The 230,001-nt window shown below is 61.1% G+C and carries 191 protein-coding genes, 5 tRNA genes, 1 other RNA gene and 2 pseudogenes (2 of these 199 only partly in view); 117 read left to right on the forward strand and 82 right to left on the reverse strand.

Going from position 1 to position 230,001, the window contains the following annotated elements:
* The 9 genes from ACMO9O_RS09890 to ACMO9O_RS09930 form a co-directional block, all read right to left on the reverse strand.
* Positions 1-86, reverse strand: partial view of a hypothetical protein gene (locus ACMO9O_RS09890; RefSeq protein ID WP_418983701.1) — the 5' portion only. Its footprint begins 490 nt before the window's first position; the window shows 86 of its 576 coding nt (coding positions 1-86); it begins with the start codon at positions 84-86; the stop codon falls past the left edge of the window.
* Between the two features lie 6 nt (positions 87-92).
* Positions 93-1,367, reverse strand: a complete 1,275-nt coding sequence (locus ACMO9O_RS09895; protein ID WP_418983702.1) for a hypothetical protein — start codon at positions 1,365-1,367, stop codon at positions 93-95.
* A 4-nt stretch (positions 1,368-1,371) separates the two neighbouring features.
* Positions 1,372-2,310 (reverse strand): hypothetical protein, encoded by a 939-nt coding sequence (locus ACMO9O_RS09900; protein WP_418983703.1) that lies wholly within the window; start codon positions 2,308-2,310, stop codon positions 1,372-1,374.
* Positions 2,311-2,329: 19 nt separating this feature from the next.
* Entirely contained in the window at positions 2,330-3,280 is a 951-nt protein-coding gene (locus ACMO9O_RS09905; RefSeq protein ID WP_418983704.1) for a hypothetical protein, read from the reverse strand.
* A gap of 11 nt (positions 3,281-3,291) precedes the next feature.
* Entirely contained in the window at positions 3,292-4,554 is a 1,263-nt protein-coding gene (locus ACMO9O_RS09910; protein ID WP_418983705.1) for a DUF6175 family protein, read from the reverse strand.
* 84 nt (positions 4,555-4,638) lie between these two features.
* Positions 4,639-5,550, reverse strand: coding sequence for a hypothetical protein (locus tag ACMO9O_RS09915; RefSeq protein ID WP_418983706.1), 912 nt, complete (start codon positions 5,548-5,550; stop codon positions 4,639-4,641).
* A 142-nt stretch (positions 5,551-5,692) separates the two neighbouring features.
* Entirely contained in the window at positions 5,693-6,556 is an 864-nt protein-coding gene (locus tag ACMO9O_RS09920) for a hypothetical protein (protein WP_418983707.1), read from the reverse strand.
* 449 nt (positions 6,557-7,005) lie between these two features.
* Positions 7,006-8,382, reverse strand: a complete 1,377-nt coding sequence (gene lpdA / locus ACMO9O_RS09925) for a dihydrolipoyl dehydrogenase (RefSeq protein ID WP_418983708.1) — start codon at positions 8,380-8,382, stop codon at positions 7,006-7,008.
* Positions 8,383-8,391: 9 nt separating this feature from the next.
* Positions 8,392-10,083, reverse strand: a complete 1,692-nt coding sequence (locus ACMO9O_RS09930; protein ID WP_418983709.1) for a C69 family dipeptidase — start codon at positions 10,081-10,083, stop codon at positions 8,392-8,394.
* A 119-nt stretch (positions 10,084-10,202) separates the two neighbouring features.
* Here ACMO9O_RS09930 and ACMO9O_RS09935 point away from each other — a divergent pair, with 119 nt between their 5' ends.
* Positions 10,203-10,901, forward strand: a complete 699-nt coding sequence (locus tag ACMO9O_RS09935; RefSeq protein WP_418983710.1) for a YggS family pyridoxal phosphate-dependent enzyme — start codon at positions 10,203-10,205, stop codon at positions 10,899-10,901.
* A gap of 17 nt (positions 10,902-10,918) precedes the next feature.
* Complete coding sequence (proC, locus tag ACMO9O_RS09940; protein WP_418983711.1) at positions 10,919-11,698, forward strand: pyrroline-5-carboxylate reductase; 780 nt, start codon at positions 10,919-10,921, stop codon at positions 11,696-11,698.
* A gap of 51 nt (positions 11,699-11,749) precedes the next feature.
* On the opposite strand, the gene ACMO9O_RS09945 is transcribed toward proC, so the two are convergent.
* The 6 genes from ACMO9O_RS09945 to ACMO9O_RS09970 form a co-directional block, all read right to left on the reverse strand.
* Positions 11,750-12,880, reverse strand: a complete 1,131-nt coding sequence (locus tag ACMO9O_RS09945) for a peptidoglycan DD-metalloendopeptidase family protein (protein WP_418983712.1) — start codon at positions 12,878-12,880, stop codon at positions 11,750-11,752.
* A 9-nt stretch (positions 12,881-12,889) separates the two neighbouring features.
* Positions 12,890-13,462, reverse strand: a complete 573-nt coding sequence (locus tag ACMO9O_RS09950; RefSeq protein WP_418983713.1) for a DUF3109 family protein — start codon at positions 13,460-13,462, stop codon at positions 12,890-12,892.
* Positions 13,459-14,442: a D-alanine--D-alanine ligase family protein gene (locus tag ACMO9O_RS09955; RefSeq protein ID WP_418983714.1), complete on the reverse strand. Its 984-nt coding sequence runs from the start codon at positions 14,440-14,442 to the stop codon at positions 13,459-13,461. Before ACMO9O_RS09955 ends, ACMO9O_RS09950 begins: the two co-directional genes overlap by 4 nt.
* A gap of 1 nt (position 14,443) precedes the next feature.
* Positions 14,444-15,253 (reverse strand): nicotinate (nicotinamide) nucleotide adenylyltransferase, encoded by an 810-nt coding sequence (nadD, locus tag ACMO9O_RS09960; RefSeq protein WP_418983715.1) that lies wholly within the window; start codon positions 15,251-15,253, stop codon positions 14,444-14,446.
* The gene (gene gmk / locus ACMO9O_RS09965; RefSeq protein WP_418983716.1) at positions 15,250-15,819 is read right to left on the reverse strand and encodes a guanylate kinase; all 570 of its coding nucleotides are present in this window, start codon (positions 15,817-15,819) and stop codon (positions 15,250-15,252) included. Before gmk ends, nadD begins: the two co-directional genes overlap by 4 nt.
* 140 nt (positions 15,820-15,959) lie before the next feature.
* The gene (locus ACMO9O_RS09970; protein ID WP_418983959.1) at positions 15,960-16,820 is read right to left on the reverse strand and encodes a YicC/YloC family endoribonuclease; all 861 of its coding nucleotides are present in this window, start codon (positions 16,818-16,820) and stop codon (positions 15,960-15,962) included.
* 188 nt (positions 16,821-17,008) lie between these two features.
* On the opposite strand from ACMO9O_RS09970, the gene serC reads away from it, so the two are divergent.
* The 9 genes from serC to ACMO9O_RS10015 all read left to right on the forward strand — a co-directional run bounded on the left by serC (position 17,009) and on the right by ACMO9O_RS10015 (position 25,064).
* A complete protein-coding gene (gene serC, locus ACMO9O_RS09975) occupies positions 17,009-18,082 on the forward strand; it encodes a 3-phosphoserine/phosphohydroxythreonine transaminase (protein ID WP_418983717.1) in 1,074 nt (357 codons plus the stop codon).
* Positions 18,083-18,163: 81 nt separating this feature from the next.
* Positions 18,164-19,087, forward strand: a complete 924-nt coding sequence (locus tag ACMO9O_RS09980) for a 3-phosphoglycerate dehydrogenase (RefSeq protein WP_418983718.1) — start codon at positions 18,164-18,166, stop codon at positions 19,085-19,087.
* A 202-nt stretch (positions 19,088-19,289) separates the two neighbouring features.
* Positions 19,290-20,531, forward strand: a complete 1,242-nt coding sequence (locus tag ACMO9O_RS09985; protein WP_418983719.1) for a DUF1015 domain-containing protein — start codon at positions 19,290-19,292, stop codon at positions 20,529-20,531.
* Positions 20,532-20,718: 187 nt separating this feature from the next.
* Positions 20,719-21,189, forward strand: coding sequence for a DUF805 domain-containing protein (locus ACMO9O_RS09990; RefSeq protein ID WP_418983720.1), 471 nt, complete (start codon positions 20,719-20,721; stop codon positions 21,187-21,189).
* A gap of 153 nt (positions 21,190-21,342) precedes the next feature.
* Entirely contained in the window at positions 21,343-21,570 is a 228-nt protein-coding gene (locus tag ACMO9O_RS09995) for a 4Fe-4S binding protein (protein WP_418983721.1), read from the forward strand.
* Positions 21,571-21,573: 3 nt separating this feature from the next.
* Entirely contained in the window at positions 21,574-22,671 is a 1,098-nt protein-coding gene (locus ACMO9O_RS10000; RefSeq protein ID WP_418983722.1) for a 3-methyl-2-oxobutanoate dehydrogenase subunit VorB, read from the forward strand.
* Between the two features lie 5 nt (positions 22,672-22,676).
* Complete coding sequence (locus tag ACMO9O_RS10005; protein WP_418983723.1) at positions 22,677-23,438, forward strand: thiamine pyrophosphate-dependent enzyme; 762 nt, start codon at positions 22,677-22,679, stop codon at positions 23,436-23,438.
* Between the two features lie 10 nt (positions 23,439-23,448).
* A complete protein-coding gene (locus ACMO9O_RS10010) occupies positions 23,449-23,994 on the forward strand; it encodes a 2-oxoacid:acceptor oxidoreductase family protein (RefSeq protein WP_418983724.1) in 546 nt (181 codons plus the stop codon).
* A 125-nt stretch (positions 23,995-24,119) separates the two neighbouring features.
* Entirely contained in the window at positions 24,120-25,064 is a 945-nt protein-coding gene (locus ACMO9O_RS10015) for a hypothetical protein (protein ID WP_418983725.1), read from the forward strand.
* 71 nt (positions 25,065-25,135) lie between these two features.
* Here the strand turns inward: ACMO9O_RS10015 and ACMO9O_RS10020 are convergent, their stop codons facing one another.
* Positions 25,136-25,864 carry a hypothetical protein gene (locus ACMO9O_RS10020; RefSeq protein ID WP_418983726.1) on the reverse strand — a complete coding sequence of 243 codons (729 nt, stop codon included), beginning with the start codon at positions 25,862-25,864 and terminating at the stop codon, positions 25,136-25,138.
* 114 nt (positions 25,865-25,978) lie between these two features.
* On the opposite strand from ACMO9O_RS10020, the gene ACMO9O_RS10025 reads away from it, so the two are divergent.
* Positions 25,979-26,683, forward strand: coding sequence for a peroxiredoxin (locus ACMO9O_RS10025; RefSeq protein WP_418983727.1), 705 nt, complete (start codon positions 25,979-25,981; stop codon positions 26,681-26,683).
* A gap of 39 nt (positions 26,684-26,722) precedes the next feature.
* Here the strand turns inward: ACMO9O_RS10025 and ACMO9O_RS10030 are convergent, their stop codons facing one another.
* Genes ACMO9O_RS10030 through ACMO9O_RS10045 form a run of 4 tightly spaced genes read right to left on the reverse strand, consistent with a single transcriptional unit; the run spans position 26,723 to position 32,379 of the window.
* Complete coding sequence (locus tag ACMO9O_RS10030; RefSeq protein WP_418983728.1) at positions 26,723-28,027, reverse strand: histidine-type phosphatase; 1,305 nt, start codon at positions 28,025-28,027, stop codon at positions 26,723-26,725.
* A 12-nt stretch (positions 28,028-28,039) separates the two neighbouring features.
* A complete protein-coding gene (locus ACMO9O_RS10035) occupies positions 28,040-29,413 on the reverse strand; it encodes an FAD-dependent oxidoreductase (RefSeq protein WP_418983729.1) in 1,374 nt (457 codons plus the stop codon).
* A 25-nt stretch (positions 29,414-29,438) separates the two neighbouring features.
* Positions 29,439-30,698 (reverse strand): MFS transporter, encoded by a 1,260-nt coding sequence (locus ACMO9O_RS10040; RefSeq protein ID WP_418983730.1) that lies wholly within the window; start codon positions 30,696-30,698, stop codon positions 29,439-29,441.
* A gap of 16 nt (positions 30,699-30,714) precedes the next feature.
* Positions 30,715-32,379 (reverse strand): ribulokinase, encoded by a 1,665-nt coding sequence (locus tag ACMO9O_RS10045; RefSeq protein ID WP_418983731.1) that lies wholly within the window; start codon positions 32,377-32,379, stop codon positions 30,715-30,717.
* A 487-nt stretch (positions 32,380-32,866) separates the two neighbouring features.
* Between ACMO9O_RS10045 and ACMO9O_RS10050 the strand changes: the two genes are divergently transcribed.
* Genes ACMO9O_RS10050 through ACMO9O_RS10070 form a run of 5 tightly spaced genes read left to right on the forward strand, consistent with a single transcriptional unit; the run spans position 32,867 to position 41,975 of the window.
* Positions 32,867-35,965 (forward strand): SusC/RagA family TonB-linked outer membrane protein, encoded by a 3,099-nt coding sequence (locus ACMO9O_RS10050; protein ID WP_418983732.1) that lies wholly within the window; start codon positions 32,867-32,869, stop codon positions 35,963-35,965.
* Positions 35,966-35,977: 12 nt separating this feature from the next.
* A complete protein-coding gene (locus ACMO9O_RS10055) occupies positions 35,978-37,765 on the forward strand; it encodes a RagB/SusD family nutrient uptake outer membrane protein (protein ID WP_418983733.1) in 1,788 nt (595 codons plus the stop codon).
* 30 nt (positions 37,766-37,795) lie between these two features.
* Positions 37,796-39,376 (forward strand): calcineurin-like phosphoesterase C-terminal domain-containing protein, encoded by a 1,581-nt coding sequence (locus ACMO9O_RS10060; RefSeq protein ID WP_418983734.1) that lies wholly within the window; start codon positions 37,796-37,798, stop codon positions 39,374-39,376.
* Positions 39,377-39,396: 20 nt separating this feature from the next.
* Positions 39,397-41,037, forward strand: a complete 1,641-nt coding sequence (locus ACMO9O_RS10065; protein ID WP_418983735.1) for a hypothetical protein — start codon at positions 39,397-39,399, stop codon at positions 41,035-41,037.
* Positions 41,038-41,090: 53 nt separating this feature from the next.
* Positions 41,091-41,975, forward strand: coding sequence for an endonuclease/exonuclease/phosphatase family protein (locus ACMO9O_RS10070; protein WP_418983736.1), 885 nt, complete (start codon positions 41,091-41,093; stop codon positions 41,973-41,975).
* Between the two features lie 72 nt (positions 41,976-42,047).
* Here ACMO9O_RS10070 and ACMO9O_RS10075 read toward each other — a convergent pair whose 3' ends face one another.
* The 6 genes from ACMO9O_RS10075 to ACMO9O_RS10100 form a co-directional block, all read right to left on the reverse strand.
* Positions 42,048-42,716: a TonB-dependent receptor plug domain-containing protein gene (locus ACMO9O_RS10075; protein ID WP_418983737.1), complete on the reverse strand. Its 669-nt coding sequence runs from the start codon at positions 42,714-42,716 to the stop codon at positions 42,048-42,050.
* Between the two features lie 85 nt (positions 42,717-42,801).
* A complete protein-coding gene (gene fmt, locus ACMO9O_RS10080; protein ID WP_418983738.1) occupies positions 42,802-43,770 on the reverse strand; it encodes a methionyl-tRNA formyltransferase in 969 nt (322 codons plus the stop codon).
* A 148-nt stretch (positions 43,771-43,918) separates the two neighbouring features.
* Entirely contained in the window at positions 43,919-44,302 is a 384-nt protein-coding gene (locus ACMO9O_RS10085) for a VOC family protein (protein WP_418983739.1), read from the reverse strand.
* A gap of 1 nt (position 44,303) precedes the next feature.
* Complete coding sequence (locus tag ACMO9O_RS10090) at positions 44,304-45,527, reverse strand: bifunctional 3,4-dihydroxy-2-butanone-4-phosphate synthase/GTP cyclohydrolase II (protein WP_418983740.1); 1,224 nt, start codon at positions 45,525-45,527, stop codon at positions 44,304-44,306.
* Positions 45,502-47,004: an LptF/LptG family permease gene (locus tag ACMO9O_RS10095; protein ID WP_418983741.1), complete on the reverse strand. Its 1,503-nt coding sequence runs from the start codon at positions 47,002-47,004 to the stop codon at positions 45,502-45,504. Before ACMO9O_RS10095 ends, ACMO9O_RS10090 begins: the two co-directional genes overlap by 26 nt.
* Positions 47,001-47,834, reverse strand: coding sequence for a metal ABC transporter permease (locus tag ACMO9O_RS10100; RefSeq protein WP_418983742.1), 834 nt, complete (start codon positions 47,832-47,834; stop codon positions 47,001-47,003). The genes ACMO9O_RS10095 and ACMO9O_RS10100 overlap by 4 nt, the downstream gene beginning before the upstream one ends.
* Positions 47,835-47,931: 97 nt before the next feature.
* Here ACMO9O_RS10100 and mtaB point away from each other — a divergent pair, with 97 nt between their 5' ends.
* The 7 genes from mtaB (at position 47,932) to ACMO9O_RS10135 (ending at position 56,416) form a co-directional block, all read left to right on the forward strand.
* Positions 47,932-49,230 carry a tRNA (N(6)-L-threonylcarbamoyladenosine(37)-C(2))-methylthiotransferase MtaB gene (gene mtaB / locus ACMO9O_RS10105; protein ID WP_418983743.1) on the forward strand — a complete coding sequence of 433 codons (1,299 nt, stop codon included), beginning with the start codon at positions 47,932-47,934 and terminating at the stop codon, positions 49,228-49,230.
* Positions 49,231-49,464: 234 nt separating this feature from the next.
* Complete coding sequence (locus ACMO9O_RS10110; protein WP_418983744.1) at positions 49,465-50,256, forward strand: hypothetical protein; 792 nt, start codon at positions 49,465-49,467, stop codon at positions 50,254-50,256.
* A gap of 4 nt (positions 50,257-50,260) precedes the next feature.
* Complete coding sequence (locus ACMO9O_RS10115; protein WP_418983745.1) at positions 50,261-51,706, forward strand: TrkH family potassium uptake protein; 1,446 nt, start codon at positions 50,261-50,263, stop codon at positions 51,704-51,706.
* A 29-nt stretch (positions 51,707-51,735) separates the two neighbouring features.
* A complete protein-coding gene (locus tag ACMO9O_RS10120; protein ID WP_418983746.1) occupies positions 51,736-53,259 on the forward strand; it encodes an SPOR domain-containing protein in 1,524 nt (507 codons plus the stop codon).
* A 41-nt stretch (positions 53,260-53,300) separates the two neighbouring features.
* A complete protein-coding gene (locus ACMO9O_RS10125) occupies positions 53,301-53,765 on the forward strand; it encodes an NfeD family protein (protein ID WP_418983747.1) in 465 nt (154 codons plus the stop codon).
* 11 nt (positions 53,766-53,776) lie between these two features.
* Entirely contained in the window at positions 53,777-54,748 is a 972-nt protein-coding gene (floA, locus tag ACMO9O_RS10130) for a flotillin-like protein FloA (protein ID WP_418983748.1), read from the forward strand.
* A gap of 324 nt (positions 54,749-55,072) precedes the next feature.
* Positions 55,073-56,416 carry an MATE family efflux transporter gene (locus tag ACMO9O_RS10135; RefSeq protein ID WP_418983749.1) on the forward strand — a complete coding sequence of 448 codons (1,344 nt, stop codon included), beginning with the start codon at positions 55,073-55,075 and terminating at the stop codon, positions 56,414-56,416.
* A 35-nt stretch (positions 56,417-56,451) separates the two neighbouring features.
* Here the strand turns inward: ACMO9O_RS10135 and ACMO9O_RS10140 are convergent, their stop codons facing one another.
* On the reverse strand, positions 56,452-57,219 hold the full coding sequence (locus tag ACMO9O_RS10140; RefSeq protein WP_418983750.1) for a CDGSH iron-sulfur domain-containing protein: 768 nt from the start codon (positions 57,217-57,219) through the stop codon (positions 56,452-56,454).
* A gap of 147 nt (positions 57,220-57,366) precedes the next feature.
* On the opposite strand from ACMO9O_RS10140, the gene ACMO9O_RS10145 reads away from it, so the two are divergent.
* The 5 genes from ACMO9O_RS10145 to ACMO9O_RS10165 all read left to right on the forward strand — a co-directional run bounded on the left by ACMO9O_RS10145 (position 57,367) and on the right by ACMO9O_RS10165 (position 63,590).
* Positions 57,367-58,779 carry a hypothetical protein gene (locus ACMO9O_RS10145; protein ID WP_418983751.1) on the forward strand — a complete coding sequence of 471 codons (1,413 nt, stop codon included), beginning with the start codon at positions 57,367-57,369 and terminating at the stop codon, positions 58,777-58,779.
* A gap of 49 nt (positions 58,780-58,828) precedes the next feature.
* On the forward strand, positions 58,829-59,920 hold the full coding sequence (locus ACMO9O_RS10150) for an acyltransferase family protein (protein ID WP_418983752.1): 1,092 nt from the start codon (positions 58,829-58,831) through the stop codon (positions 59,918-59,920).
* Position 59,921: 1 nt separating this feature from the next.
* On the forward strand, positions 59,922-60,884 hold the full coding sequence (locus ACMO9O_RS10155; protein ID WP_418983753.1) for a hypothetical protein: 963 nt from the start codon (positions 59,922-59,924) through the stop codon (positions 60,882-60,884).
* 114 nt (positions 60,885-60,998) lie between these two features.
* On the forward strand, positions 60,999-62,201 hold the full coding sequence (locus tag ACMO9O_RS10160) for an MFS transporter (protein WP_418983754.1): 1,203 nt from the start codon (positions 60,999-61,001) through the stop codon (positions 62,199-62,201).
* 78 nt (positions 62,202-62,279) lie between these two features.
* Positions 62,280-63,590 (forward strand): fimbrillin family protein, encoded by a 1,311-nt coding sequence (locus ACMO9O_RS10165; RefSeq protein WP_418983755.1) that lies wholly within the window; start codon positions 62,280-62,282, stop codon positions 63,588-63,590.
* Positions 63,591-63,761: 171 nt separating this feature from the next.
* Here the strand turns inward: ACMO9O_RS10165 and ACMO9O_RS10170 are convergent, their stop codons facing one another.
* From ACMO9O_RS10170 to ACMO9O_RS10200, 7 genes are all read right to left on the reverse strand, one after another.
* Positions 63,762-64,967, reverse strand: coding sequence for a homoserine dehydrogenase (locus tag ACMO9O_RS10170; protein ID WP_418983756.1), 1,206 nt, complete (start codon positions 64,965-64,967; stop codon positions 63,762-63,764).
* Positions 64,964-65,983 carry a homoserine O-acetyltransferase family protein gene (locus ACMO9O_RS10175; protein WP_418983757.1) on the reverse strand — a complete coding sequence of 340 codons (1,020 nt, stop codon included), beginning with the start codon at positions 65,981-65,983 and terminating at the stop codon, positions 64,964-64,966. The genes ACMO9O_RS10170 and ACMO9O_RS10175 overlap by 4 nt, the downstream gene beginning before the upstream one ends.
* Positions 65,983-67,269, reverse strand: coding sequence for an O-acetylhomoserine aminocarboxypropyltransferase/cysteine synthase family protein (locus ACMO9O_RS10180; protein ID WP_418983758.1), 1,287 nt, complete (start codon positions 67,267-67,269; stop codon positions 65,983-65,985). The genes ACMO9O_RS10175 and ACMO9O_RS10180 overlap by 1 nt, the downstream gene beginning before the upstream one ends.
* Before the next feature lie 386 nt (positions 67,270-67,655).
* Entirely contained in the window at positions 67,656-68,237 is a 582-nt protein-coding gene (locus ACMO9O_RS10185; RefSeq protein WP_418983759.1) for a TetR/AcrR family transcriptional regulator, read from the reverse strand.
* Positions 68,237-69,622, reverse strand: a complete 1,386-nt coding sequence (locus ACMO9O_RS10190) for a TolC family protein (protein WP_418983760.1) — start codon at positions 69,620-69,622, stop codon at positions 68,237-68,239. The genes ACMO9O_RS10185 and ACMO9O_RS10190 overlap by 1 nt, the downstream gene beginning before the upstream one ends.
* Positions 69,619-72,810, reverse strand: coding sequence for an efflux RND transporter permease subunit (locus ACMO9O_RS10195; RefSeq protein ID WP_418983761.1), 3,192 nt, complete (start codon positions 72,808-72,810; stop codon positions 69,619-69,621). Before ACMO9O_RS10195 ends, ACMO9O_RS10190 begins: the two co-directional genes overlap by 4 nt.
* Before the next feature lie 3 nt (positions 72,811-72,813).
* Positions 72,814-73,968, reverse strand: coding sequence for an efflux RND transporter periplasmic adaptor subunit (locus ACMO9O_RS10200; protein WP_418983762.1), 1,155 nt, complete (start codon positions 73,966-73,968; stop codon positions 72,814-72,816).
* A gap of 160 nt (positions 73,969-74,128) precedes the next feature.
* Here ACMO9O_RS10200 and ACMO9O_RS10205 point away from each other — a divergent pair, with 160 nt between their 5' ends.
* From ACMO9O_RS10205 to ACMO9O_RS10260, 12 genes are all read left to right on the forward strand, one after another.
* A complete protein-coding gene (locus ACMO9O_RS10205; RefSeq protein ID WP_418983763.1) occupies positions 74,129-74,977 on the forward strand; it encodes a helix-turn-helix domain-containing protein in 849 nt (282 codons plus the stop codon).
* Positions 74,978-75,062: 85 nt separating this feature from the next.
* Positions 75,063-76,115 (forward strand): class I fructose-bisphosphate aldolase, encoded by a 1,053-nt coding sequence (locus ACMO9O_RS10210; RefSeq protein ID WP_418983764.1) that lies wholly within the window; start codon positions 75,063-75,065, stop codon positions 76,113-76,115.
* 52 nt (positions 76,116-76,167) lie between these two features.
* The gene (locus ACMO9O_RS10215; RefSeq protein ID WP_418983765.1) at positions 76,168-77,184 is read left to right on the forward strand and encodes a 2-hydroxyacid dehydrogenase; all 1,017 of its coding nucleotides are present in this window, start codon (positions 76,168-76,170) and stop codon (positions 77,182-77,184) included.
* A gap of 166 nt (positions 77,185-77,350) precedes the next feature.
* Positions 77,351-78,097: a 2,3-diphosphoglycerate-dependent phosphoglycerate mutase gene (gene gpmA, locus ACMO9O_RS10220; protein WP_418983766.1), complete on the forward strand. Its 747-nt coding sequence runs from the start codon at positions 77,351-77,353 to the stop codon at positions 78,095-78,097.
* 217 nt (positions 78,098-78,314) lie between these two features.
* Positions 78,315-78,854: a flavodoxin family protein gene (locus tag ACMO9O_RS10225; protein ID WP_418983767.1), complete on the forward strand. Its 540-nt coding sequence runs from the start codon at positions 78,315-78,317 to the stop codon at positions 78,852-78,854.
* Between the two features lie 13 nt (positions 78,855-78,867).
* Positions 78,868-80,349: a 4Fe-4S binding protein gene (locus ACMO9O_RS10230; protein ID WP_418983768.1), complete on the forward strand. Its 1,482-nt coding sequence runs from the start codon at positions 78,868-78,870 to the stop codon at positions 80,347-80,349.
* Between the two features lie 66 nt (positions 80,350-80,415).
* A complete protein-coding gene (locus ACMO9O_RS10235) occupies positions 80,416-81,786 on the forward strand; it encodes an aldo/keto reductase (protein ID WP_418983769.1) in 1,371 nt (456 codons plus the stop codon).
* A gap of 111 nt (positions 81,787-81,897) precedes the next feature.
* Entirely contained in the window at positions 81,898-83,046 is a 1,149-nt protein-coding gene (locus ACMO9O_RS10240; RefSeq protein WP_418983770.1) for an aldo/keto reductase, read from the forward strand.
* A 10-nt stretch (positions 83,047-83,056) separates the two neighbouring features.
* Positions 83,057-83,500, forward strand: coding sequence for a DUF1893 domain-containing protein (locus tag ACMO9O_RS10245; RefSeq protein ID WP_418983771.1), 444 nt, complete (start codon positions 83,057-83,059; stop codon positions 83,498-83,500).
* Between the two features lie 60 nt (positions 83,501-83,560).
* Complete coding sequence (locus tag ACMO9O_RS10250) at positions 83,561-84,673, forward strand: MBL fold metallo-hydrolase (RefSeq protein WP_418983772.1); 1,113 nt, start codon at positions 83,561-83,563, stop codon at positions 84,671-84,673.
* 1 nt (position 84,674) lies between these two features.
* Positions 84,675-85,187, forward strand: coding sequence for an ECF transporter S component (locus tag ACMO9O_RS10255; RefSeq protein WP_418983773.1), 513 nt, complete (start codon positions 84,675-84,677; stop codon positions 85,185-85,187).
* 1 nt (position 85,188) lies between these two features.
* A complete protein-coding gene (locus ACMO9O_RS10260; protein WP_418983774.1) occupies positions 85,189-86,316 on the forward strand; it encodes an aldo/keto reductase in 1,128 nt (375 codons plus the stop codon).
* 276 nt (positions 86,317-86,592) lie between these two features.
* On the opposite strand, the gene ACMO9O_RS10265 is transcribed toward ACMO9O_RS10260, so the two are convergent.
* From ACMO9O_RS10265 to ACMO9O_RS10275, 3 genes are all read right to left on the reverse strand, one after another.
* On the reverse strand, positions 86,593-88,095 hold the full coding sequence (locus ACMO9O_RS10265; RefSeq protein WP_418983775.1) for a fibronectin type III domain-containing protein: 1,503 nt from the start codon (positions 88,093-88,095) through the stop codon (positions 86,593-86,595).
* Positions 88,096-88,429: 334 nt separating this feature from the next.
* A tRNA-Gly gene (locus ACMO9O_RS10270) sits at positions 88,430-88,505 on the reverse strand.
* A gap of 119 nt (positions 88,506-88,624) precedes the next feature.
* Positions 88,625-89,227 carry a nitroreductase family protein gene (locus tag ACMO9O_RS10275; RefSeq protein ID WP_418983776.1) on the reverse strand — a complete coding sequence of 201 codons (603 nt, stop codon included), beginning with the start codon at positions 89,225-89,227 and terminating at the stop codon, positions 88,625-88,627.
* A 91-nt stretch (positions 89,228-89,318) separates the two neighbouring features.
* Between ACMO9O_RS10275 and ACMO9O_RS10280 the strand changes: the two genes are divergently transcribed.
* From ACMO9O_RS10280 to ACMO9O_RS10310, 7 genes are all read left to right on the forward strand, one after another.
* Complete coding sequence (locus ACMO9O_RS10280) at positions 89,319-90,302, forward strand: acyl-CoA reductase (RefSeq protein ID WP_418983777.1); 984 nt, start codon at positions 89,319-89,321, stop codon at positions 90,300-90,302.
* A 128-nt stretch (positions 90,303-90,430) separates the two neighbouring features.
* Positions 90,431-90,937 (forward strand): IS1096 element passenger TnpR family protein, encoded by a 507-nt coding sequence (locus tag ACMO9O_RS10285; RefSeq protein ID WP_418983778.1) that lies wholly within the window; start codon positions 90,431-90,433, stop codon positions 90,935-90,937.
* Positions 90,930-91,832: a tRNA (adenosine(37)-N6)-dimethylallyltransferase MiaA gene (gene miaA, locus ACMO9O_RS10290; protein ID WP_418983779.1), complete on the forward strand. Its 903-nt coding sequence runs from the start codon at positions 90,930-90,932 to the stop codon at positions 91,830-91,832. Before ACMO9O_RS10285 ends, miaA begins: the two co-directional genes overlap by 8 nt.
* A 42-nt stretch (positions 91,833-91,874) precedes the next feature.
* Positions 91,875-91,960 (forward strand) — tRNA-Leu (locus ACMO9O_RS10295).
* Positions 91,961-92,102: 142 nt separating this feature from the next.
* The gene (locus ACMO9O_RS10300) at positions 92,103-93,545 is read left to right on the forward strand and encodes a thioredoxin-like domain-containing protein (protein ID WP_418983780.1); all 1,443 of its coding nucleotides are present in this window, start codon (positions 92,103-92,105) and stop codon (positions 93,543-93,545) included.
* Positions 93,546-93,782: 237 nt separating this feature from the next.
* Positions 93,783-95,429 (forward strand): transcription termination factor Rho, encoded by a 1,647-nt coding sequence (rho, locus tag ACMO9O_RS10305; protein ID WP_418983781.1) that lies wholly within the window; start codon positions 93,783-93,785, stop codon positions 95,427-95,429.
* Between the two features lie 43 nt (positions 95,430-95,472).
* Positions 95,473-96,249, forward strand: a complete 777-nt coding sequence (locus ACMO9O_RS10310) for a S1/P1 nuclease (protein WP_418983782.1) — start codon at positions 95,473-95,475, stop codon at positions 96,247-96,249.
* 488 nt (positions 96,250-96,737) lie between these two features.
* Here the strand turns inward: ACMO9O_RS10310 and ACMO9O_RS10315 are convergent.
* From ACMO9O_RS10315 to lepA, 3 genes are all read right to left on the reverse strand, one after another.
* Positions 96,738-96,810 (reverse strand) — tRNA-Gly (locus tag ACMO9O_RS10315).
* Positions 96,811-96,873: 63 nt separating this feature from the next.
* Positions 96,874-98,781 carry an AMP-dependent synthetase/ligase gene (locus ACMO9O_RS10320; RefSeq protein ID WP_418983783.1) on the reverse strand — a complete coding sequence of 636 codons (1,908 nt, stop codon included), beginning with the start codon at positions 98,779-98,781 and terminating at the stop codon, positions 96,874-96,876.
* A 3-nt stretch (positions 98,782-98,784) separates the two neighbouring features.
* The gene (gene lepA, locus ACMO9O_RS10325; RefSeq protein WP_418983784.1) at positions 98,785-100,575 is read right to left on the reverse strand and encodes a translation elongation factor 4; all 1,791 of its coding nucleotides are present in this window, start codon (positions 100,573-100,575) and stop codon (positions 98,785-98,787) included.
* 108 nt (positions 100,576-100,683) lie between these two features.
* On the opposite strand from lepA, the gene ACMO9O_RS10330 reads away from it, so the two are divergent.
* From ACMO9O_RS10330 to ACMO9O_RS10345, 4 genes are all read left to right on the forward strand, one after another.
* On the forward strand, positions 100,684-101,112 hold the full coding sequence (locus ACMO9O_RS10330) for a pyrimidine dimer DNA glycosylase/endonuclease V (protein ID WP_418983785.1): 429 nt from the start codon (positions 100,684-100,686) through the stop codon (positions 101,110-101,112).
* On the forward strand, positions 101,109-101,951 hold the full coding sequence (locus ACMO9O_RS10335) for a TIGR01777 family oxidoreductase (RefSeq protein WP_418983786.1): 843 nt from the start codon (positions 101,109-101,111) through the stop codon (positions 101,949-101,951). The genes ACMO9O_RS10330 and ACMO9O_RS10335 overlap by 4 nt, the downstream gene beginning before the upstream one ends.
* Before the next feature lie 74 nt (positions 101,952-102,025).
* On the forward strand, positions 102,026-103,183 hold the full coding sequence (gene lysA / locus ACMO9O_RS10340; RefSeq protein ID WP_418983787.1) for a diaminopimelate decarboxylase: 1,158 nt from the start codon (positions 102,026-102,028) through the stop codon (positions 103,181-103,183).
* Between the two features lie 13 nt (positions 103,184-103,196).
* On the forward strand, positions 103,197-104,096 hold the full coding sequence (locus ACMO9O_RS10345) for an EamA family transporter (protein WP_418983788.1): 900 nt from the start codon (positions 103,197-103,199) through the stop codon (positions 104,094-104,096).
* A 17-nt stretch (positions 104,097-104,113) separates the two neighbouring features.
* Here the strand turns inward: ACMO9O_RS10345 and ACMO9O_RS10350 are convergent.
* From ACMO9O_RS10350 to ACMO9O_RS10360, 3 genes and pseudogenes are all read right to left on the reverse strand, one after another.
* Positions 104,114-105,475, reverse strand: a pseudogene (locus ACMO9O_RS10350) (TrpB-like pyridoxal phosphate-dependent enzyme).
* 229 nt (positions 105,476-105,704) lie between these two features.
* Positions 105,705-107,219: a fimbrillin family protein gene (locus ACMO9O_RS10355; RefSeq protein WP_418983789.1), complete on the reverse strand. Its 1,515-nt coding sequence runs from the start codon at positions 107,217-107,219 to the stop codon at positions 105,705-105,707.
* 20 nt (positions 107,220-107,239) lie between these two features.
* On the reverse strand, positions 107,240-107,401 hold the full coding sequence (locus tag ACMO9O_RS10360; protein ID WP_418983790.1) for a hypothetical protein: 162 nt from the start codon (positions 107,399-107,401) through the stop codon (positions 107,240-107,242).
* Positions 107,402-107,749: 348 nt separating this feature from the next.
* Between ACMO9O_RS10360 and pheT the strand changes: the two genes are divergently transcribed.
* Positions 107,750-110,215, forward strand: a complete 2,466-nt coding sequence (gene pheT / locus ACMO9O_RS10365; protein ID WP_418983791.1) for a phenylalanine--tRNA ligase subunit beta — start codon at positions 107,750-107,752, stop codon at positions 110,213-110,215.
* Positions 110,216-110,289: 74 nt separating this feature from the next.
* Here pheT and ACMO9O_RS10370 read toward each other — a convergent pair whose 3' ends face one another.
* Positions 110,290-110,799 carry a GNAT family N-acetyltransferase gene (locus tag ACMO9O_RS10370; protein ID WP_418983792.1) on the reverse strand — a complete coding sequence of 170 codons (510 nt, stop codon included), beginning with the start codon at positions 110,797-110,799 and terminating at the stop codon, positions 110,290-110,292.
* Position 110,800: 1 nt separating this feature from the next.
* A complete protein-coding gene (locus tag ACMO9O_RS10375) occupies positions 110,801-112,939 on the reverse strand; it encodes a family 20 glycosylhydrolase (protein ID WP_418983793.1) in 2,139 nt (712 codons plus the stop codon).
* 136 nt (positions 112,940-113,075) lie between these two features.
* Between ACMO9O_RS10375 and mazG the strand changes: the two genes are divergently transcribed.
* From mazG to ACMO9O_RS10410, 7 genes are all read left to right on the forward strand, one after another.
* Positions 113,076-113,852 carry a nucleoside triphosphate pyrophosphohydrolase gene (mazG, locus tag ACMO9O_RS10380; protein ID WP_418983794.1) on the forward strand — a complete coding sequence of 259 codons (777 nt, stop codon included), beginning with the start codon at positions 113,076-113,078 and terminating at the stop codon, positions 113,850-113,852.
* 1 nt (position 113,853) lies between these two features.
* Positions 113,854-115,047, forward strand: a complete 1,194-nt coding sequence (locus tag ACMO9O_RS10385; RefSeq protein ID WP_418983795.1) for an aspartyl protease family protein — start codon at positions 113,854-113,856, stop codon at positions 115,045-115,047.
* A gap of 3 nt (positions 115,048-115,050) precedes the next feature.
* On the forward strand, positions 115,051-115,593 hold the full coding sequence (locus tag ACMO9O_RS10390) for a gamma carbonic anhydrase family protein (RefSeq protein WP_418983796.1): 543 nt from the start codon (positions 115,051-115,053) through the stop codon (positions 115,591-115,593).
* Complete coding sequence (locus tag ACMO9O_RS10395) at positions 115,590-116,894, forward strand: histidine kinase (protein WP_418983797.1); 1,305 nt, start codon at positions 115,590-115,592, stop codon at positions 116,892-116,894. The genes ACMO9O_RS10390 and ACMO9O_RS10395 overlap by 4 nt, the downstream gene beginning before the upstream one ends.
* Positions 116,891-117,655 carry a LytR/AlgR family response regulator transcription factor gene (locus ACMO9O_RS10400; protein WP_418983798.1) on the forward strand — a complete coding sequence of 255 codons (765 nt, stop codon included), beginning with the start codon at positions 116,891-116,893 and terminating at the stop codon, positions 117,653-117,655. Before ACMO9O_RS10395 ends, ACMO9O_RS10400 begins: the two co-directional genes overlap by 4 nt.
* 135 nt (positions 117,656-117,790) lie before the next feature.
* A complete protein-coding gene (locus ACMO9O_RS10405) occupies positions 117,791-118,213 on the forward strand; it encodes a DUF4890 domain-containing protein (protein ID WP_418983799.1) in 423 nt (140 codons plus the stop codon).
* A gap of 146 nt (positions 118,214-118,359) precedes the next feature.
* Positions 118,360-121,335 carry an outer membrane beta-barrel protein gene (locus ACMO9O_RS10410; protein ID WP_418983800.1) on the forward strand — a complete coding sequence of 992 codons (2,976 nt, stop codon included), beginning with the start codon at positions 118,360-118,362 and terminating at the stop codon, positions 121,333-121,335.
* Positions 121,336-121,416: 81 nt separating this feature from the next.
* Here the strand turns inward: ACMO9O_RS10410 and ACMO9O_RS10415 are convergent, their stop codons facing one another.
* The 6 genes from ACMO9O_RS10415 to ACMO9O_RS10440 all read right to left on the reverse strand — a co-directional run bounded on the left by ACMO9O_RS10415 (position 121,417) and on the right by ACMO9O_RS10440 (position 128,696).
* A complete protein-coding gene (locus ACMO9O_RS10415; RefSeq protein ID WP_418983801.1) occupies positions 121,417-122,634 on the reverse strand; it encodes an ABC transporter permease in 1,218 nt (405 codons plus the stop codon).
* 1 nt (position 122,635) lies between these two features.
* Positions 122,636-123,814, reverse strand: coding sequence for an ABC transporter permease (locus ACMO9O_RS10420; RefSeq protein WP_418983802.1), 1,179 nt, complete (start codon positions 123,812-123,814; stop codon positions 122,636-122,638).
* Between the two features lie 3 nt (positions 123,815-123,817).
* Positions 123,818-124,807: an HlyD family secretion protein gene (locus ACMO9O_RS10425; RefSeq protein WP_418983803.1), complete on the reverse strand. Its 990-nt coding sequence runs from the start codon at positions 124,805-124,807 to the stop codon at positions 123,818-123,820.
* Positions 124,808-124,907: 100 nt separating this feature from the next.
* Positions 124,908-126,356, reverse strand: coding sequence for a TolC family protein (locus ACMO9O_RS10430; protein WP_418983804.1), 1,449 nt, complete (start codon positions 126,354-126,356; stop codon positions 124,908-124,910).
* A 109-nt stretch (positions 126,357-126,465) separates the two neighbouring features.
* Positions 126,466-127,542 carry a dihydrofolate reductase family protein gene (locus tag ACMO9O_RS10435; protein ID WP_418983805.1) on the reverse strand — a complete coding sequence of 359 codons (1,077 nt, stop codon included), beginning with the start codon at positions 127,540-127,542 and terminating at the stop codon, positions 126,466-126,468.
* Complete coding sequence (locus ACMO9O_RS10440; protein WP_418983806.1) at positions 127,533-128,696, reverse strand: metallophosphoesterase; 1,164 nt, start codon at positions 128,694-128,696, stop codon at positions 127,533-127,535. Before ACMO9O_RS10440 ends, ACMO9O_RS10435 begins: the two co-directional genes overlap by 10 nt.
* A 256-nt stretch (positions 128,697-128,952) precedes the next feature.
* Between ACMO9O_RS10440 and ACMO9O_RS10445 the strand changes: the two genes are divergently transcribed.
* From ACMO9O_RS10445 to ACMO9O_RS10500, 12 genes are all read left to right on the forward strand, one after another.
* Entirely contained in the window at positions 128,953-130,308 is a 1,356-nt protein-coding gene (locus tag ACMO9O_RS10445) for a DcaP family trimeric outer membrane transporter (RefSeq protein WP_418983807.1), read from the forward strand.
* 145 nt (positions 130,309-130,453) lie between these two features.
* Positions 130,454-130,756, forward strand: a complete 303-nt coding sequence (locus tag ACMO9O_RS10450) for a DUF4491 family protein (RefSeq protein ID WP_418983808.1) — start codon at positions 130,454-130,456, stop codon at positions 130,754-130,756.
* A gap of 3 nt (positions 130,757-130,759) precedes the next feature.
* Positions 130,760-131,815, forward strand: coding sequence for a CapA family protein (locus tag ACMO9O_RS10455; protein ID WP_418983809.1), 1,056 nt, complete (start codon positions 130,760-130,762; stop codon positions 131,813-131,815).
* A 107-nt stretch (positions 131,816-131,922) separates the two neighbouring features.
* A complete protein-coding gene (gene rbr / locus ACMO9O_RS10460; RefSeq protein ID WP_418983810.1) occupies positions 131,923-132,501 on the forward strand; it encodes a rubrerythrin in 579 nt (192 codons plus the stop codon).
* 534 nt (positions 132,502-133,035) lie between these two features.
* Complete coding sequence (locus tag ACMO9O_RS10465; protein WP_418983811.1) at positions 133,036-133,869, forward strand: glycosyltransferase; 834 nt, start codon at positions 133,036-133,038, stop codon at positions 133,867-133,869.
* A 236-nt stretch (positions 133,870-134,105) separates the two neighbouring features.
* The gene (gene ettA / locus ACMO9O_RS10470; RefSeq protein WP_418983812.1) at positions 134,106-135,779 is read left to right on the forward strand and encodes an energy-dependent translational throttle protein EttA; all 1,674 of its coding nucleotides are present in this window, start codon (positions 134,106-134,108) and stop codon (positions 135,777-135,779) included.
* Positions 135,780-135,789: 10 nt separating this feature from the next.
* A complete protein-coding gene (hisS, locus tag ACMO9O_RS10475; protein ID WP_418983813.1) occupies positions 135,790-137,133 on the forward strand; it encodes a histidine--tRNA ligase in 1,344 nt (447 codons plus the stop codon).
* An 8-nt stretch (positions 137,134-137,141) separates the two neighbouring features.
* Entirely contained in the window at positions 137,142-138,719 is a 1,578-nt protein-coding gene (locus ACMO9O_RS10480; protein ID WP_418983814.1) for a S41 family peptidase, read from the forward strand.
* 96 nt (positions 138,720-138,815) lie between these two features.
* On the forward strand, positions 138,816-139,133 hold the full coding sequence (locus ACMO9O_RS10485) for a DUF3276 family protein (protein WP_418983815.1): 318 nt from the start codon (positions 138,816-138,818) through the stop codon (positions 139,131-139,133).
* Positions 139,134-139,598: 465 nt separating this feature from the next.
* A complete protein-coding gene (locus ACMO9O_RS10490) occupies positions 139,599-140,540 on the forward strand; it encodes a DUF368 domain-containing protein (RefSeq protein WP_418983816.1) in 942 nt (313 codons plus the stop codon).
* A 2-nt stretch (positions 140,541-140,542) separates the two neighbouring features.
* Complete coding sequence (locus ACMO9O_RS10495) at positions 140,543-141,277, forward strand: shikimate dehydrogenase family protein (RefSeq protein WP_418983817.1); 735 nt, start codon at positions 140,543-140,545, stop codon at positions 141,275-141,277.
* Between the two features lie 206 nt (positions 141,278-141,483).
* The gene (locus ACMO9O_RS10500; RefSeq protein WP_418983818.1) at positions 141,484-142,026 is read left to right on the forward strand and encodes an energy transducer TonB; all 543 of its coding nucleotides are present in this window, start codon (positions 141,484-141,486) and stop codon (positions 142,024-142,026) included.
* 114 nt (positions 142,027-142,140) lie between these two features.
* Here the strand turns inward: ACMO9O_RS10500 and ACMO9O_RS10505 are convergent, their stop codons facing one another.
* Positions 142,141-142,350 (reverse strand): DUF2007 domain-containing protein, encoded by a 210-nt coding sequence (locus ACMO9O_RS10505; protein ID WP_418983819.1) that lies wholly within the window; start codon positions 142,348-142,350, stop codon positions 142,141-142,143.
* A gap of 185 nt (positions 142,351-142,535) precedes the next feature.
* Between ACMO9O_RS10505 and dnaE the strand changes: the two genes are divergently transcribed.
* The 4 genes from dnaE (at position 142,536) to htpG (ending at position 149,828) form a co-directional block, all read left to right on the forward strand.
* Positions 142,536-146,192: a DNA polymerase III subunit alpha gene (dnaE, locus tag ACMO9O_RS10510; protein ID WP_418983820.1), complete on the forward strand. Its 3,657-nt coding sequence runs from the start codon at positions 142,536-142,538 to the stop codon at positions 146,190-146,192.
* Positions 146,193-146,231: 39 nt separating this feature from the next.
* On the forward strand, positions 146,232-146,546 hold the full coding sequence (gene trxA / locus ACMO9O_RS10515) for a thioredoxin (RefSeq protein ID WP_418983821.1): 315 nt from the start codon (positions 146,232-146,234) through the stop codon (positions 146,544-146,546).
* A 1-nt stretch (position 146,547) separates the two neighbouring features.
* Positions 146,548-147,540, forward strand: coding sequence for an aldose 1-epimerase (locus tag ACMO9O_RS10520; protein WP_418983822.1), 993 nt, complete (start codon positions 146,548-146,550; stop codon positions 147,538-147,540).
* Positions 147,541-147,767: 227 nt separating this feature from the next.
* Complete coding sequence (gene htpG / locus ACMO9O_RS10525; RefSeq protein WP_418983823.1) at positions 147,768-149,828, forward strand: molecular chaperone HtpG; 2,061 nt, start codon at positions 147,768-147,770, stop codon at positions 149,826-149,828.
* A gap of 70 nt (positions 149,829-149,898) precedes the next feature.
* Here the strand turns inward: htpG and ACMO9O_RS10530 are convergent, their stop codons facing one another.
* From ACMO9O_RS10530 to ACMO9O_RS10565, 8 genes are read right to left on the reverse strand one after another with little or no spacing between them, the layout of a single operon-like run.
* Entirely contained in the window at positions 149,899-150,750 is an 852-nt protein-coding gene (locus ACMO9O_RS10530) for a DUF4886 domain-containing protein (RefSeq protein WP_418983824.1), read from the reverse strand.
* A gap of 5 nt (positions 150,751-150,755) precedes the next feature.
* Positions 150,756-151,187, reverse strand: coding sequence for an acyl-CoA thioesterase (locus ACMO9O_RS10535; RefSeq protein WP_418983825.1), 432 nt, complete (start codon positions 151,185-151,187; stop codon positions 150,756-150,758).
* 4 nt (positions 151,188-151,191) lie between these two features.
* The gene (locus ACMO9O_RS10540; protein ID WP_418983826.1) at positions 151,192-151,767 is read right to left on the reverse strand and encodes an FAD synthase; all 576 of its coding nucleotides are present in this window, start codon (positions 151,765-151,767) and stop codon (positions 151,192-151,194) included.
* Positions 151,768-151,777: 10 nt separating this feature from the next.
* Positions 151,778-152,428, reverse strand: a complete 651-nt coding sequence (locus ACMO9O_RS10545) for a redox-sensing transcriptional repressor Rex (protein WP_418983827.1) — start codon at positions 152,426-152,428, stop codon at positions 151,778-151,780.
* Between the two features lie 2 nt (positions 152,429-152,430).
* Positions 152,431-154,263, reverse strand: coding sequence for a PBP1 and LysM peptidoglycan-binding domain-containing protein (locus tag ACMO9O_RS10550; protein WP_418983828.1), 1,833 nt, complete (start codon positions 154,261-154,263; stop codon positions 152,431-152,433).
* Between the two features lie 2 nt (positions 154,264-154,265).
* Entirely contained in the window at positions 154,266-155,033 is a 768-nt protein-coding gene (locus ACMO9O_RS10555; RefSeq protein ID WP_418983829.1) for an exonuclease domain-containing protein, read from the reverse strand.
* A gap of 10 nt (positions 155,034-155,043) precedes the next feature.
* A complete protein-coding gene (dnaN, locus tag ACMO9O_RS10560) occupies positions 155,044-156,168 on the reverse strand; it encodes a DNA polymerase III subunit beta (RefSeq protein ID WP_418983830.1) in 1,125 nt (374 codons plus the stop codon).
* Positions 156,169-156,198: 30 nt separating this feature from the next.
* A complete protein-coding gene (locus tag ACMO9O_RS10565) occupies positions 156,199-157,077 on the reverse strand; it encodes a nucleoside phosphorylase (protein WP_418983831.1) in 879 nt (292 codons plus the stop codon).
* Positions 157,078-157,189: 112 nt separating this feature from the next.
* Between ACMO9O_RS10565 and glmM the strand changes: the two genes are divergently transcribed.
* From glmM to ACMO9O_RS10580, 3 genes are read left to right on the forward strand one after another with little or no spacing between them, the layout of a single operon-like run.
* Positions 157,190-158,578, forward strand: a complete 1,389-nt coding sequence (glmM, locus tag ACMO9O_RS10570; RefSeq protein WP_418983832.1) for a phosphoglucosamine mutase — start codon at positions 157,190-157,192, stop codon at positions 158,576-158,578.
* Positions 158,579-158,582: 4 nt separating this feature from the next.
* Complete coding sequence (locus tag ACMO9O_RS10575) at positions 158,583-159,011, forward strand: copper resistance protein NlpE (protein ID WP_418983833.1); 429 nt, start codon at positions 158,583-158,585, stop codon at positions 159,009-159,011.
* Positions 159,012-160,373, forward strand: coding sequence for a dipeptidase (locus tag ACMO9O_RS10580; RefSeq protein WP_418983834.1), 1,362 nt, complete (start codon positions 159,012-159,014; stop codon positions 160,371-160,373).
* Between the two features lie 472 nt (positions 160,374-160,845).
* Here ACMO9O_RS10580 and ACMO9O_RS10585 read toward each other — a convergent pair whose 3' ends face one another.
* Both ACMO9O_RS10585 and glyA read right to left on the reverse strand, forming a co-directional pair.
* On the reverse strand, positions 160,846-161,526 hold the full coding sequence (locus ACMO9O_RS10585; RefSeq protein ID WP_418983835.1) for a DUF2461 domain-containing protein: 681 nt from the start codon (positions 161,524-161,526) through the stop codon (positions 160,846-160,848).
* A 1-nt stretch (position 161,527) separates the two neighbouring features.
* Positions 161,528-162,808, reverse strand: a complete 1,281-nt coding sequence (gene glyA, locus ACMO9O_RS10590) for a serine hydroxymethyltransferase (RefSeq protein WP_418983836.1) — start codon at positions 162,806-162,808, stop codon at positions 161,528-161,530.
* A 131-nt stretch (positions 162,809-162,939) separates the two neighbouring features.
* Here glyA and ACMO9O_RS10595 point away from each other — a divergent pair, with 131 nt between their 5' ends.
* The 3 genes from ACMO9O_RS10595 (at position 162,940) to ACMO9O_RS10605 (ending at position 165,518) form a co-directional block, all read left to right on the forward strand.
* Positions 162,940-163,518: a DNA-3-methyladenine glycosylase I gene (locus tag ACMO9O_RS10595; RefSeq protein ID WP_418983837.1), complete on the forward strand. Its 579-nt coding sequence runs from the start codon at positions 162,940-162,942 to the stop codon at positions 163,516-163,518.
* Positions 163,519-163,548: 30 nt separating this feature from the next.
* The gene (fabG, locus tag ACMO9O_RS10600; protein WP_418983838.1) at positions 163,549-164,295 is read left to right on the forward strand and encodes a 3-oxoacyl-[acyl-carrier-protein] reductase; all 747 of its coding nucleotides are present in this window, start codon (positions 163,549-163,551) and stop codon (positions 164,293-164,295) included.
* Between the two features lie 344 nt (positions 164,296-164,639).
* Positions 164,640-165,518 carry a PorV/PorQ family protein gene (locus tag ACMO9O_RS10605; protein ID WP_418983839.1) on the forward strand — a complete coding sequence of 293 codons (879 nt, stop codon included), beginning with the start codon at positions 164,640-164,642 and terminating at the stop codon, positions 165,516-165,518.
* Here ACMO9O_RS10605 and ACMO9O_RS10610 read toward each other — a convergent pair.
* Positions 165,496-165,978: a low molecular weight protein-tyrosine-phosphatase gene (locus tag ACMO9O_RS10610; protein ID WP_418983840.1), complete on the reverse strand. Its 483-nt coding sequence runs from the start codon at positions 165,976-165,978 to the stop codon at positions 165,496-165,498. The genes ACMO9O_RS10605 and ACMO9O_RS10610 overlap by 23 nt on opposite strands.
* 61 nt (positions 165,979-166,039) lie before the next feature.
* On the opposite strand from ACMO9O_RS10610, the gene ACMO9O_RS10615 reads away from it, so the two are divergent.
* From ACMO9O_RS10615 to ACMO9O_RS10630, 4 genes are all read left to right on the forward strand, one after another.
* Positions 166,040-166,474 (forward strand): DoxX family protein, encoded by a 435-nt coding sequence (locus tag ACMO9O_RS10615; protein ID WP_418983841.1) that lies wholly within the window; start codon positions 166,040-166,042, stop codon positions 166,472-166,474.
* An 82-nt stretch (positions 166,475-166,556) separates the two neighbouring features.
* Positions 166,557-167,072 carry a hypothetical protein gene (locus ACMO9O_RS10620; RefSeq protein WP_418983842.1) on the forward strand — a complete coding sequence of 172 codons (516 nt, stop codon included), beginning with the start codon at positions 166,557-166,559 and terminating at the stop codon, positions 167,070-167,072.
* A 4-nt stretch (positions 167,073-167,076) separates the two neighbouring features.
* Entirely contained in the window at positions 167,077-168,288 is a 1,212-nt protein-coding gene (locus ACMO9O_RS10625; RefSeq protein ID WP_418983843.1) for a BamA/TamA family outer membrane protein, read from the forward strand.
* Positions 168,289-168,321: 33 nt separating this feature from the next.
* On the forward strand, positions 168,322-170,031 hold the full coding sequence (locus tag ACMO9O_RS10630) for a sulfatase-like hydrolase/transferase (RefSeq protein ID WP_418983844.1): 1,710 nt from the start codon (positions 168,322-168,324) through the stop codon (positions 170,029-170,031).
* Positions 170,032-170,100: 69 nt separating this feature from the next.
* On the opposite strand, the gene ACMO9O_RS10635 is transcribed toward ACMO9O_RS10630, so the two are convergent.
* The gene (locus ACMO9O_RS10635; protein ID WP_418983845.1) at positions 170,101-170,274 is read right to left on the reverse strand and encodes a histone H1; all 174 of its coding nucleotides are present in this window, start codon (positions 170,272-170,274) and stop codon (positions 170,101-170,103) included.
* Between the two features lie 160 nt (positions 170,275-170,434).
* On the opposite strand from ACMO9O_RS10635, the gene ACMO9O_RS10640 reads away from it, so the two are divergent.
* From ACMO9O_RS10640 to ACMO9O_RS10680, 9 genes are all read left to right on the forward strand, one after another.
* Positions 170,435-171,544 (forward strand): efflux RND transporter periplasmic adaptor subunit, encoded by a 1,110-nt coding sequence (locus tag ACMO9O_RS10640; protein ID WP_418983846.1) that lies wholly within the window; start codon positions 170,435-170,437, stop codon positions 171,542-171,544.
* A 3-nt stretch (positions 171,545-171,547) separates the two neighbouring features.
* Entirely contained in the window at positions 171,548-174,679 is a 3,132-nt protein-coding gene (locus tag ACMO9O_RS10645; protein ID WP_418983847.1) for an efflux RND transporter permease subunit, read from the forward strand.
* Positions 174,676-176,052, forward strand: a complete 1,377-nt coding sequence (locus ACMO9O_RS10650) for an efflux transporter outer membrane subunit (RefSeq protein ID WP_418983848.1) — start codon at positions 174,676-174,678, stop codon at positions 176,050-176,052. Before ACMO9O_RS10645 ends, ACMO9O_RS10650 begins: the two co-directional genes overlap by 4 nt.
* Positions 176,053-176,103: 51 nt before the next feature.
* On the forward strand, positions 176,104-178,629 hold the full coding sequence (gene feoB, locus ACMO9O_RS10655) for a ferrous iron transport protein B (RefSeq protein WP_418983849.1): 2,526 nt from the start codon (positions 176,104-176,106) through the stop codon (positions 178,627-178,629).
* Positions 178,620-178,790, forward strand: a complete 171-nt coding sequence (locus ACMO9O_RS10660; RefSeq protein ID WP_418983850.1) for a hypothetical protein — start codon at positions 178,620-178,622, stop codon at positions 178,788-178,790. The genes feoB and ACMO9O_RS10660 overlap by 10 nt, the downstream gene beginning before the upstream one ends.
* Positions 178,787-179,158 carry a CidA/LrgA family protein gene (locus ACMO9O_RS10665; RefSeq protein WP_418983851.1) on the forward strand — a complete coding sequence of 124 codons (372 nt, stop codon included), beginning with the start codon at positions 178,787-178,789 and terminating at the stop codon, positions 179,156-179,158. The genes ACMO9O_RS10660 and ACMO9O_RS10665 overlap by 4 nt, the downstream gene beginning before the upstream one ends.
* Positions 179,142-179,834 (forward strand): LrgB family protein, encoded by a 693-nt coding sequence (locus ACMO9O_RS10670; protein WP_418983852.1) that lies wholly within the window; start codon positions 179,142-179,144, stop codon positions 179,832-179,834. The genes ACMO9O_RS10665 and ACMO9O_RS10670 overlap by 17 nt, the downstream gene beginning before the upstream one ends.
* 194 nt (positions 179,835-180,028) lie before the next feature.
* The gene (locus ACMO9O_RS10675) at positions 180,029-181,690 is read left to right on the forward strand and encodes a putative transporter (RefSeq protein WP_418983853.1); all 1,662 of its coding nucleotides are present in this window, start codon (positions 180,029-180,031) and stop codon (positions 181,688-181,690) included.
* Positions 181,691-181,762: 72 nt separating this feature from the next.
* Positions 181,763-182,950, forward strand: a complete 1,188-nt coding sequence (locus tag ACMO9O_RS10680; protein WP_418983854.1) for a pyridoxal phosphate-dependent aminotransferase — start codon at positions 181,763-181,765, stop codon at positions 182,948-182,950.
* A 253-nt stretch (positions 182,951-183,203) separates the two neighbouring features.
* Here the strand turns inward: ACMO9O_RS10680 and ssrA are convergent.
* Positions 183,204-183,607: a transfer-messenger RNA gene (gene ssrA / locus ACMO9O_RS10685) on the reverse strand.
* 276 nt (positions 183,608-183,883) lie between these two features.
* Complete coding sequence (locus ACMO9O_RS10690; protein ID WP_418983855.1) at positions 183,884-186,640, reverse strand: ATP-binding protein; 2,757 nt, start codon at positions 186,638-186,640, stop codon at positions 183,884-183,886.
* A gap of 261 nt (positions 186,641-186,901) precedes the next feature.
* Here ACMO9O_RS10690 and ACMO9O_RS10695 point away from each other — a divergent pair, with 261 nt between their 5' ends.
* From ACMO9O_RS10695 to udk, 3 genes are all read left to right on the forward strand, one after another.
* Positions 186,902-187,639, forward strand: a complete 738-nt coding sequence (locus tag ACMO9O_RS10695; protein WP_418983856.1) for a cell division ATP-binding protein FtsE — start codon at positions 186,902-186,904, stop codon at positions 187,637-187,639.
* Between the two features lie 112 nt (positions 187,640-187,751).
* The gene (gyrB, locus tag ACMO9O_RS10700; protein WP_418983857.1) at positions 187,752-189,710 is read left to right on the forward strand and encodes a DNA topoisomerase (ATP-hydrolyzing) subunit B; all 1,959 of its coding nucleotides are present in this window, start codon (positions 187,752-187,754) and stop codon (positions 189,708-189,710) included.
* A gap of 70 nt (positions 189,711-189,780) precedes the next feature.
* Positions 189,781-190,401: a uridine kinase gene (udk, locus tag ACMO9O_RS10705; protein WP_418983858.1), complete on the forward strand. Its 621-nt coding sequence runs from the start codon at positions 189,781-189,783 to the stop codon at positions 190,399-190,401.
* Between the two features lie 142 nt (positions 190,402-190,543).
* On the opposite strand, the gene ACMO9O_RS10710 is transcribed toward udk, so the two are convergent.
* From ACMO9O_RS10710 to ACMO9O_RS10725, 4 genes are all read right to left on the reverse strand, one after another.
* A complete protein-coding gene (locus ACMO9O_RS10710; protein WP_418983859.1) occupies positions 190,544-191,749 on the reverse strand; it encodes a WG repeat-containing protein in 1,206 nt (401 codons plus the stop codon).
* Positions 191,749-194,382: a DNA mismatch repair protein MutS gene (mutS, locus tag ACMO9O_RS10715; protein WP_418983860.1), complete on the reverse strand. Its 2,634-nt coding sequence runs from the start codon at positions 194,380-194,382 to the stop codon at positions 191,749-191,751. Before mutS ends, ACMO9O_RS10710 begins: the two co-directional genes overlap by 1 nt.
* 157 nt (positions 194,383-194,539) lie before the next feature.
* Positions 194,540-195,115 (reverse strand): uracil-DNA glycosylase family protein, encoded by a 576-nt coding sequence (locus ACMO9O_RS10720; protein ID WP_418983861.1) that lies wholly within the window; start codon positions 195,113-195,115, stop codon positions 194,540-194,542.
* Positions 195,108-196,523, reverse strand: a complete 1,416-nt coding sequence (locus tag ACMO9O_RS10725) for an ATP-dependent DNA helicase (RefSeq protein WP_418983862.1) — start codon at positions 196,521-196,523, stop codon at positions 195,108-195,110. The genes ACMO9O_RS10720 and ACMO9O_RS10725 overlap by 8 nt, the downstream gene beginning before the upstream one ends.
* A 41-nt stretch (positions 196,524-196,564) precedes the next feature.
* Here ACMO9O_RS10725 and ACMO9O_RS10730 point away from each other — a divergent pair, with 41 nt between their 5' ends.
* The 4 genes from ACMO9O_RS10730 to ACMO9O_RS10745 all read left to right on the forward strand — a co-directional run bounded on the left by ACMO9O_RS10730 (position 196,565) and on the right by ACMO9O_RS10745 (position 198,467).
* Entirely contained in the window at positions 196,565-197,203 is a 639-nt protein-coding gene (locus tag ACMO9O_RS10730) for a hypothetical protein (protein ID WP_418983863.1), read from the forward strand.
* 22 nt (positions 197,204-197,225) lie between these two features.
* On the forward strand, positions 197,226-197,789 hold the full coding sequence (locus ACMO9O_RS10735) for a hypothetical protein (protein WP_418983864.1): 564 nt from the start codon (positions 197,226-197,228) through the stop codon (positions 197,787-197,789).
* Positions 197,780-198,313 (forward strand): RsmD family RNA methyltransferase, encoded by a 534-nt coding sequence (locus tag ACMO9O_RS10740; protein ID WP_418983865.1) that lies wholly within the window; start codon positions 197,780-197,782, stop codon positions 198,311-198,313. Before ACMO9O_RS10735 ends, ACMO9O_RS10740 begins: the two co-directional genes overlap by 10 nt.
* Positions 198,314-198,390: 77 nt before the next feature.
* Positions 198,391-198,467 (forward strand) — tRNA-Asp (locus ACMO9O_RS10745).
* 74 nt (positions 198,468-198,541) lie between these two features.
* Here ACMO9O_RS10745 and ACMO9O_RS10750 read toward each other — a convergent pair.
* Positions 198,542-199,435 (reverse strand): SDR family oxidoreductase, encoded by an 894-nt coding sequence (locus tag ACMO9O_RS10750; protein WP_418983866.1) that lies wholly within the window; start codon positions 199,433-199,435, stop codon positions 198,542-198,544.
* Between the two features lie 15 nt (positions 199,436-199,450).
* The gene (locus ACMO9O_RS10755) at positions 199,451-200,161 is read right to left on the reverse strand and encodes a hypothetical protein (RefSeq protein ID WP_418983867.1); all 711 of its coding nucleotides are present in this window, start codon (positions 200,159-200,161) and stop codon (positions 199,451-199,453) included.
* Between the two features lie 256 nt (positions 200,162-200,417).
* On the opposite strand from ACMO9O_RS10755, the gene ACMO9O_RS10760 reads away from it, so the two are divergent.
* Both ACMO9O_RS10760 and ACMO9O_RS10765 read left to right on the forward strand, forming a co-directional pair.
* Positions 200,418-201,047, forward strand: a complete 630-nt coding sequence (locus tag ACMO9O_RS10760; protein WP_418983868.1) for a nitroreductase family protein — start codon at positions 200,418-200,420, stop codon at positions 201,045-201,047.
* Positions 201,048-201,140: 93 nt separating this feature from the next.
* A complete protein-coding gene (locus ACMO9O_RS10765) occupies positions 201,141-202,001 on the forward strand; it encodes a glycosyltransferase family 2 protein (RefSeq protein WP_418983869.1) in 861 nt (286 codons plus the stop codon).
* Between the two features lie 79 nt (positions 202,002-202,080).
* Here ACMO9O_RS10765 and ACMO9O_RS10770 read toward each other — a convergent pair whose 3' ends face one another.
* From ACMO9O_RS10770 to ACMO9O_RS10810, 9 genes are all read right to left on the reverse strand, one after another.
* Positions 202,081-202,968, reverse strand: coding sequence for a bifunctional methionine sulfoxide reductase B/A protein (locus ACMO9O_RS10770; RefSeq protein ID WP_418983870.1), 888 nt, complete (start codon positions 202,966-202,968; stop codon positions 202,081-202,083).
* An 80-nt stretch (positions 202,969-203,048) separates the two neighbouring features.
* Positions 203,049-204,287 carry an imidazolonepropionase gene (gene hutI / locus ACMO9O_RS10775; RefSeq protein WP_418983871.1) on the reverse strand — a complete coding sequence of 413 codons (1,239 nt, stop codon included), beginning with the start codon at positions 204,285-204,287 and terminating at the stop codon, positions 203,049-203,051.
* Entirely contained in the window at positions 204,284-205,765 is a 1,482-nt protein-coding gene (gene hutH, locus ACMO9O_RS10780) for a histidine ammonia-lyase (protein WP_418983872.1), read from the reverse strand. The genes hutI and hutH overlap by 4 nt, the downstream gene beginning before the upstream one ends.
* A gap of 13 nt (positions 205,766-205,778) precedes the next feature.
* A complete protein-coding gene (locus tag ACMO9O_RS10785; RefSeq protein WP_418983873.1) occupies positions 205,779-207,800 on the reverse strand; it encodes a urocanate hydratase in 2,022 nt (673 codons plus the stop codon).
* 3 nt (positions 207,801-207,803) lie between these two features.
* On the reverse strand, positions 207,804-209,504 hold the full coding sequence (gene ftcD, locus ACMO9O_RS10790; RefSeq protein ID WP_418983874.1) for a glutamate formimidoyltransferase: 1,701 nt from the start codon (positions 209,502-209,504) through the stop codon (positions 207,804-207,806).
* A gap of 176 nt (positions 209,505-209,680) precedes the next feature.
* On the reverse strand, positions 209,681-211,663 hold the full coding sequence (locus ACMO9O_RS10795) for a TonB-dependent receptor plug domain-containing protein (RefSeq protein WP_418983875.1): 1,983 nt from the start codon (positions 211,661-211,663) through the stop codon (positions 209,681-209,683).
* A 122-nt stretch (positions 211,664-211,785) separates the two neighbouring features.
* On the reverse strand, positions 211,786-213,084 hold the full coding sequence (locus ACMO9O_RS10800) for a cysteate synthase (protein WP_418983876.1): 1,299 nt from the start codon (positions 213,082-213,084) through the stop codon (positions 211,786-211,788).
* A 17-nt stretch (positions 213,085-213,101) separates the two neighbouring features.
* Positions 213,102-214,232, reverse strand: a complete 1,131-nt coding sequence (gene nspC, locus ACMO9O_RS10805) for a carboxynorspermidine decarboxylase (protein ID WP_418983877.1) — start codon at positions 214,230-214,232, stop codon at positions 213,102-213,104.
* A 160-nt stretch (positions 214,233-214,392) separates the two neighbouring features.
* On the reverse strand, positions 214,393-215,583 hold the full coding sequence (locus ACMO9O_RS10810) for a saccharopine dehydrogenase family protein (RefSeq protein ID WP_418983878.1): 1,191 nt from the start codon (positions 215,581-215,583) through the stop codon (positions 214,393-214,395).
* Positions 215,584-215,710: 127 nt separating this feature from the next.
* Between ACMO9O_RS10810 and ACMO9O_RS10815 the strand changes: the two genes are divergently transcribed.
* Positions 215,711-215,786, forward strand: a tRNA-Lys gene (locus ACMO9O_RS10815).
* 161 nt (positions 215,787-215,947) lie between these two features.
* Complete coding sequence (locus tag ACMO9O_RS10820; RefSeq protein ID WP_418983879.1) at positions 215,948-216,136, forward strand: hypothetical protein; 189 nt, start codon at positions 215,948-215,950, stop codon at positions 216,134-216,136.
* 771 nt (positions 216,137-216,907) lie between these two features.
* On the opposite strand, the pseudogene ACMO9O_RS10825 reads toward ACMO9O_RS10820, so the two are convergent.
* Positions 216,908-217,170: pseudogene (locus ACMO9O_RS10825) on the reverse strand (HU family DNA-binding protein); the annotation flags it as partial.
* Between the two features lie 269 nt (positions 217,171-217,439).
* Between ACMO9O_RS10825 and ACMO9O_RS10830 the strand changes: the two are divergent.
* From ACMO9O_RS10830 to ACMO9O_RS10880, 11 genes are all read left to right on the forward strand, one after another.
* A complete protein-coding gene (locus tag ACMO9O_RS10830; RefSeq protein ID WP_418983880.1) occupies positions 217,440-217,613 on the forward strand; it encodes a hypothetical protein in 174 nt (57 codons plus the stop codon).
* Positions 217,614-217,763: 150 nt separating this feature from the next.
* On the forward strand, positions 217,764-218,408 hold the full coding sequence (locus tag ACMO9O_RS10835; RefSeq protein ID WP_418983881.1) for a hypothetical protein: 645 nt from the start codon (positions 217,764-217,766) through the stop codon (positions 218,406-218,408).
* 11 nt (positions 218,409-218,419) lie between these two features.
* Entirely contained in the window at positions 218,420-218,719 is a 300-nt protein-coding gene (locus ACMO9O_RS10840) for a hypothetical protein (RefSeq protein WP_418983882.1), read from the forward strand.
* Entirely contained in the window at positions 218,677-219,618 is a 942-nt protein-coding gene (locus ACMO9O_RS10845; protein ID WP_418983883.1) for a hypothetical protein, read from the forward strand. The genes ACMO9O_RS10840 and ACMO9O_RS10845 overlap by 43 nt, the downstream gene beginning before the upstream one ends.
* Positions 219,575-219,958 carry a hypothetical protein gene (locus ACMO9O_RS10850; protein ID WP_418983884.1) on the forward strand — a complete coding sequence of 128 codons (384 nt, stop codon included), beginning with the start codon at positions 219,575-219,577 and terminating at the stop codon, positions 219,956-219,958. Before ACMO9O_RS10845 ends, ACMO9O_RS10850 begins: the two co-directional genes overlap by 44 nt.
* A gap of 300 nt (positions 219,959-220,258) precedes the next feature.
* Positions 220,259-220,465 (forward strand): hypothetical protein, encoded by a 207-nt coding sequence (locus ACMO9O_RS10855; RefSeq protein ID WP_418983885.1) that lies wholly within the window; start codon positions 220,259-220,261, stop codon positions 220,463-220,465.
* Positions 220,466-220,475: 10 nt separating this feature from the next.
* Entirely contained in the window at positions 220,476-220,805 is a 330-nt protein-coding gene (locus tag ACMO9O_RS10860) for a hypothetical protein (RefSeq protein ID WP_418983886.1), read from the forward strand.
* Between the two features lie 928 nt (positions 220,806-221,733).
* A complete protein-coding gene (locus ACMO9O_RS10865) occupies positions 221,734-225,051 on the forward strand; it encodes a SusC/RagA family TonB-linked outer membrane protein (protein ID WP_418983887.1) in 3,318 nt (1,105 codons plus the stop codon).
* 13 nt (positions 225,052-225,064) lie between these two features.
* Positions 225,065-226,576 carry a SusD/RagB family nutrient-binding outer membrane lipoprotein gene (locus tag ACMO9O_RS10870; protein ID WP_418983888.1) on the forward strand — a complete coding sequence of 504 codons (1,512 nt, stop codon included), beginning with the start codon at positions 225,065-225,067 and terminating at the stop codon, positions 226,574-226,576.
* A 12-nt stretch (positions 226,577-226,588) separates the two neighbouring features.
* Entirely contained in the window at positions 226,589-228,007 is a 1,419-nt protein-coding gene (locus ACMO9O_RS10875) for a calcineurin-like phosphoesterase C-terminal domain-containing protein (RefSeq protein WP_418983889.1), read from the forward strand.
* A protein-coding gene (locus ACMO9O_RS10880) for a DUF5689 domain-containing protein (protein ID WP_418983890.1) crosses the window boundary here: on the forward strand, positions 228,007-230,001 show its 5' portion. The gene runs 201 nt beyond the window's last position; 1,995 of the gene's 2,196 nt are visible here — the first part of the coding sequence; it begins with the start codon at positions 228,007-228,009; its stop codon lies beyond the right edge, outside the window. Before ACMO9O_RS10875 ends, ACMO9O_RS10880 begins: the two co-directional genes overlap by 1 nt.

Consider the following 230,001-nt stretch of genomic DNA (forward strand, 5'->3'; position numbering starts at 1 on the left):
GTGCCGGCTACTTTCTTCGAGGAGCTGCACGATACGGCTCCGGCTGCAAGGAGGAGCGCCAAGGCTCCGAAAAGCGTTTTTTTCATGGTCTGTTATTGGTTAGTGGTGAGTTGATAAGGCAGCGTAAATGGGATTTCGGCAGCGGTGCTGTCCGACTTAACGACGGTGACCGTGCCGCGGATCGCGGCGATCCCCTGCCGGGCCGCAGCCGCCGCGCCCGTGCATGCGAAGCGGACGGTGCGTTCGCCCGCAGCGAGTGCCGTCGGTTCGATCCGTTCCGCGGCCAGCCGTTTCCCGTCGGCCGGGTTCCGCAGTTCGATCCGCGTTACGCGGGCGCCCTCGCCCGTGACGCGCAGGCGGAGCGAACCCCGCACTACCCCGTCGCCCTGTTCCAGATGAACCGATCCGACGGGACGCACCGACACCTTGTTCTGCGCCGGATCGAACGCCAGCGTATGCGCGATGCGCCTGCCCCCGAGCAGGTAGAGCACTTCGATCCGGTTCAGATCGCCCGGAGAGGCGTATTCGGGGTTGTAGGTCAGCAGATAGAGGGTATCGGCGACGGGCCTGACCGCCATTTCGACCGCCGATTCGCTCTTCAGGCGCGGCTGGACCGACGTAGTGACCTTGCGCCCGTCGAGGCGCAGCGAATAGAGGCACGAGCCGCACGACTCCGCTTCGACACGAATGCTGAGCCGGTCGTAGAGCTGGCGGTAGATGTTGCGCAGCGTCGAGACGTCGCTGCGGCGCGTGGCATCGAAGAAGTAACGCTCCAAGCCGTCCAGCTCCTCGACGGCCTGCCGGATGAGGTCGATATTGACCAGCGTTTCCGCTTCGCGGCGCAGCTCCTCGCAACGGGCGCACTTGGCCCCGTCGATGGCCAGAAAGGCGTCGATCAGCTGTCGGCGGGTCTGCGCGGGGAAGGGATAGCGGACGGAGTATTCGTAGCGGTAACGCTTTGACTTTTTGCTGTAAATCCGCTCCCAGTAGATCGCTTCGGCATTCGACAGGCTAAGGTCGCTGAGAAACGGCAGCTTGGCCGCTTCGGTCATCAGCACGGACGAGTAGTCGCTCATGACGCTCATCAGCCTGTCTTGCGTAACCTGCCGCCGGGTCATGGTCTCCGCCGAGCAGACATTGACCGCGACGGAGTTGATGACCTGCTCGCGGATCGAGGCCATGCACCGGGCAGAAGCCTCGGCAAGGGTCTCCCCCACCTCCGTCACGCAGATCGCCGACGGGTCGGAGCGCCCGATCCAGGCGGGTTTCTCCCGGTCGCTCGCGTCGACGACCTTCTCTTTCTGGGCGAACAGGGCCGCGGGTGCAAGCAGCAGCGGCAGCAGTGCGAAAGTAAGCAGCTTTTTCATCAGTCTAACGTTTGAGTGCGCGGAGTTTGCGCGTGTCGCTGTCGTAGCGGAGCGAAAGGCGGTCGACGAAGGCATCGAGCGCCTCTTTCTCTCCCGCTTCCCGGTAGCGGAGGGCGATCAGCCGGGCGCACGCGGCATCCCCGACCTTGCCCTGACAATGGGCGAAAAAGAACGCTTCGGCCTGCGCGCCCTCCCGGGCATCGAGCATGGCGCGAAGGACCTGTTCGCGGGCTTCCGGGGAGCCGTATTCGTCGTTGTCGGGCGAGGCGAAGTAGCTGTCGCGCAGCTTCACCCACTCGGGCTGGAGGGCGTATTCCGCGGCGGCTTTACGGGCCGCATGGTTGCGCACGGCGAGCCAGCCGCAGCCGATGCAGGCCAGCGCACCTATGATAAGGGCCGCCGTAAGGATTTTTCGGCGGTTGCGGGCGTGTGCTTCGGCGACCCGCTCCCCCGCCTGGTCGATGCGGCGCTGCATCCGCTCGATCCGCGCTTCGGCGTCGGGCGCTTCGCCGATCCGGCTGCGGACCGCGGCGACATCCTCCGCGAAGATGCACCTTACGGCGCGGACGATGCGCTCCCCGCGGCTGACCGGCCGGCGGCCCCGCATGCGGGGTATGAGAAGCGACAGGAGCGCCACGAGTGCCACCGCGCCCGGGAGGATGAAGAGGTTCGCCCCCGTCAGCAGAAGCGCAGCCGCGCAGAACAGGGCCGTTGCGCCGCACAAGTCGGGCAGCAGTTTGCCGAGCGTCTCCCCCATCGTGGGCGTCGGAACTCCCTCGAGCGGTTGCAGCCCCTCTTCGAGGTTCGCCAGCTGCGAATCCGTATCCGACTCGAGGCCAGAGGTGATGCTGGCGACGATCGCGTCGGCATAGTCGGCTCCGCACGAGGTGCATCGGCTTGCGGCATCTTCCATGCGGAAGCCGCAGACAGGACAGGTTTTCATCGTCGGTCGGTTTTATTCGTTACAGTCCAAAGAGCCACTGCCCCAGCGATTTGCCCTTCTCGCGGCCTGCTTCGGCCCGTTCGGCCTTGAGCGCTTCGCCTTGGGTGTCGGCCTCCTGGCGGATGCGCTCGCGCTGCATCTCCAGGTCGATCTTGCGCTGCTCGCGTTCGAGGGCTTCGGCTTCGGCCGCCGCCGCGGCAGCGTCGAGCCGCCGCAGGAAAGCGAGTACTTTGTCGTAGTTGGGACTGAGCGGGTTGCAGGCCCGGCATAGTGCCAGCGCTCCGTCGATATCGCCCTGACGGACCAGAATGTCGGCCTCGGTGACGGCCCGGGTCACCTCGTTCGCAAGCAGCTTGTCGTATACCTCAACCTTGAGTTGGGCCACCGCCTCGTATTCGTCGACGCTCTCGGGTATCATCGCCAGCGCGGTCATGGCGTCCTCGAACGCTTCGCGGGCGATGAGCGAATTGACTTTCGCCAGGATTTTGGGCATTTGACGCGCATAGTAGTCGGCGATGCTCTGCTGCACGTCGCGGATCATCTTGGCGAAGCGCACGTCGTTGATGTTCAGCCGGTTGATGAGCGAACGCATGCACGCCTCGTCGCTCTTGCCGTTGGCTTGCAGCGCGACGGTCTGGCTGACGAATACCGTGTTGTCCATCGTGTTGACCACCGCGAGCGTCAGGTCGGCGCGCACCACGCGGATGTCGGTCATGCCCGTGTCCACCGTGCCGTCGTCGGTGACGGTGAGGGTCGGCACGACCGCAAAGAATCCGCTGACGTCGGCCATGCCGTTGCGGGTGATGATCCGGCTGAGCTTGTTGCGCAGCGCCGCGGTGTTGTTCTCGCCCAGCTGGGCGGCGGTCGCCGGGTCGATCCGGACCCCCAGGTCGATGACGGTCTGTGCCGAAAGCGAAGCGTTGAGAAGCAGCAGGGCCGCGAGGGTCCCCAGTTTGCGTAGCAGGTTCATGGTCAGTCGGGTTAATAGATGATGACGTCTACGGAGTTTCCCGTGATGGTTCGCGTGATGTTGAGGTCCAGCCCCTTGAGGTATTGGTAGAGGGCCAGCGCGAAGTCGTTGACGTCGGACTGCATCCCGTCCTCGATCGAGTTGTCGACGTAGATGTCGCTGAACGCCAGCAGTGTCGCCGTGCGGCCCTGGGTGTGGTATTTCCCGTTCTTGGCGTGCCGCTTCACCCACGATACCAGGATGTCCGAAAGCGGCAGGATGTTGTTGATCTCGGTGTCCATGTTCAGCGGCGACGAGGGGTCGATCGTGAAGCGTACGGCCACGCTCTGACCCGTGGTGATCTTGGTCGCCATGCGGGTCGAAATCTGTTTCATGAAGTCGCCGATCATCGCCTTGGCCATCACCCCGCAAAGGATGTCGGCCGAGGTGCGTTTGCGGCCCGAAATCTCCGATTTGGTCGCCAGCGTGTTGCCCGTGGCCACCTCGGTGGCCTGCAGGGTCATCGACACACGGACGCCCATCGAGTTCACGTCCTGATTCATGTCGACGCTCACCGATACGTCGGCGCCCGAGTTGATGAGTATCGCATCGTCGAGCGACATGTTGTCGCCCATGCGTACGCGGTAGGTCCCGGCGTTGTTGAGGCATGTGAGCAGGTCCTTCGTCTCGACCCCCTCGCCGATGAAGCCTTCGTTGACCTTCGAAATCGCCATGCGCATGTCCGCATTGGTGCGTATGGCGTCCTCGTACGACTGGTCGTTTTTGCGGAACGGTACGACGATGATCGTCGGCATGGCGATCGCCTCCTGCGTCTCGGAGAGCGATATGTCTTTGGCATCGCGCTGGAGCAGGCCCGCCTTTTCGAGCGTGCGCCGGAGCGATTCGTGGTAGAGTTCGATCGTGGCGAAGACCTGAATGTCCTTGCCCGCGGTCTTGTTGGTGCGGTCGGCCACCGTGCAGCTGCGGATGTAGTTGGCGTAGTTGGTGGTCCCGAGGATGCGGTCGGCATACGTCTGCGCATCGGCCGAAAGCGTGCCGCCGAAGAGCGGCCGGCCGTCGTTCAGCCCGGCAATGCCGCAGAACAGATAGGTGTATACGGCCGATTTCTTGGCCATCTCGACGGCCTCTTTCTTGTTGCGGGCTATGCCCGAGCACTCCAGTACGGCGCAATTCCCGTCCATGCGCAGGAGCGTCGCGTCGGTGGAGTAATCTTGTGCCGTGCAGGGCAGCAGCGCGCACAGCGACAGGACGGAAGCGAAAAGTTTTCTGAGCATAATCCTATTTCAAATGAGGGATGTCCTCGGCCGGAACCGCCCGCATCCGGGCGGTTCCGGTGGGGGACAACCGCGTTAGACAAATCAGAATCCAAATGCACGGCCGAAGCCTTTCAGCCCGTCGCCGCGCTTGCGGTCGAGTTCGATGTAGAGCTTCTCCTGGTTGTTGAACTTCTCCTTGATGACTTCGCCCTCTTTCTTGTCCTTGATCTCGCAGCGGGTCATGCCCTCCAGCACCTCCTTGGCGATCACTTCGCCGATGGCGACGCGCGTAACCTTGGGACCCACCTTCTTCTCGGCCAGCACCTTGAAGATCGTACCGTTGGCGATACCCATTTCCGTTCCGCCCGAAATCCAGAGGTCCTTGATGACGCCCTTTTTGTCGGCTTCGCCCATTTCGAGGATGTAGGATTGCATCTTGAAGTGCTTGTTGCAGAACTGGGTCATGTCCTTGGCGATCTTCTTCATCGCATCGTTGAACGAGTCGGCGTACGACGAGAGGCTCAGCTCGCTGTACTTGTAGCTCTCCGAGCCGGCCATCGTGCCGGTGGTGATGTCGAACACCTGCAGCGTGAAGTTGATGTCGGTGTAGTAGACCCACTTGCCCTCGTCGTTGAGCTTCTTGTGCTCGTAGTGCAGTTCGACCTGCCCCTTGAGGAGTTTCTTGGCGCCCAGCTCCTTGTAGGCGGCCTCGCTCTCGGACTTCCAGTTGTCGGCGTTCACGACGTCCTCCACCTCGCGGTTCTCGTAGAGTTTCGACAGCCGCGAATCGGTCAGCGCGTCGACCACGTGGAAACGGCCCACGTTCGAGAAGCCGGTCATCACGGCCGAGCGCACGTTGTCGCGGGCGACCTGCGAGGCGCCGGACGAGTAGGTGAACGGATCGACGATGACCGTCTCTTTCTGCGGATCGGCAGGGGTCTCCTCCTGCGCACAAACAGCCGTCGCTGCGATCAGGGCCGCCAGAGCCATCAGGGTTTTGAAGCAGTTTTTCATGTTTTTTAAGGTTTGCGCTTCCCCGTGCCCGAGGAAAGCAGTTGTCAATTTGAGTTGGGTTTTATAATCGGGGAAAACGTGGGCCTCAAGCTGCCGGTTTCGAACGCGAATCCGGCGAACTACGCTTTCCGGAATCGTCGTCTCAGTTTTCGTAGCGGATCGTGTATTCCCAGCCGGAATCCTTCTCCGAAGCGCCCAGGTCCCAGTAGTCGGCCGTCCATCCCGTCGGGTAGCCGTCGGCGTCGAACTTCCAGCGAATATCCACCCTTACGCCGTCGGCGTCCGGATCGAGGTAGTTGCCGGCTACGCAGTGGGCGTTCCTGCCGAAAAAGCCGGCCAGACCGAGCATGGAGCCGATCGAAATGTTCACAAACAACGAATAGTACTCCGTGCCGTAGGCAAGGTGGTTCAGATCGAGGTTCGTCCGCATCGGCTCGTCGCTGTACCTGCAGGTTTCGAGGTAGTCACCCGACTGGCTGGGGTAGGGGTTGGGAAAGACCCCGATCGCAGTCAGGTCGCCGTTCTCCCAGGTGTAGGTCGCCGTATGACCGCTCGGATCGATGCGCTGCGAGAGCCGTCCACCGGCATAGCGGAACGCATAGGGGTCGTCGTCCCCCAAGTCCACGCTTTCGGCCAGACCCGCCGCATTGAGGTCGATCTCCGCAACGACCGCCTCCCGCGCAGAAGCGTCCGTCCACCGATCGCCGAAGATGCTGATATGATCCTCGCTTTCGTAGAAGAACTGGTAGTCATGGCCACCCCACTCCCGGGTCGATATCCAGCGGTCGAGCCGTTTTTCGTCGTCGTAAAAGAACTGTTCGCGCGCATGCCGTCGGTAGGGCTTGTTCTCGTATCCGTCATAGTACTCCACGCCGGTGATTTCGGATACGAGCCGTTCGGTGTAGGGCGCATTTCCCCCCCCCTCGTTTCCGTCCGATTCGCAGGATGACAGTGCCACGCAGCAGCAGGTACAGAGGCCGAATGCCTTCCATACGTATGGCAACATGATTGAATTGGTTTTGCCGTCTCAGAGCACCCGCAGAGACATTATACAAAAAAGAAAGCGTGGTGCTGGAAACTTATTTCAGAGTGTCGGTCCTTGCAAAACCATGAGATAAAATAAGCAACAGCCCCACGCCTGTATCCGTAAACGGATAAAGACGTAAAAGAAGTACGGCTTATTCCCCTCAATAGTAAAATTTGCAAGGTTTACACTCGGGAATAAACTTACACTTTCCGTGTTATATGTCCTGCAAATGTAAAAAACATAATCGGAAAATGCAATACCGAACCCCCTTTTTCGGGACTGTCGCTTCTGCAAATTTCAATAAAACCTTTTAAAAAAGCAATTTTACGCCCGGAATTTTCTATCGGGCCCCTCCGAATGCCTCTTTCCAAAGCGAAAAAAGCCCCGCGATCTTTCGATGCGGGGCTTGGCGACGGCCGGGAGGACCGTCAAAGATGGATCGCAGCGCCGAAGGCCGCTTCGGCAGCCTCCATGACGGCCTCGTTCATCGTCGGATGCGCGTGGACGGTGCGTGCGATCTGGTGCGCCGTAGCGCCCAGCGTGCGGGCCAGCGTGGGTTCGGCGAGCATCTCGGTGACGGATGCGCCGACCATGTGTGCGCCCAGCAGCTTGCCGTCCTCGCCGAAGAGCAGCTTGACGAATCCGTCGCGGTCGCCCGCGGCGGTCGCCTTGCCCGATGCGGTGAAAGGAAAGCGGCCGACCTTATAGGGCATCCCCTTTTCCTGCAGCTGCTGCTCGGTCATTCCGACCGATGCCACCTCGGGCTGGGTGAAGATGCACGAGGGGATGGTCGAATAATCCACCGGCTCGGGATCGAGACCGCAGATCGCCTCCACGCAGCAGATGCCCTCTGCCGAGGCGACGTGCGCCAGCGCCGGGCCGGGTACGATGTCGCCGATGGCGTAAACGCCCGGGACGTTGGTGCGGTAATACTCGTCCACCAGGACCTTCCCGCGATCGATCTGAACGCCCAGCTCTTCCAGTCCGATCCCTTCGAGATTGGACTGGATGCCAACCGCAGACAGCACCGTCTCGGCCGTAAGCGTTTCGCTCCCCTTCTTCCCCTCGATCTCCACTTCGCACGCTCCGGCCGCATTGACCCGCACCGCCTTGACGGTGGTCGAGGTGAGCACCGCGGCCCGCAGCTTGCGGAAGGCGCGCTCCATGGCTTTCGACACCTCCTCGTCCTCCAGCGGCATCAGGCGGGGCAGGTACTCGACGATGGTGACCCGTACGCCCAGCGACGCGTAGAACCAGGCGAATTCGCTGCCGATGGCGCCCGACCCCACGACGATCATTGACTGCGGGAGCCGCGTGAGCGCGAGCGCCTGCCGCGAGGTGATGACGTGCTTGCCGTCGACGGGCATGAAGGGCATTTCACGCGGGCGTGCTCCCGTGGCCAGAATGATGTGGTCGGCTTCGTACGCTATCCCGTCCACGTCGATCCGGCCGGGGGCCGTCAGGCGTCCGAAGCCATGCAGGAGTTCGATGCCGTTCTTCTTGAGCAGAAACTGCACCCCCTTGGACATGGTTTCGGCCACCCCGCGCGAGCGGGCCACGATCTTTTCCAGATCGGGACGGACCGTGCCCTCCAGCGCAAGGCCGTAGTGTTCGGCTGCGGTGCAGTAGTTATAGACCTGCGCGCTTTTGAGCAGCGCCTTGGTCGGAATGCAGCCCCAGTTGAGGCAGACGCCGCCCGCTTCGGCCCGCTCCACGAGCGCGACCCTTTTGCCCAGCTGTGCGGCGCGGATCGCGGCGACGTAGCCGCCCGGGCCGCTGCCCACGATGATGATGTCGTATTTCATGTCGATGCGTTATTTGACCGCTTTGAGCGTTTCGCCGTTATCCGCGGCCACGGCGCGTTTCCATTTCTCGTTGTAGCCCGGGAACTGAATCTTGTCGGGGATGTTCCGGCCGTGGCCGTTGTCCACGAAGTGTGCGGGTCCGCCCTCGCCGTCGAGGTAGGTCAGCACGTCGGCGTGCTCGCTCTTGACGTTCCCGTCCATGTATTTAACCAACAGGTATTTGTCCAGCTTCGACCAGCGGTCGAACAGGTCCTGCGCCGTTCGGGTGGAATAGGCGGTGAGCTTCTGCTGCCGCTGCTCCGGCCGGTCGGAGGCTGCGGCGTCCAGCTGTTTCACCTCTTCGAGTTTGGCGTTCTCCCAGGCGTCGACCGCCTTGCGGATGTCGGCCGAAATCATGTCGTAACGCATGTAGGCGAAGTTGGTCACGCGGTTGAAGAGCCAGAAGGCCGACGTGGGCGAATATTCGAGCATCGAGCCGTTGGCCTCGCTGAAACAGGCGGGGACTTCGGTGGTCGAGCAGTAAATCGGGGTCAGACACGAGGTGGCGGCATCGTCCACGCCGAACCAGAGAATACCCATGTCGTCGGGCAGCTGGGGCCGCGCCTGCGCCACGAACCAGAATCCGGTCTGCTGCGTGGCGGTCGCCCGTTCGTTGATGTAGGTCACGCCGTCGACCTCGAACTCCATCGGACGCCAGCGGTAGGGACAGGCGCTGCCGCCGGCCCCGATGTCGGTGGTCATGTCCATCGGCGTGCCCTCGTAGTGGTCGCGCATGCAGTCGAAGACGGTCTTGGGCGACACCTTGGCGCGCGGCTTCACCCAGAGGGGCATCTTGTTGGCGGGGTTGTGGCCCATCGCATAGTCGGTGTAACGGTCCATGTCATCGGCCACGGTGCGGAAGAAGGCCCAGACGCGCGCTTCGCAGGCGCGCAGGGCGCTGAAATCGGCGGGAGCATAAGCGTCCGAGAAGCTGAACGCCTCGTCCGGACCGTCGTAGTAGCCCATTTCGCGGGCGAACGTAATCACGTCGGGCGCATAGAGGCAGTTTTCGGGGTCGTCCTTCGGAAAGGTTGTGATGCGGGCCTGGTTGGCATGGGCCGAGACGTAGCCGTCAGGAATGCGGCGTGCCACCCAGACAATGCCCTTGCGCGCGTTGCCGCCCCGGCCGTCGTCCTGGAACCCCTTGCCGATCAGCTCCATGATCCACGCCTCCTCGGGGTCGACGATCGAGAACGATTCGCCGCTCGAGGCGTAGCCGTAGGTGTTGGCCAGCTCGGCGATCGTGGCGATCGCTTCGCGGGCGGTTCGGGCCCGCTGCAGGGCGATGTAGATGAGCGATCCGTAGTCGATCTGCCCCGTCGAATCGGCCAGTTCCGGACGGCCGCCGTAGGTCGTCTCGCCGATGATGAGCGAATGTTCATTCATATTGCCGACGGTCGAATAGGTCACGCCCGCCTGCGGAATGTCCCGCAGGTAGCGGCCCGAGTCCCACTCGTAGACGGGAAGCATCGCGCCGGAGGGGTGCTTGCCGCCGAGGGTGTGGTAGAGCGCCCCGTAGAGCGCGTGGGAGTCCGCGGCGTAGGAGACCATCGCCGAGCCGTCGGTCGAAGCGCCTTTCGTAACGATGAAATTCGTGCAGGCCGACGCCGCGCCGTAAACCGTCAGGGCGACACCCGCAAGGATCAGGGGTAGTTTTTTCATAGCTGTATTTCGAGTTTGGAAACAAATGTACGAAACAAAACCCAAACGGCAAAAAATCGGGCACGGGTTTCGTGTTGTACGAATTTTGCGTAAATTTACGGATCAAAACCACATAAACCATGTCTATCGCCTCCCAACTGTCGCTCGTGCGGAGCACGCTTCCCGAAAACGTCCGGTTTGTCGCCGTGTCGAAGACCCATCCTGCGGAGATGATCCGCGAGGCCTATGCCGCCGGCCACCGCCTTTTCGGCGAGAGCCGTCCGCAGGAGATGCGCGAAAAGTATGCGGCGCTGCCCAAGGATATCGAGTGGCACATGATCGGCCACCTGCAGACCAACAAGATCAAGTACATCGCCCCGTTCGTGACGCTCATCCAGTCGGTCGACAGCGCGCGCCTGGCCGAAGCCATCCAGCGCGAGGCAGCCAAATGCGACCGGGTGATCGACATCCTGCTCGAAATCCACGTGGCCAGGGAGGAGACCAAGAGCGGCTGGGACATCGAGGAGCTGAAAAACTACGTCGGCTCGGCTCCGTTCGCCCGGATGCCCAACCTCTGCGTGCGCGGGGTGATGGGGATCGCCACCAATACGGAAGACGGAGCGGTTATCCGGCGCGACTTCCGCGAGCTGAAGCGCTGCTTCGACCTGCTGCAACCCTACTTCGGTCCCCGGTTCGACACGCTCTCGATGGGCATGTCGCACGACTACGGCTACGCGCTGGAGTGCGGAACGACGATGGTGCGCATCGGGTCGCTGATCTTCGGCGAGCGCGACTATGCCGCCGAAACGGAGCGGGCCGAAGCCGAAGCGGTGGAATAGTTCTTAATACTGTACCTATGAAAATCGGATTTATCGGATTCGGAAACATGGCGCAGGCGCTCGCCGCAGGGCTGGTCCGCAGCGGAGCGCTGCAACCCGAGGCGATCGGCGCATGCGCCCGCGATCCGCAGAAGCTGCGACGCAATACCGTGGCAGCCGGGTTCCGTGCTTTCGACGATGCGGCATCGCTTGTCGGGTTCGCCGATTGGGTGGTTGTGGCCGTAAAACCGCATCAGGTCGCTCAGGTGCTGACGCCTGTCAGGGAATTGCTGACGCGGAAGATCGTCCTGTCGGTCGCGGCCGGATGGACGTTCGAGCGTTACGAAGAGCTGCTTGCGACGGGAACGCATCACCTGAGTACGATTCCCAACACGCCCGTCGCCGTCGGCGAAGGGGTGATCGTATGCGAGCGGCGTCACTCGCTCACGCAAGAGGAGTGGCGCGCGGTCGAAGCGCTCCTCGGGCGGATCGGGCTGGTGATGCAGGTCGAGACGCACCTGCTGAGCGTTTCCGGGACCGTCTGCGGCTGCGGTCCGGCATTCGTCGCCCTCTTTCTGGAGGCGCTGGCCGATGCGGCCGTCAAACACGGCGTGCCGCGCGCCGATGCCTACCGGATGGCGAGCCAGACGGTCGTCGGAACCGGGAAGCTGCAGCTTGCGACGGGCGAGCACCCCGGCCGGATGAAAGATGCGGTCTGTTCGCCGGGAGGCACGACGATCCGCGGGGTGGCCGAACTGGAGCGAAAGGGCTTCCGGGGTGCGGTGATCGACGCGGTGGATGCGATCGAAGACGACTGAAAAAAGCGATGCAGGGCCGAAACCCTGCATCGTTTTTTCTGCCCGTTATATCTACCGTACGCGCAGCTTGCGTCCCAGTCGCAGAATCGTGGTCGACTTGATGCCGTTCAGGCGGCAGATGTTCGTGACGGTCGTGCCGTATTTGCGCGCCAGCGCGCCCAGCGTGTCGCCCGAGCGGATCGTGTGGTAGCGCATGGCGGCCTTTTCGGCGGCCTCCTTCTTGTCCTGCTCCTCGTTGGCGATCTCGTCCTCGAAATCCTGCCCGGCGTTGGAGTAGATGCTGAAGAACGACTTTTTCAGCAGGAACGTCTCGCGGCAGAGCATGCCGTTTTTGAAGTCGATCAGCCGCTCGGGATCGAACGACTGTCCGTAGTAGCGCGTCTCGAAGTGGAGGTGCGGACCGGTGGAGCGCCCCGTGGAGCCGCCCAGACCGATGATCTGCCCCGCTTCGACCCACTGTCCCGGCTCGACCATTCGTTCCGAGAGGTGGCCGTAGTAGGTTTCCAGCCCGTTGTCGTGGCGGATGATGACCAGGTTGCCGTAACCGCCCTTGTTATATTGGGAGATGCGCACCCGGCCGCAGAACGTGGCGTAGACCGGATCGCCCATTTTGAGCGGCAGGTCGACGCCCTGATGCTGCCGGCGGCGGCGCGGACCGTATTTGCCGCGCGGGTGGACCGAACCCTGATAGGGGCAGTGGTAGCTGGTCAGCGAGTCGATCAGGTCGATGACCACCGACCGGGGCATCGCCGACATATCCACGTCCTTGTAGGGGAAGAGCGTGGTCGTGTCCCAGTACTTTTCGAAGATGGTGCTGTCCTTGGCGATCTCGCGGTTGCGGACGTATTTCCAGGTGTTGTTGCTGAACAGAACCACCTGCACGGCGTCATTCCCCGAATCGAGCGTGTCGATCACCGTCAGTCCGTTGGTGTCGAACGTCGATTCGATCCGCTTGGGTTGCAGGCGGATGCGCAGCGCGGCCAGCGAGTCGGCGGCTTCCGCTTCCGCTTTTGCTTCGGCCGAGGCGTCGGCGACGAGCGTGCCTGTCTCTTCCGTGGTTCCGGTTGCCGCTTGGGCAGGAGGTTCGACTGCCTCCGCAGTCGGCGGTTCGGCGGCCGAAACGGTCGAGACGACCGAAAGCGTGCCGGCTGCCAGCAGCATGAGTAGGATTTTTCTATTCATATCGTTTGCTTATTGTTTGCGGATAAACTCTTCGGCGGTCTCCAGCGCCTTGTAAAACTCCTCGCCGAAGCAGCGGACGATCGGCTCGCGGAGCGCTTTGTAGACAGGGATACCCAGCCGCTTGCCACACTCGCGCGCCGGGGCGCAGACCGACCAGCGGTGGTAGTTCAGCCCCGTCGTGCCGTTCGAGAAGCGCACGAGCCGGATCGGATAGAGGTGGCACGAGACCGGTTTGCGGAATGCGGTTTTGCCTGCATACCACGCCTTTTCGATGGCGCAGTGCGTGACGCCGTTCTCCTCGCAGGCATAGGCGCACTCGGCATCGCCGACCAGCGGCGTGGTCCGGTCGCCGTCCTCGTCGAGAACCATGAAACCCTGCCGCTCGACCGCCTCGATGCCCGCGGCGGTCATGAAGGGGCGGTAGGCTTCGTATTCGCGGGCGAGCAGGCCGACCTCCTCCTCTTCGAGCGGTGCTCCGGCGTTGCCCTCGACGCAGCAGATGCCCTTGCAGCGGGCCAGGTCGCAGGCGAAGCACTCGCGCAGCAGGTCGGCGCTTACGATTTTGTCGTCGATTTCGATCATTTGCGGCAGGTGTCGGCGATAATCAGGTCGTACAACTCTCCGAGCGTCATGCCCATCGCCCGCGCCTGTTTGGGAACGATGCTGCCGGCGCTCATGCCGGGGATGGAGTTCAGCTCGATGAAGTAGGGTTTTCCCTGAGGCGTTACGATGAAGTCGACGCGCACTACCCCGCTGCAACGGCAGGTTTTGTAGGCGTCGAGCGTCATGCGGTTCAGTTCGGCACGGACCTCGGGTGCGATGTCGGCCGGGGTGATCTCCTCCGAGCGGCCGGCGGTGTACTTGGCCTCGTAGTCGAAAAACTCCTTTTTAGGCACGATCTCCGTCTCGGGGAAGAGGTATTCGCGGCCGCCGGCGACCATGACGCCGCAGCCGATTTCGCGCCCGGCGATGCACTCCTCGATCAGGATTTCGTCACCCTGGGCGAAAGCCGCGGCGACGGCTGCGGGCAGCTCTTCGGCGGTGTGCACTTTCGTCACGCCGAACGAGGAGCCGTTGGCATTGGGTTTCACGAAGAGCGGCAGGCCCAGGCGGGCGACGATCCGCTCCGCGTCGCAGGCTTCGCCGCGTCGCAGGAAGACCTCGCGGGCGAGGTTGACACGGCCTGCGAGCGTGCGTTTGGTGGTGATCTTGTCGAAGGTGATGACCGACGAGGTCATCGAGCACGACGAATAGGGAATTTCCATCATGTCGAGGTAGCCTTGCAGTTTGCCGTCCTCGCCCGGGGTTCCGTGGATGATGATGAGCGCATAGTCGAACGCTTTGCGCACGCCGTCGACCGTGAGCGAGAAGTCGTTCTTGTCGACCTGCCATTGTCGTCCGTCGGGGGCGGTGTAGTGCCAGTCGCGGCGGTGGAGGTCGATGAGCGTGATGTCGTATTTGGCGTGATCGAGGGCCGCCTCGATCTGTGCCGCGCTTTGCAGGGCGATTTCGCGCTCGGGCGAGTCGCCGCCCGCCAACAGCGCTATTTTCAAACGGGTCATATCAGGGGTTGTAGATGTCTTTGTATCGAAATTCGAGTATCTCGCGCACCATGCCGGCCAGCTGCCGCGCCTCGGCGTGCGCGTCGTCGAGCGCAAGAATACGGTTGAAGTCGTTCAGGGCAGCGCCCCACTCGTTTAGCCGGTAGTGGAGCTTGCCCCTTTCGAGGTAGAGTGCGGTGTTCTCCGGCTCGGCGGCGATCTGCGCCGCGAGGGCCGCGATGCGCGATGCGGGGCTCCAGAGCCTCTTGCGGTGGATGTACTCCGCCACCCCGCTGTCGATCAGCTGCGAGGCGTCTTCGCCCCGTTCGATACGTTCGCGTACCTGCGTGGCGGAGAACTCCTGCAACGGTGCGTCGGCGAGCAGCGTGGTGCGGTCGGCGAATTTGCGCGACGTTTCCCCGCGCCGCGGATAGACGTAGACGGGGTATTCCAGGATTTTTTCGTACTCCTTCCAGCCGTCGAGACCCTCTATCTGGTCGCTGCCCATCAGGATCGAGAAACGCATGTCCGTACCGAAATTCTCCTCCAGATAGCGCAGCGTGTCGATCGTGTAGGAGGGTTTGGGCAGCATGAACTCGATGACCGAGGGCCGGATCTTTTCGGGGTATTTCGAAGCCTTGCAGGCGATTTCAGCCATCTCGAACCGGTCCATCTCCGGGGCCAGCCCGGCCGCGGGCTTGTAGGGACTTTGCGGGGAGACGACGAGGGCCGCCTCGTCGCACAGCCCGCGCTCCACCACGTACTCCGCAAGGGCGATGTGGCCCTTGTGCACCGGGTTGAACGACCCGAAATAGAGCATCATGCGTTTCATCGGAGCGGACCGGTAAAGGTGTCGAGGATGCGCACGGTCTGCTCGACGGCCTCGTCCAGATCGTCGTTCACCACCACATGATCGAACTCGGGCGCTTTGGTCAGTTCGAACTCGGCCTTGGCCACGCGGCGGTCGATGACCTCCGGTGCGTCCGTGCCGCGCCCTTCGAGACGATGGCGCAATTCTTCGACCGAGGGGGGCATGACGAAGATCGAGCAGGCGTCGGAGCCGAAGATGCGCTTGAGGTTGATGCCGCCGATCACGTCCACATCGAAGACGATGACGTGCCCTTTGGCCCAGATGCGTTCGACCTCGCTGCGCAGCGTGCCGTAGCAGGTTCCCTTGTAGACCTCCTCCCACTCCACGAAGCGGTTCTCGGAGACGGCCTGCATGAAGTCCGCGTGGGTGAAGAAGTGATAGTCCACCCCGTCGCGTTCGCAGCCGCGCGGGGCACGGCTGGTGGCCGATACCGAGAACTCGAACTGCGGAAAGCGCTCCAGCAGCGCCCGCACGATGGTGGTCTTGCCCGATCCGCTCGGCGCGGAGAAGATGACTACTTTACCCATAAAAGTATAAATTAAGAATTAACAATTAAGAATTAAGAATTGTTTTTTTGCGCTTGCATCGGCTGTGTGACACGCAATCTAATTTATATTTTATATAATTTTTAATTCTAAATTCTTAATTTTTAATTGAACATTCTGTCCTACAGAATGTTCAGAACCTGTTCCTTGATCTTTTCCAGCTCGTCCTTCATCTGGATGACCAAAACCTGGATGTCCGCCTGGTTGGCCTTCGAGCCGAGCGTGTTGATCTCGCGGCCCATCTCCTGGGCAATGAAACCCAGCTTGCGGCCCGCGGCCTGCTCCGCGGCGGCCACTTCGCGGAAATAGTTGCAGTGGTTCTTCAGCCGCACCTTCTCCTCGGTGATGTCCAGCTTTTCGAGGTAGAAGATCATCTCCTGCTCGAGCCGGTTGCGGTCCACATCGACTTTCAGCTGTGCAAGCCCCTCCAGAATACGGGCCTTGACGGTTTCGACGCGCGTCTTTTCATAGGGTTCGACCTCCCGCAGGCAGGCTTCGATCTTGTCCACGCGTTGCAGCAGGTCGGCGATCAGAATCGCCCCCTCCTGCGTGCGGAATGCGTCCAGCTCCGCGGCGGCCCGCTCGACGGCCGACAGCAGCGCGGCGTGCTCCTCGTCGGAGATCGTCTCCGCATCGGTCGACACCACGTCGGGAAGCCGCATGATGCAGGGAACCAAAGCGTCGTAGTCGGCGTCGATGCCCGAGAACGAGAGTGCGTCGTTCATCTGACGGAGGTATTCGCGGAACGCCTCGCGGTTGATGCGCGCGGCGGTCTGCACGGCCTGCGACTCGATCGTCACGAAGACGTCGACCTTGCCGCGCTCGACCGCGCGGGCGATCAGGTTGCGGATTTCGTATTCCGCCTGCCGGTAGACGCCCGGCAGGCGGAGGTTGAGGTCCAGCTGTTTGGAGTTGAGTGAGCGGATCTCGACGGTGATCTTCTTATTGGGAAGCGCGGCCTCGGCCTTGCCGAAGCCCGTCATCGATTTGACCATGATGCGGGGTTTTATTTCGGCAAAAATAATAAAAACTATTCAAAATGCCGAGCGATCCGTTCAGGGAGTGAAATTTATTTGGCGAAGTGTTGCTCGGGAAGAAATATTTTATATATATTTGTGTTAGCAAGCTAACAGATAGAAACGGAAACGTCTAATTCACCTATCAGATCATTATGAAAAAGCACAATTTCAATGCAGGACCCTCCATCCTGCCGCAGGAGGTTATCGAGCGGGCCGCCCGGGCGATCGTCGATTTCAACGGATCGGGTCTCTCGCTGCTTTCGATCTCGCACCGAACCAAGGATTTCGAAGCGGTCGTGGCCGAGGCCGACGCCCTGTTCCGCGAACTGCTCAACATCCCCGACAACTACAAGATTTTCTACGTCGGCGGCGGCGCGAGCACGCTCTTCTACGAGGTTCCGGCCAATTTCCTGGCAAAGAAGGCGGGCTATGTGAATACGGGCGTCTGGTCGAAGAAGGCCATCAAGGAGGCCAAACGCTACGGCGAAATCGAAGTGCTGGCCACCTCCGAGGATAAAAACTTCACCTACATTCCCAAGGGCTTCGCCATCCCCGAGGATCTCGACTACCTCCATATCACCACCAACAACACCATCTACGGTACGGAATACCACGAGGACCTTTCGTCGCCCGTGCCTCTCGTCGCCGACATGTCGTCCGACATCCTGTCGCGTCCGGTCGACATTTCGAAGTACGCCATGATCTACGGCGGTGCGCAGAAGAACCTGGCTCCGGCGGGCGTGGTCTTCGCCATCATCCGCGAGGACATGCTCGACAAGCAGGTGCGCGACCTGCCGTCGATGGTGTCGTTCCGCACCCACGTGGAGAACAACTCCATGTACAACACCCCGCCCGTCTTCCCCATTTACGTGCTGATGGAGACGCTGCGCTGGCTCAAGTCGATCGGCGGTGTCGAGGAGATTTACCGCCGCAACCGGGAGAAGGCCGCCCTGCTCTATGCCGAGATCGACCGCAACCCGCTCTTCCGCGGTACGGTCGCCAAGGAGGACCGTTCGCTGATGAATATCTGCTTCGTGATGGAGGAGGGATACGAGGAGCTGGCTCCCGAGTTCCTCGAGTTCGCCAAGAGCCGCGGCATGGTGGGCATCAAGGGCCACCGGCTGGTGGGCGGATTCCGCGCATCGTGCTACAACGCCCTGCCCCGGGAGAGCGTCGAGGCGCTCGTGGCCTGCATGCAGGAGTTCGAAAAGGAGCATGCGAAGTAGGCCATGTGCCCCACCATCGTCCCCTACATGCGGGAAGTGAAAAAAGAGAAAGAGATTTATTTCACCTCATTGGTCGATACTATGAAAATACTGGTTGCAACCGAGAAGCCTTTTGCCAAAAAGGCTGTCGACGGAATCCGCGGAATCGTGGAAGGGGCGGGCTATGAACTCTCCCTGCTCGAGAAATATACCGACAAGGCGCAGCTGCTCGAGGCCGTCGCCGACGCCGATGCGCTGATTATCCGCAGCGACAAGGTGACCGCCGAGGTCATCGCCGCGGCGAAGAACCTCAAGATCGTCGTGCGGGCCGGAGCGGGTTACGACAACGTGGACCTCGCGGCCGCCACGGCGCGCGGAATCGTGGTGATGAATACCCCGGGTCAGAACTCCAACGCCGTGGCCGAGCTGGCCATCGCCATGATGATCTTCATGGCCCGCAACCGCTTCACACCCGGTACGGGTTCCGAGATTCAGGGCAAGACCCTCGGCATCCACGCTTACGGCAACGTGGGCAAGCTGGTCGGCCGCAAGGGCAGGGCCATGGGCATGAAAGTGCTGGCGTACGATCCGTTCATCACCGACGCAGCCGTTTTCGAGGCCGACGGCGTGGAGACGGTCGCCTCCGTGGCGGAGCTTTACAAGCGTTCCGACTACCTGTCGCTGCACATTCCGGCCACGGCCGAGACGAAGGGTTCGATCGGCTATGAGCTGCTGATGTCGATGCCCAAGGGGGCGACGCTGGTCAACACCGCCCGCAAGGAGGTGATCGACGAGGAGGGGCTGCGCCGGGCGCTGGCCGAACGCGAGGATCTGAAGTACATCACCGACATCGCCCCTGCCAACCAGGCGGAGCTGGACGAGCAGTTCGGCAAACGGGTCTTCGCCACGGCGAAGAAGATGGGCGCGGAGACCGCCGAGGCCAATATCAATGCAGGGTTGGCCGCCGCCAGTCAGATCGTGGACTTCTTCAAAAACGGTACGACCCGTTTCCAGGTCAACAAGTAGTCTCACCGATGCGGCGGGGCGGGTGCTTCCTGCCCCGCCGCATCGTATTGATGTGCCATCCCCGAAAACGCAAGGCTTGCCGAGCCGGAAAGCCTTTCCCTGGAAAGGCCTGACCGTCGAACCCGGCCCGGGGCCGCGAGCGGGATGTTCTAAAAGCGGAGGTGGTACAAAGAATACTCATCGCTTTATAATGTCTTAATTCATGGTAAGAATCAAACCTTTCCGCGGGATACGCCCCCCGAAGGAGTACGCCTCCGAAGTGGCGTCGCGTCCGTACGACGTGCTGAACTCGGCCGAAGCCAAGGCCGAAGCCACCGAGCGTTCGCTGCTGCATATCATCAAACCCGAGATCGATTTCGATCCCATCGCCGACGAACATTCGCAGCAGGTCTATGACAAGGCCGTGGAGAATTTCCGCAGGTGGCGCAGGGAGGGGTGGCTGCAGCAGGACCCCGAGGAGTACTACTATATTTATGCGCAGACGATGGACGGCCGCACGCAGTACGGTCTGACGATGTGCTGCCACTTCGAGGACTACCTCGCGGGCGCCATCAAGAAGCACGAACTGACGCGGCCCGACAAGGAGGAGGACCGCATGATCCACGTCCGCAACCAGCAGGCCAACATCGAACCGGTGTTCTTCGCCTACCCCGACAATGCGGAGATCGACGCCATCGTCGCCGACGTGGTGAAGAACAATGCGCCGGAGTACGACTTCACGGCCGAGGACGGCTTCGGCCATCAGCTCTGGGTCATCCGCGACAAGCGGACCAACGACCGCATCACGGAGATTTTCGCCGGCATCCCGGCGCTTTACGTGGCCGACGGCCACCACCGCACCGCCGCCGCCGCACGCGTGGGACAGGAGTGCAAGGCCAAGAACCCGAACCACACGGGCGAGGAGGAGTACTGCTACTTCCTCGCGGTGACCTTCCCCGCCAACCAGCTGCGCATCATCGACTACAACCGCGTGGTCCGCGACCTGAACGGGTTGACCCCCGCCCAGCTGGTCGAGAAACTCCGCGAGAGCTTCACCGTCGAGGACAAGGGCACGGAGGAGTACCGTCCGACGGGGCTGCACAACTTCTCGATGTATCTCGACGGACATTGGTGGAGCCTGACGGCCAAGCCCGGCACGTACGACGACAACGACCCGATCGGGGTGCTGGACGTTACGGTGCTGTCGAATCTGGTGCTGGACAAGATTTTGGACATCAAGGACCTGCGTACCTCAAAGCGAATCGACTTTGTGGGCGGCATCCGCGGCCTGGGCGAGCTGAAGCGGCGCGTGGACAGCGGCGAGATGAAGGCGGCGTTCGCCCTCTACCCCGTCTCGATGCAGCAGCTCATCAACATCGCCGACACGGGCAACATCATGCCCCCGAAGACGACGTGGTTCGAACCCAAACTCCGATCGGGCGTGGTGATCCACTCCTTCGAATAGGCGGCGCCTCACGGCATGGCACGGCGGGGAATTCGTTATTTTCCCCTCCGTGCCGTGTTTTGTTTCGGGCATTATGCTTTGGAACCGTTTTTTCGGGTCTTTCGGCACGTTTTTCGGCCGGAATATAAGATTTGATCCGAGAAATTGCTAACTTTGATCCAATCTCAACCCCTTAAAATCAGGAGCTATGAAATGGTTTGTAAAATGTATCAAGAACTACGTCAACTTCAAAGGGCGCGCACGCCGTGCCGAGTACTGGTATTTCGTGCTGTTCTCAGCGATCTTCATGTTGGTGGCGACGCTCCTCGACGCGCTCGTCGGAAGCACGCGGCACATATTCTACGGATTGCTCGGACTGTTCCTGATCCTGCCGAGCCTCGCCGTTCAGGTGCGCCGCCTGCACGACACCAACCGCAGCGGCATGCGGCTGCTCTGGATGCTGCTCGCCTATGTGCTGTGGATCGTTTTACTTTTCGTGTTCGGACTGGGCGCATTCATCAGCGGGGGCGGCGCTTCGACGTCGACGATCTTCCTGCTGCTTCTGGGCGTCGGCGGTGTCGGTTTCCTCGTATGGGGTATTCTCTTCCTCGTTTGGTACTGCACGGCGGGAACCGAAGGGGAAAATAAATACGGACCCGATCCCAAGGCCGAAGCGTAGGCCGAAAAGTTTTGTTTGCAGCGAGTTCGGACCCGGGCGGTCCGGACTCGTTTGTTCTTATCCGTTACCGGAGCGGAAAGATTTCTCCCGGATAATTAGTTTTTCAGCGATTTTTTTGTATATTTGTAAGGAACTTACATTAACTATGGCGTTATGGCTAAAATCAAAGGAACAATCGTTGTCGACCGGGAGCGCTGCAAAGGGTGCGGGGTCTGTGTGTCCTCGTGTCCGTGCGATGTGCTGAACCTGTCGGCAGAGGTGAACGGCAAGGGTTATCCCGTGGCTCAGATGGTCAATCCCGATGCCTGCACGGGCTGTGCTTCGTGTGCGGTGATCTGCCCCGACAGTGTCATCACGGTTTATCGTCAAAAATTCGAATAGGCTATGGCAGAGAAAGAGGTAAAATTGATGAAGGGCAACGAGGTGATCGCCCATGCTGCGATCCGATACGGTTGCGACGGGTATTTCGGCTACCCCATCACGCCCCAGTCGGAGGTGATGGAGACGCTCATGGAACTCAAACCGTGGGAGACCACGGGCATGGTCGTCTTGCAGGCTGAATCGGAGATCTCTTCGATCAACATGGTCTACGGCGGCGCTTCGACCGGAAAACGGGTGATGACCTCCTCGTCCAGCCCCGGCATTTCGCTCATGGCCGAGGGGATCAGCTACCTGGCCGGCGCGGAGCTGCCCTGCCTGATAATCAACTGCCAGCGCGGCGGTCCGGGTCTGGGTACGATCCAGCCTTCGCAGGGCGACTATTTCCAGGCGTGCAAAGGCGGCGGCCACGGCGACTACCACCTGATCGTTTTCGCGCCCAACTCCGTGCAGGAGATGCACGACCATGTGTTCGAGGCGTTCGACCTGGCTTTCAAATACCGCAACCCTGCGATGATCCTCGCCGACGGTGCGATCGGTCAGATGATGGAGAAAGTGGTCCTGGCGCCGCAGCGTCCCCGCAAGACCGACGCCGAGATCGCCGCCGAGTGCCGCACCTGGGCCACCTACGGCAAGCCGGCCGACCGCGAGCGGAACATCGTAACGTCGCTCGAATTGCAGTCCGAGAAGATGGAGATCATCAACCAGCGCCTGCAGGCCAAGTACAAGGCGATGGAGGAGAACGAAGTGCGCTTCGAAGCGGTCGACTGCGACGATGCGGACTACGTGATCGTGGCGTTCGGCTCGTCGGCCCGCATCTGCTCGGCCACGGTCGAGATGGCGCGCGCCGAAGGGCTGAAGGTCGGTCTGCTGCGTCCCATCACGCTCTACCCCTTCCCGACCAAGCAGATCGCCCAGCTTGCGGCACGCGGCGTCAAGGGCTTCCTTTCGGCCGAGCTGAACGCCGGGCAGATGGTCGAGGACGTCCGACTGGCCGTCAACGGAGCGGCTCCCGTCGCGCATTACGGCCGTCAGGGAGGCATGCTCTTCGCGCCCGACGAAGTGCTCGCGGCGCTCAAGGAAAAACTGATCGATAAAAAGTAAAGACTATGGCAGAGGTTGAAATCAAACAGGAGAATCTGGTTTACGCAAAACCGAAGCTCATTACCGATAACGTCATGCACTACTGCCCCGGTTGCAGCCACGGTACGGTGCATAAACTCATCGCCGAGGTCGTCGAGGAGATGGGGCTTGCCGACAAGACCGTGGGTGTTTCGCCCGTGGGCTGTTCGGTGTTCGCCTACAACTACATCGACATCGACTGGATCGAGGCTGCGCACGGACGCGCGTTGGCGGTGGCTACGGCGGTCAAAAGGCTCTATCCGGGCAATATGGTCTTCACCTACCAGGGCGACGGCGACCTGTCGGCCATCGGTACGGCCGAGTCGATCCATGCGGCGGCCCGCGGCGAGAATGTGGTGGCGATCTACATCAACAACGCCATCTACGGCATGACCGGCGGTCAGATGGCCCCGACTACCCTGCTGGGCATGAAGACCGCCACGACCCCCTACGGGCGCGATCCGCGGCTGAACGGCTATCCCTACAAGATCGCCGAGATGATGGCCCACCTCGACGGAGCGACCTACATCACGCGCCAGAGCGTGCACAACGCCGCCAACGTGCGCAAGTGCAAGCGGGCGATCCGCAAGGCGTTCGAGAACTCGATGGCCGGCAAGGGCTTCTCGCTGGTGGAGGTCGTATCGACCTGCAACAGCGGCTGGAAACTCTCGCCCGTGGCTTCGAACGAGTGGCTCGAGAAGAACATGCTGCCCTTCTATCCGCTGGGCGATATCAAGGACGTAAAATAAGAGGACAGAGATGAAAGAAACGTTGATTATTGCAGGATTCGGAGGACAGGGTGTCCTTTCGATGGGTAAGATACTGGCTTACTCGGGCGTCATGCAGGATTTCGAGGTCACGTGGATGCCCTCTTACGGTCCCGAGATGCGCGGCGGTACGGCGAACGTGACGGTGATCCTTTCCGACCGGAAGATTTCGTCGCCCATCGCACACGAGTTCGACACGGCGATCATTCTGAACCAGCAGTCGATGGAGAAGTTTGAGCCGATGATCCGGCCGGGCGGCGTGCTGATCTACGACACGAACGGCATCACGCGCCATCCCGTGCGCGAGGATATTTCGGTCTACGCGATCGATGCCACGGCCGAGTGTGCGAAGATGGGACAGGCCAAACTCTTCAACACGATGATTCTGGGCGGCTACCTGAAGGTATGCCCCGTCGTCGAGATGGAGAATGTGCTGGTCGGCCTGAAGAAGTCGCTTCCCGAACGCGCCTGGAAGATGCTGCCCGAGAACGAGAAGGCGATCCGCCACGGCGGGGAGATTATCCGGAAGATTCGCTGACATAATTGCAGATCGAGAGGCGCCCGGGAATTTCCCGGGCGCTTTTGCTTCTGTTGTAGAGAACATGTATACTTACCGATGCCCGGCTTCTGGCCGTGGGTATTGCACCGATTGAAACCTGTCCCATGAAAAAGTATCTTTTCGGCCTGCTGCTTGGCTGTATATGCTGTTCAGGTATTCATGCACAAGCTGTAAAAGTCCACATCCAATCGGATGGGCTGAATCTGCCTTTTGCTTACATATTTATCAACGAAAAATTTTATTCCTCAGCCGATTCTATCGGAACCGCTCTTATTCCGCGCAGGTTATTGAAAGACGGGGATGCCGTATCGGCCGAATATGTGGGGGCTAAGGAGACCGCGCAAATCTATAACGGTCAGGATGAAATCACCTTGAACCTGCCCGGATTGGACATTGAAGCGATCACCGTTTTATCGCGTGCCAAGCGGAAAGATTTCTGGCAGAACATCAATCAGTACAAGATTCGCAAGGCTTATCAAAAGATTGCCTGTCGTTTTGAAATCCATGAGAACGACGACACGACGAAGATTACAAAAGGGAGGGCCAAATATTATATTCGTCCCGTGGCAAACGCCGACGGATACGAAATCGTGGGAAATGTTTCCGATCTGGACAATCGAGCTAACCTCAGTCAAGCGACGATCGACCTAACCAAACTGATCGTCAACGAGGCTTTTGTAGCCGTTTGCTTCAAAAAAGGCATATCTACCAACAAGGGTATTCAAATCCTGAGAGAGAAAAGTTCGGCGAATAACCAAGCTATTTATACGATCATCCGCCCGGCTGTTTCCGCTGATAATTCGGACATGGAATCCATGAAAATATTTGTCGATGTCGAAAGCAGGAACATCACCCGGGCCATCGAGGGTTGGGAAACCAAAACTTACAAGATACTATACACGATAGATTACCGTGTAGCGGACGACTATTACATACCTTCTGACATTGCATGCAGAATCGTCTATAAAACCGGCGATCATAGAACGCTGTGTTTGCATATTTATGATTTGCAACTCGATACCAAAAGGGATAGAAATCAGAATCGATAGATTGCATCCGGATATTAAAACAGGCGTCCCGAAGGACGCCTGTTCCAGGATAGCCTTATGCAAAGCGATCATCAGAACCCGAACCCGATGCGGAACAGCACTGCCCCGGTGTCCTTGCCCATGTACTGATAGCGGATGCCCAGATCGAGGCGCATGCGGCTCGCGGGATCGCCGATCGTCACGCCCGGACCGGCCGCCACGTAGAGGTCGCGCCAATCCTTCATATAGTCCCATACGCCGATCGCCGCACCCAGATCGAGCGACAGGTAGACGTGCGTGGAGGGTGATACCGGATAGTAGCCTTTGGCGTTAGCGAAAGCGGAGACGAGGCCCGCACCCTTTTCGTCGCCCTTCGATCCGTAGAAGTAGTTCAGCCCGGCGCCTGCGCCGACGAACGCATAGGGCGACAGGCGCACGCCATGCACCGTTTCGAAAAGCACCCGGTCGGTGTTGACCGACTTGGTAATGTCGCCCACGCCCAGTCCGTACGCCACGGCCACTTCGCCCTGATAGTGCGGGAAGTTGTCCTTGCGCAGGGCGCGCAGGCGCGCCGGGGTCGTCGAGGCCGGTTCGAAGCTCTCTTTGCGGCCGTCGCCGTACTTGATGTAATCCACGTCGTGGGTCGAGAGGGTGAAGACCGGACCGCGTGCATCGCCCGCACGGGTGTATTCGATCCGGGTCCCTCCGACCCGGAGGACCTTGCCTTCGACGGTTTCGGCGTTCCGTTTGACGATCAGGTCCTGTGCCGCGGCCGTGCCGCAGAGTCCGGCGAGGGCGAGCAGAAGAAGCAGCTTTTTCATCATATTGCGTTTTTTAAGGGATTGCCTGCAACAAATATAGCGTTTTTTCGGCAGATTGTTTGCGGACGGGGCATCAACCTTGCGTGTCGAATGCAAACGTTAAAACGATCCGTTATGGAAAATCAATGCACGACGATGCCGCTTATCGGCGACAAGGCCCCTGCCTTCGAAGCGGAGACCACGCAAGGGAAAATCCGCTTTCCCGAGGATTTCAATGGCCGGTGGGTAATCCTGTTCAGCCACCCGTCCGACTTCACGCCCATCTGCACCTCCGAATTCGTCCTGTTCGGGGCCATGCAGGAGGAGTTCGCGCAGATGAACTGCTGCCTGCTCGGCCTCTCGGTCGGCACGAACGCCAGCCACACGGCCTGGCTGCGGTCGATCCATGACCGTATCGAGTTCAAGGGCCACAAAAAGGTGGCGATCGACTTTCCGCTGATCGCCGACCTTTCAATGGAGGTAGCCCGCAAGTTCGGCATGATCCAGCCCGGAGCGAGCAGCACGGCGGCCGTGCGCGCCGTCTTCTTCATCGACCCCGAAGCCAAGGTCCGCGCCGTGGTCTACTATCCGATGCAGCTGGGCCGCAACTTCGACGAACTGAAGCGCATTCTTACCGGCTTGCAGACCATCGACGCCCTGCACGTCTCCCTGCCCGCCGACTGGCGGCCGGGCGACGAGGTGATCGTCCCGATGAAAGGCGGGGACATGGAGCGGCAGCCCGAGGGGGTGAAGTGCTACGACTGGTATTTCTGCACCAAACCGCTGCCAAAAGAGGAGGTCGAAAACCGCCTCCGCCGACGGGTCGAGCAGACGGTATGAAAAAAGGGACTTCCGCAAGGAAGTCCCTTTTTCGTCGGTTCAGTCGAGCACTTTCGCCTGCTCGATCCGTTCGCGGAAGTAGTTCCTCAGATCGTCCCAGCGGTAATAGGGCGCTGTGTCCGAGGCGAGCGGAACCAGGACCTCCCGCTCGTTGTGGAGCAGCTTGACCAGCACCTCGTCCGAACCCGTCTTGCGGTAGAAGATCAGCTGCACGTTGGCCGCCATGGGCGAGATGCGGAAATCCTGCCACACCTCGGCGATCCGGTCCGGATCGTCCGTCTCTTCGTAACACCCCTCCAGACGCATCAGCGTGACGAGCGGCATCAGGTTGCCGTCGTGGCCGAAGCGGAGATCGGCGGCGGGTGCGCCCTGCCGCAGCGCGCTGTCGGCGCGGGCAACGATGTCTTCGAGCAATACGGTGGCGTAGTGCGCGGCATATCCGCGGTTGAGTTCACCGGGCCCGCGCTGCTGGTAATAACCGTAATTGAGGCACTCCCAAACGGCATACAACTCGTCGGGGGTCAGCACGTCGTCGAAGCGGATGCCGTTGCGCGTGTCCTGTTCGTTGACGGTGAAGGCCCAGAGCTGCTGCATGAGTTGGGCGCCGTCCACCTGGGCGGCATACTCCGCATCGCAGAACAGCCGTGCCTTGAGACGCTCGGGGTGGAGCCGGCTTGCCCGGAAAGCCCCTTCGGCCGCTTTCCAGCGCGCGCTTTTGGTCAGTTCGACGTACGCTTCGTCGAGGTCGGGGGTGGCCTGGGTGTTGAAGAAATTAAGGATGCGGGTCGTGCGCAGATTGGCCGTGCGCGTAAAGTCGAGCGCCGGATTGAGCTGCTGCAACCTGCCGCAGAAAGCCGCCATGCTCAGCACGCAGCGGACGACGATCGTCGAGCGGGCGTCGACGTGCGCCGCACCGCGGAACACCTCGGGAAAGGATTCGAACATGCGCTGCGCGATTTGGCAGTGCTGTTCCGCACCGAGCGGTGTGAGGTCGCCCACGCGGCCCTCGGCGTCCTGAGAAGCGAGCCGGATGCGGCGGTGCACGTCCTGCCCGAACTCCGACAGGGCCCCCGCTTCGGCGGCCTTGTCGAAGAGCGCAAGCGTTTTGGTGTATTCGGCCGGTCGGAGCAGCCAGCGCGAGCCGTGGCGGCCGTAGTGGCTGATGTAGAACGGTTCGTAACCCGCGGGCGCAGGCGTGCGTGCGGGGTTGTCGTAGGTGTAGACGTAATAGACCCCGCCCGCCTTGCCGGGATCGGCCGCGATCTGCTCGCGGGCGCTCTGGCCGTAGAGCGATCCGACGACCGCGGCCAGTATCAGCGTGAGAATCGGTTTGAGCACTCTCATGGAAGTCGCTTTTTAGCGGAGGTAGGCTCCCGTTTCACGCAGTTCGCACCGCAGTGTGTCCACGTCGACTTCGGAGGGTTTCACCCCGGTGCGCAGGGCGATGCGGGCGGCGCGCCCGGCGGCCTCGCCCAAAGCCATGCAGGTCGACATGACGCGCGTGGAGGCCATCGCCTCGTGGGTGAACGAAGAGCAGCGGCCCGCGACGAGCAGGTTCTCGACCTTTGCCGGTACGAGCGTGCGGTAGGGAATGTCGTAGCAGTCGCCGCAGTACTGGAGCGTGCAGTCGCCGCCTTTGGGGTGGTGCAAATCGACGGGATAGCTGGCTACGGCGATCGCATCGTCGAAGCGGCGGCACGCGAGGATGTCGTCGGCGGTGAGGACGTACCGTCCCACCGTCACGCGGCTTTCTCGGATGCCGAGGAATGGGGCGGTCCGGTCGAGCCAGGCGTTCTCGAAGCCCGGCACATACCCCTTGAGGTACTCCATGATCGGGTAAATCTGCTTGCGCGCCTCCAGCTCTCCGTTCGTATAACTCTCCGGGAGGGTCGGGTCGACGCCGTTCACGCGCGACATATTGACCCATATCTCGTCCTCGGCCATGCCCGTGATGAGGATCGTGCGGGCGACAGGGATGTCGATACCCGCTTCGCGCGCCCGGTTGATCTGGTTGCGCAGCCCCACGGTGATGAATTTTTCGTTGCGGAACGATTCGGCGGGCATGATGTCCATGTCGTAGACCTCCGGGTGGTTGACGATGGCGTCGCGCAGCCGCTGCGTCTCCACGCCGCGCATCGAGAACATCAGCGTCGGCGGCTGCATGCCGCCCTCCGCGTCGCCCTTGTGGCACTCGACGCCGGCCCGGTAGGCTACGTCGGCGTCGCCCGTGCAGTCGATGACGGTCCGGGCGAGGATCGCTTCGCGTCCGGCCTTGCTCTCGATGACGACGCCCTTCACCGCGTCGCCCTCCTTGATAACGTCGGTGCAGAAGACGTACATCAGCACCTCTACCCCGGCCTCCTCCATCAGGCGGAACGCGAGCGTCTTGCTCTCTTCGGGATCGATGATCGTCAGGCTTACGTGCAGCTTGCAGGGACGGTGGCCGCTGGCGGCATGCCGCTCCCGGAGGCGGTCGATGAAGCGCTGGGGAAGTCCCTGAATGATCTGGTTGCCCTTCTCGCCGAGGAATCCCAGGATCGGAAGCCCGAGCGTGAGGTTGCCGCCCAGATAGCCGCGGCTTTCGATCAGCATCACTTTCAGCCCCTCGTCCGCTGCGGCCTGCGCGGCCATAAGTCCCGACGGGCCTCCGCCGACGACGAGGATGTCCACCGATGCGCGCACGGGAATCTCGCGGGCCGGTTCGTGGATGGTCTTGATATTCTTTTCCATAGTTCTAAGGTTTGTTGTGCTCGTTTTACGCTTCGGCGGGAACCTCGGGGCGCGTCATCTTCCAGAGGATCAGTACGGCCACCCAGTGCAGCAGCCCCATCACCAGGAAGAGCGACGTGCCCATCGTGCTGAGCAGCTGCCCGACGTAGTAGTTGAAGATGGCCCCGCCCACGGCGCCGAATCCGGCCGTGATGCCCACCACGCTGGCGACGTTGCGCACGGGGAACGCCTCGGCGATCACCACGCAGATCGTGTAGAGCCAGCTCAGGCACATGATGGCGATCAGGCTGAACGAGGCAATGATGGCCGTGACGTTCCAGTAGCCCGGCAGCTGGTTGAAGTAGGGCGTGAAGATACAAAGGGGAGCGGCGATGGCGACGAGCGTCATCATGCGCTTGCGGGCCTTGAGGGGTTCCATGCCCCGGCGGACCATCTTGTCCGACCAGGCCGAGGTCAGCACGCCGCCCACGGCGCCGAACAGGAACGGAATCCAGCCGACCCAGCCCACCTGAACCAGCGTCAGACCCGAATCCTCCTGCAGGTAGCCCGGCAGCCAGAAGAGGCAGAAATACCATACCGGGTCGCTGACGAAGCGGATGAGCAGCACGCCCCACAGCGTGCGGGTCTTCCATAGCCCGAACCAGCTGAAGGCTTTGCCGTGGTGCTGGTTGGCGGCGCTCTCCGAAAGCGTTTTGTCCAGAATCTGCCGGGGAGGCACGGTGTAGACCAACAGCCAGACCAGCGCGATCGCAATGCCGATGGCTCCGGAGAGCACGAAAACGTCGTTCCAGGGGAAGATCGTCGAGAGCCACGCGATGGCGATCGGAGCGATGACCGTGCCGATCGAGCCGCCTGCGGTGCAGAGGCTGTTGGCCGTGGCCCGCTGCCGCTTCTCGAACCAGATCGTCACGGCGACGATCTGTCCGGCGAAGATCGTCGGCTCGGCCAGCCCCAACAGGCCGCGGAAGAAGGCGAACTGCGCCATGTTCGTCGAGAGGCCGCCGCCGATGCAGGCCGCCGACCACGCCAGAATACCGAAGAACATGACCTTTTTGGGCCCGAATTTGTCGACCAGGATGCCCGATATGGGGTACATGATGGCGTAGCAGATCAGAAATATGTTGACGATGAAAGCGTAACCGTCGTCGTTGATCTCGAAAGCGGCCTTGATGGTCGGTTTGAGGATCGAGAGCAGCTGGCGGTCGAGGTAGTTGCAGATGATGGCGATGAAGATCGTCACCACGATCACCCATTTCCGTTTTTCCGGATTGGTCAGTAGGTTCATTTGTCGGGTTTTTCGGTTAGTTTCGGTTGTCGGGGGTGTTCCCGAGGGCTTTGTATCGCTGGTAGCGCCGCATCAGCAGCCCGCGTCGTTCGGGATCGGGGCGGTAAAGGGTCGCGGGGAAGTTGCAGAGCCGGCGCTGGGCCTCCTCCACCGAGACGTAGCAGCCCGCGACTACCGCGGCGAAGACCACCGAGCCCATGGCGCACGCCTGCTTGCAGTCGATGACCGAAATCTCGCGGCCCGTGACGTCGGCGAGCAGCTGCATGACGAAAGGCGATTTCTGCGCGATGCCCCCGATGCCCGTCAGACGGTCGATCCCGACCCCGTTCGCTTCGAGGTGGTCGAGGATGGCGCGGGTGGCGAAAGCCGTCGCTTCGGCAAAAGCGTAGTAAATCTCCGGCGCCGAGGTCGAAAGCCTCAGCCCGGTGAGCGTTCCGGTCAGTTCGGGAGCCGGATAGGGGTTGCGGCGTCCGTTGAGCCAGTCGGTCGCCAGCGGCAGATCCTCCCGCAGCGGCAGGCGCTCGGCGGCGGTAGTCAGTTCGGCCATGATCCGGTCGCAGCACTCCCCGACCAGCCTTTTGCGGGTCTGCTCGTCGAGCAGCTCCGTGTGGGCGAGTATCTCCTTCAGGGGGAAACTCAGCAGATTTTTGAACCAGGCGTAGACGTCGCCGAAAGCGGACAAGCCCGCTTCGAAGCCGACCATCCCCGGGACGATCGAACCGTCCACCTGTCCGAAGATGCCCTCGACGAGGCGGCCCTCCATCCTCTCGGGCGGCATGAGCGCCATGTAGCAGGCCGACGTACCCAGGTTGAGCACCACCGTGCCGCACGCGATGCCGGCTCCCACGGCTCCCGCATGGGCGTCGATGTTGCCCACGCCGATTACCGTGTCGGACGGGAGGCCGAATTCGGCAGCCCACTCCGGTGCGATCCGCCCGGCGGCGTGGTCGCAGGTGTAGTTCTCTTTACTTATATGGCGCAGGAGGGGGAGCAGGATCGGGTCCAACGCTTCGAAGAACTCCTCCGGGGGGAATCCGCCCCACCGGTCGGACCACATCTGCTTCGATCCGGCGGCGCAGTGGCTCGTGCGGAGCCGCGAGGGGTTGCGCGCGCCGGTGAGCACGGCCGGAATCCAGTCGCAGAGTTCGACCACGGCGTAAGCGTCGCGTCGGAGCCGTTCGCTGCCGCGCAGCAGGTGCAGGGCTTTGGCCCAGAAGCACTCCGACGAGTAGTGGTTGCCCGAGTGGCAGGCGTAGTTGACGGCGCTGCGAGCGCACAAATCCGTGATCTGTTCCGCCTCCCCCTGCGCCGTGTGGTCCTTCCAGAGGACGAACATCGCATCGGGATCGTCGGCGTAGTCCGGCAGGAGCGCCAGCGGCGTTCCCTCGGCGTCGGTCAGACAGGGGGTGCTGGCCGTCGTATCGACCGCAATCGCACGCACGCGGCGCGCTGCGCCGGGATGCTTGGCGAGCACTTCGCCGATCACGTGGCGCAGACCGTCTAAGTGGTCCTGCGGATGCTGACGGAAGCGCGAACGGGCGGCATCGCAGTACGCCTGCCTTCCCCAGCGCGGGTAGTTGAAGACGGAATCGGCGACGACCGCACCCGTCGCCGCATCGGCGAGCAGCGCGCGGACCGAATCGGTCCCGTAGTCGATTCCTATGACGAAAGGTCCTTCCATGTTTCCGGATTTGGTTCTGTTTGCGGCCGGCGGGCATCCCCGTCCGGCGACCGATAGTGCAAAGATAAAAATAATTTTATTTTTGTTCCATGTTTTATCTTTTTATTTTCCTTTTTTATCATTATCGTATGTTTTTGCGGTTTGTGGTCGCGTTGTTTTCCGCAGCCGCTTCCGCCCTTTGGTCGGACCCTTTTTGTCGGAATCCGTGCCGGATATTATATAAGGTATGTTTTTTAGCAATTATTCATAGAAAAGAAACATAATTTTCCTAAAAAAGAAATATTAAGAAAGTATAATTTTTTAAAAGGGATAAAAAAAGAAACAAAAATCTTTGCGAAACATGAAAAATGTTTTTATCTTCGACAGGTCATTTATCCTTTTTGCGGACTAAAAGCGGCCGAAAGAGAACAATGCGTAACTTAACCTGCATATTTACAGGCATTTAAAATAGACGAACCAAATACAACCATCTACTAAACCATCCATTATGAAAAACACTTTCCGATTTCTAACCAGACTGCTGCTCGTGGCTGTCGCCTGCCTGGTGTGCGTTCCGCTCCCGGCGCAGACCAGCGAGGTCGGCGGTATCGTTACGGATGCCAACGGCATGACATTGGTCGGGGCTACCGTGGTAGTTGAGAATCAGAACGGTACTACGGGAGGGGGTACGACGACCGGAGCCGACGGCCGCTTCGCCCTGCGCGCCGAGCCGGGGCAGTCGCTGCTGGTCTCCTATATCGGATACACCGGACAGAAAGTCCAGGTGGTCGCCGGTAAGACCGAGTATGCGGTCGCGCTCGAGGAGGACCAGGCGAGCATCGACGAGGTCGTGGTGGTCGGCTACGGCGTACAGAAGAAGGTCAACCTGACCGGAGCCGTGGCATCGGTCGACGCGAAAGACATCAACAGCCGCCCCGTCGTTTCGATCTCCTCCGCGCTGCAGGGTATGGCCCCGGGCGTTACCGTCACCAGCCAGTCGGGCGCTCCGGGCGACGACGCGGGCAAGATCCGCATCCGCGGCATCAACTCGTTCGGCGGCAGCTCGACTTCGCCGCTGGTTCTGATCGACGGCATCGAGGGGAGCATGGACAGCGTCGACCCGAGCCTGATCGAGTCGATCTCGATCCTCAAGGACGCCGCTTCGGCTTCGATCTACGGTTCGCGCGCCGCCAACGGCGTGATTCTGGTGAGCACCAAACGCGGTTCGAAGGACAAGTTCACCATCACCTACAAGGGTTACGTCGGCTGGCAGAAACCCACGTCGCTGCCCGACAAGGTCGATGCCTACGAACACCGGCTGCTGACCAACGTCACGTTGCAGAACGACGGCGAAAAGCCTCTCTACGACGAGGAGGAGATGGCGCTCTACCTGAAGAACATGGGCAAGGACGCCGATCTCTACCCCAACACCGACTGGCAGGACGCCGTACTGCAAGGCTCGGGCTTTACCCACGGCCACAACGTCACGATGACGCTCGGCAGCCAGCGCGTCAGGATGCTCACCTCCTTGGGATACGTCGATCAGCTGGGTATCATCAAAAACACCGGTTTCGAGCGCTATACGTTCCGCAACAACGCCGACGTGGAGTTCAACAAGAAACTCTCCATGTCGCTCGACCTGTCGTTCTCGAACGGCGACCGCTACTACTCGCCTTATCAGAGCACGATCTTCAACTACATGAACACCCGTTCGGCGGACATCCCCAACCAGTTCACGACGGGACTTTACAACGGTCTGGGTTTGCAGAACAACAACCCGGTGGCCCTGATGTTGGAGGGCGGCCAGTATAAGACCAACACGCTGCGGCTGAACGGAGCGATCACGCTGCGCTACAAGCCGTGGGAGTGGATGACGCTCGAAGGCAAGCTGGCCCCGCGCTACACGACCACCAACAAGCACAATTTCCGGTCGCCCGTGACCACCTACGACGATGCGTCGGGTTCGAATCCGAAGGCTTCGGCCCCCTACCACTCCCTCACCGAGTCCGGGTCGCGCGCCTTCTACGGCAACTACAACTTCCTGATGACGCTGGGCCACGACTTCAAGTCCCACAGCGTGAAGCTGATCCTCGGCGCTGAGCGCAACACCTATGACTACAAATATCTGAGCGCCTACCGCGAAGTCTTCAACTACCCCGAATACGACCAGATCGATGCGGGTGAACTGGACAACCTCGCCAACGGCGGCCACCGTTACCAGTGGGCCATCCAGTCCTACTTCGGCCGCATCAACTACAACTACAAGGAGCGCTATCTGTTGGAGGCCAACCTGCGTATCGACGGTTCGTCGCGCTTCTCGCCGGCCAACCGCTGGGGCTATTTTCCCTCCGTGTCGGGTGCATGGCGTATCTCGGAGGAGCCGTTCATGGAGAATATCAAGCACGTCGTGAGCGCCCTGAAGCTGCGCGCCTCCTACGGTACGCTGGGTAATCAGAACTTGGCGGGCAGCGATGCGGCCAACTACTACCCCACCACGCCGAACCTGGCGCTGGGCTGGATCTCGATGAACGACCACATTAACTCGATCGTCACGCTCAACACGATGGCCAATCCCGACATCAAGTGGGAGACCACGACGATGGTCGACGTCGGTCTCGACCTGACTCTGTTCGGCAAGCTCAACATCACGGGCGACTGGTATCGCAAGATGACCCGTGACATCCTGATGAAGCTCGACCTGTCGCTGCTGGTGGGCCTGAACGCCCCCTATCAGAATGCCGGCAAGGTGCGCAACACGGGTTGGGAGATCGGCATCAACTACGCCAACAAGTGGCGCGACTTCTCGTTCAGCGTGGGTGCGAACCTTTCGGACGTGCGCAACGAGATCGTCGATATGCAGGGCCGCACCTCCACCAACGGGGTGATGCGCAACCAGGAGGGCTACTCCATCGGCAGCATCTATGCGCTGGAGAGCATGGGGATCATCCAAACGCAGGAGGAGGCCGACTGGGTCAACGCCAACTGCAAGCAGTACAATACGGTCAAGCCGGGCGACATCCGCTACGCCGACCGCAACCACGACAACAAGATCACCGATGAGGACAAGACCATCATCGGCAGCACGGTTCCCCGCTACACGTACAGCATGAACCTGAGCTTCGGCTGGAAGGGCCTGACGCTGAGCGCCCTGTTTCAGGGCGTCGGCAAGGTCGACGGCTACCTCAACTACTACTATGTCATGCCGGGCTATCAGGGCGGTACGTTCCGCAAGGAGCACCTCGACTACTGGAGCGAAACGAACCCCGACGGCAAAACGCCGCGCCTCTCCTCGGCCGACAGCAACAACTGGAAGGACTCCTCCTTCTGGATGAAGAGCGCGTCGTACCTGCGTCTGAAGAATCTTCAGATCGGCTACGAGCTTCCGAAGAAGTGGACCCGCAAGATCGGCCTGGGTTCGGCTTTCATCTACGTCAATGCGCAGAACCTCTTCACGGCTACCAATTTCTGGCAGGGTTACGACCCCGAGGTCGCCTATGGCGGCGACACGAGCAAGGAGTTCGACGCCGTAGCGCTCGGCGGCGCCAGCGCGGCGAACAACTACCCTCAGGTGAAGATTTACACGGTCGGCCTCGATCTCAAATTCTAATTCATGCGGACTATGAAAAAACTGATTATATCTACGGCATTGTGCAGCCTGCTGGTGGCTGGCGGCTGTTCGCTCGACCGCGAGTATCTCAACGGTCCCTATGCCGGTAAGTTCCCGGCCAACGAATCGGAAGCAGTGAGCGGCCTGCTCGCCGCTTACAAGAATCTCACGCTGATGGATGCCTCGTCGACCCCGTTCCCGGGCATTCAGGACAACATGACCGACATCGGCGCAGCGCGTATCAACACGGCCAACTACACCTCGCAGCTGCTTTCGCAGACCTCGACGCAGAGCGCGCTGGTCGAGAAACTCTTCTCGCAGATTTACAAGGGCGCGGGCCGCGTGCATCTGGTGCTGGACGGACTGGACGACATCCGCGGCATGATGGACGAGGATACCTTCTATTCGATCAAGGCCGAGCTGCTGTGCGTGCGCGACTATTACTATGATCTGGGTTGTCAAATGTGGGGCGACATTCCCTTCGTCGACCACGGTCTGACGCTCTACGACACCAACATCGGGCGCACGCCGCGTCAGCGGGTCATCGAACGCATCCTCTTCGAGGACCTGACCGACGAACTGCTCGACCACCTGCCCCTGCGCTACAACAAGGAGGAGTGGGGAACGGGCCGGCTGGGCCGCGTCGGCGCTTACGGTCTGAAAGCCCGTATCGCGCTGAACTGGGGCTACTACGAGTTGGCTGCCGAGTGTGCCGACAAGGCGCTTACCCTGGCCGACGGAGTGTATTCGCTGGTGCAGTTCGACAAGACCTACTGCGGCAAGGATCATACGGAGGGCGAGCCGAGCGTGTCGAACCTGTTCGGTTTGTCGGGCAAGAACTGCGACGAGATGATCTGGGCGCTGCAATACAACACGGCGATCAACGAGAACCAGCACAACGCCGGCTACTACGCTGCGCCGCGCATCGCGGGCGGCTGCTCCTATTTCGGCCCCACGCAAAACCTGATCGACGCATTCCAGTGCACCGACGGCAAATCCATCTCCGAATCGCCGCTGTTCGACTACAAGAACCCGTGGCAGAACCGCGACCCGCGTCTGGACCTCTTCTGCGTCCGTCCCGGATCGCGCGTGCTGGGGCTGGAGTTCCAGACCGCCAAGGGCCGCAAGCAGATCATGAACTACAACACGGGCAAAATGGTCGCCAATTCCGAGGCGACGGGCACGAAGTCGGAATACGGGGCGAACGGCACGAAAGGCCCGGCCGGCTACCTGTGGCGCAAGTATATCGACATGGCCGAGTACAAGAATAACAACATGAGTTTCGGAACCAAGTCGGTGTGCGTCATCAACTACCCGCTCATGCGGCTGGCCGAGTTGTACCTGATCCGCGCCGAGGCCAACATCATGATGAACGGCGGCGACCTCTCGCAGGCCAAAGCCGACATCGAGCAGATTCGCTCGCGGGCCGGCATGCCGGCGCTGACGGTCTCGGACCGCGACGGCCTGCTGAAGGCGCTGCGCTACGAGCGCATGGTCGAGCTTTGCAACGAGGGCTTCCGCTGGTTCGACATCCGCCGCTGGGACATCGCCGAAAGGGTCGTCACGGGTCCGCTCTACGCCCCGGCCAACGACGACGCGGGTTCGCTGTCGAACGCCAAGCCCTCCTTCGATGAGAACTGGCACGCAATCTACGACGGTGCGACCTTCGACGGAGAGAAGATGAACCTGCGTTCGTTCATCAAAACCATGTACTACAACCCGCTCAAGGACAAGCTGTGGCCGATTCCCGAGGCGGAGATGATCGCCAATCCGTCCATGACGCAGAATCCTTTCTATTAGTGGACGGTCCTCTAAACGCTTGTCAAAACCATGAAAAAGAATCTTATGATCCGATTTATGAAGCTCAAAACGATGATGCCGCTCGTCCTTTGCGCCGCCCTCTTCGCAGGATGCGCCAACGACGATGACGACAACGGCCGCGGCCGCGGTTACGACGGACCCGACGGGACCGACACCTACGGCTACGTCCGCGATACGGACGGGAATCCCGTGGCGGGAGTGGTCGTGAGCGACGGCTATACCTGCGTCGAGACCGATCAGACGGGTCTCTACGGCTTCGAACGCAACGCTGCGGCGCGCTTCGTCACCTACTCGCTGCCGGCGGAGTTCGAGGTCGCCGTCTCGACCCTCACCGGCCTGCCCGAATTTCACGCTTCGCTGCGTGAGGCGGTCTGCCGCTACGACTTTACGCTCAAGCGGCTGCCGCAGGCGGAGAAGAAGTTCACGCTCTTCTGCATCGGCGACCCGCAGGTCAACGACATGGACCATGTCTATCGCTTCAAGCAGGAGACCGTAGCCGACATTGCGGACTACGCCTCCAAAAGCGCGGAGCCGGTCTATGCCATCACGCTGGGTGATCTGGTCAATAACAAGTGGGACCTGATCCCCAACATGGTCTTCGCCATGCAGGCCGCCAAAGTGGGCATGCCCGTGTTCCAGACCGTCGGCAACCACGACCACGACTACAACATGAAGGACGACGCCTCGGCGCTGCGCACCTACGAGACCTACTGCGGACCGACGAACTATTCGTTCAACCGCGGCGACGTGCACATCGTCTCGATGGACAACGTGCAGCACCGGCTGGAGGCCAGCGACAGCTACGACGGCGGCCTCTCGGCGGCTCAGTTCGAGTGGCTGAAGCAGGACCTGAGCTTCGTTCCGAAGGAAAAGATGGTCATCTTCTGCGTCCATATCCCCTTCCGCGGCGGTTCCGCTTCGGGCGGTTCGAACATGAACACCGACAAATATTATCAGGAGGTGTTGGACCTGCTTTCCGAATACGCTTCGGCGGCGATCATGTCGGCCCACACGCACTCGAACATCAACTACATCCACACCGTCAACGGCAAGCAGATTTACGAGCACGTCACGGGCACGACCTGCGGCGCATGGTGGAAATCGACCGTCTGCACCGAAGGGACGCCCAACGGCTATGGGGTCTACTCGGTGGACGGAGCGACGATCACCGACTGGATCTACAAGCCGGTAAAGTACGATGAGAGCTTCCAGGTGCGTCTCTACCGGGGAACCGACAAATTCAAGGGCGGCGACAAGAGCTATTCGTTCGCCAAGTCGGCCAAAGGTCAGATCGTGGCCAACGTCTGGAACGCCGATCCGGCGTGGACGGTCAACGTCTATGAGAACGGTGCGCTTTCGGGGCAGATGACCTCCTACTCGGACAAGGACGCCTGGACGGTGGCCTACCACGTCGGCCGGCTGGGCGGCAGCTCGTCCTACGACAAGAAGACCGACCACCTCTTCTACTATACGCTGAAAGACCCCGCCGCTACGGTGCGTGTCGAGGCCGTCGACCGCTTCGGCCGGAAGTATTATCAGGACCAGTTCACCGATCCCGCTTCCGATCCGGGCAGCTATCCGGCCATGTAAACTTAATACCGATCAAACCTATGAAAAAGATAGCATTAATCCCCTGCCTGCTGCTTGCGTTGCTGCTGGGCGCCTGCTCGGATAACGACCAAACGGATTCGAGCATCGAGCTGGCCTGCCCGCGGCTGACCTACAAGGTGACCGACAACCTGGTCACCGTCACGTGGACGGCCATCGAAAAGGCCGAGGGCTACGCCTGCAAACTCAACGAGGACCCCTACGAGAATATCGGTCCCGAAGCGACGAGTTTCACCGGGAAACTGCGTCAGGGAGCCAATCTCTTCTCGATCTATGCCATCGGCAACAAGGCTCACACGACCGATTCGGCGGTCCGCACGCTGGAGATCGAGTTCGACTGCACGCTGCCCAAACCCGAAGTGGCGGTCGCCACGGAATCGGGTGTGACGACCTTCACGTGGAAAGCCGTGGCACGCGCCGAGGGCTACGCCTACAAGCTCGACGACGAGACCGACTTTACGAAGGTGAAAGCCGACGTGCTGACCCTCGAAAAGAGCGGACTTGCCGGCGGCCAGCACGTCTTCTACATCTATGCGCTGGGTAACGGCGAGGATTCGATGGACTCTCCGGTGCAGGAGCTGAAATTCGACATCGTGGACACTTCGCACGGCCTGTTCGTCCGCAAGACCACGGGCGCGATTACCGCCATGACGGAGACGTCGAGCAAGGTCTACACGGCTACGATCGACTGCACGGCGCAGGATTCGTTCTTCATGCTGATCGACGACGTGCAGCACGGTTTCACCGCCTTCAGCGGCAACGGCGGCGTGGGTCAGGTCAACAGCCTGTTTGCGGCGGTTCCCTTCTACAACGGGGTGGATTACTATGTCCGCGAGAGCATGGGCCAGCTGACCGATCAGCCTGCGGGAGAGCTGAACGCGCTTTACGTGAATATGGACAGGGAGTGCCGCGTGGAGGTCACGGTCGACCGCAACTATACGGACGGCGTACCCCGCTACCGGATGCGGCTCGTCGAATCGGACGACTCGATCATACTGGCGCAGTATTTCGACCTGATGATCTACGGCGGCGACTGGCCCAACTACAAGGGCGGCACGGGCTTCAAGGAGACCGTCGGCGAGGGCGTCGACGGCACGGCTCCCGGCCGGAAGAACGAAGGCACGGGAACGGCGTTCGGTGCGGAGTTGGTTTCGACCTCCGATGCCGGCGTGGAGACCTACCTCGCCAACCGCAACCTCACGGGCTGGACGGCCGAGTACGCCTACGAGTTCCCGGGCTGCCTCCGTCTGTGCAACAGTACGCCCAAGACGGCCGTGGGTATTCTCGTTACGCCGAAGCTGACAGCGCTGACCGGACCGACGAAGGTCACCGCGACCTTCGACGGCATGCGGTTCGCTTCGGAGGGCGACATCAAGGTGAGCGTACTGAACGCCGGAACGATCGCTTCGGCCCGGGTGAACGTCGACGGCAAGACCATGACCGACATCACGGTCGAAGCCGACGGGAAGAGCTTCATCATTACGATGGCGCACGGTACGAAATTCGCCAACGCCGCAATCAAGTCGTGGTCCGAGTTCTCGTTCGAGATCGAGGGCGCTACCGCCGAAACGCAGATTCGCTGGGAATCGGCCGTCGGTTCGGCCGGCCGCTACATGCTCGACAATATCGTCGTGAGAAAATAACCGATTCGGGTCCGGCGGAACTGCTTCCGCCGGACCTTTTTATCCGAACTGCTATGAAAAGATTCCTGATTCTTTGTGCGGCCCTGCTGCTGGCGGGCACGGCCGGAGCGCGGGAGCGCAACGTGCACCGCGTCCTCTCGTGCAACATCCGCGTGGCGCTGCCGCAGGACGAAGCCAAGGGCGACGGCTGGTCGACGCGCAAGGCGGTCTGCGAAAAGGTGATGAAGGCGCAGCGGGCGGACATCTTCTGCCTGCAGGAGGTCACCGTCGGACAGTACGAGGACCTGTGCCGCATGTTTCCCGACTACATGGTTTTCGGCTATGCGGGTCCCGAGATGGACGCGATGCCCGACCGGGAGTATCACGGCATTGCCAAGAATCTGGTAATGTTCTCCAAGAAACGCTACCGGATGACCGGAGCCGGGGTTTACTGGCTGTCGGAGACGCCGCTTGCGGGCGGTTCGCTTTCGTGGGGAACGGCGCGGGCGCGCCACGTCAACTGGGTCCGGTTGCAGGACCGGCGGACGGGCCGCGAGTTCCGCGTGCTGTCGGTGCACCTCGACCACATCTCGCAGGAGGCGCGCATGGCTCAGATCGACGTGGTGCTGAACGAAACGAGACAATATCCCGACAACGTTCCGCAGATCATGGCGGGCGACTTCAACTCCAAACCGTGGAACGGCGTGGCCAAGAAGATTCTGGGCGCAGGCTGGACCGATGCGTTCGTGTCCGCGAACGGCGGCGACGTGGCCGAGGTTTCGTGCCACGTGTTCAAGGGGGATGCTTATAAGCCCAAGGGGAAACCGGGCCGGATCGACTACATCTACCTCAAGGGGTCGGGTATCCGTGCGACGGAGAGCCGCCTGGTGAAGGATTCCGTGAACGGCAGATTCCCGAGCGACCACTATTTCCTTTCGGCCGACGTGGTGATCGAGTGACGTGCCGATTTCAAAAGCAGCGCCCCGACCGTAAAGGCCGGGGCGCTGCTTTCAAACAGTCGGCTGATTGGGTCAATCCCGGGTCCGGATGATGATGACGCCGTTGGCGCCGCGCATTCCGTACATGTTGCTGCCCTTTTGTACCTCGACTGACTTCACATCGTAGATGCTCACGGCATTGAGGCTGTTGACGGGCGAGCCGTCGCAGATGATCAGAGCACCGTTTTTCGAGTTTACCGATTTCACCCCGCGGATGACGATCTCTCCGTTGATCAGCTGCAGGCTGGGAATCAGGTTCAGGACGGCTGACTGCAGGTCGGTGTAGCCGCGTTCGAGCATCATCTTGCCGGTGATGCCCGTCGAGCTGGAGGTGTATTCCCGGCGTTTGACGTAGCCGATGCCGCAGTCCACCAGTTCCTGGTCCTCTTCGCATGCAGGACTCGGGCCCTCCCATACGACTTTCAGACTGCGTCGCCCTTCGAGGGGAATCTCCGCCACGTCGCTTTTGAAACGCATGACGAGCGTGTCGTCGGGCGACAGGTCGGTCAGCCCGAATTTACCCTCCCGGTCGGCTATGGTGCGCTTGTCGCTGTGTTTGACCGAAATTTTCGCTTTGATTCCTTTGCCCTGCCGGTCGGTGACCAGACCGTTGAATGGCGTGCCTGAAGACGCTGCGTCCTGCGCGGAAAGTGCGGTGTGGAACATCAGGCAAATTGCGAGCAGAAAGAGTGATTTTCCCATGGTTCGTCGAATTTAGCCGCTTCAAGATAACCAAAAAACGGAAGATAAAAAAGAATCTTCCGTTTTTTCATGCTTTTATAGTCGATCAGCTGAAGCGGTATTGCAGCACGTCGCGCCAGCCGAGCAGCAACTCCCGCACGGGCAGTCGCTTCTTGCCGGCAAGCTGGAGTTCGTCCACGCCGATCCAGCCGTCGGCACAGGCGATGCGGATCATCGTGCGGCCGTCGCTTTGCAGCGTGCCGCACGCCTCGCCGTGTGCGGCCGCCTCGAAACGGACCGCGAAGAGTTTGGCTGTTTCGGGCGTCTGCGCACCCTCGCGCCACAGTTCTGTCCACGCGGCCGGATAGGGCGCAAGGCCGCGCACGAAATTGACGATGCGCTCCCCCTCCCACGCCCAGTCGATGCGGCAATTCTCCTTGAAGAGCTTGGGGGCGGGTTTGAGCGTCGCTTCGTCCGTTTGCGGCTGCTCCACGGGGCGGATGTCGCCCGCGGCGATCCGGTCGACGGTCTGCGTGACCAGCTCAGCGCCGATGCGCATCAGCCGCTCGTAAAGCGTTCCGGCGTTGTCCGCGGGGTCGATGGGCGTCTCCGCCTGCTCGAGGATCGCCCCCTGGTCGATCTCGTGGTTGAGCAGGAACGTCGTGACGCCCGTGCGCCTTTCGCCGTTGATCAAGGCCCAGTTGATGGGGGCCGCGCCCCGGTACTGGGGCAGCAGCGACGCATGGAGGTTGAACGTCCCCAGCCGCGGCATCGCCCAGACGATTTCGGGCAGCATGCGGAAGGCGATCACGATCCCCAGGTCGGGCTTGAGTGCTTGGAGGGTTTCGATGAACGCCGGGTTGCGGAGCTTGACGGGTTGCAGGACGGGCAGCCCAAGCTCTTCGGCGGCCACTTTCACGTCGCTTTTGTGAAGCCGCTGTCCGCGGCCTGCGGGTTTGTCTGGGGCGGTTACCACGGCTATGACGTTGTAGCCGGCGCCGACCAGCGCCCGGAGCGAGGGCACGGCAAATTCGGGCGTGCCCATGAATACGATGCGTATCTCTTTGGGATTCATCTTTTAACGTGTTTTAACGGAATGGGGAACGCTGTTTTCGGGTAGCTGCCTGCGGCGGAACCGGCTTTCGGCTATGGAGGCTGCGACCCGTGCCTCCCCCCCCCCTGCGATTGCAACGAGCGGTACGGGCGGCGCAACCTGCGACCACTTACCGGGTTACCAGTTCGATCCGGTTGCCGTCGGGGTCCAGCACCACGCTCTCGAAATAACCGTCTCCGGTGGTGCGAGACTCACCCGCTATGCGGAATCCGTCGGCACGCAGGCGTTCGGTCAGTGCGATGACCCGCTCCCGGCTTCCCAGGTCGAAAGCCAGGTGGCACAGGCCCAACTGTTCGCCTTCGTTCTGGACGGTAATATCCTGGCGTCGCATCAGCTCCAGCTCGCAGCCGTCACCGAAGCGCAGCATGTAGGATTCGAAGCCCTTGGCCGGATTCGTGTATTTTTCGCCGCTCACGCCGTCGAAATAGCGGACGTAAAAGTCGCGCAGAGAGTCGGGCCGCCGGGTCCAGAGCGCTATGTGTGCGATCTTCATCTTATTGTTTGTGCAGCCCCAGGCAGTGGTGCATGCGCTCCTCCTTGGTTTCGAGGTAGTGCAGGTTGTACTTGTTGGGGGCGATGACGATCGGAACGATCTCGTCGATGGTCAGTCCGTAGCCCTCCAGTCCGGCGCGTTTGAGCGGGTTGTTGGTCATCAGGCGCATGTGCTTGATCCCCAGTTCGCGGATGATGCCCGCCCCGACGCCGTAGTCGCGCTCGTCGGCGCGGAAGCCCAGTTCGAGGTTGGCGTCGACCGTATCCAGCCCCTCCTCCTGGAGTTTGTAGGCGCGGATCTTGTTGAACAGTCCGATGCCGCGCCCCTCCTGATTGAGGTAGACGATCGCACCGCGGCCCTCCTTTTCGATCATCTGCATCGCTTCGTGCAGCTGGGCGCCGCAGTCGCAGCGGCACGAGCCGAGGATGTCGCCCGTGGCGCACGACGAGTGGACGCGGATCAGGACGGGGTCCTCCTCGCTCCACTCCCCTTTAGTAATGGCCATGTGTTCCAGCCCGTTGCTCTTCTGCCGGAATGCCGTGATGCGGAAGTGCCCCCATTCGGTAGGCATGTCGGCCGTCTCGCCCCGCTCGACGATCGACTCCTCGCGCAGGCGGTAGGCGATCAGCGAGGCGATGGAGATAATTTTAAGCCCGAATTTTTTTGCGATCTCCAGCAGCTGCGGCATGCGGGCCATCGTGCCGTCCTCGTTCATGATCTCGATCAGTGCACCGGCAGGCTGCAAGCCGGCCATGCGGGCCAGGTCGACCGCCGCTTCGGTGTGCCCCGGACGACGTAAAACGCCTTTCTGACGCGCCCGCAGCGGGTTGATGTGCCCCGGGCGCCCCAGATCGCAGGGACGCGTGGCGGGATCGGCCAGCGCCCGGATGGTGGCGGCGCGGTCGTGGATCGAAACGCCCGTGGTGCAACCGCTGCCCAGCAGGTCGACCGTAACGGTGAATGGAGTGCCCAGCAGCGAGGTGTTGTTCTCCTCCATCATGTTGAGTTCCAGTTGGGCGCAGCGCTCTTCCGAAAGCGGTGCGCAAAGTACCCCGCGCCCCTCTTTGAGCATGAAATTCACGATCTCGGGCGTGATCTTCTCCGCCGCGACGATGAAATCCCCTTCGTTCTCGCGGTCTTCGTCGTCGACGACGATGACGACCTTTCCGTTGCGGAAGTCCTCGATGACCTCCTCCACACTATTCAGTATCGTGTCTTTTGCCATGGCGTTTGGGTTTTATTGCGTGTTTGAGTTTTCCGAATCCCGGCAGGAACTTTTCCCGGATCGCCTTGATCCGGCCCACATACCAGTCGGTATCGAGCAGCGCCGAGTCGTTGGTAGCCTTATAGGTGAGGTAGACGGCGATGGGCGTCAGAATGAGCGTCGACAGCCACATGCCGTACACCGCGTCCCAGGTTCCCTCCTTGGCGAACTTTTCGCCCGTGAGGCTGATCATGTAGTAGATGACGAAGAATATCACCGACACCACCACCGGAAGTCCCAGTCCGCCTTTGCGGATAATGGCTCCCAGCGGCGCACCGATCAGGAAGAAGATGATGATCGACACGGGCAGCGAAATCTTCTTGTGCCACTCCACCTTGCTGCGGTAGAGTTGGTTGAGCGCCTCTTTCGAGGCCGATTCGTCGAACGAGAACATGTTGCGCGAGTTCTTGGCCAGCGACCGCGCCTGGTTCCAGATGCGCTCCTTGTCGCGCAGCGGAAGCACGGTGAGCGAGTCGGCGATCACAATGTCGCGGAACCCGCGCTTGTCGATGCGCAGGCTGTCGGGCAGCGGCAGCACCTGGTTGTCGCGCACGAAGAGCTGCTCCTTGAGCAGCGGTTCGTAGGAGCGCGTGGTCGAGGTGTTGACCGTGCGTTCGAGCGAGTCGATGTCGCGCTGCAGCTCGTTGACGTTCTTGGTCTGGCTGTTCGAGAACATGTTCGCGTCGCTGCGCCCCATGGCGAAACCCTCCATGGCGATCTTCATGTCCTGCCGGTCGAAGATGTGGTGGCTCAGCGCACTCTTGTTGAACCACTGGTTGTTGCGGGTCTGCTGGTAGGTCTCGCCGTTGAAGAGCGTCACCAGCAGGAACCGCTTGTCGTCCGACAGGCGGATGTAGCCCGAGTCGGCGACGATGGTGTTCATGTTGCCGTCGACGGAGCGGTTGTCGTAGATGAGCACCTCGCGCAGCAGGTGCGTGTCCGGCTCCTGGTGTGCCACGCGGATCGACATGTTGTCGATGCCGTTGAAGAAGAGACCGTCCTGAAATTCGAGACTCTGTTTCTGCTGGCGTATGTCGAAGATGATGCTGTACATCTTCTTGTTGGCGTAGGGGACGAGGTTGTTGCCGATGAAGAAGCTCCCCACGGCGATGAAGCTGACCAGAATGACCAGCGGTTTGGTGATCTCGACGAGCGACATGCCCGCCGACTTCATGGCCAGCAGCTCGTAGTTCTCGCCCAGGTTGCCCATGGTCATGATCGCCGCCAGCAGCATGGCCAGCGGAAGGCCCATCGGGATCATGTTGGCCAGCGCATAGGAGATCAGCTCGAGGATGATGCCGGCGCTGAGTCCCTTGCCGACCAGTTCGTCGATGTAACGCCACATGAAATTCATCAGCAGGACGAACATCACGATGAAGAACGTGAGGATCATCGGGCCGAGATAGGCTTTCAGAACGAATTTATGGATGGTTTTCATGCTGCGGCTCCCGTTTTTCGGCTACGCAAAGTTAACAGTTTTGCCCCAATAAGCGTAACGGTGAGGGTAAATATTATGGCGGCTCCGGGCGGAACCTCGAAACGGTAACTCGTGATGAGTCCCGCCACGTTGGCGGCGACGGCCACCAGCGGCGCTGCGAGGACGATGGTGCGGTAGGAGCGCGAAAGCGTGTTGACGATCACCACGGGCATGGTCACCAGCGAAATGAGCAATACGATGCCCATGATGCGGATCGAGAGGACGATCGTCACGGCGATCAGGGCCGCCATCAGGTAGGAGATCACGCGCGTGGGGATGCCCCGGCTGCGGGCGAAGTCGCGGTCGAACGCCACGTACATCACCGGGCGGAGCCACAGGACGGCTCCGACGAGGATCGCCGCCGTGAGGACGGCCAGCGCCGCCACGTCGCCGCGCGTCACGGTGACGATGCTCCCGAACAGGTAGGCCGACAGATCGCCCGAGGTGTAGCCGGGCCGCAGGCTCATGAACAGTGCACCGACCGCCATGCCCACCGACCAGATGATTCCGATGGCCGAATCCTCGCGGATGCGGCCCCGGCTTCCGGCCCACTCGATGCCCAGCGCCGAGAGCACGGCGAACAGGAGCGCCCCGCCGATGGGGTTCGTTCCCAGGTAGAAGGCGATGCCCAGTCCGCCGAACGAGGCGTGGGTGATGCCTCCGGCCAGAAAAACCATGCGCCGGCATACGACATAGGTCCCGATTACGCCGCACGTAATGCCCGAGAGCACGCACGCGGTGAGCGCGTTGGAGAGGTAGCCGAACTGGACCAGGTCGCTGAAAAATCCCATGCCTTGTTTAAATTGCGCGCAAATTTACGCTTTTTTATCGGAAAGCCGCCTATTTTCGCCGGGTTTTCGTAATTTCGCACCCGAAAAAGAGAATCCCATGCAATCGCGCAGAGTCAGTTTCCATACCTTGGGCTGCAAGCTCAACTTCTCGGAGAGTTCCACCCTCGCCCGGGAGTTTGTCGAGGGCGGTTTCGTGCGTGTCGCGCCCGATGCCGAAGCGGACATATGCGTCATCAACAGCTGTTCCGTGACGGAGCATGCGGACAAGAAGTGCCGCAATCTGATCCGCAGGCTGCACCGCCGCAATCCCGAGGCCATCATCGCCGTTACGGGGTGTTACGCGCAGCTCAAACCCGAGGAGATCGCCGCGATCGAGGGGGTGGACCTCGTGCTGAGCAACAACGACAAAGGGGCCTTGTTCCGACGGGTCGCGGAGCTTTCGGGAAAGGGCCGTGCGCAGGTGTACAGTTGCGACACCGATTCGCTGACCTCGTTCTTCGCGGCCTTTTCGAGCGGCGACCGTACGCGCGCCTTCCTCAAGGTGCAGGACGGCTGCGACTATTGCTGCTCCTACTGCACGATCCACTACGCCCGCGGCGCGAGCCGCAACCTGCCCGTTGCCGATCTGGTGGCTCAGGCGCGCCGGATCGCGGCGGGCGGCCAGCGGGAGATCGTGCTGACGGGGGTCAATACGGGCGATTTCGGCCGCACGACGGGCGAGCGTTTCATCGACCTGCTGCGGGGGCTCAGCGAGGTGGAGGGGATTGACCGCTACCGCATTTCATCCATCGAACCGAACCTGTTAACCGACGAAATAATAGAATTTTGCGCGTCATCACCTAAATTTCAGCATCACTTCCATATTCCTCTCCAGAGCGGTTCGGACCGTATTCTGGGGCTGATGCGCCGCCGCTACACCTCGGCCCGCTTCGCCGACCGCATTGCGGCCGTTCGGCGGGCGATGCCCGATGCGTTCATCGGGATCGACGTGATCGTCGGATTTCCCGGCGAAACGGAGGAGGATTTCCGCACGACCTACGCTTTTCTGGAGAAGCTGCGGCCGGCGTTCCTGCATATTTTCCCCTTCTCGGAGCGCCCCGGAACCCCGGCGGTCGAACTGCCCGGCAAGGTGCAGGCTTCGGTGGCCACGCATCGCGTGGAGGAGCTGGAGGCGCTGTGCGACCGCCTGCACGGCGCGTTCTGCGCGGCGGCGACGGAGACGGAGGACCACGTTTTGTTCGAGAGTACGGTGCGCGGTGGCATGATGTTCGGATATACGGGAAACTATCGCAGGGTGAAAGCCCCTGCCGACCGCAGGCGCATCAACACGATCTGCCGGGTTCGGCTCGGGGAGATGGATGAAGCGCACGACCTTGCGGGCGAGATTCTTGATTAAAAGTATTATATTTGTCCTATTATTTGGATGTACCCTATGAAATGTATCAACGCCCTTATGCCCGGCTCGGTGGAGTATTCTGACAGAAGTCCCCTCCGAGGAGGGGATTTAGGGGAGGGTCAGACTTGTAAACGCGGCCCGAGGCCGCGAGCGATAGCGATCAATAGCAAATAAAGGGGCTTGGAATTTAATACATCAAACAAGTATGTGTTATCTTATTCAATCATGACGAATATGACGGGTTTGCGCAGAAGAGTGACGATCGGCTTTTTGAGTATCGTCTGCCTGCTGTTCTTTTCAGGCATGGTATCGTTCGTCGAGCTGAGCCATCTGAGCCGGGACACGGGCGAAATCCTCAACGCCAACAAACGCAATATCGAGCTGGCCAAGGAGATGCTCGATGCCGCGCACGAGCAGAACGTGGCGCTGATCCACCTTTCGGTATTCGGCGACCGCTCCTACGACAGCCTCTGCCGCGCCAGCATGGAGCGGCTCGAAAACACGCTGCTCGTCGCGCAGGACGAAGCGCTCGAAAAGTCGTTCCTCGATTCGCTCGCTTTCGCCACCACCGAGCTGCGGCTGCTCACGGACAACTACCTCGCTTTCGGGGTTTCGGCGCAGGATTCGCTCGCCCTCTGCCGGCCCGATTCGGTGGGCGGCAAGTGGTACAACAACGAGTACGAGGCGCTTTACGGCCGGCTGACCGCCGCCATCAAGAACTACATGACCTCGACGCAAAGTTCGCTGGCCCCGCGCGCCGAGCAGATGAAGAAGAACGCCTACCGGGCCGTGACGCCGGTGCTGATCTCGCTCGTGGTGATGATCGCCATCGTGCTGATGCTCTACTATTTCATGACGATCTACTGCGTCAATCCCGTCCTTCGGATGAACAAGGGGCTGGGCGACTACCTTTCGTTCCGCATTCCGTTTGCGGTAAAGGCCGATCTGAAGGACGAGGTGCTGGAGCTGAAGGAGAAGATTGACACGCTTATCACCCTCTCCAAGCAAAACAAGGATAAAGTCTGATACCATGCGGTTAGACGTCGTTTTGCGTTATGTCGGGGTCGTGATGCTCTTCATTGCGACGTTCATGCTGCTGTCGGCGGGCATCTCCTACGTCAGCGGGATGGATTCGGCATTCTATCCGCTGCTGCTCTCGGCGCTGCTCACCGCCCTGCTGGGCGCTTTCCCGCTGATCTTCGTGGAGAAGAAGGAGCAGATCACCAACAAGGAGGGGTTTTGCATTGTCGTGGGTTCGTGGCTGGTGGCCAGCGTGGTCGGCATGTTCCCCTACCTGATCTGGGGCGGCGAATTTTCGCTGATCAACGCCTGGTTCGAAAGCGTCTCGGGCTTCACGACCACCGGAGCGACGATCCTCAACGACATCGAGGCGCTGCCGCGCGGCATCCTCTTCTGGCGCATGTCCTCGACCTGGATCGGGGGTATGGGCGTGGTGATGTTCGCGCTGGTGATCCTGCCCTCGCTGGGACGCAACAAGCTGACCCTTTCGAACGTCGAGCTTTCGACGCTGGCCAAGGACAACTACCGCTACCGCGCGCAGATCATCGTGCAGATTCTGCTGGTGGTCTATGTGGGTCTTACGGCGCTCGCCACCCTGCTGCTCAAGCTGGCGGGCATGAACTGGTTCGATTCGCTGTGCCACGCCATGTCGGCCTGCGCCACGAGCGGATTCTCGAATAAGAATGCCAGCATCTCATTCTACAACAGCCCGATGATCGATGCGATCCTGATCTTCACGATGGCGATGGCGGGCGTGCATTTCGGGCTGATCTACGCCACGGTGACCGGCAAGCGCAACAATATCTTCCGCTCGGAGGTGGCACGCTGGTACTTCGGCATGCTGCTCTGCGGCGGTTTGCTGATCGCCATAAGTCTCTTCGCGGCAGACATCTACCCCACTTTCACCGCGTCGTTCCGCCATGCGCTGTTCCAGTTCGTGTCGCTGGTGACCACGACCGGATATGCGACGGCCGACTCGAACCAGTGGACCTCGTTCGCCATCATCCTCTTGATCTTCGGCTCGATCGTCTGCGCCTGCGCGGGATCGACCGCCGGCGGCATCAAGACCAACCGCCTGGTGCTGGCCGTGAAGATGATGCGGGCGCGTCTGCGGCAGCAGCAGCACCCCAATGCCATCATCCGGATTCGGCTGGACGGCATCATCCAGGAGTCGGAGACGCTGCATTCGGTGATGATCTTCATCGTCACCTACCTGATGCTGATCCTTGCGGGAACCGTTTTCGGAACGATGCTGGGCATCGACCTGATGACCAGCTTTTCGGGGGCCGTGGCCTCGATCGGCAATGTGGGACCCGGCTTCGGGGAGGTCGGCTCGATGGACAACTATTCGGCGCTGCCCGCGGCATTCAAGCTCTCCAATTCGCTGCTGATGCTGTTGGGGCGTTTGGAGATTTTCGGACTTATTCAGCTATTTTTCATCAAATGGTGGAGATAAAGAGCCTATTGCACAGATACTGCGTTTCGTTGGCCGCTCTGCTGCCGGCGGTCGGCTGGCTGTATGCGCAGCAACCCGCCGTGGAGCCGCGGATCGCCGGACTGGAGCGGAACGGGGAGTACATGCAGTTGCTGCAGGAGGACAACCGCCTGCAGCTGCGCGAAGATTCGGTGACCAATGCCGTCGACGGGCTGCGGGAGCTTTTGCGCACAAGCCCCGCGGACAGGGAGGCGCTCTCGCAGGAGATTCTGCGCATGGAGAATCTGATCTTCGACATCCGCAACGCCAAGGGCCGTCTGGTCGATCGCATCAACGCCATTGAGCAGGAGTGGGTGCTCTCCAACCTGGATAACGACGCGGTGCAGGGTTCGGTTTCTGTGGCGGACGAGCGGCCCGTGGTGGTGATCCCCGACTCGCTCAAAAGGCGCAGCCTGGTCTCGAACGCCTACTTCCGGGAGCAGCTTCCCGAAGCCGACTACCGGGCTTTGCAGCGGGCGCAGCGCCTGGAGTTGCAGGCCGTGGATTACATCAACCGTTATTTCGCCAACTACAATACCCTTTCCGAGCTGGCCGCCGCCTATGCCGCGGCTCAGACCGAAGCGGAAGCCGTTGAGGTCTACGACCGCTACCGGGCCCTGCAAGGGCTGAACCGGGCGCTCTCCGACTCGCTCGCGGGGGTGTGGAACTACGTCTTCGACAACAAGAGCTACGCCTACGGCTACCTGCTGGACCTGCTCGGGCGCGAGGAGATTCTCGTCCGCGAGGAGGAGCTGCTCGCCGAGGCGCAGCGCAAACTCTCGGAACTGCGCGGGCGCACGGCTTCGGACGCGGTGGCCGACTACTTCCTGCGCAAGCGGGTGGCCGTGGATTATGAGGTCTGTCTGGCGGGCGTGCTGGGGCTGGACGCAGCGCGCGATTCGCTGCGGGGGGTGGCGACCCAGCTCGAAGCGATCGACTTCCGGCAGCCGCCGCTCGATGTGGCCGAGCGTTTCTTCCTCGATTACGACAGCGTGGCCTTCTCGAAAACGCCCGTATACAGCTATAAAAACCCGATCCCCGAGTGCAAGGTCTATGCGCGGGGGACGATCTACCGCATCCTGCTGGGTACGTTCAACACCAAACGGGCCGCCGACCTGTTCCGGGGCGCCTATCCGTTGTGCTACCAAATCAACGACGCCGGCAAGTGGTGCTACTACGCCGGCGGCTTCGCTACGCGCGAGGAGGCTGAGCATGCGCAGAAACTGCTGAAGGAGCACGGGTTCGTGCGGCCCGAAATCGTGATGTGGACCGACGGTGAGGCGCGCAACCTCACGCGCGACCCCGAGGCGCAGAGCATGGCCTACCGCGTCGAGATCGCGGGGACGGAGGCGTTGTCCGAGGCCGTCAAGCAGCAGATCGCCGACGAGGCCGAGGGCCGCGAACTCTCGCGCGTGGGCAGCGAACTATTCGTCGTAGGGCTGTTCGACGACCGGGCGCTGGCCGACCGGCTGGCTGCCGCCATCGCAAAAACGGACCCGGAATTGCAAATAAAAGTGGCAGAGATCGCGCAATAACCGGATTTTTTGCGTATCTTTATCAAAATTCGATTAAGCGTATGTTCTATATCGTGATCCTCGTCCTCTTCGGCCTGTTGTTTCTGGTCGCCGAGATCGTTTTGCTGCCCGGGGTCTCCGTGGGAGCGCTGCTGTCGCTGGTCTGCTACGGCAGTTCGATCTACCTCGCTTTCCGCGATTACGGTCCGGTGACGGGTGTCGTGGTGATCCTCATTATCATCGCACTCTCGGTCGTCGCAACGATTCTGTCGCTGCGTGCCAAGACCTGGCAGCGCTTCTCCCTGAAGCAGGAGATCGACTCCCAGTCGATGCCCGCTCCCGCCGACGAACTGAAGATCGGCGACCGCGGCACGACCGTCTCGCGTCTCTCTCCGATGGGCAAGATCGAGGTCGGCGGCCGCATCTACGAAGCCAAGTCGCAGGGTGCTTATGTCGATCCGCGCCGCGAGGTGGAGGTCGTCGGGTTCGAGAATTTCAGCGTCATCGTCAAAAAAATCAAAAAATAACTCTTTAGCTTATGGACATTCACGCAGGATTGATCGTACTGATCGTATTTGTGAGCCTATTCGCGGTCTGGCTCATCTTCTATTTCATCCCGGTGGGACTGTGGTTCTCGGCCCTGGTGTCGGGCGTGCGCATCAGCCTGCTGCAGCTGATTCTGATGCGGTGGCGCAAGGTTCCGCCCTCGACGATCGTCTCCTCGATGATCGAGAGTACGAAGGCGGGTTTGTCGCTCAACCCCAATGAACTGGAGGCGCATTATCTGGCCGGCGGCAACGTGACCAACGTGGTGCATGCGCTCGTCTCGGCGCAGAAGGCGGGCATCCTGCTCGACTTCCGGATGGCGACGGCCATCGACCTGGCGGGCCGCGACGTGTTCGAGGCCGTGCAGATGTCGGTGAACCCGAAGGTCATCAATACTCCTCCCGTGGCCGCCGTGGCCAAGGACGGCATCCAGCTCATCGCCAAGGCCCGCGTGACGGTGCGCGCCAACATCAAGCAGCTGGTGGGCGGAGCCGGCGAGGAGACCGTGCTGGCCCGCGTGGGCGAAGGCATCGTCTCGTCGATCGGTTCGGCGGCCTCGCACAAGATCGTGCTGGAGAACCCCGACTCCATCTCGCGCGTGGTGCTTGAAAAGGGCCTCGATGCGGGAACGGCGTTCGAAATCCTTTCGATCGACATCGCCGACATCGACGTAGGCAAGAACATCGGCGCGCAGCTGCAGATGGATCAGGCGCAGGCCGACAAGAACATCGCGCAGGCGAAAGCCGAGGAGCGGCGCGCGATGGCCGTGGCACTCGAACAGGAGAACAAGGCCAAGGCGCAGGACGCCCGCGCCAAGGTGATCCTTGCCGAGGCGGAGGTCCCGCTGGCGATGGCCGAGGCGTTCCGCAACGGCAACCTCGGGATCATGGACTACTACAAGATGAAGAACATCATGGCCGACACTACGATGCGCGAAAGCATCGCCCGGCCGGAGAAGAAGTAGCCTGGCCGACCGGCGGAGGCTGCCTCCTTTCCGTGTAGCCTGGCTGTGCGCAGCCGGAAAAGGCGTTGTCCGACCAGTGCTCGGAATCGAAATCACCCCTGTCAGAGCTTCTTCTGGCGGGGGTGAAATCGGTAAACCGCACTTGTCCGACAGCTTTTTGTTTTCGTACTTTGCCGGATAGTTGCAAGGTCCCCAGAAATTGCCTACCTTTGCCGCCGAATTTACATCCTCATCGGAGGGCATCGAATGCCGGATAAGATGGCTGGGTAAAACCAATCGCTTGTCCGGCCTTTTTTATCGGCTGTCAGGACTATGGAAGGAAAAATGAAAGATTCGATCGAACTGGGTACGCTGGAGGTCTCCGTGCTTTTCCGGAAATACTTCGTCCCTACCCTCTTCGGCATGCTGAGCATCTCGGCGGTGACGGCCGCCGACGGCATCTTCGTGGGACGCGGCGTGGGCAGCGACGGCATAGCCGCGGTCAACTTCTGCATCCCGCTGCTGATGGTCTTCACGGGCGTCGGGCTGATGGCGGGCGTGGGCAGTTCGGTGGTCGCTTCGATCCACCTCTCGCGCGGCAAGCGCAAGGCGGCCCGGTTGAACGTCACGCAGGCGCTGCTGTTCGTGACCGCCGTGACCGTCGTCCCGTCCGGGCTGATCGTCGCGTTCCCGGCGGCGACCGCCCGCCTGCTCGGTTCGTCGGAGCACCTGCTGCCGATGGTGACCGATTACCTCCGGTGGTTCATGCCCTCGCTGGTCTTTCAGTTGTGGATCGCCGTCGCCCAGTTTGTCATCAGGCTCGACGGCGCGCCGAAGCTGGCCATGTGGTGCAGCATCCTATCCGCCGCGATCAACGTGGTGTTGGACTGGGTGTTTATCTTCCCGCTTGGCTGGGGCGTCCGGGGTGCAGCCTTCGCCACGTCGATCAGTACGGTGGTCGGCGGGCTGATTGCGATCGTCTACCTGCTGTTTTTCGCCCGGCTGCTGCGGCTGCTGCGGCCCAAACGGAGCCTGAAAAGCTGGAAACTCTCTCTGCGCAACATCGGCTATCAGTGCCGCATCGGCTCTTCCGCCCTGCTGGGTGAGGCGACGCTGGCGATGCTCATGTTCGTCGGCAACCTGGTTTTCCTCCGCTATCTGGGCGATGACGGCGTGGGCGCGTTCGGGGTCGGGTGTTACTACATTCCGTTCGTGTTCATGGTCGGGAACGCCATCGCGCAGTCGGCGCAGCCCATTTTGAGCTACAATTTCGGGATGGGCGACCGGGGCCGGGTCTCGACGACCCTGCGGATCGCCCTCTCTACGGCCGCCGTCTGCGGCGCGGCGGTGATGGCCGTGTTCGTCTTCTTCCCCGCACCGCTCGTGAGGCTTTTCCTTGCCCCCGACAATGCCGCGGCGCAGATCGCCGTCCACGGATTCCCCTACTTCGCCTCGGGATTCATCTTCTTCATCATGAACCTGACGGTCATCGGCTATTACCAGAGCGTCGAGCGGGTCCGGCCTGCGACGGCGTTCGCGCTGCTGCGCGGCTTCGTCCTGCTCGTCCCGAACTTCATCCTGCTGCCCCGGCTGCTGGGAAGCCCGGGAATCTGGCTGGCCATGCCCCTGTCGGAAGCGATGACCACCGCGGCGATCGTCCTCTTTTTCCGGCTGCGCCGCAGACGGTGAAACGAAAAAGAGGATGCCCGAGCACCCTCTTTCGGTCAGTAGACCTCTTCCGGCACGGTCTCACCGGCAGGCTCCCCTTCCAGTTCGTCGCGCCACTTGATTGCGGCGTGCGTGCCGTCGCAGTAAGGCTTGTTGGCCGACTGGCCGCAGCGGCAGACCACCACCCGATTGCGGATTTCGTAGGTCTCGCCGCTCTCGCGCCGCAGCGGAATGCCGCCCCTTACCCAGAGTCCGCCGCTCGCTCCGATGCCCGGGTCCTCGATCAGTCCGAGGCTCGGCTCGAAATGGAATTCGTAGGGAGTCGACGAGAGCTTGTCCCACGCCATCAGCCGTCCGCTGGGGCACATCGACGCCTCGCGGATGGCCAGTTCGCGCGCTTCGGAGTCGCCCGACCGCTCGGTGAGCGACCAGGCGTCGCCGTGCGGGTGGCAGAAGCGGGCGAAAACGCAGTATGCCGGATTGTCGGTCATGGCGAGCGTCTCCCCTTCCACGATCTCCGTACGATCCAGCAGCGGCTCCGTCGAGGCCGTCAGCTGCGGATCCCACGCCGCATGGACGTGGCTTCCGTCGCAGTAGGGCTTCTTGCGGGAACTCCCGCAGCGGCAGAGCGCCGTAGGCTCCGTTTCGGTCGAAAAGTGTTTGCCCTCCTGGAAATACCAGCTTTCGTCGTTCTCGTTGGGCATGATGAACTGTTCGGCCAGCGGCGGCCGGCCGTAAACCAGGTAGGGACCCTCTTCGGTCACGGTGATGCTGAACTTCTTTTCGGCCGGTACGCTTCCCGGCTCGATTTTCATTCCCGACATACTAATTGCATTTAGAATTCGTTAGGATGTAGGCGGCAATAATTATTCCCAAATGAAATAATTGGCGCACCCTTGTAGGAATTCTCCCGCTTTTTGGTATCTTTGCAAAGAATTTTTCGAAACGGATAAACGGTAAATCTGCATATTATGAAACTATTGGCAAGGCTGGTTTTCGTGCTGCCGGTCGCGGCGCTTCTCGCCACGGCGTGCAGCAAGGACGAAGAGGAAGACACCTCGTCGCTCGTCTTCAACGACCCGGCCCTCTACTTCTCCGCTCCCGGCGAACGCGGCGTTGCATCGTTCTCGGCCGACGGAGTGAGCGACCTTTATATCTCCTCCCGCCCCGAAGGCTGGAACGACATCACGCTCGACGCCGCCGCCCGCACGGTGACCGTCGTGGCTCCCGTGGAATCGAAGGAGGACGAAACGGCCCTTTCGGGGAGTGTCGTCATCTCGGGCGTCTCCTACATGGGCGGCGCGCGGTCGGCCACGCTCTTCGTCGGCATGGTCAAGACGACCGATCTGAGCGACAAACCCGCCAACAGCTATATCGTGCGCGAGAAGCAGACCCACTATACGTTCGATGTGACCCTCGGCGGGAAGATCTCCCCGGCCGGCGTGGGTCTGATCTGGCAGAGCGCGGCGGGGCTGTTGCAGTACGTACAGATGGACGGCGGCAAGGCTTCGTTCTACGTCGGATCGGATTCCGAGGACAAACATATCCATGAGGGCAACGCCCTGATCGGCGCATACGATGCGGCCGGCACGCTGCTTTGGAGCTGGCACGTATGGGCGACGCCCTACGATCCCGAATCGGACGTGCTGCACTACGCCAACGGCTATGAGGTGATGGGGCGCAACCTGGGTGCGCTCGACAACGCCAATACCACCCCCGAGGAGCGCGTGGCCTCCTACGGTCTCTACTACCAGTGGGGCCGCAAGGACCCCTTCATCGGACCGGCGAGCTATCGTGCCAACAGCGGCTCGGGCGCGGCCATGTATAACGCCTCCGGCAGCCGCGTCTACGTGACGCCTGTGGCATCGAGCGCCGAGACCGGAACGTCGGACTACGCGCGCCGCAACCCGCTCAGCTTCATCACGGGCGTGGCCGATTCGGGCAACGACTGGCTGTGGACTGCAGACGATGCGCGTTGGGGTGCGAAGAAGACCGAGAACGATCCCTGCCCCTACGGGTGGAAAGTCGCCCCGGAGGGCGCCTTTGCCGGGCTTACGATCGCCGATACGCCCAAGGAGAGCGACTACGACGTGTTCGGCTGGACGCTGACCGACGGCAGCGTCTCGTCGCTTTACCTCGCGGCGGGACGCCGGATCTACTCCAACGGTGCGATTCAGAATATCTACATTCCCCCGGTCGGCGTGCGTGCCGACGAGGCGCAGCCCTGGGAGGGACTTTACTGGACGGCGGGTTCGCTCGCCGAGCGGAAGTCGCCCGCGCTCTACTTCTGGTTCGAAAAGCTGACCACCACGGCGGGAATTGAGCCTGCCGCACCCTATGCCCGTGCCAACGGCATGTCGGTGAGGTGCGTGCGCGATAAATAGATCATTCGAAAACGGAGAGGCCTACTCCGGTCGACTTAGGCAAGCAACCATGGTTAACGCAGGTCGACATAACGTTGCGGATTTTTACGGCAAACAGGAAGCTCTCTTTCTGAATGGTATTGCCATCCTCATGATGTTTTGGCATCATTTCTTCGGGTACAATCCGGGAAGAAATGAGGCAATCGAATTTTTTACGATTCCTATAGGTTCCGTAAGTCTTGAAGGTGTAGTTGCCGTATTCTGTAAACTGTGCGTCGCTGTCTTCGCATTTAACACAGGATACATAATTTGGAAGAGAGCAAACGATTATCTCTGCTATCGAAAAATATTCTTGCGCCTGTTGCGCTTTCTTCTGTCTTATTGGGTCGTTTGCCTATTATTTCTCGTCGTAGGGTATTTTATAGGACATAAGTTACCCTCTTTAACTACATTCGGATGGAATCTGATCGGGTTGTCGCTTTCTCAAGATTCGGGCATATGCGTTATTTTCGGTTGGTATGTATTCTATTACATTGTCCTGATCTTGCTCAGTCCCGGCCTACTTTTGTTCTATAAGCGAACGCGTATCGCAGTTGATCTCTTCTCGCTTGGTGTAATATGCCTTTTGTTTTCCCGTTCTATAATCGCCCTTCCCTTTGGTAGCATGCAGTTTTTAGAGCCGATTATTGTCTCCGTAGTCGGCATAATGACCGCCAAATATCAAATTTTCTCTCGGATTGACAAAGTGCTTGGATTCAATAAACTACCGAAGATTTTTTTTGCTCTGATTGTTTTGTTCTTCCTGCGGTTAGGATTGGTAAAATCCGGAGTTTTTTATAGCATTTATGTGGTGGATGCTCTATTAATCGTTCCATTCATCTATTGTATGGTCTCCTTTTTTAGACTTTCTTGTATGTTGATAAAAAATGTCGGAATGACGTTAGGGTTGCATAGTATGTATTTTTGGTTTTTACATTCGTTTTTCTTTATTGACAATCTGAGTGTGCAGAAATTTCTTTATTTTCCCTATATCCCTACGATCATTTTGATATGGGGAATGGCGATTATGCTGCCGATAGCCATGTTCTTGGGATATTTCCAAAATAAACTCGATAACGGGAACAATACCTTTCGATTGATATACTCAAAATTTAACCCGTAGTATGAGCAATATATTATTTTTATCACCTTCGTACATGGGGTTGAATAGACCGATATACGAAGAGTTGTTAAGACAAGGACATACAGTCACGGCTATTGAAGATTGCGATCTGCCATTTGATTACAAGCATCGGTGGCGCGGCTGGCACGACAGGTTGCTAAGCGCATGGAAGTGCCGGGCGAAGCGTTGCTACCAACGTTATTGGGAACAACAGTTTCTTCACAATGCAGCATTAAACTCCCATTTTGACTTGCTCCTGTGCATTAACGGTGTAAGTTTTCATCCTTGTCTGCTTCGACATCTGAAACGAATCAATTCTTCCCTGAAGAGTGTTCTTTATTTGTGGGATAATTCTTCTTTCTACGATTACTATCACAATGCACGGTGGTTCGATCGCACGCTGACCTATGACCTTGAGGACAGCCAACGATATCATGCAGATTTACTTCCTTTCTACTGGATGCCCGTAATCTGCCAAACAAATGTCATAAAATATGATATGTCTATAGTTGGGTCGAACCATGACAATCGATTGGCAATATGTCGGAAAGTCAAGGAGCAGATTGTAAACCTAACGGGGCTGAGAGAACCCCCCCCCGTGATATACTTCCATATCGTGGACTCTCTGCTGCCAGAAGACGATATTATCAGTCACCGCAAAATGACGCTTGAAGAGGTGCAGCGAATAACTGCCTTGAGCAGATGTATACTTGATACCGATCGCGAAACACAAACGGGTACTACCCCGCGTCTAGTCTGGGCATTGGCAATGGGAAAAAAGGTGGTGACGACCAACCAGAACATTGCCCGGATGCCTTTTTACAACTCACGGCAAATTCAAATCATAGATAGGAAAAATCCAGTCATTGATTTGCGTTTTATTTTGGAAGATTGTCTATATCCGCTTGACCAATCGTTATTGCGTTTAAGAATCGATAACTGGGTAAAAAATCTGATCGAGTGAACGATTGACTCGAACTGTTCCGGCTGAATGATCTGTCGTTAATCAACTCCTTCCCATTCAAAGGTCGGCCTTTTTTTGGTATGACACTTGCGGGAGCCGGGGAAAACTCCCGCCATGAAAATCAAGACTGGCAAAGGCTCCGTAAAACTGTTGGTGCTGCTGGCGATCTGGTCGGTTTCGGCCGTCTCGTCGCTGCCCGGACTGGCCATCTCCCCCATCCTGGGCGATCTGAACCATATCTTCCCGAAAGCGAACGATTTGGAGATTCAGATGCTCACCTCGCTGCCGTCGCTGCTGATTATCCCGTTCGTGCTGCTTTCGGGCCGGCTGTCGGTCGGAAAGGATAAACTCAAGATACTCATCGTGGGTCTCTCCGTCTTTTTCCTGAGCGGTGTGGCCTGCCTCTTCGCACGGAGCATGGCGCTGCTGATCGTCATCAGCTGCGTGCTGGGGATCGGTGCGGGGATGGTGATTCCCTTCTCCACGGGGCTGGTCGTGGACTACTTCACGGGCGACTACCGCGTGCGGCAGCTCGGATACAGCTCGGCCATCAACAACCTGACGCTGGTGCTGGCCACGGTGCTTACGGGCTATCTGGCCAAAGTCGACTGGCATCTGCCCTTTCTGGTCTACACCCTGCCGGGCATCTCGCTTGCGCTGTCGTTCTTCCTGAAGCGGCAGCGCTCGGAGCCGGAACCCGCACACAGCCTCCAGATGCGTCATAAGATGATCGACCGCCGCAAACTCGTGGGGTTGATGCTGCTCTACTTCTTCGTCACCTATGCCGTGCTGGTGGTCACCTACTACGCCGCTTTTCTGGTCGACGACTACCGGATCGACAGCTCGTTCTCGGGCGTGCTGATCTCGCTTTTTTTCCTCTCGATCATGTTGCCGGGGCTGTTCATCGACCGGATTATCCGGCGGCTGCGGCAGAACGTGAATCTCTTTTCGCTCCTATCCATCTTCATCGGGTTGGTGCTGACGGGACTGTTCCGCGAAAAGGGGTTGCTGATCGCAGGGGTGATGCTCTGCGGGCTGGGTTACGGCGTCATGCAGCCGGTCGTCTACGACAAGGCTGCGACCATCGCGCCTCCCCGCTCCGCGACGCTCTCCCTCTCGTTCGTCATGTCGATGAACTACCTGGCGGTGATGATCTGCCCCTTTATCATGGATCTCTTCCGGAAGCTGTTCCATACGCACAGCGACCGTTTTCCGTTTTTCTTCAATGCGGTGCTGGTCCTCGCGGTCGCGGCCCTCGCCTATTTCCGCCGCAACAATTTTGCGCTGGGGCTGGAAGAGTCTTACTACAAAAGCTGACCGGATTTTGGAAATAACGTAAAAAGGTTTATTTTTGCGATGAAAAGTCGCCGAGAATAAACCTTTTACGCGATACCTATGAAGAAAACACTGATCGCTTCGCTGCTGGTCGCCGCGGCGGGAGCGGGCTGCGCGAAGCAGCCGGACGAGCCGATGTATGTCCGCATCGCGCCGACGATCCTCACGCGCGTCACGGCCCTCCACTTCGACGCGGGCGACCGCATCGGCCTGACGGTCCGCAAGGGTGCGGAGACCTGGGCGGAAAACCGGCTGATGATCTACGACGGCGCGGCTTTCGCAGCCCCCGATCTGATCTGGTACGACCAGTGGAACGAACCCTCGACGCTCACGGCCTGCTACCCCTACTTCGAGGCGGGGCTGCCCGCCGAGTTCACCGTCGAGGCGGACCAGCGGAGCGGCTGCGGCCCGTCCGACCTGTTGGGTGCATACCGGACGGACGTGACGCCCGGGAGCACTCCCGTAAGCATGCTGTTCCATCACCTGATGGCTCAGCTGACCCTCGTGGTCGACAATACCACCTCTTCGAAAGTTACCGGAATCACCCTCTCGGGGTTTGCAGCGACGGCCGACGTGGATTTCACGACCCTTTCCTCTGCAGCCAAAAAGGGCGTTCCTGCGACCGACATCCGGACGTTCTGCGTCACGGAGAACGTCTCCTATCGGGCGGTGCTCGTGCCGCAGCGGGCGGCGTTGACGGTGCGCGTTGCGACGGATGACGGCCGGGAGCGGGAAGAAACGCTCTCGGAAGCGGCCCTGGAGAGCGGACTGCGGTACGACCTTGCCGTAAAGGTTACCCAGGAGAAGATCTCCCTGACGCTCAGCGGCGAGATCAGCGACTGGCAGGACGGCGGCTCTATCGGCGGCGGAAGCGGGGAGAGCGGATCGCTCAGTTACGGCGAAGATACCTATCGCACCGCGACGATCGCCGGGCGGGTGTGGATGGCCGAGAACCTGCGCTTCCTGCCAGCCGGAGCGGCAATCGGCACGGGCGTCTGGTATCCCGAGGGCGAGGCGTCGGTTTTGGCCACGCAGGGTTATCTATACGATCACGCCTTCGCGGTCGGGGCGGCCGGAAAAGGAGCGTCGCCCGTGCAGGGGATCTGCCCGCCAGGATGGCATATCCCGGATGGAGCGGAGCTGGCGACGCTGATCGGCGCTCCGGAGCGGGACGGCGGCTTCCTCTGCTGCGCGGGTATCTGGTTCGCCTCGACGGGACGCTACGGCAGTTCGTCGAAAGGTTATCTAATGGGCGCGTCGTCGCAGGACGGCAAGTTCGACTGTCTGAGCTACACCGCGGGCGGGCAGCCGCTGCTGACGACCCTCACGAGCGGCGAATGCGGCGTGTCGGTGCGCTGCGTCAAGGATTGATTCAGACGCTTCAAATGATAAGTGCTGGCCCCGATAAAGGCCAGCACTTTCATTACTCGGTTTTGCGGCTCGTTGAGCCGCGCGGGCCGCAGCCTCCGGCGGCGGAGGCCCGCCGTTGGCGTGCTCCACAGGCTACGCCCCGATCTTTGGATCGGACAGGGCCGCCGTTCATCAGTTATCCCGATTCAGAAAGAAGATCGGGATATTGGCTAGAAAGACGTCCTGGCCCGAGAGCAGGGATCGTTTGGCGATCAATTCCGAGAGCCGGATGTCGCCGATCAGGTAATTGCTCTCGTCGCTGGCGTACCGTTCGTGCACCTTCTCGAAGTGCAGGATGCCGGGAATGTCCGTGGTCGTGTAGCGGACGTAGATCTTGAGCGTAATGTCGGTGGTATAGTCCGGTTTCTGGACGTATTTCAGTTTTTTGTATTCGTAACGGTAGTCGTGCAGCCGCGCCATGATGTCGCTCAGGATCGACGAAGCGGTCGGCAGGCTGCCCGCCCCCTTACCGAACATGAATTGCCGGTCGTAACATTCGCCGCGGATCACTACGCCGTTGTATTCGTCGTCGACGCTGTAAATGTACTTTGCGGGGCTGACGAACTCCGGCATGACGAACATAGTGAAGTGCTCGTCGCTGACCTTGACGACCTGAGCGACCAGTTTGATCTTGACCCCCTTTTCGCGGGCGTATCGGATGTCCGAATCGTGGATGGTCGCAATGCCGTAGGTGAAGATGCGCTCCGGAGCGACGTAAGCTCCCAGTGCATGCACGGTGATGATGACCAGTTTGAAGAGGGAGTCGTACCCCTCGATGTCGAACGAAGGGTCGCTCTCGGCGAATCCGAGCGCCTGCGCCTGCGTCAGCGCGTCGGCATACGGTTCGCTGTGGTCGAAGACGCGCGAAAGGATGTAGTTCGACGAACCGTTCAGGATGCCCTTGACTTCGAGCAGCAGATCGTTGTCGTAATACTCTTCGAGGTTGCGGATCACGGGGATCGAGCCGCACGACGAGGCGTCGTAGAGCAGCGCCACGTGGTGCGTCTTCTGAATCTCGATCAGCTCGGGCAGGTGGTGCGCCAGCATCGTCTTGTTGCCCGAAACGACCGGGATGCCTTTCAGCAGGGCGCGTTTCACGATGTCGTAGGCCGCTTTCGCGTCGTCGATGACCTCGACGATCAGGTCGATCTGCGGATCGTCGAGGATGTCCTCGGGACGGTCGGTGAAATACTTCGCATCGGCCGTGCGGGGCTTGCCGAGCGAGCGGACGCAGATGCGGACGATCTCGGCGTTGGCGTTTTTCGAACGGTGCACCACCTGGAAGATGCCTTGTCCGACGACGCCGAATCCGAACAGGCCGATTTTTATTTTACTCATACTTGAGGGTCGTTTATAAAAGGAGAGAGAATTTCATTCAGTTGTTCGTGCTCGACCAGAAACCCGTCGTGGCCGAATGACGAGTCGATCTGGCGGTAAACGCTTCGGGGAATCAGGGCGTGCAGTTCGCGCATTTCGGCGGGGGTGAAAACGATGTCGGTCGAGATGCCGACTATGAGGGTGCGGGCTTCGATGCGGGCAAGAGCCGCCACCACCCCGCCCCGGCCGCGCCCCACATCGTGGGTGTCGAACGCCGAGAGGATGGCGTAGTAAGAGTAGGCGTTGTAGCGCCGGCAGAGCTTTTCGCCCTGATACTGCTGGTAGGTCGAGGCGCGGTGCACGGCGGGCTGCTCTTCGGTGTCCTGCTGCGTGAGGTTGTACCCGGCGGGTCCGCGGTAGGTCAAAAGACCGATCGCCCGTGCGGCGGCCAGCCCGGCCCGTCCGGCGTCGTCGCGCGCCTCGCCGAACGTGGCGTCGGCCTCGATGGCCATGCGCTGGGTCTCGTCGACGGCGATCGACCACGGGGAGGCTTTCGCCGAGGTGGCGATCAGCGCCAGCCGCTCGATGCGCTGCGGCTCCGTGACGGCCCACTCCACGGCCTGAAATCCGCCCACCGAACTGCCGACCAGCGCCCGGATGCGGCCGATGCCCAGCGCGTCGGCCAACAATTGATGGGCGCGGACCATGTCCCGGATGGTGAAGGGCGGAAAGTCGCGGTAATAAGGCTTCCCGGTCGCCGGATTCACGTGCAGCGGACCCGTGGTTCCGTAGTGGGAACCGAGGATGTTGGCGCAGACGACGAACTGGCGCGCCGGGTCGAGAAAGCGGCCCGCCTCGACCGTATGGGGCCACCACTCCCTGACGTCGGAGTTGGCCGTGAGCGCGTGGCAGACCCAGACTGCGTTGTCGCGCGCCTCGTTGAGCGTGCCGTAGGTGTGGTAGGCGATCCGCAGCGCGGGGAGCGTGTGTCCCGTTTCCAGCAGGAAGGGTTTCCCGTAATCGAAATAGCGTACCATCAGCCGATCTGCGAGAAAGCCTGTTCGAAGTCGTCGATCACGTCGTCGACGTTTTCCAGTCCGAGAGAGATGCGCAGCAGCGTGGGGGTCACTCCGGCCGCGGCGAGCGCCTGTTCGTCGAGTTGTTTGTGCGTGGTCGATGCCGGATGGGTGACCACCGTCACCGAATCGCCGATCATGGTCATGTGGGCGGCCAGCCGAAGTGATTCGACGAAGCGCACGGTGCTCTCCAGCGTCCCTTTCAGTTCGACGGTGAAGACCGCCGACGAGCCGAAACGGTAGTATTTGCGGGCGTTCGCGTAGCTGGGGTGCGATTCGAAGCCGACGAAGCTGACGCGTTCGACGCGCGGGTGGCTGCGGCAGTATTCGGCCAGCCGGCGGGTCGATTCCACCTCGTGCCTCACGCGCAGCGAGAGGGTCTCCAGCCCCAGCAGCATCAGGTAGGAGTCGAACGGCGAGGGACAACAACCCACGTCGCGCAGCCCGTCGACGCGGCATTTGGCGATGAAGGCCGCCTTGCCGAAGGCTTCGTGCAGATTCAGCCCGTGATAGCCCTCGGAGGGACCGTCGATCTGCGGGAACTTGCCGTTGGACCAGTCGTAGTTGCCGCCGTCGACGATCACCCCGCCCATCGCCGTGCCGTGGCCGTTGATCCACTTGGTTGCCGAGTCGACGACGATGTTCGCGCCCCATGCGAAGGGGTTGCAGAGGTATCCCGCCGCGCCGAACGTGTTGTCGATCACCAGCGGAACGTCTTTCTGCCGGGCCAGGCGTCCCAGCGCCTCCAGGTCGGGAACGGCGCAGGTCGGATTGCCCATGCTCTCGGCGTAGATCGCCCGGGTCCGTGCGTCGACGAGCGGCTCCATATCCTCGGCCCGTTCGCTGCGGGCGATGCGGCAGTCGATGCCTAGCCTGCGCAGCGTGATGCGGAACTGGTTGTACGTGCCGCCGTAGAGAAAGGGCGAGGCGACGATGTTGTCGCCCTCCCCCGCCAGCGAGAGCACCGTGAGGAGGATGGCCGACATGCCGGAGGAGACGGCCAGCGCCCCGACGGCGCCGTAGAGAGCTGCGATGCGCTCCTCGTAGACCGCCGTGGTGGGGTTTTGCAGACGGGTATAGATGTTTCCGGGTTCGCTCAGCTCGAAGAGTCGCGCCGCGTGGTCACAGCTGCGGAAGCGGTAGGCCGCCGTCGGGCAGATCGCAACGCCCCGGGCCCCGGTCTCGGGGTCGGTCTGCAAGCCGGCGTGGACCTGGAGGGTCTCGAATCGGTACTTTTTCTGATCCATAGTCGTAATCTAAAAAAATCCGACCTCATCGAAGCCGGATCGTATCGTTTTGCATGCAAGCGCGCTACACCCGGTCCGATCGGCTGTTCATCGACATGGCGCGCATCATGCGCATCGTTGCACGACGGCTGTTCGCCTCGGGCATCGGGACGTATTTCACGTTGTCGGTTCGCATCGGGTTCGGGTATCGGTCGCAAAGACTGGAAGCCGGCGCAACTGCTGTGCCGCTGTGCCGCCTGTCTGTGCACGCTTTATCGGATGCAAAGATAGGTTTTTTTCGGATTTATCTGCGTTCGCGGCCCTATTTTTTCCTCCGGCCGGAGTGCCGGGATACGAAAAACCGCCGAAGCGTGCGCTCCGGCGGTTTCCCAAATAAGTCGGGACGGTCAGTGTTTGCCGTCGATCAGTTCGATGCCCTGCCGGGTGGCTGCCCCGCGCAGGATGGTCCGGCTGAAGAGGTACAGCTCCTCGCGGGCCGCGTTGTTCAGCCTTAGTTCGAGCAGCGTGTTCATGATGCGTGCGGCGAATGTCGCGGCGTCGATCTCCGGCAGCAGCAGTTGTTCCGTGCGGCACGATTCGAGCGTGCGCGTCAGCTCGTCGAGCCAGAAGCGGCGGTGTTCGGCGAAATGCTCGGCGAAAGCCACCTTGCGGCGGATGTCCGCCAGAAAGCTGCTTTCCACGACATAAAGGCTGTCGACGTACTCGTTGGTCAGGCGCAGCATCCGCTGCAGCGGATTGCCGGCGCGCCGTTTGCGGCAGGAGACGATGCGCTGTCGCTGTTGGTGGCTCATCTCGTCGAGGCAGGCCCCCACCAGTTCGTTCTTGTCCGCGAACATTTCGTAGAGGGTGCGTTTGGAGATGCCGAGCGTCTGCGCGATCTCATCCACCCGCACGGCACGGATGCCGTTGCGGGCGATCATATCCTGCGTAGCGCGGATAATCTCCTCTCTGGTCGCTCCCCGCTTCATTACCGGGTCGGCTGGTTTGCCTCCTCCTCCAGGTCACGGCCGCCGCCGAGCGCCTGGTAGAGGTTGATGACGCCCTGAATCTCGTCGAAGCGGTCGGCGATCTGCGACAGCTGGGCCGAGAGCAGCGACTGCTGGGCGGTCAGCACCTCGAGGTAGGTCGAGCTGCCGTGACGCATCAGCAGTTCCGTGCTCTCGACGGCGCGTTCCAGCGCGGCGATCTGGCTGCGGCGCAGTTCGGTTTTGGCGCGGGCCGACTGCGTTTGCGTCAGAGCGTCGTTCACCTCCGCACCGGCGTTGAGCAGAGTCTGCTGGAAGCTCAGTTTGGCCTCCTCCTGCTGCGCCTTGGCGATCTTCACTCGGGCACGGTTGGCCCCGGCGTTGAAGATGGGCTGCACGAGCGAGGCGGCGGCGTTCAGGAGCAGTTTACCCGGGTTGACGATCCCCGCCCCGCTGTTGTTGGTCCAGCCCAGCGTACCGCTCAGCGTGATCTTGGGATAAAGTCCCGAGCGGGCCGATGCGGTGGAATAGTAGGCCTGCATGAGCGAGTATTCGGCGGCGCGGACGTCGGGACGGTTGGTCAGCATCTGCAACGGAACGCCCACCGTCAGGTCGTCGGGCAGCTGCTGGCCCTCCAGCCGGCCGCGGACGATCGTATGCGGCGCTTCGCCGAGCAGCGTGCAGAGGCTGTTCTCCACCTGACGGATCTGGTACTCCAGGTCGTGCAGCGAAGCCTCGATCGAGAGGTAGTTGGCCTCGTACTGGGCCACGCCCGCCTCGGTGGTCATTCCGGCCTCCTTGAGAGCTTTCATCGTGCGGACGCTCTCGCGCCACTTGGCCGCCGTCTGAAGGCTGACCTCGTACTGGCTGTCGAGCATCAGCAGCGTGTAGTAGAGGTTGGCCACGCCGGCGATCAGCTGCGTCTGGACGGCCTGCTCGTACTCCTTGCTCTGCGCGTAGAGCGCCCGGGACTTGCGCTTGGCGTTGGTCAGCCCGTTGAAGATGTCGATCTCCCAGCTGGCTGCGAGCGGAAGGGTGTAGGTCTTGGCCGTGTTGCGGTTGTCGAAGCTCGAGATCGAACCCTGCGGTGCGAAGTTGAACGACGGCAGGTAGGCCAGGCGCGCCGACTTGAGCGTCGCCTCGGCCTCCTTGACCCGCCAGTGGGCTGACTGCAGGTCGGTGTTGTTCTCTAGACCCAGCAGGATCAATGTTTGCAGCTGCGGGTCGGTGAACATCTCCTGCCAGCGGACGTTGCCGATGGTGGCCGTGTCGGCGCTTTCGGCCGTGCCGTACAGTCCGGCGGTCGTAACCTCCGGACGGGTGTAGGGCTTATAGATGCCGCAGCCCGTGAGTGCGGCTGCAAGGCAGATTATTACGATTTTCTTCATTTCAAATCCTCCTCATTCTCGTTTTTACATTCCTCCAGTTCGGCGCGGACGGCCCATTGCGGATCGGGGTCGAATTCCAGCGGCTTGATCTTCTCCTGCAAAGCCTGGAAGACGATGAAGAGCGTCGGGACGAGGAACAGCAGCGCCAGCGTACCGATGATCATACCGCCCACGACGCCCGAACCGAGGGTCGAGTTGCCGTTGGCGCCTACGCCGTTGGCGAACACCAGCGGGAGCATACCGAACACCATCGTAAGCACCGTCATCAGGATCGGGCGCAGACGGGCTTTGGCGGCCGAGACCGCGGCCTGCGTGAGGGTCATGCCGGCGGCGCGGCGGTCGGAGGCGTACTCGGTCAGCAGGATGGCCGTCTTGGCCAGCAGACCGATCAGCATGATCAGACCCGTCTGCAGGTAGATGTTGTTCTCCAGGCCCATGATCTTAGCAAAGAGGAACGATCCCATCAGACCGCACGGAACCGAGAGGATGACGGCGAACGGAATGATGAAACTCTCGTAAAGTGCGCTCAGGATCAGGTAGATCAGCAGGATGCAGATGCCGAAGATGATGGCCGTGTTGCTGCCCGTCTGAGCCTCCTCGCGCGTGATGCCGTCGAACTCGTAGCCGTAACCCTTCGGAAGCACCTGCTCGGCCACTTCCCGGATGACTCGGATGGCGTCGCCCGTTGAATATCCGGCGGCGGGCGTACCGCTGACGGCGATCGAGTTGTACATGTTGAAGCGGTTCAGCACCTCGGAGCTGTAAACGCGCGTGAGGTTGACGAACTGCGACATGGGAGCCATCTCGCCGCTGTTCGAACGTACGAAGATGTTGTTGAGCGACTCGGTGTCCAGCCGGTACTTCGGGTCGGCCTGCAGCGTCACATAGTACATTTTCGAGAAGCGGTTGATGTTCGAAACGTACTGGCCGCCGTAGTAACCCGCCAGGGTCGAGAGAATCGTGCTGGGGGACACGCCGGCGCGCTTGGCCTTCGCAGCGTCGATGTCGACGATGTACTGCGGGAAGTTGATGTTGAAGGTCGAGTAGGCGCGCTCGATCTCCGGCCGCTGGTTGAGCGTGCCGATGAATTTCAGGTAGATGTTGTAGAAGTCGGTCAGATTACCGCCCGCCTTGTCCTGCAGGTTGAGCGAGAAACCCGTCGAAGTACCGTAACCCGAAATCATCGGGGGAGCCACGGCGAAGATCTGCGCATCCTTGATGTCGGCCGTGCGGCCGTAGATCTGGCCGATGACCGACTGTACGGCATCCGCCTTGTCGGGACGCTCCTCCCAATCCTTGAGTTTGATGATACACATACCATAGGACGAACCCTGGCCCGCGATCATGCCGTAACCGGCTACCTGCATGTAGTCGCGGATCTGGGGAACGCTCTGAATGCGGTGCGAAATCTCCTCCATCACCTTGTGGGTCTCGGCGAGCGACGAGCCGGGAGCGGTGGTGACGTTGACCATGATCGTACCCTGGTCCTCGTCGGGAACCAGACCCGTCTTGGTGGAGTTCATCAGCACGACCAGCGCCGCGATGGCCAGGGCGAGGGTCGACCACATGAGCCATTTGTGCTTGATGAAGAGCAGCACGCCGTGCTTGTACTTGTTGACCATCGCCGTGAAAGCCGTATTGAAGGCCTTGCGGAAGCGGGCGGCGAAGTTGTCGCGCATCTCGCCGTTCTCGTCGAGGTAGGGTTTCAGGATCATGGCGCAGAGGGCCGGCGACAGCGTAAGTGCGTTGACGGCCGAAAGGCCCACGGCCACGGCCATCGTGATGCCGAACTGGGTGTAGAAGACGCCCGACGTACCGCCCATCATGGCGACGGGGATGAACACGGCCATGAAGACCAGCGTCGAGGTGACGATGGCCGAGGTGATGCCCGACATGGCGTCGATGGTGGCCATGTAGGACGATTTGTAGCCCACGTCGAACCGCGCCTGCACCGCCTCGACGACGATGATCGCGTCGTCGACGACCGTACCGATCGCAAGCACCAGCGCGAAGAGCGTCAGCAGGTTGATCGAGAAGCCGGCGAACGCGAGGAACCCGAACGTACCGATCAGGGCGACCAGAATCGAGATGGTCGGAATCAGCGTCGAGCGGATGTCCTGCAGGAAGACGTAGACTACCAGCACGACGAGGATGATGGCCTCGATCAGGGTCTTGATCACCTCGCTCATCGAGGCGTAGAGGAAGTCGTTGACGCTTTGCAGGTGGGCGATCTCGATGCCTTTCGGCAGTTCGGCGCGCACCTCTTCCAGCAGGGCGTCGATGTTGTTGACGACCTGCGTGGCGTTCGAACCGGCGGTCTGGAATACCAGGGTGCTGACACCCGGATGACCGTTGGTGTAACCTTTGTATGCGTAGGATTCGCTGCCCAGTTCGATGTCGGCGATGTCTTTCAGCCGAAGGATCGTACCGTCCTGCTTGGCCAGAATGACGATTTCGCCGAACTCTTCGGGGGTCTGATGACGTCCGCGGTATTTCAACGTGTACTGGAACGTGTTGTCGGAGTTCTCACCCAGCGTTCCGGTCGCCGATTCGATGTTCTGCTCGGCCAGGGCAGCTGTCACGTCCGACGGGATGAGCTTGTACTGCGCCATGATGTCGGGCTTGAGCCAGATGCGCATCGAGTAGTCCGCGCCGAGCGTGAAGGCCTCGCCGACGCCCGAGATACGCAGAATGCGAGGCTCTACGTTGATCTTCAGGTAGTTCGACAGGAAAGTCTCGTCGTAGGAGTCGTCCGGGCTGTAAAGCGAGAAGATCTTGACCATGGAGGTCTGACGCTTCATGGTCGTCACGCCGATCTGCGTGACCTCGGACGGGAGCTGTCCGGTAGCGCGCGAGACGCGGTTCTGGACGTTGACGGCCGCCATGTCGGCATTGATGCCCTGCCGGAAATAGATGGTCACGGAGGCGCTGCCGACGGCTGCGCTGGAAGTCATGTAGGTCATATCTTCCACACCGTTGATGGCCTGTTCGAGCGGTACGATGACCGAATTTTGAATCGTTTCGGCGCTGGCTCCCGGGTAGCTTGCGCGCACCATGACCGTCGGAGGTGCGATGTCGGGATACTGCTCGATGGGCAGCGTCGCCAGACCGATCAGACCTGCGATTACGATGACGATGGATATGACCGACGCCAGTACGGGTCGTTCGATAAAATGCTTGAGTGTCATAGATTATTCCTCCTTTTCAGTTTGGGTGGCGGCGGGGGCAGCGGTCTGGGTCTCTTGCTGACCTTTGGCTACGATGGGCGTACCCTCGCGCAGCAGGCCGACGCCTTCGGCGACGATCACCTCACCCGGCTCGAGTCCCGAGCGGACGATGTACTCGCGGCCGTTGGAAATCTTCTCGACCTCGATCATCGACGAGGCGGCCTTGCCGTCCACTACCTTATAGACATATACTTTGTCCTGGAGTTCGAAAGTCGCGGCCTGCGGAACTGCGATGCAGTTCTTGTAGATGGTGGGCAGGATGATGTTGCCCGCGCCGCCGCTGTGCAGCAGCCCCTCCTTGTTGGGGAACGCGGCGCGCAGCGAGACGCTGCCCGTCGAGCGGTCGATCACCCCGCTGATCGACTCGATGCGGCCGGTATGTCCGTACATCGAGCCGTCGTTGAGCTGCAACTGCACGTCGGCCATGTTCTTGAGTGTATTGGCGATCGAACCGTAGGTGCGGGTCAGCTCCAGCAACTGCTTTTCGTTCATCGAGAAGTAGACATACATCTCCGAGTTGTCCGACACGGTGGTCAGCGGCTGGGGAATCTGAGCACTCACCAGCGCACCGACGCGGTACGGCAGCGTGCCCACCACGCCGTTGGCCGGAGCCTTGACGACCGTGTAGGAGAGGTTGTTGGCCGCATTGACGCGCTGCGCCTCGGCCTGCGCGAGCTGTGCCTGCGCCGTGAGCAGCTGGTTCTGCGCCGTCGTCAGCTCGAACTGCGAAATGACGTTCTTGGCGAAAAGCTCCTTCTTGCTGTCGAAGGTCAGCTGGGCGGTCGCCACGCCGGCTTTGGCGGCTGCGACGTTGGCCTCGGCGGTTTGCAGGGCAGCCTTATAGGGAACCTGGTCGATGATGAAGAGCGGCTGTCCCTTCGAGACCTGCTGGCCCTCGTTGACGCGAAGCTCGGAGATCGTTCCCGAAACCTGCGGATAGATGTCGATGTCCTGACGGCCGCGGATCGTCGCCGAGTAGGTGCTCGGAATTTCGCGGTCGGTCGTAGCGACGGTCAGTACGGCATACTCGCCGGGACCCATTGCCGTCGGGGCCTGTCCGCACGAAACGACGGCCATGCAGCATGCCACGAGGGCTGCATTCACAAATGTTTGCTTCATAATTCCTCTTTGTTTTATACTTAAAAACTTTTCCAGGTGCAAAAGTATTCAAAAAGTAGCACCCGAAGCCATTAAATTGCGAACATTGTTGTTGATTTTCGGAACAAAACGCGGGGGATTCGTAAATATTATGCTATTTTTGTTCGAAAGAAGAAATGATATGTCATCCATCAATCCGATAATCACAACCGCCGAGGAACAGTTCGTGGTCGGCGAGTCCGATTTTTCCTTTTTCGGCAACTACGCCACGCGCTGTGAGAGCGGTGCGGTGCTCTTCTGCCGCGACGGCAGCGCCGAAGCGACCGTCAACCAGTATCAGGGAACGATCCGGCGCAATACGCTGATCCTGCTGCTGCCCGGTTCGGTGCTGATGCTCACCGACCGCACGGACGACTTCCGGGTGACGTTCTGCGCCTTCTCGCGCGATCTGTTCACCGAGGCCGCGGGCCGGCTGGAGCCGGCTTTCTTCCGGGCGCTGCGCGACCGCCCCATCTCCTACCCGCCCGTGCGGATCGTGGAGGGGGCGGCGATCTGGTTTCAGATGGCAGCCTACACCTACCGCGACCGGGGAAACATGTTCCGCAACACGATTATCAAGAACCGTTTGCAGAACGTGCTGCTGGAGATTTACGACAAGTTGCAGCGCTTCGCCTCGCGCCAGCACCGCATGCCGGTCACGACCACGCGGCAGACGGAGCTTTTCCACCGCTTCGTGGCGCTCGTGCACGAGCACTGCACCTCGCAGCGCGAAGTGACGTTCTACGCCGACAAGCTCTGCATCTCGACCCGCTACCTCTCCACGATCGTCCGCAGCGTGGTCCACTCCTCGGCCAAGGAGTTCATCGACCGCTCGGTGGTGCTCGAGATCAAAATTCTGCTTCAGTCGACCGACCTTTCGGTGCAGGAGATCGCCTACCGCCTCCACTTCCCCGACCAGTCCTACCTGGGGCGCTACTTCCGCAAGCACACGGGCGAATCGCCCACCGAGTACCGCAACACGAAGAAATAGCCGGTTTCGGCGCTCTTTTTCGCTCCCCGCCGTTTTTGGAATCCGAATTGCAGGAGGGAATCCGAATCACAAAACGAAGCGAATTATGAGCAAGACAGTCGAAATCCTCGGGGAGCAGGCCGAATACTACCTCTCCCACGTGTGCCGCACGATCGACAAGCGGTCGTTGTACCTGCCCTCGGGCGATGCGGTGGACCGGGTGTGGATCGAATCCGACCGAAACATCCGCACGCTGGGCAGCCTGCAATGGATACTCGCTGCCGGGAGGCTGGGCGGTACGGGGTACGTGTCGATCCTGCCGGTGGATCAGGGTGTCGAACACTCCGCAGGGGCTTCGTTCGCCCCCAATCCGGAATACTTCGACCCGCGGCGGATCGTCGAACTGGCTGTCGAGGGCGGCTGCAACGCCGTGGCCTCGACCTTCGGGGTGCTGGGTGCGGTGGCGCGGCGTTACGCCCACAAGATTCCGTTCATCGTCAAGATCAACCACAACGAGCTGCTCTCCTACCCCAATACGCACGATCAGGTGCTGTTCGGGTCGGTGCGCGACGCCTGGAACATGGGCGCGCAGGCCATCGGCGCTACGATCTACTTCGGCTCGCCCGAGAGCCGGCGGCAGATCGTGGAGATCGCCGCGGCATTCGATCTGGCGCACGAGCTGGGGATGGCGACGATTCTCTGGTGCTACCTGCGCAACGGCAACTTCGAAAAGGACGGGGTGGACTACCACGCTGCGGCCGACCTGACCGGGCAGGCGAACCACCTCGGCGTGACGATCAAGGCCGACATCGTGAAGCAGAAACTTCCGGTCAACAACGGCGGCTTCCGGGCGCTCCGCTTCGGCAAGACCAGCGATCGGGTCTACTCGGAGCTTACGTCGGAACACCCGATCGACCTGTGCCGCTATCAGGTGGCCAACGGCTATATGGGCCGCGTCGGGCTGATCAACTCGGGCGGGGCCTCGGCCGGCGAATCGGATCTGCGCGAGGCGGTCACGACGGCCGTAATCAACAAGCGGGCCGGCGGCATGGGGCTTATCAGCGGCCGCAAGGCGTTTCAGCGCCCGATGAAGGAGGGCGTGGCGCTGCTCAACGCCATCCAGGACGTCTACCTCGACGAGCAGGTGACCATCGCATAATACCTCCGCAAGGCATACGTTATTATATAAGGATCGTTAAAACTGAGGAAAGATGAAAATCATGCTCTTCGGCACGCAGCCCTACGACCGGGAGTCGTTCGACCGCCTGAAATCCGCCTACGGGTTCGAAATATGTTATCATCGCAGCCATCTGAACGCCAACAACGCCGTGCTGGCGCAGGGGGCCGACGCGGTTTGCGTGTTCGTGAACGACGTGGTCGACGCCGCGACGATCCGGCAGCTCTCCGCGTTGGGCGTGAAGCTGATCGCCCTGCGGTGCGCCGGGTTCAACAATGTGGACCTGAACGCCGCGGCGCGTTACCGCATTCCGGTGGTTCGCGTTCCGGCCTACTCGCCGCATGCCGTGGCGGAGCATGCCGTGGCGCTGATGCTGGCGCTCAACCGCAAGGTCCACCGCGCCTACTGGCGCACGCGCGACGGCAACTTTTCGCTCCACGGCCTGCTGGGTTTCGATATGTACGGCAAGACGGCCGGAATCATCGGTACGGGAAAGATCGCCCGCGAATTGATCCATATCCTCAAGGGGTTCGGGATGGAGGTGCTGGCCCACGACATCTACCCCGACGAGCAGTATGCCGCGCAGGCAGGCATTACCTACGTTCCGCTGGACGAGCTGTACGCCCGTGCGGACATCATCTCGCTGCACTGCCCGCTGACCGACCAGACGCGTTACATGATCGGCGACGTGGCCATCTCGCACATGAAGCCCGGGGTGATGCTCATCAATACGGGCCGCGGGAAGCTGATCCATACCGAGGCGCTGATCGACGGGCTGAAAGAGAAGAAGGTCGGCTCGGCGGGCCTCGACGTCTACGAGGAGGAGGCCGGCTACTTCTACGAGGACACTTCGGACCGGATCATGGACGACGACGTACTGGCGCGCCTGCTGTCGTTCAACAACGTGATCGTGACCTCACATCAGGGATTTTTCACGCGGGAAGCCGTCGATAACATCGCCCGCACGACACTCGATAACGTGCGCGAGTTCGCCGAACACCGGGCGCTGACCAACGAGGTATGCGCCGATCCGCAACATATCGTGCTGTGATGCTTTCGGACGGCAGCCTGCGGAGGGACGCGGTAAGCGGGCCTCCGCGCCGTGAGGCTGCGGCCCGCCGACCCTACGGTCGAAAATCGACGGGCAGGATTGCCGCCCGCCGGCTTGACAGCCGAAAAGCGGCCTTGAAAATACGGATCGAAATCAACGTATAACTATGAAAAAGATCGTTTTGCTCCGCCACGGCGAGAGCACCTGGAATCAGGAGAACCGCTTTACCGGATGGACCGACGTCGATCTGAGCGAAAAGGGGGTGGCCGAAGCCACGCGGGCCGGGGACCTGCTGCGCGCGGAGGGTTTCCGTTTCGGCCGGGCCTATACCTCTTATCTCAAGCGGGCGGTCAAGACGCTCGACGTCGTGCTAGACCGCATGGACCTCGATTGGATTCCCGTGTCGAAGAGCTGGCGGCTGAACGAGAAGCACTACGGCGCTTTGCAGGGGCTGAACAAGGCCGAGACCGCCGCGAAGTACGGCGACGAGCAGGTGCACGTCTGGCGGCGCAGTTACGACGTCGCGCCCGAGCCGCTCGCCGAAGACGATCCGCGCAACCCGCACTTCGATCTCCGCTACCGCGACGTTCCGGCCGGCGAGCTGCCGCGGACCGAATCGCTGCGCGACACGGTGGCGCGCATACTCCCCTACTGGCAGTGCGAGATTCTGCCCGCGCTGGCTCAGGAGGAGGCGCTGCTGGTCGTTGCGCACGGAAACAGCCTGCGTGGGATCATCAAGCATCTCAAACGGATCGGCAACGAGCAGATTGCTGCGTTCAACCTGCCGACCGCCGTGCCCTACGTGTTCGAGTTCGACGAGGGGCTGACCTATGTAAAGGACTATTTCCTGGGCGATCCGGCGGAGATCGCCTCCCTGATGGAGGCCGTGGCCCGTCAGGGCACGAGCCGCTGAAACGCGAGCCTGTCGAAAGCCCCCTGCCGTTCGTACGGCAGGGGGCTTTTCGGTTTGGTGCGCCTTCCGAAGAGTGATCGAGGTAGGATAAACCGTAATGCGGGTAGCTTTCCCGGCGATCGGAACCCGTACTTTTGTTCGGTAAAACCTGCGAAATTTTTCTTAACTTTGCAGACATCGGTTCCGACCCCTTTCTGCATAAAACGATTCGACCACTATGGCAAAGAAAATTGTGATCCTCTCCTCCAGCCCGCGCCGCGGCGGCAACTCCGACCTGTTGTGCGACCGCTTTCTGGCGGGGGCCTGCGAGGCCGGGCACGAGGCGGAGAAGCTCTTTTTGAAGGATTTCGACATTCACTACTGCACGGGCTGCGGCCGCTGCTACAACGGGGAACACCCCTGTCCGCAGCGGGACGACGCTGCGGGCATTTTGGAGAAGATGGTTGCAGCGGACGTGATCGTGATGGCCACGCCGGTCTATTTCTACTCGCTCAGCGGCCAAATGAAGACCCTGATCGACCGTTGCTGCGCCCGCTATCTGGAAATGAGCGGCAAGGAGTTCTACTTCATCCTCACGGCGGCCGAGCGGAGTATCGGGATGATGCAGCGCACGGTGGAGTGCTTCCGCGGCTTTCTAAACTGTCTGGAGCAGCCGCAGGAGCGGGGCGTGATCTACGGCGTGGGGGCCTGGCAGGCGGGCGAGATCGTAGGGATGCCCGCGATGGGCGAGGCCTATGCGATGGGCCGCAACGCATAAAAACCTTTTATTGATGCTGAGACGTATACGCATTGTCGCCGCCGTCATCTTCTTCGGACTTGTCACCTTGCTGCTGCTCGATTTTTCGGGTACGCTGCATGCGTGGTTCGGGTGGATGGCGCGCGTGCAGCTGCTGCCCGCCGTGCTGGCGGCGAATGCTGCGGTCGTGGTCGTGCTGGTGCTGCTGACGCTGCTCTTCGGCCGCGTCTACTGCTCGGTCGTCTGCCCGCTGGGGGTGATGCAGGACGTGGTGTCATGGGCCGCCGGGAAGCGGAAACGTTTCCGTTTCGGCTACACGCCCGAGCGCAGGTGGCTGCGCTACGGGATGTTAGTGCTTTTCATCGTTTTGATGGCGGCGGGGATCGGCCAGTTGGCCGCTTTGGTGGCTCCGTACAGCGCTTACGGGCGGATTGCCGTAAACCTCTTCGCCCCTATCTATCAGGCGGGCAACAACCTGCTGGCCTGGGGCGCGGAACGCATCGGCTCCTACGCGTTCTATCCGGTCGAAGTGTGGCTGCGCAGCGGCGTGACGCTGCTGATTGCCGCAGTAACGTTCGTTTTGGTGGCGTTTCTCGCCTGGCGCGGCGGACGCACCTGGTGCAACACGGTCTGCCCGGTGGGGACGGTGTTGGGCCTGCTGTCGCGCTTCTCGCTGTTCAAACCCCGCTTCGATGTTTCGAAATGCAACGGCTGCAAACTCTGCTCGCGCAGCTGCAAAGCCTCGTGCATCGACCCCGTGGCGCACCGGATCGATTACAGCCGTTGCGTGGCGTGCATGGACTGCCTCGAAAGCTGTCGGCAGGGGGCCATCACCTACTCGCTGCGGCGCCCGAAAAGCGCGCCGGCCGCAGACGAGGGGCCGAAGATCGACGCTGCTCGCCGTCGGTTTCTTGTCGTGGCCGGGCTGTTCGTCGGCTCGGCCGTGCGGGCGCAGCAGATGAAGGTCGACGGCGGGCTGGCGCTGATCGAGGACAAGAAGATTCCCGACCGCAGCGTGCCGCTGACCCCACCCGGATCGCTCGGTGCACGCAACCTGGCCGCCCACTGCACCGCGTGCCAGTTGTGTGTCTCCGCATGTCCCAATCAGGTGCTGCGCCCTTCGGCGGGGCTGATGACGCTTATGCGGCCCGAAATGTCGTACGAACGCGGCTACTGCCGTCCCGAGTGCGTACGGTGCTCGGAGGTGTGCCCGACGGGGGCGATCCGGCCGATCACGGTCGGGGAGAAATCCTCCGTGCAGATTGGTCGTGCCGTCTGGGTGCGCGCGAACTGTCTGGTGGTGACCGACGGGGTGAAGTGTACGAGTTGTGCCCGTCATTGTCCCGCGGCGGCGATCCATCTGGTTCCGATGAACCCCGACGACCCCTCTTCGCTGCGGATTCCCGCCGTGAACGAAGCGCGCTGTATCGGTTGCGGGGCTTGCGAGAACCTCTGCCCGGTTCGTCCGTTCAGCGCCATCTACGTCGAAGGCCATGCGGTCCACCGCACCGTATAGAAGCAGTATCGACGACCAGATGCGACCGCGAGCGACAACAGTCCGATCGGCAACCATGAATAATCCATGAAAGAGAAGAAGAAAATAGACCGTAGGGAGTTTCTCAAACTGTTCGGAGCCGGAACGGCCGCCACCGCGGCGGCGTTGTACGGCTGCGGACCCCGAGGCGGTGGACCGGCCGCGGCCCGCGAGGAGGTTCCGACGGATCGGATGACCTGCCGCACCGCCCCGACCTCGGGCGACCGGGTGTCGCTCTTAGGCTACGGCTGCATGCGCTGGCCGCAGCTCGAGAAGCCCGCCGCCGACGGAAACCCGATCGACCAGCAGGCGGTCGACGAACTGGTCGACTATGCGATCGCCCACGGGGTCAACTACTTCGACACCGCGCCCGTCTACCTGCAGGGGTTTTCCGAACGCTCGACGGGCATTGCGCTCAAACGGCATCGGCGCGAGGAGTTTTTCATCGCCACGAAGCTCTCGAACTTCTCGAACCCCACGCGCGAAAATTCGCTGGCCATGTACCGCCGTTCGTTCGCCGAGCTGCAGGTCGATTGGATCGACTACTACCTGCTGCACTCGGTGGGCGGCGGCCGCGGAATCGAGACCTTCCGCGAGCGTTTTATCGACAACGGCATGCTCGACTTCCTGCTCCGCGAACGCGAAGCGGGGCGCATCCGCAACCTGGGCTGGTCGTTTCACGGCGACGTGGCGGTCTTCGACTATCTGCTGGCGATGGACGTGAAGTGGGACTTCGTGCAGATTCAGCTGAATTACGTCGACTGGAAACACGCCTCGGAGCGCAACGTGAATGCCGAATACCTCTACGGCGAGCTACAGCGGCGCGGGATTCCGGCCGTGGTCATGGAGCCGCTGCTGGGCGGACGGCTGGCCGCGCTGAACGACCATCTGGTCGGGCGGCTCAAGGAGCGGCGTCCCCAGCAGAGCGCCGCATCGTGGGCGTTCCGGTTCGCCGGTTCGCGGCCGGGGGTGCTGACCGTATTGAGCGGCATGACCTATCTGGACCATTTGCAGGACAATATCCGCACCTTTTCGCCGCTCGAACCGCTTACGGACGGGGAGTTCGAACTGCTGGAGGACACGGCGCAGCGGCTGCTGCAATACCCCACCGTCCCCTGCACCGACTGCAATTATTGCATGCCCTGCCCCTACGGGCTGGATATTCCGGCGATTTTCAGGCATTACAACCGCTGCGTGAACGAGGGCAACGTGCCACGCGACCGGCAGGATGCCCGCTACCGGGAGGCGCGCCGGGCGTTCCTGGTCGGGTACGACCGCAGCGTGCCCAAGCTGCGTCAGGCGAGCCGCTGCATCGGCTGCGAGAAGTGTGTGGAACATTGTCCGCAGCATATCCGCATCCCGCAGCAGATGGCGCGGATCGATCACTTCGTCGAACAGCTCAAACGGGAGACGCTCTAAGGGCTGTCACACTCCCGGCAAAAACCGTAATCGGGGTAAATAAAACCGGAGAGGAGATAGGCGGTAATGAAAATTTCCGGTAATTTTGTCCCAGGAAAAGCGAATATGCAGATGAAATTCAGAGAACTGGGCCATACCGGGCTGCGCGTGAGCGCGGTGGCGCTGGGCTGCGAGGGCTTCATGCAGAAGGCGGCCGCGGAGGTGAAGGCCGATCTGGACCATGCCATCGGGCTGGGTATCAACTTTATCGACATCTACTCCTCGAATCCCGAGCTGCGGACCAATATCGGGGCGGCGCTCGACGGACGGCGCGAGCGGTTCGTCATTCAGGGCCACCTGTGCACGGCCTGGGAGAACGGACAGTACCTGCGCACGCGCGATGTACAGAAGACGCTCCGTTCGTTCGACGAGCAGCTGCGGCAGCTGCGTACCGACTACCTCGACGTGGGGATGATCCACTACGTCGATTCCGAAGCGGACTTCCGCACGGTGTTCGACGGCGAGATCATCCGCATCGCTCAGCGGCTCAGGGTGGAGGGACGGATTCGCCATATCGGACTGAGCAGCCACAACCCCGTCGTGGCGCGGATGGCCGTCGAAACGGGACTGATCGAGGTGCTGATGTTCTCGGTCAACCCCTGTTACGACCTGCAACCGCCCGACGAGGAGGTCGAAAAACTCTGGGCCGACGAGAGTTATGCCCACACGCTGCACAACCTCGACCCGGCGCGCGAGCGGCTGTACGAACTGTGCGAAAGCATGGGCGTGGGCATCGACGTGATGAAAGCCTACGGCGGCGGCGACCTGCTGAGCGCCGACAATTCGCCGTTCGGACGGGCGATGACCCCCGTTCAATGCCTCGAATACGCCCTCACCCGCCCGGCCGTGGCCGCAGTGATGGTCGGCTGCCGCAGTTGTGCGGAGATCGACGCGGCGGTCGCCTGGTGCGATGCCTCTGCCGCCGAGCGGGATTATGCTTCGGTGATGACGGGGCTGGAGAAGTTCTCCTGGCAGGGGCACTGCATGTACTGCGGTCACTGCGCACCCTGCACGGCGGGTATCGACGTGGCTGCGGTCAACAAGTTCTACAACCTGACCGTGGCGCAGGGCGAAGTGCCCGAGACGGTGCGCGAACACTACCGGGCGCTGGCGCACCACGCTTCGGAGTGCGTCGCCTGCGGCGGCTGCCAGACGCGCTGCCCGTTCGGGGTGAAGATCGTCGATGCGATGCGTCGGGCCGCGGAACGGTTCGGATATTAGAAGATACGATATGTCGAAGAGTAGTTTGAGTGCCGAAGAGCGGCAGTGGGCCATCGACCGGCTGTTCGCGGAGCGATGCTCGTGCGTGATCTGCAACGGGAGCGACAGCCGGATTTTCCGGGAACGCGGTGTGAAGGATCTTTATCGGCTGCTGCGCGAGGAGCCGGAGTTTCTGCGCGGGGCTTTCGTGGCGGACAAGGTCGTGGGCAAGGCTGCGGCGGCGCTGATGATTCTCGGGGGTGTCGATGCCGTGTATGCCGCGGTGATGAGCACGCCCGCGCGGGAGCTTTTCCGCCGGGCGGGGACCGAGGCCGCGTGCGGCGAGGAAGTGCCCCACATCATCAACCGCACGCAGACGGGCTGGTGTCCGCTGGAGATGCGCTGCTATGCGCTGGAAACGCCCGAGGAGTGTCTGGAACGGATCGGGGAGTTCCTGCAAACGATCGGCCGATAAAGCGGCCGATTGTTGGGCGGCATAATTACTGTGACCGCTGACAACCTGAAAATTCAAGCGATGCTGAAGCGTACCATGATCGTAATACTCTCCATCCTGCTCGGTGTGCTCCTTCTGACGGGGGCCGGCGCCGCGTTCCTCCATACGCCCGCTTTCGGTCGGCTGCCCCGCGGCGAACGGCAGCAGCGCATCGAGCGCTCGCCCAATTACAGGGACGGGGAGTTCCGCAACTGCCAGCCGACAACGCTGATGACCTCCGGGCAGGGGCGCGTGCGTGCCATGCTGGGCTTTCTATTCCGGAAGAAACCCGAGCGGCTGCGCCCCGAAACGCCGATACAGGTCGTGAAGAGCGATCTTCGGTCGCTCGATCCCTCGCAGGAACTGCTCGTCTGGTTCGGTCACTCCTCCTACCTGATCCAAACGGGCGGGAAACGGCTGTTGGTCGATCCGGTGTTTTGCCGGGCCGCGCCGCTTCCGCTGCTCAACCGGCCCTTTGCCGGAACGGATGTTTATACGCCGGACGATATGCCCGACATCGACTATCTCGTAATCACGCACGACCATTGGGACCACCTCGACTACCGGACCGTCCTGCGGCTGAAAGCGCGGATCGGACGGGTGATCTGTCCGCTCGGCGTGGGCGAGCACTTCGAGTACTGGGGTTTCGATCCGCAGCGGATCGTCGAGCTGGACTGGGACGAGGAGGCCCTCTTGGAGGAGGAATTCTCGATCCGGTGTCTTCCGGCCCGCCACTTTTCGGGCCGGGGGCTGCGGGCGAACCGCACCCTGTGGGCGTCGTTCCTCGTCGAGTCGCCCGTGCAGCGGTTCTTTATCGGCGGGGACGGCGGCTACGGCGACCATTTCGCCCGGATCGGCCGATGCTTCCCGGGGATCGAGCTGGCGATACTCGAGAACGGCCAGTATAACGCGGACTGGCGGTATATCCATACGCTGCCCGGACAGTTGGGCCGGGCGGCCGAAGAGTTGGGCGCGAAGTGTGTGCTTACGGTCCACCACTCCAAATATGCCCTCGCGCGGCATGCGTGGGACGAACCGCTGCGGAACGCCCGGAGGGTGGCCGAAGAGGAGTCGCTATGCGTCCTGATGCCGCAGATCGGTCAGATACTGCCGATCGAACCGCGACAAACCGAAACAACTATTAAATCGTTATAAGATGCAAACGACAATTGTGAAACTCTATTCGCTGGAGTATAAAGCGGCGAAAACCTATTGGACGGCGGCGCTCTTCGTGCTGGGAAATATCGCCCTGCCGCAGCTCTGTCACACGGTGCACCTGGGCGGTCCGACGTGGCTGCCGATTTACTTCTTCACCCTGGTCGGCGCCTACAAATACGGCTGGCGCGTCGGACTGCTGACCGCTGTCGTGTCGCCGCTGGCCAATACGGCCCTGTTCGGTATGCCGCTCGCGGCGGCGCTTCCGGCGATCCTGCTCAAATCGGTGCTGCTGGCACTCTTTGCGGGCTGGGCCGCTGCACGGTTCCGCCGGGCTTCGCTCGTCCTGCTGGCCGCGGTGGTGCTGGCCTATCAGGTCGTCGGCACGCTCGGCGAGTGGGCTTTCATCGGCGACTTGCAGGCTGCCGTGCAGGATTTCCGGATCGGATTTCCCGGCATGCTCTTTCAGGTAGTGGGCGGCTGGGCGGTTATCAACCTTTTGATACGCAAGTGATATGGCAGGGAAATTAGGATTCGGCTGCATGCGCCTGCCGCTCACCGATCCCGACGACTTCGCCAAGGTGGACACGCAGCAGGTCGAGCGGATGGTCGACACGTTCATCGAACGGGGATTCACCTACTTCGATACGGCCTATATGTACCATGAGTCGCTGAGCGAGTGTATCGTGCGCGAGGCGCTGGTGAAGCGTCACGCCCGCGACCGCTTCACGCTGGCGACCAAACTGCCCACGATGTTTCTGGAAAAGGAGGGGGATCAGGAGCGGATTTTCGACGAACAGCTCGAAAAGTGCGGCGTCGACTATTTCGACTACTACCTGCTCCACAACCTCAATGTCTTCAACTACCGCAAAGTGCAGCGCTTCGACAGCTTCGCGTTCGTGGCCCGCAAGAAGGCCGAGGGGCGGATCCGGCACATCGGTTTTTCGTTTCACGACAGTGCCGCGCTGCTCGACGAGATCCTGACGGCGCACCCCGAGACGGAGTTCGTCCAGTTGCAGCTCAACTACCTCGACTGGGACAACGAGAGCATCCAGTCGCGCAAATGTTACGAGGTGGCGCAGCGCCACGGCAAGCAGGTTGTGGTGATGGAACCGGTCAAGGGCGGTGCGCTGGCCCGTGTTCCCGAGGCGGTCGAGAGGCTCTTCCGCAAGGTGCGGCCCGACCTGTCGCCCGCCTCGTGGGCCATCCGCTACGCCGCGAGCTTGGACGGGGTGATGATGGTGCTCAGCGGCATGTCGTCGCTGGAACAGTTGCTCGACAACACCTCCTACATGCAGCGGTTCGAGCCGCTCGACAGCCGGGAGCGGGCGACGATCGCCGAGGCCGTGCAGCTCTTGAACGCCTCGATCGCCATCCCGTGCACGGCGTGCCGCTACTGCGTGGCCGGCTGTCCCGAGCATATCGCCATTCCCGAGTATTTCGCGCTTTACAACGCCGACAAACAGTCGCTCAATGCGGGATTCTCCATTCAGGGGGTCTACTACAACAACCTTACGCAGTCCAACGGAAAGGCCTCTGCCTGCATCGCGTGCCGCAAATGCGAGCGGAGCTGTCCGCAGCACCTCCCGATCGTCGACTATCTGAAAAAGGTCGCGGAGACTTTCGAGGTCGCAGAGGAGTAGGCACTTCCGCGCTCTCTTCTTCACGTGCAATAGGGCGCAGCCGTCAACCGGCTGCGCCCTGTTGCGTCGGTATGAGTTGTGGCAGGGATGTTCGGGCGGTAGTAAAAAGCGGTAAAGACAGCCCGCATGGCTCTTTCCGTTTCGGGAGCGGTGGATGCAGGGCCAAAGCTGTAATACTTCGCGCAGAAGCGGTCCGCATGGCCCGCCGAATGCGACAGGTCACATAAAAAAGGGACGGCTCCCCTCAGCCGTCCCCTTGCGGTGGAATGTACTCCCCTACCGCTTTACAAGGCGGCGCAGGGCGGCGCTTGCGGGGGTGGCCGCAGGCGTATGGAGAATCTTCTTGCAAAGACGGGAGGTCGCTTCGAATTTCGATTCGCTCAGGCCGTAGGCATAGGCGATATAGTCCGTATCGGGCTTCAGTTCGTTAATTCGCGTAAGCGTGAAATCGCCCGTGCACAGGCTCCAGACATAATATTCGCCCGAGTCCTTCCAAAGATTTTCCATATCCTTCTTGAGAATCTCCTCGTCGCTCATTCCGGCGAAAGTATCCAGCGTCGTCAGCTCGCAGCGGAAAGGATTGGCTTCGGGCGTCGGGATGAACTTGATCTCCGTACCGGTGATGCCGAAATTGATGACCTCGATGCGGATCGGATCGTCGCTCTGCTCCTTGTCGCGGGTCATGAAAGGTTCGGTTTTGAACAGGCGGGTCGAAGCCGCGGCGTTAAGTCCCTGTTTGCCGACGCCGAAAGCGAATCCCACATACTCGTGGTTGGGCTCCAGCTCGCCGTAACTGTAGAGGAAGGCTCCCTTGTGGCACTGTTCCGGGATCACGGTCTCGTAGTCGGAACTCGAAATATGTTCGTTCAGGTCTTCCAGGCAAACGTCGATAACTCCGGCGTCACCCAGGGCGCTTAGGTTGCCTTTCTCCACGAAGAAGCAGAAATACCACTCGTCGTCGCGCGAGGGAGTGATCTGCACCGAAGCGCTGATATCCGTCACGTCCTTCATCTCGAACGTGAAGGTCATGTCCGACGGCTTCACCTTCGGCTCCTGCTCCGTGTGCAGCGACTCGGTGACAATGCCCGTCGTAATTTCTGCGTTGTAGCTCAGTCCGAAGACGAACTCCACATAATCGGTATCCGGAATGAGTTTGTCGGCTTCGAACCTGTTCACGCCCGAATGGATCAGCTGCATCGCCTTGCAATAGGCTTCGAAGGTGTATTCGTTGGCTTCAGCCAGTTGCGCGATGAGCGCTACCTGCTGCTGCATGAGCTGCTCGGGCGAACCGAACGAATCGTAATCGGACTTGGGAATGATGTTGCAGAAATAGGTCATCGAGGGATCGGCAGGTGTCACGGTCACCTCGACGTTGGAGAAGGTCACCTTGTCGATGCTGATCTCGAAGACCGGGACGGGTTTTGCGGTGGTAGTGAAGGTGCACTGCGCCCAGTCGGAATCCGTCCGTTTGCTCAGATCGCCCGATACAGCTTTAACACGGAACGTGTGGCTGCTCTCGGGTGCGAGCGGGTCGAAAGTGACCGACGTGGCGGTCGTATAGACCTCCTCGCCCCCGTCCAGTGTGTAGGAATAGCATTTGGCTTCGGCGACCGCATCCCAGCTCACCGTAGCCGATTCAGGCGTTACGCTTGCGGTCAAATGCTGGGGGGGGGGAATTTGGTCGGGCCGTGCGGATTCGTTCGAGGCAGAATCGTCGTCGCTGCACGCGAAGAGAGCGGGAATCAATGCCAGACACAGAAAATAGCGAAGTTGTTTCATGGGCCAAATCTTTTAAAAGGGTTTTTACTCGAAACAGCCGTTCACAGGGGAGGAAACGTATTCGACGGTAAATTTAAATAAATTTTGCCACGAATCAAAACTTGCACGAAAAAAACTTTTTACGTTATCGCCGCCTGCTCTCAGGATCGGAAGAACTTCACTTGCTATGTACGGTCGGGAACGAAGCAGGAACGGCATAGGTGCGCTGCAAAGTTTTTTTATCTTACGCTGTATCGCAAAATGACGATTTTAGGGGGGGGGACAGAAAGGGCTTATGTAAGACGCGGCAGACAAAAGAAAAGACCGATAATCATTTGATTATCGGTCTTTTAAATGGAGCGGAAAACGGGACTCGGACCCGCGACCTCAACCTTGGCAAGGTTGCGCTCTACCAACTGAGCTATTTCCGCAAGGCATGATTCGTAATTGCGAGTGCAAAGGTAGGTAAAAATTCCGGATCTCCAAATTTTTTGCGCGGAAAGTGCACGATTTTTACACGAACCCTGCCGAAAACCCGTGCCGGGTGCGTCTATTTGAAGATTCTGATCCGGCTTTCCAGCGGTTTGAACGTCTTCTCGCCCGGGTCTCCGGCCGGCATGCCGAATGGCATCTGGGCGATCAGCCGCCAGTCGGCAGGCAGGCTCCACCGCTCGCGCACCTCCTTGTCGATAAGCGGGTTGTAGTGCTGCAGCGAGGCGCCGAACCCGACGTCTTCGAGCATGGTCCACACGGCCAGCTGGTGCATGGCCGAGGTGTGTTCGGACCAGACCGGAAAATTGCCGGCATAGAGCGGGAAATTCTTCTGCAGCTGGCGCACTTCGGCCGTATCCTCGAAGAAGAGCACCGTTCCGCAGCCCGATGCGAAGCAGCGGTCGATCTTTTCCTCCGTGCGCGGAAAGTCCTCCACGGAAACGATCGCCTGCAAGGTGCGTTTGACGATCTTCCAAAGGGCCGCGTGATGTTCGTGCAGCAGCAGGACCAGCCGGGTGGACTGCGAATTGAAAGCCGACGGGATGTGCTTGACGGCGAACCGGACGATTTGTTCGATCTGCGCATCGTCGACGGGCGACTCGGCCGACAGGTCGTAATAGCTGCGACGATGCCGCAGCGCCTCCTTGAAATTCCGCTCCATGATCAGGTGTTTTTCTTCGTATGCTACAAAAATAGCACAACTTCGAAGAAATTGTTCCGTCATCCCCTCCGAAAACCTTATCTTTGTCGCCATGAAAGATGCGATCGAACTCTTTGCCGCATTGGGCAGCCGGCTGAGCCGATTCGGCTGCGACGAATATACGCGTGCCCTAACGGAGCGCGCCTGCCGCGTCAACGGCTGGTTTACCCCCGGTGAGATCAACCGGGCGGTGCGGACGCTCGCGGAAGAGATGCTGTGCGGGGATCGGCTGCGCACCTGGCTGGCCCGCTACCCCGTTCCTGTCGCCCGGCCGCGGCGCGTGCTGGTCGTGATGGCCGGGAATATCCCGCTTGTCGGGTTCTTCGACCTGCTGTGCGTGGTGGCGAGCGGCCACCGCTGCCTGGTGAAGCCCTCGGGCAAGGACAGCGTGCTGACGGAATTTATCCTGTCGGAACTGCGGCAGCTGGACCCGGAGATCCGGGCGGAGCTATACGACGGAACCTCGTCGGTCGATGCGGTGATCGCTACCGGCGGAGAGAGCGCCAACCGCTACTTTCGAACCCGCTATGCGGACATTCCCGCGTTGCTGCGGGGCAACCGGCACTCCGTTGCGGTGCTGTCGGGCCGTGAGACGCCCGAACAACTGGCGGGACTTGCCGATGACATCTGGACCTATTCGGGGCTGGGATGCCGCAGCGTCTCGCTGCTCTTTGTGCCGGAGGGATACGACCTGCGGCTGGAGATGCCGCCGGTGAATGAAAAGTACCGCAACAATTACCGCCAGACGCGTGCCCTGCTGGAGATGACCGGGCGGCCGTTCGTCGACCTGGGAGCCGCCGTGCTGGTCGAACAGCGGGAGTTTCCGGCGGCGCTCAGCGAGGTGTCCGTCGCCCGGTATCGTTCGTTGGAGGAGGTGACGGCCTGGCTCGGGGTGCACGATGCCGAATTGCAATGCGTCGTGACGGAGTGCTTTTCGCACAACCGCCGGGCTGCCTTCGGCCGGGCACAATCGCCCGCATTGACGGATTATCCCGACGAGCGGGATGTAATCGGGTTTCTTGCGGCGCTGAATTGACAAAAAGTATTATATTTGCTTCAGTAAACTTTGCTTAGACAGGCTGCGCCTGCACATAATTCCGGCTGACGCTCGATTCTGCATACGGCTTGCACTGTCTTTGCGCATAGACTTAAAACACTACTGCCATGTCGATGGTTTTCCGATTCCGCATGCTCAGCGACGAAAACGACAACTTCGTGCGCGATTACGAGGTGATGTACGATACGACGCTGTTGGACTTCCATAATTTTCTGCTCGAATCGCTCGAGTACGAGCCTTGCATGGCCTCTTTCTTTACGGCTGACGACCGTTGGGAGCGACAGCGCGAGTTCACCTCGATGGAGATGGACAGCGACGAGGCGGAGGGCCCGCAGGCCATGGAGCGCGTGACGCTCGGGCAGATCATCCACAACAACCGCGACCGGCTGATCTACCTCTTCGACCTGTTCGGCGACCGGGCCTACTACCTGGAGCTGACGGGCGCTTACGAGGCCGATCCGAAAGCCGACTACCCGCGGGAGATCTTCGCTCGGGCCGACGCCCCCGACCAGTACGATCCGTCGAAGCGTGCCGATGACGACGGCTCGATCTTCGACGAAGTGATGGGCGAATTCAACGATTTCGAAGGCGACGAGAGCTACGACGATGAATAAGCGGCTGCTGGTCGTCGTCGGACCGACGGGTTCGGGAAAAACCGACCTGAGCATCCGCCTCGCCCTGCACTACCGGGCGCCGATTCTTTCGACCGACTCGCGGCAGGTGTACCGCGGGATGCCGATCGGTACGGCGCAGCCGACCCGTGAGCAATTGGAAGCTGTTGAACATCATTTTATTGCCTCTCATGACATAAAGGATAATTTGAGCTGCGGCGCGTACGAAGTGCAGGCGCTTGCCCGGCTCGGGGAGTTGTTCGCGCGGCACGACTGCGTGGTTGCCGTCGGCGGCTCGGGACTTTACGTGCGGGCGTTGTGCGAGGGCATGGACGATCTGCCGCAGGCCGATGCGGCGCTGCGGGCCGAGCTGGCCGCCAAATTGGAAACCCGCGGAGTGGACGCGCTTGCGGAGAGGCTGCGGACGCTCGATCCAGATTATTACCAGCGTGTCGACCGGCGCAATCCGGCGCGCGTGATGCGGGCGCTGGAGGTCTGTCTGCAAACCGGACGCCCCTACTCTGCGTTGCGCACGGGAACGCGCCGCAAACGCGATTTCGAGACAGTCAAGATCGGCGTGAAGCTACCCCGCGAAGTGCTGTACGCACGGATCGACCGCCGGGTCGATGCCATGATGGCCGCGGGGCTGGAGGCCGAAGCACGGGCGCTCTACCCGTTCCGCGCGCTCAATGCTCTGCAAACGGTCGGCTACCGCGAGCTGTTCGAGTATTTCGACGGACGGATCAGCCGTGAGGAGGCGGTGGCGTTGATCAAGCGCAACTCGCGCCGCTACGCCAAGCGGCAGCTGACCTGGTTTGGCCGCGATCCGGAAATCCGGTGGTTCGCGCCCGACGACGATGCGGCGATCATCGAATACGCAGATTTTGGCAAGTCGTAAAATTTTCTTACTTTTGCCGCCGTCCCCGCTTCGGGGAATGCTGCTCGGATGGTGGAATAGGTAGACACGCCGGACTTAAAATCCTGTGACCAGTAATGGTCGTGCGGGTTCGATTCCCGCTCCGAGTACGCAACGACGGATGCCCCCTGAGGAGTATCCGTCTTTTTTTGCACCCCGGCCTAAAAACTACTAAATTTTTAGGACAATTGGATCGAAGCGCAGAAATTTTACTTATCTTTATGCTATCTAACTCGCTAACTTCGTGCGCCTATGAAAAAACTTCTTTTCCTCGGTTTGATGTGGGTGATAATCCCGGCAGGGTGCGGCCGGAAGACCGCACCTTTACGCAAGACCTACATTTACTGCTCGGTGGACACCCTCCGGCAGCGCCTTCCCTCCTATCAGATTACCTCGAACAGCCGCTTCCCCTACGGTAAATTCTCCCCGACGGAAAAGGTGTCCAACGCCGATTACCGCGACGGGCAGGCAGTGATCAGTCTGGAGATCGACCGTCCGACGACGGTGATGGTCATGCCCGTATGCGATTCCACGGTGAAGATGGCCCTGAGCGAAAGTTTCCTGCTGCTGCCGGGCGATTCGCTCGAACTGCTCAGCGTAACCGACAGCACCACCTTCCGGGGTTTTGCGAGCCTGAAGCCCGCCCTGGCGGAGGCGCGCTATGAGGACAACCGCTGCGACCGACTGCTGCAGGACGCTTTTCCGTACAAGGACCAGCCGAAGGTGGAAGCGGGCGACCTGATGCGGTACAAAGCCGACGTGACGGAATATTATCGGCGCAAGCGCGAGTTTCTGGACAGTTGCAGGATGCGGATGACGCTCTCGCCGGAATACCTCGACCGCTCCGAGGCGCTTTTTGCGATCGGCCGGTATAACGACCTGTGCTTCGCGCTGGACAAAAATCCCGATTCGGAAGTGCCCGCCGATTACTTGGAGGAGGTGGAGATTCCGCAATCGGTGGCCGGGTCGCCCGCCTACGTGTCGGCGCTGCTCCACAAGTACGTCAAACATGCGGTCGCCGATCCCACCGCCAATTTCGATGCGGTATACGCCGGGATCCGCAAAGCGCCGCGCCGGCTGCGCGACCACCTCACGGCGCTGATGATCGGCTACTACGCCGGAGAGGAGCTGCCCGCCTACAAGCCGCAGTTGGAAGCGGCGATCGACCGGGCGCACCGTACGATCGCCGATACGGTCCTGCTGGATTATATCGACCGGGCCGCGCGGTTCTACGCCCGGTGCGACGAGGCGCTTCCCGTTGAGGTGGACAGCGTGATGCTGCTTTCGTACGACGGCGCACGGGAAGAGACCCTTGCCGAGGTGCTCGCCCGTTTCGACGGGCAGCCCGTCTACCTCGATTTCTGGTCGAGCTGGTGTGTCGGGTGCATCATGGATATCATGCGGTCGGCCGAAGCGCGTGAATACCTCGAGGAGGAGGGCGTCGCCTACGTCTGCCTGTCGCTCGACGAGGATGCCGACGCCTGGCGCAAGGCGGCCGATCAATACAAGGTGGTGGAGAACTCCTACCTCGTTTCCGGGGAGTTCGATTCGCCGCTGTGCACCTATTTCGAAATAAAGAGCATTCCCCGCTATATCCTGCTCGACCGAGAGCATCGGATTCTCAGCTCGGACGCTCCGCGTCCCGTCGAATATTCGCTGGCCGATCTCCGGCGCCTGGTGGAGCGGCTGCATTGACCGGAACGCCGACCGAAGCCTCCCGAACCCTCGGGAGGCTTTTTTAGAGGCACGGCCTTGCGCGGGCGGGCAATAAATGACCTTCGTTCGCGTTAAACAGGAAAGATAGCGGGCAGGCGGCGGCCGTACGGTCGATTTTTGTTTTGAAATTCAAAATAATGCACTATCTTTGCAAGCGAAATTTCAAAGAGCCGGACGACCGTCCGGCGGTCGAAAATCACACTGAACAAATATTCTATGCAGGATTCGAATGCGCTCAAAGGGAAAAGCCTTGCGGAATTGCGTGAAATCGCAAAAGCGCTCGGCATCGAGAATGTCATGGTGAAGAAGCGCGAACTGATCGAAAAGATTACCGGAGGGGCCTCGTCCGAAGCCCCTGCCGAACAGCAAACCGAAGATACGGTCCCCGAAACCGTCGTTGCACCGGGCAAAGCGCCCCGCGGACGGCGTCCCCGCCTGTCGAAGTCGGAGCCTGCGGCCCAGGCCGCACCGTTGTTCCGCGAGGCTGCTGCGGAAGCGGAGTTTCCCGAGGAGGCGTCTCGGGAGCTGCCGTCCTTGCCGTCCGGGGACGAGGGATCGGAGCCTGCGACCGTGCAGGACGCCCCCGCTCAGGTTTCGGCCGAGCCGCAGAAGGAGCCGAAGCGCCGCGGCCGCAAGCCCAAGGCGCTGACGCAGCCGCAGCCGCAGGAGGAGCCGTCGGCCGGCCATGCCCCCGCTGCGGAGCCGAAGCAGACGGAGCGGGAGGAGGTCATCACCAAGGACGATTTCGCCGGCGAGATCGAGGGCGAAGGCGTGCTGGAGGTGATGCCCGACGGTTACGGATTCCTCCGCTCGGCCGACTACAACTACCTCAACTCGCCCGACGACATCTATGTCTCGCCCTCGCAGATCAAGCTCTTCGGCCTCAAGCCGGGCGATACGGTCAGCGGTGCGATCCGGCCTCCGAAAGAGGGCGAGAAGTATTTCCCGCTGGTGCGCGTGAACGAAATCAACGGCCTGGCCCCCGAATATATCCGCGACCGGGTTCAGTTCGAATACATGACCCCGCTCTTCCCGAGCGAGAAGTTCTGCCTGACGGGCAACGGTCACAACAACCTTTCGACGCGCGTCGTCGACCTCTTCTCGCCCATCGGCAAGGGGCAGCGCGCGCTGATCGTCGCCCAGCCCAAGACGGGTAAGACGATGCTCTTGCAGTCGATCGCCAACGCCATCGCCGACAACCATCCCGAGGTATACATGATCGTGCTGCTGATCGACGAGCGCCCGGAGGAGGTGACCGAGATGGCGCGCAACGTGAAGGCCGAGGTGGTGGCGTCGACCTTCGACGAACAGGCGTCGCGCCATGTGAAGGTGGCCGAAATGGTGCTGGACAAGGCCAAACGCATGGTCGAATGCGGCCACGACGTGATCATCTTCCTCGATTCGATCACCCGTCTGGCGCGCGCCTACAACTCCGTGCAGCCCGCTTCGGGCAAGGTGCTCTCGGGCGGTGTGGACGCCAACGCGCTCCACAAGCCCAAGCGCTTCTTCGGCGCGGCCCGCAATACGGAGGAGAAGGGTTCGCTGACGATCATCGCCACGGCGCTCATCGACACCGGGTCGAAGATGGACGAAGTGATCTTCGAGGAGTTCAAGGGAACGGGCAACATGGAGCTGCAGCTGGACCGCAAGCTGGCCAACAAGCGCGTCTACCCCGCCGTCGACGTGATCGCATCGGGTACGCGCCGCGAAGACCTGCTTCTCTCGCGCGAGGTGATGAACCGCACATGGGTGCTGCGCAAATACCTTTCCGACATGAACCCCGTAGAAGCGATGGAGTTCCTCCAGAAACAGATGAGCCTGACGGAGAGCAACGAAGAGTTCCTCGCCACGATGAACCACTGACGCTTACCCTTTCGAACGATCAACCGAACCGAATAAATCCCGCATGAGAAATCTATTGGTCATACTGGCCTGCCTGTGCTGCATCCGCGGCGCATACGGCTGGGGGCAGAAGGGGCACGACGTGACGGTCTACATCGCAGAATGTCACCTTACCCCCGAAGCCGCCCGCAAAATCGACAAGGTGCTCGGCGGTCACTCGCCGGTCTACTACGCCAACTGGCTCGACGTGGCCAGCCACACCCCTGAGTACGACTATACCCGTACGTGGCATTACCTCAACGTCGATGAAGGCGAGACGCTGGAGACGATGCCGAAGAATCCCAAGGGCGACATTTTGACCGCCGTCACGTCGATCGTCGCAAAACTCAAGGCGGGCGGAATGACGCCCGACGAGGAGGCGCTGCAACTCAAGATGCTGATCCATCTGGTCGGGGACATGCACTGCCCGATGCATCTGGGGCGTCTTTCGGACCTGGGCGGCAACCAGCGTCCGGTGCTGATGTTCGGACGACAGACCAACCTGCATTCGGCCTGGGACACGGCGATTCCCGAGGCGGCGCACAAGTGGAGCTATACCGAGTGGCGCGAGCAGATCGACCGTTTGGACGAGGACGAAGCGGCGCGCATGCAGGCCGGAGAGCCGGCCGACTGGCTGGCCGAATCGCTGGCCATCTGTCAGCGGATATATGCCCAGACGCCCGAGGGAACGAAGATTTCCTACGACTACGTGGACCAGTCCGCCCCCGTGATCGAGCGGCAGTTCCTGCGCGGCGGCTACCGACTGGCCCGCCTGCTGAATGAGATTTACGACGGCGAGTAGCGCCGGGTGGCGTCGAGTGACGCTGAGTGACGCCGCTACCTGTTTGCCGTGATCCGGCGCAGGTGAAAATACCTGCATATTGCGATTGCGGCTTACCCGGTTTTACACGATCTTTGCATACGAAACAGTGGAATATGTTCAGCCATATTTTGTATTGTGAGTTTGTGTGTGAAAACCCCTTCCGATTTCGGAAGGGGTTTTGTTTTTATACAGCTCTATAGAATCAGGCCGGCCGAAGGCTTTCCTTTGAAAGTCTTATTAAAATTGCATACCGATTTCGTATATCAGGAGAATCTAAGAGTGATAGTATTTATTTGTCTTTCACAAGATCTTGTAACATGATAATACTTTCGATTGTGATCCCACTTGACCGTTTCACCCAAATCCCGTGCTAATCGAATGAAGCATCTTTTTAGTTACAAAAAATGTTAATCAAATTTTATAAGAGATTGCCAATAATGAAAAGGTCCCTCGAAAGGGACCTCGTGAGCGGAAAACGGGATTCGAACCCGCGACCCTCAGCTTGGGAAGCTGATGCTCTACCGACTGAGCTATTTCCGCATTACGGAGTACAAAGATACTTCGCTTTTTTTATTTTTCAAGCATTCAGGGACGAAAATCGCTTCATCCGACGATTTTTTTCAGCGAAGCGAGGTTTTCGGGATTCGTCAGGCTCTTGCCTTCGGGCGTATAGAGGTAATCCAGACGCCGGCGGAAATGCTCCTCCACCTTCGTGCGCACGACCTTCATCGTACTGTTGACCAGTCCGTTCTGTTCGGTAAACGGTTCTTCGACGATGGCCAGCCCGGCAGGCAGCCAGCGCTCGGGGAACTCCCCGGCAAAGGGTCCTCCGGCCCGGTAGCGGTCGATCTCTGCGCCGAGCAGCCCGGCAGCGGCGGCCGCACGCGCGGGACCCGCTGCCCCGCGGCTGTCCAGCTCGCGGCAGAGCGCTTCGCGGTTGGGGACCACGATCGCGGCCGTGAAGGGCGACTGGTTGTTGTGAATCAGAATCTGGTCGATGTAGGGTGACTTGTCGACGATCGCCTCTTCCATCCCCTCCGGGCTGTATTTCTCGCCGTCCGAGGCGATCAAAAGGCTCTTGAAACGCCCCAGCACGTAGAGGAAGTCGTCCTCGGAGAGGTAGCCCATGTCGCCCGTGTGGAGCCAGCCGTCGCGCAGCGTATCGGCAGTTGCCGAGGGATTCTTCCAATAGCCGGCCATGACGTTCTCGCCGCGGACGACGATTTCGCCCTTCTCGCCGCGCGGGAGTTCATGGCCCGCCTCATCGACGATCTTCAGATCGAGCGGTACGAGCACCTTGCCCGACGAACCGAACCGATGCCAGTGGTATTTGGGCGAATTGGTCGAGATGACGGGCGTTGCCTCCGAAAGGCCGTAACCCTGGAACATCGGGATGCCGATGGCGTAGTAGAAGCGCTGCAGCTCGGCGTCGAGCAGCGCACCGCCCCCGACGAAGAACTTAAGGCTGCCGCCGAAAGCCTGCCGCACCTTGCGGAACAGCAGCGCGTCGAAGAGCGCCACGGCGGGTTTGAGCACCACGCGCCACCCTTTGCCCTTGCTGTATCCGTCGCGGTTGTAGGCGTAGGCTGTGCGCAAACCCAGGTGGAAAAGCGCCTCTGCGGCGCGTCCCTGCGCGCGGACCGAACTTTCGATGCTCCGGCGGAAGTTCTTGGCCAGCGCCGGAACCGACAGGAGGAAGTGCGGCCGCACCTCGCGGATGTTCTGCGGAATGTTCTTGAGCGTCTCCATCGGCGTTGCGCCGATCTGCACGGTGGCGACCGAAGCGCCGCAGGCGATCATGATGTAGAAGCCGACGACGTGGGCGAAGCAGTGGTCCAGCGGCAGGATGATGAGCGTGCGGTAGTAGGACGGAATGTCGATGCGCGAGATCGACTGTTCGACGTTGGCCGTGTAGTTGCGGTGCGTCAGCACGACGCCCTTCGGGTCGGACGTGGTCCCCGAGGTGTAGGTGATCGTGGCGTAGTCGTCGTTTTGGATGGCCTGCCCGATCCGCAGAAACTCGTCGCGGTGCGCGGCGAGGTATTCGCGGCCGAAGCGTTTGAGCGTGCCGTAGGCTGTTTCGCCCTTTTCGAGCGGAATGTGACCCAGCACGATGATCTGCTCGACGGCGGGCAGTTCGGCGCGGATGCGGCGGATCTTGGGAAGCTGCTGTTTCGACACGAAGAGCGCCCGGACCTCCGCATGGCGCAGGCGGAAGAGCAGGTCGTTCGACTCTTCGAGCTTGATGGAGAGCGGTACGCTGACGGCTCCGGCGTAGAACATGCCCAGCTCGGAGATGATCCAGGCGTTGCTCCCCTCGGCCAGGATGGCCACCTTGTCGCCGGGCCGGATGCCCAGCGAAGCGAGGCCCGCCCCCACCTCGAGGGCCTGTTCGCGGGTTTCGGCGTAGGAAGTGGGTTCGAATTTGCGATGCCGTTTTTCGAGCAGGAAGGTTTTCCTGCCGTACTTTTCGACGGACGTCTCGAACAGGTCGATGATGGTCTTTTTCATGGCTCAATCCATTTTCAATACGGCGAGGAAAGCCGACTGCGGAACTTCTACGTTGCCGATCTGGCGCATGCGTTTCTTGCCTTTCTTCTGCTTTTCGAGCAGCTTGCGCTTGCGGGAGATGTCGCCGCCGTAACACTTGGCCGTCACGTCCTTGCGCACGGCCTTGACCGTCTCGCGGGCGATGATCTTGGCCCCGATGGCGGCCTGGATGGCGATGTCGAACTGCTGGCGCGGGATCAGCTCCTTGAGTTTCTCGCACATCTTGCGGCCGAAGTCGTAGGCGTGATCCGTATAGGTGAGCGACGAGAGGGCGTCGACCGGCTCGCCGTTGAGCAGAATGTCCAGCTTGACGAGTTTCGAGGGCTGGTAGCCCGTGCGGTGGTAGTCGAACGAAGCGTAGCCCTTGGAGATGCTTTTGAGTTTGTCGTAGAAGTCGAAGACGATCTCCGACAGGGGCATGTCGAAATTGACCTCCACGCGGTCCTGCGTGATGAAAGTCTGGTTTTTCATCACGCCGCGCTTGTCGATGCACAACTTGATGACGTTGCCCAGAAACTCGGCTTTGGTGATGATCTGCGCCAGAATGTAGGGTTCCTCGATCTTGTCGATGCGGGTGATCTCGGGCAGTCCCGAGGGGTTGTGCACCTCCAGGACATCGCCCTGCGTGGTGGTGATGCGGTACGAGACGTTCGGCACGGTGGTGATGACGTCCATGTCGAACTCGCGGTAGAGCCGCTCCTGGATGATCTCCATGTGCAGCAGGCCGAGGAAGCCGCAGCGGAAGCCGAAGCCGAGCGCCAGCGAACTTTCGGGCTCGAACGTGAGCGAGGCGTCGTTGAGCTGGAGCTTTTCGAGCGAAGCGCGCAGGTCCTCGTACTGGTCCGCCTCGACGGGATAGACCCCCGCAAAGACCATCGGCTTGACGTCCTCGAAGCCGGCGATCGCCTCCCGGGCGGGGTTCGCCACCGAGGTGATCGTGTCGCCGACCTTCACGTCCTCCGAGGTCTTGATGCCCGAGCAGATGTAGCCCACGTCGCCCGCCTTGATCTCGGGGCGCGGCTGCATCTTGAGTTTGAGCACGCCCACCTCGTCGGCGTCGTACTCGCTGCCCGTGTTGAAGAACTTCACGTGGTCGCCCTTGCGCAGCGTGCCGTTGAAGACGCGGTAGTAGGCGATGATGCCGCGGAACGGGTTGAACACCGAGTCGAAAATGAGCGCCTGCAGCGGAGCGTTCTCGTCGCCCACGGGCGCGGGAATACGATGGACGATCGCTTCGAGCACCTCCTCCACGCCCAGCCCCGTCTTGCCCGACGCCAGAAGAATATCCTCGTCCTTGCAGCCGATCAGGTCGATCACCTGATCCTTCACCTCGTCGATCATGGCCGAATCCATGTCGATCTTGTTCAGCACCGGGATGATCTCCAGGTCGTGCCCGACGGCCAGATAGAGGTTCGAGATCGTCTGCGCCTGGATGCCCTGCGTGGCGTCGACTACCAGCAGCGCCCCCTCGCACGAGGCGATGGCGCGCGACACCTCGTACGAGAAGTCGACGTGTCCCGGGGTGTCGATCAGGTTGAGCGTATATTGCTGTCCGTCGCGGGCCGTGTACTCCATCTGGATCGCATGGCTCTTGATGGTGATGCCCTTCTCGCGCTCAAGCTCCATATCATCGAGCACCTGCGCCTGCATTTCGCGCTGGTTCAAGGTGTTGGTCTTTTCCAGCAGGCGGTCGGCGAGCGTGGATTTACCGTGGTCGATATGGGCTATGATGCAGAAGTTGCGGATGTTTTTCATAGGGTCGCATAAAAATATGCGCAAATATACGAAAAATTTCGGATATACGCCCCGCTGCCGCGGCAGTCGATTTGCACGCAGTTTGCGGTAGAGGGGCGAAAAAGCCGTTTGCGTCTGTGGTCGTTACATCCCCGCTACCTCGATGCGCCGGGGCTGGTGGCCTGCTGGCGCGAGGCGTTGCTGGCCCGCGCCGTGCTCGCGGGAAGGACCGTCGGCTACCGGCGTCACCCGCAGCTCGAACGTTTCAGCGCCTGCGCCGATCCCGTGGCGGCGGTCGATGCCTACCTTACGGAACTGCTGCGCGAAGCCGACCGCAGGGGCTATCGCTTCGATCGGTCGAAGGTCGGCGAGCCGTGCGGGGTGCGGATCGGGGTGACGCGCGGACAGCTGGATTACGAATTCGGGATGTTGATGGATAAATTCAAAACGCGCTGTCCGGAGCGGTACGAGGCGCTGGCGGGGACGGAGGGCGTCGAACCTCACCCGCTGTTTACGGTCCGGGCGGGCGCGGTCGAAAAATGGGAACGAAAAAGATGAAAATAGCGATCAGCGGAGCGTCGGGCTTCATCGGCAGCCATCTGTCGGCCTATCTTACGGAAAAGGGACACGAGGTCGTCGCTCTCGGCCGCGCCGATTTCACCGACGAGGAGCGCGACCGGCTGGCCTACCTGGTGGCGGAGTGCGACGCGGTGGTCAATCTGGCCGGAGCGCCGATCGACCGGCGCTGGAGCCGTGCTTACCGGGAGGAGCTGGTGGCCAGCCGTGTCGAGGTGACGCGGCGGCTGGTCGAAGCCGTCGGCCGGAGCGAGCGGACGCGGACTTTTCTGTCGGCTTCGGCAGTGGGCTGCTACCCTACGGTGGGGTGTTACGACGAGTTTTCGCCCGAGCGGGGGCAGGGATTGCTGGCCGAGTTGTGCGAGCGGTGGGAGACGGAGGCGCGGAAGGTCGGCGTGCGCTGCGTCATCGCCCGCTTCGGGGTGGTGCTCTCCGACGACGGCGGCGCATTCCCGCGGCTGGCGCGGTCGGCCCGCTACGGGGTGGCCGCGGTTCCGGGCGGCGGATCGCAGCCTTTTTCGTGGATCGACCTGCGCGATCTGGTCCGGGCGGCGGAGTTTCTGATCCTCCATAAAGAGCTGGACGGGGTTTTCAACTTCACGGCTCCCGGCATGGGATCGCTCCGGGAGTTCATCCGCGCCGTCGGCCGACATTACGGAACCCGGTTCTCGGTCGTCGTGCCCGCGTTCGCCATCAAGTGGGCGCTGGGCGAAGCGTCGTCGGTGGTGCTCGGCGGACAATGTGCCGTGCCGCTGCGGCTGCTCGGGGCGGGGTTTCGCTTCGAATCGCCCACGGTCGGGGATTTTCTGCAGCGCATCTGACCACAGGCCGCGCCCGGCGATTTGCAGGTTCGGCCCGAATGGATTATCTTTGCCCCTCGGTTAAGTTAGTTCAGATGTTAAGCAGACAAATCGCACCCAAACTCCGGGGGCTTGAAACCCCTTTCTACCTCTACGACGTGGCGCTGTTGCGCCAGACCCTCGAAAGCGTCGTTTACGAATCGAACAAATACGGCTACAAGGTCCATTACGCCATCAAGGCCAACTACGACGACCGCCTGCTGGCGGTCATCCGCGAGTACGGGCTGGGCATCGACTGCGCCAGCGGCAACGAGCTGCGCAAGGCCGTCGAGGCCGGGTTCGCCCCCGAGGGGATCGTCTACGCCGGTGTCGGCAAGCGCGACAAGGAGCTGCGCTACGCCATCGGGCAGGGTATTTTGGCCATCAACTGCGAGTCGATCGAGGAGCTGGAAGTGGTCGATGCACTCTCCGCCGAGGCGGGCCGTGTGACCGATGTCGCGCTGCGCATCAACCCCGACATCGACCCCAAGACCAACCACTGCATCGACACGGGGCAGGCCGACAGCAAGTTCGGCATTTCTTATGAAGAGGTGCTCGAACACGCCGACCAGATCAAGGACCTCGGACATATCCGAATCATCGGGATCCACCTGCACATCGGATCGCAGATCCGCGAACTGCACGTCTTCGAGCATATGTGCCGCAAGGTGAATGCGATCGTCGAAAACCTCGAAAAACTGGGCTTCTCGTTCCGCTTCGTCGACGTGGGCGGAGGTCTGGGCGTCAACTACGACGTGCCGGAGAACGAGCCGATCCCCAACTTCGCGTCGCTCTTCTCGATCGTGCACAACCACCTCGCGGTGGGCGACAAGGAGGTGCATTTCGAGTTCGGCCGCTCGATCGTGGCCGAGTGCGGGGAGCTGATTACCTCGGTGCTGTTCAACAAGACCACCGCCACGGGCCGCAGGCTGGCCATCGTCGACGCTTCGATGACCGAACTAATCCGTCCGGCGTTGTACGGCTCGTATCACAACATCGAGAACATCACCTCCGAAGAGGAGAGCCACGACAAATACACCATCGTCGGCACGGCCTGCGAGTCGACCGACGTGTTCGACGAGAACGTCACCCTGCGCCGAACGCGCCGCGGCGACCTGCTGGCGATCAAGTCGGCCGGGGCCTACGGCATGTCGATGGCCTCGCGTTACAACCTCCACGACCTGCCGGGAGCGGTATACAGCGACGACCTTTAAGTGATTGGGCGGAATGTGGCTCACCCTCGCTTTTAGCTCCGCAGCCCTGCTGGGCTTGTACGACGCGGCCAAGAAAAAGGCGCTCACCGGGAATGCCGTACTCCCCGTGCTGCTGCTCAACACGCTCTTCTCGACGCTGCTGTTTCTGCCGGCCATCCTCTCCTCGGAACTCCGTCTGGGGTGGTTCGACGGAACCGTGCTCCGGGCCGTCCCGGGCGATCTGCAGGCGCACGGGCTGGTCGTACTGAAGTCGACGATCGTGCTGACCTCGTGGATCTTCGGCTATTTCGGCATGAAGCACCTGCCGATCACCATCGTGGGGCCGATCAATGCCACGCGCCCGGTGATGGTGCTCGTGGGCGCGATGCTGCTCTTCGGCGAGCGGCTCAACGTCTGGCAGTGGACCGGCGTGGCGCTGGCCGCGGCATCGCTCTTCATGCTGAGCCGTTCGAGCCGCCGCGAGGGGGTCGACTTCGCGCACAACCTTTGGATTCTCTTCGTCGCCCTCTCCGCCGTGACGGGGGCCGTCAGCGGGCTTTACGACAAATTCATCATGTCGCGGCTCGATCCGGTCTTCGTGCAGAGCTGGTACAACCTCTACCAGCTGCTGATGATGACCGCGGTGGTCGCCGTGGTGTGGTGGCCACGGCGGCACGCCACCACCCCGTTCCGCTGGAGCTGGGCTATCCCGCTGATCTCGATTTTCCTTTCGCTGGCCGACTTCGCCTACCTCTACGCCCTGCGCGATTCGGACGCCATGATCTCCGTGGTGTCGATGATCCGGCGCGGTTCGGTCGTCGTGTCGTTCCTGTGCGGTGCGGTGCTCTTCCACGAGCGCAACCTGCGCGCGAAGGCCGTCGACCTGGCGTTCATCCTGCTGGGCATGGTCTTTCTGTGGCTGGGTTCCCGGTAGGAACCCGTCGCTTTGCTTCAGATAATCTTTTGTAACCGGTTGATCGTGCGGCGAATCTCTTCGTCGCCGGGTGTATAATCCTTCAAGGCTCCCGCCAGGTATTGCTCGTAGGCGTAAAGGTCGACCATCCCGTGCCCCGAGAGGTTGAACAGGATCGTTTTCGGCGTCCCCTCCTCCTTGGCCCGCAGCGCTTCGCGGATCGCGGCGGCGATGGCGTGGGTCGTTTCCGGGGCCGGAATGATCCCCTCGGTCTCGGCGAAGAGGATGCCCGCACCGAGCGTCTCGACCTGCGGCACGGACTGCGCCTCGATCAATCCGTCGCGGAGCAGCTGGCTGACGATGGCCCCCGCCCCGTGGTAGCGCAGGCCGCCGGCGTGAATGTCCGAGGGCTGGAAGTCGTGCCCCAGCGTGTACATCGGGATCAGCGGCGTATAGCCGGCCGCGTCGCCGAAATCGTACTGGAACTCGCCGCGCGTGAGCTTGGGACAGCTCGCCGGTTCGACGGCCACGACGCGGATATGTTTACCCTCGGTGAAGTTCTTCCTCAGGAACGGAAATCCCAGCCCCGCGAAGTTGCTGCCGCCCCCGAAGCAGCCGATCACCACGTCCGGTTCGGCGTCGGCCATCTCCATCTGCGCGACGGCCTACTGCCCGATGACGGTCTGGTGCAGCAGAACGTGGTTCAGCACGCTGCCCAGGCAGTAACGGGTATCCTCCGGGTGCTGCAACGCCAGCTCGACCGCCTCGGAGATCGCCAGCCCGAGGCTGCCCGAACACGCCGGGTCGCGCTCCAGCGCGGCGCGGCCCGAGGCGGTGAGTGTGCTGGGCGATGCGGCGCAGCGTGCGCCCCACGTCTGCATCATCAGCCGCCGGTAGGGCTTCTGGTCGTAGCTAACGCGGACCATGAAGACCTGAAGGTCAATGCCGAAGTGCTTGGCCGCAAAGGCGATCGAAGCGCCCCACTGCCCTGCTCCGGTTTCGGTCGTCAGGCGGCGGATGCCCTGTTTGTGGTTGTAATACGCCTGCGGAGCCGCCGTATTGGGCTTGTGCGATCCGGCCGGGGAGACGCTCTCGTTCTTGAAATAGATGCGGGCCGGGGTGTCGAGCGCCCGTTCCAGTCCGGTCGCCCGCACGAGCGGCGTAGGACGCCAGATGCGGTAAAGCTCCTGCACCTCTTCGGGAATGTCGATGAACCGTTCGACGGACATCTCCTGTTCGATCAGTTCTTCGGCGAAGATGGCCGACATCTCCGCTTTGGTGACGGGTTTGCGGGTTACGGGGTGGAGCGGCGGCAGCGGCCGGGTGGGCATGTCGGCTACGATGTTGTACCACCGGGTGGGCATCTGACGTTCGGTCAGGCAGAATTTTTTTGTTTTCATGCTTCGTGGAGTATTGGCAAAAGAAAAACCCGCTGTTTACTCTTCGTAAACAACGGGTTCGTGTTATTCGGTTATCCGGCGTCAACATACGCGCACGGGGCCGCACTCATTGTTCACGAGAGTCAATGAGCGCCACCACCAGGCCTGTATGTTGAAATTGCGTGTCATATTCGTTTCGGCAAATATAGCGGGTCGGAACCGGAAATCCAAATTTTTCGCCGGAAAATCGTTACGGAACGCTGACTTTCTCCAGGACGAGCGTGCCGCCGTAGGTCGAAAGGTCCAGCGTCAGATCGTACGTGCCGCTTTGTCCGGCGACCATGTTGTGCGAGGCTTCGTAGACGATGTGGACCGGAGCGCCCGGCTCCACCGTGCCGCCGCCCGCGATGGAGCGGTTCATGTTAACCTCCCAGGTCTTGTTGAAGACGATCTTAAATTCGTCGCCTGCGGAGAGCGCAACGTCCGAAGCGGTCCACAGATCGCGTGCCGGGTCGTAGACGAAGGTGGGAGCCGTCTCCAGATTCCAGCCGTTCATGCTGCCGGGCAGTATGACCGAGTGGACGAGCGAGGCATTCTTCCCTACCATGTCCGCGATGACGTAATAGTCGCCCGTGATGGTGAAATTCCCGCCCGTGGTCGAGAGCGTGTAGTAGAGCGTGGCGGGTTCGCCTCCGTTGCCGTACCAGGTGCCGGCGTCGTTGTATTTGTACTCGCCTGAGAAGGAGACCATGCCGCTGAAGAACCCGGCGGTGCGTCCCGCGATGCCGCTGGCGGCGTTCCAGCCGTTATGCGCTCCCGGTACGCCGAGCGTAAAGCTCTCCGCGACGGTGAAGGTGTTCAGGTTCAGGTTGATCGGATAGATGCTGCCGGCTGCCGGATCGATCGTTTTGCAGCCGCCCGGCAGGGCGGTGAAATCCTTCGTGTAGAGGGCCTGATCGGTCTTGACGGCGATCGAGGCGATCCGGTAGGGCGCGTCGAACAGAAGACTCAGGAATGCTTTCGTGCCGTCGGCCTTGGCGTAGCCGATCGCTGCCGGGGCGCTCTCCACCGTCACGGTCATCGTTTTCGAATCCGAATAGGAGACGGTCGCCGCCGGATCGGACGGATCGGTAAGGGTAATTGCGGACGGAACGGCGTCGAGCGTAGTGATGGTGACCGCCTGCAGCGTCTCGGGGTTGGGCGAGGCGATCCGGAGCGACCCATAGATGTTGAAGCAAAGTCCGGCCGTGCGGTGGATGAAGTGCATGGCGGTAATCTTCGGCTCTCCGGAGGCGTCCGTCGAGAGTTTTCCCGCGGCGGTGAGGACCGAATTGGCGCCCAACAGACCGCCCTGCTGCGTCTGCGCGGTCGGAACGGGGATAGTCATGCTGCGCGTGCCGCTGCCCATGGCGGCCGAGACCGTGTAGGGATAGTAGGCCCAAACGGGTTCGGCAGTGGCGATGTCCGCATCGAGCGTACCGGAGAAGAGATCGGTCTGTTCCGCCGTGTTGGTGAACGGTACGTTGCCGACGGAGTTTTCGACCACCCAGACGCCGCACCGGTCGCCTGCGACCCACGCGGTCTTGCCCGTGGCGGGATCGACGCTCACGCGCGAAGCCACGGCGTCGTTCGTCGGGGTGTAATCGGCCCGGAAAGAGACCCGCACGCCCTGCGGGATGGCCGGATCGTCGGAAGCGTCCTGCGAGCAGCCGCATACGGCCGCAGCCATCAGGACGGAAATCGGAAGGAGGAGTTGTCTTTTCATCGTGCTGCGTTTTTTAAAGATTACCACTCCTCTTCCGGCTGGACGTCCATATCGTCCATGTCGTAAGTTTCACGGGACCCAGCGAAGCCCTGTTCCGCTGAAACAGCGATTACGGTCAGTTCAGGTGCGGAGTACGGATTCCCCCCCCCTCCGCCTGCGGATGATAGGTAAGTCGTTTTCATATAATAGGTTTTTGGTTTCAGGTTGAAATAAAATTATCGAATTTTGCGGTATGTGCCTATTGTTTTGCGACGAACGGGCGGATAAGGCGGATGAACGTCCCGATTCGGCCGATGAACGCAGGCCGTTCCCGTGTACGGCAGTCGGGTTCGGGCCTGGACGACCCCGATCCGTCAGGACAGCGCCGCCGCCCGGGAATTTTTCCCTCCCATCCGCTGCGGGATAGGTGACAATCTGACGAAAAATCGCTATCTTTGCGACTGCTGTTCAGCGAGCGACGTTCCGGCAGGACCAAACCTACGGGCGCATCGTCCGGGCGGCATGCAAGGTAAATTACAAACGACAACAATATGAATATTTCGTACAACTGGCTCAAACGTTACATCGACACCGACCTTTCGGCGGAAGAAATTGCGAAGATACTGACCGATATAGGTCTCGAGGTCGAGGGGTTCGAGCGGATCGAGACCATCCGCGGCGGCCTGCAGGGCGTCGTGGTCGCCGAGGTGAAGAGCTGCGCGGAGCATCCCGATTCGGACCATCTGCACATCACCACGGTCGACGTGGGGTCCGGAGAGCCGCTGCAGATCGTCTGCGGCGCGCCGAACTGCCGGGCCGGGCTCAAGGTGCTCTGTGCCACGGTGGGCGCGGTCCTTTACCCCGACGGCGGCGAGGAGGAGTTCAAGATCAAACGCAGCAAGATTCGCGGCGTCGAGTCGCTCGGCATGCTCTGCGCCGAGGACGAGTTGGGCATCGGAACGGCGCACGACGGCATCATGGAGCTTCCGGCGGGCGCACCTGTGGGGATGACGGCCCGGGAGTATCTGCATATCGAGGACGACTACCTGATCGAGATCGGTCTGACGCCCAACCGCGTGGATGCCGCCTCGCACATCGGTGTGGCGCGCGACCTGGCGGCCTACCTGCGCAGCCGCGGCGAAAATGTTCGGGTGAAACTGCCCGACGTGTCGGCTTTTTCGGCGGATAACCACGATTTCGAGGTTGCGATCCGTGTCGAGCGGCCCGAAGCCGCCCCGCGTTATGCAGGCGTGACCGTCACGGGGTGCAGGATCGGTCCCTCGCCCGAGTGGATGCAGAACTGCCTGCGCGCTGCGGGCATCCATCCCAAGAACAACCTGGTGGACATCACCAATTTCGTCCTGTTCGAACTGGGACAGCCGCTTCACGCGTTCGACGCGCGGAAGATCGAGGGGCGTGAGGTGGTGGTCCGCACCTGCGCAGAGGGAACGCCTTTCGTGACGCTGGACGGCGTGGAGCGCAGGCTCACCGACCGCGACCTGATGATCTGCTCGGCGGAGCGTCCGATGTGCATCGCGGGCGTCTACGGCGGGCTGGATTCGGGCATCGGAGACGATACGACCGACGTCTTCATCGAGAGCGCCTACTTCAACCCCGTGTGGGTGCGCAAGACCGCCAAGCGTTTCGGTCTGAACACCGACGCATCGTTCCGCTTCGAGCGCGGCATCGACCCTAACATGCAGGTCTATGCCGCCAAGCGCGCCGCTCTGCTGATGAAGGAGCTGGCGGGCGGTACGATCGCAAGCGACATAACGGACGTCTATCCCGAGCCGATCGGCGATTTCGTCTTCGACATCTCCTTTACGCGCATCGACGCGCTTATCGGCAAGCATATCCCCGAAGAGACCGTGCGCACGATCCTCGATGCGCTCGAGGTGCGCGTGCTCTCCGAAAAGGAGGGCGTGCTGACCGTCGCCGTACCGCCCTACCGGGTGGACGTGCAGCGCGAAGCCGACCTGATCGAGGACATTCTGCGCATCTACGGCTACAACAACGTCGAGATTCCGGCCCGCGTGCGTTCGACGCTCTCCTATGCGCCGCGTCCCGACCGGAACCGTCTGATGAATCTGGCCGCCGACTTCCTGACGGCGAACGGCTTTACGGAGATCATGTCCAACTCGCTCACGCGCGGAGCTTACTACGAGGGGCTGGAGAGCTACCCCGCCGCGCGCTGCGTGCGCATCCTCAACCCGCTGAGCGCCGACCTGAACGTGATGCGGCAGACGCTGCTGTTCAACATGCTCGAAGCCGTGGCGCTCAATGCCAACCGCCGCAACGGCGATCTGAAACTCTACGAGTTCGGCAACTGCTACTATTACGACGCGGACCGCCGCACGGACGAGAATCCGCTGGCCGCCTACTCGGAGCAATACCGCCTCGCCGTCGCCGTGACGGGCATCGCCTCGCCCGCGTCGTGGAACGCCCGGCCCGAGGCCGCGTCGTTCTTCACGCTGCGGGCCGTGGCCGAAAAACTCCTCCGCCGCTTCGGGGTGGATATTTACGCCTTGCAGACCGAACCGCTTCGCAGCGACCTCTTCGCGGAGGGGCTTTCGATGAAGCTCAACGGCAAGGAGCTGCTGCAGATCGGCGTCGTGGACGCCCGGGTGCGCCGCCGGATGGAGGTCAAGCAGGACGTCTTCTTCCTGGAGATGAATTTCGAGGCGCTGGTCAAGGCGACCCGAAAGATGAAGATCACCGCCGAGGAGCTTTCGAAATTCCCCGAGGTGAAGCGCGACCTGGCGCTGCTGGTGGACAGGAACGTGACCTTCACGGCGCTGCGCGACGTGGCGATGGCCACGGAACGCAAACTGCTGAAGAGTGTTTCGCTGTTCGATGTCTACGAGGGCGACAAGCTGCCCGCGGGCAAGAAATCGTATGCGCTGAGCTTCGTGCTGGAGGACAAGACCCGCACGCTGGACGAAAAGACCATCGAGCGCGTCATGGCCAACCTGACGGCGCAGTTCGAGCGCCAGTGCGGCGCGCAGGTGCGGGCCTGAGCCGCCGTTCCGTAAGAAAACGCCTCCACCGGCAATCGGTGGAGGCGTTTTAAGTTGGACAGGCGGTCTGTGTCCTATGTTTCGCTCGGGGCCGGACCGGTCGCCTGCCGGGCGGATACGTCCGACGGCCGCACGATCCGGAACAGCAGCCCCTCCTCCGAACTGCCTGCGCGGGAAAAGCCGGCTTTGCACAACACCCGCAGCGAAGCGGCGTTGTCCGGTTCGGCCTGCGCCGTGACGCATCGAACCCTCTCCTGCGCAAAAGCCCACCCGACCAATCCGTTCACCGCCTCCGTTGCATAGCCTTTGCCGCGGTGCGGCGCGTCGATTCCATACCCTATCTCAACCCTGCCGAAGACATCCGGAGCACCCTTGAACCCGATTCCGCCGATCGTCTCGCCGCGCAGGTCGATCCGCCACGCCGCGGCCCACGTTTGCAGGGCGGGTTGCTGCCGCATGGTATCCGCCATCTGCCGGTATGCCTGCCGCAGCTCCGGGTCCGGCTCCCGGGCACACAGGTCGTCCATCGCTTCGACGGTGCGGGGAACGAGCCGGAGCCGGGCGGTTTCGACGCTTTCGGTCATCTTACAGGACGGGCTTGATCTGCGGCGGCTGAATGGTCACCCAGGGCGTGCCGTTGTCGTCGCACGTGGAGACGAGGCGGACGGCTTTTACCGGGCGGGCGGGCCGCAGCGTGATGCTGCCCTTTTTCAGCTCCCCGGCGCGCTCGAACGTCTGCCCGTCGTAGGAGACTTCGGCGTAGCCCGTGGTGAGGATCGTTTTGGGCAATTGTCGGTTGCCGGTCTGGAGGAACATTTCGCGGCACTTCACCGGAGCGGCGAAGTCGTAGCGGATCCAGTCCTGCTGGCGGCAGGCGCGTCGCGTCTGGGAAACGCCCTTGTACATCGAGGCGTTGGTGTAGGGGAATTTGGCGCTCTCTCCCATCGAGGTGGTGATCGTCAGCGCGGGGCGGATGGTCCGGTAGTAGGACTTATCGGCCACAAAGGGGCTGCGGCCCGTCTTGTACCGGGTGAAAAAGCGGTAGCGGTGCGGCTGATCGGTTTTCAGCGGCGCGGTGTAGCGGTGCTCCTCGGGGGTTTCGTCCACTACATAATATATCTCCGAGCCGTCGTCCGTCGTCACGGTGAACGTCCCGTCGTGGTAGACGAGAGTCGGCGGGAAGAGGCGGAAGCGGACGTTCATGGCCGCCATGCGGTCGTAGTGTTCCGTGACCAGCTCCCGCTGGAAAGCATCCCACCCCTGGTCGTTGCCCCGCCAGGCGAGGCGGCCGAGAGCGCACACACGCGGGAAGAGCATGTAGTCGAGGTAGTCGGGTTTTTCGGGTTCGTGCGAGACGTACGCTTCGCTGAAGAAGGTCCCCTCCAGCCCGATCACGTTGCGCATATGCTCCTCCGTGAAGCCGAATCGGGCGAAGTCGAATTCGTAGACCTTGCGCGCATCGAAGACCGCCGCCCAGTCATGCCCCTCCTCGTGAGGGCTTTGACGCATGTCGAAGTAGAAATACTGCGCAGGCATCACCACGGTCGAATAGCCTTTGGCGGTGGCGTCGAGGCAGGCGGCTGCGTTCTGCCAGCCGTAGACGCGGCTTTCGCGGGTGAACTCCCCCGTCGCGGCCGCCTCGTTCCAGACGGCGGGGCGCTTGCCGTGGGCGGCCAGGATCGTGCGGAGACGCTCCATGAAGCGATCCTGCAGCCGGCGCGGGTCGTCGGTTCCCATCCGCCGCATCAGCGCCCGGCAGTCGGGACAGCGCAGCCACTGGTCCATCACGACCTCATCGCCTCCGATATGGATATATTCCGAGGGGAACAAATCGCACACCTCGCCCAGAATGTCGGCGAGCAGGTCGAAATTCTCCTCGCGGGCCGCGCACCACGCCGAACGGTAGTCGTAACCGTTGGTCGAAACGGTGTCGGGCGGATAGTTGCAGCGGATTTCGGGGTGCAGCGAGGCGATGTTGCGGCTGTGCCCAGGCAGGTCGATCTCGGGGATGATCTCGATGTTGCGTACGGCGGCGTAGTCGATCATTTCGCGCAGCTGCTCCTGCGTATAGTAGCCGCCGTACTTCTCGCCCCACTTGCCGTAGACGGCCCGCACGGGCGAATCGCCGCCGCGAAAACCGCCCACTTCCGCCAGCTCGGGGTGCGAGCGGATCTCGATGCGCCACCCCTCGTCATCGGCCAGGTGCAGGTGGAGTTTATTGATATTGTGGTAGGAGAAGAGGTCGATATACCGTTTCACGCTTTCCGGGCCGATCCACGTGCGCGCCACGTCGAGCATCATGCCGCGATAGGCGAAGCGGGGCGCGTCGGCGATCGTGGTGTCCCGAAGTTCGATCCGTTCGGGGCATGCCCGGGCATAGACCTCCGGGGGCAGCATGCGGAAGAGGGCCTGAATACCGTTGAACACGCCGCCGTAACCGCCGCCGGCGATCGTGACGCCCTGCGGGGCAACCGCGAGCCGGAACGCCTCTTCGGCGAGCGTCGTATCAGTCGAAAGGCGGATCACGTCGTCCGAGGAGATACTTTTCCCGGCGGGTTTCACGTTCAGGTAATGGGCGAGGTAGTCGGCCAGCGGCGCAAGCCCTTCGTCGAAGCGGACCCCGGTTTGCGAAGTGATGGTGCAGCGCTCCGGAGCAGTCCGGGAGCAGGCCGTGGCAAGGCCGAACAGAAGGAGCGTAAAGGCTCCTGCAAGGCGTAGTTTCATGGGGAGGATGGAATTTGTACTCCACAAAAATACGATTTTCCGCTGAATATGCTACCTTTGCCGTAGAAAATTTCGGCAGGAACGGTCCGCCCGCGCACATCCGGGCTTCAGGTTGCCTGTCGCAAACCGCGAACCTATGGAAGACAAACGCTTGGAGGCTACGGCCCGCTTACTGGAGGTGATGAACACGCTGCGGAGGGAGTGTCCGTGGGACCGCGAGCAGACGTTCGAATCGCTGCGCAGCAACACCATCGAGGAGACGTTCGAACTGGCCGACGCCATCACCGACCGCAACATGGAGGGGATCCGGGAGGAGCTGGGCGACCTGCTGCTGCATGTGGTTTTCTATTCGAAGCTGGGCGAGGAAGCGGGCGCTTTCGACTTCGCCGACGTGGCGAACGCCTTGTGCGACAAGTTGATCTACCGCCACCCGCATGTGTACGGAGACATCCACGCCTCGACGCCTGATGCGGTCAAGGAGAACTGGGAGGCGCTCAAGCTGCGCAAGAAGAACCGCAAGAGCGGCACGCTGGGCGGTGTTCCGCGGTCGCTGCCGGCGATGGTCAAGGCGTACCGCGTGGGCGAGAAAGCCGCTGCGACGGGTTTCGACTGGCAGCGCAAGGAGGATGTGTGGGACAAGGTGAAGGAGGAGATCGCGGAGGTCGAAACCGAGATGCGTGCGGGAACGGCGACCGACCTCGAAGCCGAGTTCGGCGACCTGTTTTTCGCCCTGGTCAACGCCGCGCGGCTCTATGGCGTGGACCCGGAATCGGCGTTGGAACGCACCAACAAGAAGTTCATCCGCCGCTTCAACTACATGGAGCAACAGGCTGAAAACCAAGGAAAAATGCTGCATGACATGTCGCTCGACGAGATGGAGCGGCTCTGGCAGGAGGCAAAAACCGAGGAGTGATATGAAGCGTTTCTGCTTGCTGATTATCCCCCTGCTGGCGCTGGCCGCCTGCGGCGGTCCGGTGCGGACGGATGCCCCCGCGCCGCTGCCGGAAGATGCCGTGCCATTCGACTACGGCGGCCATCTGCGTTTCGACGCGCTGCTCTTCGATACGATCCCCGCACGGCTGGTATTCGATACCGGTGCGGCGGGGCTTTACGTCGATTCGACGTGGCTCGCCGCGTCGGGATATGCACCGCAGCGGGTCAGCCGTGCCTTCATGCCGGGCGGCGCGGGTTCTCGGATGACGCAGGTCAGGGTATTGTACGACACCCTTTCGTTCCGCATCGATACGCTTGCATGGAGGTCGGATGGCCTCGTGCCCGTCATGAATCTTCGGGGTATTCTGGGGCGCGATGCCGACGGAATCGTCGGGCAGCGCTTCTTCCGCGACCGGTGCGTGGCTTTCGACCTGCGCAGGGGATATATGCGCGGAGTGGCGGCCGACACGCTCGAATCGGCCGGGTTTGTCCGGCTCGACGCGGAGCGGCAGCACGATTTTATTTATGTGAGTGCGCGTGTGGCGCTCGATTCGCTGCATGACGTCGAGGGGCGTTTCCTCCTCGACATGGGCTGCCGCGACGCGGTAGTGCTGACGGCCCGGGCTGCCCGCGAAGCGGGGTTCGGCGACTTTTCCGGCCGGAAGGTCGGCTATGCTACCCTTTCGGGCGGCGTGGGCGGCGCGGCATCCTCCTGTTTCTGCCGGGCTGCCGGAATGACGTTGGGAGGGCATGCGTTCAAAAACGTGCCCGTCGAGGTGTCGCGCAACGAATCTGGTTTTCTGGCCCGGACGGACATCGTGGGAATCATCGGCAACGAGCTGCTCGAGCGGTTCGACTTTGCGATCGATTTCGCCGCTCCGGCCCTCTGGCTGCGTCCCCGGGCGGATGCGGACGAGGCGTTCCCCTTCCGCTCGCCGGGGTTCAGCACGATCGACCGCACGGACATCGGTCCGGGCTGGATCGTGACGGGTCTCTACGAAGGTTATGCGCCCGATGGGTTGCGTCAGGGTGACACGCTGACATGCTGGGACGGCGTTCCGGCCGCTGCCATCAAACCCGACAGCGCGCTCCGCGTGCCGGGGCGGCATCGGATGACGATCCTGCGCCACGGCGAAGAGACGGAATATGAACTGGAAACAAAGGAAATACTCTGAAATATGGCATTGATTCGAAAAGTACGCGGGAAAACGCCCGCGGTCGGAGAGAATACCTTTTTGGCGGAGACCGCCGTGCTGCTGGGCGATGTGACCGTCGGGCGCGACTGCTCGATCTGGTACAACGCCGTGCTGCGGGGCGACGTGAACCGCATCGTCATCGGCGACCGCACCAACATTCAGGACGGCGTGGTGCTCCACACGATTTACGACGGGGCGAAACACCCCTCGCAGACGATCATCGGCAACGATGTTTCGGTGGGCCACAACGCCATCATCCACGGCGCGCGCGTGGGCGACAACTGCCTGATCGGCATGGGCGCCACCCTGCTCGACAACGCCGTAGTGCCATCGGGCTGCATCATCGCGGCCAATGCGCTGGTCCTCTCCAACGCGCAGCTGGAGCCTAACTCGGTCTACGCGGGGGTTCCGGCCAAAAAGGTCAAGGAGGTCACCGAGGAGCAGCGCGAGGAGATTATCCGCCGCACGGCGCACGACTACATGCTCTACGCCTCTTGGTACGGCGAAGAGGAGCCGCAGCGATGAAACTGCAGGCGAAATACGCGGACCTGGTGCTCAACCTGCTGGTCGCCGTGGCGGTCAGCCTAGTGGTCAATTTCTCCTACGTGATCCTGCTGCTGGCCGACCAGCGAACCGAGCCGCAGCACCCGCGCAAGGAGTTCATCCTTTCGCGCCCCGACGAGGGCGTCCTCTCGGTGGCTCCCGACGGCCACGGCTATCTGGTCTATGAGAACGGCGACAGCCTCTACGTGCCGATGAGCCGCATACGGCGCTGGGGCCTTGCGGACGGCGACCGGCTGGTGGCCGATCTGGTCCCTCCGCGGCAGGCGCAGGCGCACCCCGTGCTCTGCGAAGTGAGGATGCGCAACGGCGAGGCGTTCAATTACGGGGCCGTCTACAACCGTCCTTCGGCCACCGCGGAACTCTCCGTGCAGCTGCTCTACTACCTCATCGTGTCGTTCCTGCTGCTGACGATCCTCACGGCTACGCGCCGCAACTATTCGGTCCGGCGCTTCGTGCGCGCCTGCATCTGGTGCATCGGGGTCGTAGCGGCGCTCTATTTTGTCGCGCCGGTCATCAACTGGCGGACGGGGCGCATCGAACCCAACTTCATGAGCGGCCGCCTGCTCGACTACATGCTGCTGCTCAAATGTTCGTTCGCGCTGGTCGTGTCGGTGCTCTACGGCCGCATCTACGTGCTGATTTCCCAGCGGCAGGCCGTGGTGGTCGAGAACGAACAGCTCAAGAACGAGAACCTGACGACGCGCTACAACATGCTCGTCGGGCAGATCAACCCCCACTTCTTCTTCAATTCGCTCAATTCGCTGGCGATGCTCGTGCGCGAGAAGCAGGACGCGAAGGCTCTGACCTACATCGACCAGCTCTCCTACACGTTCCGCTACATCATCCAGAACGGCCAGAGTACGCTGATGACCCTCTCCGAGGAGCTTCAGTTCGCCGAGGCGTACAGCTACCTCTTCAAAATCCGCTACGCCGACAAACTCTTCTTCGACATCGACGTGGAGGAGCGCTATCTCGACTGGAAACTGCCGTCGCTCTCCCTGCAGCCGCTGATCGGCAACGCCGTCAAACACAACGCCATCACCCGGAGCAATCCGTTCCACGTTTCGATCCGTACCGAGGCAGACTGCCTCGTGGTCTCCAATCCGAAAGTCCCCAAACTCACGCCCGAGCCTTCGACCGGCATCGGGCTGGAGAACCTGCGCAACCGCTGGCAGCTCATCACGGGCCGAAGCATCGAGATCGTGGACACCGACAAGGAGTTCATCGTACGGATGCCCCTCCAATCCCCCGAAGAGAGATGAAAGCGCTGATTATCGAAGACGAAACGGCCGCCGCGCTGAACCTGCAGGCGGTGCTGAAGGAGGTCGCTCCCGGCATCGAGGTCGTGGCGACGCTCGAAAGCGTGGTCGAGAGCATCGAGTGGCTGCGGGCCAACCCCCAGCCCGATTTGCTGTTCATGGACATCCACCTGGCCGACGGCGATTCGTTCCGCATCTTTCAGACCGTGGAGGTGACCGCTCCGGTCGTCTTCACCACGGCCTACGACGAATATGCGCTGGAGGCATTCAAGGTCAATAGCATCGACTATCTTTTAAAACCGCTCAACGCCGCCGACATGCGCCGTGCGCTGGAGAAGCTGCGCCGCCTCACGGGCGACCAGCGCCGCGACTACGGCTCGCGCCTGCGGACGATGGCCGCCGTCCGGCAGCAGGCCGATACGTTCCTGGTCCACGTGCGCGACCGGATCATCCCCCTGCGCCGCGAGCAGATCGCCTTCTGCTACACGTCCGACGAGAAGGTCACGGCCTACGGTTTCGACGGCGAGACCTATCCGCTGGACAAGACGCTCGAAGCGTTGCAGACCCTGCTTCCCGAGGAGGATTTCTTCCGCGCCAACCGGCAGTTCATCGTCGCGCGCAGCGCCGTTCGGGAGATCGTCGTCTGGTTCGGAAGCCGTCTTTCGCTGCGGCTGACCGTCGAAACCCCCGAGCGGATCGTCATTTCCAAAGCCCGCGTCCCCGAATTCAAGGCGTGGCTGACGTCGGGTCACCCTGCAGAATAGCCGTTTTAACCTCAGATCGAGCCGTTTGACCCGGAAAGCCGTTCCGGGAAGTCGATTGTGGCCCTACCTTTGCATCGTACGGTGGAAGGATCGGCCATCGACCGACTGAAAGAACAACAACCAAAATAACGGATTATGAAAAAGAGAATTTTTGCAGCCGCAATGGCGCTCTGCCTGCTGGCAGGAACGGGTACTTTCGCCCAGAATCAGAACAAGGGACGCATGCACAAGGAGATGCCGACGGCCGAGCAGATGGCTCAGCGCAAGACCGACCGCATGAAGGAGAAGCTGAACCTCAACGAGCAGCAGACCAAACAGGTGTACGAATACAACCTGCAGGAGGTCAAGGAGATGCAGTCGATGCACCAGCAGATGCGCGCCGCCCGTCAGGCCGAGGCCGAGAAGATGAAGAGCATCCTTACGCCCGAGCAGTACGAGCAGTGGAAGCAGGCGCAGGGCCCCGAGTGCCGTCCGCGCGGACGCGAGGCACGCAAGGGTCACGGCTGCAAGCAGGGGACCGATTGCAACAAGCCGTGCGGGAAAGAGTGCAATAAGTGAGGTTAGGTTAGTGTACGACTTGTTGCAGTCGAAGGGGGCGGGCCTGTCGGCTGGCCCCCTTTTTTTGTCGTTTCGCCCCGTGCAGGATGGTTTAAAAGGATAAAAAAGCTAACTTCGTGCACGCAAAAAAGCAAATCGGAAAACGAATGAAGAAGATAGGATTGACTACCCTGCTCCTGCTGCTCTCGCTGGCGGCTTTCGCCCAGCGGGGAACGGTTACGGCAACGGTTCTGGACGGGGAGACTGGCGACGGGGTCGTCGGCGCGGTGGTGACCGTCGCACCCAAGAACAACCCCGACAAGGCACAGTACCTGACCTCGGCCTACAAGGGCGCTGTTACCGTCGCATCGCTCCCCTACGGCGAATACACCCTCCGGATCGCATTCCTGGGTTACAACGACCATACGTCGGAGTTCAAGGTCTCGGCTGCGCGGCAGAATCTGGGCGAGATACGCCTCAAGCCGGGCGTGCAGATCGAAACGGTTGTCAAGGAGGTCAAGGCGCTGCGCACCTCGCAGAAAGGCGATACGGTGAGCTACAACGCCGGGGCGTTCAAGGTCGCTACCGACGCCGACGTGGAGAACCTCTTGAAGAAGATGCCGGGCATCACCATCACGGACGGTGCGGTCGAGGCGCAGGGCGAGGAGATCAAGAAGGTCTTCGTCGACGGCAAGGAGTTCTTCGGCGAGGACGTGACCACGGCCATCAAGTCGCTGCCCGCGCAGGCGGTGGATCGGGTCGAGGTCTATAACAAGCTTAGCGACGCGGCCGAATTTTCGGGCATGGACGACGGCGAGGGTTACAAGGCGATCAACATCGTCACCCGCGAAAACATGCGGCAGGGCCAGTTCGGCAAGTTCTACGCCGGTGCGGGATTCGACGCCGACACGAAGACCGGGGACAAGTTCAAATACATCGCGGGCGGCAACGCCAACATTTTCAGCGGAGACAGCCGTGTGTCGCTGATCGGACTTTTCAACAACGTCAACCAGCAGAACTTCTCGTTCGAGGACATTCTGGGCGTGTCGGGCAGCTCGGGCAAAGGGGGCGGCCGCCGCGGCGTGGGTCAGTACATGGTGCGGCCCCAGAGCGGCGTGGCAACGGTAAACGCCCTGGGCATCAACTACTCCGATACGTGGGGCAAGCGCGATCAGCTCTCGTTCCAGGGCAGCTACTTCTTCAACAACACCCACACGACCAACCAGTCGAGGATCGACAAGTGGTACGAAGCGCCGATGTATAAGATCGACACGCTGGCTACCGACGGCGATTCCGATACGAAGGCCTACAACCACCGTTTCAATGCGCGGCTGGAGTGGAAAATCTCGGACAACCAGAATCTGATGATCCGTCCCAGCTTCAGCTACCAGTCCAACGACCCGCTCTCTACGACGCAGGGCTGGCAGTACGGTGCGCCCGAAAAGGGCGGCAGCGGATACAGCCGCACCGATAACTTCAGCGACGCCCTGCGCCACGGCTATACGATCCGCACGAGCGCCGTCTACCGGGCCAAACTGGGGCGCGACGGACGCACCATCACCCTCGACGGCGACGTGCGCTACACGGACAACACGAACAACTCCAGCTCGTGGTCCAATACGCTGGGCAGTCAGCCCGACCGCCCGGCGGTCGATCCCGAAACCGGGGAGTGGAATCCTGCGCCCTACCTCGCTTTGCGCCACCTGCGCACGCAGGCCCCCTCGACCAAGTACAGCCTGCGCGGTCAGTTCACCTACACGGAACCCGTGGCCAAACACGCCCAGGTGAGCTTCCAGTACCGGGCGTCGTACGAAAACGAGGAGCGCGACAAGAAGTCCTACGTCACGGGCAGCGACTTCGTGATCGGCGACCGGCAGCCCGACGCGGGGCTTTCGAGCTTCTACCGGAGCGGCTACCTGCGCCAGAACGTAGGACCCGGCTTCCGCTTTTCGAAGGACCGCAACACCTTTATCGCCAACGTCTATTACCAGCGTTCGGCGCTCGACGGCGAGGTGGTCAAGTCCGGGGCTTCGGACGATCCCCGGATCCGGCACAACTACAACAACGTGACCTACTTCATGATGGGCCAGCTGAATATCAACCGCGAAAATTCGCTGCGTCTGTTCATCTCCTCCTATACGGACAGCCCGTCGGTGAGCAACCTGCAAGGGGTTTACGACGTGTCGGATGCGCAGAACATCACGCACGGCAATCCGAACCTCAATCCGGCGTACAGCCATAACATCCGCTTCCACTACATCCACTCCAACGTGGAAAAGGGGCGCACGTTCATGTGGATGTTCTCGTTCCAGGCCATGCAGGATTACAACGCCACGCATCTGGTGCAGAACCCGGGAAAGATGACCATCGACGACAAGGAGTATATGCCCAACTACTACTCCATGCCGGTGAATCTGGACGGTTACCGCTCGCTGCGCACGCACCTGAGTTACGGCTTCCCGATCGGCTTTCTGAAGAGCAATTTCAACGTCATGGCGGGAGTGACCTATTCGACCGTCCCGAGCATTCTCGGCGGGCAGGTCGGTGCGGACGGGTTCATCACGGGCGGCGAGCGCAACGACACCCACAACATGGGCTACGACGCGCGTGCCGTGCTGGGCAGCAACATCTCCGAGAACGTCGATTTCACCCTCGCGTGGAACGGAACCTACAACGAGGCGACCAACCGTTACGAGGACAGCAAGGTCAAGAACCGCTACTTCAACCACACGGCCTCGGCCAACATGAAGTTCGTCTTCCCGCTGGGCTTCACCTTCACGGCCAGCGCCGCCTACACGCAGTACCTCGGCTTCACCAACGACTACGACGACTCCTACCTGTTGTGCAACGCGTGGATCGGCAAGAAGATTTTCCGCAACCGGCGCGGGGAGATCATGATCGGCGTGAACGACCTGCTGAACCAGAACACCTCGTTCGTCCGTTCGACCGGATCGGGCTGGACGCAGAACGCCACCAACAGCGTCGTCGGACGCTACTACATGGTGCAGTTCTCCTACAACCTGCGCCGCTTCGGCAAGAAGGGTTCGCGCAACATCAAGGATTACGACGGTGTGGGCAGCGGCTCTGCGCGCCGTATGCCTGGCATGCCGCCTCCGGGAGGCGGTTTCCACGGCCCGAGATAGGTCGCTCGAAGCGTTTATCAGCGAATCACCCCCGCGGAGAAGTTCCGGCGGGGGTGATTTTCGTTTGCGGGCTGCGGTCTTTTATTCGTGCAGGTTTCCGTGCTCCTTCATTTCGCGCCCGATGACCAGGTGGGTTCCGATCAGCGCCAGCCCGCCGTATATGACGGCCAGAATGATGAGCATTTTTACCTCCGGCAGCACCTCGCCCAACGTGGCCCCCATCGAGCGGATGCGGATCAGTCCGGCGACGCCGTGGCTGCTGGGGAAGAGCTGGCCGAAGTTGTAGAGCCAGTCGGGAATGCCCTCGCGCGGGAAGGAGACGCCGCTGAGCATCAGAATCGGGATCGAGGTCCACAACAGCAGCAGCAGCGAGTTTTCGCGGCGCCGGAAGAGCGTCGAGAGCGCCAGCCCCATGGCGATGCAGGCGGCCAGATAGGCGGCCATGAAAACCACGACGGCCCCCGTCGTCCCGTTGTCCGGGTAGTGGAACAACTTGTAGTGCAGGCCAAGGATATAGGTCGACGTCACGGCGTAGATTAGTCCGTAGACCAGCGAGCGGCCCAGTACGATGGGCAGCGTGGACATTTGGCGGCGACCCTCGGGGCGGAGTTTTCGGTAAAGCCCGTATTCGCGCCACGTGCCGCCGATCATGCCGATGCCGATGAGCAGCGTCTGCTGGATGATGACCATGATGATGGCCGGCATGACGAACGACCCGTACCCCAGGTAGGGGTTGAAGAGGTTGTGCGACTGGTAGATCACGGGCTGCGAGGTGGCCTGCGCCTGCGGAATGTTCGCCCCTTTGGCGATCAGACGCTGGAACTCGACCATCGCGCCCGTGGCGCTGATCGAGGTGACGATCTCCTGGAACACCTGCCGGTACATCAGAAAGTAGCTGGCATCGACGTAGATCGCCACGTTGGCCTGCGATCCGCCCAGCAGCTTCTCCTCGTAATCCGAGGGAATGTAGACGATGCCGTAGATCTTGCGCTGGAAGAATAGCTCTTTGGCCTCCTCCATGTTCGTGGGGTCGTAGGCCACGTAGGTATTGGGTCCGGCGTTGAACGAGTCGGTCAGGCTGCGGCTGGTCGGGGTGCGGCTCTCGTCCACCACCCCGATGGGTACGTTGCGCAGCACCTGCGCGCCGTAGGCCAATGAATAGACCGTCGCGTAGATCAGCAGCGCGAACACGAGGATCAGCATCGCCCCCTCGTCGGTGAAGATCGCCCGGAACTCGTTGCCCATCACCGACACGAGCTGCTGCCGGTAGGACCGCATTTGGTGTGTGAACCGGTTCATGTCAGAGCCTCCCCCAGAATTTTTCCTCCGTGCATACCCGCCTCAGACGCGGCAGGCACAGAAGCGGTAAGACGATGAACAGCGACATATACCCCAGATCGGGCAGCGAGTAGACCACCGGAGCGCCCCGCATCATCTGGTCGATGAAGATGTCGGTGTAGTAGGTGAACGGAAAGAGGCGGCTCATCCACCGCATCGGGGCCCACATGGCCATGATCGGGAACGTCAGGCCCGAAAAGGTGAAGGCGAGCACCGAGTAGCCGCCGCCGATCGAGAGCGAAAGACGCAGGTTGGCCAGCAGGGCGACGATCAGCACCGAGAGCGCCTGATAGCTCAGCAGGAAGAGGAGCGTTCCGACCAGCACGACCGTGAGGCTGCCGTTCAGCGGCACGCCCACCACCTTGAAGATAATCAGCAGCATCACCAGCGCCATGAAGAACAGGATGGAGGTGATGGGCAGCAGTTTGCCCGTGAGCGCCGCGCCGACCGAGCCGTCGGCCGCGGCCATCCATTCGGGAGCCGTGGCATGTTTTAGCTCGCTGCCGATGGCGAAGATGGTCGCCATGACGGTGAAGATAAGCAGCATCATCGGCATGAAGCTCGGCGAGAGGTAATAGCCGTAATTGATGTAGGGATTGAATAATACGTGCTTGTTGAACCTTACGGGCATCAGCTGCGCCATCGCCTGCCGCTCGGTCAGACCCTGTTTGGTGAAGAGCTGAATCTGGATACCGGCCGTGAAGGTCGTTACAGCGGTCTGTATGTCTTTCGACAAGAGGCCGTTGACCGTGATGTTCGTTCCCGAAATGTAGTTTTCGAGATGCGTCTGGCTGTTGCTCAGGATGTTTTTCTCGAAGAAGGCCGGAATCTGCACGATGGCCATGATCTTTCCCTCGCGCATCAGCCGCTCGCCCTCGTGCATCGACTGGATGCCGTAAGCCACCAGCGCCGTCGGGGTGTCGTCGATCATCTGCGTCACCTTGCGCGAGAGCGAGGTGTGGTCCTCGTCCAGCACGGCGATGGGAATGTTGCGCGCCACGCCCCGTTCGAACAGCAGCGCGAAGAAGGCGAACGAGAGGAGCGGCAGGATGAACAGCAGCGCCGCATACATCGGCTGGTGCGTCATCCGCATCGTCTCGCGCCGCATCACGGCCCAGGTATTCCGCAGGAAGCCGCGCATCGCCTAATACCTGAATTGATCCCAGTCCACCAGCACGCTCATGCCGGGACGGATGTCCTCGACCGCACAGACGGGTTTGGCCTTGACGGCGAAGGTGCGGATGTCGAAGCCGCCCTGCGTGCGGGTCGCTGCCCAGGTGGCGAAGTTGGCCTGCGCGGCGATGTAGGTCACCTCGAACTCCACTTCGCGGTCGAGAGCCGGGATAAAGCCCATCATGCGGGTTCCGACGCGGATTCCCGGCAGCAGCGTCTCCTTGATGTTGAACGTGGTCCACATGTCCGTGAGGTCGAGGATCGCCACGACGGGATAGCCGCTGCCCACCAGTTCGCCCTGTTCGGCGATGATGGTCGAGATTTCGCCCGTTATGGGGGCGTAGACCATGGCGTCGCTGATGTAGGATTCGACCTCCTCGATAGCCCCTTCCGCCTGACGGACGCGGGCGGCGGCAGCCTCCTTGTCCTCTTTGCGTGCGCCGTCCTTGGCCAGTTCGTACTGCGCTTTGGCCGCTTCGGCTGAAGCCTGCATGGCCTTGTAGTTGGCTTCGGCCTCGTCGAGCTTCTGCGCCGGTACGACCCCCTCTTCGTAGAGGTTCTTGATGCGCTGGTAGGTTTTGCGGGCCAGCTCCAGCCCCGCCTGCGCCTTCTCCCAGAGGTTCAGCGCCGCTTCGATCTGCTGGACGCGCGCGCCGGCCAGCGTCGCCTCGTCGAGGGCCGAGGCGGCGCTCTTGACGGCTTCGGCCTGCTGCAGTTTGGCTTCGAGTTCGGGGGTGGAGAGCGTATAGAGCAGTTCGCCCTGCTCGACCCGGTCGCCCTGCTCGACCTTCATGCAGTCGATGCGGCCCGGCACTTTCGAGGAGGCCTTGTAGGTGGTGCACTCCACCGTGCCCTGAATCAGCATCGGGGTCCGGCGCGTTACGTACCAGCTGATCAGTATGACCGCGAGCACGATGACTACGGCGGCCGCGATGATTCCAATGATGTTGCTGCGTTTCATAGGTTTGTATTTTTGCTTCTGTCTTTTTTCGCTGAAACTCTTTTCGCTTTCCGTCGGGTGCGACGTCCGCTTTCGTCGCCGGTTGCCGGCGGACGGTCCGTTATTTCCGGTCGAAAAGAATCTGCCGCGCGTCGCTGCGGCGCGCATAGGCGGTGAATTCGTCGCTCACGCCCGCCGCTTCGAGCAGCTGGGCCAGTAGCCGGTCGTAGTTGTAGGCCGCCTGCAGACGCTCCGTGCGGACGCCCGCCAGGTTCAGCTCGGCGTCGATCAGGTCGGTCGAGGAGCTTATCCCCTCGAGGAACGCGGCGTTCTTCATGCGCAGGTACTCCTCGGCAAAGGCGAGCGAAGCGTCGATCGAAGTCATCTGGTTGCGGTAGTTGAGCAGCTGGTTGTAGAGCTTCTCGACCAGCACCGATATATCCTTGCCGGCCTTGTTCTCCAGCTCGCCGACGCGGCGGACGGTCTGCTTGGCGGCCGAATACTTGTATTCGCGGTTCAGACCGTCGAATAGCTTGATATTGACCCCCACGCCCACGGCCCAGCGGGGCACGAATCCGGCGACCTGGTAGTTGTAGAACGATCCCGCGCCGATAGCGGCCACCTGCGGCAGGAACTCGGCGCGCTGGACGCGCACGCCCTCCTCGGCCAGCCGGCGCTTGAGCGCCACCTGATTGAGCAGCGGGTTGCGCTCTTCGGCGAGGTCCTGATAATAGGCCAGCTCCTCCAGCCGGTCGAGGATGAACAGCGCCGTCATGGGCTGCCAGTCGTTCTCGCGCCCCAGCGTGTTGCTCAGCGCGCTGGCGATGGTCTGCTTCTGCAGCCGCGCGTCGGCGAGCTGGCGTTCCGCTTCGGCCAGTTTGAATTCGACGTACAGCCGCTCGCTCTGCGCGATCATGCCGTTCTTCTCCAGCGCGACGGCATCGTCGAGGTGGCGGCGCATGCCGGCGGCGACCTGCTCGCGGACCTGAACGACCTGTGTGGCGAGCGAGAGGCCGAAGTAGCGTTCGGCCAACTCCGAAATCAGGGCGTTGCGCGTCTGAAGCCCCTGTTCCACGGCCGTGCGCTCGTTGATGCGGGCGGCCCGGTTGGCGGCGTTGATCTTGCCGCCGAGCCAGATCGGCACGGTCACTTCGCCTCCGACGAATCCCAGACTGCGGTCCTGCAGCTTGAGGAAGAGGTCGGTGGAGTTCAGATCGCCCAGCAGTCCGACCAGCGTGGGCTTGATCGGGTCGGGGATATAAGGCATCAGCTTGCCCGCAAAATCGCCGACGGGGCCTTTCAGGTTATTGAAATCGAATCCGATGTCCTTGCCCAGATAGGCGTAGGCTCCCGTGGCGCTGATCTGCGGCATGCGCAGACCGATGGCCGCCCGCCGCTCCTGGACGGCGGCCTGCTCCTCGTAGGCGGCGGCCTTCATCGCGGGATTCTCCGCAAGGGTCACGGCGACCGCTTCGTCGAGCGTGAGGGGCTGCTGTGCCGACTGCGCGAACACGGGGACGGCCGCTGCCAGCACGGCAGCTGTCAACACGATTCTGACTGCTGTTTTCATACTGCTTCTGAAAGTTTTGAGCAAATATAGACGTTATTCTTTTCGCTTGCACGATCGTCCGGGTGTTCGGAACATTTTTAGGCCCTTTTGGACACAAAATCCGCCTGTTTCAGGGCCAGAGGTGGGCGTTGACCGCCCGCACCTCCCCCGCCAGCCCTGGATAGGCGCGCACGTCCACGCCCCGCTCGCGCAGCGTGAGCGCTCCGCGGCAGCAGACGAACCGGTCCGGCTCGTAGAGCGCGAAGACGACGTGCGAAAAACCATGCCGCAGGATTAGCTCCGTGCAGCTCTCGGGTTCGCTCGCCCGCACGGAACAGGGTTCCATCGAGGAGTAGATCGACGCGCCCCGCAGGCAGGCTCCGGCGGCGAGAGCCTTGGCGACGGCCTCCTGCTCTGCATGGTGTGTCGGCGAGGTTTCGTGCGTGTAGCCGGCGAAGCGTTCGCCCGCGCGGGTGACCACGACCGCTCCCACGCAGTAGGACGTGGGGCTGGGGGTGCACTTCCGGCTCTCGGCGACGGCCTGCCGCAGCAGGCATAGGTCCTCGTCCGTGGTGTCGGGACGGAGCGTGCAGGTGACCACCCGCATGCCGTCGACCTCTTCCCTCAGACAGGGCGCGTCCTCCGGCGGTTGGAACGCGAAGCGCGCCCCGCCCTGCTCCCCCAGCCTCAGCGACGGGTTCACGGCCAGCCGCACCGTGTCGGCCATCCCCTCGCGCAGGAACATTTCGAGCACCTGCGCGCCGCCCTCGACCAGCAGCCGCTCCACGCCGCGCTTCTCCAGTTCGGTGACGATCCGCCGGGCCGTAACGGAACTTCCGCAGGAGATAACGGTCGCAACAGATTGCAATTCAGGTAATTCGGATGTAGCAAACACATACCGGTCCGCCTCCCCTTCCGTGAAGAAGCGCAGCGAGGGGGCGAGGCGGCCCGAGGCGGTGAGCGTCACTTTGCTCAGGTCGGGCGGCAGCCCGCACGCCCGGCGGCGGGCGCGGGCAGCCTCGTCGCGCAGCAGGAGCGCCGGGTTGTCGCGGCGCAGCGTTTCGGCCCCGGCCAGAATCGCATCGTGCCCGGCGCGCAGGCGCAGCACGGCGTCCCAGTCGCCGGGGGTGGAGATCAGCAGTCGCTGCGGGGTGTTGTCATCCAGAAAGCCGTCGGCCGTAACCGCGGCGGAGAGGGTCACGCGCATCGTCTCAGGGTTATAAGGGTGATTTCGGGCCATGCGCCCAAGCGCATCGGATAGGCGACGTAGCCCGTGCCGTCGTTGATGTAGAGCATCCGGGGGCCGTCGTCGTAGCGTCCGCTCCACTGAGTGTAGAGCCACTGCGCCGGGGAGTAGTAACGGCCGAAGAGGCGGATTTTGAGCTGCATGGCGTGTACGTGGCCCGCCAGGGTCACGTCGCCGTAACCCGCCCCGGTGATCTGCCCCCAAAGCTGGGGCAGGTGGACGGCGGTCAGGTTGAAGAGCGAATCCGCCACGTCGCGGTAAACCACGTCGAGCCGCGCCGGAGGCAGTTCGGCGTCGTGGCGGCGCTTGCGGAGAGCCGGATCGAACGCGATGCCCGAGAGGGCGATGCTGTCGCCGCCGCGATGCAGATAGACGGTCGTATCCTGCAGTACCTGCCACCCCATCCCCTCTTCGATGGCGATCAGCCGTTGCAGATTCACCGCCGGAGGAAGCGCCACGGTGTCCTTGATGTAGGCTCCCACGTCGTGGTTGCCCGTGACGGAGTAGACCCCCAGCGGGGCGTGCAGGCCACCCAGCAACCGCTGCACCCTATCGTTAAGTTCGGTGTAGCGGACATTGGCCAGATCGCCCGTGAATACGACAAGGTCGGGACGGAGGCTGTTTACGCTGTCGACCAGGCGGCTCAACTCCCGTTCGGGCCGAACGAGCGTGCCTACGTGTATGTCGGATAACTGCACGATCCTGAGGCCGTCGAACGCTTCGGGCAGTTTGGCCGAACAGACCTCCGTCTCGGTGACGTGCAGCGTCGTGCGGCCCGCCGTGGCTCCCCACACCAGTACGCCCGCGACCGCCAGCGCGGCGAGGATTCCCACGTGCGGCAGGCGCAGCAGTTCGCAGAGGTAGTAGGCCATGCGCGGAAGCACGGTGACCATCCACGCCCAGAACATCCACATGGCGAAAGCCATGAAGGCGGTGGAGTTGTCGCGCACCAGCGCGCCGGAGACGACCACCGCGGGCAGCAGCAGGTCGGTCAGCGCGACATAGACGACGAAGGCTCCGTGCCATCCGGGCGACGAGCGCCGCAGACGCCGCCAGCGCAGCATGTCGGCGGCGATGGCTCCGAGGGCCATCAGGGTGATGATCGCAAAAAGCATTATACCTTTATTTATACGGTTCGTACAGTCGGTTCCCCTCCGTCGGCAGCCTGCGGCCGCGCAGCCGGAGGGGGCCGGGGTTTATCCCGCCGCAAAGATAGGAAAAAACCTCGTTCGGGCTTCAAAATCAAATTCCGTGCGGATTTATTTGGCATACAACTTGCTAATTTCCCCGGTGAATATTAACTCATTGTTTTCCAAAAGCAAAACATATCGCACAAGGCAAGTTAATTTAAAAAACCAAATTTATCGGCTTATGAAAACTTTTCGACTTTTGATTGTGGCCCTGCTTCTTGCCACCTCCGCCTCGGCTCAGCGCTATGCGGAAAAAGCCCAGGACGGGGAGTACTCGCCCACGGTTTACCTGATTTCCGTGCACGAAGTGGACACGATCTACAACTGCGGCGGATGCGAGGCCATGCAGCAGGCTGCGGCACTCAACCGGCTGGCGGTGGAAAACGCTACGCAGGACTATCTGGAAACCCATCGCTACGGGTTCCAGCAGGCGGAGAAGCCTCAGTTCGTCTTTACGGGCAAAAACAACCGCTTCTCGTTCGCCATGGGCGGCTTCATACAGCTCCGTACCGCCTATGACTTCTGCGGCGTGGTCGACAACCTCGACTTCGTGCCCTACGACATTCCCATCCCGGGATCGTTCGCTACCAAGCAGAAGCTGACGATGGACGCCTCGACCTCGCGTCTGTACATGAAGGCGATCGCCAATACGCGCGCTCTGGGCCGCGTCATCGTCTACGTGGACACCGACTTCCGCGGCGGTGCGCGCGGCAGCTACACGCCCCGTCTGCGTTCGGCCTACGTGTCGTTCAAGGGCTTTACGCTGGGCCGCGACGTGACGACCTTCTGCGACCTGCAGGCGGCTCCCCACACGATCGACTTCCAGGGGCCCAACGCCTATAACTTCAACTTCGCAACGATGGTCCGCTACGAGGTCTCGTTCGCCCGCGACGTGATGACGTTCGGCGTGGCCGCCGAGATGCCCGACCTGAGCGCCACCTACAACGACTATTATGCCGAGCTGCCGCAGCGCATGCCCGACTTCCCGCTCTACCTGCAGTTCGCATGGGGTCCCGAGCGCATGAGTCACATCCGTCTGTCGGGCGTGCTGCGCAACCTCTACGCGCACAACCTCTACACGGGTAAGAACACCTCGCTGCTGGGCTGGGGCGCGCAGTTCAGCGGTCATATCAACCTCTTCAACTGGGCACAGCTCTTCATGAACGGCGTCTACGGCCAGGGTATCACCCCCTATATTCAGGACCTGACCGGTTCGGGCCTCGACTTCACGCCCAACCCGGAGAATCCGATGCAGATCCAGACCATGCCCATGTGGGGCTGGCAGGCTGCCGCTCAGATCAATCTCTCGCCCCGCGTATGGCTGTCGGGCGGCTACTCGATGGTCCGCGTCGAGGAGAAGAACGGCTCGTTCGCCGACGAATACCGCGAGGGCCAGTACATCTTCGGCAATATCTTCTGCGCCATCACCCCGCGCTGCAAGGTTGCCGCCGAGTACCTCTACGGCACGCGCAAGAACATGGACGCGATGAAGAACCACGCCAACCGCGCACAGGTGATGCTTCAGTACAACTTCTAAGACCTTTTGACGGGCCAGGCCGCAGCGGCTCCCGGCTTAGCGCCGAGCCTGCGGACCCGATCCCGTTCCGGCCCCTCCCCCGACGGAGGGGCTTTTTTGTGCGGTGTCCGAAAAAAAGCTATCTTAGCGACCTAAACGGATCGTTATGGAGTTTCTGAGCGAATACAATCTGACGGGGCTGGTGATCGGCGTGGCGACGTTCCTCATCATCGGCCTGTTCCACCCGCTGGTCATCAAGGGCGAATATCACTTCGGCGTGCGGTGCTGGTGGGTGTTCCTCCTGATGGGGCTGGCAGCCATCGCGGCCTCGGTGGCCGTGCGGCATATCCTTTGGTCGACGCTGCTGGCCGTATGGGGCGCTTCGTCGCTCTGGTCGATCGGGGAGCTGTTCGAGCAGCGCGGACGCGTGGCAAAGGGGTGGTTCCCTAAAAACCCGAAACGCAGCTGACCCGTGCGCCCCGTCGTCCGATATGCGCTGGCGGCAGTTCTGGCCGGGGCGGCCTGCGCCCTCCCCTTCCGGCTGCACCGTGAAGCGTCGCCGTCGCGTCCCGCTCCGGTGCGGGTGCGGCTGCTCTTCGCGGGCGACGTGATGCAGCACATGCCGCAGGTCGAGGCAGCCCGGCGGGGCGACGGGTTCGATTACTCGGAGGTATTCGCGGCGCTCGAACCGCGTTTCGCGGCCGCCGATCTGGTGGTCGTCAACCTCGAGACGACCCTCACCCGGAGCGGACGCTATACGGGCTACCCCTGTTTCCGCTCGCCCGCGGCGCTGGCCGGAGCGATGCGCCTGGCCGGCATCGACGCGGCCGTCATGGCCAACAACCACTGCTGCGACGGCGGCGCGGAGGGTGTCCGGACCACGGCCGCTGAACTCGACGCCTGCGGCATCCGCCGCACGGGGGTCTTCACCGACAGCCTGGACCGCGAGCGCAACAACCCGCTGCTTTTCGTGCGTCGGGGTGTGGTGATCGCTCTTCTGAACTACACCTACTCGACCAACGGCATGCCCGTGCCGGAAGGCGTCACGGTCAACCGCATCGATACGGCGGCGATGGCCGCGGACATTGCAGCGGCGCGGGCGCGGGGCGCGGAGTGCGTCGCGGTGTGCATCCACTGGGGCGACGAATACGCCCGGCGCGAGAATGCGCGGCAGCGTGCGCTGGCCCGCCTGCTCCGGCAGGCCGGAGCCGATCTGATCGTCGGCAGCCATCCCCACGTCATCCAGCCTTTCGAGGCCGATTCGCTTCATGCGGTCTTCTACTCGCTGGGCAACTTCGTGTCGAACCAGCGCCGCCGCTACTGCGACGGGGGTCTGCTGGCGGAAATCACCCTTACGCGCCGCCCGGACGGTACGCTGCGGTATGCGGCCGAAGCCGTGCCGGTCTGGGTCGCGCTGCCCGATTACCGGGTTCTGCCGCCCGAGGCGGCCGACACGCTGCGGCTGCCGCCGCAGTACCGGCAGTTTTTCACCGATACGGAGGAATTGACCGGTCGGTTCTATAAATGATCCGAATAGCCCTATAAAAACAAACGATGGCGATTTTTTGGCGCAGGACCGGGAAAAACGTTATCTTTGCTCTCGTGAAAACAAGAAACATCTAAACGGATAAGATTATGGAAAAGAGCATCAAAGGAACCAAAACCGAACAGAATCTGCTGAAAGCGTTCGCCGGCGAGAGCCAGGCGCGCACCCGCTACACCTTCTTCGCCAGCAAGGCACGCAAGGAGGGCTACGAGCAGATCGCAGGCGTCTTCGCCGAGACCGCCGAGCAGGAGAAGGAGCACGCCGAGCGTTTCTTCAAATTCCTCGAAGGCGGCGACGTGACCATTACGGCCTCCTACCCCACGGGACCGATCGGTACGACGGCCGAGAACCTGCTGGCCGCCGCACAGGGCGAGCGCGAGGAGTGGGACGTGCTCTACCGCGATTTCGGCAAGGTAGCCGAAGAGGAGGGTTTCCCCGAGATCGCCACGGCGTTCCGGATGATCTCCACCGTCGAGGCCGAGCACGAGCGGCGCTACCTCAAGCTGCTGAGCCGCCTGACCGACGGCAACTTCTTCAAGCGCGACGGCAAAATCTGGTGGCAGTGCCGCAACTGTGGCTATATCTGCGAGGCTTCCGAAGCTCCGGTGATCTGCCCCGCCTGCAAGCATCCGCAGGCTTACTTCGAGCCGAAGAAGGAGAACTATTGACGGCTGACTGCGCCCTGCGCAGCCGAACGCTCCCGGACCCCGATGCGACGAGGTCCGGGAGTTTCTTTTCCTCCCGGTCCGATTTTCGAAAGGATAGGGTGTCTTTAGCGATTTTATTCGTACCTTTGCCAAATGTCGACCGTCTTTCGGCCCGACACACTTGCAAACCCATTCAATGAAAAGGATCGCGTTTATCCATGAGGCCTATCCCCTGGGCGGTGCGGAGAAAGTCACCTCCGACGTCGCTCGCTACCTGACCGGTAGGGGGGGGGGAAATTTGAGGCCTTTCTTTTCGTCTACAAACTCGACGAGGCCATATTAAGCCCGCAGGACCGCAGGACCTTCCAGATCGTCCGTCTTCCCGAATTTTTCTTCCAGTCGCGCACCAACGCCGTTTTTGCCGCTGAGCGGATCAACTCGCTCGGAATCGACTACTTCGTGGTCCCCGTGGCCATGCTGCGGCATCTGGACTATATCCGCGAGCACACATCCTGCAAAATTATCTTCCACCATCACGGCATGCCGATGTGGTAGGTGCGGAACAAACTGATCGTCTCCGAGCTGAAGGCCCGGCGCAGCGGGTCGCTTGCCGGCCGGATCGGCTGGACGCTGTTCCGCAAACCCAAGGAGACGCTTTTCAAAACCTATACGCACCGTTTCGAACGGCAGTACCGCGAAGTCTACCGGCAGGCCGACCGCTTCGCCGTGTTGTGCGAGGAGTACAAACGGCAGGTAGAGGACATCGTCGGCGCCTCCCCCGAGACGTCGAAGGTTCGGGTGTTGACCAATCCGCTGGGGCCTGAACCTCCCCTGCATGCGGAAAAATCGAAAGAGGTGCTTTTTGTGGGGCGCATGAGCTATGCCGACAAACGCGTCGACCGGCTGCTGCGCATCTGGGCGCGCGTGGAGCCGGAATTCCCGAACTGGACGCTCAAACTGGTGGGCGACGGTCCCGAGTACGATCACCTGCGCCAGCTCGCCGATCGGCTCGGTCTGCGGCAGGTCCGCTTCTGCGGCTATGCCGCCGACCCGCAGCCCCACTACGAAACGGCGGCGATCCTCTGCCTGACCTCCACGTTCGAGGGCTGGGGATTGGTGCTGGCCGAAGCGCAGGCCGCCGGGGTCGTGCCGATGGCATTCTCCTGCTCGGGCGGGGTGCGCGAGATCATCGGGGAGGACGGCACGACGGGCGTATGCGTGGCTCCGTTCGACGAGGAAGCCTATGCCCGGGAGCTGGCCGCGCTGATGCGCGACGGCGAGCGCCGCCGGGCGATGCAGCCCGCCCTGCGCCGTAAGGCGGCCGGCTATTCGCTGGAGAACACCGGGCGGATGTGGCTCGGGATGCTCGACGAATTGGAGCGCGAGTAGCGGCGCTCCCGCCGGAAGCGGCCGTTTCGGCGGCTTAGTCCCCGCTGCGTCGCCCGATTTGTGCGGCGGTGCGGATGAATTTTGGGAGGCGGCTCTTCATAATCCGGATTTTCGTTCTATCTTTGTGCAACGATTCTTGCGCAAAATCTTCTCGGCTTCGGTACTGCCGGACGATGGGGATTTTTTGTGCGGGGATTTTGTTGCCGGTATCATCCGAACGAAAAACATTACAAGATATGGCAGACGAAAAAATCATCTTCTCGATGGTGGGCGTTTCCAAAACGTTCACCAATCAGAAACGGGTGCTCAACAACATCTACCTCTCGTTCTTCTACGGGGCCAAGATCGGTATCATCGGTCTGAACGGCTCGGGTAAGTCGACGCTGATGAAGATCATTGCGGGCATCGACAAGAATTTTCAGGGCGAGGTCGTCTTCTCCCCGGGCTACACGGTGGGCTACCTCGAGCAGGAACCGCAGCTGGACGATTCGAAAACCGTCCGCGAGGTGGTCGAGGAGGGGTGCGCCTCGACGGTGGCGCTGCTGAAGGAGTACGAACAGATCAACGAAAAGCTCTGCGAGCCGATGTCCGACGATGAGATGGCCCGCCTGATCGAGCGGCAGGGCGAATTGTACGAACAGATCGACCACGTGAACGGCTGGGAGCTGGACAGCGTGCTCGAGCGTGCGATGGACGCGCTGCGCTGCCCGGACCCCGGGCAGTCGGTCAAGGTGCTGTCGGGCGGTGAGCGCCGCCGCGTGGCCCTGTGCCGTCTGCTGTTGCAGCAGCCCGACGTGCTGCTGCTCGACGAGCCGACCAACCACCTCGACGCCGAGTCCATCGACTGGCTGGAGCAACATTTACAGCAGTATAAGGGTACAGTGATCGCCGTGACCCACGACCGTTACTTCCTCGACAACGTGGCCGGATGGATTCTGGAGCTCGACCGCGGCGAGGGCATCCCCTGGAAGGGCAACTACTCGGGCTGGCTCGAGCAGAAGACCACGCGCATGGCCATGGAGGAGAAGCAGGAGTCGAAGCGCCGCAAGACGCTCGAACGCGAGCTGGAGTGGGTGCGCATGTCCCCCTCGGGCCGTCACGCCAAGTCGAAGGCGCGTCTTTCGGCCTACGACCGGATGATGAACGAGGATGCGAAGCAGAAGGAGGAGAAGCTGGAGATCTTCATCCCCAACGGTCCCCGTCTGGGCGATGTGGTGATCGAGGCGCAGGGGGTCAAGAAGGCGTTCGGCGACCGGGTGCTCTACGAGGGGCTCGACTTCTCGCTGCCGCCCGCCGGCATCGTGGGCGTGATCGGTCCCAACGGCACGGGCAAAACCACCCTGTTCCGCATGATCATGGGGCTGGAGGAGCCTACCGAAGGTTCGTTCCGCGTGGGTCCGACCGTGAAGCTGGCCTACGTGGACCAGCAGCACAAGTCGATCGACCCCGAAAAGACGGTTTATGAGGTGATCTCGGGCGGCGCGGACCTCATCATGCTGGGCAACCGGCAGGTCAATGCCCGCGCCTATGTCGCGCGCTTCAACTTCTCGGGCGCCGATCAGGAGAAGAAGTGCGGCATGCTTTCGGGCGGCGAGCGCAACCGCCTCCACCTGGCCCTCGCGCTTAAGGAGGAAGGTAATGTACTGCTGCTGGACGAGCCGACCAACGACATCGACGTCAATACGCTGCGTGCATTGGAGGAGGGCCTCGAAAACTTCGCCGGCTGCGCCGTGGTGATCTCCCACGACCGTTGGTTCCTCGACCGTATCGCCACGCACATCCTCTCGTTCGAGGGAGATTCGAAGGTGGTTTTCTACCAGGGTTCGTACAGCGAATACGAGGAGTGGAAGCGGGCGCAGGGCGGCGACACGCAGCCCCACCGCGTGAAATATAAGAAGTTGATGGAATAATTCCGATCTTATGGCACAAAAACCATCCATACCCAAGGGCACGCGCGACTTCTCCCCCGCGGAGATGATGCGCCGCCAGTACATTTTCGAAACGATCAAGGGCGTGTTCCGCACCTACGGCTTCGCGCCGCTCGAAACCCCCTCGATGGAGAACCTCTCCACGCTGCTGGGCAAATACGGCGACGAGGGCGACAAGCTCCTCTTCAAAATCCTCAATTCGGGCGACTACGCCGCCGGACTTTCGGACGAGGAGGTGCGCAACGCCTCGAAGATTTGCGAGAAAGGGTTGCGCTACGACCTGACGGTTCCGTTCGCCCGCTACGTCGTGCAGCACCAGGGCGAGCTGGCCTTCCCGTTCAAGCGCTACCAGATTCAGCCCGTTTGGCGCGCCGACCGACCGCAAAAGGGGCGTTACCGCGAATTTTACCAGTGCGATGTGGACGTGATCGGCACGCGCTCGCTGCTTTGCGAGGTCGAACTGGTTGAGATCGTCGAACGGGTGTTCCGGGCGCTGGGGATTCGTGTGGCGCTCAAGATGAACAATCGCAAAATCCTCTGCGGCATTGCGGAAGCGATCGGCCATGCCGACAAGATGATGGACATCACGGTGGCCATCGACAAGCTCGAGAAGATCGGTTTGGACAACGTGAAGGCCGAACTGCTGGAGCGCGGCCTAAGGCAGGAGGCGGTCGACCGACTGCAACCGATCCTCGAACTGAGCGGGGACAACACGCAGAAACTCTACCGGTTGAGCGAGGTGCTCGCGGCGTCGGAGACGGGCATGAAGGGCATCGGGGAGATGCGCACGATCTTCGGTCGGCTCGAACGTGCCGGTCTCGATCTACCTGTGGAACTGGACCTCTCGCTGGCACGCGGATTGAACTACTACACGGGAGCGATCTTCGAGGTGAAGGCGCTCGATTTCGCCATCGGTTCGATCTGCGGCGGCGGCCGCTACGACGATCTGACAGGTATTTTCGGACTGCCGAACCTCTCGGGCGTCGGCATCTCGTTCGGAGCCGACCGCATCTACGACGTGATGACGGGGTTGGAGCTTTTTCCCGAGGAGGTCGGCTGCTCGACGCGGGTGCTCTTCACCAACCTTGGCGAGGCCGAGCAGGATGCCGCCCTGCCCCTGCTGCGCGCGCTGCGCGATGCGGGTGTCGCCGCCGAAATCTACCCGGAGAGCGGCAAGATGAAGAAGCAGATGGAGTACGCCAACCGACGCGCCATCCCTTTCGTGGCCATCATCGGCTCGCAGGAGCTGGAGGCCGGAGCCGCCACGGTCAAGGACATGCGTTCGGGCGAACAGCGGCAGGTGGCCTTCGGTGAGCTGGTTGAAAACTTTAGATAATTGATTTTATGCGCTTGTTTCTGATGATATTATCGCTGCTCTCTTTCCTGCCCCTCGCGGCGCAGGAACTCTCCTCCATGCAGCAGATGCAGAAACTGGCGCAGGTCTACCGCTACCTTTCGGGTCTCTACGTCGACGAGGTGGATATGGCGCCGCTGACCGAGAGCGCCATCCGCGGCATGCTCGAAGAGCTCGATCCCCACTCGGCCTATATCGGGGCCGAGGAGATGAAGGGCGTGGAGGAGAGCTTCGAGGGGGAGTTCAGCGGCATCGGGGTCGAATTTTCGATTCTGCGCGACACGGTCCGCGTGGTCAACACCATCGCGGGCGGTCCGGCCGAACGGGTCGGGGTGCTGCCCAATGACCGGATCGTGAGGATCGACACGGTCGATGCGGTGGGATTCCGCCAGACGGACGTGCCCAAACATCTGCGCGGCAAGACCGGAACGCGGGTCGAGATCGACGTGGTGCGTCCGGGCGAGCCGGAACGGCTCCACTTCGTCATCGTGCGCGACAAGATTCCGCTCAACACGGTCGATGCGGCCTACCTGGCTGCCGACGGGATCGGTTATATCAAGGTCAACCGCTTCGGACGCACCACCATATCCGAGTTCCGCGACGCCTACGAGAAGCTGGGCCGCCCGGGGAGCCTGATCCTCGACCTCAGGGGCAACGGCGGCGGACTGATGGATCAGGCGATCGAGATGGCCGGATTCTTCCTGCCGCGCGGGGCGACGATCGTCTCGACCGAGGGGCGTGCCGTGCCGGCCATGTCGTTCCGCGCCCAGAGCAACGGCGGCGACGTGCACGGTCCGCTGGTGGTGCTGATCGACGAGACGTCGGCTTCGGCCTCGGAGATCGTCTCGGGAGCCGTGCAGGACTGGGACCGCGGACTGGTCGTCGGTCGGCCCAGCTTCGGCAAGGGGCTGGTGCAGCGGCAGATCGGATTGGGCGACGGTTCGGCCGTGCGCATCACCGTGGCACGCTACCACACCCCCTCCGGGCGCGTGATCCAGCGCCCCTACGAAAAGGGCAAGCGGCGCGAATACTACCTCGACCACCTGCGCCGCTACGACGGGGCGGTGCGCGATTCGCTCGATGCGGCGGCTCCGGCCTACCGCACGCTGCGCACCGGACGCACGGTCTACGGCGGGGGCGGTATCTGGCCCGACGTGATCGTGGAGAGCGATACGACGGGTTTCACGACCTACTACGCCGATCTGATCCGCCGCGGCGTGGTAAACGAATACGTCATCTCCTATATGGACGATCATCGGGCGGCGCTGGAGCGCGAATACCCCACGTTCGAGGCGTTCGACAACGGTTACACCGTCCCGGACGCGATGCTTGCGGCGCTGGCCGCCCTGGGGGCCGAGCGCGGAGTGAAAACCGACGAAAAGGCGCTGGAGGAGTCTGCGCCCCTGATGCGTATTCAGCTCAAGGCGCTCGTGGCGCAGCGTCTGTTCGGTACGGAGGCTTTCTATCGGGTGATGAATGCCGGACGCAAAGATGCGTTTAGCAAAGCCGTCACGCTGTTGAAGGATTGGGAACGGCAGGGCCTTCCCTTGCTGGAGGGGAAAAATTAATCCGAAGTTTTTTGCGATTTTCGTATTTTTCGTGTATATTCGTATACACGAACGAATTGATTTGTATACCCCATCAACCCTGAAACCACGACCGTCATGTCATCCCAAGCTGCGCCTCGCCGCGAGAGCGAGGAATATGGAGATCAAATTCTGACCAAAGCCGTCAAGGCCGGCCGCCGAACCTACTTCTTCGACGTGCGCGCCACGCGTGCGGACGACTACTTCCTGACCATCACCGAGAGCCGCAAGATCACCAACCCCGACGGGAGCTGCTCCTACGACCGGCACAAGCTGTTCCTGTATAAGGAGGATTTCGCCAAGTTTTCGGACGGCTTGCAGGAGGTGCTCGATTTCATACGCCGCAGCAAACCCGAATTTTTCGAACAGCAGAAAGAGGAGGCCGGACAGATTTAGTTCCGGCGTTTTCGCAAGGCTGCCCTGTAACTTATTGCTTCATCCTCGCGGACGAGGTTGAAGGGAGCGTCGGCCGTTTCCGGAAACGAGTGATGGTCAGGTGGCGTACTGCTTGCCCGGGGGGGCAGTTTGCGTTTCGGCAAAATGCAAACTTACTTGCCTTGCCTTGCCTGTGGTTGGGCCGTATTGGTAAAACTCAAATACATTGATTCTTCCCTCGTCTTGCACACTTTACGGGAGATTAACTCCCGCTTAGACAGGCTTCGGTTTTGCTCTCGGCTTGCATTACTTTGCCGGAGATAAACTCCGGCTTAGATATGCTGCGCCTCGGCAAAATGCAAACTGCGTTTGCTTTTGCTCTCGGCTTGCACTATCTTTGTCCAAAATTTCCGGGAAGGGGACGACCGCAACGACGGGATACGGCATGCCCGTACGTGAACGTTCCGACCGGATAACCTGACGGATATGAAATTTTCCCACTACCTGATCCTTGCGCTCAAAGGGTGCGCCATGGGCATGGCCGACGTCGTTCCGGGTGTTTCGGGCGGCACGATTGCCTTTATCTCGGGCATTTACGAAGAGCTGATCGACTCGATCCGCCGCGTCGACCTTACGGCGCTCAAACTGCTCGTCCGGGGTCGTTTCGGCGAATTTTGGCGGCATATCAACGGCCGCTTCCTGCTGCCCGTGCTGCTGGGTATCGGCGTGGCGATCTTCTCGCTGGCGCGGCTGATGACCTACCTGCTGACGAACCACCCCATCGCCATCTGGTCGTTCTTTTTCGGATTGATCGTCGCTTCGGCGGTGCTCGTGTCCAAGCAGATCGGCAAATGGGACCTGCGGACCGTCGCCGCTTTCGTCATCGGGGTCGCCGCAGCGTGGTGGATCACCGTCGCCTCGCCCGCCGAGACGCCCAACGACTGGTGGTTTGTGATGCTCTCGGGGGCCATCGCCATCTGCGCCATGATTCTGCCCGGCATTTCGGGGGCTTTCATCCTGCTCCTGCTGGGCAAGTACCAATATATCATGCACGCCGTGGGTGCGATGGACATTCCCGTCATCCTGATCTTCGTCGTCGGGGCCGTGGCGGGTATCATCTCTTTCTCGCATCTGCTCTCGTGGCTGCTGAAGCACTGGCACGACGTGACGGTGGCCGTGCTGATGGGCTTCATGATCGGGTCGCTCAATAAGGTATGGCCGTGGAAAGAGGTGCTGGAAACCTATACGGACAGCCACGGCAAGGTGCAGCCGCTCGTCGAAGCCAACGTCCTGCCGGGGCGCTTCGAGGCGCTGACACAGCAGGACGCCCAGCTGGGAGAGGCCGTAGTGCTTTGTCTGGTCGGTCTGTTTTCGATCTACTGCATCGAGCTGGCAGCGCGCATCATCCTCAAGAAAAAGGAGCGGTAACCATGCGGCGCTTCGGGATAATCGGCCAGCCGCTCGGGCACTCGGCTTCGGCGGCCTACTTCACGGAGAAGTTCGCCCGCGAAGGGCTTGCGGACCATACCTACGAGCGTTTCAAACTTCGAACGATCGCCGAACTTCCCGCCCTGCTGGCCACGCCCGATCTGTGCGGGCTGAATGTCACGATCCCCTACAAACGCGAGGCGATCGCCCTGTTGGACGATCTTTCGTATGAAGCGCGCGCGATCGGGGCCGTGAACTGCATCTGCCGCGATGCCGACGGCCGTTTCTCGGGGCATAATACGGATATTGTCGGATTGCGGGCCGCTCTGGACGAATTGCTCAAAGGCGACATGCCCGAAGAGGCGCTGATCCTCGGTACGGGAGGGGCGTCGCAGGCCGTTCAGTTCGCCTTGGCGGAGCGCGGCATCCCCTACGCGCTCGTTTCGCGCGATGCCGCCCGAGGCAACTACACCTATGATAATCTGCCGTGTGAGGTGGTCGAGCGCAGCCGATTGATTGTCAACGCATCGCCCGTAGGGACCTACCCCGCTGTCGAAGAGGCGCCGCGCATCCCCTACGCCTACGTCACGCCCCGTCACTACCTGCTGGATTTGGTTTACAATCCGCCGCTGACGCAGTTTCTCGATTACGGTCGCCAGCGCGGCGCGCAGGTGCTCAACGGAGAGGTGATGTTCCGCGCGCAGGCCGATGCCTCGTGGCGCATCTGGAACGAATGAAACCCTTAACCAAAAATTAAAATACGATGAAAAAGAGAATTTTGCTGGTAGTCGCTTTTTTTTATTGGGGGGGGGTATTCGCTCAAAGCGTAACTCCTCCCCGATTCAACGGCACGGACATTAACCTCTTTCTGGCCCGCCTAACAGCATCGGCCGAACGCATTGCGATCGAAGAGCGGATTCCTTGCGATTCGCTCCCGTCCGAAATGGCGATCGCTTTCCGAATCGACAGAACGGGCGCGGTGGAGAATTGGCGGGTGATCGACAACACCTGCGAGGGGGACGACAGCTGCGGACTGGAATCCGCCACGCAGACTGCCCGGCGGTTGATGCGCCGGGCTTTCGAGGGGATGGAGGGGACGTGGAGCCCGGCTTTGCAGGACGGTCGGCCGATCGGTTACCGCCTGCAGCTGACGATCCGCATCCCGGTCGAGCGGATCGAGCGGATGCAGAATCCCGATCCGCTGCTCTTTCTGGGCAGGAACCCCGACGAAAGTTTTCATGACTGGGTGCGCATCCGGGTGCGGCACGACGGTCGGTTCGAAGGAAAGGAAGGACTGACGCGCATCCGGTTCTTCATCGAAGCGGACGGGCGCATCACCATCGACCAGGTGTTGACAACGCCCGACGAGCGTCAGGCGAAGGAGATTATCCGTGTGATCCGCAACAGCCGCAGGCATTGGACGCCCCGCAAGGTCGACGGCGTACCCCAGCGCACGGAATATGTCTACGGCATCAATCTGACGTAAACACCGCTTCCGCTCACAACCGACTCACCCCAGGCCGCCGCGGCCGCGGGCTTTCCGCAGGGCAAGGTCGGACCCTCCCAACGAAAAGGAGCCATCGCGGATGGCTCCTTTTCGTTATCTGAGCTGCAGCAGCGTGCGGGCCTTCTCGAAATCGTCTTCGCGGACGACCAGCTGGGCGGGCATGGTTCCGATCGGATAGATGGCCGACATATACTCGTTGCGGATGGTGGACCAGATGCCGGCGCTGTCGAGCATCGACTTGCTGATCTCGGCTTCCATGATGGTGTTGTATTCCGCCAATACAACCATAGTTTCGTCTTGCATAGTTTCCCCCTTTTAATGGATATTTAAAGATAAGCATTTTGTTGATAAAATGCAATAGTCACGCCGGGAATTTTGCGGAAATATCGCTATCTTTGTCCGGGTTGAACCCGACCCGGCCGCTGCGCCCGTTTCCGATGCGGCGGCGGCTTCTGCGGGAGCTCAACCGAAAATAAAGCGATCAAGCAATGCCCGAATTCGTCCATCTGCACGTCCACACGCAATACTCCATCCTCGACGGCGCCGCGGCCGTCAAGCCGCTCATCAAGCGGGCCAAGGCGCTCGGCATGACGGCGCTGGCCATCACCGACCACGGCAACATGTACGGGGTGAAGAACTTCCACGACACAGCCACCGAGAACGGCATCAAGCCCATCCTCGGCTGCGAGGTCTATGTGGTGAAGAACCGCTTCGAGAAGGACAAGGACGAGAAGGCCGGCGACCACCTGATCCTGCTGGCCAAGAATCTGGAGGGGTATCACAACCTCTGCAAGATGGTCTCCTACTCCTTCACCGAGGGCTTCTACTACAAGCCCCGTGTGGACAAGCAGCTGCTCGAACAGTACCACGAGGGGCTGATTTGCTGCTCGGCCTGTCTGGGCGGCGAGCTGCCGCAGGCGGTCATGCACAACGACATGGAGGAGGCCGAACGCGTGGTGCAGTGGTTCAAGGGGGTCTTCGGGGAGGACTACTACCTCGAAATGCAGCTCCACCCCTCGGGCGACCGGCAGAAGGACGAGGATGTCTACGAGAACCAGCTGCGCGTCAACGAGGCGATCCTGAAACTGGCGGCCAAATACGGCATCAAATACATCTGTTCGAACGATGTGCACTTCATCCTGGCGGAGGATGCCCCGGCGCACGACCACCTAATCTGCCTCAATACGGGCCGCGATCTTGACGATCCGAACCGGATGCGTTATACGTTCCAGGAGTACCTCAAGTCGCCCGAAGAGATGCTCTCGCTCTTCCCCGACCACCCCGAGGCGCTGGAGACCACGCTGGAGATCGCGGCCAAGTGCGAGGACTACAAGCTCACGCACGCCCCGCTGATGCCCAACTTCCCGCCGCCGGAGGATTTCCCCATCGTGCTGGACGAACTGAGGGCTTCGTTCATCAAGAAGATCGAGGACGGGGAGCTGCTGCGGCAGATCGCCGCCTGCACCTCGGTGGCCGAACTCGAAGCACTGGTGGCCCCGGACAAGGAGCTTTCGGACCGGCTGATGGTCGCCAAGCAATACTGTTACCTCAAGGACCTGACGTATAAGGGGGCGCATGTCCGCTACGGCGAGGTGCTCGACGGGAAGGTCACCGAGCGGCTGCAATACGAGCTGGACACCATCGAGTGGATGGGATTCCCGGGCTACTTCCTCATCGTATGGGACTACATCCGCGCCGCGCGCGAGATGGGCGTATCGGTCGGCCCGGGGCGTGGCTCCGCCGCCGGATCGGTGGTCGCCTACTGTCTTAAAATCACGAATATCGACCCGCTCAAATACGACCTGCTGTTCGAGCGTTTCCTCAATCCCGAGCGCATCTCGCTGCCCGATGTCGACGTGGATTTCGACGAGGACGGCCGCGCCGATGTGCTGCGCTACTGCGTGCAGAAGTACGGTCAGAAGCGCGTGGCGCAGATCGTGACGTTCGGCACGATGGCCCCCAAGATGGCCATCAAGGACGTGGCCCGCGTGCAGAAGCTGGCCCTGTCGGAGAGCGACCGTCTCTCGAAGCTGGTTCCCGACAAGCTCACCCCCGACAAGAAGCACGGCGAAACTCCGTTCGACTTCGTGTACAAGGAGTCGCCCGAGCTGGCCGCCGAGCGCGAATCGCCCAATCCGCTGATCCGCAATACGCTCAAATACGCCGAGAAGCTCGAAGGCTCGATCCGCCAGACGGGCGTGCACGCCTGCGGCGTGATCATCGGCCAGGACGATCTGGAAAAGTTCGCCCCGATGGCCATCGCCAAGGATGCCGACCTGAACGTGGTGGAGTTTGAGGGCAAGGAGGTCGAGAGCGTCGGACTGATCAAGATGGACTTTCTGGGGCTGCGCACCCTCTCGATCATCAAGGACGCGGTGGAGAACGTCAAGGCCGTGCACGGCGTCGACGTGGACATCGACTCGGTGTCGCTGGACGACGCCGAAACCTACGAGGTTTTCGCCCGCGGCGACACGACCGGCCTGTTCCAGTTCGAGTCCCCGGGCATGAAAAAGCACCTGCGCAACCTCAAACCCAACCGCTTCGAGGACCTGATCGCCATGAACGCCCTCTATCGTCCGGGGCCGATGGAGTATATCCCCAACTTCATCGCCCGCAAGCACGGACTGGAGCCGGTGACCTACGAGATCGCCGACATGGAGGAGTACCTGAGCGACACCTACGGCATCACGGTCTACCAGGAGCAGGTCATGCTGCTGTCGCAGAAGCTGGCCGGCTTCACGGGCGGCGAGGCCGACACGCTGCGCAAGGCGATGGGCAAGAAGAAGCGCGACGTGCTGGACAAGATGAAGCCCAAGTTCATCGAGGGGTGTCGGCAGCGCGGACACGACGAGAAGATCTGCGACAAGATCTGGGGCGACTGGGAGGCGTTTGCCTCCTACGCTTTCAACAAGTCGCATTCGACCTGCTACGCCTACGTGGCCTATCAGACGGGCTACCTGAAGGCACACTACCCTTCGGAGTTCATGGCGGCGCTGCTGAGCCGAAACCTCACGGACATCAAGCAGCTGACGCTCTACATGAACGAGTGCAAGCGCATGGGCATCCGCGTGCTGGGGCCCGACATCAACGAGTCGATGCGCACCTTCGCCTCGAACAAGGCGGGCGACGTGCGCTTCGGACTGGCGGCCGTAAAGGGCGTCGGCGAGGCGGCCGTGGAGAGCATCATCGCCGAGCGCAAGGCCAACGGGCGGTTCAAGGACATCTACGACTTCATGGAGCGGGTCAACTACTCCACCGTCAACCGCAAATGTCTCGAAAACCTCGCTTATGCGGGTGCTTTCGACGAGATCACGGGCTTCCACCGCGGCAAGTTCTTCGGGTCGGATGCGCGCGACAGCAGCAGCGTCACGTTCATCGAACTGCTGATGCGCTACGGGCAGCGGTTCCAGGCCGAGAAGAGCAACGCTCAGCAGAGCCTCTTCGGAGGCGGCGGCGAGGTGGACATTCAGCGTCCTGTGCTGCCGGCCTGTGCCGACTGGACGCAGCTGGAGACGCTGGCCAAAGAGCGCGAGATGATCGGTCTCTACCTTTCGGCCCATCCGCTGGACGACTATAAGGTGATCATCGACCACATGTGCAAGACGCAGCTTACGGAGCTGGACAACCTCGAAAACCTCAAGGGGCAGGAGATCGGCGTGGCGGGCATGGTCGTCAGCGTGCAGAACCTGATGACCAAGACGGGCAAGCCGTGGGGCAAGTTCGTGCTGGAGGACTACAACGGGACCCACGAATTCGCGCTGTTCAGCAAGGATTACGAGAACTTCCGCAAGTACCTCTTCACGGACTACTTCCTCTTTATCCGGGGCAAGGTGCAGCCCAAGCCCTACAATGATCAGGAGCTGGAGTTCAAGGTCATTTCGATGGTGCAGCTGCAGGAGATGCGCGACACGATGATCAAGGAGATTTCGCTGCTGCTGCCCGTGGAGGAGGTGACGGCGGAATTGGTGCGCGATCTGTCGGAGCGGGTGCGTGCATCGAAGGGCGATACCCTGCTGCGGGTGAACGTCATCGACCGGGAGTCGCAGGTGACGGTCAAACTCTTCTCGAAAGGGTTCAAGGTCAGCCTTACGCAGTCGCTGGTATCGTATTTGGACGACAACGAGATCAAGTATTCGATCGCATAAACATAAAAGGGAAGGCATAACATCTAAAACATAAAAACTATGGCATTAGCAATCAACAACGACAATTTTGACGAGGTGCTCGCCTCCGGGCAACCCGTGGTAATCGACTTCTGGGCCGAATGGTGCGGTCCCTGCCGCATGATGTCGCCCATCGTGGATGAACTGGCCGCCGAATACGAGGGGCGCGCCGTCATCGCCAAGTGCGACGTGGAGGCGAATGACGATATCACGATGAAGTACGGCGTGCGGAACATCCCGACGATCATCTTCCTGAAGAACGGCGAGCTGGCCGACAAGCAGGTCGGCGCGTGCTCGAAGGAGGCGCTGAAGGCGAAACTCGAAAAACTCCTCTAAGATGCTGCGCTGCATCGCGTGGAACGGCCTGCAGGCCGTCGAATTTGCCAAGGGGGACTACGCGGCGCTGCTGGTTCCGTCGGTCGGAGGAAATCTCGTGCGGCTGGCCAATACCCGGCTGGGCGCGGAGATTCTCCGCACCCCGGAGCCGGACGAAATCGAAACGTTCCGCAGCCGTCCGCAGGTGTTCGGTCTGCCGCTCCTCTTCCCGCCCAACCGCATCGAGGACGGGCGCTACACGTTCGAGGGGCGCACCTACCAATACCCCATCACCATCGAGAAGGAGCACAACTACCACCACGGCATCCTCAAAGGGGAGCCGTTCGCGGTGTCGAAGGCCCGGGAAACGGAGGATGAGGTGATGGTCGAGTGCCGCTACTACTCCAACCGGGGCAATGATGCGGTTTACCGGGATTTCCCGCACGAATTCAAGTGCAAGATCATCTATCGCTTGACCGCGGAGGGGTTGGAGCAGGAGGTCTGCTTTACCAACCGCAGCCAGGAGCGTATGCCTGTCGGCGTAGGGTTCCATACGCCCATGCGTATTCCGTTCGCCGGAGGCACGGCCGGGGACTACGCGATGCGCGTGGCTGTCGGCGAGCAGGTCGAGCTTAGCGACCGCAACCTGCCCACGGGGCGCACGCTGCCCCTTACCGAGCAGTTCGCCCGGCTGTGCGAGGACGGCTTGCAGGTAACCGGTTGCGAGCCGATCGAGGCGGGCTTCACGCTGCGCGAGATCGAGGTCGACGGCAAGCCCTACCGCGGTGCGCTGGTAGAAAACCGGCGCACGGGAGTTCGCACCTTCTACGAGGTGGACGATAAGACGTGCTACTGGACCCTCTGGAACAACGGCGGCAAAGAACCCTACTGCTGCCCCGAACCGCAGTCGTGGATCACGAACGCCCCCAACGCCGCAGACCCGGTGGCCGCCGGATTCCGCGCCATCGCCCCGGGCGAGACGTTCTCGATGAAGTTCCGGCTTTACGCACGGTAATTCGGATTTATACGCCAACAAAACTCCGCCCGGCATCGTCAGAAGCCGGGCGGAGTTCTATTTTCACGTCTTGCGTTCGTGGCGGTCCATCCCGACCGATCCGTAAAATTCCGGTTCCGGCAACCCGCTATGTCAGTCGCCAACTGACAGAATGGCAGGGATCGGGCGCTGGCACACCGTTTGATGAACATCCGAACAGCGAATAATCAAATCTCAACGATAAAACTATGAAAAACGGAAAAATCGGAGTTACGACGGAGAACATCTTCCCCGTGATCAAGAAATTCCTCTATTCGGACCACGAAATTTTCCTGCGCGAGCTGATCTCCAACGCCGTGGATGCTACCCAGAAGCTGAAGACCCTCTCTTCGATCGGCGAGATGAAGGGCGACTTGGGCGACCTGACGATCCGTGTGGCCGCGGACAAGGAGCGGAAGACGCTGACGGTCACCGACCGCGGCGTGGGCATGACCGCCGAGGAGGTGGACCGCTACATCAACCAGATCGCTTTCTCGGGCGCCGAGGAGTTCATGGAGAAATATAAGAATCAGGCCATCATCGGCCACTTCGGACTGGGTTTCTACTCCTCGTTCATGGTGGCCGACAAGGTGGAGATCATCACCCGTTCCTACAAGGAGGGTTCGAAGACCGTGCGCTGGAGCTGCACGGGATCGCCCGAATTCGAGATGGAGGAGAGCGACGAAGAGCACGACCGCGGTACGACCATCGTGCTGCATCTGTCGGAGGATTCGCTGGAGTTCGCCGACCACGACAAGGTGGAGGGGCTGCTCAAGAAGTACTGCCGCTTCCTGCCCGTGCCGATCGCCTTCGGCAAGGTCAAGGAGTGGAAGGACGGCAAGTACGTCGACACGGACAAGGACAACGTCATCAACGACGTCGACCCGCTGTGGACGCGCAAGCCCGCCGACATCACCGAGGAGCAGTACAAGGAGTTCTACCACGAGCTTTACCCGCTGAGCGAGGAGCCGCTGTTCTCGATCCACCTCAATATCGACTATCCGTTCCACCTGACGGGCATTCTCTACTTCCCGAAGATTCACAACAACTTCGAGATTCAGAAGAACAAGATCCAGCTCTACTCCAACCAGGTCTACGTCACCGACCAGGTGGAGGGGATCGTGCCGGAGTATCTGACGCTGCTGCACGGCGTGATCGACTCGCCCGACATTCCGCTCAACGTGTCGCGCAGCTACCTGCAAAGCGACGCCAACGTGAAGAAGATTTCGAGCTACATCACCCGCAAGGTCGCCGACCGTCTGCAGGAGTTGTTCACCTCGATGCGCGCCGACTACGAGTCGAAGTGGGACGATCTGAAGATTTTCATCGAATACGGCATCCTCACCGACGAGAAGTTCGCCGAGAAAGCGCAGGACTTCATGCTCTGGAAGAATACCGAGGGCAAGTATTTCACCCCGAAGGAGTACACGGAAATGGTGAAGGAGAACCAGACCGACAAGAACAAGACGGTCGTGTTCCTCTACGTGGACGATCCCGTCGAAAAGCACACCTTCCTCGAAGCCGCCAAGGGGAAGGGTTACGACGTGCTGGTGATGGACGGCCAGCTGGACAGCCACTACATCAACTGGTACGAGGCGAAGAACCAGGAGAGCCGCTTCGTGCGCGTCGACAGCGACGTGATCGACAAGTTGATCCAGAAGGAGGATTCGGTCAAAATGTCGCTCACCGAGGCGCAGCAGGAGATTCTGCGCCCCGTGTTCGAAAGCCAGATGCCCAAGGACGACAAGATCCACTACAACATTTCGTTCGAGGCCATGTCGCCCGACGAGGCTCCGGTGGTCATCACGCAGAACGAATTCATGCGCCGCATGAAGGAGATGGCGCAGATGGGCGGCGGAGGTATGAGCCAATTCTATGGCCAGATGCCCGACAACTTCACCATCGCGGTGAACGCCAACCACCCCATCGTCGCCGACATCCTAGCCGATGCGGAGAAGGCCTACGGCGACAAGCTCAAGTCGATCACCAAGAAGATCGACGCCGCCGTGGCCGAGGAGAAGCGCTTCGACGAGGTGGTGAAAGATAAGAAAGAGGCCGATCTGACGCCGGAGGAGAAGTCGACGCGCGAGGAGCTTTCGAAGAAGATCGTCACGCTGCGCGACGAGCGCAACCAGCGCCTGATGCAGATCGGCGGCGAAAACCGGCTCGTGAAGCAGATCATCGACCTGGCGCTGCTGACCAACGGCATGCTCAAGGGCAAGAACCTGTCCGATTTCATCCAGCGTTCGATCTCGCTGATCGAAAAATAGGTCTGACGACCCGAAGGCAGCAGGGCCGCACTCCATCCGGGTGCGGCCCTGCTCGTTTTCGGAGGGAAAGCTATTTTTTCGCCTCGCCGAGCGGCGTGATGCGCCAGGGGCGGCGGACGGCGGCATGCGCCGCCTGCTGGGCGATCCGCTGCTGCTCCTCGGTCATCTTCTGCGGACGGTAGGCGTTGCCAATGACCGGTCGGCCGAAGAGCGTTTCGAACCAGGTGCAGGCGGCGATGTAGCGCCCCGTGACCAGATCGAGGTGAAACCCATCGCGCGTCAGATCGTCGCCCAGCGCGGAGGTGCGGGCATTCTGAATCGCCGTACCGGCCGGAATGACCCGTTTGATTCCCGTTTTCCGCGACGCCTTGCGCACCGCCTCCGTGATGGCGCGGTACATGGTCATCTGGTCGTTGTCATAGTTGGCAAATCCCTTGTGCGTCGAGTGCGGAGCGTAAGCCCAGGTCTGATGGATCAGCAGCGTCGCGTGCGGCGCATGCGACAGCACGTAGTCGATCAGTTCGGGCATCGAGGCCATGTAGGTGTCGTACTGGCCCGAAAAGGGGCTGGACTGTTGCAGGGTGATATAGTCCCACGCTTCGTCCGCGAGCGCCTCTTCCAGCGAGACGCGTTTGCGCTCGACCTTCCGCCCGTCCTGTCCGATCTTGCGGTAGGCGTAAGCGGCCTTGTTTTCGCGGGCGTTGTTTACGTGGCGCTCCAGCGAGCAGCCGGCGATATACATATTGCCGATGACGGTCGGAATCTCTTCCGCGGCGGCCAGTTCGTGGAGGTTCTGTTCGACGGCATCCTGCGAAAAGCTGTTGCCGATGGCGAGGATGCGGACAACCTGGTGTTGGGCCGCGCCTGCAACGGGCAGGACTGCGAGCAGGAGCAGCAGAAGAGCGGCTGAAAAACGTTTCATGGCGGTTATTTATCGGTTGTTGGGGATTCGTCCGTCCAGCGGCCGCGCAGCAGGTCGAGGAACCACTCGGGACAGCGGCACGGGCGGCGCGTATCGCTGTGGATGAAGCCCAGCTGCGTCATGCCCGTGTTGATCAGTTCCCCCTTTTCGTTGTAGAGTTCGTAGAAGAAGTTGATCCGCGTGGAGGGCATTTCGCGCAGGATGATGCGCACGGTGAGCAGCTCGTCGAAGTAAGCGGGCTTGCGGTATTTGGACTGCACCTCCAGGATGGGCATCATGATTCCCCGCCGCTCGACCTCGGCGAAGGACATGCCCAGCGCGCGCAGCAGCTCGCTGCGGGCGGCTTCGTAGTAGCAGATGTAGTTGGAGTGATGGCAGATGGCCATCTGGTCGGTGTGTTTGTACCACACGCGGATCTGGCAGTCGTGGGATAACATGAACTTAACTATCTTTGGGTTGCGGATTGATTTTGAGCGGATGGCCCAGCAGCCGTTCGGCCTCGGTGATGTCGCCGGCGTCGAGCAGCCGCCGGATGACCGTCGAACTGACATGATGGCCGTCGACCACGCATTCGCCGACCTGCACGATTTTCAGGCTGTCGGCCGGCAGCGCGTCGCAATGGCAGCGGTCGTGGCCGAAGCGGTGGTTATAGCCCGCGACGAGCACTTCGGCTCCGAGGCGGCCGACGAGGTAACGTTCGACGAATTCCCGGCCGGATAAAGCGCTGAACGTGCGGTCGAACGGGATAACGATCAGGTTGTCGACCCCCAGCCCCTCCAGCAGGGCGGCTTTCTCCTCGGGCGTGGTCAGCAGGCGCAGCCCCTCGGCGCGCCCCAGCGTCACACGGGGATGGGGATCGAACGTCACGACGATGCTCTCGCCGCCGCGCGCGCGGGCCTCAGCGACCAGCCGCTCGATGAGTGCCCGGTGGCCAAGGTGCACGCCGTCGTACGATCCGACCGTGACGGCCGGACGGGTGAAGTGCGGAAGTGCATCGAAACCCCGGAAAACCCTCATGCGCCGTCGGTCAGGAGTTGCTGCCATCGCTCTCCTTGACGAAGTAGGCGACTTTTTCGAGCAGCGTGGTGATGTCGTAATTCTCGACGATGATGCCCTGCGGGAAGTTCAGCGGCGTGGAGGTGAAGTTCAGCACGCCGCGGATACCGGCGTTGATGATCGGCACGACCAGCGTCGGGGCCACCTTCGTGGGGGAGGAGACGATCACGATCGAGATGTCCTTGTCCTCGACCGTCGACTCGAACGTGTCCATGTGGTAGCACGGGATGCCGTCGATGGTCTTGCCGACCTTTTCGGGGTCGACGTCGAATGCGGCGGTGATCTTGAGTTTCAGCCCCTTGCCGTTGAAATACTTGGTGATGGCCTGCCCCAGGTGGCCCATACCCAGCACGGCTACGTTCATCGGCGTGGGGCTGTCGAGGATGTTGCTGATGTATTCGATGAGCACCTGCACGTCGTAGCCCTTCTTCGTATCGCTCGAAAAGCCGATGAGCATCAGGTCGCGCCGCACCTGCACGGCCGTGATGCCGTGGATGCCCGCCAGCACGTGCGAGAAGATATGCGTGATGCCCTGCTTGTGGCTGGCCAGCAGCGTGCGGCGGTATTCGCTCAGTCGCTCGATGGTCTTTTCGGGAATCGTATTGTTCGTCATGGCAGCCATAGCTATTCGATAGTGATGGTAAAGTCGGTGTTGTAATTCACGCGCGTCCAGTTGCGGTTGACGTGGTTGTCGCGCCCCTCGCCCTGCCCGAACAAATAGGTCGTTTGCAGCGGCGTGTAGCGGCGGCCCTCCATGTCGTATTCGATGTCGTTGAACATTCCCGGGCAGAAGATCGCGGCCGTGTCGTAGCCGCGGTAGGAGTAGAGCGTCGGCAACGCGCCGAACGCGCGGATGTAGGCGCTGTCGAATGCCGTCACGGCTTCGGCGTCGCGCTTGGCGTGGTAGGTCGAGATGAAGATCACGCGGTCCTTGAAGAAGATCGCCCGGTCGAGGTTGTTGTAGCGGTTCCAGCGGGCGTTGCCCAGCACCACGAAGCGGGGAGCCGTGCGGCCGCGTGCCGTGAGGTTCGTGTCGGCCGAAGCCAGGGCGGCCAGAATGCGGTCCACGTCCACCTCGTTGTCCGACAGGATGATGAATACGTTGTCGTCGCCGTTCTCCAGCAGGGGCGTCAGATCGCTCGGGGAGCCGCTCTCCTTGCGCACGGACGGATGCTCGTAGCGGTAGTCAAACCGCCCGTACTCCGAATCGCCCAGCAGCGCGAGCACCTCCCGCTCGAACTCCTCATCCGTCGTGGGCGAGTAGATCAGCGTAACGCGCTTGTCGCCGTTGATCAGGTCGGAGACCTTCTCATATTTATTGGCCGGATCGGGGGCCAGCTGGAAGAGCGCATCGCTGTTCATGCGGGTGATATTGGCCAGCGGCGACACCACGGGCACGGCGTGCTCCTCGGCGAAGCGGACGACCGGATAAAGCCCCTCTTCGTAGACCGGACCGACGATCAGCTGCGTGCGTTCGAACGCCGGGTTTTCGACGATTTCGCGTACCTTTTCCGGGTTGCGTTCCGTATTGTAGAGGGTCACGTTGGCCGAGATACCGTAGGCGGTCTTCACGCTGTCCAGTCCTAACAGGAAGCCCTGATAGAACTCCAGGTAGTTGGCGTTGGACTCCCCGTCGACGGCGATCGGAAGCAGCAGCGCCACTTCGAGCGTCTGTCCCGGGCGCAGCGCGCGGAACTCGATCTGCGGGACCTCGCGCATGGTCTGCTCCGCGGCGGGACCGCCCGCCTGCCGGAGCGAATCGGCTTCGACCGCCCCCGGTTCGCGGTAGGAGACGCCCGGAACACGAATCATAGCCCCTGCCTTCAGATCGGCGGCTTTCAGTCCTCCGTTGAGCGCCCCCAACTCCGCTTCGGAGATGTTGAAGCGGTGCGCGAGCGAGTAAAACGTCTCGCCCGGATGCACGATGTGGTAGGCGACCGAATCCCCCGCCACGCTGTTGAGCGAATTGCGGTACTCCTCCCACTCGACGGATGTGCCGGCTGCGTCCTGCGTGCCGATCTTCTTTTTGCGCACCAGAATCCGTTCACCGAGCCGCAGGTGGATCGGGTCGAGATTGGGGTTGTCCTCCATCAGGATCGGGATCGGGATTTCGTAGCGGCGCGAGATGGCGTAGAGCGTCTCGCCCTTGGAGACGAAGTGCTGGTCGAACGTGCGGCGCAGCTTCTTGTCGGAGATCGCCTCCGGCGCGTCGGCCACGTAGGGGATGCGGATCTTCTCGGCGGCTTTCAGACCGCCCGCCAGCGAGGGGTTGTTCTCCAGAATGACCGGCTCGCCCACCCCGTAGGTCTTCGAGAGCGTGTAGAGCGTCTCGCCCGGCTGCACGGTGTGGACGTAGTACTTCGTACCGTTGATATAGACGATCGTCTGCGACTTCTCCGCAGCAATGGCGCAGAAACCCCAGACGACCAGCAGGAGTGTCACAAAGACTTTTTTCATCGTCACTTCGTTTTGTCGCGCATCCGGATCTCGGTGATGACCTTTTTGGTGTAGAGCGGAAAGTCGCCGTTCATCATCCAAGCGTAGTAGCTCGGCTCGGCGGCGAACACCTCGGCCACCGGACGGCCCTTGTACTTGCCGAAGCCGAAGACCTCCTCGCCCTTCTCGTTGTAGAGGATGCGGCCCGCGTAATCGGCCGCCTCGGCGCGGCAGGAGTAGGCAGACAGGGCGTCGATGTCGTTCTCCAGATCGTCGTAGCGCTCCAGCTGCGCCTTCAGAACCTCGTACGTGGCGCGCGTGTCGGCCTCGGCCGAGTGGGCGTCGTCCAGCTCCTTGTCGCAGTAGAACTTGTAGGCGGCCACCAGCGTGCGCTGCTCCTTCTTGTGGAAGATGTTCTGCACGTCGATGAACTTGCGGCGCTTGAAGTCGACCTCCACGCCCGCCCGCATGAACTCCTCGACCAGCACCGGCAGGTCGAAACGGTTGGAGTTGAAGCCGCCGAAATCGCACCCCTGCACGAACTGGGCGAGCGAGCGGGCCACCTGCGCAAAGGTCGGACAGTCCTTGACGTCCTCGTCCGTGATGCCGTGGATCGCCGTGGCCTCCGCGGGAATGTGCATGCCGGGGTTGAGCCTGCGCGTCTTGACGATCTCCTCGCCGTCGGGCATGATTTTGATCATCGAAATCTCGACGATGCGGTCCCGGGAGGTGTCCACTCCCGTGGTCTCGAGGTCGAAGAAGATGATCGGGCGTTTGAGGTTTAACTTCATTCGTGGGGCGTTATGCGTTCAACATCATCGGCATGAGCAGCATGAGCGTCGCGCTCGACTGCTCGTCGTCGTAGACGGGCTTGAAGACGCCGGCGCGCGTCGAGTCGGCCAGTTCGATCACCACGGTCGGGGTCTCCATGTTCGAAAGAATCTCCACGAGGAAGGTCGACTTGAAGCCGATCGAAATCTCCTGTCCGTCGTAGCTGCACGAGATCGTCTCGTTGGCCGATACCGAGAAGTCGAGGTCCTGGGCCGTGAGATTAATCTTGTTGTCGGCGATGTTCATGCGGATCAGGTTGGTCGTCGGGTTGGAGCAGACGGCCACGCGCTTGATGCCGTTGACCAGCTCGATGCGGTCGACGAGCACCTTGTTGGGATTGTTGGCCGGAATGACGGCGTTGTAGTTCGGGTAGTTGCCCTCGATCAGACGGCAGACCAGCGTGTGGCTCTTCAGACGGAACAGGGCGTTTTTCGAGTCGAACGACACCTCGATCGCGTCGTCCTCCTTCAGGAGCACCGACTTGAGCAGGTTGGCGGGCTTCTTCGGCAGGATGAACGAGGCGGAGACGTCGTTCCCGGTTTTGGCTTCGTACTTGACCAGCTTGTGGGCGTCCGTTCCCACGAACGTAAGCGCCGAGGGAGCCATGCTGATGAAGATACCGTTCATCACGGGACGCAGTTCGTCGTCGGCCGTGGCGAAGATGGTCTTGTTAATGCCGTTCACGAGCGTGTCCACGTCCAGACGCAGCTCTTTCTTCTCGGCGCTCAGCTGCGGCACGGCGGGATAGCTTACAGCGCTCGCGCCCGGAATCGAGAGCGAACCGCTCTTCCAGTTGATGCGGATCTCCCAGTTTTTGTCGTTGACGTCGATTTCGAGCGGCAGTTCGGAGAACTCCTTCAGCGAGTCGAGCATCAGCTTGGCGGGCGCGGCGATCGTGCCTTCGCTGTCGACGCGGTCGACCTCGATCGAGCCGATAAGCGTCGTTTCGAGGTCTGAGGTGGTGACTTTCAGGGTATTGCCGCTCAGTTCCATCAGGAAGTAATCCAGGATGGGCAGCGTATTCTTGTTGCTGATGACCTTGCCGGTCGTGGCCAGAAGGGAGAGCAGTGCGGAGCTTGATACGGAAAATTTCATACGTTTCTTTCTGTTTTTATGTTGCTTGTCTTATTTCAGTTGAGCGAGTTTGTCGAGGGCCGTTTCGATCATCTTCCTCACGAACGGCTTGTAGTCGGTGCAGGCGTCGAGCGCGATGCGCTGGGCGATGATCGTGCAGATCGTGGCGGCGCGGTGGCCCATCAGCGCCGCAAGGCCGGCCAGCGCCGAACCCTCCATCTCGAAGTTGGTGATGCGGCGGCCCTGGTAGTCGAACGATTCGATCTTTTCATTGAGGTGCACGTCCTGCGGTTCGAGCCGCACCCAGCGGCCCTGCGGGGCGTAAAAGCCCGGTGCGGCGACGGTGATGCCCTCGCGGGTCACGTCGCGGAAGTGCTCGAAGAGGGTCTTGTCCGCGTCGATGAAGTAGGGCTTGGGCAGCAGGTCGTTCCATCCGGTGTGCTCCATGAACGCCTTTTCGATTTCAAGGTCGCAGACCTCGTTGCGCCCCTTGTAGTAATTCAGCAGGCCGTCGAAGCCCACCGAGGTGCGCGAGAAGACGGCCTCCCCCACCTTGATGTCGGGCTGGATCGCCCCCGACGTGCCCAGCCGCACCAGCGTCAGCTGCGTCTTCTGGGTCTTCTCCTGCCGCGTTGCGAAGTCCACGTTGACCAGCGCGTCCAGCTCCGTCACCGAGATGTCGATGTTGCCGATGCCGATGCCGGTCGAGAGGACCGTCATGCGCCTGCCTTTGTACGTACCCGTAACGGTCCTGAATTCGCGGTTGGCGACCTCGCACTCCTTTTGGTCGAAATATTCCGCCACGAGGGCCACGCGGCCGGGATCGCCGACCAGAATCACCGTGTCGGCGAGCTGTTCGGGACGCAGGTGCAGGTGGAAGATCGATCCGTCATCGTTGATTATCAATTCGGAAGCGGGAATAGTTCTCATAGCGGTCGGTTTTAATTTTTATAATTGGCATAAAAGTAATATATTTACCTCGAATATCAAAATTTTTCGCAGACTTAACCTGTCGTCACGACGAACAATAAATCCATAGAACATGACACTTATCAAATCCATTTCAGGCATCCGCGGAACGATCGGAGGCGCTGCGGGCGGGAACCTCACGCCGCCCGACGTAGTGAAGTTCACAACGGCGTATGCGCGGCTGATCGCCCGCCGCAACCCGGGCAAAAAACTTACCATTGTCGTGGGCCGCGACGCCCGCATTTCGGGCGAAACGGTCTCCAATCTGGTCGAGGGGACCCTTTTGGCCTGCGGGGCCGACGTCATCAACGTCGGGCTTTGCACCACCCCCGGCACGGAGATGGCCGTCATCACCTATAAGGCCGACGGCGGCATCATCATCACCGCCTCGCACAATCCCCGCCAGTGGAACGCGCTCAAACTGCTCAACGCCTCGGGCGAATTTCTCACCGACAGCGAGGGCAAAGAGGTGCTCTCGATGTCCGAAGAGGAGGATTACGCCTACCCCGCCGTCGATGCCATCGGGCATGTGCTGTCGCGCGAACCGTTCAACGAGCGGCATATCGAACAGGTGCTCGCGCTGCCGCTGGTCGATGCGGAAGCCGTGCGCAAACGCCGCTTCAAGGTGGTCGTCGACGCCGTGAACTCGGTGGGCGGCATCGTGATGCCCGAGCTGCTGCGCCGCCTGGGGTGCGAGGTCGTCTGTCTGAACTGCGAACCCACCGGCGAATTTGCCCACAACCCCGAGCCGCTGCCGGAGAACCTGACCGGAATTTCGGAGGCGATCGTGCGCGAGAAGGCCGACCTGGGCATCGTCGTCGATCCCGACGTGGACCGGCTGGCATTCGTCTCGGAGGACGGTTCGATGTTCGTCGAGGAGTACACGCTGGTGGCCGTGGCCGACTACATTCTCTCGGTCAAGCCGGGCGATACGGTCTCGAACCTCTCCTCGTCGCGCGCCCTGCGCGACGTGACGGAGCGTTACGGCTGCAACTACTACGCCTCGGCCGTGGGCGAAGTGAACGTCGTTGCGAAAATGAAGGAGGTCGGCGCGGTGATCGGCGGCGAGGGCAACGGCGGGGTCATCTACCCCGGGCTGCACTACGGCCGCGATGCGCTGGTCGGAACGGCACTCTTTTTGACCTTCCTTGCCAAGAAAGGGTTGACCATGACGCAGCTGCGCGCCACCTACCCGTCGTACTATGCGTCGAAAAACAAGATCGAGCTGACGCCCGCGATCGACGTGGATAAAGTGCTGCGCGAAGTGAAAGCCCGTTATGCCGGTGAACGCGTGAACGATATAGACGGCGTGAAGATCGACTTTGCGGAGAACTGGGTACACCTGCGCAAGTCGAACACCGAGCCGATCATCCGCGTCTACACCGAGGCCCGCTCGATGGAGGAGGCCGACGCGCTGGCGCAGCGCTTTATCGGGGAGATCCGGGAAATCTGTAATAGCTGATACTATGAAAAGAGCGATTCTGGCCGCGGCAGCCCTGCTGCTACTGGCCTCCTGCGGCGGCAACGCGCAGAAAAAGACGGCCACGGCTGTCGCAACGGGCCGGCAGCCGGCGAAAATGGCCACTGAACAGGTAGCCGGAACGTATAGCGGCACGCTTCCCGCCGCCGACTGTCCGGGCATCGAAACGACGCTCACGCTCCGCGCGGACGGGACCTATACCGAGCAGAGCCGCTACGTCGACCGCGACGCGGAGTTCGTCGAGCACGGCACATATGCGGTCGACGGCGAGCTGGTGACACTGAACCCCTCGAAAGACGGACAGGTCACCTATCTGAGGATCGAACCCAACGCCCTGCGCATGCTCGACAGCGACAGACAGCCCGTCGAGGGTGCATTGGCGGAACATTACGTACTGACCCGAAAAACGGAATAAATGGATAAGGTAAAACATTATATCGAAGCCAATAACGACCGCTTTATCAGCGAGTTGTTCGACCTGCTGCGCATCCCCTCTATCAGTGCCGAATCGGCTCATAAGCCCGATATGGAGCGCTGCGCGGAGTTTCTGGCCGCGGCGCTGGCAAAGGCCGGTGCGGACCGTGCCGACGTACTGCCCACGGAGGGCAACCCGGTGGTCTATGCCGAGAAGATCGTCTCGCCGAAGGCGAAAACCGTGCTGGTGTACGGGCATTACGACGTGATGCCGGTCGACCCGCGCGAGGAGTGGCATACCGAACCGTTCGAACCCGTCATCCAGGAGGGCCGCATCCGGGGCCGCGGAGCCGATGACGACAAGGGGCAGTTGTGGATGCACGCCAAGGCATTCGAGGCGATGTGCGCCACCGATTCGCTGCCCTGCAACGTGAAATTCATGCTCGAGGGCGAGGAGGAGATCGGATCGCCGAGCCTCTACAAGTTCTGTGAGCAGAACAAAAAGATGCTCAAGGCGGACATCATTCTGGTCTCCGACACGTCGATGATCTCGATGGACACCCCCTCGATCACCTGCGGACTGCGCGGCCTGGCCTATATGGAGGTCGAGGTCACGGGACCCGACAAGGACCTCCACTCGGGCCTGTTCGGCGGTGCGGTGGCCAATCCGGCCAACGTGCTGGCGCGGCTGATCGCCCGGCTGGTCGATGAGAACGGACACGTCACCATCCCCGGCTTCTACGACGACGTGCGCGAGCTGACGCCCGCCGAGCGGCGCGCCTTCAACAAGGCGCCATTCAGCCTCGCGGCCTATAAAAAGTCGCTCGCGGTGGGCGATGTGGAGGGCGAAGCGGGTTATACGACGCTCGAACGCACGGGGGTGCGTCCGTCGCTCGACGTCAACGGCATCTGGGGCGGCTACACGGGCGAGGGGACCAAGACGGTGATTCCGTCGAAAGCGTCGGCCAAGATTTCGATGCGGCTTGTTCCGAACCAGGACTACCGCAAGATTTCGAAGCTCTTCGAACGCTACTTAAAGGCGATCGCACCCAAGAGCGTGAAGGTCAAGGTCAGGGCGCTGCACGGCGGCATGCCCTACGTGGCCCCGACCGACATGCCCGCCTACAAGGCAGCCGAAAGAGCCGTGCAGGAGACCTTCGGCAAGAAACCGCTGCCGTTCTACTCGGGCGGTTCGATTCCGATTATCTCGGGATTCGAATCGATTCTGGGCATCAAGTCGCTGCTGATCGGTTTCGGACTGGCCGAGGACGCGATCCACTCGCCCAACGAGAGTTACGGACTGGATCAGTTCCGCCGAGGGGTCGAGACGATCCCGCTTTTTTACAAATTTTTCGCGGAATAAGACGAGGGGCTGAATGAAAAATTCAGCCCCTTTTCGATATCATCCTCACAGGTGACGCCGCAGCGCCGACTACGTGATCGAGGTCACGGTCGTCACCGAATGCTTGATGCCGATCGTCGTCCGGTTCCCTTGCAGCTGCCGGCCTGCCACTTTGCCATCAACACGTCAACCAGTCCCGCAACCTCGCCAAGTTCGTCACGGGGAAATGAACGGCGGGGCACTCTCCGCCAAGAGGGGTTCCCCGCATACATTCATTCGCGGCGCCGGATCCGGGTGATCCGGATCGACACTTTATTGCTCCCGGTCGGGGACGGCGGCCTTTTCTGCCCTGCGAGAATTCCATAGACGGCGTAGCCGAACGTAAGGGTGAAAACCAAGGTGACGAGAATTCCGGTCATAGGAAAGGTTCGAGAATAGAGAATATCGCTTTCTATAAGAGATCGCACCGGTCTTGAACCGGTGCGATCTCTTGTTAACTCATCTCGTCGTAGGCGAACTGGATCGCCCGGTTGACGATCGCCAGGAAAGGCTGCGTGCGGCGGAACTCCTCCAGCGTGCGTTCCACGAGGTCGGGCGCGAGCAGGAACTCCTCGGTGATCGGCTTTTCGAGGTAGAAGTCCTTCAGCTTGAGCATTTCGGCATAGGGGCTGTCCGACGGGAAACCGGTCGGGACGCGCTTGAGTTTGTTGTGCGAGCACAGGCGGAAGCCCTTCGCGTGCTTTATGGCCGCTTCGATCTCCGGGCCGTTGTCCAGAATTTCTTCGCGGATCGAGCGCAGCACCACGGGTTCGATGCAGACGGCTCCCGCCGAGAGCATGTTGCACCACACGAGCGAATCGGCGCAAGGCTCTACGTGGAAGTAGTAGCCCGCAAAACCCGACTTCTTGCCTTTGGGGGCGATGTAGGCTCCCACGTAGGTTTTGTAGGGCGACTTGTCCGGTGAGAAGCGCGTGTCGCGGGCGATGCGGTAGGTGCAGTCCTGCGCCCGCAGGCCGCGGACCGTGGGATCGAACGCTGCGATGCCCGCGATCAGCTGCTCGGTGAACGCCGCGAACTCCCCCTTGACATGCAGCCACTCTGCGCGGTGGGCGTCGAACCACTCCCGGTCGTTGTTGTCGTGCAGGCGGCGCAGGAAATCGATCAGCTGCTCCATCTTACCAAGCGAAGAGCGGATAGTCGGCCATCAGGGCGTTTACGTCGCGGCGAACGGCGGCGATGTTATCCTCGTTCTCCGGATCGTGCAGCACGCGGTCGATCAAGGAGACGATGTAGTCCATCTTGTCCTCCTTCAGACCGCGGGTGGTGATGGCCGGCGTACCGAAGCGCAGGCCCGAGGCCTGGAACGGCGAACGGGTGTCGAACGGAACCATGTTCTTGTTGGTGGTGATGTCGGCCGCCACGAGGCACTTCTCGGCCAGCTTGCCCGTCAGTTCGGGGAACTTCGTGCGCAGGTCGACCAGCATCAGGTGGTTGTCCGTGCCGCCCGAGACGATCTTGTAGCCGCGCTTGACGAACGCTTCGGCCATCGCACGGGCATTCTTCTGCACCTGGGTCTGATACTCCTTGTAGGCAGGTTCGAGCGCTTCGCCGAACGCCACGGCCTTGGCGGCGATGACGTGTTCGAGCGGTCCGCCCTGGATGCCGGGGAAGACGGCCGAATTGAGGATCTGCGACATCATCTTGACGGCGCCCTTCGGGGTGGTCAGGCCCCACGGATTCTCGAAATCCCTGCCCATGAGGATGATGCCGCCGCGCGGTCCGCGCAGGGTCTTGTGGGTGGTCGAGGTGACGATATGGGCATACCTGACGGGGTTGTCGAGCAGCCCTGCGGCGATCAGCCCCGCCGTGTGGGCCATGTCGACCATCAGCAGTGCGCCCACTTTGTCGGCAATCGCACGCATGCGGGCATAGTCCCACTCGCGCGAGTAGGCCGATGCGCCGCCCACGATCAGCTTGGGACGGCATTCCAGCGCCTTGCGCTCCATGGCGTCGTAGTCGATCGTTCCGGTCTGCTCGTCGAGCTGATAGCCCACGGCCTTGAAATATTTACCCGACATGTTGACCGGCGAACCGTGCGAAAGGTGGCCGCCGTGCGCGAGGTCCAGCCCCATGAAGGTGTCGCCGGGCTGCATGCAGGCGAAGAAGACCGCCATGTTGGCCTGCGCGCCCGAGTGGGGCTGCACGTTGGCGTACTCGGCGCCGTAGAGCCGGCAGATGCGCTCGATGGCCAGCGATTCGACCTTGTCCACCACCTCGCAGCCGCCGTAGTAGCGGGCCGCCGGATAGCCTTCGGCGTATTTGTTGGTCAGCACGGAGCCCATGGCCTCCATGACCTGGTCGCTGACGAAGTTCTCCGAGGCGATGAGTTCGATGCCGTGCATCTGACGCGCGCGCTCGGCTGCGATCAGTTCGAAAATCTGGGAATCTCTTTTCATATCGGTAGGATTAATGAGTTTTCGGCTTACGGAGTGTAAAGTTAATCATTTTCGACGAAATCCCTGCGCCCGGGAACGGTTTAAAATATTTTTTGTACCTTTGTGTGGATTGATCGCTTCATTGGGTAACTATGCAGGATTTGATAGAGGGCCGCTGCGGTTGGTGCGGAACCGACGAATTATATGTAAATTACCACGACCGGGAGTGGGGAAAACCGGTGACCGACGACAAGAGGCTGTTCGAGTTTCTTGTGCTGGAGAGTGCCCAGGCCGGATTGAGCTGGCTCACGATCCTTAGAAAGCGCGAGGGATACCGCAGGGCCTTTTGCGACTTCGATGCCGAGCGGGTGGCGCGGATGACCGAGCAGGACGTCGAACGGCTGATGCAGTTCGACGGGATCGTTCGTAACCGGCTGAAAATCAAAGCGACGATCTCCAACGCGAGGCTTTTTCTCGCCGTTCAAAAGGAGTTCGGCAGCTTCTACGACTACACCCTGTCGTTCTTCCCCGACCGCAAACCGATTGTCAACGCCTACCGCTCCCTGCGCGAGATTCCCGTATCGTCGCCCCAATCCGACGCCATGAGCCGCGATATGAAACGGCGGGGATTCAAATTCTTTGGAACGACGATCTGTTACGCCCACCTGCAGGCTGCGGGGTTCGTGAACGACCACCTGACGGATTGTATCTGCCGCAAAGAGAACAGGTAATGTTTTTAACCATATAAAGATAAAAGAACCATGAAATTACTCGAAGGAAAAGTGGCAGTCGTAACGGGCGCGGCCCGCGGCATCGGCAAGGCCATCGCACTGGAATTTGCCAAGGAGGGAGCCTCCGTGGCTTTCACCGACCTGACGATCGACGAGAACGGCAAGGCCACCGAGGCCGAGATCGCCGCGCTGGGCGTCAAGGCCAAGGGCTATGCCTCGAACGCTGCGAATTTCGAAGAGACGCACCGCGTGATCGAGCAGATCATGCAGGACTTCGGCCGGATCGACATTCTGGTCAACAACGCCGGCATCACCAAGGACGGGCTGATGATGCGCATGTCGGAGGCGCAGTGGGACGCCGTGCTGACGGTGAACCTCAAGTCGGCGTTCAACTTCATCCACGCCGTCGTGCCGGTCATGGCGCGCCAGAAGAGCGGCTCGATCATCAACATGTCGTCGGTGGTGGGCGTGAGCGGCAACGCGGGCCAGTGCAACTACTCGGCCTCGAAGGCCGGCATGATCGGTCTGGCCAAGTCGATCGCCAAGGAGATGGGACCGCGCGGCATCCGCGCCAACTGCATCGCCCCGGGCTTCATCATGACCGAGATGACCGACAAGCTGCCCGACGAGGTGAAGGAGGGGTGGTACAAGCAGATTCCGCTGCGGCGTGGCGGCACGCCCGAGGATGTGGCCAAGGTGGCGCTGTTCCTCGCATCGGATCTCTCGTCCTACGTCAGCGGCCAGGTCATCCACTGCTGCGGCGCTATGAATTGTTAAGAAACGATAGACAACAAACAAGCCTCGGAACAAATGCCGTAAGGCATTGTCCGTGCATAAAAGCGTTCGCCAAGTTTGCTTGAGCGGACGTTTTTATGTATGGACAGCACCGCGAAGAGGTGTCCGAGGCTTGTTTGCTGGTATCGCGCCGCCAACAGTCACCGAGCGGCATGAAGCCCAAAGGCGGAGTGGAGCGTAGGTAAAAACCGGGGCTTCTTTTTAGGGTGGCAGCAACTCCGCAGGTATGCAGAGATGTCGGCCGAAAAGTCCGAACCCGCCCTTAAATTCGCACCATACATAGCATAAACCGGTGCAGTTGCATCTTTTTTGCTATCTTTGCCGACATGAAACGTCCGATACTCATCCTTACGCTCTGCGCCGCGGTCTGCGGAGTGCGCGCGCAGGAGGCGACGCTGCCGACGCCCGACGCCAAGTCGCTGGGCATGGGCGGCGTGGTGATGACCACCCTCTCGGCCTCGCATGCCATCTACAACAATGCGGCGATGGCGATCTTTTCGCAAAGCCCCTCGCAAATCTCCTCGTCCTACTACGGACAGGGCGACTTCGACTCCTACGCCGTGACGGGCATGTGCCGCTTCGACAACGTGAATCTGGCGCAGATCGGCTGGCGGCAATACCTGCGCGAGCGGGGCAACAACGATATGGCGGTCGACCTGGGCTACTCGCGGCGGATCGGCGAGAAGTGGGCCGTGGGCGTGGTGGCGCGCTACATGCACCTGCGGCGGCCCGACGCTTCGGCCGATGCGCTGGCCGTGGACCTGAGTGCGGCCTACGCCCTGCCGCTGGAAAACGTCGGGAGCTACTCGGTGCTGCGCGCCGGCGCGAAGGTGGGGAATCTGGGCGGTTATTTCGGAAAGACGGACTATACCCTGCCGATGAACCTCACGGCGGGCGCGGCGCTCGACACCTATCTGACGGACGCCCACGAGATCACGGTCGGAACCGACTTGGGCTACTACTTCACCCCGGCGGACGTACGCGGTTTCCAACTCTCGGTCGGGGCGGAATACAACCTCATGCAGCTCTTCCAGCTGCGGGCCGGCTACCACTACGGCGAGCGGCGGGAGTACTATCCCAGTTACGCGACCGTCGGCGCGGGCGTGCGCTTCCTCCACCTGCGGCTCGACTTCGCCTACCTCTTCGCCAAGAAGAACACGGTGCTGCGCAACACGTACAGCCTCAGTTTCGGGCTGGATTTCTAAGCTCTTCCACAATCCCTTCGCAGCCGTCTTCCAACAGGTCCAGCACCCGTTCGAACCCCTCGTGCCCCTCGTAGTAGGGGTCGGGGACGTACGTACGGTCGGGATGGCGGCGGAAGAAGGACGCCATGCGGTGAATCTTCTCAGCCGCTGCGCGGGAGGGAGCCAGGCGGTGCGCCGCCTCGTAATTCATGTCGTCCATCACCACGATCCGGTCGAAGCGCCCGAAATCCTCCTCGCGGAGCATCCGGGCGCGGTGTGTCAGCCGATAGCCGCGCCGAGCTGCGGCCCGGCGCATGCGCTCGTCGGGCAGATCGCCCGCGTGTCCGCCGTAGGTCCCGGCCGAATCGACCTCCACGCTGTCGCCCAGCCCCTCGCGGCCGGCGACGTACCGCATGACGGCCTCGGCGGCCGGGGAGCGGCAGATATTGCCCAGGCATACGAACAGAATCCTCGTTTTCATGGCTGCAAAGATAGCGAATTTGGAATATGAATTGCAGCCCTTCGCCCAAAATCGGAACAAGATGAGACGACGGATCGAAGCGTGGCTCGAACAATACCGCTGCCTGGACTGGGCGGTGCTCTACATGCGGCTCTTCGCCGGGGCGATGATGCTCTTTCACAACATCGGCAAAGTGCAGTCCTACAATGAAATCATCGATTCCTACCCCTCGGTGTTCTTCCTGAGCGGCGCGGGGGTGTTCATCTTCATCACCGTGGCGGAGGTGGTGCTGGCCGTGCTGATCATCCTGGGACTGTGGGTGCGGATGGCGGCGCTCATCCTCTCCCTGGGCATCTTCATGCGCCTGGTCTGGGGCGGCTTCGGCGCGGGCGAAAATCAGTTCGTATGGCTGGGCATCTACGTCTTTTTCATCCTTTCGGGCGGCGGACTGTACGCTTTCGACCGCGCATCGTGCTCTCCCAGGAGAGGAAATCGAACCAAAGGAACAAGTTTATAGCCGGCCGCTGCGACGCAATTGAAAGAAAAATCGTACCTTTGCGCAGATTTGTTTTCATTTGCAACTTAAAATCGTAACGACGATGAAGATGAAATTGATCCTGACGCTGGCGGCTTTCACGCTGACGGTTACGGCTCTCGGGGCCCAGGAACTTCCGCGCAAGGTGACCGACGTCGAACTGCTCGATCTGAACGGCCAGCCCGCCACGCTGCCCTACTTCGGCGAAAAAAATCTGATGATCTTCTATGTGGATCCCGACCGGCATAAGCAAAACCACGAATTCACCGTGGAACTCGAAGAGAACCACCGGGCCGAAAGCCCCGAAATCTTCGGTTTCGGCGTGATCAACTCCAAGGATTCGATGTTCCCCAACGGAATCATCCGCAACATGGCCCGCAAGCGCACCGAGAAGAACGGCGCCCTGGTGCTGGCCGACCAGGGCCGCGTGCTGAGCACGGCGTGGGAGCTGGGCGACTGCAACAACCAGTTCGTACTGCTCTTCGTCAACAAACAGGGCGAGCTGGTCTTCATGCGCAAGGGCGTGCTGACCGACGAGGACAAGGCCGCTTTCTACGAACTGCTCGAACAGTACAAGTAGGCGGATGCTGCGTACGTTGCTTCTCTCACTTCTGCTCTGCACCGTTCTGCGGGGACAGGCTCAGGAGGGGATTTATGTCGAGGCCGGGGACACGCTGCGTTACACCTATACGCCCCTCGAACCGCTTCCCGAGACGGACAGCGTGGTGCAGACGCCTGCCCGGCGGAACTTTCTCCGACGCATCGTCGACTATTTCGGAGACGCGACCGTCGACCGGACGTTCGAGAAAAAGATCGACTTCACCTTCGCCGGGGGGCCGAGCTACTCCAAAAACACCAGCTTCGGCATCGGCCTGCTGGCCGCGGGCCTCTACCGCATCGACCGCACCGATTCGGTGACGCAGCCCTCGAACATCTCCATCTTCGGCAACGTCTCGGTCTCGGGGTTCTACGCGCTGGGCGTCACGGGCAACAACATCTGGGACCATAACAAACAGCGGATCAACTACTCCGTGGTCTTCTCCTCGGCTCCGCGCAGCCTATGGGGCGTGGGCTACGAAGAGGCCCGCAACAACGACGAGAGTACCTACGTCGAGAAAAACTACCGCGTGGACGGAACCTACTTGCACCGCGTGCTGCCGTACACCTACCTGGGGGCGCTCGTCAGCTTCCAGCATACGCGGGGGCTGAAATTCACCGACGAGTCCTACCTCCACGGCGAAAAGCACCGCTACACTGCCACCGGCCTCGGAGCCGTGGCGGAATACGACTCGCGCGACTTCATTCCCAATCCGCAGGAGGGCCTTTACGTGAGTTTTAAGGAGGTCTTCTATCCCAAGGGGCTGGGTACGTGCGGGAAGTCGCTCTGGCGCACTACCTTCACCGCCGACTCCTACCACGCGCTGTGGAAGGGCGGCATCCTGGCTACGGACCTCTATGCGGAGTTCAATTCCGCGGGCACGCCGTGGCCGATGCTGGCCCGCATGGGCGGCTCGTACCGCATGCGCGGGTACTACGAGGGCCGTTACACGGACAACGATATGATCACGTTTCAGGTCGAGCTGCGCCAGCGCATCTGGCGGCGGATCGGCTGCACGGTTTGGGCCGGTGCGGGCAACGTCTTCGAACAGCTCGCCCGCTTCGACTGGTCGCATACGCTGCCCAACTACGGCGTGGGCTTCCGCTGGGAGCTGAAAAAGCGGGTGAACGTGCGCATCGACTACGGATTCGGAAAGAATACGAGCGGATTTCTGCTCAATGTCAACGAGGCTTTTTAGCCGGATTAACCCGGTCCCCGGACCGGTCTGTTTATGGACGCTAAACCCCAAACAAACCGCCGCCGCGCGGTCAAGACGCGCAGTCGGTTCACGCTGCTGCTGACCGTCTATTTCTTCGTGGCGCTGATCGTCCCCAACTGCGTGCTGGCCAATACGGAGCCGTATTCGCTGTGGACGATCGAGTGTCTAATCCTCATGCCGCTGGGTTTTTACATGATGTGGAGCGTGGCGCTGCGCCGCTCGGGGGTGATGATCTGGCTGGCCTTTCCGTTCATCTTCTTCTGCGCGTTTCAGATCGTTCTGCTCTACCTGTTCGGCAACTCGGTGATCGCCACGGACATGTTCACCAACCTGCTGACCACCAACCCGGGCGAAGCGGGCGAGCTGCTGGCCAACATCTACCCCTCGGTGGTACTCGTGTGCGTGATCTACCTGCCGCTGCTGTGGCTGGCGGCCCGCGAAATCGGCCACCGGCGCTACATTTCGCGCACGGCGCGACTGAACATCGGACTGACCGGGGCGGCGCTCTTCGCGCTGGGGGCGCTGGCGCTGTGGCCCGCCTACCGCGTGAGCGAGAACAAACATGTGCTGCGCGACGAGATTTTTCCGATCAACGTCCTCTACAACATCGGGCTGAGCGGCTCGGAGTTCCGCAAGACGCATAACTTCCCGAAGACCTCGGCCGGCTTCACCTATGAGGCCGAACGCACGGCGACCGCGCCCGGGCGGGAGATCTATGTCTACATCATCGGCGAGGCCGCCCGCGCCATGAACTGGCAGCTGTTCGGCTACTGGCGCGATACGAACCCCGAACTCTCCGCCACCGAAGGGCTGGCGCTCTTCAGCAACGTGCTGACCCAGAGCAATACCACGCACAAGAGCGTACCGATGCTCCTCTCCTCCGTGGCCACCGACCAGCACGAGGAGCTTTACCGCCGCAAGGGGCTGCCGGCCCTATTCAACGAAGCGGGTTTCGAGACCTACTTCATCTCGAACCAGTCGCCCCAGGGGGCCATGATCGACAACCTGGCCCACGACGCGGGCGAGGTGATCTACATCCGCTCGCCCCGCCACGACATGCAGCTGCTCGAAGCGATGCAGCGCTGCGTCGAGCAGAGCAGGGCGCAGAAACTCTTCTTCATCCTCCACTGCTACGGGTCGCATTTCAGCTACCACCAGCGCTATCCGCGCGAGTTTGCGCGCTTCCGGCCCGATGACGATGTGGCCATCTCGGCCCAGAACATCGGCCTGATCCGCAACGCCTACGACAATTCGATCGTCTACACCGACCACTTCCTCGCGCAGACCATCCGATACCTCGCCTCGCTGAGGGGAACCTCTTCGGCCCTGTTATACTGTGCCGACCACGGCGAGGACCTGCTGGACGACGCCCGCGGACGGTTCCTGCACGCCTCCCCCACCACAACGGCCTACCAGCTCTACGTGGCGTCGCTGGCGTGGTTCTCCGAGACGTACCGGGCGCACTTCCCCGGCAAAGCCGAGGCCGCGGCCCAGAACGGGCACGCCCCGGCCACCACGCACGCCATGTTCCATACGATGGCCGACATGGCATCGATCCGCGGACGCTTCATCGACACGGGTGTGTCGCTGGTCAGCCCCGACTTCGACCGCGAAGCCCCGCGCCGCTACCTGAACGACCACAACGAGGCCGTGCCCTTCCTCAAAACCGGACTGGACGAACACGACCGGGAAGTGTTCCGCAAGTTCGGGATCGAGCCGTAGCGCTTCGCTCCGGCACAAAAACAAAGGCTGCCCCGAAAGGGACAGCCTTTATCTTGTTGCACGTGAGTCTTATTTCGCAGCCTCCACGGAGACCTTGCGGAACTCCTTCATCAGCTTCGAAATCTCGAGAGCGGACTTGCGGGCGCGCGTGCCGGCAGCCTTGTTGCCCTTCTCGGCCTGAGCGGCAGCATTGGCGGCGAAAACTTCGTACTCAGCGTTGATTTTTGCTACTAATTCTTTCATGGCTTTATGAATTTGGGGTTTGTTATCATCGCAAAGATAAGAAAATAATTGAACGATCGTCATTTCGGCGGATAAATTTCGACGAAAAACCCTGTTTTGGGACCTCTTGGCCGGGTTCCGGTATGTTTTTTGTCCCCGGAAGGGGGTAAATCAGCCGCCTATGAACCGTCTTTTTCTGCCGATTTGTCTTTTGGCCGCCCTCGCCGCGGGGTGTAAGAAACATGCTGCCAGGCCCCAGATGCCGCCCCTGCGCGTCGAGGTGGCGCAGGCCGTCGTGGATAGCATTCCCAACCGCATGAGCTTCATCGGTACGCTGTCGAGCAACTTCGACGCGGTGATCCAGCCGCGCGTGAACGGCTATCTCACCTCCAAGCAGTACGACAACGGCATGCCGGTGCGCAAGGGCCAGCTGCTCTTCACGCTCGACCCCGCCCAGCTGTCGACCACCCGGCTGGCCGCACAGGCGGCGCTGGAATCGGCCCGGGCGCAGCTCTCCGAAGCCAAGAACAACTACGACCGCGCCGTGCCGCTGGCCCGCATCAACGCCATCAGTCAGGTGCAGCTGGACCAGTACACCGCCCAGTACAAGGCCGCGCTGGCCTCGGTCCGTTCGACCGAGCAGACGCTGCGGGCCGCGGAGCTGAACGTGGGCTATACCGAGCTGCGCTCCCCGATCGACGGCATCATCGAGCATACGGCGGCCCATGTGGGCGACTATGTGGGGCCGGGCACGCAGTTCAACGTGCTGACCACCGTGTCGAACATCGATACGATGACCGTCGACGTGGCGATCCCGATGAGCCAGTACCTGCGTTTCGGCGGAACCCGCTCGTCGATCTACGATAACGAGGGGCTGCTCTCGGACATTCGCCTGACGCTGGCCGACGGCACGCAATACCCCTACGAGGGGCTTTACGACTACACGCGCAAGGATATTTCGAACACGACGGGAACCATCGTGGTGGTGGTCATGTTCCCCAATCCCGAACAGTCGCTCAAGCCGGGACAGTTCGCCCGCGTGGCGGCGAACCTGGGACCCGTCCGGGGGTGCGTGGTCGTGCCGCAGCAGAGCGTCAGCCAGACGCAGAACATCGACGCGGTGTGGGTGGTCGAACCGGACAGCACGGTCCGCTACCGCCGCGTCACCCCGGGCGAGACCTACGGGGATGCGTGGTGCATCCAGCAGGGCCTTTCGCCCGGCGAGTGGGTCGTGGTCTCCGGACAGATGAAACTGCACGACGGCAGCAAGGTAATCCCCCTGAAACGGTAGCGTATGGAACGGTTTTTCGTATCGCGCCCGATCTTCGCCATCTCGCTGGCCATCGTCATCGTGCTGGTGGGCCTGATCTCGATCCTGCGCCTGCCCATCGAGCAGTATCCCGACATCACGCCGCCGGTGGTCGAGGTGTCGGCCACCTACGACGGAGCCGACGCCGAGACGGTCAACAACGCCGTCGCCACGCCCTTAGCGCAGGCCGTGATGGGCGTCAGCGACATGCTCTACCTCCAGACCACCAGCGCCAACGACGGCTCGATGGTCATGCAGGTCACCTTCGACATCGGGTCCGATCCCGATCTGGACGCGATCTTCACCCAGAACAACGTCTCCACGGCAACGCCCCTGCTGCCCGAATCGGTGACGCGGCAGGGCGTCACCACGCGCAAGACGATGACGGGCTTCCTCTTGGTCTACTCGCTCCACAGCGACGGCCGCTACGACGACGAGTTCCTCTCCAACTATGCCTATATCAACCTGCAGAACGAGCTGCTGAAGATCAACGGTGTGGGCAAGGTGTCGATCATGGGCGCGGGCGAGTACGCCATGCGCATCTGGCTGCGGCCCGACGTGCTGAAATACTACGGCATCGCCGTGGAGGAGGTCACGGCGGCCATCGAAGAGCAGGCAAGCATCTACCCCGCCGGGCAGTTCGGTGCGGAACCCGCCCCCGAGGGGACGACCTATACCTATACGGTGACCATGCCGCCGCAAATTTCCACGGCGGAGGAGTTCGGCGAGATCGTAATCCGCACCACCTCCTCGGGCGAGCAGATCCGGCTGCGCGACGTGGCCGAGGTGTCGCTGGGCAGCCAGTCGTACGGCGTCAGCTCGCTCTACGAGGACAAGCCCACGGCGCTGATCGTCGTCTACCAGCAGCCGGGCAGCAACGCCATGCAGGTGGGCCGCAAGGTCAAGGCCGAGATGGAGCGGCTCGCGCAGCGCTTCCCGGACGGCGTGGAGGCCGCGACGATCGTCGACACCACCTCGAGCATCGGCGCGGGCGTCAAGGACATCTTCCGCACGCTCATCATCGCTCTGGTGCTGGTGATCTTCATCATCTACCTCTTCATTCAGGACTGGCGCGCCACCGTTATCCCGCTGGTGGCGATCCCCGTGTCGCTCATCGGAGCCTTCATGCTCTTCCCGCTGCTGGGCTTCACGATCAACATCATCTCGCTGCTGGGGCTGGTGCTGGCCATCGGCCTTGTGGTCGACGATGCGATCGTGGTGGTCGAGGCGGCGCAGGTCAATATCGCCGCGGGCATGACGCCCCGCGAGGCGGCGCTGGAGGCCATGCGCAACGTCGCCTCCCCGATCGTCGCCACGACCGTGGTGCTGCTGGCCGTTTTCATCCCCGTCTCGTTCACGGGCGGCATCACGGGGCGGCTGTTCCAGCAGTTCTCCGTAACGATCGCCGTTTCGGTGGTCATCTCGGCCTTCAACGCCCTCACGCTGTCCCCGGCGCTTTGCGCCCTGTTGCTGCGCCGGAAAGACCCGCCTGAAAGGGGCCCCTTCGCCGCCTTCAACCGCTGGTTCGGCCGCCGGATGGAGCGCTATACGACCTTCACCCCAACGCTGATCCGCCACGTCGCCCGCACCGGCATCTTTATCGCGGTCATCCTCGCGGTCATCTTTCTCGTGTGGCGGCGGCTGCCGGCCGGGTTCCTGCCGGAGGAGGACCAGGGCTACGTCATGGTGATGGTCTCCACGCCCGAAGCCTCGTCGCTGGAGGTGACCAGCCGTGCGATGGCGCAGGCCGACGCGGTGATCCGGCAGCTGCCGGAGGTCGCCTCGACCTCGTTCGCCGCTGGATTCAACATGATGGCCGGCATCGCGTCGACCGACAGCGGCATCATCTTCGTCTCGCTGGTCGGCTACTCCGACCGCAAGCTCTCGGCCATGCAGATCGCCCAGCGGCTCACCGAAGAGCTTTACGTCGCCGTGCCGGGCGCGGAGTGCTACGCCTTCATTCCGCCCTCGATCCCGGGGCTGGGCATCACCTCGGGCATTTCGGTCGAGGTGCAGGACCTGGAGGGGCGCGGTACGGAATATCTGCTCGCCAACACCGAGAAGCTGATCGACTCGCTACAGAAGCTGCCGACCGTGGCCTCGGTGACCACGCAGTTCAACGCCGGGGTTCCCCAGCGGCGGCTGCGCATCGACAAGGAGCAGGCTTTGGCCGCCGGCGTCGACCTCGGAACGCTCTACGGCGAGCTGACGGCGCTGTTGGGCGGGCAGTACATCAACAACTTCACCCGCTTCGGGAAGCTCTACCAGACCTACCTGCAGGCCGCACCCGCCTACCGCACCGACAAGCGCTCGCTCGACAGTTACTACGTCACCTCCGCCTCGGGCGAGAGCGTGCCGGTGGCTTCGCTGGTCGAGGTGGCCGATACGGTCGGTGTGGAGTATGTCTCGCAGTTCAACCTCTACCGTTCGATCGCGCTGACGATCACCCCCTCGGCGCGCGCTTCGACGGCGACCGTGATGCGGCAGATCACCGCTACGGCCTCCGAGGTACTGCCCGAGGATATCGGCACGGCGTGGAGCGGAACCTCCTATCAGGAGGCCAACGCTTCGAAAACAGGCGGGCTGGTCTACCTGCTGGCGCTGGTCTTCGTCTTCCTGGCCCTCGCGGCGTTGTACGAATCGTGGGGCCTGCCGCTGGCGATCCTTATGAGCGTGCCGGTGGCGGTGCTGGGCGCGGTGTTGTTCATCGGGGGCGTACACCTGATGGATGCGCTCTACGTCAACGACATCTACATGCAGATTTCGCTGGTCATGCTGATCGGACTGGCGGCCAAAAATGCCATTTTGGTCGTGGAGTATGCCGACCGGCTCTTCCACGAGCAGGGCGCATCGCTGATGGATGCGGCCATCGGCGCGGCCAAACTGCGCGTAAGGCCCATCATCATGACCGCCTTCGCCTTCATCCTCGGCGTGCTGCCGCTGGTCTTCGCGCACGGCGTCTACGCCACGGCGCGCAACATCATGGGTGTGGCGCTGGTGGGCGGCATGCTCTTCGCCACGCTGCTGGGCATCTTCGTCTACCCCGCCCTCTACTACTTCGTAGGCCGCATCGGCCGCTTCGAACGCCACCGGGCACAAAAACAATCCTCCAAATGAAACGCTTATCCGTTCTGATCGCCCTCTGCCTCGCGGCCTGCACGCCCCGGTTCTATCCGCCGGAGGTTCCCGTGCCCGAACGGTATCTCCATACGCAGGGCTTCTCGCAGGACAGCACCGGATTCGACCCCTGCTGGTGGGAGATGTTCGGCGACCAGACGCTCAACGCGCTCATCGAACGGGCGCTGGAGAACAACCGCGACCTCGCGGCGGCGGCTTCGCGCGTCGAGGAGGCGCGGGCCAACCTCGGGGCGGTGCGGGGGCAGTACCTGCCGCAGATAGGTATCGGCGTCTCGGCCGAAGGGGAATACACGCCCGAAACGAAGATCGTGCAGACCTACGGCATCGAGCCGACCCTTTCGTGGGAGGTGTCGCTCTTCGGAGCCTTGCGGAACGCCCGGCGGGCTGCACGGGCGCAGCTCCTCTCCACGGAGTGGGCCTACGAGGGCGTGAGACTCTCGCTGGCCGCCGAGGTGGCGACGACCTATTTTACGCTGCTCGAATACCAGCGCGACCTGGCGATCGCCCGCCGCAGCTACGACCTGCGGCGGCAGTCGGCGGCGCTGATCGACTCCCTGTTCCGCTACGGCATGTCCGACGGCGTGGCGCTGGCGCAGGCGCAAAGTCTGGTCTACACCGCCGAGGCCGACATACCGCTCTACCGGCGGGCCGTGGAGCAGACGCAGCTCTCGCTGGGCATCCTGCTGGGCGAGGCGCCCCGGCGTGCCGACACGCAAAGCACGGGCGAACGGCTGCTGTGCGACAGCCATCCGGTCGACATTCCCGTGGGGCTTCCCTCCGAGCTGCTCACGCGGCGGCCCGACGTCGTTCAGGCGCGGTACGACGTGCTGGCGGCCGCGGCCAACGCGGGCGTCGCCCGCAGCGCGCGCTTCCCGTCGATCACGCTGACGGCCAAAGGGGGCGTGGCCTCCAACTCGCTCAAAGGGCTGACCTCGGCCAACCCGTGGGCCTGGGACGCGGTGGGACAGCTCGTCGAGCCGATCTTCGCGTTCGGCCGGCTGCGCCGGCAGGAGCAGGCCGCCATGCAGCGCTACGAGCAGGCGGCTCGCAACTATGAGCAAACCGTGCTGACGGCCCTTTCCGACGTGGAGTCGGCGCTGGTGGCCATCGACACCTACCGCCGGCAGGCGATGCGGTACAGCGAGCTGGTGAACGCCAACGAGCGCATCGCCACGATGACCCAGGCGCTCTACCGCAGCGGTTTCTCGGATTACCTCGCCGTGATCGACGCTCAGCGCGAACTCTACGCCTCGCAGATGCAGCTGGTCAACCTGATCGCCCAGCAATATATCAACTACGTCGATCTCTGCAAGGCGCTGGGTGGAGGCTGGCGGCCGAATACCTATAAATAGGGATTGCAGATTTGGCCGCAAAACCCTATCTTTGCGGCCAAAAAAGCGACCATGCGTCTTTCGGAACTCAAAACCGGGGAGTCGGCGACGATCCTCAAAGTGCTCGGACACGGCGGCTTCCGCCGCCGCATCATGGAGATGGGCTTCGTCCGAAGCCAGCGGGTCGAAGTGGTGCTCAACGCGCCGCTCAGGGATCCGATCGAATACCGGATCATGGGCTACGACGTGTCGCTGCGCCGCAGCGAGGCGGACATGATCGTCGTACTCTCGGACGAAGAGGTGCGCAAGCTGCTCTCGGAAAGGTGCACCGGGCATCATCACCATCATCACCATCACGACCGCTGGCCCGGAGCGGAGGGCGGGCCTTTCGCCGAAACGCCCGGTCCCGGGGACGAGTGCCGCAGCGCGGACGAGGTGATCACGCGCCACAGCCGGACGATCGCCGTGGCGCTGGTGGGCAACCCCAACAGCGGCAAGACTTCGCTGTTCAACGCCATATCGGGCGGCCGCGAACACGTGGGCAATTACAGCGGCGTGACCGTCGGGGCCAAGATCGGCTACCGCACCTACCGCGGCTACCGCTTCGAAATCACCGACCTGCCCGGGACCTACGCCCTGTCGGCCTACACGCCCGAGGAGCGTTACGTGCGCAGCCACCTCGCGCAGAACACGCCCGACGTGATCGTCAACGCGGTGGTCGCCTCGAACCTCGAGCGCAACCTCTACCTCACCACCGAACTGATCGACATCAACCCCCGCATGGTGGTGGCGCTCAACATGTACGACGAACTGGAGGCCAGCGGGGCGAAGCTCGACTACGAGAGCCTGGGCCGCATGCTGGGCGTGCCGATGGTCCCCGTCGAGGCGCGCAACCACCGCGGTATCGAGTCTCTGCTGGACACGGTGATCGCCGTGTACGAGAATCAGGACGACCGCGTACGGCATATCCATATCAACCAGGGACCCGTGGTCGAGGAGAGCCTGCAGCGGCTCAACGCCGAGCTGAACGCCTGCCGGGGCGAGCTGCCGAAAGCCTTTCCGCCCCGCTACTACGCCATGAAGCTGCTGGAGGGAGACCAACAGGTCGAAGAGCGGCTGCGCGGCTGCGAACGCTATCCCGAGTGGATTGCGATCCGCGACCGCGAGGTGCGCCGCATCGCCGAAGCGCTCGGGGAGGATGTCGAAACGGCGTTCGCCAACCAGAAATACGGCTTTATCTCGGGGGCCCTGAAGGAGACCTTCACCCCCGGAAAGCGCGAGGAGGCGACCGCGACGGCGCTCATCGACACGTTCGTCACGCACAAGCTGTGGGGGTTCCCGATCTTCTTCGCCCTGATGTGGCTGATGTTCTGGTGCACGTTCCGCCTGGGGGCCTATCCGCAGGAGTGGATCGACACGCTGGTGGGATGGATCGGCCAGGGGGTCGATGCGCTGCTGCCTGCCGGGCCGCTGCGCGATTTGCTGACCGACGGGGTGATCGGCGGCGTAGGAGCGGTGATCGTCTTCCTGCCCAACATCATGATCCTCTACCTGTTTATCTCGTTCCTGGAGGATTCGGGCTATCTGGCGCGCGCGGCCTTTATCATGGACCGCGTGATGCACCGCATCGGACTGCACGGAAAGTCGTTCATTCCCCTGATTATGGGCTTCGGCTGCAACGTGCCCGCGATCATGGCCTGCCGGACCATCGAAAGCCGGAGCAGTCGTTTGATAACCATTCTGATAACCCCTTTCATGTCATGCAGCGCGCGAATTCCGATCTACCTCCTGCTGGCCGGCACGTTTTTCGCCGCCGATGCCGGGCTGGTGATGGTCGGACTGTACGTACTGGGCATCGTTGTGGCGATGGTCACGGCACGACTGATGCGGCGGTTTCTGTTCCCGGTGGACGAGACGCCTTTCGTCATGGAGCTGCCGCCCTACCGTCTGCCGACCTGGAAGACCACCCTTTCGCACATGTGGGAGAAGTGCGCGCAGTATCTCCGGAAGATGGGCGGCATGATCCTCGTCGCCTCGGTGATCGTCTGGTTTCTGAGCTACTACCCCCGCGCCGACGCCTCGGCGGACTCCCGGACGCATTACGAGCACTCCTACCTCGGACGGCTGGGCAAGAGCTGCGAACCGGTGTTCAGGCCCCTCGGGCTCGACTGGAAAGCGGGCGTGGCGCTTTTGTCGGGCGTACCGGCCAAAGAGATCGTGGTCAGCACGCTCGGGGTGCTCTATACCGAAGCCGAAGCGGCGAACGGTGCGGACGAGGTCGAGGTAATCGGCTGCGCGGACGGTCCGACGGCGATCTATATCGGCGAGGACCCCGCCGGGGAGGGGCTTGCCGCGGAGATCCAAGCGGAGGGCGCTTCCCGGACGCTCTCCGAACGGCTCGCCGCCAGCGGCGACTTCACCACCGCCTCGGCGCTGGCGTTCCTGGTCTTTATCCTGCTCTACTTCCCCTGCATCGCCACGCTGGCGGCCATCGGCTCGGAGGCGGGCTGGAAGTGGGCCGCGGCGACGCTCGTCTACGACACCGCGCTGGCGTGGGTCGTGGCATGGGGTGTTTACCGATTCGTATTGTGGCTCTGATGGACTGGCAGGATTATACGGTCTGGGCCATCGGGCTTCTGGTGGCTGTGCTGGTCGTGCGGCGGGCGGTCTGCCTGTTCCGGGGGCGCGGCCGGGGCGGTTGCGCCTCGTGCGGATCGGTCGGCTGTCCGCTGAAAAAAGCCGTTCGCAACAGGAAATGACCGGGTTGTTTTACATACTTCTTTGCTGGCTGATCGGCAACGGATTGAGTGTGCTGACCGGAGGTTACGTTTCCGGTAACGTGATCGGTATGATCCTTCTCTTTGCCGCGCTGTGCCCCAAGTGGGTAAAGGCCGAAACGGTCCGCCCGGCCGCCCGCTTTCTGCTGGGGTCGATGGCTCTCTTCTTCGTCCCCTACGGCGTAGGGCTGATGGACTCCTACCGGGTGATTCTCGACAACCTGTGGGCCATCGTCGTTTCGGGCATCCTCTCGACCATCGTTGTATTATTGGTCTCGGGCAAGACCTTCCAAAGCCTGAACCGCCGCAAACGACTTCAACCGAAGCAAACCGATGAACACGCTGCTTGAATCGGACCTCTTTCTGCTGACGCTCACCGTGGGGCTTTACTGTGCGGCCGGAGCGCTCTACCGCCGTACGCGCCTGGCGCTCCTCCACCCCGTGCTGCTCACGTTTGCGGCCGTGATCGTCTTTCTGCGCACGGCCGACATCGGTTACGCCCGTTATCAGGAGGCGACCCGCGTACTCGATTTCGCGCTCGGGCTCTCGGTCGTGGCACTCGGATACCTGCTTTACAAACAGCTGGAGCGGCTGCGGGGCTGCCTGCTGCCCGTGGGCGCGGCGACGCTGGCCGGGTGCGTCACGGGCATTTTGAGCGTGGTCTATATCGCCATGGCCTGCGGCGCGGAACGGCAGATACTCATTTCGATAGCTCCCAAGTCGGTGACCGTTCCGATCGCCGTATCGGTCGCGGGACCGCTGGGCGGCATCGTGTCGGTCACGTCGGTCGTGGTCTTCTGCGTCGGCATCTTCGGCAGCATTTTCGGGGAGTGGCTGCTGCGCCGCTGCGGGGTCCGGGACCCCGAGGCGCGGGGATTCGCCCTCGGAGCCGCCGCCCACGGCATCGGGACGGCGCGGGCGATCGAGCTGGGAGCCGTCGAAGGGGCATTGAGCGGGCTTGCAATGGCCCTGATGGGGCTGGCAACGGCGCTGCTGATGCCGCTGATGGAGAAATACCTCTACTGATTTTCAAACTTCTGATAAATATCGTACTTTTGTACGCTGTGGGCGGAGCGCCATCAGCCTGCGAAGAGGATGTCCTCTGCGGCCCGCACGGCTTGACAGCCGAAACAAATAATGTGTATTATGGCCCCGCACGGCCCCCTGAGCCGCAAGACAAAACAGCACACGATAAACACCAATCGACCTAAAATAACACGATGGACTGGCTCAATACCCTCTTTTTCGGCGGAGGCATCGCCCACGCCGTGCTGACCTTCTCGCTGGTCATCACCCTCGGCATCCTGCTCGGGAAGATCAAAATCAGCGGCATCTCGCTCGGCATCACCTGGATTCTCTTCGTCGGCATCGCCCTCAGCCACTTCGGAATGACCGTCGACTACGAGGTGCGGCACTTCGTGCAGGAATTCGGACTGATTCTTTTCGTCTTTTCGATCGGGTTGCAGGTCGGCCCGGGTTTCTTCTCCTCGTTCAAGCACGGCGGCATGACGCTCGTCGGCTGTGCCGCGTCGATTGTGCTGTTAGGAGTGACAACGGCTTATGTGCTCCATCTGGCCACCGGGACCCCCATTCCGACGATGGTCGGCATCCTCTCGGGCGCTGTGACCAATACCCCCGGTCTGGGTGCGGCGCAGCAGGCCTATGCCGACGCGTCGGGGATTCAGGACCCTACGATCGCCCTGGGCTACGCCGTGGCCTATCCGCTGGGCGTGGTGGGCATTATCCTCACGATGATCTTCATCCGCTACGCCCTGCGCGTGCGCTTCGAAAAGGAGGACGAGGAGCTGGCCCGCCTCTCCAACGAACACAAACTGGCTAAGAAAGTTTCCGTGGAGTTCACCAACCGCACGCTCGACGGGCGGACGGTCGAGTACATGCGCGAGCTGGTCAACCGGCAGTTCGTCATTTCGCGCATCCTGCACGGGGGCGAGGTGGTGATGGCCGATGCGGAGAGTCAGGTGCGGCTGGGCGACCGGTTGTGGGTCATCTGTCAGGCGGAGGACTGCGAGGCCATCGTAGCGTTCTTCGGGCGCCGCGTGGAGATGACCGACCAGGAGTGGGGCAACAATACGCCCAACGCCGTATTGGTGTCGCGGCGCATCCTGATTACCAAACCGTCGATCAACGGCAAGAAGTTCTCCGACCTGCGCCTGCGCACCCGCTACGGCATCACCATTACGCGTGTCAACCGCGCGGGCGTGGACCTGATCCCCTATCAGGGGCTTGAATTGCAGGTGGGCGACCGGGTGATGGTCGTCGGGCCCGAGAAGGCCGTGGCGCAGGCTGCCGACGTATTGGGCAACTCGCTCAAAAAGCTGGATCAGCCCAATTTGGTGACGATCTTCGTAGGTATCGCTTTAGGTGTGCTGCTGGGTTCGATTCCCCTGATGAACGTGCCCCAGCCCGTGAAGCTGGGACTGGCGGGCGGCCCGCTGATCGTGGCCATCCTGCTGGGCCGTTTCGGAGCGCATTTCCATCTGGTGACCTACACCACCGTGAGCGCTAACCTGATGCTGCGCGAGATCGGCATCGCCCTGTTCCTCGCGGCGGTCGGAATCGGCGCGGGCGACGGCTTCATCGACGCGATCGCGGACGGCGGCTACCGTTGGATCGGCTACGGGGTAATCATTACGGTCGTACCGCTGCTGATCGTTTCGCTCGTGGCCCGGCTGTGGCTGAAGATGAACTACTACACGCTGATGGGGCTGATCGCCGGGTCGACGACCGATCCGCCTGCGCTGGCCTATGCCAATGCGACCGCCGGAAACGACATGCCGGCTGTGGGCTACTCGACGGTCTACCCCGTTGTGATGTTCCTGCGCGTGCTGACGGCTCAGATTTTTATTCTCTTCGCGCTTTGAACCGGACGGGTGTTTCGTTTTTAAAGAATTTTATTTAACTTTGTCCGTGTAAACCCAAACACCCGGATCATTATGGCAAAAGCAGTAAACATCGCCCGTTCGCACCGGCTGGACGGCATAGGAGAGTACTATTTTTCCCGCCGTTTGCGCGAGATCGCCGAAACGGAAGCGGCCACGGGTCGGCAGATCGTCAAACTGGCGATGGGCAGCCCCGATCTGCCGCCCCACCCCTCGGTCATCGAGCGACTGGCCACGGAGGCTGCGCGTCCCGACGTGCACAAGTATATGTCTTACAAGGGCGAACCCATCCTGCGCAAGGCTTTTGCCGACTGGTATAAAAAGTGGTATCGGACCGAGTTGGACTACAACGCGGAGGTGCTGCCGCTCATCGGCTCGAAGGAGGGCATCATGCACATCTGCATGACGTTCCTCGACCGGGGCGACAAGGTGCTGGTCCCCAATCCGGGCTACCCTACCTACTCGGCGGCGGTGCGGCTGGCGGGCGGCGAGATGCTGCCCTACGCGCTCAACAAAGAGACCGACTTCTACCCCGATTTCGAGGCCATCGAGCGCGCCGGGCTGGAGGGTGTGAAGATGATGCTGGTGAACTATCCCAATATGCCTACCGGTCAGACCCCGTCGCGGGAGTTGTTCCAGCGGATCGTGGACTTCGGGGCCAAACACAACATCCTGATCGTGCACGACAATCCGTACAGTTTCATCCGCAACGTCGAGGCTCCGATCTCGATCATGGAGGCCGACGGCGCGCGCGAGGTGGCGCTGGAGATGAATTCGCTGTCGAAAGGGCACTCGATGGCCGGCTGGCGCGTAGGCGTCGTGGTCGGCAAAAAGGAGTGGATCGACGCGATCCTGACCTTCAAGTCCAACATGGATTCGGGCATGTTCTACCCCATCCAGGCCGCGGCCGATACGGCGCTGTCGCTGGGCGAGGAGTGGTTCGAGGAGCTGAACGCCATCTACTACGGCCGCGAGAAGCAGGCCTATGCGCTGCTCGATGCGCTCGGCTGCCGCTATCGCCTCCATCAGGCGGGCCTCTTCGTATGGGCTGAACTGCCGGAGGGGTATGCGGGCGACAGTTTCGCCTTCTCGGACGAGGTGATGGAGAAATGCGATGTTTTCCTCACCCCCGGCGGCATCTTCGGCTCAGAGGGCGAGCGGTATGTCCGCATCACGCTCTGCTGCCCGGAGGAACTGCTCAAAAAGGCGACGGACAAGATCAAAGCCGTCTACGGGAAGTAACCGGACCGAAATCGTCGAAATGTCTCCCCTTCGGATAGGATCCGGAGGGGAGTTTTTATAGATGACGGTCTAATCCGTCCGGGCAATCAATTCTTGGAAAAAAGCCGAAGTCAGGAGGCATAGCCCCGCTGAGGACGGACAAAATTCGCCTCGCAAAATTTAAGTCTCCCTTTCTCAAAGGGAGATTTAGCGGGAATGTCGAAGTGGGAGGCACTGCCTCCACGAAAAAAGACGGACTAAAATCCGTCTTTTTTCGTGGAGGCGGCGGGAGTCGAACCCGCGTCCAAACAGGGAACCCGAAAGCTTTCTACACGCTTAGTCGCCGTTTGATCCTTCTACCCCGGCCTGGCAGGCGACAGCCGAACCGGGGTCCCAGTTCCTTGATTTTCGCACGCCGGCCGGAACGCTCCGACGCACTATCTCTAAATGTTCGATACCCCGTATGGAAAGCCGTTAAAGAGCGGAACAGCCCTCCGGGATACTCGTCGCCCGACCACCTGGGGCCAGGCGATTAAGCCAATTTTCCTTGAAAATTAGGCAGCGAGTGCATAGCTGTTATTGCCATTTGAATCTTGAGCGTCGGGATTTACGAGCCGCCACACAGCGCTCGACGTGCTTACAATCAAACTCTGCCTGCTGTCAAAACCGGGCGCCCCCAGTCTTTCCGGCGCAAAGCCAATCGGAAACTGTTGCAAAGATAGTGCAAGCCGAGCGCAAAACCAAATTTATTTGGGATTTGCCGAGGCGCAGCCTATCTAAGCCGCAGGCAAAGTAGTACAAGCCGAGCGCAAAACCAAATTTATTTGGGATTTGCCGAGGCGCAGCCTGTCTAAGCCGCAGGCAAAACAGCGGGATGCAAACGCAAGGTGATGCCAGCCTGTTCGTAGCAATGCAAGGGGTGAAACGGGAACCGGATCGCCTTTGCGGCGGCCGTCACTCCGTCCTCAGATCGGGCCGGTCGACCGGAACCGTGAACCAGAAGCGCGAACCGCGCCCTACCTCCGACTCCACGCCGATGCGCCCCTTCATCTGCTCGACGATCGACTTGCAGATCGGCAGACCGAGACCCGTCCCCTGCGCGAAGCTGTTGAGCTTGACGAAGCGGTCGAAGATGCGGTCGATCTGGTCGCGGGGAATCCCCTTGCCCGTGTCCTCGACCCAGAAGCGGATGTCGGGCAGTTCGAGCGCGTAACCGATCGTGATGCTCCCTTCCGGGGTGAACTTCACGGCGTTGGTCACGAAATTGGTGATGATCTGCAACAGGCGGCTCTTGTCGCCGAAGACGGTGCACTCCTTCTCGTGCGCCCCGAAGAGCAACTTCACCGGTTTGTTCTGCACCTTGAGCGCGAGCGACCGCACGGCCTCTTCGCACAACTGGTTGACGTCGATCATCTCGTAGTTGAACTCGAAGGTTCCCGCCTCGATCTTCGCCAGGTCCAGAATGTCGGATATGAGTTTGAGCAGCAGGTTGTTGTTCTCCTCGACCACACGCATGTACTCACGACGATCGTCGGGATCGTCGGTTTCGGTCAGCAGGTACGAGAAGCCGACGATGGCGTTGAGCGGCGTGCGGATCTCGTGGCTCATGTTGGCCAGAAACGCCGATTTCAACCGGTCGCTGACCTCGGCCTTGTTCTTGGCCTCGATCAGGTTCCGTTCGGTCTGCTTGAGTTCGGTGATGTCGTAGTTCACGCACACCATCTCGATCTTCGAAGGGTCGTTATTCAACGGATTACGCATGACGTTGATCCGCGTCCAGTGCTCGTTCGGTCCCGGGTCGATTCGCAGGTCCAGCCCGAAATTGTCGATCTGCCCCGCCTTCACGCGGCGGATGCACTCCATGATGGCGGCCCGGTCGTCGGGGTCGACATGCGAATAGACGCCGATCACCCCGGTCAGCGGCGTATCCTCCGATTCGCCCAGGTTGTGATACCACTGCGGCACGCCGTAGCCCTCCTTGGTCAGCAGGTCGAAGCGGCAGTAGCCCACCTTGCCGAAACGGCTGACCAGCGAGAACGAGCTTTCGAATTCGGCGATGCGCGAGTGGGCGCGGGTAATCTCCGTATTGTCGATGTTGGTGAGCAGGTAGTTGACGCGGTTGCCCTCCAGATCGTAGAGCATGTTGGCCGTGGAGAAAATCTCCAGATAACCGGTCTTGCCCGACCGGTAATAGCCCTTCACCCGGTCGAAAGGATAGTTGACGCGGAAGACCTGGTCCCTGCCTGCGAGCAGCCCCTGCCGGACCTGCTCGGGGACGTTGGGATTGTCGAAGAAATTGATCCCCAACGCGTCCTTCTTGTCCGCCACGCCGAATATCTCCATGTCCTTGTTATTCAGGTCGACCAGAAAACCGTCCTTGTCGTAGAGTTCCATGCCGACCTGAATGTTCTCGAAGATGTTGCGCAGGAGCTTTTCGTTGCGGGAAAGCGCTTCGTGAGCCTTCTGCACCTCGGTCGTGTCGGTCATCAGGCAGATCACCTCGTCCCGGCGGATGGAGTAGAGCTGCGCATGGATCTGCTTCTTGTTCTGCGACAGAACCGTATCGAGTTCGAGGTATTCGCCCGTGTCGAGCACCCGCAGCAAATCGGTCAGGAAGACGGGCGTCAGCCCCATCTCGTGGGCCGTGCGGCCGACGTAGTTCTCGCGCCGCTCCCCCACGATGGCGTCGGCGGCGAAGTTGGAGTCGAGCACGCGGTAGTCGTAGGCCTCGCCCTGCTCGTCGCGGAGCACCTCGATCCGGACATAACCCGGAGGCATGTGGCGGTAGAGGGCTTCCAGGTAGGAGCGCTCCTCCTTCGCCTCCTTCTCGGAGTGCTGCAGTTCGAGGCAGAGGCTGATGATGTTGACCAGCGAGGAGAACCACTCGCAGTCGACGTTGGTCCAGTTGCGGACGCTCTCCACCACGTCGATGCCGGCATAGCCCCACACCTTGTCGCGCGTGGCGAGCGGCATGACCAGCAGCGAGCGGATGTGCTGCATTTCGAGCGCCCGGCGTTCGATCTGCGCCTCGGCGGGAAGTTCGTCGAGCGTATTGAGCATGATGGGCTGTCCCTGCGAGACCCGATCCGTCCACCACTGCATCTCGTCCATGCGGAACTGGCTGACCAGCTCGCGTTCCGGCTCTACGCCGTCGGCCGTCACCTCGAACATGCAGTCGTGCATGCGCTGCTCCCAGTCGAAGCGGACGATGTAGGCGCGGCTGCCGTGGAAGATGGAGAGGATGTCCGCGAGAATCTTGTGGACGGTTTCGTCCACCTGATCGGTTTGCAGCAGCGAGAGCAACGTCTGCGAGATGCTGTTGAGCCGGTAGAGCAGGTCGTCGACCCGTTTGATCTCCGCCTCCGACTGCTCCACCTGCCGGGCATAGCCCGTATAGTGTTTCGATCCGTCGGGATCGGTGTAATCTCCCAGCAGTTTCCACTGCAACCACACCTCTGCGCTCCCGATGCGGATCGGAAATATCCGTTCGTTGGGAATGCGTCCCATCGAAAATTCCACCTCGGCAAAGGCATATTGGCGATAGGGCGGACTGATCCGTTCCCGGAAATCGTCGAAACTGATCCGACCGTCCGGACAGGCGGTCAGATCGCGCATTATCCCGTGGAACCGGAACTGCCGGCGCTTCATGTCGGCTTCCCAACACCCTATTTTTGCATCCTGCAAGACCGAAAGCAGGAAATCGTTTTCCATCCTCATCACTTATATTACGGACATTCATACAAAAGTAGCGAACCCCGGTGGGATTAACAAACGGCGGAATCGCCGAAACAGTATCTTTGCGGCCCTTTCGACAAACATTAACGGTCAAAAGGACGCCATCCCGTCCGCTGCGGCGGACAAACCGGGCCAGACGGGGCAGTCCGTCGGACGGATCGGTGCGATATTGCGCGGGCGGCGGCCCGGAATTGCGGATTTTTACCTATCTTTGGATGCGAATCCAAGCAGAAGAAGATGGAGGAAAAATACGTTGTGAAACTGACAAACGCGGCGATCTACCATGCCGACGACCCTTTCGGCAGCCACTCGGCCGAGCGGCTGATGCGCCGCGGCGAGATGGTGCTCTCCGACATCGACCTGGAGGTCGCACCCGGCGAGTTCGTCTATCTCATAGGCCGGGTCGGCAGCGGCAAAAGCACGCTGCTCAAAACCCTTTACGCCGAAGTCCAGCTGCTCTCGGGAGAGGGTCATGTGGCGGGCTTCGACCTGCGGCGGCTGCGGCGGCGGGACATTCCCTACCTGCGGCGGCGCATCGGCATCGTCTTTCAGGACTACCAGCTGTTGACCGACCGCAACGTCTTCATGAACCTTTACTATGTGATGAAGGCTACGGGCTGGAAGCGCGAGGCGGAGATCCGCGAGCGCATCGACCGGGTGCTGGGCGTGGTGGACCTGAGCGCGAAGAGCTACAAGATGCCCTTCGAACTTTCGGGCGGCGAGCAGCAGCGGCTGGTCATCGCGCGGGCGCTGCTGAACGATCCGGCGGTGCTGCTGGCCGACGAGCCGACGGGCAACCTCGACCCGGTGACCGCCGACGGAATCATGCAGCTCTTCCAGCGTATCGCCGGGCGCGGCTGCGCGGTGGTCATGTCGACGCACAACACCTCCCTGATCGAGAATTACCCGGCCCGCGCCGTCCTCTTCTCGCAGGGGCGCATCCGCGAGGTGGACCTCAAGGCCGAGCTTTCGTAAATACGGCTCTCGAAGGGCGCAGCCTGCGAAAAACAGGCGCAAAAAGAGCCGTCGTCCTATTGTATAATCCGGGATAAATGCGTATATTTGTACGATATTTTAAACACACGAAATGAGTACCGAACAAGAAAACGTCAAGAAGCAAGAAGAGGAATATTCCGCGTCCAACATCCAGGTGCTGGAGGGGCTGGAAGCGGTGCGCAAGCGCCCGGCGATGTATATCGGCGACATCGGCGAGAAGGGTCTGCACCACCTGGTCTACGAGGTGGTCGACAACTCGATCGACGAGGCGCTGGCAGGCTACTGCACCGACATCGACGTTACCATAAACGAGGACAACTCCATCACCGTAAGGGACAACGGCCGAGGCATCCCGACCGACTACCACGCCAAGGAGGGCAAGTCGGCGCTCGAAGTCGTGCTGACGGTGCTCCATGCCGGCGGCAAGTTCGACAAGGGCAGCTACAAGGTCTCGGGCGGTCTGCACGGCGTGGGCGTTTCGTGCGTCAACGCACTCTCGACGCTGCTCGTGGCCGAGATTCACGCCCGCGACGGCAAGATCTACCGCCAGACCTACTGTCAGGGCAAGCCCACCTCGCAGGTCGAGGTCGTCGGCGCGTGCGAGGACCGCGGAACGATCATCACTTTCAAGCCCGACGACAGCATTTTCACTCTCACGACCGAATACAAATACGACATACTGGGCAACCGTCTGCGCGAGCTGGCATTCCTGAACAAGGGCATCCGGCTGAATCTCTACGACAAGCGCAGGGACGAGGAGGGCAACACGCGCGAGGACCACTTCTACTCGGAGGAGGGACTCAAGGAGTTCGTCGAATACCTCGACGCCACGCGCGGCACGCCGATCATCGACCAGATCATCTACCTCGACACCGAGAAGAACGGCGTTCCGGTGGAGGTGGCCATGCAGTACAACGACTCTTTCTCGGAGAACGTCCACTCCTATGTAAATAACATCAACACCATCGAAGGCGGCACGCACCTGACGGGTTTCCGCCGCGCGCTGACCCGCACGCTCAAGAAGTACGCCGAGGATTCGGGCATGCTCTCCAAGCTCAAGTTCGACATCAGCGGCGACGACTTCCGCGAGGGCCTTACGGCTGTGGTTTCGGTGAAGGTGCAGGAGCCTCAGTTCGAGGGACAGACCAAGAACAAGCTGGGCAACGACGAGGTTTCGGCCGCCGTCGATCAGGCCATGACCGCCGCGCTGGGACACTACCTGGAGGAGAACCCTAAGGACGCCAAAGCGATCGTGCAGAAGGTCATTCTGGCCGCCACGGCCCGCCACGCCGCACGCCACGCCCGCGAGCTGGTGCAGCGCAAGACGGTGCTTTCGGGCGCCGGGCTTCCGGGCAAGCTGGCCGACTGTTCGAGCCGCGACCGCTCGATCGCCGAGATCTTCTTCGTCGAGGGCGATTCGGCAGGCGGCACGGCCAAGTCGGGCCGCGACCGCAACTTCCAGGCGATCATGCCGCTGCGCGGTAAGATTCTGAATATCGAAAAGGCGCAGGAGCACCGCATGTGGGAGAACGAGGAGATCAAGAACATGTTCACCGCACTGGGCGTCACGATCGGTACGGAGGAGGACAGCAAGGCGCTGAACCTGGAAAAACTGCGCTACGACAAGATCATTATCATGACCGATGCCGACGTCGACGGCAGCCACATCGCCACGCTGATGCTGACCTTCTTCTTCCGCAAGATGAAAGAGCTGATCGAGAACGGCCACGTCTACATCGCCACCCCGCCGCTCTATCTGGTCAAGAAAGGCAAGCAGGAGCGCTACTGCTGGACCGAGAAGGAGCGCGACGCCATCACCGAGGAGTTCGGCAAGGGCGCGCACGTGCAGCGCTACAAAGGTCTCGGCGAGATGAACGCCCACCAGCTGTGGGAGACGACGATGAACCCAGACACGCGCATCCTGCGCCAGGTCAACATCGACAACGCCGCCGAAGCCGACCGCATCTTCTCGATGCTCATGGGCGACGAGGTTCCGCCGCGCCGCGAATTTATCGAACGGAATGCGCATTACGCCAATATCGACGCATAGAAACCGGGAAAGGGATTGTCCGCAAGGATGATCCTTTTCTTTATATAACCCAAAGTTAGAACCTGATAGTATGAAAGTTACCGTGATCGGAGTTGCCGGTGGAACCGGCTCTGGGAAGTCGACGCTCGTCAAGCGTCTTCAGGAAGCGTTCAAAGGCGACGACGTGGTGACCCTCTGCCACGACTACTACTACAAGGCCCATCCGGAGCTTACCTACGAGGAGCGCACGAAGCTCAACTACGACCATCCGCAGGCGTTCGACACGCAGATGATGGTGGACCATATCAAGGCGCTGAAGGAGAACGTTCCGATCGAGCACCCGGTCTACTCGTTCGTCGAGCACGACCGCATGCCCGAGACGGTGAGCGTCAAGCCCTCGAAGGTCATCATCGTAGACGGCATCCTGATCTTCGAGAACCGGGAACTGCGCGAAATGATGGACATCAAGGTCTACGTCGACACCGACGCCGATATCCGGCTGGCGCGGCGCATCCTGCGCGACGTGTGCGAACGCGGCCGCACGATGCAGTCGGTCATCGCGCAGTACACCTCGACCGTGAAACCCATGCACGAGGAGTTCGTCGAGCCGTCGAAGAAGTATGCCGACGTAATCATCCCCGAGGGAGGTTTCAACTCGGTGGCTGTGGCGATGCTGATTCAGAATATCCGATCGCTCATCAACAGCAAATAACTTGGCGGAGGGCCGGGCAGAATCTCTTGTTTCGAGTATAGAAGTCTGATAGAGATTCTCTAAAACAAAGGCGAGGAAATTCCTCGCCTTGTTTTTAAGTCAGCACGGGTGTAGAGCCGTTTCTTCCACCGCTAAACGACCGTTACGGGAGCCTGATCTCGAGCCGGAACTTCCGGCCGTCCTGCGTGACGACGGCAGTTTCGCGCGCCTCCAGCGTCTGTGTATCGAGGTCGGTGAAAATATCGATCGAATCGTATTCGAAGGGCACGAGTATCCGGCCCGAATTGGCGACGATGCCGTAGCGCAGCGCCCCCGTCTTATCCCGCACGGCCGCCGCGGCATGGCCGTATTTGCCACCGTCCTGCAACCTGTAAACCGGAAACGAAAGCACCTGTTTCCCGTTGCGGTCGATCAGCCAGTAACGGGTTTCGCCGTCCCCTCCGTCCGCACCGACCCAGGTATTTGCAAAATCGAAGTTCGAGGCCATGTCGTACTGAAGGGGGATTACCGTCCTGCCGCTATCGTCTATATAACCGTAGCGTAATTTCCCGCCCGGGATGACTTTGCCGACTACCGCACGCCCCCGGTAGAACTGCCCGGCATAGAAATAGTTGCAGGGAATGACCATGCGGCCCGTAGTGTCGATAAATCCCCACTTGTTATAATACTTGCCCTGCATACCCACCGGAGCGAGCCCGTTTTCGCTGAAATCGTCGGCAGCGTCGTATTGCAGCGGGATCGCAAGCCGTCCGTCAGGCTTGATATAACCGTGTTTCCCTTTGAACTCTTGCAGCATGTCTTCGGCGGTCAGGCCCTTCGGAATCCCCTGCGAGAGGTCCGCTTCGTAAGTTCCCTTACCGACCACCGCAAGCCCGCAGGAAAAACGCTTGGCACAATAGTCGTATTTGATCGGCGTGATCCGACCCGCCGTATCGATGAGCGAATACCGCCAGTGATACGGACGCCCGATGGCTCCGATCGCCACACCCTCTTCGAAGTTTTCCAGGCAGTCCCACTTGGTGGGAACGATTTCGCGTCCTCTCCGGTCGACAGCACCCCACTTGCCCGCACGCTCCACGCCGGCGAATCCGTTGTGGAACCGCCGTCCGTAATCGAAGATCGGAGCCACGATGATCTGCCCCAGCGTGTCGACATAGCCGTATTTACCGTTGTCAGCCCCCTCCGGCATATTGTAACGCCCTCCCTCGATGACCTGGATGATCCCGTCCTCGGCATAGGGATAGACCACGTCGTAGCGTTCACGCAGTTCCCGGAGCACTTCGGGGCTCTGGGCGGATGCAGCCACGCAGAGAAAGGTGCATATCAACAGACTAAAGCGCCGCTTCATTATAGCCCGGTTATCTTCTTGATTTCATTGAGTTTGTTCAACGCCTGAATCGGGGTCAGCGAATCGAGGTCGAGCCCTTTGATCTGGTCGCGTATCTGCACCAGCACCGGGTCGTCGAGCTGGAACATCGAGAGCTGCATGTTCTGCGGAGCGCCCGTTTCGGCCGCTTCGCGCACGGATTGTGCCGAGGGTTTCTTGCCCCGCTCCTTGAGGCTCCGGCTCGGGACGATCTCGTTGTTGCCGTAGACCGTTTCGAGGTTGCGCAGAATCTCGTCGGCACGCGCCACGATCGACATCGGCATGCCGGCCATGCGGGCCACGTGGATGCCGAACGAGTGCTCGGTCCCGCCCCTCTCCAGCTTGCGCAGGAAGACGATCTGATTGCCCACCTCCTTGACCGTGACGTGGTAGTTCTTCACACGCGGGCACATCTGCTCCATCTCGTTGAGTTCGTGGTAGTGGGTGGCGAAGAGCGTCTTGGCATGGGCCGTCGGGTGGTTGTGGAGGTATTCGACCATGGCCCACGCGATCGAAATACCGTCGTAGGTCGACGTGCCGCGGCCGATCTCGTCCAGCAGGACGATGCTGCGGTCGGAGATGTTATTGAGGATGCTGGCCGATTCGAGCATCTCGACCATGAAGGTGGATTCGCCCTGCGAGATGTTGTCCGAAGCGCCCACGCGGGTGAAAATCTTGTCCACCACGCCGATATGCGCCGACTGCGCGGGCACGAAAGAACCCATCTGCGCCATGAGGATGATGAGCGCCGTCTGCCGCAGCAGGGCCGACTTACCGGACATGTTAGGACCGGTTATCATCATGATCTGCTGCTGCTTGTCGTCGAGCATCACGTCGTTGGGGATGTACTCCTCCCCGACGGGCATCAGCGTCTCGATGACCGGATGGCGGCCCTGCCGGATGTCGATGCGCTTGCCCGTGTCGAGCACGGGGCGCACGTAACGCCGCTCGCAGGCCAGCCGGGCGAACGATTGGAGACAGTCGATGCGGGCCACGACCGCCGCATCGCGCAGCAGCGCTTGCAGCGAAGAGCAGATGCAGGCGATCAGCTCCGTGTAGATGCGCTGCTCCAAAATGAGCATCTTCTCTTCGGCGCCCAGAATCTTCTCTTCATATTCCTTCAGCTCCTCGGTGATGTAGCGTTCGGCATTGGCCAGCGTCTGCTTGCGGATCCACGTCTCGGGCACTTTGTCGCGGTGGGCGTTGCGCACCTCGATGTAGTAGCCGAAGACGTTGTTGTAGCTGATCTTGAGTGACGGGATGCCGGTCGTCTCGCTCTCCCGCTGCTGGATGCGCGCCAGGTAGTCCTTGCCGTGGAGCGCGATGCGCCGCAGGTCGTCCAGTTCGGGGTCCACGCCGTCGGCGATCACCCCGCCCTTCTGAATCTGGTTGTTGAGCGGATCGGGGTAGATTTCGCGGGCGATGCGGTCGCGCACCGCAGCCAGCGTGTCGATCTGCCCCGCCAGTGCGTGCAGGCGGTCGTGGTCGGTCGATTCCAGCGCTGCCTTGAGCGTCTCGATGGCCGTGAGCGAGGTTTTGAGCTGCACCAGTTCGCGGGGCGTCACGCGCGCGGCGGCTATGCGCGAAGCGATGCGCTCCAGGTCGCCCATCTGCGCCACCTGCTCGCGGACCAGGTCGGCCAGATCGGCCTCGCGGGTGAAAATCTCCACCACGTCCAGCCGCTCCCCGATCTTCGCCGGGTCCTTGATGGGCATGGCGATCCACCGCTTCATCAGACGGCCGCCCATCGGGGTCGACGTCCGGTCGATCACGTCGAAGAAGCTGCACTTCTCGCGCGCACCGTTCGAAGAGAAGAGTTCGAGGTTGCGGATCGTGAATTTGTCGACCCAGACATACTCGTCCTCGTCGATGCGCGAAATGGAGGTGATGTGGGCGATGTCTCGGTGCTCGGTAAATTCGAGGTAGTAGAGGATGGCTCCGGCGGCCGAAATGCCGCAGGTGAAGTGGTCGACGCCGAACCCTTTCAGTGAGCGGGTTCCGAACTGCTTGCACAGCTTCTCGCGGTTGACCTCCTCCGAGAAGACCCACTCGTCGAGGCGGTAGGTGTAGTGCTTCGCCCCGAACGCGTCGGAGAAGCGGTCCTCGTAGCCCCGTTGGTAGATGATCTCCTTGGGTGAGAGGTTCGAAATGAGCTTGTCGATGTAGTTGTCGGGACCTTCGGCCACGTAGAACTCTCCGGTCGAGATGTCGAGAAAGGCCACGCCCGTGGCCTTCGGCCCGAAATAAACCGAGGCGAGAAAGGTGTTCTCCTTGTTGGCCAGGATGTTGTCGCCCAGCACGACGCCCGGGGTGACCAGCTCGATCACGCCCCGCTTGACCAGCCCCTTGACAAGTTTGGGGTCCTCCAGCTGCTCGCAGATGGCCACGCGTTCGCCCGCCCTGACCAGCTTGGGCAGGTAGGTGTCGATGGCATGATAGGGAAATCCGGCCAGCTCGACGTAGGTCGCCGCCCCGTTGGCGCGGCGCGTCAGCGTGATGCCCAGAATGCCGCTGGCCTTGATCGCATCGTCGCCGAACGTCTCGTAGAAGTCCCCCACACGGAACAGCAGAATCGCATCGGGGTGCACCGCCTTGATCGAGTAGTACTGCTTCATCAAGGGCGTTTCGGCATATTTTTTTACTATTTTTCGCTCTTCTCCCACAAGAAATTATTGTATGAATGATCTATACAAAGATAGCGGATTTTTGGCCCCGGGCAATGCGCGGGGCGGAATTTTTTCGCCGTTTTTTCGCAGGCCGGCTTTCCGGAGGTTACAGGATTCCGGTTTCGGAGAACACTTTGCGGTAAAATTCGGCCTTCCACTCCACCGGACGCGGATAGGCCCGCGAGGTGGAGGGCATGCGCCAGATGCGGAGCTGGCGGCCGGCGAACCCGACCGTAACGCAGCCGCCGACCGGAGGCGCGTCGCAGCCCGTGATGGCGCGCAGCGTGTCGGAGGCTTTCTGCCCGGTGGTAACGATCGTCCGGCAGGCGGGAATCCGCGCCAGGACAGCGGCCAGATCGACCTCGCGTACGACCTGAAGAAAATTATCCGAAGCGTTGTCTTTCAGGCGGATGATCTCGACCGCCGTATCGTACAGCGCGATCCCCCGCTCGCGGCAGAAAGCCTCGATGCGCGCCTGGTCGAAGCGCTTGCCGTCCGGTCGGAGGAAATACGCCTTGTCGCCCGCGGCCAGGTAGCCCACCACGCGCCACATGTCGTTTTGCAGATTGGGATAGAAGAAGTCCATCGACCAGCGGATGCGCTTGGGCGGAAAGCTGCCCAGCATCAGCAGACGGGCATCGGCCGGCAGAAAGGGTTCGAGGGGGTGTTGTTCGCTATTCATAGAACTGCTTGTCGAAATTGACGAGGTAGAGACGGTCGGTGGCGCGCGTCAGGGCCGTGTAGAGCCACCGCAGCCGGTCGCGCGTCATCGTTTCTTCGCCGAACAGGCAGCGGTCGACGAAGACCGCCCGCCACTGACCGCCCTGCGCCTTGTGGCAGGTGACGGCATAGGAGAACTTCACCTGCACGGCGTTAAAATGCGGATTTTCACGAATTTCCTTGAATCGTTTCAACTTGCTCTTGATCTCCGTATAATCCTTTTCGACTTCGTAGAAGAGCCGCGAACTCTCCTCGCGGGTGAGCGACGGCGACTCCGAGGCGATCGTGTCGAGCAGAATCTTGCATGCCAGTTCGGCATCGTCGTAGTCGGGGAACTGGAGCACGGCGTCGGCGAAGCGGAAACCGTAGAACTCCTCGAAGCGGCGCAGGCGCTTCAGGCGGGCAATGTCGCCGTTGGCCAGAAAGTTCATCGGGCACTCCTCGGTGTGCTCCGGGAAGTAGTAGTTGTTCTTGACGACCATCAGCATGTCGCCGCTTTCGATCTCCTCCTCGGCGCCGAGCACGTTGCGCCGGATGCCCTCGTTGTAGCGGTTGGCCCGCTTGTTCGAGCGGGTGATGACGATCGTCTCGTCGCGCCCGTAGCGGTCGTAGCAGTCCTGCAGCTTCTCGAGGAACTCCCCGCCCTCGACCGCTTCGAAATCGGGGAAACCCATCTCGAAGCGGGGTATTTCGTAGATGCCGTTTTCGAGCATGCAGCGCACCAGCGTGGCGTTGAACAGGATGCCCGACTCGGCCTCCTGGCGCACCACGTCGTCCAGCGTCGCGTAGACCACTTCGCCGTAGCGCTCCACCGTGGCAGGATCGAGCGCCGGGCTGAAATCGGTTCCCACGGGCGGCAGCTGAGCGCTGTCGCCCACCAGGATCAGCCGGCAGCCGCGGCCGCTGCGGACGTACTGAACCAGGTCCTTCAGCAGCGAGCCGCTGCCGAAAAGCGCTCCGTCCGACGAGCCGTCGGAGAGCATCGAGGCCTCGTCGACGATGAATACGGCGTCGCGCTCGGCATTGAGGTTGAGCGAGAATTTCGATTCGTAATCGGCATTGGTGCGCTGACGGTAGATGCGCTTATGGATCGTAAGCGCCTTTTCGTGCGCATAGCGCGCCAGAACTTTGGCCGCACGCCCCGTTGGAGCCAGCAGCACGGGCTTCATTCCGACCTCCTTCAACGCTCCCACCAGCGCCGCGATGAGCGTGGTCTTGCCCGTGCCCGCGTAGCCGTTGAGTACGAATATCTTCGAAAAATCGTCGTCGACGAGATATTCGGACAACTTTTCTATGATTTTTTTTTGCCCGGGAGTTGTTTCGAAACAAATTTTAGCGTAAATTTGGGTCGCAATATACGTGCTGAACATTCGCGGTTTAAATTTGTACAAACTTAATAACAAATATTAAAATGGTAAAGAAAATCGCTCAAATCATTCTTGCTTTGGTGGTCGTAGCACTCATCTATGTCATCTACAAGCAGATCTCAACCCCTATCCGCTTCGAGGAGGAGATGAAAGCGAAGAAGGCCCAGGTGATCGACCGCATCAAGGACATCCGGACGGCTCAGCGCGCATTCAAATCCAAGTACCAGCGTTTCACGGGCAGCTTCGACTCGCTGACGGCTTTCGTGCTGAACGACACGCTCGAGCTTGAACGCAAGATCGTCGACGAGGACGACTCGGTCGCTCTGGCCCAGCTCAAGAAGATGGGGCGCAAGAACGTCGAGCAGTTCAAGGTTGCCGTGATCGACACGATTTTCTCGCCCAAGCGCCTCTCCCGACAGGATGTCGAGAACCTGCGTTACGTACCCGGAACCGACAAGCAGGCCCAGTATATCATGGAGGCCGGCATCATCACCACCGAGTCGAAGGTCGTGATTCCCGTCGTAGAGGTTCGCGTGCCCTACAAGATGTTCCTCGACACGGTTCGTTTCCGCCAGGATATCGTCAATCTGATCGACGACGAGCAGAACAACTTCAACCGCTATCCCGGCGTGAAGTTCGGATCCATGGAAGCCGGTAACAATGAAGCGGGTAACTGGGAGTAACCCTCCGCAAACCGCAAACAGGGTGTCCATTCAGCTCGCGTTGGATGGACACTCTTTTTCGGTCCGTTTCCCGTCGGGCGACCTCCCGGAACCCGTGACGGCGGAGGTGCTCACACCCCGCACGCTGCTCGTTCCCGCCGACGCGCTCGATCCGGAACGCGCCGCCGATCTGCTTGCTGCCGCCGGACTGGCTCCGCTTGCGGGCGAGTGCACGGTCTGCAGCGAGCCGCAGGAGGGAGTGGCCGCTGTGATGGCCGTACCGGAGGAGGCCCTGCGGCAGATCGCGGAGCGGAGCGGAAAGCCGGTGCGCTTCACCACTCCGCTGCTGCACCGGCCGACGAAGACCGACGCGACCGTCTGGCTGCTCCACACGGCGGGACTTCTATTTATAAAGGTATACCGTTCGGATGTGCTGCGCTTTGCGGAGGTGATCCCCGCTCCGGCGGAGGCGGATATTCAATATTTGCTCGACCGGCTCGCCGGAGAGTTCCCGCCGAAAGAGTTTGCGCTCCATATCGACGCCGAGGAACCGCGCAAGCTGCGCAAAATAGCGGGCAACGTATTCAAAGAGGTGGTATGCGGATAATCAGCGGCAAATACAGGGGCCGGGCCATCACCCCGCCCCGCAACCTGCGGGCGCGGCCAACGACCGACTTCGCCAAGGAGAATCTGTTCAACGTACTGGGCAATCTGGTCGACTTCGAGGCGTGCGACGTGCTGGACCTCTTCGCCGGAACGGGTTCGATCAGCTACGAATTTGCCTCGCGCGGCGCCCGGAGCGTCACGGCGGTCGAGATCAACACGGTGCACTACGACTTCATCCGCCGCACGGCGGCGCAGCTGGGGCTGGAGAATTTCTACCCGGTCAAGGCGAATGTCTTTCGCTACCTGAAAAGCTGTCCGAAGCAGTTCGACGTGATTTTCTCGGATGCGCCCTACGATCTGGCGGGCAGCGAAGAGGTCGTCCGCGCGGTGATGGAGAGCGATCTGCTGCGGCCGGAGGGGATTCTGATCTTCGAACACTCGAAGAAGATGGATTTTTCCGCCGTCCCCGGATTCTGGCAATTAAGAAGTTACGGAAGCGTCCAATTTTCTTTCTTCAAAAAATGAAGAAAATGTTTGGAGTTAACGAAATTTGTACTACCTTTGCAAACGCAATCAGGAAATGATGCGCAAAGCAACACTAAGGTGCGTTAGTTCAGCTGGTTAGAATACGTGCCTGTCACGCACGGGGTCAGGGGTTCGAGTCCCCTACGCACCGCCAGACAACCAAGAAAAATCCTGCAAATTAAATTTGCAGGATTTTTCTTTTTGCCGAGCGGTTGAGCCGCATCCTATTTATTTTCCGCTCAGGCCGCCCGTAATGCCGTATATCTCGCCAGTGATGTAGCTGGCCTCTTCCGAGGCGAGAAAGACATAGATGCCGGCCATCTCGGCGGGCTGGGCAGCCCGGTTGAGCGGCGTGTCGACGCCGTGCTCGGGAATGTCTTCGTCGGGGTTGCCGCCCGAAACCTCCAGCGGGGTCCACGTAGGACCCGGACAGACGCTGTTCACCCGCACGCCCTTTTCCAACAGATATTTAGACAAAGCCACCCCGAAAGCCGTCACGGCCGATTTCGAGGCCGCATAGTCCAGCAGCAGCTTGTTGGGCGTGTAATACTCCGCCGAAGCGGTAATGATGACCGACGCCCCTTCAGGGAGCAGGGGCACGGCGGCCTGCGCCATGTAGAGCGGTGCGAAGACGTTGATCTGGAACGTGCGGAGCACCTGCTCCTCGGTGATCTCCGCAATATCGGTCGCGGCCTGCTGCACACCCGCGTTTAGCACCATAATATCCAGTCCGCCCAGCCGGCGGTGCGCCTCGGTCACGATCCGGCGGCAGGTCTCCCGTTCGCGCAGATCGCCCGGCAGCAGCTCCAGCCGCACCCCCTCCTTTTCGAGCAGTTCGGCGAGGGATTCGGCGTCGGACCGCTCCACCTCCAGGAAATTGATCGCCACGCGTGCCCCTTCCCGGGCAAAGGCGATCGCCACGGCGCGGCCGATGCCCGAATCGCCGCCGGTGATGAGCGCCTTACGCCCTTCGAGCCGTCCGTGGCCCTTGTAGCTCTCCTCCCCGCAGTCGGGGATAGGCTCCATCCGGGACTGGAGGCCCGGCGCCTCCTGTTTCTGCATCGGAAACTCCCCTCGGTGGTACTTCTTACCGGGATGTTGTAAAGAATTCCGTTCTTCCATCACTCAAAATTTAAATCAAACATTCGCCCGATCATCCAACCCTTTCAGTTCGATATCCGTCAGGTGGAGGATCAGGCAGTACTTCTCTCCCTGAACGCGCCCTTCGAGGAAACCCCGGTAAGGCTGCCCGCCGCGGCTCAGCAGGATCGGTTCGGTCCCCTTGGCCCCGGCCCCGAGCAGCACCATCGCATCGGCCCGGTCGAGCTGCGCGGCCATGTCGAAGAGAAAATCGAACGTCGCCCCGTTCACGTGGCGCAGTTGGTAGCTGCGCGAGAAGACGAAGCGGCGCAGCGCCTCTTTGCGCGGAAACATCCGTCCCGTCCAGCGCAGGGGGATCGGCCGGTTGACGTTTCCCGGAACCTTCTCCAGTTCGCGCCGTTCGCGCTCCGTACCGTCGGGGTTGAAAACCACCTGATCGAGGTTCACATGGTAGACGATCTCGTAGTTTTTGTCCACGAAGATGCGGCGCGTGCGGCGCAGTTTGCGGCCCGTAAGCTCCATATCGACATCCGGATCGCTTGCGACGAGCGCCTCCGTCAGTCGGCGGGCATCGTAATGCTCGCTCAGACAGCGGTTCATCGCGGCGGTAGTCTTGACGAGCCGGACGCTCACAGGCTCCTCGCCCGATGGCAGTACACGCCTGACGCTGCTCGCAACGGGATGCGCATCGAAGGCGACCTGCGCATCGCGTCGGCGGTCGTTGGAGAGGTGAATTGCGCGTATCATAGTTTATGGCAATTGGGGCCGTGTGCTGAGCGGCAGCGCTCCGCCTGTCGGCAGGGTTCGCGTGCGGGGATGCGGACACGGTAATGCGCCGGGAAGCAGACCGACGGATGACCGGATGAGACTCCGGCAGGGGGTCGTGCGGCCTGTCCGAAGTCCGCCCCACAGTAACGCGTTCTGTGCAAAACATGCAATTTTCGGGCAATAATTCGCCGAAAACCGGATTATAGCTATCTTTGTACGACTAATTTTTCCTAAAATGGCAGACAACTACCTGGAGCGGAAAATGGAGGAGTACCAAAGCCGCGCAGCCGCTCGCCGACCCGCGGGGACGCTCGGTGCGCTGCTGCTGAAAAACCGCAGCTACCGTGGTTACGATCCCCATTTTGTCGTACGCCCGGACCAGCTCCGACGCATCATTTCGGTGAATACCCGTATTCCTTCGGCCCGGAATCAGCAGGTGCTGCGCTTCCGGCCCGTACTGGCCGAGGAAGCCGGCAAGGTCCTGCCGCATATCCGGCTCGGAGGCGCGCTGCCTGAGCTGCACCTGCCGCTGCCCGGCACGGAACCGAATGCGTTTATCATCGTCTGCTCGACAGTCCGCGAGGACCGCTACGTGGATATGGACCTGGGAATCTCCGTGCAGAGCATGCTGCTTCAGGCCGTCGAAATCGGGCTGAACGGCATCTGCATCGGCGCTTTCGACAAGGCGCGCATCCGGGAGGAGTTCTCGCTGGAGGCGGAACCGCTGCTGATCCTGGCCATCGGAAAGGGCGCGGAGCGGATCGAACTCGTGCCTATAGGCGCTGCCGACAACCACGCCTACTACCGCCGGGAGGGGACGCATTACGTGCCGAAAGTCCGGCTCGAAGAGTTGATTATCCGTTAATCGCGCGGTCCGACCGGGATAACCGCACTCATGCGGACAAACCGATTGCCGTTCCGTTTTTTTTGCTATATTTGCTCTGCCAATCCGAAAAGCATGAAGTGGTATAAGAAATATCTGACCGTCTACGAAAAGCCCTATGCCGAGGCTGCGCCGGAGATCGTCGCCGAGGTGCGCGATAAGATCGGCCGGCTGCAATCCGCCGAGCCAGTGGCGACCGTGTCGGTCATCGGCTACAACGAGGAGCGCCATCTGCTCGCCTGCCTCTGGTCGCTCAGTGAGCAGCAATGCCGCTATCCGATCGAGATCATCGGCGTGGACAACAATTCGAAGGACCGCACGGCGAAGGTTTTCGAAGCGTGCGGGGTCCCCTGCCACCGCGAAATGCAGCCCGGCTGCGGCCATGCGCGCCTTTGCGGGCTGAACCATGCACGCGGCCGTTACCACATCAACATCGATGCAGACACCATGTACCCGCCCCGCTACGTGGAGACGATGGTCGATGCGCTTATCGAACGCAAGCTGGTCGGTGTAAGCTCCCTGTGGGGGTACTTTCCCGACCGGGAACATTCTGCATTCGGACTGTGGTTTTACGAGTCGATGCGCGACTTCTACCTCTTCCTCCAGTCGTTCTCGCGGCCCCAGCGCTGCGTGCGCGGGCTGGTTTTCGCCTACGACACGGCACTGGCGCGCAAGGTGGGCATCCGCACGGACATCATCCGCGGTGAGGACGGTTCGCTGGCGTGGTCGCTGCGCCCCTACGGCAAGATCGGCTTCGTGCGCAAGCGCTGCGCCCGCGCCATAACGGGCTACGGTACGATCGCGCAGGACGGCGGCCTGATGGCCAGCTTCTTTATCCGGGCGAAAAAAGGGCTCCGTGACGCCTGGAAGATCGTGATCCCAACCCGCAAATCGGATATTCGGGACCAGGAGAGCAACCTGTTGAAAAAAAAGTAGCACACACCCGCTGCATCCAAACGAAACACCCTCGCCGACTGCGGCGGGGGTGTTTCGTTTCGGGGCACATCGGCGCCTTTCAGAACCGTTTGGTGTAGGTGTGGCAGTAGGGCTGCGTGCCCTTGCGCGCATAATAGTCCTGGTGATACCCCTCGGCAGGCCAGAAACGGCCCGCCGGCGTTACGCGCGTCGCCACGTCGTACCCCTTTTGACGCAGCGTGTCGAGCAGCTTTTCGGCCGTCTCCCGCTGCGCCCGCGTGGTGTAGAAAATTTCCGAGCGGTACTGATCGCCGATGTCGGGACCCTGCCGGTCGATCTGCGTAGGATCGTGTATCTCCAAAAAGCGTTTCGCCAACTCCTCGTAGGAGACTTTGGACGGGTCGAAGGTCACCCGGACCGCCTCGGCATGGCCCGTGCGGTGGCTGCACACCTCTTCATAGGTCGGGTTCTCGGTCGCGCCGCCCGTATAGCCCGATTCGACATCCACCACACCGGGCATCTGGGCCAGCATGTGCTCCACGCCCCAGAAACAGCCTCCGGCGAAGATCGCCGTGTCGGTCCGCGGAGCGGCCTCCGCAGCGGGGGTGGACGCCGGACCGCCGGAGGTCCCGCCGTCGGCAGGCTCGAAATCGAGCGAAATGGAGTTGACGCAATGACGCGTCTGCTTGGGCGTGAAGCCCTCGCCCGTGAAGACGTGCCCCAGATGGCCGCCGCAGCGGGCGCAGGTGATCTCCGTGCGGCGTCCGTCCGCATCCGGTGTCCGACGGACCGCTCCCGGCACTTCGTCGTCGAAACTGGGCCATCCGCACCCCGCATCGAACTTGTCCTGCGAGCGGTAGAGCGGCGCGCCGCACTGGCGGCAGCGATAGACGCCCTCCTTCGTATGATTGTAATAACGGCCCGTAAAGGGGGCCTCCGTCCCTTTGTCCACGATAACGCGTCGCTCCTCGGGTGTCAATGGTTTCATGTTCTGCGCATTTACGGCCCCGCACAGGAGGAGGGCCACTCCTACAATCCAATTTCGCATAGCTGCCTTCCGGACAAATTCTACGCCACAAACTCCTCGCCGCGCAGAAAGACGCGTGCGATCAGAGGCGTCGAGTAGGCATAGGTAAAGAATTCGAAGGAGGGCATCGGCTTGGTGAGGAAGAAATTGGCAATTTTACCTAAAGTGATCGAACCGTAATCCTCCTCCAGTCCCAGCGCATAGGCTCCGTTGAGCGTCGCGGCGTTGAACGCTTCGGCCGGGGTCATCCGCATGCGGATCGAAGCCAGCGAGCAGACCATGCGCATGTTGCCCGAGGGGGACGAGCCGGGGTTGTAATCCGACGCCAGCGCCACGCCCAGCCCGGCGTCGATCATGGCGCGGGCCGGCGGGTAGCTCATGCCGAGGAAGAACGCGGCGCCCGGCAGCAGGGTCGGCATGGTCCGCGTCCCGCGGAGCGCTTCGATCTCGGCGCCGCCCATCCGTTCGAGGTGGTCAACCGAGCGTGCGTCGTGCTCCACGCCCACCTGCACACCGCCCGAGACGGCCAGCTCGTTGGCGTGAATCTTCGGCACAAGGCCGTACTTGGCCCCTTCCCGCAGGATGCGGGCCGTCTGCTCCACGGTGAAGAAACCCTCGTCGCAAAAGACATCGACAAACTCGGCCAACCCTTCGGCGGCCACGGCGGGCAGCATCTCACGGCAGATCAGCTCCACGTACTCCTCCTGCCGACCCCGGTAGGCGCGCGCGACGGCGTGAGCGCCCAGAAAGGTCGCACGCACGGCCAGCGGCGCAGTCCCGCGGATTCGGCGAATCACGCGCAGCATCTTCAGTTCGTCCGCGGTCGAAAGGCCGTAGCCGCTCTTGATCTCCACGCAACCCGTACCCATCGCGGCGATCTCGCGCACGCGCTCCATCGCCTGCCGGTAAAGCTCCTCCTCGGAGGTCTCGTGCAGGCGGTCCGCGGAATTGAGGATGCCCCCGCCCCGGCGGGCGATCTCCTCGTAGCTCAGTCCGTGAATCTTATCCACGAACTCCTGCTCACGGCTTCCGGCATAGACAAGGTGGGTATGCGAGTCGCAAAAAGAGGGGAAGAGCATCCCGCCGCAGGCATCGACCACGCGGTCGGCCACGGGGACCGGCTGCGACGCAGGTCCGAACGCAGCGATGCGCTCCCCGTCGCAGAGGAGCCACGCATCGTCGAGCGTCTCCAGACGGTCCATCTCCGCACCGCACAACCGCCGCTTTCCGACGGGCTGGATGCCGACGATCTTTCCGATATGTTCGATCAGCAGCCTCATAGCGTCCGGAGGAATTGAACGGCAGCCTCGATATGGGGGTACATCACCGTGTCGTTGTCGACGAAGGGAACCCGCTCGCGGAAGTCGGCGACGATCTTCTCCAGCGCGGCCGACGAGCGTGCCGGACGGCGAAATTCGAGCGCCTGCGCCGCGTTGAAGAGTTCGATCGCCAGCACCCGTTCGGTGTTGCGCACGACGCGGTAGAGCTTCGTGGCGGCGTTGGAGCCCATCGACACATGGTCCTCCTGCCCCTGCGACGAGGGGATCGAATCGATGGATGCAGGCATGCAAAGCCCCTTCGTCTGGCTGACGATCGACGCGGCGGTGTACTGCGGGATCATGAAACCGCTGTTCAAACCGGGTTTGGCCACCAGGAAGTTGGGCAGCCCGCGCGCGCCCGAGATGAGTTTGTAGGTCCGACGTTCGGAGATACTGCCCAGTTCGGCCAGCGCGATGGCGAGAAAATCCATCGCAAGGGCGATCGGCTGGCCGTGGAAGTTGCCCGCCGAGACGACCATGTCCTCCTCGGGGAAGACCGTCGGATTGTCCGTCGTGGAGTTGATCTCGGTGGTGAGTACGCTCTCCACATAGTCGATCGTATCTTTCGAAGCGCCGTGCACCTGCGGAATACAGCGGAACGAATAGGGGTCCTGCACGTGTTTCTTCGGGCGGGCTATCAGCTCGCTGCCCTCCAGCAGGCGGCGGAACGCGCGTGCCGTAGCCAACTGGCCCCGGTGGGCGCGGATCAGGTGCACCTCGTCACAGAAGGGTTCGATGCGTCCGTCGAACGCGTCGAGCGAGAGCGCGCCGATGCGGTCGGCCCACTCGCTCAGGCGGTGCGCCTCGATCAGCGACCAGACGCCGTAGGCGCTCATGAACTGCGTGCCGTTCAGCAAGGCCAGCCCCTCCTTCGACTGCAGCTCGATGGGCCGCCAGCCAAATTCGGCCAGCATCTCGGCGGCGGGATGCACCTCGCCGTTATACTCCACCTCGCCCAGTCCCAGCAGCGGCAGGCTCAGGTGGGCCAGCGGAGCCAGATCGCCCGAAGCACCGAGCGAACCCTGCTGATAGACAACGGGTAGCACGTCGTAATTGAAGAAGTCGATGAGCCGCTCGACGGTCGCTAGCTGCACGCCTGAATGGCCGTAGGAGAGCGACTGGATCTTCAGCAGCAGGATCAGTTTCACGATCTGGGACGGCACGCGCTCGCCCGTCCCGCAGGCGTGCGACATGACCAGATTCTTTTGCAGCTGCGCCAGCTCGCCGCGGCCGACCGAAATGTCGCACAGCGATCCGAATCCGGTCGTGATGCCGTAGATGGGCCGCTCGGGGTTCTCCATCTTGCGGTCGAGGTATTCGCGGCAGCGGACGATCCGCTGCCGGGCGTCGTCGCTCAGTACGAGCCGACGATGGTGTTCGAGGATTTCGCGGACGCAGGCGATCGAAAGGTGCTCCGCGGAGATAGCGTGATGTTCCATAGGGAAATTCGGGTTATTCGTTCTCTTTCAAGGCGTCGCGGACCAACTGTTCGTCCGCGAAATTGGGCAGTGTCACCCGCAGTTCGGGCGTGCGCTCCATCTGGCGGCGGATGGCCGCCACGGCCCCCTCGTTGCGCGCCCAGCTGCGGCGGGCGATGCCGTTGTTGACGTCCCAGAACAGCATTTCGCGGATGCGGCGGTCGGAGTCCTCCGAGCCGTCGATCACCATGCCGAAGCCGCCGTTGATGACCTCGCCCCAGCCCACGCCGCCGCCGTTGTGCAGCGAGACCCACGTCGCGCCGCGGAACGCATCGCCGATGACGTTCTGCACGGCCATGTCCGCCGTGCGGTTCGAACCGTCGTAGATATTGGCCGTTTCGCGGTAGGGCGAATCCGTACCCGAAACGTCGTGGTGGTCGCGGCCCAGCACGACGGGCGCCGAGAGGCGGCCGTCGGCAATGGCCCGGTTGAACGCCTGCGCGATCCGCGTGCGGCCCTCGGCGTCGGCGTAGAGGATGCGGGCCTGCGAGCCAACGACAAGCCGGTTGCGCCCCGCCTCCCGAATCCAGTGGATATTGTCGTCCAGCTGTCCCCGAATGTCGGCGGGCGCGGTGGCGCGGATCTCCTCCAGCACCCCGGCGGCCAGCCGGTCCGTCAGTTCGAGGTCTTCGGGTTTTCCCGAGGTGCAGACCCAGCGGAACGGCCCGAAGCCGTAGTCGAAGAACATGGGCCCCATGATGTCCTGCACGTAGGAGGGATAGCGGAAGCGGCCGCCCTCCCCCATCACGGCGGCCCCGGCGCGCGAAGCCTCCAGCAGGAAGGCGTTGCCATAGTCGAAGAAGTACATGCCGCGGTCGGTCAGTTTGTTGATCGCATCGACCTGGCGGCGCAACGACTCCTGCACACATTCGCGGAAGCGGACCGGCTCCTCGGCCATCATCTTGTTCGACGCCTCGTAGCTCAGTCCGACGGGATAGTAGCCGCCCGCCCAGGGGTTGTGCAGGGAGGTCTGATCGGAGCCGAGGTCCACGCGAATCTCCTCCGCGGCAAGCCGCTCCCAAAGGTCGACCACATTGCCCACGTAAGCCAGCGAGACGATCTCTTTCGCCTTGAGCGCCTGGCGGATGCGGGGGATCAGCTCGTCCAGCGATTCATGCAGTTCGTCGACCCACCCCTGCTCGAAACGCTTCTGCGCGGCCTTGGGGTTGATCTCGGCGACGACCGAAACCACGCCCGAGATATTGCCCGCCTTGGGCTGGGCGCCCGACATGCCGCCCAGGCCCGAAGTGACGAAGAGCATGCCCCGCGGATCGGTGCGCCCCTCGGCGAAGCGCTTGCGCGCGGCGTTCATCACCGTGATGGTCGTGCCGTGGACGATGCCCTGCGGTCCGATATACATGTACGATCCGGCGGTCATCTGCCCGTACTGCGACACGCCCAGCGCGTTGAACCGCTCCCAGTCGTCGGGTTTCGAGTAGTTGGGAATGACCATGCCGTTGGTCACCACGACGCGCGGCGCGTCCGGATGCGAGGGGAACAGCCCGAGCGGGTGGCCTGAGTACATCACCAGCGTCTGACGGTCGGTCATTTCCGAAAGGTACTTCATCGTCAGGCGGTACTGTGCCCAGTTTTGGAACACCGCGCCGTTGCCGCCGTAGGTAATCAGCTCGTGGGGATGCTGCGCCACGGCCTTGTCCAGGTTGTTCTGGATCATCAGCATGATCGCCGCGGCCTGCCGGCAGCGGGTGGGATAGTCGTCGATGGGCCGCGCATACATCTCGTAGTCGGGCCGCAGACGGTACATGTAGATGCGGCCGTAGCGGCGCAGCTCCTCGGCGAACTCCTTCGCCAGCACGGCGTGGTGCTTCTCGGGGAAGTAACGCAGAGCGTTCCTGAGCGCCAGCACCTTCTCTTCGTCGGTCAGCACATCCCTGCGCTTGGGCGCATGGTTGATCTGCCGGTCATAGGGTTTCGCAGCGGGCAGCCGGTCGGGAATGCCCGCGCGGATATCGTTCTGAAATTCTTCGCGTGTCATGGTCTATCCGATTTTCTGTTCTACGATCCCGAGCACCTCCCCTTCGAGGCGCACGGCCTCCTGCGCCAGAGAGTCCGCTTCGGCGATAAGCCGTTCGGCGACAGCGCGGTCCTTCAGCCCGGCAGCGTTGATCTTCACGTTCAGGCAGGCCCCCAGCACGGCGCTGCGGGCGGCCAGCGCCCCCACGCCCGCATCGGAGACCGAATTGGGGTTGCCCTCCGCGGCCATCGCCCGCACCAGCGGGAAGACCCGCATGGCGGCCTGCATCGTGCGCAGGGGGACCTGCGTAGCGTAGAGTGTCGCCTCCTGCAGCGCGGCGCTGCGGGCGACCTTCTCCTCATCGGTCGACTTGGGCATGGCGAAGACCGCCATGATGCGGTTGAACGCCGCGGTATCCTCGTCGACCAGGTGCAGCAGCTCCGCAAGCACGGCCTGCCCCTGCTCCGCGCGGTCGGAGAACTCCTCCCAGCGGTCGTCCCAGCCCGCCTTGTGCGAGGAGAGGTTCGCCACCATCGTTCCGAGCGCCGCGCCGAGCGCCCCCATGTAGGCGGCGATCGAGCCGCCGCCCGGGGCGGGCGATTCGCTGGCCGTCTCCTCGGCGAACGCCTTGCAGGTCATGTCAATAAGCCGGTTGTTCTGTTCCCCGGCTTCAAGCAGGTATTCGATCACCTTCTCCTCCGCCGCGAAAGGCTTCAGGTCGTCCAGCCCCATCGACTTGACGGCGATGCGGACGATCTCCTCCTCGGCGATACCCGTCGAGCGGTGCTGTTTGCGCAGAAAGTATTTCCCGGCCTCGAGGAGCGCCCGTTTGGGCACAAGTCCGACGATCTCGGTCCCCGTGACCCGTACGCCCCGTGCATCGGCCTTGCGGCACACCTCGTCGAAAGCGACGTGCAGCGGCGTTACGGAAATGTCGGTGATGTTCATCGAGACCTGCGCGATGCCGTACTCCTCGATGAACCAGCCGATCGCCTTGGTGGCTTTGAGCGTGCCGGGCTGCATGACGGGATTGCCCGCGGCGTCTTTCACCACCTTGCCCGTTACGGGGTTTCCCTCGCGCACGGGACGCCCCTTTTCGCGCACGTCGAAGGCAATGGCGTTGGCGCGTCGCGTCGAGGTGGTATTCAGGTTGAAGTTGACAGCGATCAGAAAGTCGCGCGCTCCGACGGCCGTGGCGCCCGTGCGGGCCACCCCCTCGTCGAAGGGACGCGCGCCGAAGTCGGGCGCATCCTCGCGGCGGGTCATCCGCTCGGGCAGCGCCTCGTACTCGCCCTGCCGGCAGACGGCCAGGTTGCGCCGCTCGGGCGTGAAGGCCGCCGCCTCGTAACAATAGGTCGGGATGCGCAGTTCGTCGGCGATGCGCTCGGCCAGCTTGCGCGCCAGGGCGGCGCACTCTTCGAGCGTGATGCCCGCGATGGGGATGAGCGGCAGCACGTCGGTGGCCCCCATACGGGGGTGCGCCCCGTGGTGTTTGCGCATGTCGATCACTTCGGCGGCCTTTTTCACCCCTGCGAATGCCGCCTCGACGACCGATTCGGGGTCGCCGACGAAGGTGACGACCGTCCGGTTGGTCGCCTCGCCCGGATCGACGTCGAGCACGCGCACGCCGCCTGCGGCCTCGATGGCCGTCGTGATCTGCCGGATGGCCTCCTTGTCGCGTCCCTCGCTGAAATTGGGGACGCATTCCACGATTCTTTTCTCCATATCGTTTGGCTGTTGAATTTCCTATGCTTCAAATATAACGAATTTCCCGGACAAATCCTTCAAATCCGAAAGGAAAATAGCGCCCGGAGCTAAAAAACAGGAAGCCCGGCGCTTGTAGGCGCCGGGCTTCCGTCATCGCAGCCGGAACGGACGGGACGCACCCCGCCGCGCAGGAGTTATCGGCCGAAGGTCAGCGTCACGCCGCCCGTAACCCACGCACCGGGCAGCGGAAGGCCGCCCAGATCGCAGTAACGGGTGTCGGTGATGTTCTGGGCATCGACATAGAGCCGGCAGACGCCCTTTTCCCACGCGAGCCGCCCGTCCAAGAGGAAATAAGGTTCGTAGTCGCGGACCGTTTTGACCGACGGATCGCCCGGCACGGGATAATCCGTATAGCTGCCGTTGCGGTCATAGACCGAAGCGGTCAGGGCCAGCGTGAAACGCCGCAGGAAGTGCACCTCCGCCGAAAGCGACGCCTTGTGGCGCAGGAAGTCCATCGCGCTCTGCGTGATCGCATCCGTCCGGCGGTCGGTGGTCGTGTACCCGTACGAGGCCGTCAAGCGGCGTAAAAATCCCCTTTCCACCGCATAGCCGGCCGAAAGCTCCGCACCGAAGGTATCGAGCCGGCTCGACTGCTCGGAATGCCACTTGTCGCCCAGCTCCTCGCGCCACACCCAGTCGATGATGTCGCGCCCCGCCCGGTAGTAGGTTTGCAGCGAGACGTTCCAGCAGCGCTTGCGGTAATCCACTCCGAGACAGTAGGTGACAGCGTGTTCCGGGACCAGATCGAGGTTGTTGATCTGGGCCGGAGAGGTGTAGTAGAGGTCGGTGAAGGTCGGCAGGCGCATCGACTGCGAGGCCCCGGCCGAGAGGTGCACCCCCTCGGCGGGCCGCCAGCCCGCCGACAGGCTCCACAAGGCCGACTGCCCGTAGGGCGTAAGGCTCACACCCGCCGAGGCGGCCGCGTCGATCTGCCGCCACGCCACGGCGTGCCGCAGCCAGAGGTTGCCCGTATGACGGGCCTTCGCGCGGGTATAGTCGCCGTGCGTCACGGCGAGCGGTTCGCCGAGGTTGGTGCTGTAAATGTGGTTGAACGTGTAGTCGCCCCCGAGCGAGGTGACGCCGCCCGCCCACTTCGCATCGCCCCACGCCCGCACGCCCACGTTGTCGGTGGCGTGGCGGTTCATCGCCTCGCCGCGCGTCCAGTCGTAGCGGTCGAGGTTCTTCCGGTAGCTGGCCGACGCGCCGAACGCGAAACGGCCCGCGGTCTTGAGCCACCGCAGCGAAGCGAGCGCCGTGGAGGTCCGCTCCCACTGGTCGGGGTTGTAGGCGGCATAGAAGCCGTTGGAGCCGAAAGAACGGCGCTGCCACCCCGCCTGGAAATCGAAGAATCCCGCCCGCACGGCGTCGTAGGTCGCCCGCACGAAAGCGTTCGTGTTGTCGAAATCGGTATTGTGGCGGTAGCCGTCGCTGCGGCGGTAGGAGGCTGCGCCGAGCACCGAGAACCGCTTCGCAGTCACCGCGCCCGAGAGGTTGGCATAGGCGTAGCCGTGCTGTCCGCCCGCCCCCTCAAAACGCAGGTAGGTCGGGCGCAGCGGTGCGGTGCGGATATTCACCGCCCCGGCGTAAGCGCCTACGCCCGGCAGACCGTCGACGAGTTCGACGGAAGAAATGCAGTCCAAATCCACGGGCAGCGCGTGGGACTGATGCCCGGTGCGCGCATCCGTGAAGTCGATGCCGTTCAGAAGGACCATGGTCTGGTCGAAAGAGCCTCCCCGGATGGAGATGTCCGCCTGTGCTCCCCTGCCTCCGCGTTCGCGGATATCGACCGAAGGGGCGAGGCGCAGGGCGGCTTCCATAGTCTGGAGAGGCGCTGCGGCCTGGGCTTTCCGGTCGAAAAGCGGGGTTTGCGACAGGGCGTTGCGCGTCGGGGAGCTTTGGCTCCCCGTGATGCCGACCTCGTCGATCCTCATCGTTCGGAGGACCGCCGCGGTATCGGCGTTCTGCGCAGACGCACCCTGCGTCGCAAGCAAGAGGATGGACATCCCGACCGAGAGGACTCCGATCGTTACCCGACGGTGGAGGCTCGCAAAGACCGACCAGCCTTTGCGGTTCCAGCGCCGGAAACAGGGAATCCGTGTTGTCCGGATGTTTTTCATCTTGAAAATTGGTTTGGGTTAATAAAAAAATGCAGCGGTTCGGAACGGCTCCGGCTGCATGCCCCGTTCCAAACCGCCGCAAAGATATGCTTTTCGGACTATTTCAACCGCTTTCGCCCGCTTTATTTTTCAGCGAACAGCGCCCCGACCTTCTCGACCACCTCGTCGGTGTCGGGTTCGAGCGGGAAAACGTGGCTCGGCTTGAGATACCAAAGCTCCTTACCCTCCTTGAAGTGCTCCTCGCCGCCGCCCGTTATGTTGAGCATCACGGTGGCGTCCTTTTCGACCTTGCCGTCGGCCACGGCCTTGATGAGCGACGCCGTGGCGATCCCAGCCGCCGAATAGATATCGACGCCCTCCAGTTCGTGGAACAGCTTGCGGGCCTTGCGCGCCTGCGCATTGGTGGCGGCGAAGACCTCGCCGCCGGTAGCTTTGAGGGCATCGTACAATCCGCCGACGATGCCGTAAGGGGGGCGGCGGTTGGAGAGCACCTTGGCGTCGATGATCTCTGCGTCGCGCCGCGCCTTGTCGTCGTCGTAAGGCAGCATCTGCCGCGAATCGGCGCGCCAGGCATCGTACATCGGCACGAACGGAGCATTTTGAGATACCATCAGCCGCATGGTGTTCGACCCGAAGCGGCCGTCCTCCAAGAGGCGCATATTGGCCTCCCAGGCGGCGATGGCTCCCGTGCCGCTGCCCACGGCCTGGAAGTAGTAGTCGGGAATCCGTCCGATGGTCGTCACGGCCGAGAGGACCGTGGTGGCCATGCCGTCGCGGCGGGCGACGTTCTTCGCACCGCCCTCGGCGTAGAAGCCGGGGCACTCGAGCGCAAGGTCCGAGAGGTGGATGGCGTCGAAATAGTCGCCGCCCCGCTCGCACGAGATCAGCTTCACGCAGGGATCGAGCGGATGTTCGAACCACAGCGCCTCGATATTGTCGTAGGGCACGGCCAGCAAAAGCCGGATATGGTTGTCGGAGCAGACCTTGGCGAAGGCGCGTGCCGTATTTCCGGCCGAAGCCACCACCAGCACGCGCTGCTCGTCCTCGGCGGTGCGGGCGCAGACCGAGTAGGCCTCGGTCTCCTTGAACGAGCAGGTGGTCATCGTAGCGCCGATGGCCGGATAGTAGCCGTTGAAGGTGATCCAGAGATTCTCCAGCCCGAGGTATTCGGCCAGACCCTTGCTCCGATAGGTCACGGGAGCCGAAGAGCCTTGCAGCATGCGCCGCACGGGCAGCCAGTCGCAGAAGCGGTACAGGCCGTATTCGGCGGGCTTCACCTCGATCTGTTTCCTGGCGTATCGGGTGCGGATCAGCGAGGGCGATTTGCACGCGCGGTCAGCGAGCGTCCACCCTTCGTCCGCAAATTCGCGGCCCGTGGCGACGCATTCGAGCGTGTAATCGGTAGGGGTAAAATCTTTCATCTATTTCGGGTTTGTGTTTACGACATGCGGTTGCGGAAATCCTCGTAGCCAAATTCGCGGATGATCTCCACGCGACCGTCGCGGCGCACGATGACGATCGACGGGTGGTGGACGCCGTTGAACATCGTGGTCTTGACCATCGTGTAGTGGATCATGTCCTCGAAGACGATGCGCTCGCCCACTTGCAGCTCGTGGTCGAAAGCCCAGTCGCCGCAGCAGTCGCCCGCCAGACAGCTTGTGCCGCCCATGCGCCAGCGCTTCTCGCCGGGGGCCGGTTCGTGCGCTCCGACGATCGCCGGTTTGTAGGGCATTTCGAGGCAGTCGGGCATGTGGCAGGCGAACGACACGTCGAGCATGGCCGTGTGCACCCCGCCGTTCTCCACGATGTCCTCGACGGTCGACACCAGATAGCCCGTGCGCCACGTGAAGGCGCTGCCGGGTTCGAGGATCAGCCTTAGATGCGGATGGCGCGCCCTGAACGCTTTGAGAATCCCGATCAGCTCGTCGCAGTCATAGTCGGCGTGGGTCATCAGATGGCCGCCGCCCATATTGAGCCACTTGATTTGGTCGAGGAATCTGCCGAAATGCTCTTCGACGGCTTCCAGCGCCTTTCGCAGGTGCTCGGGCCGCGACTCGCAGAGCACATGGAAGTGAAGTCCCTCGATACCCGCGGGAAGCTCCCGCAGTTGCTCAGCGGTGACGCCCAGCCGCGACCCCGCCACGCAGGGGTTGTAAAGGTCGGTCTCCACAGGCGAGTACTGCGGGTTGATCCGCAGGCCGCACGAAATGCCGCGGATCAGCGCCCGCTGGCCGAACCGTTCGAACTGCGCCAGCGAGTTGAAGGTGATATGGTCGCTGCAACGCAGGATTTCGTCGATATTGCCATCCGTATAGACGGGTGCATAGGTGTGCGCCGGGCAGCCGAACTCTTCGTAAACGAGCCGCGCTTCGGCGGCCGAACTGGCCGTCGCACCGTCGGAGTGCCGTGCCAGGTCCGCAAAGATGCTCCACATGGCGCAGGCCTTCAGCGCCACGATGATTTCCGCGCCCGACTCCCGGCGCACCCGGTCGATGACCGCAAGGTTCCGGTCGAGCAGCTGCTCGTCGAGGACATAACACGGGGAGGGGATTTTCCGAAAGTCGATCATCGCAAACGTTTTCAGGTCAAAACAGTTGCAAAAATAGCAAAATCCCCGCGAAAACACCACCGCCGGACGGGGGATTTCCGAGAAATAGGTATTTATACTTAGCTGTGCGGGAACAAAAACTCCGGACCCGAAGGCCCGGAGCGATCTTCCGACGAATGGCTCACACCTCGATGTCCACGTCGAACAGTTCGTGCCACGGCAGGCCCTGCTTGCCAAGCTCCGCCAGGAACGGATCGGGATCGAACTCCTCGACGTTGAAGACACCGGCTCCGCGCCAGAGACCTTTGGCCCACATCGAAGCGCCCAACGCCGCGGGTACGCCCGTGGTAAAGCTGACGGCCTGCGTGCCTGTCTCCTGATAGGCTTTTTCGTGGTCGCAGTTGTTATAAATATAATAGGTGCGCTCCTTGCCGTCCTTGATGCCCCGGATGCGGCAGCCGATCGAGGTCTGGCCGTGGTAGTTCGCACCCAGCGACTTGGGGTCGGGCAGCACCGCCTTGAGGAACTGGATCGGCACGATCTCGACCCCGTTGTAGATGATCGGATCGATGCGGGCCATGCCGATATTCTGGATCACGCGCAGGTGCGTGAGATACTCCTGCCCGAAGGTCATCCAGAAGCGGGCGCGCTTGATCGTGGGATAATTTTTCACCAGCGATTCCAGCTCCTCGTGGTAGATCACGTAGGATTCGCGCTCGCCGATACCGGGATAGTTGAGCGGTTTGTGGATCTCGTGCGGCTCGGTCACCACCCACCGTCCGTTCTCGTAGTAGCGGCCCTTCTGCGTCACCTCGCGGATGTTGATCTCGGGGTTGAAGTTCGTGGCGAAGGCCATACCGTGGTTGCCGGCGTTGCAGTCAACGATATCCAGATAATGAATCTCGTCGAAGTGGTGCTTGGCGGCATAGGCCGTGAAGATGGCCGTAACGCCCGGGTCGAAGCCGCAGCCGAGAATGGCCGTCAGCCCCGCGGCCTTGAAGCGGTCCTGATAGGCCCACTGCCACGAATATTCGAAGTGCGCCTCGTCCTTGGGTTCGTAGTTGGCCGTGTCGAGGTAGTTGCAGCCGCACGCCAGGCAGGCGTCCATGATCGTCAGGTCCTGATAGGGAAGCGCCACGTTGACCACGATGTCGGGTTTGAACGCGCGGAACAGCTCGCACAACTCGGGCACGCTGTCGGCGTCGACCTGCGCCGTCTTGACGCGGTTGCCGCCGATGGCGGCCGCCACGGCGTCGCATTTGGACTTGGTGCGGCTGGCCAGCATCACGTCCGAGAATACGGGGTCGGCGGCGATCTTCTGCGTGACGACCGTTCCCACGCCTCCGGCTCCGATAATAAGCGCTCTACACATACGGATATAGATTTTTAGGTTTTGAATTTCGTTTTGAGGTTTACAAAAATACCGTTTTATTTTGGTAAAACAAAAATAATCTCTACATTTGCACCACCAAATCGGAGCGATCCGTTTGGCATGCGGAGAATCCGTAGCTCAGCAGGTAGAGCACAACACTTTTAATGTTGGGGTCCTGGGTTCGAGCCCCAGCGGGTTCACCACAAAAAGAACTGATAATCATACGATTGTCGGTTCTTTTGTTTTTTTGGAGATCGTACCAATCAGCATTATTACAAGCCAAAAAAAAGTCTTAAGACTATTTTGTGATACCTATTTTATAGGTATTACAACCGAACTTTTCATCTGATAATCTATCAACACCATGATTATCAGCATCAATCCACCATGCAGAAAAGATAAGATAAAACAAGACGGGACTACCTTAATCTATATTCGTTCTACCCATAATAGAATAAGGCCATACCAGAGTACAGGAATTACATCCAAAGCGATGAGTGGAATGTTGAAAATCATTGCTTCAGGACAAATACGCCCAAAAACAAGGAATTGAAACTTAAGATAGAAACTATTAAATACTATACGTCAAACGTTAAAGCAGCCGGAAGCGCTGGATAAAGATATTACCATAGATGCTTTGCTCGACGAGAAACGCCCGGCTCCAGATAACTTTGTACGCCGTCGGTCCGGCGCTGACCCTCTCGTATCTGTCTTCACGGATGTAAAGGGATTTATGGATTCACGAGATGTAGCACGGATGAAACGAAAGGCTACAATTGACAAGTCACTGCGGATGAATTTTGACGAGGCGATAAATGTTGTGAAACTCATCGAAGGCTCTGCAAATAAACCTGCGGACGAGATTCTCGACATTCTCCGCACCAGACACCCTATATAGTCAACCGGCTCTCGACGCAGATCGACGGAACAATCTACCTGTTGTCAAAAGATGTCCCGCAGAGATTATAATCAGATGCGAGCGCAAAACGCTCTTATGAAAAGACCGAAGAAAATGCCTCCTTCGGCAAGCAGGCACATACCGCACGTGCAGGCGTCCTGCTCGCGGCATACCAAACGGCTGTGAAAATCAATGCCAACTGCTTGCACGTAGGATATGCAACACCACGAGCGACGATACATTTGATATTTTCTATTTTTTGTCCGCGACAGTGATGGGAATTTTTAATCGTAATCCGAGGGTGATACTCCCACATACAGCGGTCTGGAAATTTCTGACCAAGATCATATCCGGCAATGCCTTCGAAAGACAAAAAAAGCCAACTGAAAGTTGGTCCTTTCATTGTTTCGTTTTGACCGGCTTATTTTACTTTCGCTGTGAAGCTCTGGCAGGCTTGAAAGCGGGAATGTCGTGCTCGGGAAGTACGATCGACGTGTTCTTCGTAATGTTACGCGCGACTTTCCGCACCCGTTTCTTAACTACAAAAGTTCCGCCCCCCCCCGCAGATAAACATTGTTTTTCTATTTCAGCGATCCCATCACACTCTCCATGAATGCTTCTGCCACGGTCGCAACGACTGTCTTTTCGTAACCGGTAAATTTTGCATTCTCTACTGTAACATCTGCTTTATCATAAGTATCTCAGTTTTCGTTTATAATCGCAGGAGCAAAGTTAAGTATATGATCCTTACTTAGCAACAGCACCTCGATTATTCACCAAACGGGCTTTTTTTCTTTCTTGAAGACGCTATTTTTACCCCTGAAAGCATTTGTCAATACTTTTTCCTGAAATGCCTATTGATTATCAACGAATTGCGGAGTAGTTGTAATGCCTATTTTTAGCATCACGAACAGATTTATGCGTTATCTTTGGTTATAAGAATAACTCACTCTGCGACATGAAAAAGATACTGCTCTTTCTGCTTTTCTTTCTTGACCGGCAAGAGACAACTCAAGCCCAATCCCCTGACACCTCCCGCTTCGAAACGGCCTTCACCGAGATTGCGGCCATGCTCGACGGGAAATCTTCGCTGAACATAAAACGCGCCGTATTTCTTCCGGAATGGGCGTAACTCGACGGACAACCCGACTATACGGCTTATTGCGCCCAGATAGATGCTGCGGCCGCGGCTCTCGGGCAATTCATCGTCGCAAACGGCTTACAGCATTACCGAACCGGCGGGAACTACGGCCTGTTCGAATATTTCTCCCGTCCTTACTCGATGAACGGTTACAAACCTTTCACCTATGACTTCGAGGATTTTTCGGGTTCGGAGGATCTAAGCCAAACTTTCGTCACCAAAGTCATGCGTACGCATTCAGGACAATGCCGCTCCCTGCCCATGTACTACAAGGTGCTGGCCGAAGCCATCGGAGCCGAAGCCCACATCACCTTTGCCCCGCAGCATCTCTTCATCCGCCACCGCGACGAACAGTCCCCTTCAAAGTGGGTCAACGTCGAGCTGACAACACAATCCCTCGCTCGGGAAATATTTTACATCGAGAATTTCGGGATTAGCGCCGATGCGATCCGCAACAAGGTCTACCTCTATCCGCTCTCGGACAAGGAGACCGTGGCCTACCTGCTCTCGGAACTGGCGGCGAATTACTACAGGAAATTCGAACAGTACGACGCCTTCATGCTCAAGTGCGCCGAAAAATCCCTTGAATACCTGCCTCAATCGCCGGTGGCTCGAATACAACGACGCTCTGCGCAAACTCGGATGGGCCGAGATGCCCGACAGTATCTACCTCCGGCTGCTGAACACGGTCGAAGAGGACATGAAACGTCGAGGCATGGATTCCCTCTCGTGGCAAAGACAATCCAACCTATGAAAAGTACAAACGATAAGTTAAAAAAAACATAAACCCACCAACTATGAAAACACGTAATTTGCTAATCACCGCCGTCGGGCTGCTGCTGGCTCCGACACTTTCTTTGGCCCAGGATGCGGAAAATTCAAATCCTTATGCTATCTTTGGAAGAGCGTCCTATGTAGCAGGAGAACAGCAGGAGAAAGATAACGTCGAAAAGGTCTTTGTGATCGAGAATGCCGCGGAAGGCTCGGAAGTTGCCCGCATGGAACACAATCCGCAGACGGGACAAATTCGGATCTTTGATAAATACGCACACTATTGGCTGAAAATCAGTTATCGAATGCAGATAAAGCGTGGCTGACACCTGACCCCAAGGCTACGAAGTTTTATCCGGTTTCTCCCGATGCTTTCTGCTTAAATAATCCGATACGCTTCATCGATCCGAACGGGGAGGAAGTTTGGATTCATTATCAAAATGATAAGGGAAATGCGCAAAAACTGCTTTACACAGCCAATATGGAATACAAAGGCTCTAATTCATTTGTAACAAGTATGATCGCCAATTTAAATAGCGTCTATAGCAATGGGGGTAATAAGATGCTGGATGTATTGATTCGCTCTGAGAATGCATATATTGTTCTCAATCGAAATCCAGATATTGACGGCGCGGGAGGAGCATTCCGAAGAAATATGGATGGCGGCGGGAGTATTTTTGCCGGGAAGATAGGCGGCGCTACAAACTTCTCAAATGTAGAAACAACGGCCCACGAGTTTATGCATGGAGCACAGCATGAATTAGGACAGGGAGGTCCTTCGGTTTTTAACGAGGTCGAAGCCTATGTTTTCGGATATGGGGTTGCTATGAACTATGCTGGACGAACTGGAGATTATGGTGGTTCTCTGTCTCCCAATGGTGTAGAAGATTCACCCGCATCTTCCGCATGGGAGAGTTCATTTAGCAGTCTCCACGAAATGGGTTATTCGAGTTCGGCTATGGTAGATGCAGTCAATAGTTTCAAAACAGGAGCGCAGGTAAATGCCGGCGGACAATACAATCGGGTCCCTGCATTACTACGCCTTACAACGGAGGCAAGATCAAATCATTATTATCGGGATTCTGGAGACCCTAATTATGCCTATGAGAAAAATATTAATTCTAATCGCACTTATCACTGGTCTGTCCTTGACTGCATTTGGTCAAGAGAATACACCTCTCTTGATTCAGACTTCGCCGAAAAGAAAATTAACTCAACGGCTTGAAATTGAATGCGATTGTGTCACCGACACATTGAAAGCCGTTTTTGTCGCAGGTATTAGGTTCGATAAAAAATTCGGCGAAGATATCCAAATCAACGAAGCAAAAGAGGTCTATCCCATGACATTATCCTACACCAACGACAGCGGAGTCAAGATTCATCTGTCCGCTTATAATCCTATTGATTCCGAATTCGATAAATGTATTTGGGAAGCATGTGCCAGACAGTTTCAGATCTGGTTGAAAAAGCAGCCTTACAGCGATATGGTGGGCATAGACCGCTTTTATGGGCATAATGCTTTCTCTCATGGTTATCCGGTTTATTTAGTTCCAAAATCAAAATGACTTGATTTATAGAAACGGGTGAGCAATGCTCACCCGTTTACCCTTCCCCATTCGTCACAAAACCATCCGAAAAATGTTGTTGGGGCTCATTTGAACGCTCGAATTCTTTTCGATATACAGTCCTCCGATATCATCCCGGACGAATACGTCGTGTCTATCGATCGCCGCCGTCGGGCTGCTGCTGGCTCCGACAATTTCTTTGGCCCAGGATGCGGAAATTCAAACCCTTATGCTATCCTTGGAAGAGTGCCCTAAGTAGCAGGAGAACAGCAGGATAAGGATAACGTCGAAAAGTTCTTTGTGATCGAGAATGCCGCAGAAGGCTCGGAAGTTGCCCGCATGGAACACAACCCGCAGACGGGACATGTGAAGTTGATCGACCAGTATAGAAAACTGCTCCGGGAGAAGCTCCTGAAAGCCGGCGAGAGCGGCTGGCTGACGCAGGATCGGTTCGCGGAGAATACTATTCACTTTCGCCGTACAGTTTCGTTGGGGACACCCGATTAATCGGATAGACATGAATGGGGATAGATACCATTCAGGAAAACATAGTCACGATGCATATAACAGCGAAGGTATTAAATTTTCCATTGAAGACGTGAATGTCGATAAAAGGGGACAGATAGCCAACAGGCTGTCTCGTGATTATTCCGGCCCCGTAACGATTGGCGGTCAGCTTTACCAAATGGTTGTCGATGCTAATATCCAGGGTGTACAATCTATGAGTGATGTCGCCGGTTCCGATCATTTATTTGCATACGCAGACCGAATGAATGAATTTATTGAAGGGGCAACGATGTGGGTATGCGTACTACAAGTCACGAATTCAGGCATGCGGCAGGATTAAACCACGAAAGCGCTAGTGGGATTTTCAATATAATGTATACAGGGGGCTGGATAAGCAGGAGTGGAACCACAGCCGACCAAATGGCAATGATGTATCAGCAGCGAGGTAACATAAATAAGTACCCTAATTCGATGGCGATAATTCCGGGAGTTCCAAACGCGCCAAGAATTCCATATCCTTATATACATGGTCGAGATGCGTGGGGAAGACCTACAATAGCACATATTAATCAAGCGGGCCTGTGGCTTAATCCTTATAGAAGATGAAAATGAGCGAAAGAAAAAATTATTATTACAGTTGTTTGCATTTTGGTGCTGGCATTGATAGCCGTACACATCCTCAGGTACAACACAACTCTCTGGATAGGATCGGACGTTTATAATCTCTCCTCATTATTCGATAGGGAGCGTGTCGGTAAGATCGATACTGCCCATTTGGATATGAAAGTTGAAATAGACGGAAAAATTGTCTACCAAACAGATAGTGTTTACTTCAATAGGTTGTTATATACTCGGAAGGAAATTCCGTTGAGAGCGGGTATCGAACCACCACGCAATCAGACCATATGATCGGCCGGGAGCGGGGCCCTCACCTGCGGTTACCTCCGTCGTGAACAGCAAAAGTCCCGACAGCCCCTCCCCTATGACAATCCGATGAAAATACCCGCCGCCGGGTTGCAGGACAGTCCCGGCTGCGTATATTTGCAGCGCGAAACGAGCGGGCGCCACCCATAGGAAGGTGTCGACGCGAGCAAAGCGAAAGAACAAGTCTCGAATTTTTCGGTCATAAGTTTTGATATTATCATTAATTTATTTAATTTTGTTTCGTATCAAAACCATAAGGTTGCGTTTTTAAACCGGGCATTCGGAACAAAAACGGGCCGAATCGGGAAGAAACCAATACTTAAAACCAATAACCAAACAAGCCTATGAATCTACCAATCCTCCGAAAGATTCTATTGCCGATCTTGTTTCTGACGCTCTTCGGCCTCTTGGAAGGCCGGGCGCAGGGCAACGTCTCGGGCGTCGTCTACGACGCCGACGGCAAGACGCCGATCGTCGGCGCATCGGTGATCCTCAAGGGGACGACCATCGGTGTGAGCACCAACGTGAAGGGCGAGTACTCGATCCGGATTCCGGACGCCGAGTCCGTACTTCAGTTCATGAGCCTGGGGTACGAAACGCAGGAGATCACCCCAGGCCGCCGCAGCCGCGTGGACGTGACCATGCAGTCGTCGGCCCAGAAGATCGAAGACGTCGTGGTGACCGCGCTGGGCATTACGCGCCAAGAAAAGAGCCTCGGCTACGCCGTCTCGAAAGTCTCGGGCGAGGAGCTGACCAACACCGTTTCGAACAACTGGCTCAACGGCCTGAACGGCAAGGTGGCGGGCATGAACTTCGACCAGGCGTCGACCGGTCCCGGCGGTTCGGTCCGCGTGACGCTGCGCGGCGAGGCGTCGCTCTCGCACGACAACAACACGGCGCTGTTCGTCATCGACGGCATTCCGATCGCCAGCGACATGACTGCATCGAACAGTTCGGGCAGCGCCTACGACGACACGGACGCCCCGGTCGACTACGGCAACGGCGCCAGCGACCTCAATCCCGAGGACATCGAGTCGATCTCGGTGCTCAAAGGCCCCGCTGCTACGGCCCTCTACGGCTCCCGCGCCGCAAACGGAGCCATCGTCATTACCACCAAGGGGGGGGGAACGCCCGGTAAGGGGTTAAACATTACCTTCAACTCCTCGGTCGTACTGGAGAAGGCCGGCTACTGGCCCGACCTCCAGAACGAATACGGCGCCGGCAACGGCACGGCCAGCCAGCGCGAACAGCAGCGCTTCTACTCCTTCTGGTCGGTTCCGGCCAATATGTCCGATACGGGTCAGGCGGTCGCGCGCACCCACTCGGTCTACTCGTTCGGCCCGCGCTTCGAGGGGCAGATGTTCTACAACTACGACAGTGCCGTCTGGGGCAGCAACAACGGCAAGTGGGCGCCGACGGCCTACAACCGCCATCCGTGGGAAGCGCAGGACTGGTACAAAGGCATCTTCGAGACGGGTGTAACGTGGTCGAACAGCATCTCGATCGAGGGTTCGGCCGGCAAGGGCAACTCGATGCGCGTCTCGATCAAGGACATGCGCAACGACTGGATTCTGCCCAACACGGGCTACACGAGCCAGAACGTCAGCATCTCGGTCAACCAGAAGATCAACAAGACGATCAAGCTCGGCGCCAAGGTCACCTACTACCGCAAGGACAGCGACAACATCCCCATGTCGGGCTACTCGGCCGCCTCGCCGCTCTACACGCTTCTCTGGAACAACTCTTCGATCTCGCTCGGCTCCTATTACGACGAGTGGGCCTCGGGCCGTCTGAAGAGCCTGCTGCACGACTACTACACCTCGAACAAGAACAGCACCTATATTATCAACCGCACCGCGGACAACGTCTACATGCAGCTCTACGAGCAGCTCAACACGATGGACCGCGACCGCGTATACGGCAACGTCAACGCCACGTTCCAGATTCTGCCGTCGCTGACGCTGATGGTGCGCACGGGCATCGACTTCCAGTCGGACTTCCGCACGCAGCGCAAACCCAAGTACTCGACCAAGTTCATCGAGGGCCTCTACAAGGAGCAGACCGTCCGCCAGTACGAGATGAACAACGACTTCCTGCTGAGCTGGGCCAAGGTCTTCGGCGACTTCGACATCAAGGCGTCGCTGGGCGGCAACAACATGGTCTACAACTACTCGAACGTCCAGCTGATCGCCGACAAACTCCTCGAGGACGACGTTTACACCATTCAGAACTCGGTCTACCCCGCCACGAACAAGACCCTGCGCCGCGAGAAGTCGATCAACAGCTTCTACGGCGTGGTCTCGCTCGGCTGGCGCAACATGCTCTACCTCGACGTCACGGGCCGCAACGACTGGTCGTCGACGCTCGCCCCGGGCAACAACTCTTACTTCTACCCCTCGGTCAGCGCCAGCGTGCTCATCAACGAGCTGCTGGGCGAGAAGAATCCCAAGTGGATCGACCTGCTGAAAGTGCGCGGATCGTGGGCCAACGTGGGTAACGACACGTCGCCCTACTCGCTCGTGCAGACCTACGCTTCGAGCGACTTCACAAGCGGCTACCTGCTCGACCGCGAGATCAAGAACGCCAACCTCAAGCCCGAGAACGTCGAGAGCTGGGAGGTGGGTCTCGAAGCGCACTTCCTGAAAAACCGCGTCGTCTTCGACGCCGCCTACTACGATTCGTCGACCACCAACCAGATCATCAACGTGCCGGTCGACCCGATCTCGGGCGCTTACTACAAGCTGATCAACGCCGGCGAGGTCAACAACCACGGCATCGAGCTTTCGGCTTCGTTCACGCCTATAAAAACAAAGGACATCCGCTGGACGATCAACCTGAACTGGGCCAAGAACTGGAACAAGCTGGTCGAGCTGGCCCCCAACGTCGAATTTTGGCAGCTCAACAATTCCAATACCTTCGGCAACCGCGTCTACATCCGCGCCTACCCGGGCACGGAGCTGGGCCGCATCTACGGTCAGGGCTTCAAGCGTGCCCCCGAGGGAGCCTACTACGTCGACAGCAACGGTGCGAAGATCGACTGCTCGGGCGAGGTGGTCGTGTCGCCCACAGACGGCAGCCCCATGCTGAGCGACGATCTGATGGACCTCGGTTCGATCTACCCCGACTGGACAGGCGGCTTCAGCACCAGCTTCTCGTGGCGCAACCTGCGCCTTTCGGCCTCGTTCGCCGGACAGTACGGCGGCCGCGCATTCTCGATCTCGATGGTCAACCTCTCGCTCTCGGGCAAGCTGAAAAACTCGCTTCCGGGGCGTTACGAAGGGTTGCTGGTCGACGGCGTGAAGCAGCTGGCGGACGGGACCTACGCCAAGAACGACGTGGTGGTTACGGACGTGGTGGACTACTACACCACCTCCAAATACAGCCGTGACAACATCGAAAGTTCGACCTACGACTGCTCCTACCTGAAAATGAAGGACCTGCGCATCGAATACTCGCTGCCCAAGCGCATCTGCGCCAAGAGCCGCTTCCTGCAGGGGGCATCGCTCGCCTTCTTCGCCACCAACCTCTTCTGCATCACCAACTGGCCGATGTACGATCCGGAGGTGGGTTCGATGAACGGCTCCTCGATCAGCCGCGGCATCGAGGCGGGCGCCTACCCCATGACGCGCACCTACGGCTTCAACCTCAAGTTACAGTTCTAACACCGTGCAAGCTATGAAAACACTCAAATACACCCTCTTCGCCGCAGTTGCGTGCCTGATGCTCGGGACCGCTTGCACGCACAAGTTCGACGAGTACAACACCGACCCCAACCGCATGGTGGAGGGGAAGGCCGAGCCGATGAGCTTCCTGGAGAACATCGTCTTCGACGGAGCGGACCTGCTGCTGTACCGCACCTACCAGATCAACGGCGAACTGATCCAGTACACCGTGTCGACCACCGTGTCGAACGCCTTCCACCGCTTCATCGTCACCAACGGCAATGCGTCGAACTGCTGGAACGAGCTGGCGACCGCCGCGGCGAACGCCAACGAGATGATCTCCCTGGCGCAGCTCAAGGACCGCAAGGAGTGCGAAGCCGTGGGGCTGACCATGCGGACTCTCTTTCTCCAGTCGCTCACCGATATGTTCGGCGACATTCCCTGTTCGGAGGCTTTCCAGGGCCGCGACGGCAACACGATGCCGCGCTTCGATGCTCAGGAGGAGGTCTATGCGCAGCTGCTCGCCGACCTGGAGCGCGCCAACGAACTCTACGCCGCAAGCGGCGTGACTACGCTGCAATACCCCAACAAGGACCTGCTCTACGGGGGCGACGTCTCGAAGTGGCGCAAGTTCAACAACTCGCTCTACCTGCGCCTGTTGATGCGCGTCAGCGGCCGCGACGCCTACCTCGACGTAGCCAAACGGCTCAAAGAGGTCGTCGCCCAGCCCGACACATGGCCCGTGTTCACGTCGAACGACGATGCCGCCGTGATGAAGTTCACGGGCGTGACCCCCAACGAGAACCGCTTCGGCAAGATGAACTCCAAGTCGTTCACCGTGACGGGCCGCCGCGCCTGCCAGCACATGGCCGACCTGATGACCCCCTCGAAGGACCCGCGCTACGAGATCTATTTCGAGCCGAAGGGGCAGGGCTGGTCGGGACTGATCAGCGGCCGCGCCATCAAGGAGGACGAGGGCGAGGATTCGACGGCCGACTACCTGCGCAAGACCGTGCTGGGCGACTACACCTCGTGGTACGCCTTCATGCGCTACGACGAAGTGCTGTTCATCCTCGCGGAAGCCGCCCAGCGCGGCCTGATCGGGGGTGGCGAGGCGGTCGCCGCCGACTGCTACACGCGCGCCGTCGAGGCTTCGGTCCGCTACTGGGGCTCGCAGACCGCCAAGCAGCCCGACGACATCGTGATCGAGGACTTCCTGGCCAAGGTGGCCTACGACGGCTCCTACAAACAGCTCGTCGAGCAGAAGTACATCGCCCTGTTCTGGTGCGGCTACGAGGGGTGGAACGAGTACCGCCGCACGGGCTACCCCATCCTCACGATCAACGAGGGCACGAAGAACAACCACGTCGTGCCGCGCCGTTTCGAATACCCCAACATCACGCGCGACACCAACCTGGACAACTATCAGGCGGCGCTGACGCGCCTGCAGGAGCGCTATCAGGGCGGCGACGACATGCTCACGCCCGTCTGGTGGAGCAAGGAGGGCATCCGCCGATACCGTTAACCGAACGAGGTTATGAAAAGAACTTCTTTCTTTACACTCATCCTGCTCGCAGGGCTGCTCTTCGCCGCCGAAGTCACGGGCCGCGTCACGGCTGCGGGCAAACCGCTCGCCGGCGTGGCCGTGTCGGACGGGGTGAGCATCGTGCGCACCGGCGCGGACGGACGCTTCACGCTCACAGCGGCCGACCAGGCGCCGCTCGTCTGGGCCGTCACCCCGTCGGGCCATGTCGCCCCCTATGCCGACGGCACGCCCCGCTTCTGGCTTCCCGTCGACGGGCGCGCGGCCTATGAATTCGAATTTCTCCCCGCTCCCGGTCCCTTCACGCTGCTGGCCGTGGGCGATCCGCAGCCCAAGACCGCCAAGCACATGAAGCGGCTCGTGAACGAGGTCGTGCCCGACTGGCAGCAGACGATCGCCGACGTGCGGGCCGCAGGCGGACAACCCGCCATGCTGGTGCTGGGCGACGTGGTTTGGGACGCGCCGGAACTCGCCCCGCAGATGCGCAGCCTCTTCGCCGGGTTAGGCATCCCGGTCTATACGGTCATCGGCAACCACGACCACCTGATCGCCGAGTCGGAGGACGCCGCCTCGACGCGGAACTACCGCGGGGTATTCGGACCGACCTACTACGCATTCGACTTGGGCGACACGCACTTCGTGGTGCTCGACAACATCGTCTACCACGGCCGCAAGGTCTACGAGGAGGCGATCGACGAGGGTCAGCTCGACTGGCTGGCCAAATACGTGGAGCTGCTCCCGAAAGGTTCGCGGCTCTGCATCGCCATGCACGCCCCCTTCCAAAAGTACTGGCGCGACTTCGCCCGCATGGGCAACGGCGACCGGCTACTGGAGATCGTGGCGGAGTACGAGGTGCATTTCATCACGGGACACACCCACATCAACTCCAACCTGGAGGTCGTGCCAGGGGTGATCGAACACAACGTGGCCCAGGTGGCGGGCAACCTCTGGCACGCTCCGCTCAACCAGGACGGCACGCCGCGCGGCTACCAGCTCTTCTGCGAAGGCCCCTCCGGGCTGGAGTGGCACTACAAGACGCTCGGCAAACCGCTCGACTACCAGATCGAACTCTACACCCCGGGCCGCGTGCCCGCACACCCGGCCGCCGTGGTGGCCAAAGTGTGGAACTGGGACCCGCAGTGGCGCATCGAGTGGAGCCAGGACGGACGGCCGATGGGCGCGATGGAGCGCTACGCCGCGCTTGCCGATCCCGACTACTCCGATCACCTCGCCGAGGCCCGGAGCCGGGCGGAAGCCGCCGGCAAGCCGCTCTCCAAGTCGCAGTATGCCCGGCCCGCTTTCTTCTACTTCGGCGCCGAACCCGACCCCGAGACCCGGATCGTGGAGGTTACGGCCACCGACCGCTTCGGCAACCGCTACACCCAAACGTTGAACCTGAAAAACGAACTATAATGAACCGATTCCAACATATCCTTTCCCGCCTGGGTTCGACGCTGATCGCCGCCGCGGCCCTCGCGACGGGAACCATCCCGGCGGCCTGCTCCGACGACGACGGCGTGTCGGGCGAGCGCTTCCTCTACATCGAGGGCGGGCGCTACGACTTCGAGCTTGGCTCCGACGGCAACGTCGGCAAGAATGTCAACGGCGAGTGGAACACGCTGCAAACGGCCTTCTACAACGGCGGCGCGGAGCGTCTCTGCCTGCGTTCGAACATGGGCGCATGGCGCATCGAGCCCCTCTACGCCGAAGATTCGGAGTGGATCGACCTCTGGCCCGACCACGGAACCGACGACGGCCGCTTCTACCTGGCCGTGGACCGCAACCTGACGGCCTATTCGCGCGTGGCGACGCTCAACGTCGTGGCCGAGGGGCGCGTGGTGCAGACCCTGCGAATCAGTCAGAAACCCGGTCTGCCCTCGATCGGGATCGACATGGACGGTCTGACCACTTTCACGCTCCCGACCAAGGGCGCCGTGCGGACCATCCGCATCGCCTCGAACATCGGCTGGAAGCCCGTGGCCGAGGACGAAGCCTCCGCCTGGATTTCGTTCGCCAACCAGACCGACAATTCGGTCGACGTGCTCGTCGCGGAGAACCCCGAGGAGGACGTGCGCACGGGCAAGGTGTCGTTCGTCATGGTCGGCACGGGCAACGAGGACGTGAAGGCCTCGATCGAGATCAAGCAGAAGGGACAGCGCTCGTCGTTCGACCGGGCCGAGAAGAAGACCATCGCCGAGGTGCTCGCCGAGCTGGGTCCCGACGGCACGATCTCGGGCAACGTCTACGTCGAGGCTTCGGTGGTGAGCGATCCGCTGACGCTCAACTTCGACCCGGCCTACATCGCCTACTCCACCAACCTCGTACCGACGCTCAACAACCGGTTGATGTGGGTGCAGGACGAGAGCGGCCGCGGTCTCTTGATCGAGTTCCTCGATGCGGCCTACAATACCTATAAGTTCAACGATCGTCTCCAGGTGCATCTGGTCGATCAGCGTCTGATCGTGGACGAGAAGCTGGGCATTCGCAAGATTTCGGGCTTCACGGCGGACGACATACCCGCCTGCGAGGCGGGCACGGGTGTCGAACCGCTGCGTCTGGCCGACCTTTCGGGGGTGGACAACTACGAAAACACGCTCGTAAGGATCGAGAACGTCGAGTTCGCCGTCCCGATGGGAACCTACGTCAACATCGACGAGCGGCAGTACGGCAAGATCAACGCCAAGGGGCTGATGGACTCGCCGCGCCAGTATGCGCACCTGCTGCGCGACGCTGCGGGCAACGTCGTACCGCTCTACACCACCTCCTCGTTCACCGACAAGTTCGCGCGCCTGATCCCGCGCGGCGGCGGTGCCGTGACGGCCATCGTCACCAAAAACATCGTCGCCGGGGAGACGCAGACCGTGCTGCGGCTGCGCAGCAACGCCGACAATGCCGTGGCCGACGACGCCTCGACCCGGCTGACGCGCATGGTGGTCGAGTTCGGCCCCTTCACCTCCTTCGGAACGCTGCAGGAGGTCAAGGCATCGACCGGAACCGGCACGATCAAGACCTCGATCTTCAAGCAGATCGTCAACGCCTCGGAGTATTCCGGATCGTCGGCCACCTCCGACTACATGTACTGGTCGTGGACCTATGCGCGCCGCACGACGGCCACGCTCGATGCCGACCAGGTGGCCACCCCGCCGCTCACGGGCAGCATCACCGAGAATCCGCGCGAATACGAGATGCAGTACCCCTGTCTGAACTGCAACACCTGGTGGCAGGGCAACGGCTCCTCTATCCGCGACGCCGACGGCGAGGCGTGGATCGCCACGATCTCCACCGAGGGCGCGACGGGCCAACTGTCGCTGACGTTCACCACCGCCAGCTCGAGCGGCGGTCCGCGCGACTTCATCCTCGAGTGGGCTTCGACGGAGGAGACCCCGGCGGCCGAATGGCACACCATC

Origin of the sequence: Alistipes sp. (assembly GCF_048465635.1) — a bacterium.
Classification (GTDB): Bacteria; Bacteroidota; Bacteroidia; order Bacteroidales; family Rikenellaceae; genus Alistipes.

Excerpts from the sequence above, each read along its gene's own strand:
- ACMO9O_RS09895 (WP_418983702.1), bottom strand. The coding sequence starts at position 1,367 with ATGAAAAAGCTGCTTACTTTCGCACTGCTGCCGCTGCTGCTTGCACCC.
- ACMO9O_RS09900 (WP_418983703.1), bottom strand. The coding sequence starts at position 2,310 with ATGAAAACCTGTCCTGTCTGCGGCTTCCGCATGGAAGATGCCGCAAGC.
- ACMO9O_RS09905 (WP_418983704.1), bottom strand. The coding sequence starts at position 3,280 with ATGAACCTGCTACGCAAACTGGGGACCCTCGCGGCCCTGCTGCTTCTC.
- ACMO9O_RS09910 (WP_418983705.1), bottom strand. The coding sequence starts at position 4,554 with ATGCTCAGAAAACTTTTCGCTTCCGTCCTGTCGCTGTGCGCGCTGCTG.
- ACMO9O_RS09915 (WP_418983706.1), bottom strand. The coding sequence starts at position 5,550 with ATGAAAAACTGCTTCAAAACCCTGATGGCTCTGGCGGCCCTGATCGCA.
- ACMO9O_RS09920 (WP_418983707.1), bottom strand. The coding sequence starts at position 6,556 with ATGTTGCCATACGTATGGAAGGCATTCGGCCTCTGTACCTGCTGCTGC.
- lpdA (WP_418983708.1), bottom strand. The coding sequence starts at position 8,382 with ATGAAATACGACATCATCATCGTGGGCAGCGGCCCGGGCGGCTACGTC.
- ACMO9O_RS09930 (WP_418983709.1), bottom strand. The coding sequence starts at position 10,083 with ATGAAAAAACTACCCCTGATCCTTGCGGGTGTCGCCCTGACGGTTTAC.
- ACMO9O_RS09935 (WP_418983710.1), top strand. The coding sequence starts at position 10,203 with ATGTCTATCGCCTCCCAACTGTCGCTCGTGCGGAGCACGCTTCCCGAA.
- proC (WP_418983711.1), top strand. The coding sequence starts at position 10,919 with ATGAAAATCGGATTTATCGGATTCGGAAACATGGCGCAGGCGCTCGCC.
- ACMO9O_RS09945 (WP_418983712.1), bottom strand. The coding sequence starts at position 12,880 with ATGAATAGAAAAATCCTACTCATGCTGCTGGCAGCCGGCACGCTTTCG.
- ACMO9O_RS09950 (WP_418983713.1), bottom strand. The coding sequence starts at position 13,462 with ATGATCGAAATCGACGACAAAATCGTAAGCGCCGACCTGCTGCGCGAG.
- ACMO9O_RS09955 (WP_418983714.1), bottom strand. The coding sequence starts at position 14,442 with ATGACCCGTTTGAAAATAGCGCTGTTGGCGGGCGGCGACTCGCCCGAG.
- nadD (WP_418983715.1), bottom strand. The coding sequence starts at position 15,253 with ATGAAACGCATGATGCTCTATTTCGGGTCGTTCAACCCGGTGCACAAG.
- gmk (WP_418983716.1), bottom strand. The coding sequence starts at position 15,819 with ATGGGTAAAGTAGTCATCTTCTCCGCGCCGAGCGGATCGGGCAAGACC.
- ACMO9O_RS09970 (WP_418983959.1), bottom strand. The coding sequence starts at position 16,820 with ATGACGGGCTTCGGCAAGGCCGAGGCCGCGCTTCCCAATAAGAAGATC.
- serC (WP_418983717.1), top strand. The coding sequence starts at position 17,009 with ATGAAAAAGCACAATTTCAATGCAGGACCCTCCATCCTGCCGCAGGAG.
- ACMO9O_RS09980 (WP_418983718.1), top strand. The coding sequence starts at position 18,164 with ATGAAAATACTGGTTGCAACCGAGAAGCCTTTTGCCAAAAAGGCTGTC.
- ACMO9O_RS09985 (WP_418983719.1), top strand. The coding sequence starts at position 19,290 with ATGGTAAGAATCAAACCTTTCCGCGGGATACGCCCCCCGAAGGAGTAC.
- ACMO9O_RS09990 (WP_418983720.1), top strand. The coding sequence starts at position 20,719 with ATGAAATGGTTTGTAAAATGTATCAAGAACTACGTCAACTTCAAAGGG.
- ACMO9O_RS09995 (WP_418983721.1), top strand. The coding sequence starts at position 21,343 with ATGGCTAAAATCAAAGGAACAATCGTTGTCGACCGGGAGCGCTGCAAA.
- ACMO9O_RS10000 (WP_418983722.1), top strand. The coding sequence starts at position 21,574 with ATGGCAGAGAAAGAGGTAAAATTGATGAAGGGCAACGAGGTGATCGCC.
- ACMO9O_RS10005 (WP_418983723.1), top strand. The coding sequence starts at position 22,677 with ATGGCAGAGGTTGAAATCAAACAGGAGAATCTGGTTTACGCAAAACCG.
- ACMO9O_RS10010 (WP_418983724.1), top strand. The coding sequence starts at position 23,449 with ATGAAAGAAACGTTGATTATTGCAGGATTCGGAGGACAGGGTGTCCTT.
- ACMO9O_RS10015 (WP_418983725.1), top strand. The coding sequence starts at position 24,120 with ATGAAAAAGTATCTTTTCGGCCTGCTGCTTGGCTGTATATGCTGTTCA.
- ACMO9O_RS10020 (WP_418983726.1), bottom strand. The coding sequence starts at position 25,864 with ATGAAAAAGCTGCTTCTTCTGCTCGCCCTCGCCGGACTCTGCGGCACG.
- ACMO9O_RS10025 (WP_418983727.1), top strand. The coding sequence starts at position 25,979 with ATGGAAAATCAATGCACGACGATGCCGCTTATCGGCGACAAGGCCCCT.
- ACMO9O_RS10030 (WP_418983728.1), bottom strand. The coding sequence starts at position 28,027 with ATGAGAGTGCTCAAACCGATTCTCACGCTGATACTGGCCGCGGTCGTC.
- ACMO9O_RS10035 (WP_418983729.1), bottom strand. The coding sequence starts at position 29,413 with ATGGAAAAGAATATCAAGACCATCCACGAACCGGCCCGCGAGATTCCC.
- ACMO9O_RS10040 (WP_418983730.1), bottom strand. The coding sequence starts at position 30,698 with ATGAACCTACTGACCAATCCGGAAAAACGGAAATGGGTGATCGTGGTG.
- ACMO9O_RS10045 (WP_418983731.1), bottom strand. The coding sequence starts at position 32,379 with ATGGAAGGACCTTTCGTCATAGGAATCGACTACGGGACCGATTCGGTC.
- ACMO9O_RS10050 (WP_418983732.1), top strand. The coding sequence starts at position 32,867 with ATGAAAAACACTTTCCGATTTCTAACCAGACTGCTGCTCGTGGCTGTC.
- ACMO9O_RS10055 (WP_418983733.1), top strand. The coding sequence starts at position 35,978 with ATGAAAAAACTGATTATATCTACGGCATTGTGCAGCCTGCTGGTGGCT.
- ACMO9O_RS10060 (WP_418983734.1), top strand. The coding sequence starts at position 37,796 with ATGAAAAAGAATCTTATGATCCGATTTATGAAGCTCAAAACGATGATG.
- ACMO9O_RS10065 (WP_418983735.1), top strand. The coding sequence starts at position 39,397 with ATGAAAAAGATAGCATTAATCCCCTGCCTGCTGCTTGCGTTGCTGCTG.
- ACMO9O_RS10070 (WP_418983736.1), top strand. The coding sequence starts at position 41,091 with ATGAAAAGATTCCTGATTCTTTGTGCGGCCCTGCTGCTGGCGGGCACG.
- ACMO9O_RS10075 (WP_418983737.1), bottom strand. The coding sequence starts at position 42,716 with ATGGGAAAATCACTCTTTCTGCTCGCAATTTGCCTGATGTTCCACACC.
- fmt (WP_418983738.1), bottom strand. The coding sequence starts at position 43,770 with ATGAATCCCAAAGAGATACGCATCGTATTCATGGGCACGCCCGAATTT.
- ACMO9O_RS10085 (WP_418983739.1), bottom strand. The coding sequence starts at position 44,302 with ATGAAGATCGCACACATAGCGCTCTGGACCCGGCGGCCCGACTCTCTG.
- ACMO9O_RS10090 (WP_418983740.1), bottom strand. The coding sequence starts at position 45,527 with ATGGCAAAAGACACGATACTGAATAGTGTGGAGGAGGTCATCGAGGAC.
- ACMO9O_RS10095 (WP_418983741.1), bottom strand. The coding sequence starts at position 47,004 with ATGAAAACCATCCATAAATTCGTTCTGAAAGCCTATCTCGGCCCGATG.
- ACMO9O_RS10100 (WP_418983742.1), bottom strand. The coding sequence starts at position 47,834 with ATGGGATTTTTCAGCGACCTGGTCCAGTTCGGCTACCTCTCCAACGCG.
- mtaB (WP_418983743.1), top strand. The coding sequence starts at position 47,932 with ATGCAATCGCGCAGAGTCAGTTTCCATACCTTGGGCTGCAAGCTCAAC.
- ACMO9O_RS10110 (WP_418983744.1), top strand. The coding sequence starts at position 49,465 with ATGACGGGTTTGCGCAGAAGAGTGACGATCGGCTTTTTGAGTATCGTC.
- ACMO9O_RS10115 (WP_418983745.1), top strand. The coding sequence starts at position 50,261 with ATGCGGTTAGACGTCGTTTTGCGTTATGTCGGGGTCGTGATGCTCTTC.
- ACMO9O_RS10125 (WP_418983747.1), top strand. The coding sequence starts at position 53,301 with ATGTTCTATATCGTGATCCTCGTCCTCTTCGGCCTGTTGTTTCTGGTC.
- floA (WP_418983748.1), top strand. The coding sequence starts at position 53,777 with ATGGACATTCACGCAGGATTGATCGTACTGATCGTATTTGTGAGCCTA.
- ACMO9O_RS10135 (WP_418983749.1), top strand. The coding sequence starts at position 55,073 with ATGAAAGATTCGATCGAACTGGGTACGCTGGAGGTCTCCGTGCTTTTC.
- ACMO9O_RS10140 (WP_418983750.1), bottom strand. The coding sequence starts at position 57,219 with ATGTCGGGAATGAAAATCGAGCCGGGAAGCGTACCGGCCGAAAAGAAG.
- ACMO9O_RS10145 (WP_418983751.1), top strand. The coding sequence starts at position 57,367 with ATGAAACTATTGGCAAGGCTGGTTTTCGTGCTGCCGGTCGCGGCGCTT.
- ACMO9O_RS10150 (WP_418983752.1), top strand. The coding sequence starts at position 58,829 with ATGGTTAACGCAGGTCGACATAACGTTGCGGATTTTTACGGCAAACAG.
- ACMO9O_RS10155 (WP_418983753.1), top strand. The coding sequence starts at position 59,922 with ATGAGCAATATATTATTTTTATCACCTTCGTACATGGGGTTGAATAGA.
- ACMO9O_RS10160 (WP_418983754.1), top strand. The coding sequence starts at position 60,999 with ATGAAAATCAAGACTGGCAAAGGCTCCGTAAAACTGTTGGTGCTGCTG.
- ACMO9O_RS10165 (WP_418983755.1), top strand. The coding sequence starts at position 62,280 with ATGAAGAAAACACTGATCGCTTCGCTGCTGGTCGCCGCGGCGGGAGCG.
- ACMO9O_RS10170 (WP_418983756.1), bottom strand. The coding sequence starts at position 64,967 with ATGAGTAAAATAAAAATCGGCCTGTTCGGATTCGGCGTCGTCGGACAA.
- ACMO9O_RS10175 (WP_418983757.1), bottom strand. The coding sequence starts at position 65,983 with ATGGTACGCTATTTCGATTACGGGAAACCCTTCCTGCTGGAAACGGGA.
- ACMO9O_RS10180 (WP_418983758.1), bottom strand. The coding sequence starts at position 67,269 with ATGGATCAGAAAAAGTACCGATTCGAGACCCTCCAGGTCCACGCCGGC.
- ACMO9O_RS10185 (WP_418983759.1), bottom strand. The coding sequence starts at position 68,237 with ATGAAGCGGGGAGCGACCAGAGAGGAGATTATCCGCGCTACGCAGGAT.
- ACMO9O_RS10190 (WP_418983760.1), bottom strand. The coding sequence starts at position 69,622 with ATGAAGAAAATCGTAATAATCTGCCTTGCAGCCGCACTCACGGGCTGC.
- ACMO9O_RS10195 (WP_418983761.1), bottom strand. The coding sequence starts at position 72,810 with ATGACACTCAAGCATTTTATCGAACGACCCGTACTGGCGTCGGTCATA.
- ACMO9O_RS10200 (WP_418983762.1), bottom strand. The coding sequence starts at position 73,968 with ATGAAGCAAACATTTGTGAATGCAGCCCTCGTGGCATGCTGCATGGCC.
- ACMO9O_RS10205 (WP_418983763.1), top strand. The coding sequence starts at position 74,129 with ATGTCATCCATCAATCCGATAATCACAACCGCCGAGGAACAGTTCGTG.
- ACMO9O_RS10210 (WP_418983764.1), top strand. The coding sequence starts at position 75,063 with ATGAGCAAGACAGTCGAAATCCTCGGGGAGCAGGCCGAATACTACCTC.
- ACMO9O_RS10215 (WP_418983765.1), top strand. The coding sequence starts at position 76,168 with ATGAAAATCATGCTCTTCGGCACGCAGCCCTACGACCGGGAGTCGTTC.
- gpmA (WP_418983766.1), top strand. The coding sequence starts at position 77,351 with ATGAAAAAGATCGTTTTGCTCCGCCACGGCGAGAGCACCTGGAATCAG.
- ACMO9O_RS10225 (WP_418983767.1), top strand. The coding sequence starts at position 78,315 with ATGGCAAAGAAAATTGTGATCCTCTCCTCCAGCCCGCGCCGCGGCGGC.
- ACMO9O_RS10230 (WP_418983768.1), top strand. The coding sequence starts at position 78,868 with ATGCTGAGACGTATACGCATTGTCGCCGCCGTCATCTTCTTCGGACTT.
- ACMO9O_RS10235 (WP_418983769.1), top strand. The coding sequence starts at position 80,416 with ATGAAAGAGAAGAAGAAAATAGACCGTAGGGAGTTTCTCAAACTGTTC.
- ACMO9O_RS10240 (WP_418983770.1), top strand. The coding sequence starts at position 81,898 with ATGAAATTCAGAGAACTGGGCCATACCGGGCTGCGCGTGAGCGCGGTG.
- ACMO9O_RS10245 (WP_418983771.1), top strand. The coding sequence starts at position 83,057 with ATGTCGAAGAGTAGTTTGAGTGCCGAAGAGCGGCAGTGGGCCATCGAC.
- ACMO9O_RS10250 (WP_418983772.1), top strand. The coding sequence starts at position 83,561 with ATGCTGAAGCGTACCATGATCGTAATACTCTCCATCCTGCTCGGTGTG.
- ACMO9O_RS10255 (WP_418983773.1), top strand. The coding sequence starts at position 84,675 with ATGCAAACGACAATTGTGAAACTCTATTCGCTGGAGTATAAAGCGGCG.
- ACMO9O_RS10260 (WP_418983774.1), top strand. The coding sequence starts at position 85,189 with ATGGCAGGGAAATTAGGATTCGGCTGCATGCGCCTGCCGCTCACCGAT.
- ACMO9O_RS10265 (WP_418983775.1), bottom strand. The coding sequence starts at position 88,095 with ATGAAACAACTTCGCTATTTTCTGTGTCTGGCATTGATTCCCGCTCTC.
- ACMO9O_RS10275 (WP_418983776.1), bottom strand. The coding sequence starts at position 89,227 with ATGGAGCGGAATTTCAAGGAGGCGCTGCGGCATCGTCGCAGCTATTAC.
- ACMO9O_RS10280 (WP_418983777.1), top strand. The coding sequence starts at position 89,319 with ATGAAAGATGCGATCGAACTCTTTGCCGCATTGGGCAGCCGGCTGAGC.
- ACMO9O_RS10285 (WP_418983778.1), top strand. The coding sequence starts at position 90,431 with ATGTCGATGGTTTTCCGATTCCGCATGCTCAGCGACGAAAACGACAAC.
- miaA (WP_418983779.1), top strand. The coding sequence starts at position 90,930 with ATGAATAAGCGGCTGCTGGTCGTCGTCGGACCGACGGGTTCGGGAAAA.
- ACMO9O_RS10300 (WP_418983780.1), top strand. The coding sequence starts at position 92,103 with ATGAAAAAACTTCTTTTCCTCGGTTTGATGTGGGTGATAATCCCGGCA.
- rho (WP_418983781.1), top strand. The coding sequence starts at position 93,783 with ATGCAGGATTCGAATGCGCTCAAAGGGAAAAGCCTTGCGGAATTGCGT.
- ACMO9O_RS10310 (WP_418983782.1), top strand. The coding sequence starts at position 95,473 with ATGAGAAATCTATTGGTCATACTGGCCTGCCTGTGCTGCATCCGCGGC.
- ACMO9O_RS10320 (WP_418983783.1), bottom strand. The coding sequence starts at position 98,781 with ATGAAAAAGACCATCATCGACCTGTTCGAGACGTCCGTCGAAAAGTAC.
- lepA (WP_418983784.1), bottom strand. The coding sequence starts at position 100,575 with ATGAAAAACATCCGCAACTTCTGCATCATAGCCCATATCGACCACGGT.
- ACMO9O_RS10335 (WP_418983786.1), top strand. The coding sequence starts at position 101,109 with ATGAAAATAGCGATCAGCGGAGCGTCGGGCTTCATCGGCAGCCATCTG.
- lysA (WP_418983787.1), top strand. The coding sequence starts at position 102,026 with ATGTTAAGCAGACAAATCGCACCCAAACTCCGGGGGCTTGAAACCCCT.
- ACMO9O_RS10345 (WP_418983788.1), top strand. The coding sequence starts at position 103,197 with ATGTGGCTCACCCTCGCTTTTAGCTCCGCAGCCCTGCTGGGCTTGTAC.
- ACMO9O_RS10355 (WP_418983789.1), bottom strand. The coding sequence starts at position 107,219 with ATGAAAAGACAACTCCTCCTTCCGATTTCCGTCCTGATGGCTGCGGCC.
- ACMO9O_RS10360 (WP_418983790.1), bottom strand. The coding sequence starts at position 107,401 with ATGAAAACGACTTACCTATCATCCGCAGGCGGAGGGGGGGGGAATCCG.
- pheT (WP_418983791.1), top strand. The coding sequence starts at position 107,750 with ATGAATATTTCGTACAACTGGCTCAAACGTTACATCGACACCGACCTT.
- ACMO9O_RS10370 (WP_418983792.1), bottom strand. The coding sequence starts at position 110,799 with ATGACCGAAAGCGTCGAAACCGCCCGGCTCCGGCTCGTTCCCCGCACC.
- ACMO9O_RS10375 (WP_418983793.1), bottom strand. The coding sequence starts at position 112,939 with ATGAAACTACGCCTTGCAGGAGCCTTTACGCTCCTTCTGTTCGGCCTT.
- mazG (WP_418983794.1), top strand. The coding sequence starts at position 113,076 with ATGGAAGACAAACGCTTGGAGGCTACGGCCCGCTTACTGGAGGTGATG.
- ACMO9O_RS10385 (WP_418983795.1), top strand. The coding sequence starts at position 113,854 with ATGAAGCGTTTCTGCTTGCTGATTATCCCCCTGCTGGCGCTGGCCGCC.
- ACMO9O_RS10390 (WP_418983796.1), top strand. The coding sequence starts at position 115,051 with ATGGCATTGATTCGAAAAGTACGCGGGAAAACGCCCGCGGTCGGAGAG.
- ACMO9O_RS10395 (WP_418983797.1), top strand. The coding sequence starts at position 115,590 with ATGAAACTGCAGGCGAAATACGCGGACCTGGTGCTCAACCTGCTGGTC.
- ACMO9O_RS10400 (WP_418983798.1), top strand. The coding sequence starts at position 116,891 with ATGAAAGCGCTGATTATCGAAGACGAAACGGCCGCCGCGCTGAACCTG.
- ACMO9O_RS10405 (WP_418983799.1), top strand. The coding sequence starts at position 117,791 with ATGAAAAAGAGAATTTTTGCAGCCGCAATGGCGCTCTGCCTGCTGGCA.
- ACMO9O_RS10410 (WP_418983800.1), top strand. The coding sequence starts at position 118,360 with ATGAAGAAGATAGGATTGACTACCCTGCTCCTGCTGCTCTCGCTGGCG.
- ACMO9O_RS10415 (WP_418983801.1), bottom strand. The coding sequence starts at position 122,634 with ATGAACCGGTTCACACACCAAATGCGGTCCTACCGGCAGCAGCTCGTG.
- ACMO9O_RS10420 (WP_418983802.1), bottom strand. The coding sequence starts at position 123,814 with ATGCGCGGCTTCCTGCGGAATACCTGGGCCGTGATGCGGCGCGAGACG.
- ACMO9O_RS10425 (WP_418983803.1), bottom strand. The coding sequence starts at position 124,807 with ATGAAACGCAGCAACATCATTGGAATCATCGCGGCCGCCGTAGTCATC.
- ACMO9O_RS10430 (WP_418983804.1), bottom strand. The coding sequence starts at position 126,356 with ATGAAAACAGCAGTCAGAATCGTGTTGACAGCTGCCGTGCTGGCAGCG.
- ACMO9O_RS10435 (WP_418983805.1), bottom strand. The coding sequence starts at position 127,542 with ATGCGCGTGACCCTCTCCGCCGCGGTTACGGCCGACGGCTTTCTGGAT.
- ACMO9O_RS10440 (WP_418983806.1), bottom strand. The coding sequence starts at position 128,696 with ATGCTTTTTGCGATCATCACCCTGATGGCCCTCGGAGCCATCGCCGCC.
- ACMO9O_RS10445 (WP_418983807.1), top strand. The coding sequence starts at position 128,953 with ATGAAAACTTTTCGACTTTTGATTGTGGCCCTGCTTCTTGCCACCTCC.
- ACMO9O_RS10450 (WP_418983808.1), top strand. The coding sequence starts at position 130,454 with ATGGAGTTTCTGAGCGAATACAATCTGACGGGGCTGGTGATCGGCGTG.
- rbr (WP_418983810.1), top strand. The coding sequence starts at position 131,923 with ATGGAAAAGAGCATCAAAGGAACCAAAACCGAACAGAATCTGCTGAAA.
- ettA (WP_418983812.1), top strand. The coding sequence starts at position 134,106 with ATGGCAGACGAAAAAATCATCTTCTCGATGGTGGGCGTTTCCAAAACG.
- hisS (WP_418983813.1), top strand. The coding sequence starts at position 135,790 with ATGGCACAAAAACCATCCATACCCAAGGGCACGCGCGACTTCTCCCCC.
- ACMO9O_RS10480 (WP_418983814.1), top strand. The coding sequence starts at position 137,142 with ATGCGCTTGTTTCTGATGATATTATCGCTGCTCTCTTTCCTGCCCCTC.
- ACMO9O_RS10485 (WP_418983815.1), top strand. The coding sequence starts at position 138,816 with ATGTCATCCCAAGCTGCGCCTCGCCGCGAGAGCGAGGAATATGGAGAT.
- ACMO9O_RS10490 (WP_418983816.1), top strand. The coding sequence starts at position 139,599 with ATGAAATTTTCCCACTACCTGATCCTTGCGCTCAAAGGGTGCGCCATG.
- ACMO9O_RS10495 (WP_418983817.1), top strand. The coding sequence starts at position 140,543 with ATGCGGCGCTTCGGGATAATCGGCCAGCCGCTCGGGCACTCGGCTTCG.
- ACMO9O_RS10500 (WP_418983818.1), top strand. The coding sequence starts at position 141,484 with ATGGCGATCGCTTTCCGAATCGACAGAACGGGCGCGGTGGAGAATTGG.
- ACMO9O_RS10505 (WP_418983819.1), bottom strand. The coding sequence starts at position 142,350 with ATGCAAGACGAAACTATGGTTGTATTGGCGGAATACAACACCATCATG.
- dnaE (WP_418983820.1), top strand. The coding sequence starts at position 142,536 with ATGCCCGAATTCGTCCATCTGCACGTCCACACGCAATACTCCATCCTC.
- trxA (WP_418983821.1), top strand. The coding sequence starts at position 146,232 with ATGGCATTAGCAATCAACAACGACAATTTTGACGAGGTGCTCGCCTCC.
- ACMO9O_RS10520 (WP_418983822.1), top strand. The coding sequence starts at position 146,548 with ATGCTGCGCTGCATCGCGTGGAACGGCCTGCAGGCCGTCGAATTTGCC.
- htpG (WP_418983823.1), top strand. The coding sequence starts at position 147,768 with ATGAAAAACGGAAAAATCGGAGTTACGACGGAGAACATCTTCCCCGTG.
- ACMO9O_RS10530 (WP_418983824.1), bottom strand. The coding sequence starts at position 150,750 with ATGAAACGTTTTTCAGCCGCTCTTCTGCTGCTCCTGCTCGCAGTCCTG.
- ACMO9O_RS10535 (WP_418983825.1), bottom strand. The coding sequence starts at position 151,187 with ATGTTATCCCACGACTGCCAGATCCGCGTGTGGTACAAACACACCGAC.
- ACMO9O_RS10540 (WP_418983826.1), bottom strand. The coding sequence starts at position 151,767 with ATGAGGGTTTTCCGGGGTTTCGATGCACTTCCGCACTTCACCCGTCCG.
- ACMO9O_RS10545 (WP_418983827.1), bottom strand. The coding sequence starts at position 152,428 with ATGGCTGCCATGACGAACAATACGATTCCCGAAAAGACCATCGAGCGA.
- ACMO9O_RS10550 (WP_418983828.1), bottom strand. The coding sequence starts at position 154,263 with ATGAAAAAAGTCTTTGTGACACTCCTGCTGGTCGTCTGGGGTTTCTGC.
- ACMO9O_RS10555 (WP_418983829.1), bottom strand. The coding sequence starts at position 155,033 with ATGAAGTTAAACCTCAAACGCCCGATCATCTTCTTCGACCTCGAGACC.
- dnaN (WP_418983830.1), bottom strand. The coding sequence starts at position 156,168 with ATGAAATTTTCCGTATCAAGCTCCGCACTGCTCTCCCTTCTGGCCACG.
- ACMO9O_RS10565 (WP_418983831.1), bottom strand. The coding sequence starts at position 157,077 with ATGAGAACTATTCCCGCTTCCGAATTGATAATCAACGATGACGGATCG.
- glmM (WP_418983832.1), top strand. The coding sequence starts at position 157,190 with ATGACACTTATCAAATCCATTTCAGGCATCCGCGGAACGATCGGAGGC.
- ACMO9O_RS10575 (WP_418983833.1), top strand. The coding sequence starts at position 158,583 with ATGAAAAGAGCGATTCTGGCCGCGGCAGCCCTGCTGCTACTGGCCTCC.
- ACMO9O_RS10580 (WP_418983834.1), top strand. The coding sequence starts at position 159,012 with ATGGATAAGGTAAAACATTATATCGAAGCCAATAACGACCGCTTTATC.
- ACMO9O_RS10585 (WP_418983835.1), bottom strand. The coding sequence starts at position 161,526 with ATGGAGCAGCTGATCGATTTCCTGCGCCGCCTGCACGACAACAACGAC.
- glyA (WP_418983836.1), bottom strand. The coding sequence starts at position 162,808 with ATGAAAAGAGATTCCCAGATTTTCGAACTGATCGCAGCCGAGCGCGCG.
- ACMO9O_RS10595 (WP_418983837.1), top strand. The coding sequence starts at position 162,940 with ATGCAGGATTTGATAGAGGGCCGCTGCGGTTGGTGCGGAACCGACGAA.
- fabG (WP_418983838.1), top strand. The coding sequence starts at position 163,549 with ATGAAATTACTCGAAGGAAAAGTGGCAGTCGTAACGGGCGCGGCCCGC.
- ACMO9O_RS10605 (WP_418983839.1), top strand. The coding sequence starts at position 164,640 with ATGAAACGTCCGATACTCATCCTTACGCTCTGCGCCGCGGTCTGCGGA.
- ACMO9O_RS10610 (WP_418983840.1), bottom strand. The coding sequence starts at position 165,978 with ATGAAAACGAGGATTCTGTTCGTATGCCTGGGCAATATCTGCCGCTCC.
- ACMO9O_RS10615 (WP_418983841.1), top strand. The coding sequence starts at position 166,040 with ATGAGACGACGGATCGAAGCGTGGCTCGAACAATACCGCTGCCTGGAC.
- ACMO9O_RS10620 (WP_418983842.1), top strand. The coding sequence starts at position 166,557 with ATGAAGATGAAATTGATCCTGACGCTGGCGGCTTTCACGCTGACGGTT.
- ACMO9O_RS10625 (WP_418983843.1), top strand. The coding sequence starts at position 167,077 with ATGCTGCGTACGTTGCTTCTCTCACTTCTGCTCTGCACCGTTCTGCGG.
- ACMO9O_RS10630 (WP_418983844.1), top strand. The coding sequence starts at position 168,322 with ATGGACGCTAAACCCCAAACAAACCGCCGCCGCGCGGTCAAGACGCGC.
- ACMO9O_RS10635 (WP_418983845.1), bottom strand. The coding sequence starts at position 170,274 with ATGAAAGAATTAGTAGCAAAAATCAACGCTGAGTACGAAGTTTTCGCC.
- ACMO9O_RS10640 (WP_418983846.1), top strand. The coding sequence starts at position 170,435 with ATGAACCGTCTTTTTCTGCCGATTTGTCTTTTGGCCGCCCTCGCCGCG.
- ACMO9O_RS10645 (WP_418983847.1), top strand. The coding sequence starts at position 171,548 with ATGGAACGGTTTTTCGTATCGCGCCCGATCTTCGCCATCTCGCTGGCC.
- ACMO9O_RS10650 (WP_418983848.1), top strand. The coding sequence starts at position 174,676 with ATGAAACGCTTATCCGTTCTGATCGCCCTCTGCCTCGCGGCCTGCACG.
- feoB (WP_418983849.1), top strand. The coding sequence starts at position 176,104 with ATGCGTCTTTCGGAACTCAAAACCGGGGAGTCGGCGACGATCCTCAAA.
- ACMO9O_RS10665 (WP_418983851.1), top strand. The coding sequence starts at position 178,787 with ATGACCGGGTTGTTTTACATACTTCTTTGCTGGCTGATCGGCAACGGA.
- ACMO9O_RS10670 (WP_418983852.1), top strand. The coding sequence starts at position 179,142 with ATGAACACGCTGCTTGAATCGGACCTCTTTCTGCTGACGCTCACCGTG.
- ACMO9O_RS10675 (WP_418983853.1), top strand. The coding sequence starts at position 180,029 with ATGGACTGGCTCAATACCCTCTTTTTCGGCGGAGGCATCGCCCACGCC.
- ACMO9O_RS10680 (WP_418983854.1), top strand. The coding sequence starts at position 181,763 with ATGGCAAAAGCAGTAAACATCGCCCGTTCGCACCGGCTGGACGGCATA.
- ACMO9O_RS10690 (WP_418983855.1), bottom strand. The coding sequence starts at position 186,640 with ATGGAAAACGATTTCCTGCTTTCGGTCTTGCAGGATGCAAAAATAGGG.
- ACMO9O_RS10695 (WP_418983856.1), top strand. The coding sequence starts at position 186,902 with ATGGAGGAAAAATACGTTGTGAAACTGACAAACGCGGCGATCTACCAT.
- gyrB (WP_418983857.1), top strand. The coding sequence starts at position 187,752 with ATGAGTACCGAACAAGAAAACGTCAAGAAGCAAGAAGAGGAATATTCC.
- udk (WP_418983858.1), top strand. The coding sequence starts at position 189,781 with ATGAAAGTTACCGTGATCGGAGTTGCCGGTGGAACCGGCTCTGGGAAG.
- ACMO9O_RS10710 (WP_418983859.1), bottom strand. The coding sequence starts at position 191,749 with ATGAAGCGGCGCTTTAGTCTGTTGATATGCACCTTTCTCTGCGTGGCT.
- mutS (WP_418983860.1), bottom strand. The coding sequence starts at position 194,382 with ATGAAGCAGTACTACTCGATCAAGGCGGTGCACCCCGATGCGATTCTG.
- ACMO9O_RS10720 (WP_418983861.1), bottom strand. The coding sequence starts at position 195,115 with ATGAATAGCGAACAACACCCCCTCGAACCCTTTCTGCCGGCCGATGCC.
- ACMO9O_RS10725 (WP_418983862.1), bottom strand. The coding sequence starts at position 196,523 with ATGTTCAGCACGTATATTGCGACCCAAATTTACGCTAAAATTTGTTTC.
- ACMO9O_RS10730 (WP_418983863.1), top strand. The coding sequence starts at position 196,565 with ATGGTAAAGAAAATCGCTCAAATCATTCTTGCTTTGGTGGTCGTAGCA.
- ACMO9O_RS10740 (WP_418983865.1), top strand. The coding sequence starts at position 197,780 with ATGCGGATAATCAGCGGCAAATACAGGGGCCGGGCCATCACCCCGCCC.
- ACMO9O_RS10750 (WP_418983866.1), bottom strand. The coding sequence starts at position 199,435 with ATGGAAGAACGGAATTCTTTACAACATCCCGGTAAGAAGTACCACCGA.
- ACMO9O_RS10755 (WP_418983867.1), bottom strand. The coding sequence starts at position 200,161 with ATGATACGCGCAATTCACCTCTCCAACGACCGCCGACGCGATGCGCAG.
- ACMO9O_RS10760 (WP_418983868.1), top strand. The coding sequence starts at position 200,418 with ATGGCAGACAACTACCTGGAGCGGAAAATGGAGGAGTACCAAAGCCGC.
- ACMO9O_RS10765 (WP_418983869.1), top strand. The coding sequence starts at position 201,141 with ATGAAGTGGTATAAGAAATATCTGACCGTCTACGAAAAGCCCTATGCC.
- ACMO9O_RS10770 (WP_418983870.1), bottom strand. The coding sequence starts at position 202,968 with ATGAAACCATTGACACCCGAGGAGCGACGCGTTATCGTGGACAAAGGG.
- hutI (WP_418983871.1), bottom strand. The coding sequence starts at position 204,287 with ATGAGGCTGCTGATCGAACATATCGGAAAGATCGTCGGCATCCAGCCC.
- hutH (WP_418983872.1), bottom strand. The coding sequence starts at position 205,765 with ATGGAACATCACGCTATCTCCGCGGAGCACCTTTCGATCGCCTGCGTC.
- ACMO9O_RS10785 (WP_418983873.1), bottom strand. The coding sequence starts at position 207,800 with ATGACACGCGAAGAATTTCAGAACGATATCCGCGCGGGCATTCCCGAC.
- ftcD (WP_418983874.1), bottom strand. The coding sequence starts at position 209,504 with ATGGAGAAAAGAATCGTGGAATGCGTCCCCAATTTCAGCGAGGGACGC.
- ACMO9O_RS10795 (WP_418983875.1), bottom strand. The coding sequence starts at position 211,663 with ATGAAAAACATCCGGACAACACGGATTCCCTGTTTCCGGCGCTGGAAC.
- ACMO9O_RS10800 (WP_418983876.1), bottom strand. The coding sequence starts at position 213,084 with ATGAAAGATTTTACCCCTACCGATTACACGCTCGAATGCGTCGCCACG.
- nspC (WP_418983877.1), bottom strand. The coding sequence starts at position 214,232 with ATGATCGACTTTCGGAAAATCCCCTCCCCGTGTTATGTCCTCGACGAG.
- ACMO9O_RS10810 (WP_418983878.1), bottom strand. The coding sequence starts at position 215,583 with ATGTGTAGAGCGCTTATTATCGGAGCCGGAGGCGTGGGAACGGTCGTC.
- ACMO9O_RS10820 (WP_418983879.1), top strand. The coding sequence starts at position 215,948 with ATGATTATCAGCATCAATCCACCATGCAGAAAAGATAAGATAAAACAA.
- ACMO9O_RS10830 (WP_418983880.1), top strand. The coding sequence starts at position 217,440 with ATGAAAAAGATACTGCTCTTTCTGCTTTTCTTTCTTGACCGGCAAGAG.
- ACMO9O_RS10835 (WP_418983881.1), top strand. The coding sequence starts at position 217,764 with ATGAACGGTTACAAACCTTTCACCTATGACTTCGAGGATTTTTCGGGT.
- ACMO9O_RS10840 (WP_418983882.1), top strand. The coding sequence starts at position 218,420 with ATGAAAACACGTAATTTGCTAATCACCGCCGTCGGGCTGCTGCTGGCT.
- ACMO9O_RS10860 (WP_418983886.1), top strand. The coding sequence starts at position 220,476 with ATGAATGGGGATAGATACCATTCAGGAAAACATAGTCACGATGCATAT.
- ACMO9O_RS10865 (WP_418983887.1), top strand. The coding sequence starts at position 221,734 with ATGAATCTACCAATCCTCCGAAAGATTCTATTGCCGATCTTGTTTCTG.
- ACMO9O_RS10870 (WP_418983888.1), top strand. The coding sequence starts at position 225,065 with ATGAAAACACTCAAATACACCCTCTTCGCCGCAGTTGCGTGCCTGATG.
- ACMO9O_RS10875 (WP_418983889.1), top strand. The coding sequence starts at position 226,589 with ATGAAAAGAACTTCTTTCTTTACACTCATCCTGCTCGCAGGGCTGCTC.